The 229,264-nt window shown below is 55.2% G+C and carries 210 protein-coding genes (2 of these 210 running past the window's edge); 103 read left to right on the forward strand and 107 right to left on the reverse strand.

Annotated elements, in window-relative coordinates:
- From PAT9B_RS22180 to PAT9B_RS22190, 3 genes are all read left to right on the forward strand, one after another.
- Positions 1–202: the end of a tetratricopeptide repeat protein gene (locus tag PAT9B_RS22180; RefSeq protein WP_013511521.1), read on the forward strand. 335 nt of this gene lie to the left of the window's left edge; 202 of the gene's 537 nt are visible here — the last part of the coding sequence; the start codon falls outside the window, past its left edge; it ends in the stop codon at positions 200–202.
- Positions 203–292: 90 nt separating this feature from the next.
- Entirely contained in the window at positions 293–745 is a 453-nt protein-coding gene (locus tag PAT9B_RS22185; protein ID WP_013511522.1) for a sigma-70 family RNA polymerase sigma factor, read from the forward strand.
- A complete protein-coding gene (locus PAT9B_RS22190; protein ID WP_013511523.1) occupies positions 742–1,548 on the forward strand; it encodes an anti-sigma factor in 807 nt (268 codons plus the stop codon). The genes PAT9B_RS22185 and PAT9B_RS22190 overlap by 4 nt, the downstream gene beginning before the upstream one ends.
- Before the next feature lie 31 nt (positions 1,549–1,579).
- Here the strand turns inward: PAT9B_RS22190 and PAT9B_RS22195 are convergent, their stop codons facing one another.
- From PAT9B_RS22195 to PAT9B_RS22205, 3 genes are all read right to left on the reverse strand, one after another.
- Positions 1,580–3,295, reverse strand: coding sequence for an ABC-F family ATP-binding cassette domain-containing protein (locus PAT9B_RS22195; RefSeq protein ID WP_013511524.1), 1,716 nt, complete (start codon positions 3,293–3,295; stop codon positions 1,580–1,582).
- Positions 3,296–3,637: 342 nt separating this feature from the next.
- Positions 3,638–4,981 (reverse strand): MFS transporter, encoded by a 1,344-nt coding sequence (locus tag PAT9B_RS22200; protein WP_013511525.1) that lies wholly within the window; start codon positions 4,979–4,981, stop codon positions 3,638–3,640.
- A gap of 382 nt (positions 4,982–5,363) precedes the next feature.
- Positions 5,364–6,125: a dimethylarginine dimethylaminohydrolase family protein gene (locus PAT9B_RS22205; RefSeq protein WP_013511526.1), complete on the reverse strand. Its 762-nt coding sequence runs from the start codon at positions 6,123–6,125 to the stop codon at positions 5,364–5,366.
- Positions 6,126–6,265: 140 nt separating this feature from the next.
- Between PAT9B_RS22205 and PAT9B_RS22210 the strand changes: the two genes are divergently transcribed.
- Both PAT9B_RS22210 and PAT9B_RS22215 read left to right on the forward strand, forming a co-directional pair.
- Positions 6,266–6,763 carry a hypothetical protein gene (locus tag PAT9B_RS22210; RefSeq protein ID WP_013511527.1) on the forward strand — a complete coding sequence of 166 codons (498 nt, stop codon included), beginning with the start codon at positions 6,266–6,268 and terminating at the stop codon, positions 6,761–6,763.
- An 89-nt stretch (positions 6,764–6,852) separates the two neighbouring features.
- Positions 6,853–7,800 (forward strand): bifunctional helix-turn-helix transcriptional regulator/GNAT family N-acetyltransferase, encoded by a 948-nt coding sequence (locus PAT9B_RS22215; RefSeq protein WP_013511528.1) that lies wholly within the window; start codon positions 6,853–6,855, stop codon positions 7,798–7,800.
- Here the strand turns inward: PAT9B_RS22215 and PAT9B_RS22220 are convergent.
- Positions 7,787–8,536: a DeoR/GlpR family DNA-binding transcription regulator gene (locus tag PAT9B_RS22220; protein ID WP_013511529.1), complete on the reverse strand. Its 750-nt coding sequence runs from the start codon at positions 8,534–8,536 to the stop codon at positions 7,787–7,789. The genes PAT9B_RS22215 and PAT9B_RS22220 overlap by 14 nt on opposite strands.
- 81 nt (positions 8,537–8,617) lie before the next feature.
- On the opposite strand from PAT9B_RS22220, the gene PAT9B_RS22225 reads away from it, so the two are divergent.
- The gene (locus tag PAT9B_RS22225) at positions 8,618–9,217 is read left to right on the forward strand and encodes an NUDIX domain-containing protein (RefSeq protein WP_013511530.1); all 600 of its coding nucleotides are present in this window, start codon (positions 8,618–8,620) and stop codon (positions 9,215–9,217) included.
- Positions 9,211–9,570: an NUDIX hydrolase gene (locus tag PAT9B_RS22230; protein WP_013511531.1), complete on the forward strand. Its 360-nt coding sequence runs from the start codon at positions 9,211–9,213 to the stop codon at positions 9,568–9,570. Before PAT9B_RS22225 ends, PAT9B_RS22230 begins: the two co-directional genes overlap by 7 nt.
- 83 nt (positions 9,571–9,653) lie before the next feature.
- Here PAT9B_RS22230 and PAT9B_RS22235 read toward each other — a convergent pair whose 3' ends face one another.
- Positions 9,654–10,229 carry a cytochrome b/b6 domain-containing protein gene (locus tag PAT9B_RS22235; protein WP_013511532.1) on the reverse strand — a complete coding sequence of 192 codons (576 nt, stop codon included), beginning with the start codon at positions 10,227–10,229 and terminating at the stop codon, positions 9,654–9,656.
- Positions 10,230–10,439: 210 nt separating this feature from the next.
- On the opposite strand from PAT9B_RS22235, the gene PAT9B_RS22240 reads away from it, so the two are divergent.
- Both PAT9B_RS22240 and PAT9B_RS22245 read left to right on the forward strand, forming a co-directional pair.
- Positions 10,440–11,090 (forward strand): LysE family translocator, encoded by a 651-nt coding sequence (locus PAT9B_RS22240; protein ID WP_013511533.1) that lies wholly within the window; start codon positions 10,440–10,442, stop codon positions 11,088–11,090.
- A gap of 23 nt (positions 11,091–11,113) precedes the next feature.
- Complete coding sequence (locus tag PAT9B_RS22245) at positions 11,114–11,935, forward strand: substrate-binding domain-containing protein (protein ID WP_013511534.1); 822 nt, start codon at positions 11,114–11,116, stop codon at positions 11,933–11,935.
- A gap of 108 nt (positions 11,936–12,043) precedes the next feature.
- Here PAT9B_RS22245 and PAT9B_RS22250 read toward each other — a convergent pair whose 3' ends face one another.
- Positions 12,044–12,829, reverse strand: a complete 786-nt coding sequence (locus PAT9B_RS22250; protein WP_013511535.1) for an SDR family oxidoreductase — start codon at positions 12,827–12,829, stop codon at positions 12,044–12,046.
- A gap of 53 nt (positions 12,830–12,882) precedes the next feature.
- Positions 12,883–13,779 (reverse strand): GntR family transcriptional regulator, encoded by an 897-nt coding sequence (locus tag PAT9B_RS22255; protein ID WP_013511536.1) that lies wholly within the window; start codon positions 13,777–13,779, stop codon positions 12,883–12,885.
- A 185-nt stretch (positions 13,780–13,964) separates the two neighbouring features.
- Between PAT9B_RS22255 and PAT9B_RS22260 the strand changes: the two genes are divergently transcribed.
- Genes PAT9B_RS22260 through PAT9B_RS22290 form a run of 7 tightly spaced genes read left to right on the forward strand, consistent with a single transcriptional unit; the run spans position 13,965 to position 20,651 of the window.
- Positions 13,965–14,777 (forward strand): ABC transporter substrate-binding protein, encoded by an 813-nt coding sequence (locus PAT9B_RS22260; protein WP_013511537.1) that lies wholly within the window; start codon positions 13,965–13,967, stop codon positions 14,775–14,777.
- A gap of 30 nt (positions 14,778–14,807) precedes the next feature.
- Positions 14,808–15,533: an amino acid ABC transporter permease gene (locus PAT9B_RS22265; RefSeq protein WP_013511538.1), complete on the forward strand. Its 726-nt coding sequence runs from the start codon at positions 14,808–14,810 to the stop codon at positions 15,531–15,533.
- The gene (locus PAT9B_RS22270; protein WP_013511539.1) at positions 15,530–16,276 is read left to right on the forward strand and encodes an amino acid ABC transporter ATP-binding protein; all 747 of its coding nucleotides are present in this window, start codon (positions 15,530–15,532) and stop codon (positions 16,274–16,276) included. Before PAT9B_RS22265 ends, PAT9B_RS22270 begins: the two co-directional genes overlap by 4 nt.
- Positions 16,277–16,289: 13 nt before the next feature.
- Positions 16,290–17,465, forward strand: a complete 1,176-nt coding sequence (locus PAT9B_RS22275; protein ID WP_013511540.1) for a M20 family metallopeptidase — start codon at positions 16,290–16,292, stop codon at positions 17,463–17,465.
- A complete protein-coding gene (locus PAT9B_RS22280; RefSeq protein ID WP_013511541.1) occupies positions 17,462–18,562 on the forward strand; it encodes a mandelate racemase/muconate lactonizing enzyme family protein in 1,101 nt (366 codons plus the stop codon). Before PAT9B_RS22275 ends, PAT9B_RS22280 begins: the two co-directional genes overlap by 4 nt.
- Positions 18,549–19,718, forward strand: a complete 1,170-nt coding sequence (locus tag PAT9B_RS22285; protein WP_013511542.1) for a Xaa-Pro peptidase family protein — start codon at positions 18,549–18,551, stop codon at positions 19,716–19,718. Before PAT9B_RS22280 ends, PAT9B_RS22285 begins: the two co-directional genes overlap by 14 nt.
- A gap of 9 nt (positions 19,719–19,727) precedes the next feature.
- Entirely contained in the window at positions 19,728–20,651 is a 924-nt protein-coding gene (locus tag PAT9B_RS22290) for a dihydrodipicolinate synthase family protein (RefSeq protein ID WP_013511543.1), read from the forward strand.
- Here PAT9B_RS22290 and PAT9B_RS22295 read toward each other — a convergent pair.
- Positions 20,635–21,711, reverse strand: coding sequence for a CTP synthase (locus tag PAT9B_RS22295; protein ID WP_041526052.1), 1,077 nt, complete (start codon positions 21,709–21,711; stop codon positions 20,635–20,637). The genes PAT9B_RS22290 and PAT9B_RS22295 overlap by 17 nt on opposite strands.
- Positions 21,712–21,778: 67 nt before the next feature.
- Between PAT9B_RS22295 and PAT9B_RS22300 the strand changes: the two genes are divergently transcribed.
- Positions 21,779–22,987 carry a pyridoxal phosphate-dependent aminotransferase gene (locus tag PAT9B_RS22300; RefSeq protein WP_013511545.1) on the forward strand — a complete coding sequence of 403 codons (1,209 nt, stop codon included), beginning with the start codon at positions 21,779–21,781 and terminating at the stop codon, positions 22,985–22,987.
- A 306-nt stretch (positions 22,988–23,293) separates the two neighbouring features.
- Positions 23,294–24,493, forward strand: a complete 1,200-nt coding sequence (fdhA, locus tag PAT9B_RS22305) for a formaldehyde dehydrogenase, glutathione-independent (protein WP_013511546.1) — start codon at positions 23,294–23,296, stop codon at positions 24,491–24,493.
- Positions 24,494–24,625: 132 nt separating this feature from the next.
- On the opposite strand, the gene PAT9B_RS22310 is transcribed toward fdhA, so the two are convergent.
- The gene (locus PAT9B_RS22310) at positions 24,626–25,462 is read right to left on the reverse strand and encodes an oxidoreductase (RefSeq protein WP_013511547.1); all 837 of its coding nucleotides are present in this window, start codon (positions 25,460–25,462) and stop codon (positions 24,626–24,628) included.
- Between the two features lie 110 nt (positions 25,463–25,572).
- Between PAT9B_RS22310 and PAT9B_RS22315 the strand changes: the two genes are divergently transcribed.
- On the forward strand, positions 25,573–26,508 hold the full coding sequence (locus PAT9B_RS22315; RefSeq protein WP_013511548.1) for an AraC family transcriptional regulator: 936 nt from the start codon (positions 25,573–25,575) through the stop codon (positions 26,506–26,508).
- A gap of 35 nt (positions 26,509–26,543) precedes the next feature.
- Positions 26,544–27,056, forward strand: coding sequence for a GNAT family N-acetyltransferase (locus PAT9B_RS22320; RefSeq protein ID WP_013511549.1), 513 nt, complete (start codon positions 26,544–26,546; stop codon positions 27,054–27,056).
- Here the strand turns inward: PAT9B_RS22320 and PAT9B_RS22325 are convergent.
- The 6 genes from PAT9B_RS22325 to PAT9B_RS22350 form a co-directional block, all read right to left on the reverse strand.
- Positions 27,022–28,146 carry a M20 family metallopeptidase gene (locus PAT9B_RS22325; protein WP_013511550.1) on the reverse strand — a complete coding sequence of 375 codons (1,125 nt, stop codon included), beginning with the start codon at positions 28,144–28,146 and terminating at the stop codon, positions 27,022–27,024. The two genes, PAT9B_RS22320 and PAT9B_RS22325, sit on opposite strands and share 35 nt — an antisense overlap.
- Complete coding sequence (locus PAT9B_RS22330) at positions 28,143–28,901, reverse strand: glutamine amidotransferase (protein WP_013511551.1); 759 nt, start codon at positions 28,899–28,901, stop codon at positions 28,143–28,145. The genes PAT9B_RS22325 and PAT9B_RS22330 overlap by 4 nt, the downstream gene beginning before the upstream one ends.
- Before the next feature lie 11 nt (positions 28,902–28,912).
- A complete protein-coding gene (locus PAT9B_RS22335) occupies positions 28,913–29,992 on the reverse strand; it encodes a phosphotriesterase (RefSeq protein WP_013511552.1) in 1,080 nt (359 codons plus the stop codon).
- A 3-nt stretch (positions 29,993–29,995) separates the two neighbouring features.
- Positions 29,996–31,006: an ABC transporter permease gene (locus PAT9B_RS22340; protein WP_013511553.1), complete on the reverse strand. Its 1,011-nt coding sequence runs from the start codon at positions 31,004–31,006 to the stop codon at positions 29,996–29,998.
- Positions 31,007–31,016: 10 nt separating this feature from the next.
- The gene (locus PAT9B_RS22345) at positions 31,017–31,763 is read right to left on the reverse strand and encodes an ATP-binding cassette domain-containing protein (protein ID WP_190274687.1); all 747 of its coding nucleotides are present in this window, start codon (positions 31,761–31,763) and stop codon (positions 31,017–31,019) included.
- 354 nt (positions 31,764–32,117) lie between these two features.
- The gene (locus PAT9B_RS22350; RefSeq protein ID WP_013511555.1) at positions 32,118–33,140 is read right to left on the reverse strand and encodes a LacI family DNA-binding transcriptional regulator; all 1,023 of its coding nucleotides are present in this window, start codon (positions 33,138–33,140) and stop codon (positions 32,118–32,120) included.
- A gap of 293 nt (positions 33,141–33,433) precedes the next feature.
- Between PAT9B_RS22350 and PAT9B_RS22355 the strand changes: the two genes are divergently transcribed.
- Entirely contained in the window at positions 33,434–34,381 is a 948-nt protein-coding gene (locus tag PAT9B_RS22355; protein ID WP_041526053.1) for a substrate-binding domain-containing protein, read from the forward strand.
- Between the two features lie 66 nt (positions 34,382–34,447).
- Here PAT9B_RS22355 and PAT9B_RS22360 read toward each other — a convergent pair whose 3' ends face one another.
- Positions 34,448–35,326 carry a PfkB family carbohydrate kinase gene (locus PAT9B_RS22360; RefSeq protein ID WP_013511557.1) on the reverse strand — a complete coding sequence of 293 codons (879 nt, stop codon included), beginning with the start codon at positions 35,324–35,326 and terminating at the stop codon, positions 34,448–34,450.
- A 24-nt stretch (positions 35,327–35,350) separates the two neighbouring features.
- Between PAT9B_RS22360 and PAT9B_RS22365 the strand changes: the two genes are divergently transcribed.
- On the forward strand, positions 35,351–36,193 hold the full coding sequence (locus tag PAT9B_RS22365; RefSeq protein WP_013511558.1) for a BtpA/SgcQ family protein: 843 nt from the start codon (positions 35,351–35,353) through the stop codon (positions 36,191–36,193).
- A 2-nt stretch (positions 36,194–36,195) separates the two neighbouring features.
- Entirely contained in the window at positions 36,196–36,837 is a 642-nt protein-coding gene (locus tag PAT9B_RS22370) for a TenA family protein (RefSeq protein ID WP_013511559.1), read from the forward strand.
- Here PAT9B_RS22370 and PAT9B_RS22375 read toward each other — a convergent pair.
- On the reverse strand, positions 36,834–37,340 hold the full coding sequence (locus PAT9B_RS22375) for a phenolic acid decarboxylase (protein WP_013511560.1): 507 nt from the start codon (positions 37,338–37,340) through the stop codon (positions 36,834–36,836). The genes PAT9B_RS22370 and PAT9B_RS22375 overlap by 4 nt on opposite strands.
- Before the next feature lie 99 nt (positions 37,341–37,439).
- Between PAT9B_RS22375 and PAT9B_RS22380 the strand changes: the two genes are divergently transcribed.
- On the forward strand, positions 37,440–38,321 hold the full coding sequence (locus PAT9B_RS22380) for a LysR family transcriptional regulator (protein ID WP_013511561.1): 882 nt from the start codon (positions 37,440–37,442) through the stop codon (positions 38,319–38,321).
- On the opposite strand, the gene PAT9B_RS22385 is transcribed toward PAT9B_RS22380, so the two are convergent.
- The gene (locus PAT9B_RS22385; RefSeq protein WP_013511562.1) at positions 38,313–38,828 is read right to left on the reverse strand and encodes a GNAT family N-acetyltransferase; all 516 of its coding nucleotides are present in this window, start codon (positions 38,826–38,828) and stop codon (positions 38,313–38,315) included. The two genes, PAT9B_RS22380 and PAT9B_RS22385, sit on opposite strands and share 9 nt — an antisense overlap.
- A gap of 98 nt (positions 38,829–38,926) precedes the next feature.
- Between PAT9B_RS22385 and PAT9B_RS22390 the strand changes: the two genes are divergently transcribed.
- Positions 38,927–39,811, forward strand: coding sequence for a LysR family transcriptional regulator (locus PAT9B_RS22390; RefSeq protein WP_013511563.1), 885 nt, complete (start codon positions 38,927–38,929; stop codon positions 39,809–39,811).
- A gap of 31 nt (positions 39,812–39,842) precedes the next feature.
- Here PAT9B_RS22390 and PAT9B_RS22395 read toward each other — a convergent pair whose 3' ends face one another.
- The 3 genes from PAT9B_RS22395 to PAT9B_RS22405 form a co-directional block, all read right to left on the reverse strand.
- Positions 39,843–41,942: an FUSC family protein gene (locus PAT9B_RS22395; RefSeq protein WP_013511564.1), complete on the reverse strand. Its 2,100-nt coding sequence runs from the start codon at positions 41,940–41,942 to the stop codon at positions 39,843–39,845.
- A gap of 352 nt (positions 41,943–42,294) precedes the next feature.
- The gene (locus PAT9B_RS22400; protein WP_013511565.1) at positions 42,295–43,008 is read right to left on the reverse strand and encodes a substrate-binding domain-containing protein; all 714 of its coding nucleotides are present in this window, start codon (positions 43,006–43,008) and stop codon (positions 42,295–42,297) included.
- A complete protein-coding gene (locus PAT9B_RS22405; RefSeq protein ID WP_013511566.1) occupies positions 42,977–44,047 on the reverse strand; it encodes an ABC transporter substrate-binding protein in 1,071 nt (356 codons plus the stop codon). The genes PAT9B_RS22400 and PAT9B_RS22405 overlap by 32 nt, the downstream gene beginning before the upstream one ends.
- 172 nt (positions 44,048–44,219) lie before the next feature.
- Between PAT9B_RS22405 and PAT9B_RS22410 the strand changes: the two genes are divergently transcribed.
- The 5 genes from PAT9B_RS22410 to PAT9B_RS22430 all read left to right on the forward strand — a co-directional run bounded on the left by PAT9B_RS22410 (position 44,220) and on the right by PAT9B_RS22430 (position 51,844).
- Positions 44,220–46,331, forward strand: coding sequence for a TonB-dependent siderophore receptor (locus tag PAT9B_RS22410; protein ID WP_013511567.1), 2,112 nt, complete (start codon positions 44,220–44,222; stop codon positions 46,329–46,331).
- Between the two features lie 14 nt (positions 46,332–46,345).
- Entirely contained in the window at positions 46,346–47,359 is a 1,014-nt protein-coding gene (locus PAT9B_RS22415; protein WP_013511568.1) for an ABC transporter substrate-binding protein, read from the forward strand.
- Positions 47,360–47,748: 389 nt separating this feature from the next.
- A complete protein-coding gene (efeU, locus tag PAT9B_RS22420) occupies positions 47,749–49,350 on the forward strand; it encodes an iron uptake transporter permease EfeU (protein ID WP_041526106.1) in 1,602 nt (533 codons plus the stop codon).
- A 13-nt stretch (positions 49,351–49,363) separates the two neighbouring features.
- Entirely contained in the window at positions 49,364–50,578 is a 1,215-nt protein-coding gene (gene efeO, locus PAT9B_RS22425; protein WP_013511570.1) for an iron uptake system protein EfeO, read from the forward strand.
- A gap of 3 nt (positions 50,579–50,581) precedes the next feature.
- A complete protein-coding gene (locus PAT9B_RS22430) occupies positions 50,582–51,844 on the forward strand; it encodes a Dyp-type peroxidase (protein WP_013511571.1) in 1,263 nt (420 codons plus the stop codon).
- A gap of 76 nt (positions 51,845–51,920) precedes the next feature.
- On the opposite strand, the gene PAT9B_RS22435 is transcribed toward PAT9B_RS22430, so the two are convergent.
- The gene (locus PAT9B_RS22435; protein ID WP_013511572.1) at positions 51,921–52,226 is read right to left on the reverse strand and encodes a DUF1471 domain-containing protein; all 306 of its coding nucleotides are present in this window, start codon (positions 52,224–52,226) and stop codon (positions 51,921–51,923) included.
- Positions 52,227–52,717: 491 nt separating this feature from the next.
- Here PAT9B_RS22435 and zinT point away from each other — a divergent pair, with 491 nt between their 5' ends.
- Entirely contained in the window at positions 52,718–53,383 is a 666-nt protein-coding gene (gene zinT, locus PAT9B_RS22440; protein ID WP_041526054.1) for a metal-binding protein ZinT, read from the forward strand.
- Between the two features lie 10 nt (positions 53,384–53,393).
- On the opposite strand, the gene PAT9B_RS22445 is transcribed toward zinT, so the two are convergent.
- The gene (locus PAT9B_RS22445) at positions 53,394–54,305 is read right to left on the reverse strand and encodes an alpha/beta hydrolase (RefSeq protein WP_013511574.1); all 912 of its coding nucleotides are present in this window, start codon (positions 54,303–54,305) and stop codon (positions 53,394–53,396) included.
- Positions 54,306–54,584: 279 nt separating this feature from the next.
- Here PAT9B_RS22445 and PAT9B_RS22450 point away from each other — a divergent pair, with 279 nt between their 5' ends.
- The 4 genes from PAT9B_RS22450 (at position 54,585) to PAT9B_RS22465 (ending at position 59,829) form a co-directional block, all read left to right on the forward strand.
- The gene (locus PAT9B_RS22450; RefSeq protein ID WP_013511575.1) at positions 54,585–55,151 is read left to right on the forward strand and encodes a sugar dehydrogenase complex small subunit; all 567 of its coding nucleotides are present in this window, start codon (positions 54,585–54,587) and stop codon (positions 55,149–55,151) included.
- Positions 55,152–55,181: 30 nt separating this feature from the next.
- Positions 55,182–56,837, forward strand: coding sequence for a GMC family oxidoreductase (locus PAT9B_RS22455; protein WP_013511576.1), 1,656 nt, complete (start codon positions 55,182–55,184; stop codon positions 56,835–56,837).
- Positions 56,834–58,237 carry a cytochrome c gene (locus PAT9B_RS22460; RefSeq protein ID WP_013511577.1) on the forward strand — a complete coding sequence of 468 codons (1,404 nt, stop codon included), beginning with the start codon at positions 56,834–56,836 and terminating at the stop codon, positions 58,235–58,237. Before PAT9B_RS22455 ends, PAT9B_RS22460 begins: the two co-directional genes overlap by 4 nt.
- A gap of 278 nt (positions 58,238–58,515) precedes the next feature.
- A complete protein-coding gene (locus PAT9B_RS22465; protein ID WP_013511578.1) occupies positions 58,516–59,829 on the forward strand; it encodes an MFS transporter in 1,314 nt (437 codons plus the stop codon).
- Positions 59,830–59,873: 44 nt separating this feature from the next.
- On the opposite strand, the gene PAT9B_RS22470 is transcribed toward PAT9B_RS22465, so the two are convergent.
- On the reverse strand, positions 59,874–60,674 hold the full coding sequence (locus PAT9B_RS22470) for a MetQ/NlpA family ABC transporter substrate-binding protein (RefSeq protein WP_013511579.1): 801 nt from the start codon (positions 60,672–60,674) through the stop codon (positions 59,874–59,876).
- Positions 60,675–60,950: 276 nt separating this feature from the next.
- Between PAT9B_RS22470 and PAT9B_RS22475 the strand changes: the two genes are divergently transcribed.
- Positions 60,951–62,066: a metallophosphoesterase gene (locus tag PAT9B_RS22475; RefSeq protein ID WP_013511580.1), complete on the forward strand. Its 1,116-nt coding sequence runs from the start codon at positions 60,951–60,953 to the stop codon at positions 62,064–62,066.
- A gap of 2 nt (positions 62,067–62,068) precedes the next feature.
- Here PAT9B_RS22475 and PAT9B_RS22480 read toward each other — a convergent pair whose 3' ends face one another.
- A complete protein-coding gene (locus PAT9B_RS22480; protein WP_013511581.1) occupies positions 62,069–62,647 on the reverse strand; it encodes an XRE family transcriptional regulator in 579 nt (192 codons plus the stop codon).
- Positions 62,648–62,710: 63 nt separating this feature from the next.
- Here PAT9B_RS22480 and PAT9B_RS22485 point away from each other — a divergent pair, with 63 nt between their 5' ends.
- Positions 62,711–63,220 (forward strand): GNAT family N-acetyltransferase, encoded by a 510-nt coding sequence (locus tag PAT9B_RS22485; protein WP_013511582.1) that lies wholly within the window; start codon positions 62,711–62,713, stop codon positions 63,218–63,220.
- A 14-nt stretch (positions 63,221–63,234) separates the two neighbouring features.
- On the opposite strand, the gene PAT9B_RS22490 is transcribed toward PAT9B_RS22485, so the two are convergent.
- Complete coding sequence (locus PAT9B_RS22490; RefSeq protein WP_013511583.1) at positions 63,235–64,017, reverse strand: alpha/beta fold hydrolase; 783 nt, start codon at positions 64,015–64,017, stop codon at positions 63,235–63,237.
- 116 nt (positions 64,018–64,133) lie between these two features.
- On the opposite strand from PAT9B_RS22490, the gene PAT9B_RS22495 reads away from it, so the two are divergent.
- Positions 64,134–65,054, forward strand: coding sequence for a LysR family transcriptional regulator (locus PAT9B_RS22495; RefSeq protein WP_013511584.1), 921 nt, complete (start codon positions 64,134–64,136; stop codon positions 65,052–65,054).
- On the opposite strand, the gene PAT9B_RS22500 is transcribed toward PAT9B_RS22495, so the two are convergent.
- Positions 65,008–65,973, reverse strand: coding sequence for a GlxA family transcriptional regulator (locus PAT9B_RS22500; protein WP_013511585.1), 966 nt, complete (start codon positions 65,971–65,973; stop codon positions 65,008–65,010). The genes PAT9B_RS22495 and PAT9B_RS22500 overlap by 47 nt on opposite strands.
- Before the next feature lie 116 nt (positions 65,974–66,089).
- Here PAT9B_RS22500 and PAT9B_RS22505 point away from each other — a divergent pair, with 116 nt between their 5' ends.
- Together PAT9B_RS22505 and PAT9B_RS22510 are read left to right on the forward strand one after the other, a co-directional pair.
- The gene (locus PAT9B_RS22505) at positions 66,090–66,731 is read left to right on the forward strand and encodes an HD domain-containing protein (protein WP_013511586.1); all 642 of its coding nucleotides are present in this window, start codon (positions 66,090–66,092) and stop codon (positions 66,729–66,731) included.
- Positions 66,732–67,093: 362 nt separating this feature from the next.
- Positions 67,094–69,454 carry a glucose/quinate/shikimate family membrane-bound PQQ-dependent dehydrogenase gene (locus PAT9B_RS22510; RefSeq protein WP_013511587.1) on the forward strand — a complete coding sequence of 787 codons (2,361 nt, stop codon included), beginning with the start codon at positions 67,094–67,096 and terminating at the stop codon, positions 69,452–69,454.
- 56 nt (positions 69,455–69,510) lie between these two features.
- Here the strand turns inward: PAT9B_RS22510 and PAT9B_RS22515 are convergent, their stop codons facing one another.
- From PAT9B_RS22515 to PAT9B_RS22525, 3 genes are read right to left on the reverse strand one after another with little or no spacing between them, the layout of a single operon-like run.
- Complete coding sequence (locus tag PAT9B_RS22515) at positions 69,511–70,311, reverse strand: pyrroline-5-carboxylate reductase (RefSeq protein ID WP_013511588.1); 801 nt, start codon at positions 70,309–70,311, stop codon at positions 69,511–69,513.
- Entirely contained in the window at positions 70,308–71,492 is a 1,185-nt protein-coding gene (locus PAT9B_RS22520; protein ID WP_013511589.1) for a M20 aminoacylase family protein, read from the reverse strand. The genes PAT9B_RS22515 and PAT9B_RS22520 overlap by 4 nt, the downstream gene beginning before the upstream one ends.
- A gap of 44 nt (positions 71,493–71,536) precedes the next feature.
- Positions 71,537–72,238, reverse strand: a complete 702-nt coding sequence (locus PAT9B_RS22525) for a GntR family transcriptional regulator (protein ID WP_041526108.1) — start codon at positions 72,236–72,238, stop codon at positions 71,537–71,539.
- Between the two features lie 486 nt (positions 72,239–72,724).
- Here PAT9B_RS22525 and PAT9B_RS22530 point away from each other — a divergent pair, with 486 nt between their 5' ends.
- From PAT9B_RS22530 to PAT9B_RS22555, 6 genes are read left to right on the forward strand one after another with little or no spacing between them, the layout of a single operon-like run.
- Positions 72,725–73,822 carry an ABC transporter substrate-binding protein gene (locus PAT9B_RS22530; RefSeq protein ID WP_041526109.1) on the forward strand — a complete coding sequence of 366 codons (1,098 nt, stop codon included), beginning with the start codon at positions 72,725–72,727 and terminating at the stop codon, positions 73,820–73,822.
- A gap of 24 nt (positions 73,823–73,846) precedes the next feature.
- The gene (locus PAT9B_RS22535) at positions 73,847–74,740 is read left to right on the forward strand and encodes a branched-chain amino acid ABC transporter permease (RefSeq protein ID WP_013511592.1); all 894 of its coding nucleotides are present in this window, start codon (positions 73,847–73,849) and stop codon (positions 74,738–74,740) included.
- Positions 74,733–75,620, forward strand: coding sequence for a branched-chain amino acid ABC transporter permease (locus PAT9B_RS22540; protein WP_013511593.1), 888 nt, complete (start codon positions 74,733–74,735; stop codon positions 75,618–75,620). Before PAT9B_RS22535 ends, PAT9B_RS22540 begins: the two co-directional genes overlap by 8 nt.
- The gene (locus PAT9B_RS22545) at positions 75,617–76,396 is read left to right on the forward strand and encodes an ABC transporter ATP-binding protein (RefSeq protein WP_013511594.1); all 780 of its coding nucleotides are present in this window, start codon (positions 75,617–75,619) and stop codon (positions 76,394–76,396) included. Before PAT9B_RS22540 ends, PAT9B_RS22545 begins: the two co-directional genes overlap by 4 nt.
- Entirely contained in the window at positions 76,393–77,112 is a 720-nt protein-coding gene (locus tag PAT9B_RS22550) for an ABC transporter ATP-binding protein (protein WP_013511595.1), read from the forward strand. The genes PAT9B_RS22545 and PAT9B_RS22550 overlap by 4 nt, the downstream gene beginning before the upstream one ends.
- Entirely contained in the window at positions 77,109–77,957 is an 849-nt protein-coding gene (locus PAT9B_RS22555; protein ID WP_013511596.1) for a VOC family protein, read from the forward strand. Before PAT9B_RS22550 ends, PAT9B_RS22555 begins: the two co-directional genes overlap by 4 nt.
- Positions 77,958–77,992: 35 nt before the next feature.
- Here the strand turns inward: PAT9B_RS22555 and fliD are convergent, their stop codons facing one another.
- The gene (gene fliD, locus PAT9B_RS22560; RefSeq protein ID WP_013511597.1) at positions 77,993–79,405 is read right to left on the reverse strand and encodes a flagellar filament capping protein FliD; all 1,413 of its coding nucleotides are present in this window, start codon (positions 79,403–79,405) and stop codon (positions 77,993–77,995) included.
- Between the two features lie 283 nt (positions 79,406–79,688).
- Here fliD and PAT9B_RS22565 point away from each other — a divergent pair, with 283 nt between their 5' ends.
- The gene (locus PAT9B_RS22565; protein ID WP_013511599.1) at positions 79,689–80,207 is read left to right on the forward strand and encodes a hypothetical protein; all 519 of its coding nucleotides are present in this window, start codon (positions 79,689–79,691) and stop codon (positions 80,205–80,207) included.
- A gap of 164 nt (positions 80,208–80,371) precedes the next feature.
- Here PAT9B_RS22565 and PAT9B_RS22570 read toward each other — a convergent pair whose 3' ends face one another.
- The 4 genes from PAT9B_RS22570 to malT all read right to left on the reverse strand — a co-directional run bounded on the left by PAT9B_RS22570 (position 80,372) and on the right by malT (position 86,357).
- Positions 80,372–81,769 (reverse strand): ISNCY family transposase, encoded by a 1,398-nt coding sequence (locus PAT9B_RS22570; protein ID WP_013511600.1) that lies wholly within the window; start codon positions 81,767–81,769, stop codon positions 80,372–80,374.
- Positions 81,770–82,066: 297 nt separating this feature from the next.
- Positions 82,067–83,203, reverse strand: a complete 1,137-nt coding sequence (locus PAT9B_RS22575; protein ID WP_013511601.1) for an HlyD family secretion protein — start codon at positions 83,201–83,203, stop codon at positions 82,067–82,069.
- Between the two features lie 4 nt (positions 83,204–83,207).
- Complete coding sequence (locus PAT9B_RS22580) at positions 83,208–83,531, reverse strand: DUF3302 domain-containing protein (RefSeq protein ID WP_013511602.1); 324 nt, start codon at positions 83,529–83,531, stop codon at positions 83,208–83,210.
- Between the two features lie 123 nt (positions 83,532–83,654).
- On the reverse strand, positions 83,655–86,357 hold the full coding sequence (gene malT, locus PAT9B_RS22585; RefSeq protein WP_013511603.1) for an HTH-type transcriptional regulator MalT: 2,703 nt from the start codon (positions 86,355–86,357) through the stop codon (positions 83,655–83,657).
- A 276-nt stretch (positions 86,358–86,633) separates the two neighbouring features.
- Here malT and malP point away from each other — a divergent pair, with 276 nt between their 5' ends.
- Both malP and malQ read left to right on the forward strand, forming a co-directional pair.
- Positions 86,634–89,021: a maltodextrin phosphorylase gene (malP, locus tag PAT9B_RS22590; RefSeq protein ID WP_013511604.1), complete on the forward strand. Its 2,388-nt coding sequence runs from the start codon at positions 86,634–86,636 to the stop codon at positions 89,019–89,021.
- 9 nt (positions 89,022–89,030) lie between these two features.
- Positions 89,031–91,061 carry a 4-alpha-glucanotransferase gene (gene malQ / locus PAT9B_RS22595; protein WP_013511605.1) on the forward strand — a complete coding sequence of 677 codons (2,031 nt, stop codon included), beginning with the start codon at positions 89,031–89,033 and terminating at the stop codon, positions 91,059–91,061.
- Between the two features lie 160 nt (positions 91,062–91,221).
- On the opposite strand, the gene malM is transcribed toward malQ, so the two are convergent.
- From malM to malK, 3 genes are all read right to left on the reverse strand, one after another.
- Positions 91,222–92,145: a maltose operon protein MalM gene (gene malM / locus PAT9B_RS22600; RefSeq protein WP_013511606.1), complete on the reverse strand. Its 924-nt coding sequence runs from the start codon at positions 92,143–92,145 to the stop codon at positions 91,222–91,224.
- A gap of 96 nt (positions 92,146–92,241) precedes the next feature.
- A complete protein-coding gene (locus PAT9B_RS22605; RefSeq protein ID WP_013511607.1) occupies positions 92,242–93,543 on the reverse strand; it encodes a maltoporin in 1,302 nt (433 codons plus the stop codon).
- Positions 93,544–93,586: 43 nt separating this feature from the next.
- A complete protein-coding gene (gene malK, locus PAT9B_RS22610; protein WP_013511608.1) occupies positions 93,587–94,696 on the reverse strand; it encodes a maltose/maltodextrin ABC transporter ATP-binding protein MalK in 1,110 nt (369 codons plus the stop codon).
- Between the two features lie 364 nt (positions 94,697–95,060).
- Here malK and malE point away from each other — a divergent pair, with 364 nt between their 5' ends.
- From malE to malG, 3 genes are read left to right on the forward strand one after another with little or no spacing between them, the layout of a single operon-like run.
- The gene (gene malE / locus PAT9B_RS22615) at positions 95,061–96,251 is read left to right on the forward strand and encodes a maltose/maltodextrin ABC transporter substrate-binding protein MalE (RefSeq protein WP_190274675.1); all 1,191 of its coding nucleotides are present in this window, start codon (positions 95,061–95,063) and stop codon (positions 96,249–96,251) included.
- A 60-nt stretch (positions 96,252–96,311) separates the two neighbouring features.
- Positions 96,312–97,844, forward strand: coding sequence for a maltose ABC transporter permease MalF (gene malF / locus PAT9B_RS22620; RefSeq protein WP_013511610.1), 1,533 nt, complete (start codon positions 96,312–96,314; stop codon positions 97,842–97,844).
- Between the two features lie 9 nt (positions 97,845–97,853).
- Positions 97,854–98,744, forward strand: coding sequence for a maltose ABC transporter permease MalG (gene malG, locus PAT9B_RS22625; RefSeq protein ID WP_013511611.1), 891 nt, complete (start codon positions 97,854–97,856; stop codon positions 98,742–98,744).
- A gap of 158 nt (positions 98,745–98,902) precedes the next feature.
- Here malG and PAT9B_RS22630 read toward each other — a convergent pair whose 3' ends face one another.
- The 9 genes from PAT9B_RS22630 to PAT9B_RS22670 form a co-directional block, all read right to left on the reverse strand.
- Entirely contained in the window at positions 98,903–100,141 is a 1,239-nt protein-coding gene (locus tag PAT9B_RS22630; RefSeq protein WP_013511612.1) for a type II toxin-antitoxin system HipA family toxin, read from the reverse strand.
- Positions 100,131–100,382, reverse strand: coding sequence for a helix-turn-helix domain-containing protein (locus PAT9B_RS22635; RefSeq protein WP_013511613.1), 252 nt, complete (start codon positions 100,380–100,382; stop codon positions 100,131–100,133). Before PAT9B_RS22635 ends, PAT9B_RS22630 begins: the two co-directional genes overlap by 11 nt.
- 161 nt (positions 100,383–100,543) lie before the next feature.
- Positions 100,544–101,737: a PotD/PotF family extracellular solute-binding protein gene (locus PAT9B_RS22640; protein ID WP_013511614.1), complete on the reverse strand. Its 1,194-nt coding sequence runs from the start codon at positions 101,735–101,737 to the stop codon at positions 100,544–100,546.
- Positions 101,738–101,741: 4 nt separating this feature from the next.
- Positions 101,742–102,764 (reverse strand): GTP-binding protein, encoded by a 1,023-nt coding sequence (locus PAT9B_RS22645; RefSeq protein WP_013511615.1) that lies wholly within the window; start codon positions 102,762–102,764, stop codon positions 101,742–101,744.
- A gap of 9 nt (positions 102,765–102,773) precedes the next feature.
- Positions 102,774–103,058: a hypothetical protein gene (locus PAT9B_RS22650; RefSeq protein ID WP_013511616.1), complete on the reverse strand. Its 285-nt coding sequence runs from the start codon at positions 103,056–103,058 to the stop codon at positions 102,774–102,776.
- Between the two features lie 11 nt (positions 103,059–103,069).
- On the reverse strand, positions 103,070–103,816 hold the full coding sequence (locus tag PAT9B_RS22655) for an SDR family NAD(P)-dependent oxidoreductase (protein ID WP_013511617.1): 747 nt from the start codon (positions 103,814–103,816) through the stop codon (positions 103,070–103,072).
- A 9-nt stretch (positions 103,817–103,825) separates the two neighbouring features.
- On the reverse strand, positions 103,826–104,602 hold the full coding sequence (locus PAT9B_RS22660; RefSeq protein ID WP_013511618.1) for an SDR family NAD(P)-dependent oxidoreductase: 777 nt from the start codon (positions 104,600–104,602) through the stop codon (positions 103,826–103,828).
- A gap of 9 nt (positions 104,603–104,611) precedes the next feature.
- Positions 104,612–105,976 (reverse strand): MFS transporter, encoded by a 1,365-nt coding sequence (locus tag PAT9B_RS22665; RefSeq protein WP_013511619.1) that lies wholly within the window; start codon positions 105,974–105,976, stop codon positions 104,612–104,614.
- 98 nt (positions 105,977–106,074) lie between these two features.
- A complete protein-coding gene (locus tag PAT9B_RS22670) occupies positions 106,075–106,950 on the reverse strand; it encodes a polysaccharide deacetylase (protein WP_013511620.1) in 876 nt (291 codons plus the stop codon).
- A gap of 324 nt (positions 106,951–107,274) precedes the next feature.
- Here PAT9B_RS22670 and PAT9B_RS22675 point away from each other — a divergent pair, with 324 nt between their 5' ends.
- The 3 genes from PAT9B_RS22675 to PAT9B_RS22685 all read left to right on the forward strand — a co-directional run bounded on the left by PAT9B_RS22675 (position 107,275) and on the right by PAT9B_RS22685 (position 111,123).
- Positions 107,275–108,285 (forward strand): GntR family transcriptional regulator, encoded by a 1,011-nt coding sequence (locus PAT9B_RS22675; protein WP_013511621.1) that lies wholly within the window; start codon positions 107,275–107,277, stop codon positions 108,283–108,285.
- Positions 108,286–108,490: 205 nt separating this feature from the next.
- Positions 108,491–109,834 carry an MFS transporter gene (locus tag PAT9B_RS22680; RefSeq protein WP_013511622.1) on the forward strand — a complete coding sequence of 448 codons (1,344 nt, stop codon included), beginning with the start codon at positions 108,491–108,493 and terminating at the stop codon, positions 109,832–109,834.
- 131 nt (positions 109,835–109,965) lie between these two features.
- The gene (locus PAT9B_RS22685) at positions 109,966–111,123 is read left to right on the forward strand and encodes an alpha-hydroxy acid oxidase (RefSeq protein WP_013511623.1); all 1,158 of its coding nucleotides are present in this window, start codon (positions 109,966–109,968) and stop codon (positions 111,121–111,123) included.
- Between the two features lie 11 nt (positions 111,124–111,134).
- Here PAT9B_RS22685 and PAT9B_RS22690 read toward each other — a convergent pair whose 3' ends face one another.
- On the reverse strand, positions 111,135–112,277 hold the full coding sequence (locus tag PAT9B_RS22690; protein WP_013511624.1) for an alanine racemase: 1,143 nt from the start codon (positions 112,275–112,277) through the stop codon (positions 111,135–111,137).
- 17 nt (positions 112,278–112,294) lie between these two features.
- Positions 112,295–113,263 carry a threo-3-hydroxy-L-aspartate ammonia-lyase gene (locus PAT9B_RS22695; RefSeq protein WP_013511625.1) on the reverse strand — a complete coding sequence of 323 codons (969 nt, stop codon included), beginning with the start codon at positions 113,261–113,263 and terminating at the stop codon, positions 112,295–112,297.
- Between the two features lie 89 nt (positions 113,264–113,352).
- Here PAT9B_RS22695 and PAT9B_RS22700 point away from each other — a divergent pair, with 89 nt between their 5' ends.
- On the forward strand, positions 113,353–113,976 hold the full coding sequence (locus PAT9B_RS22700) for a transcriptional regulator (protein WP_013511626.1): 624 nt from the start codon (positions 113,353–113,355) through the stop codon (positions 113,974–113,976).
- 3 nt (positions 113,977–113,979) lie between these two features.
- On the opposite strand, the gene arnF is transcribed toward PAT9B_RS22700, so the two are convergent.
- From arnF to arnB, 7 genes are read right to left on the reverse strand one after another with little or no spacing between them, the layout of a single operon-like run.
- A complete protein-coding gene (gene arnF / locus PAT9B_RS22705; protein ID WP_013511627.1) occupies positions 113,980–114,342 on the reverse strand; it encodes a 4-amino-4-deoxy-L-arabinose-phosphoundecaprenol flippase subunit ArnF in 363 nt (120 codons plus the stop codon).
- A complete protein-coding gene (gene arnE, locus PAT9B_RS22710) occupies positions 114,339–114,671 on the reverse strand; it encodes a 4-amino-4-deoxy-L-arabinose-phosphoundecaprenol flippase subunit ArnE (protein ID WP_013511628.1) in 333 nt (110 codons plus the stop codon). Before arnE ends, arnF begins: the two co-directional genes overlap by 4 nt.
- Positions 114,668–116,317 carry a lipid IV(A) 4-amino-4-deoxy-L-arabinosyltransferase gene (arnT, locus tag PAT9B_RS22715; protein ID WP_013511629.1) on the reverse strand — a complete coding sequence of 550 codons (1,650 nt, stop codon included), beginning with the start codon at positions 116,315–116,317 and terminating at the stop codon, positions 114,668–114,670. Before arnT ends, arnE begins: the two co-directional genes overlap by 4 nt.
- A 6-nt stretch (positions 116,318–116,323) precedes the next feature.
- Positions 116,324–117,220: a 4-deoxy-4-formamido-L-arabinose-phosphoundecaprenol deformylase gene (gene arnD, locus PAT9B_RS22720; protein WP_041526111.1), complete on the reverse strand. Its 897-nt coding sequence runs from the start codon at positions 117,218–117,220 to the stop codon at positions 116,324–116,326.
- Positions 117,220–119,199, reverse strand: a complete 1,980-nt coding sequence (gene arnA / locus PAT9B_RS22725) for a bifunctional UDP-4-amino-4-deoxy-L-arabinose formyltransferase/UDP-glucuronic acid oxidase ArnA (RefSeq protein ID WP_013511631.1) — start codon at positions 119,197–119,199, stop codon at positions 117,220–117,222. The genes arnD and arnA overlap by 1 nt, the downstream gene beginning before the upstream one ends.
- Positions 119,196–120,179 (reverse strand): undecaprenyl-phosphate 4-deoxy-4-formamido-L-arabinose transferase, encoded by a 984-nt coding sequence (gene arnC, locus PAT9B_RS22730; protein ID WP_013511632.1) that lies wholly within the window; start codon positions 120,177–120,179, stop codon positions 119,196–119,198. Before arnC ends, arnA begins: the two co-directional genes overlap by 4 nt.
- Before the next feature lies 1 nt (position 120,180).
- Positions 120,181–121,317: a UDP-4-amino-4-deoxy-L-arabinose aminotransferase gene (gene arnB, locus PAT9B_RS22735; RefSeq protein ID WP_013511633.1), complete on the reverse strand. Its 1,137-nt coding sequence runs from the start codon at positions 121,315–121,317 to the stop codon at positions 120,181–120,183.
- Positions 121,318–121,782: 465 nt separating this feature from the next.
- Between arnB and PAT9B_RS22740 the strand changes: the two genes are divergently transcribed.
- The 4 genes from PAT9B_RS22740 (at position 121,783) to PAT9B_RS22755 (ending at position 125,988) form a co-directional block, all read left to right on the forward strand.
- The gene (locus PAT9B_RS22740) at positions 121,783–121,992 is read left to right on the forward strand and encodes a hypothetical protein (RefSeq protein WP_013511634.1); all 210 of its coding nucleotides are present in this window, start codon (positions 121,783–121,785) and stop codon (positions 121,990–121,992) included.
- A 155-nt stretch (positions 121,993–122,147) separates the two neighbouring features.
- Positions 122,148–122,903, forward strand: coding sequence for an A24 family peptidase (locus PAT9B_RS22745; protein WP_013511635.1), 756 nt, complete (start codon positions 122,148–122,150; stop codon positions 122,901–122,903).
- A gap of 215 nt (positions 122,904–123,118) precedes the next feature.
- Positions 123,119–124,501: a diaminobutyrate--2-oxoglutarate transaminase gene (locus PAT9B_RS22750; RefSeq protein ID WP_013511636.1), complete on the forward strand. Its 1,383-nt coding sequence runs from the start codon at positions 123,119–123,121 to the stop codon at positions 124,499–124,501.
- Positions 124,502–124,515: 14 nt separating this feature from the next.
- Positions 124,516–125,988, forward strand: a complete 1,473-nt coding sequence (locus PAT9B_RS22755; protein WP_013511637.1) for an aspartate aminotransferase family protein — start codon at positions 124,516–124,518, stop codon at positions 125,986–125,988.
- A 66-nt stretch (positions 125,989–126,054) separates the two neighbouring features.
- Here PAT9B_RS22755 and PAT9B_RS22760 read toward each other — a convergent pair whose 3' ends face one another.
- Positions 126,055–127,239 (reverse strand): pyridoxal phosphate-dependent aminotransferase, encoded by a 1,185-nt coding sequence (locus PAT9B_RS22760; RefSeq protein WP_013511638.1) that lies wholly within the window; start codon positions 127,237–127,239, stop codon positions 126,055–126,057.
- A 97-nt stretch (positions 127,240–127,336) separates the two neighbouring features.
- Positions 127,337–128,245, reverse strand: a complete 909-nt coding sequence (locus PAT9B_RS22765) for a LysR substrate-binding domain-containing protein (RefSeq protein WP_013511639.1) — start codon at positions 128,243–128,245, stop codon at positions 127,337–127,339.
- Positions 128,246–128,341: 96 nt separating this feature from the next.
- On the opposite strand from PAT9B_RS22765, the gene PAT9B_RS22770 reads away from it, so the two are divergent.
- On the forward strand, positions 128,342–129,211 hold the full coding sequence (locus PAT9B_RS22770; protein ID WP_013511640.1) for an aldo/keto reductase family oxidoreductase: 870 nt from the start codon (positions 128,342–128,344) through the stop codon (positions 129,209–129,211).
- Here the strand turns inward: PAT9B_RS22770 and PAT9B_RS22775 are convergent.
- The 3 genes from PAT9B_RS22775 to PAT9B_RS22785 form a co-directional block, all read right to left on the reverse strand.
- Positions 129,208–130,359 carry a glycosyltransferase gene (locus PAT9B_RS22775; RefSeq protein ID WP_013511641.1) on the reverse strand — a complete coding sequence of 384 codons (1,152 nt, stop codon included), beginning with the start codon at positions 130,357–130,359 and terminating at the stop codon, positions 129,208–129,210. The two genes, PAT9B_RS22770 and PAT9B_RS22775, sit on opposite strands and share 4 nt — an antisense overlap.
- 228 nt (positions 130,360–130,587) lie before the next feature.
- The gene (gene rluF / locus PAT9B_RS22780) at positions 130,588–131,460 is read right to left on the reverse strand and encodes a 23S rRNA pseudouridine(2604) synthase RluF (RefSeq protein ID WP_013511642.1); all 873 of its coding nucleotides are present in this window, start codon (positions 131,458–131,460) and stop codon (positions 130,588–130,590) included.
- A gap of 82 nt (positions 131,461–131,542) precedes the next feature.
- Positions 131,543–132,019 (reverse strand): Lrp/AsnC family transcriptional regulator, encoded by a 477-nt coding sequence (locus PAT9B_RS22785; RefSeq protein WP_013511643.1) that lies wholly within the window; start codon positions 132,017–132,019, stop codon positions 131,543–131,545.
- Between the two features lie 137 nt (positions 132,020–132,156).
- On the opposite strand from PAT9B_RS22785, the gene PAT9B_RS22790 reads away from it, so the two are divergent.
- Positions 132,157–132,579 carry a DUF2000 domain-containing protein gene (locus PAT9B_RS22790; RefSeq protein ID WP_013511644.1) on the forward strand — a complete coding sequence of 141 codons (423 nt, stop codon included), beginning with the start codon at positions 132,157–132,159 and terminating at the stop codon, positions 132,577–132,579.
- 22 nt (positions 132,580–132,601) lie between these two features.
- Here the strand turns inward: PAT9B_RS22790 and PAT9B_RS22795 are convergent, their stop codons facing one another.
- Positions 132,602–133,204, reverse strand: a complete 603-nt coding sequence (locus tag PAT9B_RS22795) for a helix-turn-helix domain-containing protein (RefSeq protein ID WP_013511645.1) — start codon at positions 133,202–133,204, stop codon at positions 132,602–132,604.
- A gap of 43 nt (positions 133,205–133,247) precedes the next feature.
- On the opposite strand from PAT9B_RS22795, the gene PAT9B_RS22800 reads away from it, so the two are divergent.
- Positions 133,248–133,940 (forward strand): B3/4 domain-containing protein, encoded by a 693-nt coding sequence (locus PAT9B_RS22800; protein WP_013511646.1) that lies wholly within the window; start codon positions 133,248–133,250, stop codon positions 133,938–133,940.
- A gap of 18 nt (positions 133,941–133,958) precedes the next feature.
- Positions 133,959–134,420, forward strand: a complete 462-nt coding sequence (locus PAT9B_RS22805) for a GNAT family N-acetyltransferase (RefSeq protein ID WP_013511647.1) — start codon at positions 133,959–133,961, stop codon at positions 134,418–134,420.
- Here PAT9B_RS22805 and PAT9B_RS22810 read toward each other — a convergent pair.
- The 3 genes from PAT9B_RS22810 to PAT9B_RS22820 all read right to left on the reverse strand — a co-directional run bounded on the left by PAT9B_RS22810 (position 134,397) and on the right by PAT9B_RS22820 (position 136,585).
- A complete protein-coding gene (locus PAT9B_RS22810) occupies positions 134,397–134,816 on the reverse strand; it encodes an NUDIX hydrolase (RefSeq protein WP_013511648.1) in 420 nt (139 codons plus the stop codon). The two genes, PAT9B_RS22805 and PAT9B_RS22810, sit on opposite strands and share 24 nt — an antisense overlap.
- Positions 134,817–134,849: 33 nt before the next feature.
- The gene (locus PAT9B_RS22815; protein ID WP_013511649.1) at positions 134,850–135,356 is read right to left on the reverse strand and encodes a DUF1543 domain-containing protein; all 507 of its coding nucleotides are present in this window, start codon (positions 135,354–135,356) and stop codon (positions 134,850–134,852) included.
- A gap of 74 nt (positions 135,357–135,430) precedes the next feature.
- Positions 135,431–136,585 (reverse strand): MFS transporter, encoded by a 1,155-nt coding sequence (locus PAT9B_RS22820; protein WP_013511650.1) that lies wholly within the window; start codon positions 136,583–136,585, stop codon positions 135,431–135,433.
- 105 nt (positions 136,586–136,690) lie between these two features.
- On the opposite strand from PAT9B_RS22820, the gene PAT9B_RS22825 reads away from it, so the two are divergent.
- Entirely contained in the window at positions 136,691–137,185 is a 495-nt protein-coding gene (locus PAT9B_RS22825) for a MarR family winged helix-turn-helix transcriptional regulator (RefSeq protein ID WP_013511651.1), read from the forward strand.
- Positions 137,186–137,265: 80 nt separating this feature from the next.
- Complete coding sequence (gene cybB, locus PAT9B_RS22830) at positions 137,266–137,805, forward strand: cytochrome b561 (RefSeq protein ID WP_013511652.1); 540 nt, start codon at positions 137,266–137,268, stop codon at positions 137,803–137,805.
- Here the strand turns inward: cybB and PAT9B_RS22835 are convergent.
- Positions 137,797–138,690 carry a helix-turn-helix domain-containing protein gene (locus PAT9B_RS22835; protein WP_013511653.1) on the reverse strand — a complete coding sequence of 298 codons (894 nt, stop codon included), beginning with the start codon at positions 138,688–138,690 and terminating at the stop codon, positions 137,797–137,799. The two genes, cybB and PAT9B_RS22835, sit on opposite strands and share 9 nt — an antisense overlap.
- Before the next feature lie 109 nt (positions 138,691–138,799).
- Here PAT9B_RS22835 and PAT9B_RS22840 point away from each other — a divergent pair, with 109 nt between their 5' ends.
- Positions 138,800–139,792 carry a class I SAM-dependent methyltransferase gene (locus tag PAT9B_RS22840; RefSeq protein WP_013511654.1) on the forward strand — a complete coding sequence of 331 codons (993 nt, stop codon included), beginning with the start codon at positions 138,800–138,802 and terminating at the stop codon, positions 139,790–139,792.
- Here the strand turns inward: PAT9B_RS22840 and PAT9B_RS22845 are convergent.
- Together PAT9B_RS22845 and PAT9B_RS22850 are read right to left on the reverse strand one after the other, a co-directional pair.
- Complete coding sequence (locus PAT9B_RS22845; protein WP_013511655.1) at positions 139,782–140,135, reverse strand: MmcQ/YjbR family DNA-binding protein; 354 nt, start codon at positions 140,133–140,135, stop codon at positions 139,782–139,784. The two genes, PAT9B_RS22840 and PAT9B_RS22845, sit on opposite strands and share 11 nt — an antisense overlap.
- A gap of 66 nt (positions 140,136–140,201) precedes the next feature.
- A complete protein-coding gene (locus PAT9B_RS22850) occupies positions 140,202–142,142 on the reverse strand; it encodes a methyl-accepting chemotaxis protein (RefSeq protein ID WP_013511656.1) in 1,941 nt (646 codons plus the stop codon).
- A gap of 216 nt (positions 142,143–142,358) precedes the next feature.
- Between PAT9B_RS22850 and yefM the strand changes: the two genes are divergently transcribed.
- Together yefM and PAT9B_RS22860 are read left to right on the forward strand one after the other, a co-directional pair.
- On the forward strand, positions 142,359–142,610 hold the full coding sequence (gene yefM / locus PAT9B_RS22855; RefSeq protein WP_013511657.1) for a YoeB-YefM toxin-antitoxin system antitoxin YefM: 252 nt from the start codon (positions 142,359–142,361) through the stop codon (positions 142,608–142,610).
- Entirely contained in the window at positions 142,607–142,861 is a 255-nt protein-coding gene (locus PAT9B_RS22860; protein WP_013511658.1) for a Txe/YoeB family addiction module toxin, read from the forward strand. Before yefM ends, PAT9B_RS22860 begins: the two co-directional genes overlap by 4 nt.
- 35 nt (positions 142,862–142,896) lie before the next feature.
- On the opposite strand, the gene PAT9B_RS22865 is transcribed toward PAT9B_RS22860, so the two are convergent.
- Genes PAT9B_RS22865 through PAT9B_RS22890 form a run of 6 tightly spaced genes read right to left on the reverse strand, consistent with a single transcriptional unit; the run spans position 142,897 to position 148,022 of the window.
- Entirely contained in the window at positions 142,897–143,364 is a 468-nt protein-coding gene (locus tag PAT9B_RS22865) for a heme-binding protein (protein WP_013511659.1), read from the reverse strand.
- Between the two features lie 45 nt (positions 143,365–143,409).
- Positions 143,410–144,804, reverse strand: a complete 1,395-nt coding sequence (locus PAT9B_RS22870) for a cytochrome c (RefSeq protein WP_013511660.1) — start codon at positions 144,802–144,804, stop codon at positions 143,410–143,412.
- A 3-nt stretch (positions 144,805–144,807) separates the two neighbouring features.
- Positions 144,808–146,400, reverse strand: a complete 1,593-nt coding sequence (locus PAT9B_RS22875; protein WP_013511661.1) for a GMC family oxidoreductase — start codon at positions 146,398–146,400, stop codon at positions 144,808–144,810.
- A 24-nt stretch (positions 146,401–146,424) separates the two neighbouring features.
- Positions 146,425–147,081 (reverse strand): sugar dehydrogenase complex small subunit, encoded by a 657-nt coding sequence (locus tag PAT9B_RS22880; protein ID WP_013511662.1) that lies wholly within the window; start codon positions 147,079–147,081, stop codon positions 146,425–146,427.
- Positions 147,082–147,096: 15 nt separating this feature from the next.
- On the reverse strand, positions 147,097–147,573 hold the full coding sequence (locus PAT9B_RS22885) for a heme-binding protein (protein ID WP_013511663.1): 477 nt from the start codon (positions 147,571–147,573) through the stop codon (positions 147,097–147,099).
- Positions 147,574–147,623: 50 nt separating this feature from the next.
- Positions 147,624–148,022, reverse strand: a complete 399-nt coding sequence (locus PAT9B_RS22890; protein ID WP_013511664.1) for a DoxX family protein — start codon at positions 148,020–148,022, stop codon at positions 147,624–147,626.
- Between the two features lie 493 nt (positions 148,023–148,515).
- Here PAT9B_RS22890 and PAT9B_RS22895 point away from each other — a divergent pair, with 493 nt between their 5' ends.
- The 5 genes from PAT9B_RS22895 (at position 148,516) to PAT9B_RS30315 (ending at position 152,968) form a co-directional block, all read left to right on the forward strand.
- Complete coding sequence (locus PAT9B_RS22895; protein WP_013511665.1) at positions 148,516–149,493, forward strand: hydroxyacid dehydrogenase; 978 nt, start codon at positions 148,516–148,518, stop codon at positions 149,491–149,493.
- A gap of 3 nt (positions 149,494–149,496) precedes the next feature.
- Positions 149,497–150,189 (forward strand): RraA family protein, encoded by a 693-nt coding sequence (locus tag PAT9B_RS22900; protein WP_013511666.1) that lies wholly within the window; start codon positions 149,497–149,499, stop codon positions 150,187–150,189.
- 135 nt (positions 150,190–150,324) lie between these two features.
- Positions 150,325–151,785, forward strand: a complete 1,461-nt coding sequence (locus PAT9B_RS22905) for an MFS transporter (RefSeq protein WP_013511667.1) — start codon at positions 150,325–150,327, stop codon at positions 151,783–151,785.
- A 731-nt stretch (positions 151,786–152,516) separates the two neighbouring features.
- Positions 152,517–152,729, forward strand: a complete 213-nt coding sequence (locus PAT9B_RS22910) for a hypothetical protein (protein WP_013511669.1) — start codon at positions 152,517–152,519, stop codon at positions 152,727–152,729.
- A gap of 47 nt (positions 152,730–152,776) precedes the next feature.
- Complete coding sequence (locus PAT9B_RS30315) at positions 152,777–152,968, forward strand: hypothetical protein (protein ID WP_013511670.1); 192 nt, start codon at positions 152,777–152,779, stop codon at positions 152,966–152,968.
- Positions 152,969–153,028: 60 nt separating this feature from the next.
- Here the strand turns inward: PAT9B_RS30315 and PAT9B_RS22915 are convergent, their stop codons facing one another.
- The 5 genes from PAT9B_RS22915 to PAT9B_RS22935 all read right to left on the reverse strand — a co-directional run bounded on the left by PAT9B_RS22915 (position 153,029) and on the right by PAT9B_RS22935 (position 160,162).
- Positions 153,029–154,984 carry an acyltransferase family protein gene (locus tag PAT9B_RS22915; protein WP_013511671.1) on the reverse strand — a complete coding sequence of 652 codons (1,956 nt, stop codon included), beginning with the start codon at positions 154,982–154,984 and terminating at the stop codon, positions 153,029–153,031.
- 253 nt (positions 154,985–155,237) lie between these two features.
- Entirely contained in the window at positions 155,238–156,953 is a 1,716-nt protein-coding gene (locus PAT9B_RS22920; protein WP_223300491.1) for an ABC transporter ATP-binding protein, read from the reverse strand.
- Positions 156,937–158,694, reverse strand: coding sequence for an ABC transporter ATP-binding protein (locus PAT9B_RS22925; protein WP_013511673.1), 1,758 nt, complete (start codon positions 158,692–158,694; stop codon positions 156,937–156,939). The genes PAT9B_RS22920 and PAT9B_RS22925 overlap by 17 nt, the downstream gene beginning before the upstream one ends.
- Entirely contained in the window at positions 158,681–159,094 is a 414-nt protein-coding gene (locus PAT9B_RS22930) for a hypothetical protein (RefSeq protein WP_013511674.1), read from the reverse strand. The genes PAT9B_RS22925 and PAT9B_RS22930 overlap by 14 nt, the downstream gene beginning before the upstream one ends.
- A gap of 189 nt (positions 159,095–159,283) precedes the next feature.
- Positions 159,284–160,162, reverse strand: coding sequence for a helix-turn-helix transcriptional regulator (locus PAT9B_RS22935; protein WP_013511675.1), 879 nt, complete (start codon positions 160,160–160,162; stop codon positions 159,284–159,286).
- Positions 160,163–160,288: 126 nt separating this feature from the next.
- On the opposite strand from PAT9B_RS22935, the gene PAT9B_RS22940 reads away from it, so the two are divergent.
- Both PAT9B_RS22940 and PAT9B_RS22945 read left to right on the forward strand, forming a co-directional pair.
- A complete protein-coding gene (locus PAT9B_RS22940; RefSeq protein WP_013511676.1) occupies positions 160,289–162,307 on the forward strand; it encodes a TonB-dependent siderophore receptor in 2,019 nt (672 codons plus the stop codon).
- 175 nt (positions 162,308–162,482) lie between these two features.
- Entirely contained in the window at positions 162,483–163,595 is a 1,113-nt protein-coding gene (locus tag PAT9B_RS22945; RefSeq protein ID WP_013511677.1) for a Fic family protein, read from the forward strand.
- Between the two features lie 119 nt (positions 163,596–163,714).
- On the opposite strand, the gene PAT9B_RS22950 is transcribed toward PAT9B_RS22945, so the two are convergent.
- The 9 genes from PAT9B_RS22950 to PAT9B_RS22990 form a co-directional block, all read right to left on the reverse strand.
- The gene (locus PAT9B_RS22950; protein ID WP_013511678.1) at positions 163,715–164,062 is read right to left on the reverse strand and encodes a YebG family protein; all 348 of its coding nucleotides are present in this window, start codon (positions 164,060–164,062) and stop codon (positions 163,715–163,717) included.
- 73 nt (positions 164,063–164,135) lie between these two features.
- Positions 164,136–164,930, reverse strand: coding sequence for an SIR2 family protein (locus PAT9B_RS22955; protein ID WP_013511679.1), 795 nt, complete (start codon positions 164,928–164,930; stop codon positions 164,136–164,138).
- Positions 164,927–165,487 carry a non-canonical purine NTP pyrophosphatase gene (locus PAT9B_RS22960; protein WP_013511680.1) on the reverse strand — a complete coding sequence of 187 codons (561 nt, stop codon included), beginning with the start codon at positions 165,485–165,487 and terminating at the stop codon, positions 164,927–164,929. Before PAT9B_RS22960 ends, PAT9B_RS22955 begins: the two co-directional genes overlap by 4 nt.
- Before the next feature lie 236 nt (positions 165,488–165,723).
- Entirely contained in the window at positions 165,724–166,521 is a 798-nt protein-coding gene (locus tag PAT9B_RS22965; protein WP_013511681.1) for a trans-aconitate 2-methyltransferase, read from the reverse strand.
- Positions 166,518–168,731 (reverse strand): cytochrome P450, encoded by a 2,214-nt coding sequence (locus PAT9B_RS30320; RefSeq protein ID WP_013511682.1) that lies wholly within the window; start codon positions 168,729–168,731, stop codon positions 166,518–166,520. The genes PAT9B_RS22965 and PAT9B_RS30320 overlap by 4 nt, the downstream gene beginning before the upstream one ends.
- A gap of 515 nt (positions 168,732–169,246) precedes the next feature.
- On the reverse strand, positions 169,247–169,756 hold the full coding sequence (locus PAT9B_RS22975; RefSeq protein WP_013511683.1) for a GNAT family N-acetyltransferase: 510 nt from the start codon (positions 169,754–169,756) through the stop codon (positions 169,247–169,249).
- 30 nt (positions 169,757–169,786) lie between these two features.
- Positions 169,787–171,100, reverse strand: coding sequence for an LLM class flavin-dependent oxidoreductase (locus tag PAT9B_RS22980; protein ID WP_013511684.1), 1,314 nt, complete (start codon positions 171,098–171,100; stop codon positions 169,787–169,789).
- Positions 171,101–171,180: 80 nt separating this feature from the next.
- Positions 171,181–172,338, reverse strand: coding sequence for an amidohydrolase (locus PAT9B_RS22985; protein ID WP_013511685.1), 1,158 nt, complete (start codon positions 172,336–172,338; stop codon positions 171,181–171,183).
- Positions 172,339–172,360: 22 nt separating this feature from the next.
- Positions 172,361–173,359, reverse strand: coding sequence for an MsnO8 family LLM class oxidoreductase (locus PAT9B_RS22990; RefSeq protein ID WP_013511686.1), 999 nt, complete (start codon positions 173,357–173,359; stop codon positions 172,361–172,363).
- A gap of 184 nt (positions 173,360–173,543) precedes the next feature.
- Here PAT9B_RS22990 and PAT9B_RS22995 point away from each other — a divergent pair, with 184 nt between their 5' ends.
- The 10 genes from PAT9B_RS22995 to PAT9B_RS23040 all read left to right on the forward strand — a co-directional run bounded on the left by PAT9B_RS22995 (position 173,544) and on the right by PAT9B_RS23040 (position 184,450).
- Positions 173,544–174,449 carry an alpha/beta hydrolase fold domain-containing protein gene (locus PAT9B_RS22995; protein WP_013511687.1) on the forward strand — a complete coding sequence of 302 codons (906 nt, stop codon included), beginning with the start codon at positions 173,544–173,546 and terminating at the stop codon, positions 174,447–174,449.
- Positions 174,450–174,626: 177 nt separating this feature from the next.
- Complete coding sequence (locus PAT9B_RS23000; RefSeq protein ID WP_013511688.1) at positions 174,627–176,249, forward strand: TIGR04028 family ABC transporter substrate-binding protein; 1,623 nt, start codon at positions 174,627–174,629, stop codon at positions 176,247–176,249.
- A 12-nt stretch (positions 176,250–176,261) separates the two neighbouring features.
- Positions 176,262–177,203, forward strand: a complete 942-nt coding sequence (locus PAT9B_RS23005) for an ABC transporter permease (RefSeq protein WP_013511689.1) — start codon at positions 176,262–176,264, stop codon at positions 177,201–177,203.
- The gene (locus tag PAT9B_RS23010; RefSeq protein ID WP_013511690.1) at positions 177,203–178,060 is read left to right on the forward strand and encodes an ABC transporter permease; all 858 of its coding nucleotides are present in this window, start codon (positions 177,203–177,205) and stop codon (positions 178,058–178,060) included. Before PAT9B_RS23005 ends, PAT9B_RS23010 begins: the two co-directional genes overlap by 1 nt.
- Complete coding sequence (locus PAT9B_RS23015; protein WP_013511691.1) at positions 178,057–179,667, forward strand: ABC transporter ATP-binding protein; 1,611 nt, start codon at positions 178,057–178,059, stop codon at positions 179,665–179,667. Before PAT9B_RS23010 ends, PAT9B_RS23015 begins: the two co-directional genes overlap by 4 nt.
- A complete protein-coding gene (locus PAT9B_RS23020) occupies positions 179,664–180,659 on the forward strand; it encodes a putative FMN-dependent luciferase-like monooxygenase (protein ID WP_013511692.1) in 996 nt (331 codons plus the stop codon). The genes PAT9B_RS23015 and PAT9B_RS23020 overlap by 4 nt, the downstream gene beginning before the upstream one ends.
- Positions 180,660–180,671: 12 nt before the next feature.
- Complete coding sequence (locus tag PAT9B_RS23025) at positions 180,672–181,775, forward strand: alkylhydroperoxidase domain protein (protein WP_013511693.1); 1,104 nt, start codon at positions 180,672–180,674, stop codon at positions 181,773–181,775.
- Between the two features lie 2 nt (positions 181,776–181,777).
- Positions 181,778–182,929, forward strand: a complete 1,152-nt coding sequence (locus PAT9B_RS23030; protein WP_013511694.1) for an amidohydrolase — start codon at positions 181,778–181,780, stop codon at positions 182,927–182,929.
- Positions 182,930–182,952: 23 nt separating this feature from the next.
- Positions 182,953–183,801 carry a VOC family protein gene (locus PAT9B_RS23035; RefSeq protein WP_013511695.1) on the forward strand — a complete coding sequence of 283 codons (849 nt, stop codon included), beginning with the start codon at positions 182,953–182,955 and terminating at the stop codon, positions 183,799–183,801.
- Between the two features lie 130 nt (positions 183,802–183,931).
- Positions 183,932–184,450 (forward strand): polyketide cyclase, encoded by a 519-nt coding sequence (locus tag PAT9B_RS23040; RefSeq protein ID WP_041526114.1) that lies wholly within the window; start codon positions 183,932–183,934, stop codon positions 184,448–184,450.
- An 84-nt stretch (positions 184,451–184,534) separates the two neighbouring features.
- Here PAT9B_RS23040 and fhuE read toward each other — a convergent pair whose 3' ends face one another.
- Complete coding sequence (gene fhuE, locus PAT9B_RS23045; protein ID WP_013511697.1) at positions 184,535–186,730, reverse strand: ferric-rhodotorulic acid/ferric-coprogen receptor FhuE; 2,196 nt, start codon at positions 186,728–186,730, stop codon at positions 184,535–184,537.
- A gap of 352 nt (positions 186,731–187,082) precedes the next feature.
- Entirely contained in the window at positions 187,083–187,970 is an 888-nt protein-coding gene (locus tag PAT9B_RS23050; protein ID WP_013511698.1) for a LysR family transcriptional regulator, read from the reverse strand.
- A 125-nt stretch (positions 187,971–188,095) separates the two neighbouring features.
- Between PAT9B_RS23050 and PAT9B_RS23055 the strand changes: the two genes are divergently transcribed.
- The 4 genes from PAT9B_RS23055 to PAT9B_RS23070 all read left to right on the forward strand — a co-directional run bounded on the left by PAT9B_RS23055 (position 188,096) and on the right by PAT9B_RS23070 (position 192,213).
- Positions 188,096–189,226 carry an L-dopachrome tautomerase-related protein gene (locus tag PAT9B_RS23055; protein WP_013511699.1) on the forward strand — a complete coding sequence of 377 codons (1,131 nt, stop codon included), beginning with the start codon at positions 188,096–188,098 and terminating at the stop codon, positions 189,224–189,226.
- A gap of 274 nt (positions 189,227–189,500) precedes the next feature.
- Positions 189,501–190,796, forward strand: coding sequence for a CitMHS family transporter (locus PAT9B_RS23060; protein WP_013511700.1), 1,296 nt, complete (start codon positions 189,501–189,503; stop codon positions 190,794–190,796).
- Between the two features lie 164 nt (positions 190,797–190,960).
- Positions 190,961–191,362 (forward strand): H-NS family nucleoid-associated regulatory protein, encoded by a 402-nt coding sequence (locus tag PAT9B_RS23065; protein ID WP_013511701.1) that lies wholly within the window; start codon positions 190,961–190,963, stop codon positions 191,360–191,362.
- A gap of 173 nt (positions 191,363–191,535) precedes the next feature.
- Complete coding sequence (locus tag PAT9B_RS23070; protein ID WP_013511702.1) at positions 191,536–192,213, forward strand: type 1 glutamine amidotransferase domain-containing protein; 678 nt, start codon at positions 191,536–191,538, stop codon at positions 192,211–192,213.
- Positions 192,214–192,303: 90 nt separating this feature from the next.
- Here PAT9B_RS23070 and PAT9B_RS23075 read toward each other — a convergent pair whose 3' ends face one another.
- Genes PAT9B_RS23075 through PAT9B_RS23085 form a run of 3 tightly spaced genes read right to left on the reverse strand, consistent with a single transcriptional unit; the run spans position 192,304 to position 195,941 of the window.
- Entirely contained in the window at positions 192,304–193,503 is a 1,200-nt protein-coding gene (locus PAT9B_RS23075; protein ID WP_013511703.1) for an aminotransferase class I/II-fold pyridoxal phosphate-dependent enzyme, read from the reverse strand.
- A 16-nt stretch (positions 193,504–193,519) separates the two neighbouring features.
- Positions 193,520–194,821: an LLM class flavin-dependent oxidoreductase gene (locus PAT9B_RS23080; protein ID WP_013511704.1), complete on the reverse strand. Its 1,302-nt coding sequence runs from the start codon at positions 194,819–194,821 to the stop codon at positions 193,520–193,522.
- A 49-nt stretch (positions 194,822–194,870) separates the two neighbouring features.
- A complete protein-coding gene (locus PAT9B_RS23085; RefSeq protein WP_013511705.1) occupies positions 194,871–195,941 on the reverse strand; it encodes an iron-containing alcohol dehydrogenase family protein in 1,071 nt (356 codons plus the stop codon).
- A 269-nt stretch (positions 195,942–196,210) separates the two neighbouring features.
- Between PAT9B_RS23085 and PAT9B_RS23090 the strand changes: the two genes are divergently transcribed.
- The 3 genes from PAT9B_RS23090 to PAT9B_RS23100 are packed head-to-tail and all read left to right on the forward strand — an operon-like array spanning position 196,211 to position 199,223.
- Positions 196,211–196,756: a GNAT family N-acetyltransferase gene (locus PAT9B_RS23090; RefSeq protein ID WP_013511706.1), complete on the forward strand. Its 546-nt coding sequence runs from the start codon at positions 196,211–196,213 to the stop codon at positions 196,754–196,756.
- Positions 196,753–197,907 carry an amidohydrolase gene (locus PAT9B_RS23095; protein ID WP_013511707.1) on the forward strand — a complete coding sequence of 385 codons (1,155 nt, stop codon included), beginning with the start codon at positions 196,753–196,755 and terminating at the stop codon, positions 197,905–197,907. The genes PAT9B_RS23090 and PAT9B_RS23095 overlap by 4 nt, the downstream gene beginning before the upstream one ends.
- Entirely contained in the window at positions 197,904–199,223 is a 1,320-nt protein-coding gene (locus PAT9B_RS23100) for an MmgE/PrpD family protein (RefSeq protein WP_013511708.1), read from the forward strand. The genes PAT9B_RS23095 and PAT9B_RS23100 overlap by 4 nt, the downstream gene beginning before the upstream one ends.
- Before the next feature lie 97 nt (positions 199,224–199,320).
- Here the strand turns inward: PAT9B_RS23100 and PAT9B_RS23105 are convergent, their stop codons facing one another.
- Genes PAT9B_RS23105 through PAT9B_RS23120 form a run of 4 tightly spaced genes read right to left on the reverse strand, consistent with a single transcriptional unit; the run spans position 199,321 to position 204,191 of the window.
- On the reverse strand, positions 199,321–201,606 hold the full coding sequence (locus PAT9B_RS23105; protein ID WP_013511709.1) for a molybdopterin-dependent oxidoreductase: 2,286 nt from the start codon (positions 201,604–201,606) through the stop codon (positions 199,321–199,323).
- 32 nt (positions 201,607–201,638) lie between these two features.
- Entirely contained in the window at positions 201,639–202,400 is a 762-nt protein-coding gene (locus PAT9B_RS23110) for an amino acid ABC transporter ATP-binding protein (protein WP_013511710.1), read from the reverse strand.
- Positions 202,393–203,316 (reverse strand): amino acid ABC transporter permease, encoded by a 924-nt coding sequence (locus PAT9B_RS23115; RefSeq protein ID WP_013511711.1) that lies wholly within the window; start codon positions 203,314–203,316, stop codon positions 202,393–202,395. Before PAT9B_RS23115 ends, PAT9B_RS23110 begins: the two co-directional genes overlap by 8 nt.
- Positions 203,313–204,191: an ABC transporter substrate-binding protein gene (locus PAT9B_RS23120; RefSeq protein WP_190274689.1), complete on the reverse strand. Its 879-nt coding sequence runs from the start codon at positions 204,189–204,191 to the stop codon at positions 203,313–203,315. The genes PAT9B_RS23115 and PAT9B_RS23120 overlap by 4 nt, the downstream gene beginning before the upstream one ends.
- Before the next feature lie 676 nt (positions 204,192–204,867).
- Between PAT9B_RS23120 and PAT9B_RS23125 the strand changes: the two genes are divergently transcribed.
- Positions 204,868–207,060, forward strand: coding sequence for a TonB-dependent siderophore receptor (locus tag PAT9B_RS23125; RefSeq protein WP_013511713.1), 2,193 nt, complete (start codon positions 204,868–204,870; stop codon positions 207,058–207,060).
- A 56-nt stretch (positions 207,061–207,116) separates the two neighbouring features.
- Here the strand turns inward: PAT9B_RS23125 and PAT9B_RS23130 are convergent, their stop codons facing one another.
- From PAT9B_RS23130 to PAT9B_RS23150, 5 genes are all read right to left on the reverse strand, one after another.
- Positions 207,117–207,848: a LuxR family transcriptional regulator gene (locus tag PAT9B_RS23130; RefSeq protein WP_013511714.1), complete on the reverse strand. Its 732-nt coding sequence runs from the start codon at positions 207,846–207,848 to the stop codon at positions 207,117–207,119.
- A gap of 392 nt (positions 207,849–208,240) precedes the next feature.
- Complete coding sequence (locus tag PAT9B_RS23135) at positions 208,241–208,966, reverse strand: LuxR family transcriptional regulator (protein WP_013511715.1); 726 nt, start codon at positions 208,964–208,966, stop codon at positions 208,241–208,243.
- 177 nt (positions 208,967–209,143) lie between these two features.
- Positions 209,144–209,785: a GNAT family N-acetyltransferase gene (locus PAT9B_RS23140; RefSeq protein ID WP_013511716.1), complete on the reverse strand. Its 642-nt coding sequence runs from the start codon at positions 209,783–209,785 to the stop codon at positions 209,144–209,146.
- A 33-nt stretch (positions 209,786–209,818) separates the two neighbouring features.
- Positions 209,819–211,270, reverse strand: a complete 1,452-nt coding sequence (locus PAT9B_RS23145) for a pyridoxal-dependent decarboxylase (RefSeq protein WP_013511717.1) — start codon at positions 211,268–211,270, stop codon at positions 209,819–209,821.
- Between the two features lie 192 nt (positions 211,271–211,462).
- The gene (locus PAT9B_RS23150; protein WP_013511718.1) at positions 211,463–212,323 is read right to left on the reverse strand and encodes a LysR family transcriptional regulator; all 861 of its coding nucleotides are present in this window, start codon (positions 212,321–212,323) and stop codon (positions 211,463–211,465) included.
- A 134-nt stretch (positions 212,324–212,457) separates the two neighbouring features.
- Here PAT9B_RS23150 and PAT9B_RS23155 point away from each other — a divergent pair, with 134 nt between their 5' ends.
- A complete protein-coding gene (locus tag PAT9B_RS23155) occupies positions 212,458–212,883 on the forward strand; it encodes a VOC family protein (RefSeq protein WP_013511719.1) in 426 nt (141 codons plus the stop codon).
- A gap of 31 nt (positions 212,884–212,914) precedes the next feature.
- Here the strand turns inward: PAT9B_RS23155 and PAT9B_RS23160 are convergent, their stop codons facing one another.
- On the reverse strand, positions 212,915–213,946 hold the full coding sequence (locus PAT9B_RS23160; RefSeq protein ID WP_041526117.1) for a LacI family DNA-binding transcriptional regulator: 1,032 nt from the start codon (positions 213,944–213,946) through the stop codon (positions 212,915–212,917).
- Positions 213,947–214,069: 123 nt separating this feature from the next.
- On the opposite strand from PAT9B_RS23160, the gene iolE reads away from it, so the two are divergent.
- A complete protein-coding gene (gene iolE, locus PAT9B_RS23165) occupies positions 214,070–214,993 on the forward strand; it encodes a myo-inosose-2 dehydratase (protein WP_013511721.1) in 924 nt (307 codons plus the stop codon).
- A gap of 12 nt (positions 214,994–215,005) precedes the next feature.
- Positions 215,006–216,187, forward strand: a complete 1,182-nt coding sequence (locus PAT9B_RS23170; RefSeq protein ID WP_013511722.1) for a Gfo/Idh/MocA family protein — start codon at positions 215,006–215,008, stop codon at positions 216,185–216,187.
- On the opposite strand, the gene PAT9B_RS23175 is transcribed toward PAT9B_RS23170, so the two are convergent.
- A complete protein-coding gene (locus tag PAT9B_RS23175; protein ID WP_013511723.1) occupies positions 216,184–217,089 on the reverse strand; it encodes an alpha/beta fold hydrolase in 906 nt (301 codons plus the stop codon). The genes PAT9B_RS23170 and PAT9B_RS23175 overlap by 4 nt on opposite strands.
- A 52-nt stretch (positions 217,090–217,141) precedes the next feature.
- The gene (locus PAT9B_RS23180) at positions 217,142–217,741 is read right to left on the reverse strand and encodes a TetR/AcrR family transcriptional regulator (RefSeq protein ID WP_013511724.1); all 600 of its coding nucleotides are present in this window, start codon (positions 217,739–217,741) and stop codon (positions 217,142–217,144) included.
- 164 nt (positions 217,742–217,905) lie between these two features.
- Between PAT9B_RS23180 and PAT9B_RS23185 the strand changes: the two genes are divergently transcribed.
- The gene (locus PAT9B_RS23185) at positions 217,906–218,814 is read left to right on the forward strand and encodes a DMT family transporter (protein ID WP_013511725.1); all 909 of its coding nucleotides are present in this window, start codon (positions 217,906–217,908) and stop codon (positions 218,812–218,814) included.
- Between the two features lie 5 nt (positions 218,815–218,819).
- On the opposite strand, the gene PAT9B_RS23190 is transcribed toward PAT9B_RS23185, so the two are convergent.
- A complete protein-coding gene (locus PAT9B_RS23190; RefSeq protein ID WP_013511726.1) occupies positions 218,820–219,710 on the reverse strand; it encodes a MurR/RpiR family transcriptional regulator in 891 nt (296 codons plus the stop codon).
- Between the two features lie 350 nt (positions 219,711–220,060).
- Between PAT9B_RS23190 and PAT9B_RS23195 the strand changes: the two genes are divergently transcribed.
- The 4 genes from PAT9B_RS23195 to glgX all read left to right on the forward strand — a co-directional run bounded on the left by PAT9B_RS23195 (position 220,061) and on the right by glgX (position 227,688).
- Positions 220,061–221,176 (forward strand): ABC transporter substrate-binding protein, encoded by a 1,116-nt coding sequence (locus PAT9B_RS23195; protein WP_041526055.1) that lies wholly within the window; start codon positions 220,061–220,063, stop codon positions 221,174–221,176.
- A 180-nt stretch (positions 221,177–221,356) separates the two neighbouring features.
- Positions 221,357–223,138, forward strand: a complete 1,782-nt coding sequence (gene treZ / locus PAT9B_RS23200) for a malto-oligosyltrehalose trehalohydrolase (protein WP_013511728.1) — start codon at positions 221,357–221,359, stop codon at positions 223,136–223,138.
- Entirely contained in the window at positions 223,135–225,561 is a 2,427-nt protein-coding gene (gene treY / locus PAT9B_RS23205) for a malto-oligosyltrehalose synthase (RefSeq protein WP_013511729.1), read from the forward strand. Before treZ ends, treY begins: the two co-directional genes overlap by 4 nt.
- A 45-nt stretch (positions 225,562–225,606) precedes the next feature.
- Positions 225,607–227,688, forward strand: a complete 2,082-nt coding sequence (gene glgX / locus PAT9B_RS23210; RefSeq protein ID WP_013511730.1) for a glycogen debranching protein GlgX — start codon at positions 225,607–225,609, stop codon at positions 227,686–227,688.
- Here the strand turns inward: glgX and PAT9B_RS23215 are convergent.
- Entirely contained in the window at positions 227,675–228,583 is a 909-nt protein-coding gene (locus PAT9B_RS23215; protein ID WP_013511731.1) for a LysR family transcriptional regulator, read from the reverse strand. The two genes, glgX and PAT9B_RS23215, sit on opposite strands and share 14 nt — an antisense overlap.
- A gap of 132 nt (positions 228,584–228,715) precedes the next feature.
- Here PAT9B_RS23215 and PAT9B_RS23220 point away from each other — a divergent pair, with 132 nt between their 5' ends.
- On the forward strand, positions 228,716–229,264 hold the 5' portion of the coding sequence (locus PAT9B_RS23220) for an SDR family NAD(P)-dependent oxidoreductase (RefSeq protein WP_013511732.1). It continues 201 nt past the right edge of the window; only the first 549 of its 750 coding nucleotides appear in the window; it begins with the start codon at positions 228,716–228,718; its stop codon lies off the right edge, out of view.

A 229,264-nucleotide genomic window follows, 5' to 3' on the forward strand; every position in this document is an offset into this window, starting at 1 on the left:
GGGGATGCGCTATTATCAACGTTCGATCGCGCTCGACCCGCATTACGCCAAGGTACGTGAGTATTTGGGGGAAGCCTGGATGACCAAAGGCAGGCCGGATCTGGCGAAAGAGCAACTGGCGGTTATCAAAACGTTATGTGGCGTGAATTGTGAAGAGTATCGCGACCTGCAAGCCGCTATTGATGGGCATCCGGAGTCGTGATGATGCTGTTCAGCGGAGGATGGGAAAATCACCAGTACTGAAGTCCGCCAGCATCTGGCTGCGCATCTGGTACGTTTGTGGCGTTACGCGATGGTGTTGTCGCGTAACCGCGATGTGGCCGAAGAGCTGGTGCAATCTACCTGCGTGCGGGCGCTGGAGCGCAGCGCCCAATTCTCTCCGGGAACACGCATCGACCGCTGGCTGTTTAGCGTGTTGCACTCGGTATGGATCAACGAATTGCGCGCGCAACGAGTGCGGATGGGGCAAGGGTTTGTTGCCAGTGAAGAGTTAATCGCGCCGGATCAGCAGCAACAGAATGAGGAACGTATGCAGTATGTGAAGGTGATGCAGCGCGTCGGTCAACTGCCGGAAGCGCAACGCAATGCGGTGTTTCTGGTGTATGTCGAAGGATTTACTTATCAGGAAGCGGCGGAAACGCTGGCTGTGCCGGTGGGCACGATCATGAGCCGTCTGGCTGCTGCGCGTGCCATGCTGGCGAACGCGGTGCATGGCGGGCCGTCGGCACAGGAGCAACGGTTGTGACAGCGATCCGATTTAGTTTTCCCTATTCTGATGAAGCCATCGTTGCCTGGCTCGACGGTGAAATGCGCACGGATGATGCGCAGGCATTCGAAAAAGAGCTGAAGCGCAATCCGGAACTCTCTGCCCGCACCGCAGAACTGATGAAAAGTAATCAACCTTTTGCTGAGGCGTTTGGTCTGATGCTCGATCAGGCACCGGAACCCCGCATGCAGCAACAGTTAGCCCAGTTGCTGGCACAGACACCCCCCCTCCCGGCACAGTCCACGGCACAGGTGAGTCGCCGTACCTTTATCGCCGCATCGTTAGGTTTTTTGCTGGCGGGGACGGCGGTAGGGTATCTGGTACACCCGCTGGCAAAACCGGATGAAAGCGCCGCCATTCGTGAGCTGGAGGCGCAGTATATGTCGCTGTATAGCCCGGAAACGCTGGCGGATGTGGATAATTCACCGCAGATGTTGCAGCACTCCCTGGCACGGACAGCCCGTGAGCTGGACATCAATCTGACGTTGGCGCAATTAACGCTGCCGGAAGCGGAGTTAAAAAGCGTGCGCATGTTGCGTTATGACGATGCGTTGATCTCGCAGATTGCATGGAATCACCACAATTATGGCCCGATGGCGCTGTGCATATCACGCGACATGCAGATGCCATCCAGCGGCCTGATGGAGGAAAAACGCCACGGGATGAATCTGGTCTGGTGGCGTCATGGGGGGTATCAATTTGTACTGATTGGGCGCAATCCGGCAGCGCAGTTGATGAAAACGGCGCAAACCGTCACGACACGATTGAATGCACCCGTGTAGCTCCGTCCGGTGAGGACGGAGCACTCCGGGTTTACAGCAAGCCAAGTTCTGCACTCAGACGGGTGATTTGCTGTTGCCACTCCGCCTGGAGCGTGGGTTTCTGATGTTTCGGTTTGCGCTGTAGGTCATCTGCCAGTTTCTGTTGTAAATCCAGCAACGTGGCTAACAGAACGTCCTCATCCCCGGTGACGTTAGGTGTTGCTGCAACCGGGACGGCTGGTGGAGACGGCAAAGGCTGTGCGGCGGTCATTCGGTCGGCCACGGCCGCCATACTCGGCCATTCTGTCAGTTGTTGCTGTTCAATTAACCAGAAGCGATTGCAACTTTGCGTCATCAGGGCACGGTCATGGGTGACCAGAATGACCGCCCCCGCGAAGTGGTTCAGTGCAAGCGCCAGCTCCTCTTTGCCCGCCATATCGAGATGGTTGGTGGGTTCATCCAGCAACAGCAACGAGTAACGGGACAGAGAAAGGCCGACAAATAACAGACGAGAACGCTCTCCACCGCTTAACGAAGCCACAGATTGTTGATGACGCTGAAACGGAAAGCCTGCGGCGATCAGTGCCTTTTTGGCCTGCTGGTGATTGAAAGCGGCAAATCGTGCCAGCGCAGCGATCAGCGTGTCTTCATCGGCTAACTGCTTCAGGCTTTGGTCGTAGTAGCCGGACTGGACGCGGGGATGGAACCACGCCTCTGGCTGCTGTTGATATCGTTGCCATAAATGGCGTAACAGCGTCGATTTACCACAACCGTTGTGTCCCACCAGAGCAATACGGTCGCCACTTTTCACCTGTAATTCGGGCAATGAAAACAGCACCTCACCCGCAGCGGATGGTCGAACCGCCATTTCCGGCAGTGCCAGCACGCGGTCGGCATCCAACGCTGTACCGTGCAGCTGCAAGCGCCATGGGCTGCCACGGGTCACGCTGGTCTGAACCTCTTTCAACCAGTCGACCCGTTTTGCCATCTGCTGGGCTTTGCGTGACAAACCCTCGTTGTCATAAGTCCGACCCCAGATCGCCAGACGTTGCGCACTTTTCGCCAGCCGATCAATCTCCTTTTGCTCCGCCTGGCAACGACGCGCATCGGCTTCATCCTGCTGTGCCTGTGCCTCACGTGCGGCTGAGCACGGCAGCGCAAAGCATTGCAATGTCTGATCGCGCAAAAACCAGCTGCTCTGGGTCACCCGATCCAGCAGGGTGCTGTCATGCGATACCAACACAAAGCTGCCATCCCACTGTTGCAAGAAGCGCTCCAGCCACAACAGCGTCGGCAAATCGAGGTGGTTGCTCGGCTCATCCAGTAACAGCAGGTCGGGCTGCATAATCAACGCGCGTGCCAGCAATAAACGCATATGTTGGCCGCCACTGAGCGTGGCGGTGGTTTGCGATTGCTGTAGCGGGCTAAACCCCTGGCTGGCCAGAAGCGCCTCCGCCCGCCAGCTTTCGCTTTGCCGCTGTGCGGGCGGGAGTTGTGCGACCACCGCGTCCAGCAGTGACACCTGCAACAGCGGCGAGGGTAATTGTTGTTCAATTCTTGCCACCTGACAGTGGCTGGCCTGCGACAGACTCCCGTGGCTGGCATCCAGCTCCCGATTGAGAATTTTCAACAGGGTGCTTTTGCCGCAGCCGTTTGCGCCCAGCAGGCCAATACGATCGCCGGTTTTCAGGCTAAATGAGATGTTGTCAAACAGGGTGCCGAAGGCATTATCAAAGCCCACTGCGTGTGCGGATAGTAATGTGCTCATGTGCTTACTCATAAGTTGCAGGCGAGCAAACGCCTGACGTCAAAAACCGCTGACGACAACCCGGTAAGCCGGAGGGAAGGGAATTAAATTTTCAGTAACTTCGCTCAGGGCGGATTATCGCAGCACGATACCGGTAAGGCCTGAGCGGGACCAATTACTGTAGAGGTGTGAGAAAAGAAACAATTCACACGTCAACATAATTATCCTCCTTAGTTATCAATGGGTGACAAGTCAGGCTGATAATAGTCGGGGATGGCGGTATTTGCCAGATAAAAGCGTGGCGGCGTGAAAAGGTTAAACAGGTACCCGCGTCTGGCGGCTACCTGTTTTTATCGGTGGTGCTTATGAGGCTTTATTCAGTTCGATACGTTTGATGGGGCCAACAATCACCACGAAGCTGAAAATCGCAATTAACGCGTGAATGGCCACAAATACCAGCGCCCATTCAAAATGTCCGGTCGCTTTGACGATGTAACCAATCACCACCGGTGAAATAATCCCGGCGAAGTTGCCACACAAGTTAAAGAGGCCACCGGCAACCCCAGCCATTTCTTTGGGCGCGGTGTCGGACATGACGGCCCAACCCAAGGCACCAATGCCTTTACCAAGAAAGGCTAAGGACATAAACAACACCACCAGATAAATCGAATCGACATAATTACAGAACACCATCACCATGGACAGCAGCATACCAAGAACAATCGGGGTTTTGCGGGCGACAGACAGAGATTTGGTGATGCGCAAAATACGGTCAGAAATAACGCCACCCATCAGGCCACCCAGGAAGCCACAAATGGCTGGAATGGCGGCAATAAAACCGACCGTTTTGATGTCGAGTCCTTTTTCCATCGCCAGATAGAGTGGAAACCAGGTAATAAAAAAGAACGTCAACACGTTGATGCAATACTGGCCGAGATAAACGCCCAGTAACATACGATTGGTGACCAATTGCTTAAATGCTTTGAGGTCGATCCCCGGACGCGTTTTAACATTGCTTTGATCCATATCCACCAGTGCACCACCCTGGCGAATATAGTCAATCTCTTCACGGTTAACGCGCGGATGATTTAACGGGTTATGTACCACGCGGGCCGCAGAAAAGGTAATCACGATGCCCAGCACGCCCATAAAGATAAAAATTGATTGCCAGCCATAATTCAGAGTCAACCATCCCATGATCGGTGCAAAAATCGCGGTGGCGAAGTATTGTGCCGAATTAAAAATTGCGGCGGCGGTGGCGCGTTCTTTCGAAGGGAACCAGTCAGCGACGAAGCGGCTATTACCCGGCATCACCGGGGCTTCACACAGACCAACCAGAAACAGCAGCACGGTAAAACAGACAGTGGCGCCGAAGCCGTGAAAAATATCTACAAAACCCTGCAATAAGGTAAAGATTGACCACAGACACAAGCCGGATAAATAAACTTTTTTCGATCCTAAATGATCTAACAGCCAGCCACCGGGAATCTGCGCCAGACAATATGCCCAGGCAAAGGCGGAGAACACCCAACCCATCTGACCGGGGTTGATGCCGAGCGCGGCAGACATATCTTTACCGGCAATAGCCAAGGTTGAGCGGTCACCTACGCTGACCGCCGTGATGATAAAAAGCGTAATGACAATATGCCACCTGATATTGGTCTTTTTTGCGGTCGCAATAGCCGCGACATTATTAAGCTGAACCATGATACACCACCTTGAAATTAAAAATGCAAATAATGAATTCTTCAAGTCACAGGCGGCTGGAGTAAATTAATTATTTACATTCTGGCAACGTTTTTAGCGTTTGCATAAAACAGTGTTTAATTAAAAGTCGTGAGTTATTTTTCAATATGAAAACGATAAGGTTGTTTGGCTTATAAGGCAATGTGCATTTGCATAACAAAGAAGGGGGTTTTCACAACGATTCTTGTCAGATAAATAATTATTTGAAGTGGATCACAGAATTCTATGAGCAATGCGTGCGGTTTATAATTAAATAAACACGCCAGGGTTTTACCGCCGGGTGTTGATAAAAAGTAAATTCAGGATGCCAGGGCGGTTCGCGTTGCCCTGACATCTCGTCAAGTTAAAAACGCAGGGACAGGCAAGTCAGTCCACCGTCCATCTTGCGGATTTCACTGGTATCCAGTTGGACAATCGGCATATCCAGGGTGCGCAGCTGCGCCAGCGTGGCGGGGTAACCGCTTGGGGTAATCAGGGTGCCATTGATCAATAAGGTATTACCGGCATAGATCTCATCATCGGGAATAACCAAATGATTGTATTGAGAGAATTGCGGCAGACGGGCAAATTTTTCTGTTGAGATCAGCGTGTTTTTACCGACATAGTTAATCGCCGATTTCAGGTGTAGTCCTTCATCCACCTCTACCGCAGTGACACTGTAACCAAAGGGTTCGACCAGACTGGCAAATTCGCGGATACCGGCTTCGTTGGTGCGCGTGGTCAGCCCGATATAAAACGCTTTATCAATCAGCATCACATCGCCGCCTTCCAGCGTGCCCTGATCGCTCATCAGTTTAAGTGGGCGAAAATCTTTCAGCACCGCTTTCATTGACTCAACTTCGCCTGCCCGTGCAGCTGCACCAGGATGGGTAATCACCGCCAGTTCAGGCAGCACCACCGCAGTATCTTCAACAAAATGCGCGTCAGGGAAATCTGTCTCGGCGGGTAGCAGCGTCACCTTTAATCTGAGCGTGAGCATGGCGTTAAGATAATCCCAGAATTGCCGACGGGTTAGCTCTGCATCGGGTGCCCCCAGTGACGCAGTGGTGAGGCCTGCTGCGCAATTGTCAGCCGGAAGTCGGGCAATGATTTGTGTAAAAGCCATCTATCTGTCCTTAAGTTATGGTTTTTGTCTGTCACAAATCTATCTCGTCCGGCAGGCTAAAGATAGCCACGCGAGAATATTTAATAACGGCGCGCTGCTGGTTATAATGCGGCAATATAAAAAGTAGAAGGATTTACACGATGAGCACTCTGGCGAAAAGAATAACCCTGGTTTCAGAATTTCTTGCTGCTGCCGCAATATTTTTCTCTGGCATGGCTTTTTTGGCGGATAAATTTTATTTCAGTAAACAAATTGATGTAGGCGCGTCAATCGTCAGCAGTTCACCTAAAAATTTATCGCTATTGATTTCCAATCATGGACAAGTGGATGTTGCTATCAAACGCGTGCGCATCCATGTTCCTGGCTACGAAGTCAATAATATGGCGGAGATTGATGAGGGGGGTAAGTTGCTAATAAAAAATACCTCTATTTTACTGCCGTCCGGCCCTTCATTCCTCAACAGTTCGGTCGTTGCCGACGACAATGACCCTGCAATAAATCACTCGATAATGTCCACGACGAATTGTGTCATTTCCGTAGAGTATATTGCTGCCGGAGAGAAGAAAGCAGACATCTTGTCGCTCAACACCCAATGTTATGCGGCATCCCTCATTGATAACGATGCCATAAGAAAATAAGTTTTACGGTGGCGAGTTTTCGTTACTTGACACAGAGAACGCAAAGGTGGTTGTATGATACAACCTTTTTTTGACCTTTGTTGATTAACATGACTGACTCAGCCCTTATTCAAACGATTCGTGCTGCCTCGCGCCTGATGGTACGCGAGCTGGGGTTTATGCAAACCACCCTGGCGGCGACCGACTACTCCGCTTCTGCGGTACATACCTTGCTGGAAGTCGCCAGTCATGAAGGTATGACGGCCGCGCAATTGGTTCAGACTCTTGGACTGGAAAAATCCAGTGTTAGCCGCATGCTGGCTAAGCTGATTAAATCCGGAGAGTTAGCCGAGTTACCTTCAACCCAGGATGCGCGGATGAAGCAACTGGTGCTGACTGAGCAAGGCAAGGCCAGCGTCGCCAGCATAAATGCCTATGGCACCACGCAGGTGGTGGAGGCACTGGCGCAACTGAATCAGCAACAGCAACAGGCGGTCGCACAGGGACTATCTGCTTATGCCCGGGCGCTTCAGGCTCGTCGTCATCAGGTTTCTGTCACCCCGGAGATCACCATTACCACCGGCTACCAACCCGGATTAATCGGCCGGATCGCTGAGATGCATGGCTGCTACTACGCGCGTCAGCATGGGTTTGGCCATTTTTTTGAAGGCAAGGTCGCCAGCGGCCTGGCGGAATTTGCCGGACGTCTGGCTGCGCCGCGCAATCAAATCTGGGTCGCCTGCCAACAGGGACGTATTGTGGGTTCAGTAGCGATTGATGGCGAAGGTCTGGGCAATAACGACGCGCATCTGCGCTGGTTTATTCTGGATGACGGTTGTCGCGGCGCAGGTGTGGGGCGGCAACTACTTAGCGCAGCGATGGCATTTTGTGATGAACAGGCATTCAGCGCCGTGCAGCTGTGGACCTTCAGCGGGCTGGATGCCGCTCGTCGCCTGTATGAATCTTTTGGTTTCACCCTGACCGAAGAATGGCAGGGCGATCAATGGGGACAAACCCTGCGGGAACAAAAATTCACCCGCCTGGCTAAATTACGCTGACGTGTTTTTTCGCCAGCAACTGTGCCATCTCTGCATCCAGCGGTTCGTCAACAATCAACGTACTGGCAAGGGAGAGATCGCCAATGGCAAAGGCTGACGCTGAATTCATCTTTTCTTGCGAGACCATGACCACCGTTTCAGCGGCTCTGCCCGCCAGCGCACGTTTCACACCCGCTTCTTCGTAATCGCCGGTCGTCAGGCCGGCCGTTTTATGTACGCCGGTCACGCCCATAAAAAACAGATCCGCATTGATGCGCGCAATCGACGCCAGCATCTCTGCGCCGACGGTCACGACGGAGTGCCGAAACAGGCGGCCACCGATAATGATCACCTCAACGCGCGGGAAATGCAGCAACCCCATCGCAATACTCGGACTGTGTGTCACTGCGGTGAAGGGGAGATCCTGGGGCAGCAGTTTGATCATCTCTGCCGTGGTGGTGCCGCCGTCAATGATCACCACCTGACCCGGTTGAATCAGTTGCACCGCCTTGAGCGCAATCTGCTGTTTTGAGCTTATTTGCACGTTTTTGCGTGTTTCAAACGGTGCAATCGCGGGCGAGACCGGCAACGCGCCGCCATGCACGCGCTGGATTAACCCCTCGGCGGCCAATTCCCTGAGATCACGACGAATAGAGTCTTCAGAAACGGCAAAGCGCTGACTCAATTCGCTGGATTGCACCTGCTTTTCCGTGGCGAGCAGGGTGAGAATGTGCTGTTTTCGTTGACTGGATAACATGCGTCTTTTTTCCTGATTGTGCTTGTATGTGCACGATTATGCATGCTAGCGTAAAAAATGTCACCTTCACAGGAGTAAATCATGCAACCCACAGCATCGCGAGTCAGGAATCTTCGGGAACAGCTGCTCTCGGATAACTGGTACACATTAAAAAAATACACCTTCGAATTCTTACGGGCCGATGGCCACTGGCAGGAACAAAGCCGCGAAGCCTACGATCGCGGCAACGGCGCAGTGGTGTTGTTATTCAATCGCGATAAAAACAGCGTCGTGCTGACGCGTCAGTTCCGTTTACCGATCTACCTCAATGGTCACGATGGATTTCTGATTGAGGCGGCGGCGGGGCTGCTGGACGATGCATCACCCGAGGAGCGCATCATCGCGGAAGCGCAGGAAGAGACCGGTTTTCGCATTCAGCGTATCGAAAAAGTGTTCGAAGCCTTTATGAGTCCGGGGTCGGTGACAGAAAAACTCTATTTCTTTCTCGCGGAGTATCAGGACAAGGATCGTAGCGGTCAGGGAGGGGGATTAGCCGAAGAAGGCGAAGATATTGAAGTACTGGAATGGCCGCTGACTCTGGCTCTCCAGGCCATTGAACGCGGGGAGATAATGGATGCAAAAACCATCATGCTGCTGCAACACCTGGCGTTGCGCCTGCAGGGGGAGCAGACAACATGCTGATTTTATTAGCCGGTCCGGTACGCAGTGGCACTAATGGCGATCAGGCATTGATTCATGCCAACCTGCGCAACATGGAGCAGGTCGCGTTGGCGGTTTATCGTAAGGGGCATACGCCGGTGATTGGCGAGTGGCTGGCATTACCGTTGTCTCGGGTGGCAGGGTCAGCATTCATCGGTGATGAGATCAGCCAACAATTTCTCTATCCGGTTGCTCATCGCTTAATTCATTGCTGCGAGGCGATTCTGCGTCTGCCGGGTGCCTCGGCGGGGGCGGATAATGATGTGCGGATTGGGCGGGAGGCGGGCTTGACTATCTTTAGCCATGTCGAATCGATCCCCACTCTTCAGTTCTAATTATCCAGACACACAGAAACGAAAGGTTTTTGTGTGTCCAGTCGTGGTGTTTATATTTTCCTGCCGATACGGCGATGGCCCTATCATTTTCCTGCTGAATAGCGATGATAACTCTCCAGCAAAATATGCGAAATACCCATTGCGCCATGCGCATAAAAATAGATTTCAATAAAGGTGGTGAGAAATTTATGCCAGTGGAGCAGGGAATGCGCCAGCGTGGAGGATGCGCCCTGGCTATTGTAAACGGCAAACCATAATCCGCCGGTAATGGCTACTGCCAACAATGAAACCACCCCCAATCCCTGAATGGTGGCGGCAATTCCACCTGACTGCGCCTCCGGGAGTCGACCTTTTACCAACGTCAGTAAATCCTGACGGATAGCGCGAAAGTCAGCCCTCAACCAGGCAAAGTACCAGCGAAATCCGCGTTGGGAAAACATCCACGCCAGCATGACCACTCCCAGCACAATTAATCCCAGACCAGAAACAATATGCAACCAGGTAATAACCGTTACCAGTGAGTGTTCATCCAGCGCTTCCCGCTCGGTGAAATTGGAGTTAATAATCTGTGCGAGAATTAATACCGCCACAATAATATGTAATAAGCGGAAGAATGGGGCATCTTCATGGGGGAGACTACGCCAGAGATTGACTTTCATACTATTAACCTTCATCAGACGGCAGGGTGATGGTATGAATTTTTTCAGATGAAGATTAATCGAACCTTAATATAAAAATAAAGGCGTGATGGCTTCAGCGTAATTGATAATATTTATCATTAACGCCTGATTATTTTACATCAATCTCAACAGCCACATGAGAGCGATTCCTGTTATGATTTGGTTAAAATCGACCTACAGGAGCGCCCCATGCTGGACATCATGCATTTCCCTCTTTTTCTCGCCTCGGTGTTTTTACTGTGCATTACGCCCGGTCCTGATCTGGCATATGTGGTGGGGCAAAGCGTGGCGAACGGACGACGTTCCGGGGTGATCTCGGCGGCCGGGGTGGCGCTGGGCAGTTGTACCCATGCGATTGCCAGCGCCATCGGCTTGACCGCGCTAATTGCCGCCTCGCCGCTGCTGTTTACGGTGATCAAGTATATCGGTGCCGCGTATCTGATTTTTCTCGGCAGCAAAATGGTATGGGGCACGCTGATGCGGCAACAGGCCGCATCCAGCGCTGACGAACCGGTCGCTAAAACCACCGCCAGTACCCGCAGCCTGCTGTCGCGTGGCCTGATTACCTCCATCACCAACCCTAAAGTGCTGCTGTTTTTTATCGCCTTTTTCCCGCAATTCGTGGTGATTGACGGTGCACATCATGCGCAGTCCTTCCTGATTCTTGGTTTAACTTATGCACTGATCGGTTTTGCCACGGATACCTGTTTTGCCCTGGTGGCCGGTGGCGCGGCCAGCGCAGTAGCGAAAAATGCGGCGATGCAGCGTCTGCTGGATCGGGTGGTGGGCATCACCTTTATTGGCCTGGGGATTCGTCTGGCGTTGACCCGTCGCGGCTAACCTTTTTTCTGGAGAGGCAATTCATGGCAACAGCGGTTATTGGCATCGTCAGTGACGAGTTCACCAATCCCAACAGCGTAAAAATGCTGAATGAAGTGACGCGGCAACTGAACGCGCGGGGTTGTCTGAGCTTGCTGCTCAACATCGATTCACGCGAGCATTACCTGAAGTTACTCAATCAGGCTGGCGAGTTGGGGATCACGGGGTTGATTTTCCTCACCGCCCTGTATGGCGAGGAGACGGCGTCGATCCCGGCTATCTGGCTAAGTGGCGAGCGGGCGCTGCGCGAGGATGGCTACGCGGCGGGGGAAGAAATAGGTCGCCTGTTATTGGCTCAGGGGCATCAGCGCTTTGGTTTTATGCATGGACGTGAAACCCAGACGCCACCGCGTCAGATGCAGGGTTTCGCCGCCAGTCTCAAGGCGGCAGATAAAACGCTGGATCAACAATTAGTGGCGGGTAACGACGACCGCGAGTTGGCGTACCAGGCGATGATGACCTACCTGAAAAAAGCGCGCGCTGCTGAACGTATCAATGCGTTGTTCTGCGAAAATGATGTACTGGCGTTTGGTGCTATGCAGGCGGTGCGGGACTTCGGTCAGGGCGTGCATATCGGCGTGGTTGGTTTTGATGATGTTGATGAGGCACGCTCTTCAGCCTGGCACCTTACCAGTTGGGCACCGCGCCGGGATTTGCTGGTGGCTGAAGCGATAAATCGTCTGCTGGAACAGCGTGTTGATGCCAGCGGGACATGGCAGCAGGGCGAATTGCAGGTACGTCATTCACATCACGGTAAACATGTCCATGGTGAAATGTCGGAATGCGGTTGTGCCAGCCGCCATTAATCGATAAAAAATCGCGCTCCTGTCTGTAGCGGCGCGATTAATCGCGCGGGTTTTACGCCAGCGCGATTGGAATAGCGTGATAAATCACGCCGCTACAGATCCTGAGGGTTAAATCGCGTCAATCATCCCGCCATCGACCCGCAATACCGTACCGGTAATATAACTGGCCGCCTGGCTGGCAAGAAACGCCGCCGTTGCGCCGTACTCTGCGGGTGCACCGTAACGGCCTGCCGGGATCCCCTGACGACTCTTTTCTGCGACCGCATCCGCCGTGCTGTTTTCCCGCTTCGCTTTGATGGCGTCCAGTTGGCTAACCCGATCGGTAGCAATACGTCCCGGCACCAGCACGTTAACCGTCACGCCATCCGCCGCCACCTCGGTTGCCAGCGTTTTTGACCAGCCCAGCAAACTCATACGCAGGGCGTTCGACAGCGCCAGATTGGGAATCGGCGCAATCACCCCGGAGGAGGTGGAAGTGATAATCCGTCCCCAGCCCCGCTGGCGCATGGCAGGCAGTACTTTGTCGGTCAACTGAATCAGCGAGGACACCATCAGCGAAAACTGCTGCTGCCAGACGGCGGCGGCGGTGCCTTGCGCCGTGGCCGGCGGTGGACCGCCAGAGTTGTTCACCAGAATATCGACATCACCCCAGTGTTGACGAATATCATTCAGTACCTGATCAAAGCTGTCAGGATCCGCCAGATCCAGTTGCCAGGCGTGCGCGGTGCCTCCTTGTTGCTGAATCTGACTGACGGTTTCCGCCAGCTTCTCCCGATGACGTCCGGTCACCGCGACCCTCGCCCCTTCCTGCGCCAGTGACAGCGCCATCGCCCGACCTAAACCACTGCCTGCACCGCAAACCAGTGCAACCCGATGTTGAATTTGCAAATCCATAAAACCACTCCTGATTGTATTTTCAGGATCATGATGTGCAAAAATGATGCCGGTTATTTACGTGGACGCTTAATATTCACCTGGTCATACGCGAATTGCAGATGTTTTTGCATCAGACTGGCGGCCAGTTCCTGCTTGTTTTCCCGCAGCGCATCGATGATCGCCACATGTTCTTCACACCACTCTTTCACGCGACGTTTGTTGTCGTAGCTGCCGAACTCCATCAGACGACGTAAACGGTTCTGTTGTTGAATTGCCTGTAACACAAACAGATTCCCGCTGGCTTCGGCGAGCAACTCGTGAAACGAGGCATCCGTTTCGAAAATATCTTTCGCCGGAACCAGAGTGATATCCGGGTGGGTGATCAGCCACAAATGCTGGGCGCGCAGGCGTTTCAGCAACTGGCGATCGACGCGGAGCTGGGGGGTTAACAGGGCGGCGGGTTCAATTATCAGGCGAAATCCGTAGCTGTTACGCAACGCAACTTCTGAGTTCAACGTTTGCAGGAACCGCCAGCCGTGCCCGGCGTTGCGTGCAATCAGGCCATCTTCCGACAGCTTTACCAGCGTGCGCGTCAGTACCCCACGATCCACGTCATAACGCTGAGCGATTTCGGTCTGGGTAAACGATTCCGGCAGAGTACCGGCAATGCGATCCCGCACCAGTAATTCATACAGGGTTTGATCATTACTTTTGGTTTGTTCGATGTTCAGCTGTTGCAGTTCATCGGCGCTCTTTAGCAGGAAGAAACCCTGATTGGGCCGGGCTTCCACCGCCCCCAGACGCGTCAATTCTTTCAATCCGGCGCGGATCGGCGTGCGGGAAACCCCCAGCGCATCGGCCAGATGTTGTTCACGTAAATGATGACCTGGATCGAATCTTGCTTCATATATCAGGTCAAGGATTTGCCGGGCGATCCGGCGACTGCTCGCAGTTGAGTCAGGCTGCATGGAGAGCTTGTACCTTAAGTGTATTGTTGTGGTCTGAATATACAATAACACGGGAAAAGTTTTGCAGCGAAATAAAGCAGGAAATGCACGATAAGCGTGCAAGTGCACCAGGAAGGGACGTGTTTTTGTCATCATGATTGTATTTGTTGATTCATAAAATCCAATATATTAACCAGGAGACGACGATGCCCAGCTCTTATTTCACCTTAAACCGCCTGCGCGGAATGATGTTCAGCCTGGCGTTGCTGCCCGTGATCAGCCATGCCGCCGTGGAAAGTGTCAGCCCCGGCAAACTGACGTATGGCACGGCAGCCACCTTTATGCCGTTCGAGTTTGTGAAAGACGGCAAGCTCACCGGCTTTGATATCGATCTCATCACCGCGCTGAGCAAGCACCTGGATCTGACGCCTGCGCCGATGGCGATGGAGTTCAAAGGCTTGATCCCGGCGTTACAGGGGAAACGCCTCGACATCATTAACTCGGCGATGTACGTCAACCCGACCCGTGCCGCCCAGGTGGATTTTGTTCCTTATCTGAAGATCGGCAGCCGCGTGGTGGTGCGTAAGGGCAACCCTGCCGGCATTACCGGTCGCGATATGTCGCTGTGTGGCAAAAACATCGCTGTCACCCTCGGTGGTATCGAAGAGAGCCAGGCGCGTGTGGACAACAAAAACTGCGTCGCGGCCAACAAGGCGGCCATCAACGTGCTGACCTTCCCGGCGGCCACTGACTCTGCGGTGGCCGTAGCACAAGGCCGCGCCGATGCCGAATTCCTCTCAACGCCGGGCACGCTGGCGCTGTTCAGCGAGAAACCGGATGTGTTCGCCGCAGTTGGCCCGGAGTTCGAAGCCGACACCCATATCGCCTTTGCGGTACGTAAAGGTGATGCCGAAACCAAAGCGCAACTGGAGAAGGGGCTGCAAAGCTTGGTGAAAGATGGCACCTACAAGCAACTGATTGAGAAATGGAACTTCCCGGATTCCGTTGCCATTTTCTGATGCGTTTCAAGCCGTTAACCGGAGATAGCTATGTCGATTGATTTAATGTGGCAGTACTTCCTTTCCCCTGAGTTTTTGCAGGGTGCATGGATGACACTGTTAATCACCCTCTGCTCACTGTTGTGTGGCGTGGTGCTGGGTCTGGTACTGGCCCTGCTACAGGAAGCGCCTTTCCGTGCTGGAAAGGGACTGGCGTTTTTCTACCTGTGGCTGTTTCGCGGCACGCCAGTGCTGTTCCAGATCATCTTTGTCTACAACGTGCTGCCAGGCTTCGGCTTACGCTTCTCCGCGTTTACCTGTGCAGTGCTGGCGCTTTCGCTTAATGAAGGCGCGTATATGGCGGAAATTCTGCGTTCAGGGTTGCAGGCGGTGAAAAGCGGGCAACGTACTGCCGGTATGGCGCTGGGTATGACCAACGCGCAGATCATGCGCAAGATCGTGTTACCGCAGGCGGCGCGCATTGTGCTGCCGCCCATGGGTAACCAGATGATCAGCATGCTCAAATCGAGCGCGCTGGTGTCGGTGATTGCGGTACAGGAGCTGCTGCTGGTGGCAAACCAGACCGCCAGCGCCAGCTTCCGCTACTTTGAAGCGCTGTGCGCCGCCGGGATCTACTATCTGTTGCTCACCACGTTGTTCATGATTTTCCAGTCATGGCTGGAGCGCACGCTCGATCCAAAGCAGCGTCGCCGCAAAAGCCAGAAAGCACAATCCCACGACCTGAAACTGCCTAAACCCGCCCGGGAGGTGTCATGAACCATGAACGCAAACCGTTGCTGGAGATGATCGGCATCGACAAAACCTTTGGTCGTCAGACCGTATTGAAAAATTGTTCGCTGAGCGTCAATCGCGGTGAAACCGTGGTGCTGATTGGTCCGTCCGGTTCGGGCAAATCCACGCTACTGCGTTGCGTCAATTTGCTGTCGCCAGCAGATAGCGGCGATGTGTTTTTTGCCCGCCAGAACATCAGCCGGGGTGAAGTGCCGCCGCATCAGCTCCGACAGCGTATTGGCATGGTGTTTCAGAATTACGAGCTGTTTTCCCATCTCACTGCGGCGGAAAACATCATGCTGGCCCCGATGACGGTACTGGGTGTGAACCGCATCGAGGCACGGAAGCAGGCGGAAGCGCTGCTGGCAAAGGTACGCATCAACGATCGCGCCGATCACTTCCCGGATGAACTGTCCGGTGGTCAGCAGCAGCGCGTAGCGATTGCCCGGGCGCTGGCGATGAAACCTGAACTGATGTTGTACGACGAGCCGACGTCGGCGCTTGACCCGGAGATGATCCGTGAAGTGCTGGACGTGATGGCGGAGCTGAGCGCCGAAGGCATGACCAGCATGGTGGTGACCCACGAGATGGGTTTTGCGCGCCGCGCCGCCAATCAAATCCTGTTTATGGAAGAGGGCGAAATTCTCGAACGCGCCAGCGCCCAGGACTTTTTTACCGGTCAGGTCAGCGAACGTGCCAAACGTTTCCTCGACCAGATTTTACATTAATAGCGGAGTACCTATGAGTCGTTACCAGGCAGACAGTGTGCGCATGAAGCGGGATCTTGCCGCGCTGGTCGCCATCAACACCGAAAACCCGCCGGGCCATGAACGCGAGGCGGCGGAATGCGTTGCGGCATGGTTACGTGAGGCGGGTTTTGATCTCTCCTTCAGTGAATACGCACCGGGACGCACCAATGTCATCGCGTTGCTGAAAAACGGTGCCGGTCCCTGTTTTGCCTTCAACACCCATCTCGACACCGTGCCTGCGGGCAGCGGCTGGTCGAGCGATCCCTTTACCCTGACTGAACGCGATGGACGTTTATACGGTCGCGGTGCCTGTGATGCCAAAGGTCCGTTGGTGGCGATGGTTGAAGCGCTGCGGATGCTGGCGGCCAGCCGCCATAGCTGGTCTGGCACGCTGATGGGCGTGTTCACTGCTGACGAAGAAGTGGCGAGTGAAGGGGCGAAATTTTACGTTCGCGACCAGCCGCCCGCTATTGACTTCGCGGTGATTGGCGAGCCGACCTCCAATGCCACGTTCTCGGCACATAAAGGCAGCCTGCGCCCACGCGTGCGGGTGAAAGGGGTGACGGCGCATTCCGGCACGCCGGAATTGGGCATCAACGCCATTTACCAGTCGGCAAAGCTGCTGGGACTGATCGAAGCCGCCCATCATCAGCAGGTGCGCTGCCGCTGCCATGCGCTGGTGGGTAACGCCAGCCTGACCGTCACCCGCGTGCACGGCGGCCATGCCGACAACGTGGTGCCGGACAGCTGCGAATTGCTGCTGGATCGTCGCATGGTGCCCGGTGAAGACGAGACAGCGGTGCAAGCCGAGCTGCAACAACTGTTGGATCACGCCCGGGCGCATTCCGGCGTTGAAGCGGAAATCATCGCCTGGCAGCCCACCACGGGCGGTGCCACCGAAACCGACAGCAGCGAAGCCATTGTGCAGCACAGCCTTGAGGCCTGTCGTCGCCACGGCCAGCCTGAACCCGGCCCGTTTGGTTTTCAGGGCGGCTGCGATCTGGTGCATTTCCGCACCCTCGGTGCCAAAGGCGTGGTGATCGGCCCCGGTGCGCTGGCGGTGGCGCATAAGCCGGATGAGTTTGTTCCGGTGGAAGAGTTCATCGCCGCCGCCAGCATCTACCTTGATATCGCGCTGGCGATGCTGCCCGTGGAGGCCCGCGCGTGAAGGCGCAACTGTGGCGCGGCGACCTGCATTACGCCGGGGTGACCTTGCATACCGCCGCGTCTGGCGCGGTGCATGCGCTCGATACCCTGTGGTTGCAACTGAGTGACAACGGGTGCACCGGCACAGGCGAAGTGCGGCTCAACATCACCTATCTGCACGGCTACAGCGCACAACAGGTGTTAGACAATCTGCTGTCGATGCTGACGCAGTGGGACTGGCACGCGGAGGCACGCACGCTGCTGGCGGCAGTACACGCGGCTGACAGCCCGCTGCTGGCACCCGCACGCATGCTGCTGGATATGGCGCTGCATGATCTGTTGGCGCGTGAGCAGGGGGGCAGCCTCGCGGCCTGGCTGGGCGCAGCGGCGACGCCCGCGACGTTCACCACTAACCAGACGCTGTTCTGGGGCAGCGAAGCACAGATGCTGACGCAGGCGCAGGGCTATGTCGAACGGGGTTTTACCCAGCTAAAACTGCGCACCGGCGTGGCGGATTTCGCCACCGATCTGGCGCGCCTGGAAGCGCTGCGTGCGGCTTTTGGCGATCGCATCTCGCTGGCGATTGACGTCAACGGCCAATGGTCGCTGGACGACGCGCATCGGGCCTTGCCGCAGCTGCATGCCCTCGGGCTGAGCTATATCGAGCAGCCGCTGGCCCCGGCCAACGATCGCCATCTGGCGGAGCTGGCGCAGTACGGCCTGCCAATCATGCTGGATGAAAGCCTCAACAGCGCCGCCGCCATTGATCGCCTGATCGCGGCACAGGGCGCGTTGTGGGGCCATCTCAAGCTGGTGAAGTTAGGCGGGTTAGCGCCGACGCTGGCGGCGGCACGTCGTCTGCAAGACGCGGGTATCCCGTTCATGATCGGCCAGATGAATGAAGGCCATGCCGCCACGGCGGCAGCATTGCAGTTGTGCCGTGTGCTGCAACCGGCGTTTGCCGAACTGTATGGCGCGGATGGCCTGATCGACGATCCGGTCAGTGGTCTCTCCTATGCCTGCGGCAAGGTTGCCGTAAATGATTCTCCCGGCCTGGGCGTGCAGTTCGCTGCCGACCGCGCCACTTTCCTTCAGGAGTTTAGTGATGCAACAGCTTAGTAATGTGGTTCAGGGCAGTGAATCCGCCTTCAGTGCGGACGAGTATGCACTGCGTATCCAGCGCACCCGTGAGCGTCTTAACGCTGCCGGTGTCGATGTGATGATCGTCACCGGGCCGGAAAACATTTTCTGGCTCACCGGTCAGCAAACCCCCGGTTATTACACCTTCCAGGCGCTGCTGCTGCCGGTAGAAGGCGAGCCGGTGTTTGTCATTCGCCAACTGGAATATTTCAACTTTATCGCCAACACCTTTATCGCGGATGCCGCCATCTATCAGGATGGCGATAACCCGGTGGATTTCCTGGTCGGCATGCTGCAACAAAAAGGCTGGCTAAATAAGCGTATCGGGTTAGATAAACGCGGCTGGTTCCTGCCGATTGCCGTGTACGAACTGCTGCAAAGCAAACTCGGCAGCATCGCGGATACTGCGGGGGTGATTGAGCCGCTGCGTGCGGTGAAATCGGCTGCGGAAGTGGAAAAAATCGCTACTGCTGCCCGTTATGTTGATGCCGGGATGCGTGCTGGGATGGCGGCGGTCCGCAGCGGCAGCGACGAAAACGCACTGGTATCGGCAATGATGGGGGCGGCGATCGCTGCCGGTTCTGAATATGTTGGCATGGAGCCGCTGGTCTCCAGCGGACCGCGCAGCGGCGTACCGCACGGCACCTGGCGTCGGCGCGTGTTGCAGGATAATGAACCGGTGTTCCTCGAAATGGCTGCTGCACATGATCGTTACCATGCCGCGCTGATGCGTTCGGCGTGGATTGGCCGCCCACCGGCGATTGCCATCGAAATGGAAAAGGTGTGTCAGGAAGCCTTGCAGGCGGCGCTGGATGCTATCCGCCCGGGAGCGACCTGTGCCGAACCGCATCTGGCCTGCCAGAAAGTGATTGATCGCGCAGGCTTTACCGACAACTTCAAAAAACGCACCGGTTACTCCATCGGCGTGTCGTTTGCACCTGACTGGGGCGAAGGCGGCATCCTCAGCCTGTACAGCGGTGTCACCACCGAATTGCAACCCGGTATGACGTTCCACATCCCCCCGGCGCTGCGTATTTACGGTGAATTCACCGTCGGCGTCAGCGAAACCGTGGTGGTGACGGAAACCGGTTATCGCCAGCTTGGCAGTCTCGCTCGTCCATTAACTTTGCTGTAAGGAACTTTCATGAAAGACATTAACGAATGCCGTGAACGCCTGCGTGGCATTTTCAACATCACCGTCACGCCGTTTGATGCGGCAGGCGCGATCGATTTCGCCGCGCTGCGCGCAAACATCGAGCGTGTCATTGGTTTGGGTTATGACGGCATTCTGATTGGCGGGACTTACGGTGAGTTTCCGGTGATGTCGCTGGCGGAACGCCGCGAGTTATTCCATCAGGTGATGGACTGCGTGCAGGATCGTATCCCGGTGATGCTGTGTAGCGCCAGTTCCGATCCGCGCGATGCCCGTGAACTCACCCAACTGGCGGGCGAACTCGGTGGCTTGCCGATGGTCACCGCGCCCTACGTCAGTGAAATCACCGACGCACAAATCCTGGCCTATTTCAAAGAGATGGCGCCGTTATCCCCAACCGGCATCCTGGTGTACAACGCGCCGGGTATCGGTATTACGCTCTCACCCGCCTTGCTGGAGCAGTTGGCGGATGTGGCAGGCGTCGTCGGGATCAAGCAGGGCGATCTCAACCCGACGGCCATCGACCAGATTGCTAACCGCCTGCGCGGTCGTCTGCGTCTGTTCTGTGCCTCGGATTTGGCGTTCCTCGGCCCGATGATGGCCGGTTTTGATGGTATCAGCACCACTAACAGCGGCGCGTTACCAGAACTGGTGTTAGCCACCTTCCGCGCGGTGGAAAAAGGTGATGCGGCGACGGCACGCGATCTTCATCAGCTGTGGTACGACTACCGCGCGCTGGCACGTCAGCACGGTCAACCGCAACTGGTCAAAGCGGCGATGGCATTGCGCGGTTTTAACGCGGGTCAGGTCCGTGCGCCCTTGCTGCCGATCTCGGCTGACGCGCAGGCGCAGCTTGCCAGCGTGATGCGCAAGCTGGCAAGCGATGCGCGGACCGGCGTTAGCCTCGCTGACTGAGGGCGGCCGCCAGGAAAGCGGTAATCAGCGGGTGTGGGGCATCCGGGCGTGATGCCAGTTCAGGATGTCCCTGCACCCCTTGCCAGAAAGGATGATTGGGCAGGGTTATCGCCTCAACGATATCGCCCGTGCGGGCGTTAACCTGCACGCCGCTGGCCTTCAGTTGCGGTAGCAATGCAGGGTTGAAGCAGTAACGGTGGTTGTAGTGCATTTCCCCGTCAGCAAAGGGCAGCACACCGCAACGATGACGGCGATCGGCAAAGGGGATAAAGCTATGCAAAGCGGCATCAGGTGCCACTTCTGCGAGGATCGCCCCGGCATAGCCCGGCTGCTGGCGGACTGCGGCGGTACTCATGCTTTGCATCCCGAGGCACAGGCCAAGGCTGGGGAGAGAACGGCTTTGGGTTGCCTGTGCCACGCGGATTTGTCCCTGTACCGCTGCCATCGAGGACCCGCCCGGTAGCAGCACGCCGTGCAGGTCATCCAGTTCGTGCAGGTCAGCGGACAGGGTGGCTGGCGGCAGAAAATGGATATCGAGCGTCAGGTGTAACGCCGCAGCGGCATCACCCAACGCCGCCAGCGTGGCGGGATAGGCCTGGCGATGATCGGCTTCCCGGCCAATCAAGCCAATGTGTAGCCGGGTGCCAGCCTCCACCGTTGGCGTGGCGGACCAGCGGCCATAGCGATCGATGTGCAGCGTCAGCAGATTTTGCGCGGCACCGCGCAGCGTCAGCGTCTGACCCGCATCATGGCTGAACAGGCGTTCACCGGGCAGATCGGCGATCTCGGCGGCGCGTGTGGCGGGTAACACAATCACGGCGTCAGCCTGCGGCAATGCGCTGCCAGCGCTGACTTCCTGTTGCAGCGTATCGCTGCGGTACAAACCGCTGGTGACGCAGTAACCGGCACGGGCCACGTGCTGATGGCTATCAGGCACATCGCCGGTGAAGTCAGGGCGCAGGCTCCATAGCGGCAGTTTGAGTTGGTTAGCCCACTGGCTGGCGGTGACACCGTAACGGGCCGGTAAGGGTGAATCATCAAGAATGAATATGAGTGACACGGCGATTTCCTGCTGATGTTGGATGAACAATTGTATTAGTTGAATCATTAGATACAAAAGAGGATTTATGAATATCAGTCAAACGGCACGGCGCATGCAGCGGGTACGCCCTTCGCCTACCGCCACCATTTCTGACCAGGTGCGAGCACTGGAGGCCGCAGGGAAAGCGGTAATCAATCTGGGGGAAGGCGAGCTGGATTTCGCCACACCGGCATCGATCAGCTATGCCGGGATTGAAGCGATAGTCCAACAGCAGACCAAATACACCGCAGTAGCGGGGACGGCGGCGTTAAAAGCGGCGATTGCCGGAAAATTTGCGCGTGACAATCATCTGCAATTTGCACCGGATGAAATCATTGCCGGTAGCGGCGCCAAACAACTGATTTTCAATGCGTTGCTGGCAACGGTGGATGTCGGTCAGCAGGTGATCATTCCGGCCCCTTATTGGGTCTCCTATCCCGATATGGTGACGCTGGCGGAAGGCGAACCGGTCATTGTGCCTTGTGATGAACAGCATGGCTGGAAACTGCAACCGGCGGAGCTGGCAGCGGCACTGACGCCAGAGACGCGCTGGGTGATCCTTAACTCACCGGGCAATCCGACCGGGGCGATTTACAGCGCGCAGGAGCTGCGTGCACTGGCGGATGTGTTGTCCGATCATCCGCAGGTGCTGATCATGGCGGATGATATTTATGAACCGTTGCGCTATGACCAGACCCCATTTGCCACGTTTGCGGAAGTCGCGCCGCAGCTGGCGCAACGTACACTGACGATCAACGGGGTGTCGAAAAGCCATGCCATGACCGGCTGGCGTCTGGGTTACGCGGCAGGACCACGTTGGTTGATTGCCGCGATGCAGGTGTTGCAGTCGCAAAGTACCTCCAATGCCAGTAGCATCGCCCAGGCCGCGGCAGTGGCGGCCCTCAATCAACCGGCGGATTTTCTGGTGGGCTGGCTGGAGAAACTCGATCAGCGCCGCCAGCAGGTGCTGGCGATGGTGGCAGACGTTGATGGCCTGAGCGCCAGCGCGCCGCAGGGGGCGTTTTATGTCTTTGCTAATTGTCAGGGATTGATCGGACGGCAGACGCCGGACGGCGAGTCGATTGCTGACGATAAAGCGCTGGCGTCCTGGCTGCTGGCAGAAGCGCAAGTGGCGGTACTGCACGGTTCGGCATTTGGTACACCCGGGTATTTGCGTATCGCTTATGCGGTGGAGGATGCGCTATTGGCAACGGCCTGTCAGCGATTGGTGGCTGCCTGTAGCAAACTGCATTAACGCGTATTGCGCGATAAATCGCGCCGCTACGCAATCCTGAACGTATTGTAGCGGTGTGATTTATCACGCGCAGCTAAATGACAATATAATTAAATGCGGCCCTAATCAGTTTCTCGCTGAAATTATCCACATATTGAATGATGATTAATTTAATTGTGACGCTTTGCACACATCACGAATAATAACACGATAAATATCGGTCGTTAGCGGGGGGAGTTATTAAGCTTAAGGGCGCAGAGTATGTCTCTATGCTCAACTGCGACATTCAAAACTTAATAACCAGCCAACTATCTGAAAGGTACTCACATGTCTGAAAATCGTGGAGTGGTCTACATAGGTAAAGGTAAAGTTGAAGTCCAGTCGATTGATTATCCAAAAATGCACGATCCCCGTGGGAAGAAAATAGAACACGGGGTGATTCTCAAAGTGTTATCCACCAATATCTGCGGTTCCGATCAACATATGGTGCGTGGGCGCACCACGGCCCAGGAAGGCCTGGTGCTCGGCCATGAAATCACCGGCGAGGTGATTGAACTCGGGCGCGATGTCGAAAGGTTTACCATTGGTGATGTGGTGTCCGTTCCGTTCAACGTCGCCTGTGGTCGCTGTCGCTCCTGTAAAGAGCAACACACGGGCGTCTGCCTGACAGTTAACCCGGCGCGTGCGGGCGGTGCCTATGGCTATGTGGATATGGGCGATTGGGTCGGCGGCCAGGCCAAGTATGTGCTGGTGCCCTATGCAGATTTCAATTTACTCAAGTTGCCCGATCGCGAGCAGGCGCTGGAGAAAATCAAAGACTTAACCTGTCTTTCCGATATCCTGCCGACCGGCTTTCATGGCGCAGTGACGGCCGGTGTCGGCCCCGGCAGCACCGTGTACGTGGCGGGTGCCGGTCCGGTGGGGATGGCCGCTGCCGCCTCGGCGCGTCTGCTGGGCGCGGCGGTGGTGATTGTCGGTGATATGAATGAGGCACGCATCAAACATGCCGCGCAACAGGGTTTCGAAGTGGTTGATTTAAGTAAAGATACCCCGCTGCATGAACAGATCGCCGATATCCTCGGTGAACCTGAAGTGGATTGCGCTATCGATGCCGTCGGCTTTGAGGCGCGTGGGCACGGCCATGAAGGTGCGCAGCACGAAGCGCCCGCCACAGTGCTCAATGCACTGATGCAGGTGACGCGGGTGGCCGGGAAAATCGGCGTGCCGGGTTTGTATGTGACGGAAGATCCGGGTGCGATCGATCAGGCGGCGAAAATGGGGAGTCTGAGCATTCGTCTGGGACTGGGCTGGGCCAAATCACACGCCTTCCAGACCGGGCAGGCACCGGTAATGAAATATAATCGCCAGCTAATGCAGGCTATTCTGTGGGATCGCATTCCGATTGCCAAAATAGTGGGTGTCGAAGTGATTTCGCTGGAAGATGCACCGCGTGGTTACACTGAATTTGATGCGGGTGCACCGAAAAAATTTGTTATTGATCCCCATTTCTCTTTCTCGAAACCCTGACCAGGGTGTTATTTTTGGTGTAGCAATGTTATCGGATAAGCGTTAGATAACTGCGCCAGCATTAATCAGAGAAATAAAGTGCTGGCGCAGATTTACCCTCAGGCTAAATAATTTACACTCCCTGACAATACATTATTCACCATCGGTCGAACGCGTTAATTCTTCCCAGCGATCAATATCCTCATGCAATGCTGCCAGTTTATTGCGCACCAGCGCCAGTGCATCACTGCCGAGCAGCAGATGTGGCGGTGGATTGTGGGTAGCGATCAGGGTCAGGATCGCCTGCGCGGCTTTTTGTGGATCGCCCAACTGTTTGCCGCTTTTCTCGACGCGCGCCTGGCGGATAGGATCGAACAGCGCATCGTAATCAGGGATGCTACGCGCGCTGCGCACCATCGAGCGACCGGCCCAGTCGGTGCGGAAAGAACCGGGAGCCACAGCAGTGACGAAGATACCAAAAGGTTGCAGTTCTTTACCCAGCGCGTCGGAAATGCCTTCCAGCGCAAATTTACTGCCGCAATAATAGGTTATGCCGGGCATGGTGATATACCCGCCCATCGAGGTGATGTTGATAATGTGGCCGCGACGGCGCTGGCGCATCGACGGCAGTACCGCTTTGATCATCGCTACGGCACCAAACACGTTAACCTCAAACTGCCGACGCATCTCTTCCAGTGACGACTCCTCCATCACCCCTTCATGGCCGTATCCGGCATTGTTGACCAGAACATCAATCGGCCCCAGGCTGGACTCGACGGCGGCAATGCAATCATCGATGGCGGCGAAATCGGTCACGTCCAGCAGGCAGGCGCTGGCGTGGCCTGGTTTCAGTGCTTCAAATTCCTGTTTTGCCGCCTGATGACGTACCGTTCCGATCACCCGATGGCCCTCGCGCAATGCCTGCTGGGCCAGCGCACGGCCAAAACCGCTGCTGACGCCGGTAATAAATAACGTTTTGACTGATGACATAAAATTGACTCCGGGATAACAGGTGAGGCTGCATAATATTCTTTATCAGGGCTTGTATTGAGGCCATATTTTCTGCTTTTATTGCCTAATCTTATGAGTGGGTGGTTTTTATGCACGACGATATCCAGGCGCAGATGGTGACGCTGCTACGGGCGCTGGCACCGCAGGAGGGCTACAACCTGACGGCGCTGGAACAGGTGCGCATCCTGCGTTCCGACCGCCCGCTGGCGCGCACCCCGGTGCTGTACGATCCGGGCATCGTGATTGTTTGCCAGGGCAGTAAACACGGCTATCTTGGCAGCCAGATTTATTGCTATGACGAACAGCATTATCTGGCGGTGTCCGTGCCGGTGCCTTTTGTCATGGAAACGGTGGCATCGGCCGAACGGCCATTACTCGCCCTTTATATGCATCTGGATTTTGCCGTGGCGGCGGAGCTGATGCTGCAACTGGAGCAGCAGGGGGGCGCGCAACCGCTACCTGCGCCACAGAGCATGATGTCCAGCCCGATGGATGCGGTGATGAAGACCAGCGTGCTGCGCTTTTTGCAGGCGCTGCATGACCCGCGCGATGCGGTGATCCTCGGGCCAGCGCTGATGCGTGAGTTGTATTATCGCGTACTGACAGGTGCGCAGGGCAGCGTGCTGCGGGCCGCGTTAAGCCAGCAGGGGCAGTTCGGCAAAATCAGCAAAGCGTTGCGTCATATCCACGCCAGCTATGCGCAGCCACTGCAACTGGCGCAACTGGCCGCGGAGGCGGGAATGAGCGTTCCCACCTTCCATAGCCATTTTAAAACCATCACCGGGGTAGCCCCGATGCAATACGTGAAATCGGTGCGGCTGCATCAGGCGCGGATGTTGATGGTGCGTCAGACGTTGACAGCGGCGGCGGCAAGTTTCGCCGTGGGCTATGAAAGCCCGTCGCAGTTTAACCGTGAATTCAAACGCCTGTTTGGCCTGCCGCCTGCCGAGGAGAGCCGCAGGATGCAGCAACATTTTGCCGTGCCGCCGGAACAGCCTGACGCGATATTTATTTCATCGCATTAACGGCGCATCATCATTTAACAAGGGACCCAGCAGCTATGTCGTTGAACGAAAACGCGCCGGAAAACGCTCTTATCCGGCAAGCCACCATTGAGGATGTTCCCCGCATACTTGAGTTGCATTTTGCCGGTTTACAAGAGACGAATTCCTGCTCCGCAGATAGCTCCTTAGATGCCGACCTCTACCAGTTTGCTCAGCACTATCAACGCGATGATGCGCGATTTGTGGTCGCCGTTTCCCGGCAGGAGATTATTGTCGGCATGGGGGCGGTGGTCAGCGTGGCTGCTGACCACTATGAGATCAAAAGAATGCGGGTGGCGAGTCACTGCCGTCGACAGGGGATTGCGCAGCAAATACTGGATGAGCTGCTGACCTTTGCGACCAGACACCATCCGCTCTGGGATATTCTGCTCGACAGTTCGCAAACACAAACTGCGGCTCACCGGCTGTATGAAAACAACGGTTTTGTTTGTTACGGCGAAGCGCTGATCGGGGGGGATATCCCAAGTTATTTGTTCAGGAGGCCCGGTCTGTCATCCACTGCACAATAATCTCCCCGTACAGCGTCTCCGCTTCCACCAGCCGCGACAGCAGGCAATACTCATCGGTCTGGTGCGCCATGGTTGGCTCACCCGGCCCCAGGATCACACAAGGTGGTGCACCCAGCGCCGGCAGCAACAGCGAGGCATCGGTAAAGTAGGGCACGATGCGTGGCGTGAGCGGTGCGTCGTGCAGCGGCTGGCATAACTGGAAAATCTGCTGTATCCAGCGTTGCTGTTCGGTACTCAGCACCGCAGGCAGATCCACCAGGGTGGTGATAAACACCGTTGCACCGAGGGCGGTGGCGAGACGTTGGCGGATCTCCGCATGGTGCAGATTCGGCGCGGTGCGGATATCCACATCAAAGGCGGTGCGGTCCGGCACCGAGTTGATATTCAATCCGCCCTGAATACGGCCGACGTTGAGCGTGGGTTGCTTCATCAACGGATGCGGCGCACCCGGTGAGAAATGCTGAATCTTACCCAGCGCCTCAGCAGCCAGATAGATGGCGTTGATGCCCAGATGCGGCATCGCGCCGTGCGCGGTTTTGCCGCGTGTTTCACAACGCAGCCACAGCGCGCCCTTGTGGCCGATCACCGGATAGTTGGCGGTCGGTTCACCGACAATCAACGCGCCCGGTTGCGGTAGAGTTTGGCTGGCAATCAACGCGCGTACACCGTCGCAGCCGGTCTCTTCGCCACCGGTGAGATATAACACCACGCCGCTGCCTGCCATGATGGCATCTTTATACCGGACGCAGGCGAGGATAAAGGCGGCAATCGCCGCTTTCATATCGCTGCTGCCACGGCCATACAGGCGGTCGTCGCGCACATCCGCACCAAAAGGATCGAACTGCCACTCGGCATTACCCAGTGGCACGGTATCCAGATGGCCGGTAAAACCCAGCGGCGCTCCGCCGCCCGCACCGGGCAGTGTGGCGATGAGATTGGCGCGCCGATCGCCGAAGCTATGGCGCTGTACGGTAAAGCCCGCCTGTTCGAGATAATCCGCCAGCCAGGCCATGCAGGCCGCCTCATCACCCGGCGGGTTGATGGTGTTAAAGCTCAGCAGTTGCTGCGTGAGGCCGACGACGTCGCTCATGCGTGCGTCCTTGTCAGCCAGTCAAGACAGTTGATCCACAGTTGACGAAAACCGGACCACTGGGCAAATTCCGGTGGCAGCCAGTGTGCCGACATGTCGCTGGTCCACACCAGGGTACGGCCCTGCTGGTATTCCCGCACTGCCAGCAGCGGATGGGTGGTGCCCGCCACCGTCGCCAGCAGTTGGCCTTCTGGCTGCATCTCCACTTCGTTGTAGCCGAGCAGCCACGGCATGTCGGCAGGCAGATTTTCCAGCACCGCATGGGCTGCGGTTGGCTCAAGGTAACACCCTTCCGGGCGTTCCACCCGATCATCCCAGGCGAGACAACGGACCGGCAAAGTTTGCTCAACCGCCGTGTTACGATATCGCGCACCGCCGTTAATCCCCTGGAAACTGTAGTACCCGCCAATCATCATCAGTGCGCCGCCCTGCGCGACATAATCATGCAGCAGCGTCAGGCGGTTGGCGGTGCGCTGGCTTTTCAGCCAGGTGGCGGGATGCAACAGCAGCGTGTTGGCACCGATATCCGACAGGATAATCACATCCCATGCCTGCAAGGCTGCCAGCGTCAGCGGGAACTGTTCTGGCGCTTCATGCACCGGCATATGGGTGATCTGATACTCGCTATCCGCTAACGCGGCGAGAAAATCCACCGCGCCGTTGTGCCAGGTGGCGGTAGCAAACTGATCAAAGCCTTTGATATGTGTTGCCGTGCTGGTCCAGGACTCACCCACCAGCAAAACCTTTTTCGTCATGATTTTCTCCATTACGCGCCAAATACCCGTTGTGGGTTGGCGATCATCAACGTTTCTAACTGCTCGCCGCTGACGCCATGACGGCGTAAGCGCGGTACGAAGTTTTTCAGGATATGGCCGTAGCCGTGGCCGCCGTAGCGGGTCAGCATGGTTTTCAGGAACACATCCTGCGACAGCAAAATCTGCCGGATATAGCCGTCGTCGATCAGGCTGCAAATGGCGCGGGCGTTCTCTTCATCCGAGGGTGATTGCGCCTCTTCATCGGCGTAGTAATACCCCATGCCGATCATGTCGTATTCGAGATACGCACCGCGATCGGCCAGTTCGCGTTGATAGGTTTTGTCGGCGTGACTGGGGTTCATATGACACAACACGGTATGGCGCAGATCGGCCCCTTCTTGTTCAAGGATATCCAGCACCTTGTGGCCCAAACGCGCCCAGCCGGGCAGGTGCACCTCAATCGGCACGCCGGTGGCGGCGCTGGCGCGTCCGGCTGCGCGCAGGGACTTCTCCTCGTCCGCCGTGAAGCGACTGGATACGCCAATTTCACCAATCAATCCGGCCAGCACCTCGGGTTTCTCCGCCATGCCGCCGAGGTCATAGATCAGTTTCTCCGTCAGCTGTTCCACGCTGGTGGTTTTTACCCACTCCGGGTGGGAAGGTTGCAGATACAACCCGGTGCCCATCACGATATTCAGGCCGGTCAGACGCGCGATACGTTGCAGGGCTTTGGGGTCACGGCCAATACCGATATTGGTGGGATCGACCACGGTTTCCCCGCCCAGCGCACGAAACTTCATCAGCTCCTCGATCGCCACCTCGACGTCAAACAGCTGGCAGTTATCGCGACTCATGAGCGGATTCAGCGCCAGTTCTCCCAGATTTTCGATACGTACCGGCATCTCGGCGATATGGCGGTCGCTGCAACAGCAGGGCGGTACCCACTTGCCCGAAGCGTCCAGCAAAATGTGTTCATGCATCAGCGTGACGCCCATCTGATCCAACGGCAACGGGCCGAGGACAGTCATCACATAACCACTCTGCACGCCGAGCGGCAGGGGGTCGGGATGACGGAAAATCGAACCTTTCATCAGCTATCCTTTGGCGGTGGCGCGAGCCGGGTTGAGAATGCGCGTGTTAATCCAGATGGCGAGCAGAATGATCGCGCCAGTGGCGATTTGCGTGTAGAACGGCGAGATATGCGACAGGATCAACCCGTTCTGAATGATGGCGATGGAAAGCGCGCCGAGTAGCGTGCCAATCACCGTGCCAAAACCGCCGAACAGGCTGGTGCTGCCCAGCACCACGGCGGCAATCACCTGCAATTCAAAACCTTCCCCCTGGTTGGAGGAACCGCTACCGAGGCGGGCGGTGATGATCATCCCGGCCAGTGCGGCGGCCATACCGCTGATGATGTACACCCGCATCACCACGGCTTTGGTGTTGATGCCGCTGCGGCGCGCGCCTTCCGCATTCGCGCCGATGGCGGTGACGTAGCGGCCAAAGCGCATATGATTGAGCACCACATGACCGACAATCAGCACCACAATACCTATCAGCGCTGGCATCGGGATGCCAATCACCCAGGCGCGGCCCATGAAGGTGAACGGGCTGTCGCCAGGCACCGGAATTGAATAACCCTGGGTAATTAACAGCGCCACACCGCGCACCACTGCCAGGGTGGCGAGGGTGACGATAAACGCCGGTATCCCTTCATAGGCGATAAAAAAGCCATTGATGGCACCGACCAGCGCGCCCATCGCCAGGCCGCCAACCAGCACGCAATACCATGGCCAACCCCAGCTGTTTAGGGCAATGGCGGATAACGCCCCCACCAGCGCCAGCGTCGACCCGACCGAGAGATCAATACCGCCTGTGGTGATCACCAGCGTCATCGCGGTGGCGACAATCAGCAATGGCGCGCTCTGGCGAATAATGTTGAGCCAGTTGGGGGCGGTGAGAAAATTGCTGGTGATCAGCGAAAACACCACGCAGCAGAAAACAAAAAACAGCGCAATGCTGACCACGCCAGAATGGTTATGCAGCAGGCGTTTGGGCAGCGAATGCTGAATCATGCGTGTACCGGAGAGGTTAACCATACTCATACTCGTTCCCTTAATGGGCGTGGGCAGACGGCGCACTGAACTTCTCACCGACGATCAGGTTGACGATTTCGCTCAGGCTGGTGTCGGCCACCCGACGATCCGCCACGTTGGTGCCTTCGTACATCACCATGATGCGATCGCACACCAGGAACAGATCCTGTAAGCGGTGGGTGATCAGGATGACGCTGACACCACGGGCGCTGACACGTTTGATCAGCGCCAGCACCGCCTCGACTTCCGCCACCGCCAGCGCAGCGGTCGGTTCATCCATGATCAGCACTTTGGGGCCGAAGGCGGCTGCACGGGCAATGGCGATCGCCTGACGCTGTCCACCGGAAAGATTGCGCACCAGCAGCCGGGTATCAGGAATCGAGATCCCCAGGCCTTTGAGCATTTCGCGCGCATCGGCATGCATTTTTTGTTGATCGAGAAAGGGCACGCCCAGCAGGCGCTTCATAGGTTCACGCCCCATAAACAGGTTGCCCGCCACGTCGACCGTGTCGCATAACGACAGATCCTGATAGACCATTTCGATATGGCAACGACGGGCATCGGCCGGGTTGGTGAAGCGCTGTTCCTCGCCATCAATGCGGATCGCACCGCTGGTAGGGACCACCGCGCCGGAAAGCACCTTGGTCAGCGTGGATTTACCGGCACCGTTGTCACCGACCAGCCCCAGCACTTCGCCGGGGGCCAGCTCAAGATTGACGCCACGCAGTGAGCGAATCGAGCCGTAGGTTTTGGTGATATTGACCATCTCAACCCGTGCCGGGGCGGCACGTTGCTGCTGTTGCATCTCAACACTCCCCTTGTAAATCAAACGGAGGCGTTGCATCAGCGGACGTATGACGCGGTAAAGGTTCACATCTTGTAAACCGGTTTACCCGATGCGCGTAATACGTGTCGCTGACCAACGCATGACTTGCAGAGATATTTGTTCGCCATGGGAAAGATAGCAGAGACTGTGCCAGGTGAAAAAATCACCACCAAGATCGCTGTGTAAATCGTTGTTTTACATTGTGAAAAATTTTTATTTATTGAGTAAACCGGTTTACTAAAACAACGGGTGTTTTGCTCAGGATGAGCCAGCAGGGTGCAGAGATGCGCTATTTTAGCGCACGGGATTCACGGGGCTGATAGAGTCACGGGCAATCCATTCGACCGGAAAACGGGCTTCCTGGGTGGCAGGGGGTTCACCGTGGAGGAGCGCCAGCATCTGCTCTACGGCGGCACGTCCCATTTCGCGTGCCGGTTGGCGGATGGTCGAGATGCGCGGTTGGGTGAAATCGGCATAGCTGGCATCATCGAAACCCACCAGCGACAAGGCTTCCGGGGCGCGTAACCCACGTTCACGCAGCCCATCGAGCAGCCCTAACACCAGGTAGTCACTGGCGGCGAACACGGCACTGGGGCGTTGTGTGCTGGCGAAGAAGTGATGCAGCGCCTGTGCACCGAAACTGCGTTCATACTTGCCAAACAATACCCATTCCGGCACCACCGTCAGACCGGCCTGCTGCATGGCGGCGCAGAAACCCTGATAACGTTCACGCACGCTCATCAGGGCATCCGGGCCACCGACAAAGGCGATCTGACGATGACCGGCCGCAATCAACTGTTCGGTTGCCAGTTTGCCCCCCTGGACGTTATCGGCAAACACTTTAGGTACGGTGCTGCCGGGGATGTCTTCGTCGAGCAATACAATCCGCTGCTGGCGCTGCACTTCTTTGCGCAGCAGGCCATTATCCGGGCGGTTGGTGGTAAACAGCAGGCCATCGACCTGGCAGGTATCCAGCCAGCGAATAAACTGGCACTCCTTGTCTGGATTGTTGCGGGTGATGCACAGCACCAGGCTGTAGCCATGCTGTGAGGCGGCTTCTTCGGCGGCATCCGCCAGTTCAGCAAAGAAAGGGTTGGTGATGTCGGGCAGCACCAGGCCGAGGGTTTCGCTGCCACCCTTGCTCAGGCGACGCGCCAGGGAGTTGCCACGATAATCGAGCTGGCGGATCGCATTTTCGATACGTGTGACGGTATCCTGCGGCAGCACCAACGAATGATTAAGATAACGCGACACGGTAGCTTTGGATAAGCCTGCCAGTTGCGCAACATCGGAAAGTAATACGCGTTTTTTTGTCATGAATGCACACCTTTTATCGGCACAGCATTAACACATTTTTGTCTGGCAATGACAGCGTTTTAACGCAAAATATTTGCTTGACTTTCTTTGGTGTTCAGAGAATGTTAATAGCCAGTTTACCCGATGTCGTTTTTCCTTTAGCGCTTTTCACCCGCTCACTGAACGGAGTTCATGACGGAAAAGTAATAAAGGCCGCCCGTGCAGGCAGCAAAGAGATTATTTGCTGTTAAAGATATTTGTCCCGCAAAAAACTTACCCATATGGGGTGCAGACTCTTTTTGACGAGGGCAACGATGATGTTATTTAACACCAGCAAGAAAAACCTGTTTTCCTGTGTTGTGCTTCTCTCTTCATTAATCACCACTTCCGCACTGGCGGCATCAGCCGATTATGCGCTGGTGCAAATCAACCAGCAGGCGCTATTTTTTAACCTGATGAATAAAGGTGCGCAAGAAGCGGCCAAAGCCAGCGGTAAAAATGTCGTTATCTTTAATGCTAACGATAATCCGGTTGCACAGAATGATGCCATTGAAAACTATATTGAGCAGGGCGTGAAAGGCATTATGGTCGATGCCATCGACGTCAATGGCATTATGCCAGCGATTAAAGAAGCGGCAGCAAAAAATATTCCGGTGATTGCTATCGATGCGGTATTACCGGCTGGCCCACAGGCGGCGCAGGTCGGGGTGGATAACGTCGAGGGTGGTAAGATTCTCGGCAAATATTTCCTCGGTTATGTCGACAAAAGCATGGGAGGGAAAGCGCGGGTCGGTGTGGTTGGCGCGTTGAACTCCGCGATCCAAAACGCGCGCCAGAAAGGTTTTGAAGATACGATTAAAAGCAATAAAAACATCAGCGTGGCCGATGTGGTCGATGGCCGCAATATCCAGGATGATGCGATGACCGCAGCGGAAAACCTGATTACCGGCAACCCGGATTTAACCGCCATCTATGCCACCGGGGAACCGGCACTGTTGGGCGCGATTGCTGCGGTGGAGAACCAGGGCCGTCAGAAAGATATTAAGGTGTTTGGCTGGGATTTGACCGCGCGCGCCATCAATGGCATCGACCAGGGCTATGTGGTGGCGGTGCTGCAACAGGACCCGGAAAAAATGGGCGCAGAGGCGGTGAAAGCGTTGAATGCCCTGACTTCAGGCAAAACGGTAGAGAAACAGATCCAGGTTCCGGCAACGGTGGTCACCAAAGAGAACGTGGGCACTTACCGCGCCATGTTTAAATAAGTTCTCAATCGTAGCGGCGCGATTTATCGCGCAGCTTTTTCCTGCATCGCGCACAGAATCGCGCCGTTACGGTTGCGGGATACGAGAAAGAATGGCTTGCAGTTCTGCGCGTGTCGGGAAGGCACGCCAGGTGCCGCGTCGGCTAACGGTAATGGCGGCGGCGGCGGTGGCGTGGCGTAACGCCAGGCTATCCGGCGCAGTCTGGCGCAGCAGGCTGGACGCGAGCAGCACCGCAAGAAAGGTATCACCCGCGCCAGTGGTATCGACGACATCAGCCTGCATAGCAGGCACCCGCCAGCGCTGTTGGTCACGCTGCAATTCTGCACCGCCCGCACCGAGCGTGGTGATCAGACTGCCGTGTGGGGCAAGGCGGGGTTGGAGTAAGGCGGCTTCGCCCTGGTTAACGACCGCGATATCGATCCACGGCCAGCAATCAACAAACGCCGGGCTGACCGGAGAGGGATTGAATACCGTGGTCATGCCACGTGATTTTGCCAGCCGGAACAAGGCCAGCGTGGTTTGCGCGCTGAGATTGCCCTGCTGGAGAAAAATATCGCCGGGTTGCGCGGCGTGTAACCAGTTGCTGACGCGTTCCGGTGTCAGGCTATTTGCCGCAGCGTTGCTGGTCATAATGGCGTTATCGCCTTGAGCGGTGGTGAAAATAACCGAGTTATCACTAAAGGGCACACTGGCACTGGCCGGTAACAACAACAGATTTTCATCACTGGCGCGCTGGCGCAGCCATTCACCTTGTGAATCTTCGCCAGTTGCGGTGATTAATGAGGTGGTGAGACCACAACGGGATAATATCATGGCCTGATTGGCACCTTTGCCACCGACATCGCTATGAACTTTATTTCCCAGTGCGGATTCGCCTTCGGCAGGAAAATGATCAACCTGCCAGAATTCATCAACGGTAATATTACCGCATACGTAGATATGCATGGTTTTCTCGAAAAGGTGATTAAGATGGCAGTTATCTCATCAGAAAAGAGTAATGCAATACAAGAAATATTTTCACGTCAAAAAGCGGTGATTGGTGTTATTCATTGTGACGCTTTCCCGGGCTCACCGAAATATCGCGGTGCTGCGGTGGGTGATATTATTGAGCGTGCGCTGCGTGACGCTGATAATTATCTTACCGGTGGCGTACATGGTTTGATTGTTGAGAATCATGGCGATATTCCATTTTCCAAACCTGAAGACATCGGCCCGGAAACATCGGCACTGATGGCGGTGATTACCGAAAAGATTCGTTGCCGCTTTGGCGTACCGCTCGGTATTAACGTACTGGCCAATGCCGCCATCCCGGCGCTGGCTACGGCACTGGCGGGCGGGGCTGATTTTATCCGCGTTAACCAGTGGGCGAATGCCTATGTCGCCAACGAGGGGTTGATTGAGGGAGCGGCCGCGAAAGCGCTGCGTTATCGCAGCCAGTTACGCGCCGAGCATATCCGGGTCTTCGCTGACAGTCATGTCAAACACGGTAGCCATGCGATTGTCGCCGATCGTTCCATCCCTGAACTCACCCGCGATGTGGAGTTCTTTGAAGCCGATGCGGTGATCGCCACCGGCCAGCGTACCGGTGACAGTGCGACCCTGAGCGAAATCGACGAAATTCGCAGCGCCACCTCGCTGCCTCTGCTGGTGGGGTCAGGCGTGACGCCAGGTAATGTGTGCCAGATCCTCGGTCGTACTCAGGGGGTGATTGTCGCCAGTGCGCTGAAGCGGGACGGCGTGTGGTGGAACGAAGTGGAACTGGCGCGCGTGCAGCATTTTATGAGCATTGCGAAAGCGGCGTTGGGGGAATAACCATGTCATTCACCGACCGCTTATTACAGGAGCATCAGGCGTTGTGGCAGGCGATGCAGCAGCATCGCTTTGTGCTGGATATTGAGCAGGATCAGCTGGATAGCACGGTGTTCAATCGTTACCTGGTGTTCGAAGGCAATTTTGTCGCCACGGCGATCGCCATCTTTGCGCTGGGTATCAGCAAAGCCCCGGATATCCGTCAACAGCGCTGGTTGATCAGCGTGCTGAACGCGTTGGTGGATACGCAGATTGCCTGGTTTGAAGAGGTGTACGCCCGACGCGCTATCGATCCTGCCCGCGTACCCGCAGACCTACCGGGGGTGAAACGCTTCGACGCCGGGATGTTACACACCGCGCAGCAAGGAAGTTATGCCGAGATCATCACCATCATGTTTGGTGCGGAGTGGATGTATTACCACTGGTGCGCGCGGGTGGCACAACAACATCAGCGCGATGCGGATATCCGCCGCTGGGTCGAGCTGCATGCGGAAGAGGCGTTTTACCAACAGGCCAGTTGGTTGAAAGCGGAACTGGATGCCTGTGCGCTGACGTTGTCGGCAAGCGAACAACAGCGACTTTCGTCGCTGTATGCCGCTGTGCTGCGCTGGGAAATTGATTTCCATAGCGCCGCCTATGGTGATTAACCGAGGTTAGCCGGAAAGTCGGCGGGCAACTCGCTCGCCGCACAGGCAATCACGCTCTCGTCATCCGGGCCGCAGTCGCGCACAAAGGTAATGGTGGCAAACTCGTCAATCACGGTAGTGGGATACACCGGTCCCTGTTCGCGATACGCCGCCATTTCACTCAAATGATCGTTCTGGAAACAGACGGTTTTTTCCGGGTTCAGCATCACCCATTGTGGGAAGAAAATGGTGCCGTGGAACACGCGGTCAGCGAGGTTAGCGATCAGGCTGACGTCGGTGCCGGTCGGTTCGGTCCAGGAAATTTTGTACACCTCAGCCGCCACACGCACGATATACGCCTGCTGACCTTTCACCCAACGGTTACCCACCAACCCGCTGTGAATACGGTAATCCAGTGTGGTGGCGTTTTTCACATAGATCTCGTAATTCCAGCCGTTGTCATAGGTATAGACCAGGTGTTTACCGATAAAACCGCTCAAATCGTCTTTATTGAAACTGCGCATTTTTGCTCTCCTTCAGTTGATGCACCTACCATATCGCTGTAAAAATTGAATGAATAACGCTATTTTTGGATAGTTTTCATCGAAAAATTGGATGTATTTATGTTCAGAAGCACGCTGGAGCAATGGGCAATCCTCGATAAAGTGGTCGAGTTGGGGGGATTTAATCAGGCGGCCGAGGCGATGAATCGCAGCCAATCCTCGGTCAGCTACAATCTCTCGCTACTCCAGGATAGGCTCGGGCTGGCGCTGTTGCGCATTGAGGGACGGCGGGCATTGCTCACCGCGCAGGGTGAAACCTTGCTGGCACAGGTACGTCCGCTACTCAATGCATTTCACGCGCTGGAAGCCCGTGCCGCCAGCCTGCATAACGGGGTGCGCACCCAACTGGAGCTGGTGGTGGACAATATCTTTCCGCGTCAGACGTTGTTTCGCGTGTTGCAGCAGTTCCAGCAGCAGTATCCGGCTACCCAAATCCAGCTCACCGAAGTGCTGGAATATGACGATCCGCTCCATCCAGCGGTGCCTGATGCCGATGTGATGGTGATGACGCGGCGTGAGGATGTTTCCGGGCGTGGGCAGTGGCTGATGAACGTCGATTTTCTGGCGGTGATCCATCGCGACCACCCATTGCTGTCCTTGCCGCAGCCGCTGACCGAGTATGATCTGTCGCGCTATCCCCAAATCCGTATCGGTACCTCACGTTCACAGGCACCACACGCGTCGGTGGGGCAATCGGAGCAGTGGTTTTTCTCGACGGTGGATACCGCGATCGAGGCGGTGATGCATCAGGTGGGATACGGCTGGCTGCCGCAGGCGCGTATCGCCGAAGCGCTCCAGCTTGGCGTGCTGCAACCGTTGCCGCTCAATCACGGGGGGCGTCGCAGTACGCCCATGCATCTGATTGTGAAAAAGGAGTTGATTCCGCTGGATGACCAGGTGATTGCGTTGGTCAATCTGTTTACCCATTATTGTTCAGGGTAGCGTGCTGTCACCGGCCCCGAGGGCGCGTTGCATGATCACCGTGTCCAGCCAGCGGCCATGCTTGAAGCCGACCGACTGTAAGGTGCCGGTCACGGTGAAACCGGCGGAGCGGTGCAGGGCGATAGAGGCGCTGTTCTCGCTGTTACCGATCACGCCGACCATCTGGCGGTAGCCGTGTTGCTCGGCCCATTGCAGCGCCTGTGCCAGCAACTGACGGCCAATGCCGCGCCCGGTCAGGCGTGGGTCAATGTACACCGAGTCTTCCAGACTAAAGCGGTAAGCAAAGCGTTCACGCCAGCGCGACAGGTAGCAGTAACCCAGCACGACGCCATCCTCCAATGCCACAAACCACGGCAGTCCGGCGGCGGTGATGTTGTGCAGCCGCGCCAGCAGGGTGGCATCATCCGGTGGATCGGTTTCAAAGGTAGCGCAGCCATGCAGCACATGGTGCGCATAAATCTGTTGGATGCCAGGGATATGTTGTTCTTCTGCCTGCAAAATTTCCATCGTTACCGCTCTCGTTTGTTATCGGCTTTCAGGCTACCCTGTTGGCTTCCGCAATGGCAGCGCGACCTGCTTATCCGCGCTATAAGGAATTTTTAGAGATGGCCAGTCTCAATCTTGATCATCTGGACACTTTCCGGCTGGTGATTAGCCGGGGGAGTTTTTCTGGAGCCGCCGATGCGCTTGGTCTGTCACAACCGGCGGTCAGTCTGCAAATCCGCCAACTGGAACAATCGCTGCAAACTCGCCTGATCGAACGCACCGGGCGCGGGGTACGCGCCACGGCGGCAGGTCTTGCGTTGCTGGAGCATGGCGAACATATTGCCAGCGCTATTGCTGCGGCACTGGCAGCGGTGACGCAACAGGCGGATGAGATCAGCGGCACAGTGATCATCGGTACCGGCGCAACGGCCTGTATTCATCTGCTGCCCCCTTTACTGCAACAACTGCGTCAGCAGCATCCGCAGCTAAAAGTCGATGTGCGAACCGGCAATACCGCCACCATTATACGCGCGGTGGAGGAAAATCAGGTGGATATCGGGTTAGTGACGCTGCCGGTTGCCAGCCAGAGCGTGTACGTCAACGCGCTATGCGATGAACACTTTCGGCTGATTATGGCGCAGGACAGCGCACCGCTTGTCACACCCGCCGCGCTGGCACCAGAGCCACTGATCGTGTTCGAACCGGGTAGTGGTACGCGTGCCGTGATTGATGGCTGGTTTCGCGAGGCCGGGTTACGCGCCACGCCGGTGATGGAGCTGGGGAGCATTGAGGCGATCAAGCGGATGGTGCGGGCTGGGCTGGGATACAGTCTGGTGCCCGCCATGGCGCTGGCGCAGGAGGAGGACCGGGCCGGGTTATGCGTGCTGGCACCACAACCGGCTTTGCAGCGCACATTGGGCACCGTTATGCGGCAGGACCGCATCGTCAGTCGCGGCATGACGGCAGTGCTGGAGGTCTTGCGTAAGACATGTACAGGTCCGTAGCGGCGCGATTTATCGCGCGATGTTTCAGCGGTTAACGCAGGGGCAGACGGTACATCTTTTGCTGCATCAACTCCGCCTGGCGGCTGTTCATTACCGGCCACGCCTGTTGCGGGAACAAATACAGACGCACGCTGGCGAGATGGAACAGCGGTGTCAGCAGGCTCTCATCCCACATCGCCAGCCGTTCCAGCATCAGCAGCAGGGTATCGATTTCATCCAGCAGGTCCGGGTGCGGCGGCGTCTGTAACGATTTCAGGCGACGTTTCAGAAACAGCCCCAGTTCATGAAACATCTGTCCGCTATCCAGCTGATATTTTGCCAGCAGATCCTTGTGGCGCGCGTAGTAGTCAAAACTGTTCACCCCCAACCACACTTCGGTCAGCAACATGCCCGCTGCGGTCATATCCGGCTGCGGGTCAAGGCGCAGACGAGGCAGCACCACGTTGAGCTTATCCAGCATCAGGCCGATATAGCGCTGCCTGCCCAGCAGGGAAGAACCATTTCGCTCCGTCTCCTTGATAAAGCGCAGCAGTTCGCGCAAACCGATACGCACGGCACGACGCGCGGTCCAGGACGGGCGTTTGTTGCGCATAATCGCCGTCAGGATCACCGCAAACAGTACCCCAGTCATGGAGGCGATGGCGGTGTTAAACAGCGCCACCAGATCGGGGCGCAAATGATGGCCCAGGCCGATAAAGCCGGGGATCTGGATGGCCACGCTCAGGCCGATCATATTGGTGGTGGGGCGGGCGATCATCAGTCCCAGCAGAATCAATCCGGGAGCCAGACAAATCATCAGTGCTTCAAACGAGGTGGCCTGCGGCAGCAGAATCGCCACATACACCACGCTGATGATGATGGCGACGATCACGCCACGCACAAACAACTTCATTGAGGTGAGCGGCGTATCGAGGCTGGCGAAAAAGGAGCTGAGGATCGCGGCCATCACGGGCGCGGAGGCACCATCACGCCAGCCGGTTGCCATCCACAGCAGGCAGGAACCGAAGGTGGCGCAAAACGCGGTCAACGCAGAGAGGCGGATCAGGCCCTTGTCGTAGAAACGGTGGGTGCGTTTGCCGCGTGCCAGTGAGGTGTCACCGGACAGATCGCTGACCAGTCCTCCCACGCTTTGATATGCCCCGGCAATGCGCACAAAATCCGTCAATCTTTCCACTACTCCGGTCAGCAACAGGCAGGATTCGGTGGGTAATTCCCCCAGACGCCAGGCCTGATTCAGTTCAGTCTGGCAGGCCGCCAGGGTTTGCTGAATTTCATGGGTCTCACCCACTGCTTCACCATCATGCAACCACAGCAAAAACTGACGAAAGGTTTGGGCCACATTTTCCGGGAAGCTGATGTGCAGCTCAGACAAACGTTGCAGGCGTATCTCAATAGCGATCAGCGTCGGAATCAGATAAGAAAGATGCTGGTATTGCACGCTGACCAGACGAATCAACTGGCGGGCGGCATTCCCTTCATAAACGCAGTGGGTGATCAGAATCTCCACCTGCTGCGGGTTGGTGGCCATGCGGATCAGAATGTCATCGCGCTCCGGCGATTTGGCCGTCGCGATCCCGGAGAGCAAGTCACCGCACAGCTTGCGCGCATTGAGATACCACTGGCTGACACTCTGTTCCAGCAGGCTGCGCATCGAGACCGGGAACAGCAATCCATGCACCAGGCTGCTACAGACGATACCGAGGGTAATCTCCTCAATACGTGATAACACCGTGCTGGTAATCCCCAGCGGGGTAGTCACTTCCGGGAAACCCATGATGGCGGCGCTGTAACCGGCCAGCATAAAGACGTAGCTTTTGGGCGTGCGGTCGTGCAGCGACAGATAGAGACAGACGCTAACCCATAGCGAGACACACAGGCTGAACAACAAAGGATGTTCGACCGTGATCGGAAAGATAAAAAAGATAAACACCGCACCCAGCAACGTGCCCAGCAGACGGAACACCGATTTGGAGATGGTGGAGGCGGAATAGAGTTGTGACGAGACAAACACGGTGGTCAGTGCCCAGGCCGGTTTATCCAGATTCAGTTCCAGTGCGAAGTACAATGCCAGAAAGGCAGCCAGACAGGTTTTGACAGCAAAAAAAACGGCGTTTTTTGAAAACCACTGCATGACAGTAATAAGACCAGGAGACGCTAAGTGCGGCGTATCCTGCCAGAATATAAAAACCGCTCACCTCGATAAATACGACAAATTGTTTCGTAATAAAAAAAGATGTTTTTACAAGGTGATCAATTGAGGGCTAATTATTAAATTTCCCTTATGCGGGAAGTAGCACTAACGCCAGGGAAATTGCGTAATTTGCTGCTATTTTGTCCATGTTGCAGCCTTTATGGGGTTTTAGTCGCCATCGGCCATCAGTACAGTAAATGTGATCTGGATCATGTTTTGCGGGATAACCCCGGTCAGCGTGAAATCACCATAAAATAATTTCGCGCTGACTGAGGCATTTCCCTGCGCCAGATCAAGCCATGAATGGCAAAAATCCGTATTGGCTGAAAATCTGTTGTGCGACAGACGATTGCAGAAATTCAGCCAGCGGCTGTGCTGTCGGCTGACAAAGCGCCCAGGCGTATTCGGCCTGAATGTTATACGGCTGCGGAATGGCGAAGATGTGCAGATCAGGGAAAACGGCCAGACGCGGCGCATAACTGGCGTAACCAATAAACATATCCGCATGATCCTGTGCCAACAACCATCGTGCCGCCAGCTCGCCCGCCGGAAGGTTCAGGCTATCTGGCCCACCGACCAGGCAGCGGGCCTTACTCTCCAGTATGCGGCCAAGGCCAGCATGGCGTTGTTCAATGGCCGCGAACAATTGCCAGGTATAGTCGCCGGAGGGATCGCTATGTGGGGTGGAGGTGGCGAGCCGCAGGTCAGGGCGGGTCAGTACGGTTAGCCAATCTTCTTTCGGCCTGATCCGATCGCGTTTGACGGTCAGGCACAGGCTGTTGGCGGCAAAGCGGCCCACTTGCTGCGCCAGCCCGAGCTGAAGCAAATTTTCCGCATGGGCGGTGTTCGCCGAGGCGAACAGGTCACAGCTTTCCCCGCAGGCGATACGCGCACGCAGCAGACCCGCCGGGCCAAAACCGGTATCGACCGGCGCACCGTATGCCGCCATCAACGCAGGCCACACGGGCCGCAGGCTACCGGCTGCCAGTACGCGCAGCGTTGTCATGATAAGATGTCCGGTAAAATTGTTGATACCAACGATCGGCTTTTTGCTGCATATCAATGTCGCGGAATTTTTCCGGATAAAGTTTCTTCGCCATCCACAATTCCCCCAGCCCGATGGCTTCCGGCATCGGATAACCCCAGGCTTTGGCATATTCTGGCATTAGCCAGACACGATGGTTTTTCACCGCATCGATGGTCTGCCATTGCGCGCTGTGGGTGATCTCATCCACTACCTGCGGGTAGCGGTCCTGCACAAAAATCACCTGCGGATTCCAGGCAATCACCTGCTCCATGCTCACCTGTTTAAAACCCTGAATCGTCGCGGCGGCGACATTTAACGCCCCGGCATGTGCCATCATCAGCCCGGTATATTTTCCGGCACCGTAGGTGGTGAGATCCGGGTTGGCCATATAGGCGCGTACCCGTTGTTGTTCAGGCACGGAACGCAAACGATCGGTCACCAACTGACGACCGGCGAACGCGGCAGCAATCAGAGCTTTGGCCTGCGCCTGTTTGTTGACCACCTCACCAATCAGCGTGATGCCTTCGCGAATGCCCTGATTATAGGCCTGCTCCTCATCCTGCATGGCGGGATTGATTTTCCCCTGTTGACCGACATCGTCATGGCGCAGCGAGATGGCGATCACCGGAATGCCCAGCGCGGAAATTTTATCGATCATCTCCTTTGGCGCGTAGTTAGTGACAAAAACCACCTGCGGATGCAGCGCCACCAGGCTCTCCGCATCGACATGGGTGAGATCGCCGAGCATCGCTTTGTGGTTCAGCGCGGGCACCAGCGTGGCGTAGCCATCGCCGAGTTGTTGTTTCCAGTTAGCGAGAATACCGACGATTTTGTCGGTGGCATTGAGCTGGACCAATAAATTAAGGGTTTGATGCTGCAACACCACGACGCGATCGACCTGATCAGGAAGGGTAACCTGACGGCCAAGCTGGTCGGTGACCACCCGGCTGGCAAACGTGTGCAAAGAGGTAAGCAGTAGTACACCCGCTAAGGCGTAACGGTAAAAAGGGCGGTTCATAATAGCTCCTGGTATCGATATGCACAGGAGTATATAGCGCTGGGGGAGGTGGGATATATAGCATTGCCCTTTTAATTTTTATCGATATATAATAATTTACACAACGATAATAATAACCTTACAAAACAATACCATAAGTAAATATTTTATTAATCCAGGCAATGGCAAGGTAATGAAAATTAAATCCCGCAATATCCCGCTTATGCGTTTAATTAGCATCAGCGTACTGTTCGCTATTCACGCCCAGGCGGCAGAACAACCCACTCTCACCGTCACCGCATCGCCCAATCAAACCCCCTCATCGGTGGATAAAAAGGCCACGTTAGGTAATTTGGGCCGCCAGGAAATACGCAACACCCCGTGGTCGGTACAAACGGTTTCACCGCAATTAATGAAACGTCAGCAGCTAAAAAGTATCAGCGATATTTACCGCTATATGCCGTCGGTGCAGGGTGATGGTGCCCGTCCGCAAACGCGTGGTATGCAAGGCAGCGTGGTACAGAACAGTATGATCGACGGGTTGAATGTGGTTGCTACCACCGATTACGCCGCCGAGCAGTTTGACCATCTGGAGGTGTTGAATGGTCTGGCCGGTTCGTTGTATGGACCCGCCAACCCCGCCGGGTTATTTAATTTTGTCAGCAAACGCCCCAGCGATACCCCGCAACATAGCGTCACAGTTGGCGCGGGTACCGGCATCAGCCATCTGCTGGCCGGCGATTTTAGCGGCCCGCTGGATGACAATGATCGGCTGCGTTATCGCCTGAATCTGCTGGATGACGAAGGCAATGGCTACGTCAAAGGCAGCAAAAAGCGCCGTCAGTTGGTCAGTCTCGCGCTGGATGCCAATCTCAGCGATCAAACCGTGCTGGAAACCAATTTCAGCTACTACCACTTTTACGACAAAGGGTTACCGGGCAAATTTGCGCTGGGCAGCGGCCTGACATTGCCAGCCGCGCCTGACCCGAAAACTGCCCATCTCGGCCAATCCTATGCCGGGGATAACAACCACACCCTGACGGCGGGTGTGCATCTGAAGCACGATTTCGATGGTAACTGGCAAGGCGAGATCGGGGTATTGCGTCAAATCGCCGATCGTGAATCGACGGCGGTGACCAACACCTTTACCGATAATCAGGGGCATTACACCACCACCACCTCATCCGCCACCGCCAGTCGTTTTACTATCAACAGCTATCTGGCGAACCTCAATGGCGAAGTGGATACCGGCTGGATTCATCATCAAATTTCAACCGGTGTGCGGGGTTTTGTGTGGAAAAACATGAACCCAAGGGCGGGGGGCACCTCGACCCTGGGCAGCGCCTCGCTGGATAATCCCCAGGCGTTTGCCGAGCCGGACTACCCCGATTTTACCGATCGCTATCACTCCGCCACCGCCACGCAACATGCGTTTTTACTCAGCGATAATCTGGCGTTTTCACCGCAGTGGAGCCTGTTGCTGGCAGGCAGTGAAAGCCTGCTCAGTTCAGCCAACTACAGCAAAACCGGTAGCCGCAGCAGCGAATCGTCCAACAGCGGTTTTAGCGGTTCTGCCAGCCTGATGTATAAGCCGGTTGATCCGCTGACGTTATATGTCAGCTACGCCGATAGCCTGCAACAGGGCGACACCGCACCGGCTACCGCCAACAACGCAGGCAACATCCTTGCCCCGTATCGCAGCCGTCAGGTTGAAGTCGGCAGCAAGCTGGCGGTCAACAAGCTGTTGCTGACCGCTGCGCTGTTTCAGATCAAACGTCCGTATGCGTATACCAATGCTAACGGTGACTATGCGGTGGACGGTGAGCAACGTAACCGGGGCATTGAGTTGATGGCTGATGGTGACGTCACTGACCGTTTACACGTCTACGGCGGCATGACCTGGCTGGATCCGCGTCTGCTGAAAACCGCCAGTGCGCAGACGGACAATAAACAAATCGTCGGGTTGTCACGTTATGTCGCCAGCCTGTTTGCGGCTTACGATTTGCCGATGTTGAGCGGCACCGATATTCACGGTGGCATGCATTATGTCGGACGTCGTAGTACCGACAACCAGAACGATGGCTGGGTGAGCGGTTATACCACCATCGATGCGGGGGCGACGTGGAAAACGCAATTGTTCAACACCGCCACCACCTTCCGTCTGGATGTCACCAACCTGACCAATCGTCACTATTGGACCAATATCGTGCCGGGTGGGCTGAACGGCTATAGCGGTTCGGGCTACGCCAGCGCGCAATTGGGCGATCCGCGGATGGTGCAGGTTTCGATGCAACTCAATTTCTAACCGGGAGCGAAGCAATGTTAAAACCTTTCTGTGGGCTGGCGCTGCTGGTGATTAGCGCCGTCGCTCAGGCGCAGACGGTGACCGACGATATGGGGCAGCAGGTGGTGATAAGCCACCCGGCGACGCATATTGCGGATGCCTGGTTTGCCCATCATTCGTTATTGATGACGCTGGGCGCGGGCGATCGGATTGTGGCGACGGTGAATCATCCGGCCGATCGTCCCTGGATGTTCAAGGTGCAACCGTCGTTGTATCAGGCGCTCCAGGCGCACGGTAAAACCTTTGCCAGTGAGGCGCTGGTGGCGCGACATGTCGATGCGGTATTTGCCCCAGCCCATGATCCTGACGTCGAGTCCTGGCGGCTGGCGGGTATCCCGGTGCTGGAGATGCAATTTGATGACTTCGCTTCTCTGCAACGCTCCCTCACCACCACCGCACAAGTGGTAGGCACGGCGCAGGCGGCAGCGCGCGCCGTGACGTACAACCATTATCTCGATCAACAGATTGCGCGTATTCAGGCGAAAACGCAGGGACTCAGTGCCAGCCAGCGTCCGCGCGTGCTGCATATTCAGTCGCTCCATCCGCTGAAAGTGGACGGACGCGCTACCCTGATTGATACCTGGATTACGCTGGCCGGGGGGCGCAATGTTGCGGCGGGTATCGAGGGCAATATGAAGCCGATCTCACCGGAAGAGGTTATCCGCTGGAATCCGGATGTGATTATCATTGGGGCTGGCGCGGGCAAGCTGGAGGATTCTGCTTACGCGGCGCTGTTTGCCAGCGTCAATGCGGTGAAAAACCATCGGGTGTGGCAGAATCCAGCGGGGGTGTTTCCATGGGACCGCTATGGCACCGAGGTAGCGTTACAGATTCAATGGGCCGCCGCCAAACTGCATCCTGAATTATTTCCCGATCTGAACATCATCGATGCAACGCGTGATTTTTATCGCCAGTTTTACGCTTATCCGTTGAGTGCTGCGGAAGCCGGGCGGATTTTGCAGGCGTTGCCGCCTGCGGCTAATCATTAGCCAGTGGTTATTTTTTCCCCGTCCGTTGGGCTAATCATTGAGTAGCCAAATAAAATCACAAGCCATATCAATCTGTTCTCATTACATATCTCTACAATCTAAAAAATAACCAGCGGGGGAGGAAAGTTTCCTTCCCCGGCTGAAGATATATCTATGGTTTTTCCCTCGGTCATTACCCAGGCAGATTATTAAGGCATTTCTTAAGGTTAACTTAATGTTGAGATGTGGCTCACATCAGCAAGCAAAATAATATCTGGCAATGTCAGGGGCAAATAGAGTTTTTCCTTTTTTTACTATGCTGGTTAGCGGGAATGTTTATTATTCTCACGGGGAGTGATACTAATAATTATTATCATTTCGCTTTTAGTACCTGTTTGGGAGCACTCTACTTGCTGGCGACGTTCATTATCGCATTGCGCGAAGGCCTTGAAGCCGCATTAATCGTAGGCATTATCGCCGCTTTCTTACGCAAAAATGGCAGGCCACTTACGGCAATGTGGCTGGGCGTCGGTTGTGCTGTGATTCTCTCCCTCGCCGTGGGTTTTGTGCTGAACCTGACTGAGAACGCCTTGCCGCAGGCGCGGCAGGAGATGATGGAATCCATTATCGGTCTGGTGGCGGTGTTTTTCGTTACCGGCATGGTGATGTGGATGAACAACCATGCGCATAACCTCAAGCGTCAACTGGAAACCGAGGCAGCAGAGGCCATCAGCCGCTCCAGCGCGCTGGCGCTGACCAGTATGGCGTTTCTCGCCGTGTTGAAAGAAGGGTTCGAAACCAGCGTGTTTCTGCTGGCGACTTTTTCCGCCGCCCAATCGGCGGTGTGGGCAGCCGTCGGCGCGGTGTTGGGGTTACTGGTGGCGGTGCTGGTGGGATGGGGCATCTATGTCGGCGGCATCCGCATCAACCTGTCACGTTTTTTCCGCCTGACCGGCTTGTTCCTGATTCTGGTCGCAGCCGGTTTAATTATCTCCGCCTTGCGCAGTGCCCACGAGGCAGGGTGGTTAAATGCGGGCCAGCAACGCATTGTTGACCTGAGCTGGCTGGTTACCCCCGGCACCGTGCAATCGGCGCTGATCACCGGGGTGCTGGGCATTCCGGCCGATCCGCGCCTGGTGGAGTTTGCTGGCTGGATTATTTACATCGTGGTGGTGGCCGCGATGATCTACTGGCCTGCTCATTTAAAACCCGCACCGAAACGGGCGGCGCAGTTTACCGCCGTGACCGGTGTGGGTCTGATGATCACCGCTTTGCTGCTGCACTTCATTTATCCGGCACCGGAAGTGGAGATCCCCGATCAAATTCCGCTGGTCAGTCGTACCTCGCAGCAACCGGTCGGGCATATCAGCAGCCAGCCAGGCGCGGGCAAACAGTTTGCCGTCACCCTGACAGGACAAGCGGCTGAAACCCTGGTGGTGCCTGCCGATCAACTCAGTAAAGTCACCACCTCAGGCCGTCAGGAGTGGCAGGCGAGTTTCAGCTATGAACCTGCTGACGCCCATTCACCCCTGACCCTGGATGAGGTGATGGCCGCCTACGGCAACCGCATTCCGGTTGGCTTAAGTCCGGCGCAGCATCCGGGGCCTTATGATGCCAAATGGACGGTGAATTGCAGCGTCGATGCCGCGATGGCGCGCGGTGTGTTGGTCAGCGCTGAATCGCACCCGGCGACCTTTATTACCTTATCGGGCAGTGGCCTCCAGTCACCGCGCACCATCAGCGCCCGTGCGCGTACCACGGAAGCCGGATGCGACTGGCAAATCAGCCCGACGTATGCACAGGATATCGAGCAACACTTACGCGATGCGGTTGTTGCCCAGGATATCTGGCACTTCTGGGCCGTTATTTTACCTTCGCTTTTTGCCATTCTGGCCTTCACCTGCTTTTTCTCAGCCAGCCGCCAGTTCAGACGGCTGAAAGGTGTTCGTGCCCGAGGACGCAGCAAACAGGGACTGCTGGACAGTTCAACTCACCAATTGCCTGAAAAATAAACAGGAAGGCACGATGAAGACAAAACCGTTCTCTACAAAATACGCGCTGATTGCGGCAGGGATTTCCGCAGCTTTGATGCTGTCTGTGGATGCACAGGCGGCAACGGCGGCACCGGTGAAAAACGGTGCTTCCCAGGTCAATATCACCATGACCAATGAAGGCGATGGCACCTGCCATATCGACCACACTTCAGCCAAAGCCGGTCCGGTGACCTTTACCGTGGTGAACAAAACCGCCACCGCCCTGACCGAGCTGGAGTTGCTGAGCGACAACCGTATTCTGGGCGAAAAAGAGAACCTTGCTCCGGGCCTGCCGGCGGTGAAATTTACCGTTACGCTGGATGGCGGCACCTACCAGATTTATTGCCCGGGCGCGAAACAAGAGCTGACCAACTTCACCGTAACCGGTAAAGCGGCAGCAGCACCGACCGGTAGCGTTGCCACGCTGCTGGAAGAAGGCACCAAAGGCTATGCCAGTTATGTTAACGGCGTGGTGGATGCCATGGTGGTGGCAGTCGATCGTCTGAAGGCGGACATTGACGCAGGCGACCTGGAAAAAGCCAAAGCGGATTACGCCAAAGCGCGTCCGTTCTATGAGCGCATCGAATCTGATGTGAGCGGTTTCGTATTGCCGGGTTTCAAAGCTACCGATAACGCCGGGAACCTTGACTATCTGGTCGACATGCGTGCCTCCAACATCGACCCGAAAGTGGGCTGGCATGGCTTCCACGCCATCGAACGCGATCTGTTCGGCAACGGGGCGATCACCGCAGAAACCAAACAGCTGGCGGCTGAACTGCAAAGCAATGTGCACAAGCTGGATGAGCAGGTGAAAAAGCTGACTTACAAACCAGAGGATCTCGCCAACGGTGCGGCGGATTTGCTGGAAGAAGTACAGAGCAACAAAATCAGTGGTGAAGAAGAAGCCTTCAGCCATCTCGATCTGATTGATTTTGCCGGTAACATTGAAGGCGCTGAGCAGGCATTTGCCTTCCTGAAACCGGGCCTGGAAAAGATCGATCCTGACCTGACTAAACGCGTGACCGAGCAGTTCGCGGCAGTGCGTGCGTTACTGGAAACTTACCGCGATCCAGCGATTCCGGGAGGATACAAGTACTACACCGCCGAACTGAAAGCCTCAGAGGGTGCCAAACTGAGCCGTGCAGTACAGGCGTTGCAGGAACCCTTGTCCAAAATCGCTGAAAAAGTCGCTACCAGCGGAAAATAATCGATGAACGATAAGTTAAAACCGGCCAGGGAGGCCGGTAATTTTACCCGACGTGACCTGCTGAAAGGCGCGGTCGCCAGCGCGCTGACTATCCCGGCAATCAGCTCGGCGCATGGGCAAAGCGAAGCGTTGCATAATCCTGAAGACCGGGTTGATCTCTCGCGCGAACATGCCTTCTATGGCAGCGGCGGTCAGGTGGGTATCGAAACGCCGCCGCAGCGCCATATTATGTTTATGGCGTTTGATTTAACCTCGCAGAACCCGCGTGATCTCCAGGTGTTACTGGCACGTTGGTCGTCTGCCATTGCCCAGATGATGCGTGGCGAGACTATCGGTCAGATCGAACCCCTGCGGACCAGTGGTGTTGGCAGTGATACCGGCGAAGCGATGGATCTCGGTCCCGCCTCATTAACCGTTACGGTTGGCTTAGGGCCGCGGATTTTCAGCGAAGCGATGGGGCTGGCAGGCAAGAAACCGCCACTGATGCGCGAACTGATTCAACTGCCAAGCGACAACTTTAGCCCGGAACTGACCGGGGGCGATCTGTCCATCCAGGCCTGTGCTGATGATCCGCAGGTGGCTTATCACGCGGTACGTAACCTGGCGCGCATCGCCAAGGCGACCGGCACGGCAGCCACACGTTGGTCGGTGCTGGGTTTTGGTCGTGCCTCCGCCGGCAAAGGGCAATCCACGCCACGTAACCTGTTCGGTTTTAAAGACGGTACGCGCAATATCACCGAGAAAGCGGATTTCAAACGTCATGTGTGGATTAATGAGGGTCCGGCCTGGCAGCAGCAGGGCAGCTATCAGGTGGTGCGAAAAATCCGCATGCACATTGAAAACTGGGATGTGGACCGCGTCAGCGATCAAAACAATATCTTTGGTCGCCATAAACTGTCCGGTGCCCCGCTGAGCGGGCACAAAGAGTTTGATCAACCTGATTTTGAGGTCAAAGATCAGAGCGGTGAACTGGTTATCCCGGCAACAGCGCATATCAGCCTAGCGGCTCATGAGAATAATCAGGGAATTCGCATTCTGCGACGTTCTTATAATTATACTGATGGCTTAAATAATCTCGGCTTTCTGGATGCGGGATTACTGTTTATCAGTTATCAGAATGATCCGGCGCATTTTGAAACCTTGCAGGCTAAGCTGGGGGCGGCAGATGCGTTGAATGAATATATTTCCCATATTGGGTCAGGTATTTTCTTTATTCCGCCTGCACCGGCAGAAGGGTCATATATTGGTGCGGAACTGTTCAGCTGATTTACAGCACATCGCCAGGAAAAATCCGGCCTGGCGATGTGCCTGCTGCGTGATAAATTGCACAGTTATACCAATTTTAACCGTAGGCCACTTTGTCATTGATATGATACAGCGTTGCGGTAGCTGCCATCACATGCTGACCATCATTACCCGGTTGATGGGAGTCCACATTGGTGATGTGGTAGCCCACGGCTCCGGCTTCCAGCGCCTTTTTCACAAAGGCGTCATTCAGTTCTTCCATGGATGTCACCCAACTGACGCTGGTGACGCCAACCGGGTGGATCGACGCAATTTCACGGTGAGATAATCCTGAACGGACCAGTACCGGGTTAATTGTCTTCTCAGTAAAAATAGAAATGATGTCGTTAACTAAAGCTTTCATATCTGACTCCTCAACGCGACTGGTAAGCCAGTTATACGTATGACGATGGGTTGTTGTCGTTTAATCTTCGTTGATAAATATCGACGGTTGCGCACGGCAGGTAATCACCACCGTTAGGAATAATAAATACCTTTTGCCCGACTAAATTTTAGCTTTAACTGCTAATTAACACGCAGGCAAACTTCTGCCACAACTCCATTAACTTTGCGCGAATATTTTTTCATTTGATTACATTTATGGCATGGCGTGAGGGGCTGATGAGGTCGGGGCTGAATCTTCGCACCAGATTATAAATAAGATGTTAAGGATTGGTTTACTCTGAGCCTGCCTGACGAGAAGTCTGTCATGACTTCTCAATGCCACATCATAATAAACATTCTTCACGTCCGATTAGCCCAAATGAATTTGGGCTTCTTTTTGCCACCAGTCGATCCGCGTAGCATACACTTTGCGTTACAAATTGTTATGATATAACATCTCCATTTTGACAAATGGAGAGTCTGGTTGTGAAAAGTAACATCAAAAAAATCGTATTATCTCTGGGGTTAATCAGCCTGAGCGCGTCGGTGCTGGCGCATGGCGATCACGCGCACGGTAAGCCACTGACGGAAATGGAGCAGAAAGCGGCGGAGGGCGTGTTCGCCGATCAGGATGTCCGGGATCGTAACCTTTCTGATTGGGAAGGCGTCTGGCAGTCAGTTTATCCGTTGCTGGTCAATGGTGACCTCGATCCGGTGCTGCGCAAGAAAGTGGCAAAAGACCCCGGCAAAACCTTCGCTGACATCAAAGCGTATTACCGCAAAGGTTATGTGACGCAGGTTGATACCATTGGCATCGAAGACGGTGTGATGGAGTTCCATACGGGCGAACAGTCCGCTACCTGCCACTATCGTTATGCCGGGCATAAAATTCTGACCTATGCCTCAGGGAAGAAGGGTGTGCGCTACCTGTTTGAGTGCCAGGATGCCAACAGCCAGGCCCCGAAATTCGTGCAGTTCAGCGATCACATCATCGGTCCAAGAAAATCATCACATTTTCATATCTTTACCGGCAACACCTCACAGGAAGCGCTGCTGAACGAGATGGATAACTGGCCCACTTACTATCCGTATCAAATGCAGACCGCCGAGGTGGTGGAGGAGATGCTGCACCACTAAGTAAGGCGGATTAGCGCTGCCATTCATGCAGCCATCGCGCATATTCGCCCGGCCACGCCATGGTTGGTGTGCCGGGTCGTCCCATGCCAAAGCCATGTCCTCCACGCGTATACCGATGCCATTCCACCGCCACCCGCTGCTGCTGGCAGGCGCGGGTCATAATCAGGGTATTATCAGGGTTTGATACCGGGTCATCTTCAGCCTGCACCAGAAAAAAGGGCGGAGAATCCGGGCGGACATAGTTCTGTACGGACCAACTGGCGTCCTCGGCAACGGAAGCATGCGGGCCAACTAACACCCGTTGGGTTGAGGTGTGGCTATAGGGTGGCTCCAGCGTGATGATCGGGTAAATCAACGCGGCGCGCTCGGCGGTTGCCGGGGTGTGGTCCAGCGCATCCTCGGGAAGATAAGATTGAAAATCTGCACGGGTGGCCGCCAGACCGAGCAGATGCCCACCGGCGGAAAATCCCAGCAGGCTGACGTGCTGTTCACGTTGCCGCACTATTCTCAGCGCGCGCTGAGCATCCTGCAATGCCACCACATTACCCGCCTGCCAGCCTTCAGTGGGGAGACGATAGCTGAGCACATAAGCGGTAAATCCGCGTGCCACCAACCATTCGGCTGCCGGCCAGGCTTCCTTGCCCATTTCAATACGTTTATAACCGCCTCCGGCAGCGATCAGTACCGCATAACCGTTGGCACGCGCAGGGGTGAGGGCGGTGAGTGTGGGCACGGCGATCTGGCGCTGTGCTCCCGTGGCAGAGGTCACCAGACTACCGGTCGGTCCGCCACCGCCTGGCGGTTTTCCGTGCCAGAGGGGAATCAGGGTGCGACTTAGCGCTGCTGCGGTAAAGGCGGGGCGGGTGTTGGCCGCAACCAGTGTACCAAGGGTGAGTCCAGTCAGAAAACGGCGGCGATGCATGGCAGATCCCTTTTGTGGCGGCGCGATTTATCGCGTGCTTTTCAGGCATTGGTATACTCTGCAAAACCCGCGCGATAAATCGCGCCGCTACGCGAGTTTGTAACGGAATACATCGTGGATGCTTTTTAATTAACCTATTTCACATTTCTTTATCATTTAGTGCTATCTCCCCGACAAAAGTGCGGAATCTGATAAAAACCTGATAACAGTTTTGAAACTTAAACGGTAGGATGTTACCCGTAACTTTGCTACTCCTTTCTTCTCAACATCAGGTAACCCATGAAACGACATTTTCCAACTGAAACCGTTTCTGTCAGCAAAAATGGAACCGGTTCCAGTCGCAGGGAATTCCTCTTTGCGACCCTTGGTCTGACACTGACCGGCGTGGTCGCGAGCCTGCCGGGCAGGGCGTTTGCCGCCAGTGTTATCAGTGGCAGCGATGCGGTGAAGCAGTTTGTCACGCTCTCGCAAGTTATCACCGAACATCAGCATCTGGATGCCGTGTTGGCGGCGCGTTTTTTTGCCGCGTTTAGCCAGCGCGACGCGCAATTTGCTCCGCGCCTGGCGCAGCTCGCCTTGTTGTTACAAGCGGGCATGTCTGCACAACAACTGCTGGCAAAGGCAGACAGCGCGGGTTTACACGATTTCCTCTACCAAATCGTCACTGCCTGGTACACCGGGACCGTGGGGGATGACTATCACGGCACGTTAGTCGCCTATAAGCAGGCCCTGATGTACCAAACCGTCAGCGATGGCCTGGTGGTGCCGACCTACTGTGGTAACGGGCCGATCTGGTGGACGGTGCCGGTGCCGGATGAACGCAATGGTCTGATTGACTCGCTGTAACCACTCCTTTCATAAAAAACGAAGAAAATCATGAAAAAACCAATTTTTACTGCGCAGGGTGATGCCTCCGCAGACATTGTTATTGTGGGCTCCGGTGTGGTGGGTGGCTTGATGGCCAATGAGCTGGTCAGTCAGGGCTATTCCGTACTGGTACTGGAAGCAGGGCTACGCATTGATCGTGCTCAGGCGGTGGAAAACTGGCGTAACATGCCCTTCGCCAATCGTGCCGGTTCCGATTTTCAGGGGTTATATCCGCAGTCAAAATTTGCCCCGGCACCGCTCTATTTCCCGCCGAATAACTATGTCAACGTCACCGGTCCTAACGCCGCCAGTTTTCAACAGGGCTACCTGCGCACCGTCGGGGGCACCACCTGGCATTGGGCGGCGTCCTGCTGGCGTCACCATCCCAGCGATTTTGTTATGCAGTCGAAATATGGCGTGGGCCGTGACTGGCCGATCAGCTACGACGAGCTGGAACCCTGGTACTGCCGGGCGGAAAACGAAATCGGCGTGGCTGGCCCGCATGACGTGGCGATGCAATCCCCATCTGAGCGCAGTCAGCCTTATCCGATGGATATGGTGCCGTTCGCCCACGGGGATAACTATTTTGCCAGCGTGGTAAACCCGCACGGCTACAACCTGGTACCGATCCCGCAAGGCCGCAGCACCCGTCCGTGGCAGGGACGTCCTACCTGCTGTGGCAACAATAACTGTCAGCCGATTTGCCCAATTGGCGCGATGTATAACGGCATCCATCATATCGAACGTGCGGAACGCAACGGTGCGGTGGTGCTGGCGGAAGCGGTGGTTTACAAAATTGATACCGATGGCAACAACCGGGTGACCGCTGTGCACTGGAAAGACAGTTCCGGCGCTTCGCACAAGGCCAGCGGTAAAGCCTTTGCGCTGGCTTGTAACGGTATTGAAACCCCCCGCCTGTTGCTGATGGCAGCCAACGGCGGTAACCCGCATGGCATCGCCAACGCCTCCGATATGGTGGGGCGTAACATGATGGACCACTCCGGCTTCCACTGCTCCTTCCTGACGGAAGAACCGGTCTGGCTGGGGCGTGGTCCGGCGCAGAGCAGTTGCATGGTGGGCTATCGCGATGGCGATTTTCGTCGTGATTATTCGGCCAACAAAATGATCCTCAATAACATCTCGCGCGTGGTGGCAGCGACGCAGCAGGCGTTGAAAAAAGGACTGGTGGGCAAAGCGCTGGATGAGGAGATTCGCTACCGCGCGATCCACAGCGTGGATATCTCCATCAGCCTCGAACCGCTCCCGGACCCGGAAAACCGCCTGACGTTAAGCAAAACCCGCAACGATCCCCACGGTTTGCCGTGCCCGGATATCTATTACGACGTCGGCGATTATGTGCGGAAGGGGGCTGAAGTCTCACATGCGCAACTGGAACATATTGGCCAGCTGTTCAACGGCAAAGAATTCACCATCAGCAAAGGGTTGAATGCCAACAACCATATTATGGGTGGCGTAATCATGGGCAAAAGCGGTAAAGACGCGGTGGTGGATGGCAATTGTCGCGCCTTTGATCATGAAAACCTGTGGTTGCCGGGCGGCGGGGCGATCCCGTCAGCAAGTGTGGTCAACAGCACCCTGACCATGGCGGCACTGGGACTGAAGGCCGCGCAGGATATCGCACAGCGTATGAGGGCACTGGCATGAAGACATTAATTGCCAGCAGTCTGGCCGCGCTGGTGACGTTGGGCGCACAGGCCGCTCCCCTGGATAGCAACCTGTTGCGACAGGGCGAGCAGGTGGCCATTGCGTCGGACTGTCAGGCCTGTCATACCGCGCCGGGCAGTAAAACCGCGTTCAGCGGCGGTTATGGCATCGCTTCGCCGATGGGGGTGATTTATGCCACCAACATCACGCCAGCAAAAAGCGGCATTGGTGAGTACAGCGAAGCCCAGTTTGCGGCGGCGGTGCGTCATGGCGTGCGCGCCGACGGCGCGCAGCTCTATCCGGCGATGCCCTACACCTCTTACAGCATGATGACCGACGCAGATGTACATGCTCTGTATTACTACCTGATGCATGGCGTACAGCCGGTGGAGCAGCAGAATCCTCAAACCAATCTGCCTTTTCCGTTCAGCCTGCGTTTTAGTATGCGCTTCTGGAACATGATGTTTGCCAACGACAAAATGTGGCAGAACGATGGCAGCAAAAGCGCCGAATGGAATCGGGGCAATTATCTGGTTAACGGCTTGACGCACTGCAACACCTGTCACACGCCACGCGGTTTTATGATGCAGGAACAGCCGGATCGTCCGCTGGCAGGGGGACCGCTGGGTAGCTGGTACGCGCCCAATATCACTTCAGATCCGATCAGCGGCATAGGTGGCTGGAGTGATGACGAGCTGGTGCAGTATCTGAAAACCGGGCGTGCACCAGGCAAAAACCAGGCGGCGGGCGGCATGGCGGAAGCGGTGGAACATAGCCTGCAATACCTGCCGGACAGCGATCTGCATGCGATTGCGGTTTACCTCAAAGGCACCACGCCGCTGCGTGATGAAGGGGAAACCCAACCGGCCTTCAGCTATGGCGCACCGATGGATGTGGAAAACAGCCTGCGTGGCCGTAACCCGAATAACGCTAACCAATCGCTGACCAGCGGTGCGGCGCTGTTTAGCGGTAACTGCGCCAGTTGCCATCAGCCAGATGGGGCGGGCAGTGCTAACCAGGCCTATCCTTCGTTGTTCCACAACACCGCGACCGGAATGCGCAATCCTGCCAACCTGATTGCCGCGATTCTGTTTGGTGTACAGCGTGATACCGCCGATCATCAGGTGCTGATGCCCGGCTTTAGCTCGCCGTCCTACGTTGACAAGCTGAACGATCAGCAGGTGGCCGATATCAGTAACTTTGTGCTGAAAAACTACGGCAATCCTGACGTCACGGTGACCGCAGGTGATGTCGCCTGGGTACGCAAAGGCGGTCACCCGCCACTGCTGGCCCGCCTGCAACCGCTGGTGCTACCGGGACTCATTGGCGTGGTTATCCTGGTGCTGGCCGGGGTGGCGCTGAGTGTGGTGCTGCGGCGTAAAGGTAAAAAACCGTCGTGATTGATGGGCCAGGCTAACCACCTGGCCCATTTTGTTACTGCGCGGTGTTACAGGCGTTGTGACTTGTCGCAAGATTCGCGCGATAAATCGTGCTGCTACGCTATGTTTAAATCGTTTTTATTTGTGGCGGCGCGATTTATCGCGCTGATTTCATTGCCCCATCACGCTGCGTGTAACACCTTTTGTTAACACTTTTCCCAGTGACGTTGGTCGCAAAAATAATTTCCAAACTCTCTTTAATAGATGGCAGTGCTAAGCATCTATCCGAAGGGGGCGTTATGCAGGACTCAATTCCCGGAACTCGTTGGTATCGCGTTATCGCGCCGATTTTAATTGTTTGCATCATCTCCTTCATGGACCGCGTCAATATCAGTTTCGCCTTACCGGGCGGGATGGATCAGGATCTCGCCATTACCAGCCAGATGGCGGGCATCATCAGCGGTATCTTCTTCATTGGTTATCTGTTCCTGCAAGTGCCGGGTGGCCGCATTGCGGTTAACGGCAGCGGCAAGCGCTTTATCGCCTGCTCGCTGGTGGCGTGGACGCTGGTGTCAATTGCCACCGGGTTTGTCACCAACCACTATCAGCTGCTGGCGTTGCGTTTCGTATTGGGGGTGTCGGAAGGCGGGATGTTGCCCGTGGTGTTAACCATGGTGAGCAACTGGTTCCCGGAAAAAGAGCTGGGACGGGCGAATGCCTTTGTCATGATGTTTGCGCCGCTGGGTGGCATGTTCACCGCACCTATCTCCGGCTACATTATCAACGCCCTGGACTGGCGCTGGTTGTTCATCATCGAAGGGGGCCTGTCGGCGGTGATCCTGCTGGTGTGGTGGCTGGTGGTGAGCGATCGTCCCGAAGAAGCACGCTGGCTGCCGGAACGGGAAAAAGTGTGGTTGTTGCGTGAGTTGCAGCGGGAACGTGCCGCAGCCCGTGCGGTCGCGCCGGTGAGTAAAGCCCCGTTAAAAGCGGTGTTTCGCAACTCTGGCCTGATGGAACTGGTGGTGCTGAACTTTTTCTATCAAACCGGCGACTACGGTTACACCCTGTGGTTGCCCAGCATCCTGAAAAACCTGACCGGTTCGAATATGACCGGTATCGGCCTGCTGGCCGCACTGCCGTTTGTTGCCACGTTGCTGGGTATCTATGCTATTTCCTGGCTGAGCGATCGTACCGGTAAGCGTCGTTTGTGGGTGATGATTTCGTTGTTCTGTTTTGCCGCTGCGCTGCTGGCGTCGGTGGTGTTGCATCACAACGTGGTGGCCGCCTATATCGCGCTGGTGATTTGTGGTTTCTTCCTGAAAGCCGCCACCAGCCCGTTCTGGTCTATCCCGGGCCGTATCGCTGCGCCAGAAGTGGCGGGAAGTGCGCGTGGCGTCATCAACGGGTTGGGGAATTTAGGCGGTTTTTGTGGGCCGTATCTGGTCGGGATGATGACCATGCTGTACGGACAGAATGTCGCGGTGTGCTGGCTGGCGGGATCGCTGGTGGTCGCCGGACTGATCACCACGCTGCTGCCCAAAGCCTGTGACCTGAATCCGTCTGCCGATCGTCAGGGCAGTGAGCAGGATAATCTTGTCAGCCTGAAACATTAAGTCCGATGCCGCGCGGGCATTGCACTGCGCGGCATCGTTGATGCTTACCAGCCTTTGATAATATCGCCTTTGTAGATCTCGTTCGCTTTGTTCAGCACTTCCGGTGACTGGAACGCTTCTTTCAGCTTCTGAATATTCGGGCTGTCTTTATTATCTTCACGCGCCACAATCGCGTTCACGTAAGGTGACGCTTTACCTTCCATAAACATGCCATCGCGCGAGGCAGACAGGTTCGCCAGTGCGGCAAAGTTGTTGTTGATGATCGAAACATAGACCTGGGGATCGTCAAGGGTACGCGCCAGCTGCGGGGTATCCACTTCAACAAACTTGAGGTTTTTCGGGTTCGCGGTGATGTCCAGTGTCGTCGGCAGCAGGCCCGCTTCCGGTTTCACGCTGATCAACCCTTGCGCCTGCAACAGCAGCAGGCTGCGGCCTAGGGTGGTGGCTTCGTTGGAAATGGTGATGGTTGCGCCATCCGGCAGATCTTTTAATGATTTGATTTTGCGTGAGTAACCGGCAATCGGGAACACGAAGGTATTGGTGATCACGGCAAAATGATAGCCACGCTCTTTGGACTGCATCTCCAGATACGGCAAACTCTGGAAGGCATTGGCATCGACATCTTTGTTAAACAGCGCTTCATTAGGCTGAACATAGTCGTTAAACGCCACCACATCCACGTCCAGATGATATTTGTCATGCGCAACCTGCTTGACGGTGTCCCACAACGCCTGATCGGGTCCGGTGTTGATCGCCACTTTAACACTGTTGTCATTGTCTTTATTGCAGGCGCTAAGCAGCGTTACGGACGCGGCCAGCAGTACGGAGAGTAATTTTTTATTCATAACCAACTTCCCTTCTGAACATCTCAATTTTCTGTAACCTGTTGCACATTTATCGCGCTGATAAGGTGCTTTCTGCATGATTGCGCGCTAAATCGGACCGTGAAGAGCGTGCGTTGCGCATGCACTATAATCTACATCCAGACGTCTGTACATCCAGATGGGGATCGTTTGCTGTAAATTGCAGCGATACTCAAACCGCCTGTTTTGAAAAGTCTCCGCCCGCTTTTTGTTAGATACTGATCGGCCTTAACCTCGCGTAAATCCCAGGGACTCACGATGTTTCACCTGATCTTCAGTATTCCAGGCTGGTATGTGATCGCACGTTTTATCGCTCCCCTGGCCTTGCCGCTTGCGGTGAAGCTGGTGTTTTCCGCTGTGGTGTTGATCGCCACGCAATATCTGTTTTTCAGTCGCTTTACCTCTGGCAGCATCATGTCGCCGGAGATGCCGCGTCCCGTGATCATCCTGTTTAACTGGGCGTTCTGCGCGGTGTTGTTCCTCGCCATGTTGCAGGTGCTAGTCGATGCCGTGGCGCTGATTGCGCTGCTGCTGGGGCATCCGCTGGTGATAGCGCCCGGGGTGCGCTATGGCGCTGGGGTGGCTGCGATGTTGCTGGCGGCATTCGGCGTGCACCAGGCGATTCGTGTGCCGCCGGTCAAAGATGTGGTGTTCACCATCAACAACCTGCCGCCAGAATTTGCTGGCTATCAGCTGTTACAGTTGACGGATTTGCATATCAGCAAGTTGTTTAACGCCAACTGGACGGCGAAGATGGTGAAAAAAGCGATGGCGCTCGATGTGGATCTGATTGTGATCACCGGCGATGTGATTGATGGCACCCTGAACAATCGCCGCGCCGACGTTGAACCGTTACGCGGTCTGCATGCGCCAGATGGCGTATTGGCCATCACCGGCAATCATGAATATTTCTTTGAACAGGCGGCATGGACCGATCATCTGGCTTCGCTCGGGCTGAAGCCGTTGCTCAACAGTCATACCGTGGTGGCGCGTGACGGAGCCAGCCTGGTGATTGCCGGGGTGACCGATGCCTCGGCCCCGCGCCGGGGGGCTACGGGCCCGGATTTGGCCGGAGCACTGTCCGGTGCACCGGCGAATGCGCCGGTGGTGCTGTTGGATCATCAACCGCGCAATGCACGGCAAAATGCCGCGCAAGGGGCAGATGTGCAACTTTCCGGGCATACCCACGGCGGGTTAATCGCCGGGTTTGATCGGCTGTTCGCCAAACCCAATGGTGGCTATGTCTCGGGCTTGTATGCGGTGGAAGGCATGCAGCTGTACGTCAATAACGGCACCGCATTATGGCCGGGGATGGCGGTGCGCCTGGGTCGTCCTTCCGAGCTGACGCGCATCACGCTCCAGCCCGCGCAATAGCGTTAGCCGTTTTTCAGCACCACCACGGCATAACGGCAGTTTTGCGCGCTGGTGTTGCTGAAGATACAGTCGGCGGGATCGCCCAGCTCAAGGCAGTCGCCTTGCTGCATGACAAAGTGATGATCCCCTTCCTGGAAGGTGAGCGAGCCTTCCAGTACCCAGATCAACTGGCGACGTGACAGATAGGAGATGGCGGGCATCGGCACGCTCACCCCGGCAGGTAAATCGACACTGACTAAATCCACAGGAATCTGACCGGGTGAGACGTGCCGTCGGATATAACCGGTTTCCGGGTCCTGCCATACCGGCTGTTGCGCCTGTCTGATCAGCGTGCCGGTCTGCACTTCGCTCAGGGCGATCAACTGCGACATACTCATATCAAAAGAACCGGCGAGGCGTGCCAGTAAGGTCGCCGTCGGGCTGCTTTCGCCCCGTTCAATTTTGTGGATCATGGCGCGGGAAACCCCGGAATTTTCCGCCAGATCGGTCAGCGACCAGCCACGTTTTTCCCGCTCGGCTTTCACTTTTTGTCCGATACGGATATTTATGCTGTCTTCTTTACTGGATTTTTCGTCTGACATAGTGGATAAATAATATAGTGAACGAAGCATCTACTTTAGTGACAGAACAATGAGGTGTCCAGAATGAATATCCGCCCGGCAGTTGAGCAGGATGCGGCAGTGATTGCCGCCATTTATAACGATGCAGTCCTCAATAGCACTGCGATCTGGAATGACAAAACGGTTGCTGTCGCGAACCGCGTGCAGTGGATGGCCGATCGTCAGCAGGCCGGTTTCCCGGTATTGGTGGCGGTGGATGAACAGGATGGCGTGCTCGGCTACGCTTCTTACGGTGACTGGCGACCCTGGGATGGCTACCGTTTTACCGTCGAACATTCGGTGTATGTCCTGAAAAGCGCACGTGGCAAAGGTGCCGGGGAAGCCCTGATGCGCGCGCTGATCACCCACGCCACGCATCAGGGAAAACATGTGATGGTGGCGGGGATTGAGTCAGAAAATACCGCTTCCATCGCCTTGCATCACAAGCTCGGTTTTAGCGAGGCGGGTCGCGTCAGTGAAGTGGGGAACAAATTTGGCCGTTGGCTGGATCTGACGTTCCTCCAATTGCGTCTTGATCAACGCCAACAGCCCTGACAGCGCTACTGTCGTTAACCTTGCAGTCCAGTGGCAAAGGCGCTGAGCGTGTTTGCTACCGTTTGCGGCGCTTCCACCGGTAACAGATGACCTTTACCTGGGATGATATGGACATCAGCCCAGGGATAAAGCGCTGCGATGGCATGTGCAACCACCGCGGGGGGATCGACTTTATCTTGCTCACCCGCCAGGATAATGATGGGCAGATCGAGGTGTTCTGCGGCGGGGCGCAGGTCTTCGCGCGATGCCGTAAACACCCAACCGTCTGCCGCGTTGTCACTGACGCGTAATGCATCCGCTACCAGCTTTTCGCGTTGCTGTGCAGTCAGCTCTCCTGCGGTTAAGACATTTTCCAGCGTCCACAGAATGGATTCGCGGCTGTGGTAAGCCGCCCGCATCTGGCTGCGCTGTTCTTCTGTGAAATTCATCGGCGCGAGTGGGGCAGAAGCCACCAGCGCGAGGGCGATGACCTCTTGATGTTGACGGCTGGCCAGCAGTTGGGCCGTTTTACCTCCCATCGAGTGCCCCACTAAAATCACCCGTTTGAGGCCCAGTGCCTGGATAACGGCATACACATCATCTGCGTGGTCAGCGGTGCGGTAACCTTGTGTGGCGACCTCAGACTGCCCCGAACCGCGAGCATCAATCGCGACACAGCGGAAGTCATCGCTCAGGAGCGAGATCACCGACGACCAGGTGGCAGAAGAGCCTCCCCAAAAATGCATAAAAACCAATGCAATATCGCCATTGCCGCTATCGGTGACGTGCAGTTGTACACCTTTACTGTCTATTTTCATGCTTGCCTCGTGGTGTGAAAAATCATCAACAACAGTTTCGCTAATGACGTAATGGTTTGGAATGAGGCAAAAAATAGCTATGGTAGATATTAAAAGTATATACAAGGGAGTCCGTGATGGACCGTCTGTTGAGCATGTCCGTGTTTGTCGCCGCCGTTGAAGAGGGCAGCATTGCCGCTGCGGCGCGCCGGTTAAATCTCTCCCCGGTGATGGCGGGGCGTTATCTCACCTCACTGGAGGAAGGATTGTCGGTCAGATTGCTGGAGCGCTCCACGCATCAGCTCAACCTCACCGATGCGGGTGGGTCCTATTTTGTGAAAGCGAAACGTATCCTCAGTGATATTCGGGAAGCGGAGCAGGAAGCCACAGCGAAACATATTTCGCCCCAGGGGAGCCTGCGTATTGCCGCACCGGTCACCTTCGGCACCCAGTATCTGGCTCCTTTGATAGCGGCGTTTATGCGCGATTATCCGCAGGTCGATATTCAGTTGCAGCTGCTTGATCGCTTCATTGATTTGGTTGATGAAGGTGTAGACCTGGCGATTCGTATCGGGCAACTGCCCGACTCGGACCTGGTCGCCCGGCGGATCACCGATTACCGTTTATTAGCCTGTGCCTCCCCGCGTTATCTTGCGGATGCCGGCAGGCCGCTGTTGCCGGAGGAGTTAGCTCGCCATGTGCTGATTGGTTATTCCGGGACCATGACAACCTCACCGTGGCAATTTACCGCCGCGAGCGGTGAGGTGAAGCAAATCGAGGCCCACTGCCGTTTTCTCGCCAATAACACTGCGATTATGGTGGCGCTGGCCTTACAAGATGCCGGAATAGTCTATGGGCCAGAATTTGTCATGCAACCGCATTTGCAGACCGGCGAATTGGTCGAGGTATTGCCTGATTACCGATGCCCGGTGATCTCATTGTTTGCGGTCACGCTAAACGCCAAATACGTCAATAGCAAAACCCGACTGTTTATTCAGTATCTGAAACAGGCTATGGCTTCTTCCCCGCATAGAACTTGCGATAAACCGCTGGAGTAAAACCGGTCACTTTAATAAATGCCCGTCGCATGACATCGCTGCTGTTATAACCGCAGCGCGCCGCGATGGATTTCACCGGTTGATTGGCGGTCAACAGTTCACGCGCCAGCGTGATACGTGCCTCCTCCAGCCACTCGCCCGCCGTGACGCCCATTTCCTGATGAAAAATGCGGTTCAGGTGGCGGGTACTGAGTTGGATATGTTCCGCCATCTGCGCCACGCTTTTCACGCTGTCCAGGTGGGATAACGTCCAGCGCTGGAGATCCTGTAAGGCCGAGCGTCCATCCACTGACGTCTGTTGTTTGCGAATAAAATGCCCCTGTCCTGCGGGTCGCCGAAAGAACATCACCAGATTCGCTGCAACATCCTGCGCCACCTCCGCTCCCACATCCTCTTCAATAAAACGCAGAGCCAAATCCAGGCCAGATGTCACCCCGGCGGCGGTGCGCACCGGGCCATCAGCGACATATAACGCATCCGCATCAACGTCAATGTCGGGATAACGGCGCGCCAGCGTTTTGGCAACCGACCAGTGGGTGGTGACTTTGCGCTGATGCAGTAACCCGGTCTGCGCCAGCAACAGTGCACCGGTACACACCGAGCCATAGCGCTGGCTGCGTTGGCAGAGTGGGGCGATAGCGGCAATCTGTGCCGCGCTAAGGGTGAAGGCGTCAGCCTCCGGGGCACCGGCGATGAGAAAACTCATCGCACCCGCGGGCGGCGTCTCGCCCAATCGGCAATGTGCGGCGAGTTTGACCCCGGATGAAGCCAGAATCTCTTCCCCGTCCAATGACATCACCCGTGGTTGATAGACCTGACGGTGCAGGATGCGGTTGGCTTCGGCAAAGGCATCAAGCGGGCCAGCCACATCAAGCAACTGGACCCCCGGCACCGCCAGCATCACGATGTTATGCGCCATCTTCACCCCTCTGAGTCTGTTTTTATCGCAATGTCTGAAATAGTCAATTAAAGACTAATGTAGACATTGTGCCAGCCTTTTAGAATGGTGACCAGACATCCAACAGGAGACATATGATGAACTTCACCGTACAAGGCATTCGCATACCTGACACCCAGATGATGCGCGACACCACCGCGTTTATCCGTGACACCGAATCTGACCTGCTGTTCAACCATTCCAGCCGGGTTTATTACTGGGCGGCTTTAGCCGGTCAACAGCGCAATCTGAAGGTTGACCACGAGTTGCTGTACGTTGGCTGCATGTTCCACGATATCGGGCTGACACATGAACATTGCAGTTGTGATAAACGTTTTGAGGTAGACGGGGCCAATGCGGCGCGCGAGTTTTTGCGTGGTTATGGGGTGCATGAGAGCGACATTGATAAAGTCTGGACCGGCATTGCGTTGCACACCACGCCCGGTATTCCTGAGTTTATGGCTCCGGAAATTGCGCTGGTTACGGCCGGGGTAGAGATGGATGTGCTCGGGATCGGCTATGACGGCTTTGCTGAGTCTGACCGGGAAGCCGTGGTGGCACAACACCCGCGTAGCGCCAGTTTTAAGGAAGATATCATCCAGGCTTTTTATGACGGTATCCAGCATCGTCCGCAAACCACCTTTGGCAATGTGAAAGCCGATGTGCTGCAAGACAAGGACCCCGCGTTCCAGCCGATGAATTTCTGCCACATTATCCGGCAGTCACGTTGGCAGGGTTGAGTGGGGTGCAACGCCGGGCGATGGTGTGATCGTCGCCCGTTAAATACATTAATTACAACATACATAAGATCATATTAATCAATATCCCTCAAGCCACCGTGCGTCGGGAAAGGTCGTTAGGATTCAATCAGTGGTATCGCTTCCACTTGAAGTGCGTTCGTTTACATTTCTGACTGATGAGAATAATAGCGAATTTTTATCTTTTACTGCCGTTATTTGTTTAATTGGCTGAATTAAAACAATTTAATGATTTTTCCTGAAAAAATCGCACGGAATTATAATGTAGCAACCTTGTGATAACGTTTACACTGATGCTGTAATTTCTTTACAGTTGTCACATTTTTTCCTTCAAGGTTAATAAAATGTCACGGGCTTCCCGAATTCTAAATTTGTTAACGCTACTCTTTTCAGTGGTTTGCGCTGCATGGCTGCTGATTGGTGGTGTCTGGCTGCTGTCGCTGGGCGGCAGTGCTTATTACCTCATTAGCGGTCTGGCAATGGCAGCCTTTAGCTGGCTGTTGTTGAAAAGAAAGCGCACTGCGCTTTACCTCTACGCCGCGATTCTGTTTTTTACCGCTATCTGGGCCTGGCATGAAGCCGGGAGCGATTACTGGACGCTGGTTCCGCGTCTGGATATCTGGGTGTTGCTGGGTATCTGGTTAATCCTGCCGTTCAGTTATCGCCAGTTCCCCGTGAGCAACAAGAAACCGTTAGGAGCAATGCTGGTCGCGTTGCTGGTTAACGTTGTATTGTTGGCCGGTTCCGCGCTGCACGATCCACAGGAAATCAACGGCGAGCTGCCACTGACTGATCACGCCCCGGCCACCTCTACGGTTCCGGCGGAAGACTGGTCAGCCTATGGTCGTACCCAGGAAGGGGTGCGTTACTCGCCGCTGCAACAGATCAATGAACACAACGTCAAAGACCTTCAGGTGGCGTGGCAGTTCGAAACGGGTGACCACAAAACGGCGAACGACCCGGGCGAGATCACCAATGAAGTGACCCCGCTAAAAGTCGGCAACATGCTGTACCTGTGCACACCGCACCAAATCCTGATTGCCCTCGATGCTGCCAGCGGTAAAGAGAAGTGGCGTTTTGATCCACAGTTAAAATCAGACCCAACTTTCCAGCACATCACCTGCCGTGGCGTGTCTTACCACGAGATGCCGACAGTTGCTGCGGAGAATGCCAGCCAGCCTGCCATTTGTGCCCGTCGTATCTTCCTGCCGGTTGATGATGGCCGTCTGTTCGCACTGGATGCACAGAGCGGTGAACGTTGCCAGAGCTTTGCCAATAACGGCGAACTGAATCTGCAACATCAGCAGCCAAACGCCTATCCGGGCGGCTATGAGCCGACATCTCCGCCGATCGTTACCGATAATGTGGTTATTGTCGCCGGTTCGGTCACCGATAACCTCTCCACCCGTGAACCTTCCGGTGTGATCCGTGGATTCGATATCAATAGCGGCAAATTGGTATGGGCTTTTGATCCCGGTGCTAAAGATCCGAATGCATTGCCTGCCGACGGTGAAACCTTTACGGCCAACTCGCCGAACTCCTGGGCTCCGGCCGCTTATGATGCCAAACGTGACATCATCTATCTGCCGATGGGCGTGTCCACGCCGGATATCTGGGGTGGCAACCGCACTGCGGAGCAGGAACGTTTTGCCAGCGGCCTGTTAGCGCTGCATGCATCAACCGGTAAACTCGCCTGGTTCTATCAGACGGTGCACCACGATCTGTGGGATATGGATCTGCCGTCACAACCGACGCTGGCAGATATCACCGATAAACAAGGTAACAGCGTGCCGGTGGTGTACGTTCCGGCGAAAACCGGCAACATCTTCGTCCTGAACCGTGAAACCGGTAAACCGGTAGTACCGGCCCCGGAAACCCCGGTGCCGCAAGGCCCGGCGCAGGGTGACCATCTGAACCCGACCCAGCCGTTCTCGGAACTGACCTTCCGTCCGCAGCAGAAGTTGCAAGGCAAGGATATGTGGGGCGCGACCATGTTTGACCAACTGGTGTGCCGCGTCATGTTCCATCGTCTGCGTTATGAAGGCCCGTTCACTCCGCCGTCTGAGCAGGGCACGCTGGTGTTCCCGGGTGATTTTGGCATGTTTGAATGGGGTGGCATTGCGGTGGATACCGATCGTCAGATCGCGCTTGCCAACCCGATGGCGATGCCGTTCATCTCCAAACTGATCCCGCGTGGACCGGGTAACCCGATCGAACCCGGTGCGGACGGCGCTGCCGGTTCCGGTTCTGAGTCGGGCGTGCAGCATATGTATGGCGTGCCTTATGGTGTGGAGCTTAATCCGTTCCTGTCACCGTTCGGTCTGCCTTGCCTGCAACCGTCATGGGGCTTCGTTTCGGCGATCAATCTGCAAAATCACCAGATTGTCTGGAAAAAACGTATCGGTACGGTACGTGACAGCGCTCCGGTACCGCTGCCATTCAAAATGGGGGTACCGATGTTAGGTGGCCCGGTAACCACCGCAGGCAATGTGTTCTTTGTCGCGGGTACGCTGGATAACTACCTGCGTGCTTACAGCGTGCGTGATGGCAAATTGCTCTGGCAGGCGCGTTTGCCCGCCGGTGGTCAAGCCACGCCAATGACCTATGCTGTCGATGGTAAGCAATACGTAGTGATTATGGCGGGCGGGCATGGCTCGTTTGGCACCAAACTGGGTGATTATGTGATTGCCTATAAACTGCCGTAAGCGTTAGATCGGCAGATCGCGCCCCCGTCGGGTTTCTCGGCGGGGGCGTTTTTATATTAATTGCCCGATAACTCAGTCGTGCGGCGCAGCGCGGCGAGTACGCTTTGCTGCAATCCGGCGGCAAAATCACTCTTGTTCAATTCATAGATCCCGTTGATACCCACGCCCCCGGGTGAGTTATTGATATCCATTAGCTGGCGCGGGTGGCATTGCTTAAGCTTCAGCATTTCAACCGCACCGATCAGGTTTTCGTACACCGCTTGGGTGGATTGTGTACGGGTTAATCCGGCCAGCACTCCCGCATCTGCCAGCGATTCAATAAAGTAATAAACGTAATTGATCCCGGCGACGGCGAACGCGGTAAAGGCATCGATCAGCCGTTCCTCCAACAGCATCACCTTACCGAAACTCTCCAGAAACGGCAGCAGCGGGGCGCGTTCAACGTGTGGGTTAAACGCCACACCACTGAATCCCAGTCCGGTGTCGGTCAGCGTATTCGGAATGATGCGGGCGATTGGGCGGGTATCCCCCAGCAGGGCAGCTAACTTCTCCAGCGTCACCCCGGCGATAATCGAGATCACGGTGGCATTGGGGGAGGCATATTGGTTAATGATCGCCGCTACCGCTGCCAGATCATCCTGGGGACGCACTCCCAGAACGATATACTGCGCCGCACTCAGTGCCGCGCTTTCTGATAAGTCATCATTCAGATGATAGCGTTGGCGCAGCAAGGCGATCCGCGCAGGATCGATGTCTGATAGCGTGACCTCTCCGGCAGCGATAGTGTGACGTTGTAACGCAGCACGAATAATTGCCTCAGCCATCTGTCCGGCACCGAAAAAATGAATGTGGCTCATTGATTGCTCTCCTGGTCAGAAACACTGCAAGGTAATGACCGTTCCACCAGCGTGACCCACAAACCGATTCCGGGGGCGATCAGGTCATCATTAAAGTCGTATTCCGGGCTGTGCAGCGAGGCAGAAGGCGTTGCGCCATCGCACCCCAGCCATAGATAGGCCCCCGGACATGCCTGTAATAAATACGCGAAATCTTCAGCCGCCATCGAAGGGGCCGGATTGTCATCTACCCGTACCATCCCGGGCGTCATCCGTGCGGCATCACGCAGTACACCCGCTGGTGCAGCATGATTTTGGGTGACCGGGTAGCCAAACTCCCAGGTAACAGTGCCGCTCACGCCTGTCACCAACGGGACATGGCGTGCGTATTCGTCAATCAACTGCCAGCAGCGTTCGCGCGTTGCGGTGCTGAGGCAACGCAAGGTGCCGGAGAGTGTCAACGTTTGTGGAATGACGTTAATCGCTTCGCCCGCCTGAATTTGTGTCACGCTGATAACGCATTGTTCCAGCGGCGAAAGACGCCGGGTAGCTATGGTTTGTAAGGCCAGCACCAGTTGCGAAGCGGCCACAATCGGGTCTGCTCCTCGCTCTGGCATGGCAGCGTGACAGCCTTTGCCGGTGAGGGTAATGGTGAAGTTATCCTGTGACGCCATCATCACACCCGGGCCGACAGCACATGCGCCTAGCGGTAATCCTGGCCAGTTATGCAGGCCAAACACCGATTGCATCGGAAAGCGGTGAAACAGACCCTCTTCAATCATCAGCCGCCCACCTCCGGCGTTCTCTTCTGCGGGCTGGAAGATAAAATAGACGGTGCCGCTAAACTGCCGGGTTTGTGCCAGATGACAGGCAGCACCGAGTAAAATCGCGCTATGTCCATCATGACCACAGGCGTGCATGACTCCGGCATGGTGAGATTGCCAGTCGCAGCCGGTCTGTTCCTGCATCGGCAGCGCATCAATATCCGCGCGTAAACCGATCGCCGGGCCGGGACCGGTATGCAGCACGGCCACCATACCGGTCCCGGCGATCCCGGTATGAACCTCCAGCCCGAATTCACGCAATAAGGCGGCGATTTTTTCTGATGTTTTAAATTCCTGTAAACCAATTTCCGGGATGCGATGCAATTCCCGCCGCCAGTCAATAGCCTGACGTACTAATTTCTGAGAAATCATTCCCATAACACCCCGTAATATTAAATAATCAACCGTGCGGAATATAACGGTTAAAGGCTCAGATATATCCTTGCTAATCCTTCTTTTGTCACGGCAACCGCATGTTCCGCACTGAGAGAAATATGTTGTTCCATTAAACCTACGCCTTTTTCAATATCACGCGCGCGCAGGGCGGCAATAATTTCCACATGTTCATCATAAGCATTATTGCGCCGTACCGGTGCTTCCAGATCGATACGGCGAAAAAAACGACTCAGGGCGTTTAAGCTCTCCAGCATTTCGTAGAGTCGGGTGTTGCGGGCAATGCGGGCAATTTCCATATGAAATTGCTCGTCAACCCGGGCAATGTGTGACCAGTAAGCCGCATCCTGCAATTCGGGAGGATGAATTGTCACGTTCTCCCAGATTGCGGTAGTGCGCGCAATATCCTCATCGCTGGCACGCAGGCAGGCAAAGCGAAACGTCGATTGCTCAATCACCATGCGCACCTCATACAACTCGCGCACACCGTCTGGTGTCAGGTCACGTGAGTAGAAACCACGGTTTGGCACGAAGTTCATAAAACCTTCCTGCGCGAGTCGGTTCAGCGCCTCACGCACCGGGGTACGCGAGACACCAAGGTGCGCGGCCAACTCCACTTCGTTGACACGTTCTCCAGGACGAAATTGGTAGTCGATAGCCAGCAGTTTGACTTTCTCGTACACCTTTTCCACGCTATCGGCGCTGCGAATTTTCTTTTTTGCGATGACCAATGATTCCCCCTGCATGTCCGCTGTCTTCGCACTATTTTAAATTGTTAGCACAGTGCAGGACGGTAACTCAACAATTAAATGCATACACTTCTGTGTGCACCAGCTTAGACAATCCTGTTCTATTTAATCCGCATCGGTTGTGCTTATTTGCACCATAAAGTGACAGCGCTGCACCAAAATAGCATCAAGTGTATTCACTTGTGTATTTAGTTGTTTTTCTCAGCTCTGATTCATCGCTTGCGACACACAATTTTTCCATCGTTTTCCGCTTTGTATTTATTGGACATTTTCTCATCACCCCATCGGGGTCTGGCGTGATCCTTCCGCGTATGGCACAGCCTTTGCTTAATACACAAGTGTATGCACTTATGCATTGACTTTGTTTCACCTCGCCAACATCAGGGTCCCCTTGTGGGATAAACACCGGCCTCAGAGCCGGAACACATTGAAAACTGGAGAAAGACCATGAAACGTCATTTGATTCAGATGTTCCCCCTTACGGCTGTTACAGGTGTTTTATTGTCACTGGCGTCACACAGCGTGCTGGCAGATGTCACGCTCGGGGCGATTCTTCCGCTAACCGGCACCAGCGCCAGCATTGGCGAGGATCAACGTCGCGGAATCGAACTGGCGGTGGAGCAGCTCAACGCCCACGGCGGCGTGAATGGTGAAAAATTGCAGGTGATTGTGGAGGACTCGGCGGGCAGTCCGGTCACCGGTCTGAATGCGGTGCGTAAACTTACCCAGGTGAATAAGGTGCCGCTGGTTGTCGGCGACTTCTCGTCCAGTGTGACCATCCCGGTCGGACAGTATCTGGTGAAAAACCACCTGCTGCATATCAACATCTCCGGCACCAGCGCCGATATCCGTCACGTCGGGAAAACCTCATGGAGCGTGATCGGCCTTGATGATCTCTCGGCCCGTTTCTCGGCAGAAGATGTACGCAAGCTCGGTTATAGCAAAGTGGCCTTTGTCGCACCCGATGGCGCTTATGGCCAGGGGATGGCGCAGCAATTCACTAAAGCCTTTGAAGCCGCAGGCGGCAAAGTGGTGGCGAAGGTGCTTTACACCAGCGGGCAACCCTCTTATCGCCGCGAGTTGGAGCAGATCTCCCGCGCCCATCCTCAGGCCTATGTCTACACCAGCTACGGTCAGGATGCGATTGTACTGAACCGTGAGGCCTGGGAGCTCGGTCTGCACAGCACGCCGTGGTATGGCATGTATCTGACCATGGCAATCGCGGATTCTCCGGCGCAGTACACTAACGGCCAACTGGGCATGGAGGTAGGTGGTGCCAGCGGTAATCAGGCCGCCGATAACTACAACCAACAATATCAGGCGCAGTTTAAAGAGAAGCCGCGATCCGTTTACGGCAGCTATGCCTATGACAGCATCATGTTAGCGGCCGCGGCCATGCAGCAGGCACACAGCAGTACACCGGCAGCCATGATCACCGCCATGCAAACCGTGGCTCCCACCTTTAGCGGTCTGACCGGCAAACTCAATCTCGATAGTGATAATCAACGCCAGAGCCAACCGTATCTTAATGTGAAAGCACAGAACGGCGAACTGGTGGCGCGTTAACTCTTTTGATGGCAGGAAAACGCTATGTTGTCGTTTATTCTCGATACATTGATGCGCACAGCAGATTTATCGTTGGTCGCGCTGGGCTTGAGTCTGGTCTATGGACTGGTGCGCTTTGCCAATATCGCCCACATGCAATATGCCATGACCGGGGCGTTTCTGACGGCGGGCGGATTGCAACTCGGTATGCCGTTGCTGCTGGCGATGTTGTTGTCGGCGCTGCTGTGCGGGACGCTCTCCGTGGTGCTGCATCATTGGGTATTTCAGCCGCTACTGAAGAGTGGTACAGCCAATGCAATGATCGGTTCACTGGCGGTGTCGATGGTGGTGATTGCTGTGATGTTAGGGGCCGAGGGATCGGCACCTGTCAGCTTTAACCTGCCGCTGGGCAGCATGTGGACTCTCGCTGGGGCGCGGATATCCAGCGACCGCTTGTTCAGCCTGGTGACGACGCTGGTGTTGATCCTCGTGTTTGCCCTGGTGCTATTTACTACGCCTCAGGGGCGAGCGGTGCGCGCGCTTGCCAGCAATCGCGAACTGGCAGCGGCCTCCGGCCTGAATGCCAGCGCTATTGTCCACACCGTCAATTTGGTGGCCGGGATGCTCGCCAGCTTGGGCGGTTCGATGATGGCGATGCAGGGCAGTGCTTATATTAATCAGGGCAACGACCTGATGCTACCCGTACTGGCAGCAGCCATCCTCGGCGGGTTGGGTAACCCGCTGGGTGCGGTGTTCGGCGCGTTACTGATCGCCATGACAGAAACGCTGATCACCAATGTCGATTTTGGCAGCCTGATCAACGGCGAAATGGCCTTTGTGCCGGTCACCTGGGTCAACGCTTGTTCGTTTGTCATGCTGCTGCTGGCACTCTGGCTGCGTCCTTATGGCCTGTTCAATCGCGAGGTGCGACGTGTCTGACTTTCTCCTCAATATCTTTTGCCTGGCAGGCATCTACGCGGTCATTGCGCTGGCGTTGAATCTGCAAGCGGGCTATGCCGGATTGCTCAACTTTGGTCATATTGCGTTCGTAGGGATGGGGGCCTATGCCGTCGCACTCAGCAGTCAGTTTGGCTGGTCACTTTGGCTGGCCTTACCGCTGGGTATGATCGCGGCGATGTTGGTGAGCCTGCTAATGGCAACACTGGGCCGCCAGCTGGCGGCGGATTACTGGGGAATCGCCACCCTGGCGTTAGCCGAGATCATCCGTATCGCTATCACCAATGAAGATCAGTATACCGGGGGAGCGCAGGGGATTGGCGCTATCAGCGCCCCCTGGGCCAGCGGTGTGCAAAGTCAGGATGGGCTGATTTTTGGCGTAGTGATCGTGTTGGCGGTGGTGCTGAGTATTCTGGTCTCGGTGCGTCTGGCTAACAGCCGTTTTGGCCGGGCGCTGCGCTTGATGCGCGAGCAACCACAACTGGCTGTCTGCATGGGATACGCACTGCCGTGGCTGAAATGTCGCGCTCTGATGTGCAGCGCGGTGATGTGCAGCCTCGCCGGAATGCTGCTGGCTTGGTACACCAACTACGCCAGCCCGGATTACCTGTTGTCATCAGAAACCTTTCTGATTTGGAGCATGGTGATGATCGGCGGTTTGGGCAATGTGCGCGGTGTTCTGCTGGGGGTGTTGGTTGTGGAGGCGCTATACAACCTGATTCCGTTTGCTAAAGACTACTTACACTTCAGCGCAGATCTGACGGGTGCCTTGCGACTCGGACTGGTCGGTATCACCTTGCTGCTCTGCCTGTTGTTGCGTCCGGCCGGTCTGCTACCAGAAAAACTGAGGGTTTTATCATGATGCCCATTTTGCAGGTCAATGATCTGAGTAAAGCCTTTGGCGGGAATAAGGTACTGACCTCGGTGAGCTTTACTCTCGGCAGCGGCGAGATTCTCGGTTTGCTGGGTCCCAATGGTTCAGGCAAAAGCACCTTACTTAACACCATCTCGGGTTTCGCTCCTGCCGACAGCGGTAGTATCCATTTTGCCGGGCAGGCGATAGACCGTCAGCCGACGCATCGGATTATCGCGGCCGGTATCGCCCGTACTTTTCAGTTACCGGCAATGCCGGAAAAAATGACGGTGCTGGAAGTGGTGATGGCCGCCGGAACTCGTGCACATGGTTTGTGGAGTGGGCTGCTGGCATGGCGCAGTGCGCGCCAGATCGAACAACAGGATAAGCAAAAAGCGCGGCATTTGCTGGAGGTGATGTTGCTGACCAGGGTGCAGGATTTGCCCGCCGCTGCCTTGTCGGGCGGCCAGAAAAAGTTGCTGGGGATTGCCTGTGCGCTGATGGGGGATCCGCAGGTACTGATGCTGGATGAACCCATGGCTGGCGTCCATCCCCATTTGCGGCAGCAATTGGTGGAGACGTTGCAGCGCCTCTCCTCACAGGGCATCGCGTTGCTGGTGATTGAGCATGACATGCATTTTATCGCCAGCCTGTGTCAGCGCTGTATCGTGTTAGATCGCGGACAGATCGTCGCCAGTTGCCGACCGGATGAACTGGCAAACAATCAACAGGTGCTGGAGGCGTATCTGGGCCACGGCACGGCATCATTAAGGGAAGCCGTATGATTACGCTGAACGAAGTGGTCGCGGGCTACACGCCCGGTATTGATATCCTGCACGGTATTTCGTTGCAGGTGCACGACTGCGAGATTGTGACCTTGCTCGGTCCTAACGGCTGCGGCAAATCAACGTTGCTTAAAACCATCGCCGGTTTTCTCGCGCCGCGCAGTGGCAGCATTCTGATCAATGGGCGGGAGACCGGTAATATTCCCGCCCATCGTAAAGTTCGGGACTGTGCGCTGGGGTTTGTGCCACAGCTAAATAATGTATTCAACAACCTAACCGTTGCGGAAAATTTGCAAACCGGTGGGCAGTTTCTCGCACCGGAGCAACGTCGCCAGCGGATGGCCGCGCTGGCCGAAACCTATCCGGTACTAAAACTGAAGTGGCGTATGGCGGCTTCGGCGCTATCCGGCGGTGAGCGGCAGATTCTGGCGTTGGCACGCGCCCTGATGCCGTCCCCCCAGGTACTGTTGCTGGATGAACCTTCGGCGGGATTATCGCCAAAGATGTTGGGTGAGGTATTCCGCGCCATTCAGACCATTCGGCGGCAGGAGAAAGTCACCGTGTTGATGGTAGAGCAAAATGCCATCGAAGCGTTGCATATCTCGGATCGTGCTTGGGTGCTGGCATTGGGAAAAGTCGCCATGAGCGGCGAAGCGCAGGCGTTGCTGAATGATCCGCGTATGCGTGAACTCTACTTTGGAGGGCGAGCGGCATGACATCGTCACTCACTCCACGCTTTGATCACGCAGTCATCAATGTGGATGACCAGCTCGACCGGGCCTGTGAACGCTTTACCCGCATGGGGTTCCAGCTACTGGCGCGCGGGCATCACACCCTGGGCTCCAGTAATCATCTGGCGATTTTTGGTGAAAACTATCTGGAATTGCTGGGTTATGAACCTACACGTGCTGCCGGTAGCCGGGGACTGTGGCAAGTAACCATTGGTCTGGCAGGGCTGGTGTGGAAAACGGCGGATGCCCATGCGGCCTGGCGGGTACTCAAAGCGCTCCAACTGGATGGTGAGCCGCCAACCCTGTTTTCGCGCGAGGTGACATTGCCGGATGGCGAGCATTGCGATGCCCGTTTTTGTATCACCCGTTTACGCGCCAGCGCGGTGGAAGGCGGCTTCAGTTTTTTTTGCCAGCATCTGACTCCGCAGGCAGTTTGGCAACCGGCGTGGCAGCAACATCCTAACGGTGTGCAGAACATTACCGAGTTTGTGCTCGCGGCTGAGAATCCCGGTGCAGGTATCGCGCTCTATGCAAAACTGTTTGCCAGCGAACCGGTGTTGGATGACAGCGGGGCGGGTTATAGATTGCAGGGCGGTCGGACACGTATTCGGGTGATCACGCCAGCGCAGGTCAAACAGGAGTTTGGTCTTACCATTAACGCGGCCGAAACCCGTATGGTGGCGCTGGTCTTTAGTGTGGCAAGCTTGTCAGTGTTACAGGCTTGTCTTGATCATGGCGACATTCCTTTTGAGGTCAGGGGGGATGACATATTAGTCAGCGCGGAAGCCTCTGGTTATTTGCCGCTGGTGTTTCGTCAGGCTGAACAATAATCGTGATGCGGCCCGTATAACGGGCCGCATACGCATTACTTATTGTTACTGCTCTGCATATTTTCGAACTGTGTGGTGAGGTAAGTGCTGGTACTGTTTAATGCATTAAGCATGGTATCCAGATGGGTAAATTGGCTTTTATAACGGGCAATCGTATTGTCTATTTTTTTGCTGGCATTGTTATATTGGTCAGTTAGCGCGTTCAGCTTTTTACTGATACTGTCCGTCGCCCCCTGAAGCACACCTTTGCTGGTCAGCATGGCTGCCAGACCCGTTGCCAGTCCGGTCGCAACCCCGGTTTTTTTGCCGTCACCCGCAAAGATATCCCGCACGGCTTCCGGCGTGGCAGACAAGGCAGTGCTCAATTTGTCGCTATCCAGCCTGAGTTTGCCATTCTGTGGATCGGTGGTGATACCTGCCTGAGTTAAGGTTTTAAAGGTTGCCGAACCTGAACCATTGGCCAGAATCCCTTTCAGTTGCGTCTGAATAATACGCAGCGTGCTATCACCCAATAAGGCACCATTTTTGGTATCCTGATCCTGACCCGCATCGACCGGCGTATATTTGGTCAGATTACTGAACGTATCCTGAAGCGAATTGTAGGCATTGACCCAATCGGTAATGGCGGTTTTTGCTTTAGAACTGTCGCTGCTAAGGGTGAGGGTTTGATTGCCGGTCGTCTCATCATTCAGCCTTAGCGTGACCCCCTCAACCGCGTCAGTGATGACATTACTACTGCTTTCAATACTGACGTTGTTAATGCTGAGAAGGGCATTGCGAGCCTCAACGTTCTGCGTCATTCCCTGGCTTGTTACTGCCGAGTCGTAGCCAATAAAGCCCTGTAAGGTATCATCACCCGTCACCTCGATGCCTTTCACTGCATGGCCGGTGCCGGTCTCAGTGGCCGTCAGAGCGAGACGATACTCTTTATCAGAAACCCGAATCAGACTCGCGCTGATACCGGCGTTGGCCTTATTAATGCTATCGCGCAGAGCAGACAGCGATGTCTGATCTTTGCTTAACGTTATGCTGTGTTCTTTACCGTCCTCCATGTGAATTTTGAGCGTCCGGCTGTCAGCATCGCTGCCGACGGGCGCTTTCAAATCATTCTTCGCCGCACTGGTTAACGTTTGCGATCGTGCCAGTTGTGTCACACTAATGGTGTACTTCCCGGGGATCGCATTGCCGTTCGAGTCAGCACTAAACGCCGTGGTGGTGCTGGTTGCACTGGTCTGGGTATATAGCCCCGTTTCCTGCAATTTACTGTTGGCGGTTTGAAAACTCTGGATGGCCGTTTTCAATGTCCCGTAACCCGACAGTTTGGCTGTCGCTGCGGTTTGTTGCTTTGAAATCGGCGTTAAAACTTGCTTCTCGGCGCTAGTCAACTTGTCGAGAATTTCATCCAGTTTTAAACCAGAACCGATGCCTAACGTTGAAATCCCTACCATTTACCTTCCTCCTGTTAATATCTTATTACATTTACTGTATCAGTCATTACAGTAGCAGGAGATCTTATGATCGATATGCTTACGCAATCCTTACATAAGGCAGCGTTTTTACCGGCTTATGCCGTGATGAAAGGGAGTGTTGCTCAAAATTTGAACAGATGAGTCAAGTGCGAAGGGCGTTATGCTGTTGAAATTGGGCTATGCTTGATTGCAGTAAGCCTTCGCGTTCAATCACGCCACGGATAGAGTGGCGGCTTCCTCTCTCATTAAATTGGATATTAAAATGCTTAAAATAATAATCCGGTTTTTAGGATCGAGTTTACTCATTGTGATTTTTTGCTGTCAGGCCAGCGAAATAAACCTCTACTCAATCAATACCGGGTCTTTTGTTTACCATCTGACTGGAAATCACGGGCAATACACTGAAAATTTTGAAAACAATTTCTTCTCCGTTGAGCGTAAGCTCTCGGAAGACTCGAAATATAGCGTGCTGCTCGGCACCATGAAAAACAGCTTTGATGACCGCTGCCTTGCAATGGGCGTGCGAAGGGACTGGGCATCGTGGGACAACGGCTGGGTTTTCAAAGGCGTCTATGGCTATACCGGCGAGTTCTTTTTCGACGCATTTAAAAACTGCGGCGATCATGGTTCTTATCATGATTTTAAAAAGGCGACCGGGATTGGTTTCTCACCTTATATTTATCATGGCTTTCAATATAACTTCACGTCTTACTTTGGCATCGAAACAGGCATTATTATTCCGAGCGTTTTCGTTATTACGGTGCAATGGAGTTTTAGATGATGTTACAGCCGGGGGGCGCGATTATCTGAGGGGCACAACATAACAGTCCAGGAAAACATCCGCATCTCGAAAAGTGACATTATCAAATGTGACTCTCAGTAAATGTCTGGGCTGTTTATGAAGGTCCGCTTCCCGGCTCAATTAACATGTCCGCATCTTCAACTTCAGCGTTTGCCGAATATCTTTTCGCTCTGCGTCTGCAGTTCCACAAGAGCCTCCAGGACATCATCCTGACTGAGGCTACGCTGGCTCTTTTTACCGGGCTGTTTCTTTCTCCGTGATTCTTCACCATCCAGAGAAGGAAGCGCCTGTGAACGGGTGTTGTCACGTTTGTCCTGGACCAGCTTTATCATCTGCAGAGCACGTCCCAGCCGCTTGTTATCCACGATAGCTCCCTGGTCCAGTTCTCCCAGCCGGTCGTAAGTGATAAAGGGCAGGGAAGTGCCATTTGCCCGGAGTTCCACCGTGCCGTCCGGGTACTGCCAGACATCAATGTACTTACCCTGACAACGCCGATTTTCTTCTTTATCTTCAATCAGATAAACCATTTTATCGTACTGTAATGTCAGGTTTTTTGAGACCTTACGTTGTTCCCGCCAGGTGAAGATTTCCTCCAGGTCTTCATCCGTTTCCAGTGGCCGGTGAACATCAAATTCGTGCCGGGGAGCCTTTGCAAAACGCCGGTTGTAATCGGCGATGAACTCATCAGCGAAGGCATTGGCCGCTTCCGGTGTGTTGATTTCGCGCAGGCGCAGCTCTTTAACGAGTCGGTCCTGCAGCGTCAGATGGGCGCGCTCTACGCGTCCTTTGGCTGAACTGCTGTTCGCACAGATGCCGGTAATGTTGAGTTCGTTCATGGCGCGACCGAACTGCGTATGACCATCGCCGCCAGTAGTTTGTTTGTTGTTGATGCGGAATACGCTGGCCTTGTCGCTGTAAAAAGCCAGCGGCTTGCCGTGCTGTTCAAGATAACTGCGGGTGGCTTCAAAGTAGGTGAATGTTGACTCGCTGGCGACAAAACGCAGCTGCATCAGACGGCTGGTCGCGTCATCGACGTAGACCAGCAGCGTGCAGGCCGGGCCGCGTTCTTCGAACCAGTGATGGTCAGAGCCATCAATCTGGATGAGTTCTCCCGTGCAGGCTCTGCGGGCACGGGGCTGATGTATCCGCGGTGCTCTCAGCTTGCGGGGGATCCACAGTCCGGCCTGGGTCATCAGCTTACGCACGGTCTCTTTGGCAAGGCGGATCCCATGCAGCTCAGCCAGCTTCTCGCAGGCCAGTGTCGGGCCAAAATCGGCGTATCGTTCGCGGATGGTTTTTACAGCTGCCTCTGCAAGCCCCGGCATCAGCTGTCGGTTGCCACGCTGACCACGGCGCTTGTTAGCGAGTGCGAGCGGGCCATGCTGACGGTAACGCTCCAGAAGGCGGCGGCAGTGACGCGTCGAAATGTTCAGTCTCATCGCGGCCAGGCGGGTTGTCAGGCGTCTGTCGATCACGTCCTGAATGATCCTGAGTCGGTTAACTTCTTCCATTGAGAAAAACTCCGTTCCATATGCTGTCATCTGTCTCATCCTAAGTTCAGTTAGCATCCGAATGAGACTATAAAGCGGACCTGTCTATTTAGACCGAGGCGGACATCCCAATTTAGCCATTACAGTAAAAATACGCATAATCATGATTATGTTAAATTGCATGTCCGACTAACCACGCAATACCATCCCCTCCGGTAGCGGCGCGATTTATCGCGCGGTTCTGACGCCGGTGCTGAGAAACCCGCGCGATAAATCGCGCCGCTACGTGAAAACTCACCACCATTCACCCTGCGTGTCTCGCAGAATTCACGTAGCGACGTCGGTATGTTAATGGTCAAGATAAAGATAATGCATCCAACTGGTCATGCGCAGCAGTACCTTGCGCATCACTGATACATGCGTAAAGTGATCCGAATACACAGCCACCTGAGCAAAGATACCATCGGGTAATGCATCGACATCCGCGTTGGGTTGCAGATCTATCACCGCCAGAACACCATCAGAGCCAGGCGTGATGGTCAGCGATTGCAGCGTTCCTTGCGCTTGATAACTCCCGCCCGGTACCACCGGAAGAATGCTGATTAATTTTCCGGGAAACACTTGCCCCGGCAGCGCCGTGAATACCACTTCGGCTTCATCGCCCGCTTTGAGGCGCAGCAATGAATTCTGTCTGAACTGGGCGATGATTTGCCGTTTCTGTTCCGGGATAAATATCATCACCGGGCGTAGCGGCAAGGCGGCGGCATAGGTGCCCGGGCGGATCAATACCTGGGTAACGTAGCCATCACTGGGGGCGCGTACCACCGTTTGGTCAAGGTTATATTGCGCTTCAGCCAGCTGCGCGCGCAGGCTGACAATTTGTGATTGTTCCCCATTTACGGTGCTATCGAGTTGGCTTTTAATTTGCGCCTGTTCCGCCACCGAACTTTTTACCAGCGCATCCTGCGCCAAATAATTTTGCCGGGCATTATCAATATCACTTTCAGAAAAAGGATTGACCCTGGCTTTGCTTCCCTGCAAATAACGCTGATAGTCTTTTAATAAGCGGTCCCGTTCTGCTGACACATTAGTGGTATTAGCAATCGCTTCATCCAGTTGACTTTTCAATGTCTGAATATGCGCAATGGCCGTTGCCAAATCGGCCTTTAACCTGTCAACCCGTGCCTGATAACGTGTGTCGTCCAGACGAAAAAGCATCTCGCCCTGTTTAATTTCTCTATTTTGCTGATTGGTAACTTCTTTAACGATACCGGTTACCTGTGGGGTAATGGGAATAGATATCACCGCTTTTTGTGCCAGCGCCGTGTAGGGATGATTATAATTCATCAACAAAATAAGCGCGCCAACCAGAAACACGCCACCCAAGGCGGCTGTTGGTACGGTCCATTTATTAACGGGTATTTTAAAAATCTTAAAAATGGCCCACGCAAAGGCAACATAAGTCAAAATAATCAGTAAATCCATACGATTACTCCGTAGGAGGACCGTTAGTTATGCCCTGTTTTCGTTCCAGTTCGGCGACGCGAAATTTGAGTTGTTCCAGCGAATCATGTTGACTTTGCATGCCCCAGCCACGTTCAGGGCGATACAGGGTGGCCCATATCCATAAGAATGGCCAGATGATATGTAAGGTAAAAAGACTGACCCAACCGGCTACATGTATCGCGTCTGCATGGGGATGATTACGTGATTTTGCAATAAGATAAGGAATATCATGCAGGATAATAATCCCGTAGAAAATAATCAGGAAGACAAAGATAAGAACGCCCAGTGCGAAGTAATTTAGAAACATATCTGCCTCGATATGAACTCGCCTGGTAATAAATATAGACGCTGGATATAGGCTGAGAAAGCCGGGCCATAAAAAAATCACGCGCTACGCTTATTATTGGCCCTGGCCTTCACACAGTCAATGTCAAACATACCCCATCATTCTTAACATTGATTGCGCCTGATTCACCGCCTGAGATCGATGTGATACCCCTAACTTTTGATACAAATTTCGAATGTGCGTTTTAATGGTAGTCGCCGCAATATCCAGCTCACCGGCAATCTGTTCATTACTGTATCCAGAATAGATCAGCCCCAATACTTGCCATTCGCGTTGTGTTAACGGACTGGTGCGGATCAGCTCCGGCACATCCGGATGGTTTAATAACCGGCTGACAAAACCCTCGTCAAAATGGGCAAATTTGTGCCGATGGTGTTTATTCAGTTCATCGAGGATACGGCGCGCCCGATGATTATCCAGTTCATCCAGAATGTTGAGCTGAAGCAGTTGACGCAGCTGTTGCGCCATCATCTCGCCCTCAATCACAAAGTGGCTGACAAAACCGGTGCTGCGCGCCAGTTTCAGGGCTTCAATCAATGTGCGCTGCGCGTCGACCTTACGATCGGTTTGCCAGTAGATTTGATTCATCAGCAACAAATTACGGTTTAAATCGCTCATTAACCGTAAGGCACGGGCATTGTCATTCAGTTCATCCAGCACCACTTCGGCCTGCGTCATATTGCCCAGCAGGATCTGAGCGCGCGCCACGTTGCGCCACTGGCCTTGCAGGAAATGATTATTGGCAAATGCGGGTTTCGCCGTCTGACGCATCCAGGAATGGGCGCTTTGCTTATCCCCGATCATTTGCCAGTAAATCACCCGTACTTCATCCGCATTGGCGATCCAGTCGCTGTGCCAGTTACCGTTGTTGAGTAAGTTTTCCAGCCGATTCAGATGGCTACGCGCATTGTCGAGATTCCCGCGAGCCAGTGAACATTGCACCAACAGACCCAGGCACTGGATTTGTTGCTGTTGCTGATAGCCTTTCAACACCTTAATACCGGCCCGCGCTGCCTGTTCCGCCTCCTCTAACCTGCCCCATGCCCACATCAGCTGGGCGCGGATGCGTAGCAGGAATTCATGTAAGGGGAATTGTGCCAGGTGCTGTTCATTCACCAGTACAAATGCCCGCTCCTGTGTCTCGTAAGCGCCTTGTAAAAAGCCCTGCGCAAACAGGATTTCGCTCTGCTGGATCAGACTCCACAACGCGTAGTGCCAGGTTTCATCCCGCCGCGCCATCTGTTCGGTCTGGCGCATGAGCTTGAGTGAATTCACCAGGTCGCCCTTGCAATGCATCACCTCACCCAGCACCGAGGTGGCAACAATACGGCTGTAGTAACAACTGTCAGGCAGGCTTGCCAACGCCAGCATTGCCAGATGTTCGGCTTCCTCGGCGTTGCCATTGTTGATAGTGACCTGAGCGCGGACGGCGTTGAATTCCCCGCGTAACGCGTCGTCAATATCGCTACAGCATGCCTCTTCAAAGCGCGCCAGCAGGCTGTTGACCTCATAAAACCGGTGCTGACTTTGCATCAGCCACGCCTGTAATAACACCAGGCGCGGGTTTTCCAGTAGCGTCTCCCAGGGCAATGTTTTGAGTGAGGCCTCCAGTAATGTTAACTCGCTCTGGTTAAATAAAGTCCAGGCATGGACCAGCAGCACATCACGCAACATACCGGCATCACCTGAAGCAAGCGCATGATGGATCGCTTCACGCGGAAAACCCTGCGCCATCCAGCTTTGCGCAGCAGCGCGATGGATGGCGGGCAACTCTGTGGCGAGTTCCCACTGACAACGCAGGCGCAAAAAGCTGCCAAACAGGGGATGATAACTAAACCATTGCCCGGAATTATCCATCCGCTGTAAAAAAAGCCCTTGCCGCTCAATCTCCTCCAGTCGCATCTGCCCGTTCTCTTCGCCGGTGACGCAAGTGATCAGGGCATCGTTCATCGAGCGTAGCAAGGCGCTTTTCAGCAGAAAATGGCGAGTAGCAACGTCAACGTTATCGAGTACCTCCTCCACCAGGTAATCGGAAAGATGGCTGGCGTTGATGCCGGAGAGACGCCGCGCGGAGACCTGCGCAGAACTGGCCCCCTGACGCGCGGAAAGCGCGATTAACTGCAAGGCGGTGGCCCAACCGGCCACGTCATCACACAACTGGTTGCTCTCTTCGCTGGCCAGCGGTGCCGTCAGACGACCATCAAAAAACTGCTTCGCCTCCTGATGGGTAAAGGCCAGCTGTTGGCTGGTCAGTTCAATCAATTGTTCGCGTACCCGCAGGTTGGCGATCCCCAGTTGCGGTAAATTACGTGACAACAGAATAACCGTCAGGTTATCCGGCTGATGACGTAAAAAGAAACGCATCGCTTCATGAATGGCCGGATTAGTAATGTGATGATAATCATCGATAATCAGCCACAGCGGTTGCTGCCACTCCGTCACCTCAATAAACAATTGTGCGAATAAGGTATTGAGCGTCATGTACTGGCGCTTCTGCGCCAGTTGTTCGCTGCGCGGGCAGCCCCCTTGCGTGGCTTGTTGCAGAGCAGCAATCAGATAATCGGCAAACGGTTCGGGATGATTATCGCCCTCGTCCAGTGAATACCAACCCAGATGAGTTTTATCCGCCGCCCATTGTGAAACCAGCGTGGTTTTACCGTAGCCAGCCGGGCTGGTCACCAACACCAGCCGATAGTTACCGGCTGCGGTGAGTTTTTGCAGAAGACGGTCGCGCGTTACGGTGCTTTCCATGCGGACAGGGCGACTGAGTTTCGAGGGTATTAACATAGGCGCATGCATCTCCCTTACATTTAGCGATTATTTTTACGCTTCGAAATTATTATTCACACAACTTCAATTATTCGTGGAACGATTGCAAGCAAACTCATTAAGTAATCTTTACAAAAGCGGCAGTTATCACATTCCTGGCCCGGTTTCAGATTCCCCTCACCCTCTCCACCCCACTTATCCTCCCTGGTGAATTTACCGCAGGAGGAGGAGCGAGCCGTCACCGACAGGCACACTGACGGACAGATATTCTTCGCTCTTACAGGACATCCGGTTATGACACAGCTATTTGATCATGCACGTTTTATCACCTCTCTGACGCGCCAGTGGCAGCGTTTTGGCCTTGACGATCCGCGCGATATGACACCGCATCAATGGTGGCAAGCCCTGAGCGGCGCGCTGGCCGACAGGGTGGCTGACCAGCCTGCTCCACCCGCCCCTACGCCGCAACGTCACGTTAACTACCTCTCAATGGAATTTCTGATTGGCCGCCTGACTGGCAACAACCTGTTGAACCTCGGATGGTATGACGCGGTTAACGATGCGTTGAAGACATGGGACATCAGCCTCAGTGACGTGCTGGAGTGCGAAACCGATCCCGCCCTCGGCAACGGCGGGCTTGGCCGTCTGGCGGCTTGTTTTCTCGACTCCATGGCCACCGTCGGGCAACCGGCGATTGGCTATGGCCTGAATTATCAATACGGCCTGTTTCGTCAGCGTTTCGTCGATGGACAACAACATGAATTGCCGGATGACTGGCAGCGCGATCGCTATCCGTGGTTTAACCATAATGCAGCGCTGAACGTCACGGTTGGCCTGGGTGGCAAGGTGATCAATGGCCGTTGGGAACCGGCATTTCTGTTGCAGGGCGAAGCCTGGGATCTGCCGGTGGTGGGCTACCAAAATGGCGTAACGCAGCCACTGCGTCTGTGGCAGGCAAGGCACGCGCAGCCTTTCGACCTGCAACGTTTTAACGATGGTGACTTTTTGCGTGCGGAGCAGTCGGGCATTGATGCCGAGAAGCTAACCAAAGTGCTCTACCCCAATGACAACCATACGGCGGGCAAAAAGCTGCGTCTGATGCAGCAATATTTTCAGTGTGCCTGTTCGCTGGCGGATATTTTGCGCCGCCATCATCAGGCCGGTCGCGCCATCGCCACCTTGCCGGATCATGAGGTGATTCAACTAAATGACACTCATCCGACGCTGGCCATTCCCGAGCTGATGCGTCTGTTGCTGGACGAGCATCAGATGGATTGGGATCAGGCATGGCATATCACCCAACGCACCTTTGCCTACACCAACCATACCCTGATGCCGGAAGCGCTGGAGTGCTGGGATGTGCGTATGGTACGCGCCCTGCTGCCACGTCATATGATGATCATTACTACCCTCAATGCGCAGTTGAAAAAACAGGTGGAAGCCCGCTGGCCGGGTGATGACGCGTGCTGGGCAAAGCTGGCGCTGGTACATAACAACCAACTGCGTATGGCAAACCTGTGCGTGGTGGGTGGTTTTGCGGTGAACGGCGTGGCGGCGATGCATTCCCAACTGGTGGTACAGGATCTGTTTCCTGAATACCACACGTTGTGGCCGGAGAAATTTCATAACGTTACCAACGGCATCACCCCGCGCCGTTGGATCAATCAGTGCAACCCGGCGCTGGCGGGGTTGATCAGCGACACGTTGCAACAACCCTGGATCAACAACCTCGATGCGTTGCAGGGGCTGGAAGCTTTTGCCGCTGATGCGGCGTTCCGCGCCAACTATCGCGCCATCAAGCAGCGCAATAAAGTTGCGCTGGCAGATTGGATTTTGGCACGCACCGGCATCGCGATTAATCCTGAAGCGATGTTTGATGTACAGATTAAGCGTCTGCATGAATACAAACGCCAACATCTGACGTTGCTGCATATCATTGCGCTGTGGCAGACGCTGGTCAGCGATCCACAGGCAAATCTGGCCCCGCGCGTGGTGTTGTTCGGTGCCAAAGCGGCGCCAGGCTATGCACTGGCGAAAAACATCATTTACGCCATCAACCAGGTGGCTCAGGTCATCAACCAGGATCCGCGCGTCGGCAATCGTCTGAAGGTGGTGTTTATCCCGGACTACAACATTTCGGTGGCCGAGCGCCTGATCCCAGCGGCCGATCTTTCCGAGCAAATCTCCACCGCCGGGAAAGAGGCGTCTGGCACCGGCAATATGAAGCTGGCGCTGAACGGTGCACTGACCATTGGCACGCTTGATGGGGCTAATGTTGAGATTGCGCAGCAGGTGGGCAGCGAGAATATTTTTATCTTTGGTCATACCGTTGAGCAGGTTAACGCGTTAAAAGCGCAGGGTTACGCCCCCGCAGTGTGGCGTAAAAAGGATCCGCAGCTCGATCAGGTGTTAAAAGCCCTTGAGGACGGTACGTTCAGTGCAGGAGATACCAACGCCTTTAGCGCGCTGCTGCACAGCCTCGGCGCACAAGGCGGCGATCCGTATCTGGTACTGGCAGACTTCCGCCATTACCTGAAAGCGCAGGAACAGGCGGAAGCACTGTGGGCCGATCAGGATGCCTGGACGCGCGCCGCCATTCTTAACACAGCACGTTGCGGGATGTTCAGCTCCGATCGGTCGATCCGCGATTATCAGCAACGTATCTGGCAGGCCGCACGCTGAGGAAATCCGATGAAACCCAACAACCTCATCGCGCTGGATTACATCGATGCCCACGGCCAGCCGCAAACCATTTCTGCTGATACCCGCCAGCGCCTGCTGGCGGCCATGCAACCCGCGGCGGCAGAGATCACCCCTTTACCCGCCGTGAAAGTGTTTCAGCACGGTCAGCCACTGGTGTTATCGCCAACCCTGAATGGCCCGGCACAATGGCGGCTGCAAAGCGAAACCGGTCGCCAGTGGACCGGGCAATGTAGCGCCCTGCAACGGTTGCAACTGCCCACTTTACCGGAGGGATATCATCAGCTTACGCTGATGCAGGACAGCAACACGACGACCTGCGCGATCATCGTGACACCGTCACGTTGTTATGAGCCTGCCGAACTGCTGAACGGTGAATCCCTGTGGGGAGCCTGCGTCCAACTCTACACCCTGAGATCAGATCATAACTGGGGCATCGGTGACTTTGGCGATCTGCAACGCATGCTCCAGCAGCTGGCACAACGTGGTGGTGCCTTTATCGGCCTGAATCCGCTGCACGCCTTGTTCCCGGGCATGCCGGAGAGCGCCAGCCCCTACAGTCCGTCGTCACGCCGCTGGTTGAACGTGCTGTATATTGATGTGAATGCGGTCGAGGATTTTCGTCAAAGCGAAGACGCACAACGCTGGTGGCACTCCTCTCCGACCCAGCAGGCATGGCAGGCTGCGCGTGCCTGCGACTGGGTTGATTACCGCGCGGTCAGCCAACTGAAGCTGACCGCCCTGCGTCTGGCATGGAGTCACTTCCGGCAGCGAGAACTGGCCGATCCCGACCTTAGCGCTTTTGACACCTTTGTCGCCGCTGGCGGTGAAAGTTTGCAGTTGCAGGGCGTATTTGATGCATTGCATGCGATGTTGATGGCGCAGGACGCGAGCCACTATGGCTGGCCGGTTTGGCCGCAGGAGTGGCAACACCCCAACAGCGCTGCGGTTCGCGCTTTCCGTATTGAACACAGCACCGAGGTGAATTTTTATCTGTGGCTACAGTGGCTGGCCGCCCGCCAGTTTGCGGCATGCTGGGAGGTGTGCCAGCAACAGCAAATGCCCATCGGGTTATACCGCGATCTGGCGGTAGGCGTCGCGCAAGGTGGAGCGGAAACCTGGGGCGACCGCGAGCTGTATTGTTTGCAAGCCAGCGTCGGTGCGCCGCCGGATATCCTCGGTCCACTCGGTCAAAACTGGGGATTGCCGCCGATGGATCCACAGGTGATGCAGGCGCGGGCCTATGAACCCTGGATTAGCTTGCTGCGGGCTAATATGCGCGACTGCGGGGCATTGCGTATCGATCATGTGATGGCGTTGCTGCGCCTGTGGTGGATCCCGCGCGACGGCAACGCGGCACAGGGTGCCTATGTCCACTATCCGATCGATGATCTGCTGGCCATCCTGGCGCTGGAGAGTCAGCGTCATCGTTGCATGGTGATTGGCGAAGATTTGGGGACAGTGCCGGACGCGATCATCGACAAACTGCGGGACGCCGGGGTTTACTCCTACAAAGTGTTGTATTTTGAACAAACTTCGACGAAAGATTTCCGCCCACCGCGGCAATGGTTGCGTCAGGCGATGGCCGTTGCCACTACGCATGATATGCCGACGCTGCGCGGCTGGTGGCAAAGCGATGATCTGTCGCTCGGCAGTGAGTTGGGGCTGTATCCCGACAGCGTGATCCTTGCCGGCTTACACCAGCAACGCCACGCCGCGAAACAGGCGCTGCTACGCAGCCTGCGCCACACCGGCTACCTGCCTGAATTTGCCCGGCATGGGGCGATGAGTCGCGCGCTTAACCATGCCATGCATCGTTATCTGGCGGATAGTCGCAGTGCGCTGCTGGGGTTACAGCCGGAGGATTGGCTGGATATGGCGTCGCCGGTCAATGTGCCCGGTACCACCGATCACTATCCCAACTGGCGGCGTAAACTGTGCGTCACGCTGGAAGCGTTATTTCGCGATCCGCAGGTCAATGCCTTGTTGGCCGATATCCACCAGCGACGGCAGGTCAGTTAGTTTTGTGTCTCGTCATGTAGCGGCGCGATTTATCGCGCGCTCTTCAGGCATTGCCAGGTACTGCCAAACCCGCGCGATAAATCGCGCCGCTACGGATTGCACATAAAAAAGGTGCGCCGTAGCGCACCAGGTGGGGCAACTCAGCACTGTCGGGGAAGTCTCACCCCTTGCCTTTAACACTGCTGATAAACGTTGGCCGCGCTGTTGTTGACCCCAGACGTTCGGCCTCATCCAGCAGTTTAAGCGCTTTATCAATGTTACCCTGTTCAACCGCCTGCCGGATGTTGTGATTAAAGTAGCTCTCGGTGTCGTTCATAATTGGCGCGCTCGGGGTTTTTTGTGACGTTGTCACTTGCGCAGGTGCAGGCGCAACCGCCTGCGTGCTGCCTACCATCACCGGGGCCGGGCCGGACGAACCAAACAGTGGCCCCACCAGGATTGACGATCCCGAACTGGTTTTAACCTTCAGTTTCAGCGTCCCGCTGCGGCTATGGCGGGCAATCGGGTCCGGAATATCCGGGATGGCGTTGCTGGTGCCTTTGGCAAATGCCTTGGCCGGATCCAGCAACGTGGTGGTTTGTGTCAGATCCTGCTCGGTGGTAAACACCAGCAAATAAATCTTTTGCTGTCCGGGTACTGGCGTCAGTTTTATCAGTCCTTCCAGCCGATCGGGTGTCATTACCCCCGGCTGCTGGTAGGTAAAGAACTTGCTCGGAAACCAGGCGGCAGGACGCAGGTTTTCATCCAGCACCAGCACGTTCGGTGCGAACACCTGATTGTTTTCCACTTCGCTGGTTAAGGTCACATTGAGCTCACCAATGTTGGCAGGCAAGCTATAGGCGGCGATGGCCCCTGTCACGCCAGCCGCACCTGTCGCGGCATTGACGTCTGACAGCTTGCTTACCTGGGTGCGTGAAGCATCTACCGGTAGCCAGCTCAACTGTTGCAGGCTGGTCGCCGGGAAGGTGGGTGCGGCCGAGAGGTCCTGTGGCACCAGGGTGATATCCGCATACGCAGGCAGGCTTTGCCCTGCCATCAGCGCGGCACTCAGGCACAGCGCCGCCAGTGTTTTTGTCATTTTCATTGTTTTGACCTTATTGGGCAGATCAGCAGCGGCTGAGCCAGGCAATGGCCGCCGCTGCGATGAAGGGATAACGTTGTTAATTCAGGGTGGATGGGCTTACCACCAGATCTCCATCTGCGCCCCAAACGTCCACTCGTCGTTATTGCCGCGACTGTTGGTTAAGATGCCATTGCCGCTACTGTCCGCTGCGGCAAATGAGGTGATATCGCCAGAGGAGTCTTTGGTATAACCCCACTTTTCATCCCATTTGGCGTAGGTAGCAAACAGACGCAGTGCCGGACGCGACCAGATGCTGTCGCCAGCCTGCCATTGCTGCGCGAGGGTGATTTTGTACTGACCATTGCGTTCATTGGCCTGTTGCGACTTGACGTTGTCGTAACCCACTTCCAGCAGGGTGCTCATGATCGGCGTCCATTTGTACATCGGGCGCACACCCACGGTGTACCATTGCGTACCACGGTTATTGTCGAGATCAATATCCTGGTACATCGCGACATACATCAGGTCCCAGTCATCGGCCAGCGAGATCGCCCCGTGGTCAAGGATGCGGTACATATTGCCGTTGTTGTTCAGGCTGGTGCCCTGTGGCAGCCCTTTGCCCTGCGAGGTCATGGCATCGGTAGCGTATTGCAGCACAAACTTGTTGTAGCCTTTCAACATGCTTTGCGTGTGTTCCGCTGTGAACATCCAGCCATCTTTGGATGCGCCATCTTCCAGATGGTAGCCATCACGCTCGTTAGCCCGCCCGTAATCGACACCCAGTTCCAGTACACCATTTGGGTTGGTTTGCAGGCCAGCAAGGCGGATATCGAACACGTCATTGGCGGTAGCCGTGGCGTAATCACGCGTCTGGTCGCTGGAGAAGGTGTAGGAACCGCCCGCTTCTGACGAACGGGTTGCCGCAAAGGAGAGCTTACCGAAGCCGAGATCAACATCTTCCAGACCGGCACCCGGACCGGAGATATCCCAGTAGTAGAAGTCGATCATATGCACGTCATGACGCTGGTAGAAGCGTTTACCTGCCCACATGGTTGAACCCGGCAGGGCATCAATCAGGTTCTTGCCTTTGACGTTAGCTTCACGGAAGGCGGGAGAGGTCGCTTCCCAGTCGTTTTGCTGTGACACCGAGTAGGCCACGTTCGTGTCGAAATAGAAGCTTTTATCGCCCTCTTTCCACACTTCCTGGCCCAGTTTTAACTCGGCATAGGTTTCGCATTCGTTACCCAGACGGTATTTGCTTTGCGCACCGGTTGCCTGAAAACATTGTTGTTCACCGCCGCTGCCGGTCCAGCCGATGCCGGAACGGGCATAGCCGGTAAAATCTACCGCCATGGACGGGGCAGAGAGCGTACCCGCCGCGATGGCAACCGCGAGAGGGAGTTTGCGCAGAGTTAACATGTTTTTATCTCCTGAGGTCATTGCTTTTCTTGTTTTTACGGGGCTAAACACCAGGCTCCTGATGCAGCCTGCGACAGGCGCTACCGTCCTCACGGAACAGGTGGCAACGTTCTGGCGGCAGGCCAATGCCCATCAGGGCGCCCTCTTCTACCAGCACCACGTCCTCCTGGCGGTACACCAGGTTCTGACGGATGGCGGGGATTTGGATGTGAATTTGCGTTTCAAAACCCAGCTGTTCGACGACCTGCACCTCACCTTCGAGGGTGACATCGGCGATATCGCTGGAAATCAGATGTTCGGGGCGAATACCTAACGACATGTTGCTGCCCACCTGTACCCCGGCGCTGTCCACCGGCAACCACACCAGCTGATCGTTGGGCAGACGGACCTGGACCTGCTCAATCGAGGTCGCGGTCACTTTAACCGGCAGAAAATTCATCTTGGGGGAGCCAATAAAACCGGCGACAAAGCGGTTGGCGGGATAGTGATAAAGTTCGAGTGGACGACCAACCTGGGCGACGCGCCCGGCATCCAGTACCACGATTTTGTCTGCCAGCGTCATCGCCTCGACTTGATCGTGGGTCACATAGATCATGGTGCGTTTCAGGCGCTTATGCAGACGGGAAATCTCAATCCGCATCTGGACGCGCAGCGCGGCGTCGAGATTCGACAGCGGCTCATCCAGCAAGAACACGCGCGGTTCCGCCACCAACGTGCGGCCAATCGCCACGCGCTGACGCTGGCCGCCAGACAGCGCTTTGGGGCGTCGATCGAGCAAATGTGCCAGTTGCAGCACTTCTGCGACCTGATTCACTCGCTGCTGGATCGCCGCTTTTTTCACCCCGGCCAGTTTCAGGCCGAAGGACATATTTTCCGCCACGGACAAATGGGGATAGAGCGCGTAGGACTGAAACACCATACCGACGCCACGCTCGGCAGGCGGGACATCATTCATGCGCTGATCGCCAATCAACAATTCCCCACTGGTGATGGTTTCCAGCCCGGCGATCATGCGTAACAGCGTGGATTTACCACAGCCGGACGGACCGACAAAAACCACGAACTCCCCTTCACCTATCTCCAGATTGATATCTTTCGATACCTCGGTGTCGCCCCAGGTCTTGGTGACATTGCGTAACGCGACGCTCGCCATGATGCTTTTCCTCTCAGCTTGCTAATCCTTGCCCGTATCGCGGCGGGCAGACTCCGGCGACCACTATGGGCAAGGCGGACGGGCGCAACATCCTCCACACCGGGCGGATTTATGGGGGAGGAGACGGGAGGAGGAGGCGACGGCGGAAAGTCACGGAAACGCTGGCCGGAACGCATTTTTGTGATCGGCAATACAAACTGGCAGTGCCATTTTTGTGCGTCACACCGTGATAACCGGGTGATTTTGCAATGGCGATCACATTGAACGCGCGCCAGGCGTAGAAGACAGGAGGATGAGAAGCCGACAGGAATCAACACAATGTGGCGACAACAGAAATTTCCGTTTCCGCTAACAGGATGGAGTTATGACGATGAAAACCGGCGCACGCATTCTCGCCTTATCTGCCCTTTCTGCCGTGTTATTTTCGGCAACCGCGATGGCAAAAATCGAAGAGGGAAAACTGGTCATCTGGATCAACGGTGACAAAGGCTATAACGGCCTGGCTGAAGTGGGGAAAAAGTTTGAGCAGGAAACCGGCATCAAGGTGACGGTGGAACATCCGGACAAAATGGAAGAGAAATATCCGCAGGTCGCCGCCACCGGCGACGGCCCGGATATCATCTTTTGGGCGCACGACCGATTTGGTGGCTATGCCGAATCCGGCCTGCTGGCGGAAATCACGCCGGATAAAAATTTTCAGGAAAAAATCATTCCGTTCACCTGGGACGCGGTACGTTTCAACGGTAAGCTGATCGGTTATCCGATTTCAGTTGAAGCCCTGTCGCTGATTTATAACAAGGATTTACTGCCCTCCCCGCCGAAAACCTGGGAAGAAATCGCTGCGCTGGATAAACAAATGCGCAAGCAAGGTAAAAGCGCCCTGATGTTCAACTTGCAAGAGCCCTACTTCACCTGGCCGTTGCTGGCGGCGGGCGGTGCCTATGCCTTTAAATACGCCGATGGTCATTACAACGTCAAAGATGTGGGGGTAGATAACGCCGGGGCCAAAGCCGGGTTGCAGTTCCTGGTGGATCAGGTCAAAGCCAAAACCCTCAATGCCGATACCGACTACTCCATCGCGGAAGCGGCCTTTAACAAGGGCCAGACCGCCATGACCATCAACGGTCCCTGGGCGTGGAGCAATATCGATAAGAGCGGCATCAACTACGGTGTCACCCTGCTGCCGACGCTGAACGGCAAGCCGTCGAAAGCCTTTGTCGGGGTGTTGAGCGCCGGGATCAATGCCGCCAGCCCGAATAAAGAGCTGGCGAAAGAGTTCCTCGAAAACTATCTGCTGACCGATGCGGGACTGGCAGCGGTGAATAAAGACAAACCGCTGGGGGCCGTGGCGCTCAAATCGTTCCAGCAACAGCTGGAAAAAGATCCGCGCATTGCTGCCACCATGAGTAACGCCCAGAACGGTGACATTATGCCAAACATCCCCCAGATGGCCGCCTTCTGGTACGCGATGCGCACCGCCACGCTCAACGCCCTGAGCGGCCGTCAGAGCGTTGACGCCGCGCTGAAAGATGCCAAAGCACGTCTGAATAAGTAATTTCCACTCGTCGGGCCGGAGCGATCCGGCTCGTCACTGGCTGTTAAGGAAAACCGAATCATGTCAGGAAAACCGCAAACGAGAAGCAGGTTGCTAAAGGGCGTTCTCGTCGGGATCTGCTGTCTGCTGGTCGGCTACCTGTTGGTGCTGATGTATATCCAGGGCGAATACCTGTTTGCGCTGATTTCGCTGGTTATCAGCGCGCTCGGGATCGCGATCTATGCCAACCGTCGTGCGTATGCCTGGCGCTATGTCTATCCCGGTATCGCCGGTATGGCGCTGTTTGTGCTGTTTCCGCTGGTCTGTACCGTGGCCATCGCCTTCACCAACTACAGCAGCACCAACCAGCTGACGCTGGAACGCGCGCAGCAGGTGTTGCTGAGCCGCCAGTATCAGGATGGCGCAGGATTAAACTTCAACCTGATTGCTGCCGGAGAACGCTGGCAACTGGTACTGAGCGAGGCCGAGAACGGCCAGACCTTCGTCTCCGCCCCGTTTAGCTTCGGCGGCGAACAGACGCTGAAACTCACGCAGGCAACGCCGACTGCCGGTGAACGAGCCAGCTTGCGGGTGATTACCTCTAACCGCCAGGCGTTGAGTCAAATCCATGCGCAATTACCGGATGGACGCCAACTGGTGATGAGTTCGTTGCGCCAGTTCTCCGGCACGCGCCCGCTGTATCTGCTGAGCGACGATGGCCGGCTGAAAAACCAACAAAGCGGCGTGACGTACCGCGCTAACGCAGCAAGCGGTTTTTACCAGACCATCAATGCCGATGGCAGTTGGGGCAGTGAGACACTCAGCCCTGGTTTTACCGTGAATACCGGCTGGAAAAACTTCATCCGTGTCTTCACCGATGAAGGGATCCAGAAACCGTTCCTGGCGATCTTTGGCTGGACGCTGATCTTTTCGCTGTTGACTGTGGTGCTCACCGTGGCGGTCGGCATGGTGCTGGCCTGCCTGGTGCAATGGGAAGCGTTGCGCGGCAAAGCCCTATACCGTGTGATGTTGATCCTGCCGTATGCCGTCCCGGCGTTTATCTCGATCCTGATCTTTAAAGGATTGTTTAACCAGAGCTTTGGTGAGATCAATGTGATGCTCAAGGCGCTGTTAGGTTTTCAGCCTGCGTGGTTCAGCGATCCCACGCTGGCGCGCGCCATGCTGGTGATCGTCAACACCTGGCTCGGCTACCCCTACATGATGATTTTGTGCATGGGGCTGTTAAAAGCGATCCCGGACGATCTTTATGAAGCCTCAGCGATGGACGGGGCCGGACCGCTGCAAAATTTCTTTCTGATCACCCTGCCGTTGCTGCTGAAACCCCTGATGCCACTGATGATCGCCAGCTTCGCCTTTAACTTTAATAACTTTGTGCTGGTGCAGTTGTTGACCAATGGTGGCCCCGACCGGCTCGGCACCACTACCCCGGCGGGCTACACCGATTTACTGGTCAACTACACCTGGCGTATCGCCTTTGAAGGCGGTGGCGGTCAGGACTTTGGTCTCGCGGCGGCGATCGCTACCCTGATTTTCCTGCTGGTGGGCGCGCTGGCGGTGATTAACCTGAAAGCCGTGCGGATGAAATTCGACTAAGGAGACGGTATGGCAATGGTACAACCCAAATCGCAGAAACTGCGCCTGCTGCTGACACATCTGGTGTTGCTGGCGTTTATCGCAGCCATCCTGTTCCCGCTGCTGATGGTGGTGGCGATCTCGCTACGCGCGGGCAACTTTGCTACCGGAAGTCTGATCCCGGACCAGATATCGTGGGAACACTGGCGACTGGCGCTCGGTTTCAGCGTTCAGCATGCCGATGGTAGCGTGACGCCACCGCCCTTCCCGGTGCTGTTGTGGCTGTGGAACTCCATCAAAATCGCCGGGATTAGCGCACTCGGTATCGTGGCACTGTCCACTACCTGTGCCTATGCCTTCGCCCGTATGCGCTTCACCGGGCGCGCCAGCCTGTTAAAAGGCATGCTGATCTTCCAGATGTTTCCGGCGGTGTTATCGCTGGTGGCGCTCTACGCGTTGTTTGACCGTCTGGGCCAGTACCTGCCGTTTCTCGGCCTGAATACCCACGGTGGCGTGATCTTTGCGTATCTCGGTGGCATTGCGTTGCATGTCTGGACCATCAAAGGCTATTTCGAAACCATCGACAGCTCGCTGGAAGAGGCCGCCGCCCTGGATGGTGCCACGCCGTGGCAGGCGTTTCGCCTGGTGTTATTACCGCTGTCAGTGCCGATTCTGGCGGTGGTATTTATCCTTGCCTTTATCGCGGCGGTTACCGAGGTGCCGGTTGCCTCGCTGCTGCTGCGCGACGTCAACAGCTACACGCTGGCGGTGGGGATGCAGCAATATCTCAATCCGCAAAACTACCTGTGGGGCGATTTTGCGGCGGCGGCAGTGCTCTCCGCCATCCCGATTACGCTGGTGTTTTTACTGGCACAGCGCTGGTTGGTCAGCGGGCTGACCGCCGGAGGTGTCAAAGGTTAAGACTTCATCATTGCGTTGCCACTGCTTCCTCAATGTTCACTGCCATTGAGAGTTGAGATGCTTCGGCGGCCTGCGGGTCGCCGCTTTTATTGTCACCATATAGAGACAAATTAGGATTTAATTAAACATTGTCACTATATAGATACATTTTGAGTGCTTCATTTCAGCAATGCGTCGGTCTTTCTTTTCTTCGGTCTTTTGACATCAGTAACCATAAACAGGTTGTTAGTTGCGCCGCTGCGAGTCAGCGAGCGTCCAATCGCGGCCTGCAATGCCGGAAAGTCAGCCAGCAACCCGGCATGCGCCAGTTGGGTGCTGATGACATCGGCAAACTCCTCCAGCACACGTTCCGGATGAATAATTTTTAACTCGCGACCAAATTTGATCAGGCTATCACGATCGGGGAACTGCTTGCTTTTATTCAGCTTCAGCGCCAGTTCGTTATCGTTGGTGGGATAAATCTGCGTATTGACCACATCGTATAACGGCGAGAGTTGCGGGGTGGCGTTCCCGGCGGCCTGATAAACCAGCGAAAAGTTTTTCAGATGTGCATCACCGTTGCCCACCATGCAACTGAACAACACATAGCGCCAGTACAACTCGATCTGCGATTGATCGCGGGTAAACAGGCTGACAATTCTGGCACCGGTTTCATAAGATCCCGCGTATTTATGGTCGGAAGTCTTACCTGCCAGCACGCAAAAATCTTCCATTGCCAGCCGATTTTCTCCATGAATATCAAAGCGTTCCATGATGAACAACTCTTTGTTATCCGAGAGCCAGAAATCAGCCACCGGTAATCCACAGGCGCGCGCCAGGGACATACAAATAAACTCATTTTCCGCCAGACGGGGATACTCTTCATCACCGGTTTTGGCAATCAAATTGGGATACAGCACCGTTCCGCGACTTTCACTGCTGATCATCACTTTGGGCTGCACACCAGAGATCGTCGTTTGCAGCAAATACTTGTTCAGCAGGTACTGGAAGGCGCTCTCTTTCTGATCCCAGCGCAGCAAATCATCCAGCTTTTCCGGCGTGGGGCGCGGCAAATTGATATCGCTGACATAGGAAAGCGCGCCAATGCCGCTATCTTGCTGTAATGCCAGAAACAGCATGTCGGAGATGGTCCCCACGTAGCGGCGCAAACGCTCCGCGATATGGTAACGAACATAGCCTTCAGGAATATTCATCTCAAAGATGTTAAACAAGCGACCCGCGTTATAGCCCATGCGATGGTCCGGTAACATGGTCAGTGACACGCGACGGCTCACCGGGCTGGCATAAGTGAAGTTATAGCTGCCGTGTTCATGCAACAATCTGCCGCTGTACTCACCGCCGTTATAGACTTCAATCTGGCGGATTGGCCGAGAGAGTTGGCTCAGGTCAGTCATCATCAAACAACGCCTCCAGTTCATCCAACTGCGGCAGGCCCGCGGTTTGTACCGTTAGCATCAGATCCAGTGCGATCAGATAGAGGGTGAATGCCTTGAGCGAACCGGTGTAGACACCGTTTTCGATCTCTGAAACCAGGGTACGCTGAATCCCCGCCCGTGCGGCGGCAACCTGTTGAGTCCAGCCTTTGGATTTACGCCGTTCACGACATTTCAGGCCAATCGCTTTCATGCCCGGCAACATAACGCCTCCAATGTATCCATATGGTGACAAACAATCTATTAATCTAATTTTGTCACCATATAACTACAAAATCCATTTAAAATAAAAGCGCGATAAATCGCGCCGCTACGGTTGTTGATCCTGGTTGTAGCGGCGCGATTTATCGCGCATTAAAGGGTTGATTATGAACGCAAAAAATCCTGCCAACGGCGCGTCAGATAATTATGCTCATCCATCACTGAGTTCCAGACGGCAATATGGCTCATGCGTTGTTCATAGCTGCCACCGTCACGGCTTTCGCCTTCCGGTATCAAGGGCGCACCCCATGCGTCGTACAGCATTTCCGCTGCGGGTTTGCCGCCATACCAGAAATCCCACTCAGCGGCAGAGAGATGGGCACGGCTACGCGCCGGATTGGAGATGTAATACCCCTGCCGTGCCATCACCGCCCCCGGCCAGCCGGATTGCCACCAGTTGAGGTAGTCATAGGCGGCGTCTTTGATGCGGCCCGTGGCGCAGCGGGACAACGACATGCCGCCATACCACGCGCGATACCCTTCACGCGGGTGCGCCATCTTATAACCACGCTGATGGAAGTGGTGGCGGAAATAGATCGGTGCCCACAGACTCTGTACCTCCACCTGGCGGTTTTCAATCAAATCACAGGCTTGCTCTTGCGTGGCCCAGAAGGCGGCAAAATGCCCGTGACGATTAAGACGCGATAGTTCCTGCGTCAGTACATCGATCTCTTCCAGCGCCAGGTTACCGGTATTGGCAAAACGCGCCAATCCTGCCCCCTGCATCGCCAGCGCCGCATCCAGGCCGCCCATCGCGGCATCTTCCTGCAACGCCACCTGACCGGTCAGTGCCGGGTGCAACAGCCAGCCCCAACTCTCCGGCTCATCACGCAACGCCGCAGGCAGTCGATCTACGTGGTAGGCAAAGCTATCGGCATTGTGGGTCAGCGGCAGCATACTGATGTGATCGCTCGGCTGGCTGCCAAGGTGTAAATCACGCTGCACATACAAACGCTGCGAGGGCACGCTGCCGTCAGCCAACACGCCATTGGCGTTGAGGGTGCCGGTTTTTGCCAGCGCATTAACCTCGTCCCACCAGGTCAGACGTTTGATCTCCAGCGGCTGAATGGCACGCGCAGGCCAGACAAAATCGATGTTGTGGAACCACTGATCGTAGAGGTCGTAACTTTCGGGATGCATCACCGCAATACGTTGCGCATCTTCTACGCTGCGCAACAGATATTCAATTTTGATGCCGAGATCCTGCTCCGCGCGCACGCGCAGCATCTCCAGCAGCGTGACGGAGGTTCCGAGCACGCGTAAGGTCAGTTGGTCATTGACCACTGCCGCAGAATTCATACCGTTATGGCTCCTCAAACGCCCGCAGGTAGCGGCTGAACGCCTGTTGCAGGCGATCGGCCTCCAGACCGCGCAAAATAAATACCAGTTTTGAACTCTCCAGCTCACCGGGCCAGTCGTGCAGATGCTCCGGCGGATGTAAGGTATGCTGCACGCCGTGGATGACAATCGGCGAGCGGCTGTCGCTGACACGTAAAATGCCCTTCATCCGCAGCACCGTGCGACCGTGGCAATGTAATAGCATTGACAGCCAGATAGCAAATGCTGGCCAGTTTAATGACTGTTGTAGGGTGATCACGCAGGTTTGCGTAACCGGATGTGAAACGCCGGGCGTCACCGGAGCCAGACGATACGCCTCCCCGGCGCAGTCACCCAGCCAGCGGAAACGTTGCTGACGTGAACCGCTGCGTAACGGCAGACGAAACAGTTGGTGCGGGTCATCCAGTGCAGTGCGGGTATCGCTGAGTTGTGCCAGCGGATTGAGCTGGCGCAACCAGTCCGCCAGCGCCGTCTGCTGCGCATGAGTGATGCGATCACCTTTGCTGATCAGCAGCTTATCTGCGGCGCTGACCTGTGCCAGCCATTCCGGTTGCGCATCCGCCTGCATGCGCGCATGCTCCGCATCCACCAACGTCACCAACGTCCCCTGACTGAAGTGATGCTGAAGCTGGCGGTCATGCAGCAGTGTCGAAAGAATCGGTGACGGGTCGGCCAACCCGGTGGTTTCCAGAATCACCTGCCGGAACGGAGGCAGCAGGCCACGTGCCCGACGTTCAAACAGATCGAGCAGTGCGGTTTTCAGTTCACCACGGATCTGACAGCAGACACAGCCGCTCGGCAGCAGCACGGTATCGGGCGCAACCTGGTTGAGCAGATGATGGTCAATACCGACTTCGCCAAACTCGTTGACCAGCAACGCCACCTCATTGAGGTTCTGCTGGGCCAGCCAGCCTTGCAGCAAGGTGGTTTTACCGCTGCCGAGGAAACCGCTCAGCACGTGCAGGGGCAATTTTTCCTGATAATCCATCCGCTCTCCTTACAACGCGTTAAGCCAGGCATCATCCAGCGGATCAATGGGTCGCCGGATCATTTTTTCCGCTTCCTGCCACAGCACATCCAGTGAGTTGACCAGCATTTGCTGCCCGGTCGGGCTGGCTAACAGCCAGCTGTTGTGAAACTCGGTTAACGTCAGCCGCCACGGCTTGAGCGCGCGGTTCAGAAGTGCCAGCTGTTGCAAACGTAGCTGGCGTTGGGGGATATCCTGCCGCAGCGGATCGCTCCACTGCGGCCCGTTATCCAGCAGGCCGCAGACTCCACACATCATTGCCTCCGTTATGGCATCACATCGCCGGAATTCGGCCCCAGCGTCTGGCCGACAAACAGGTTGCCGCCCGGTTCACTGGCGAGCAGTAACGCCACCGGAGCCACTTCTTCCACCCGGCCAAAACGCCCCAGCGGCAGTTCAGCCGCTTTGGCCTGTTTCCATGCCTGATTGATACCCTCAATCAACGGCGTTTCAATCGGTCCGGGCGCGATAGCATTGACCAGCACGTTATCCGCCGAGACTTCCAGCGCCAGCGATTTAGTAAAACCTATCACACCCGCTTTGGCCGCCGCGTAATGGCACAGCTCTGCGCCACCTTTAATCCCCAACTGCGAGGCAATGTTAATGACCCGGCCCCAGCGCTGCGCCAGCATGGCGGGCAGCGCTCGCTGGGTGGCGAGGAACACGCTACGCAGATCGACCGCCATCATTTCTTCCCACATGGTCAGCGAAATGTCCGTGCAACGCGCCTGGGTTAACATCCCGGCGTTATTGACCAGCACGTCGATACCGTCATAGCGCGCGAGGCAGGCATCCACCCCGGCGGTGGCACCGGCGACCTCGCCAACATCCGCCACCACCGCCAGGCACTCCCCACCCCATTGCTGACAGTGCGTCACCTGCAACGCCAGTTTGTCGGCGTCGCGATCGGTTAAAATCAGCCGGGCACCCTCGCGAGCGAAGAGCTCGGCAATCGCTGCCCCGATACCGCTGGCTGCGCCAGTAATGACACAACGTTTATCTTTCAATAGCATAGCGGCTCCTTAGTCCGGCCAGCGCACGGTCAGACCGCCATCCACGATCAGGCTTTGCCCGGTGAGATAGCTGCTCTCTTCACTGGTAAGAAAGGCGATCACCTTGGCGATCTCATCCGGACGTCCGACACGCGCCAGAGGAATGGCGCTGGCGGCTTTTGCCAGACCTGCCGGGCCGAGCGAATTCTGCGCATCCAGCGATTGCGGTGTTTCTATCAATCCCGGGATGATGGCGTTGCAGCGCACGCCACGCGGGGCCAGCTCTACCGCCAGCGAGCGGCAGATGCCCGGCACCGCCGCTTTGGCGGCAGCGTAGTGGGCATGGTCCTGCCAGCCGTAGACGCCACCGGCGATAGAGGACACCGCCACCAGGCTGGCACCGGCGTGCAGATGGGGCGTGGCCGCGCGAAAGCAGCGCATCACGCCCGTCAGATCGACGTTCAGCATGGCGTCCCAGCGTGCGTCGCTCATCTCTTCAATCGGGGCGCGACGTAAGATTCCGGCATTCGCCACCAGATAATCCAGGCGGCCAAAGTGCTGCACCCCCTGCGCGATAAACGCATCGACTGAAGCGGTTGACGCCACATCCAGCGGTAACCACAGGGCATCCCCCCCGGCGGCTTCGACCTGCGCCGCCGCAACGGCAGGATCGTGCGGATCGGCGGGATAGTAACCGGCGATGATTTTCACGCCACGCTGGGCGTAAAGCGTGGCCAGCGCCAGACCAATGCCGCTGGCGGCACCGCTGATCGCGGCGACCGGCTGAGTTGAAGACGAAAGCTGCATAGCAATTCCTTAAGCGGTAGTCACCGCTGAACTGACGTCAGTACGCTGCGGAGCGTGCGCACGGGCGAAAAACATAATAATGCCGGAGATAAAACACGGGACCGCACCGAACCACAACGCGGCATCCTGCCAGTGGCCGCCACTGCTCAGCACGCTGGTGGTGCCGACACCGGCGATAATCGCGCCCACCGGCCCCATAGCACCAATCAACGCACCGGCGGTGGCACGGATGGCGGTCGGGAAACTTTCACTGATAAAGAACAGCGCTGCGGCATACGGGCCAATCAGGAAAAACAGGCCGATACTGTAGAGCGCGACGATGGTGGCGAAGTTATCCGGGCAGTAAAGCATCGCGGCAAAAGCGACACCGCCAAGCATCCAGCCAACGGCAATGGTATTGCGACGACCAATACGATCGCCGAGCCAACCGTGCACCAGGTAGCCGCAGTAACCGACGAGGTTGGAGAGAATCAGGATTAATAACGAGTTATTAAACGAAACCTCATGGGTTTTGGTGATCACGGTGGTGCCCAACACGCTAAAAATCTGAATCGCGAACCAGTTGATCAACACCGCACCCCCCAACACCAGCGTGGCGCGCAGTGACGGTCCACGAAACGCAGCGGCCAGGCCAGCACGGTGCTGTTCTTCCCAGGAAACCTGATAATCATCTGCTACCTGACGCGCATCACGATCGTTACCCTCAGCGCGCAGTTGCTGAATCTTCTTCTGTACCTGGAATTGCGGGGTTTCTTTCAGTTTCAGTGCCAGGAAGGCAATCACCAGCGACGGCAGCGCGGCAAAGATAAAGCTGCCCTGCCAGCCGATGATTGGCATCAGGATCGCGGTCAGCGCAGAAGCCACCAGCGCCCCTACCGGCCAGCCACCCTGCACCAGGCTGTAGACAAAGCCTTTGCGTTTATTGAGTTTCGGGTCGTCAATGGCGGTATAAAGCTCCGACAGATACGTCGCGTTGACCGTCTGCTCGGCATAACCCAGACCTGCGACCGAACGAATCGCGGTCAGCGCGCCTTTACCCCAGGCACCTCCGACAGCGGTTAACAGCGAGCAGAGCGCCGCGCCGCCGACGGTGACCACAATCCCCATACGACGACCGAGACGATCCACCAATGGGCCAATCGCCAGCGCGATGACCGCACCACCAACCGCAACCCAGGTGGCGATTTCAGCCTGCTCGACCTCGCTCCAGCCGAAATGTCCGCCGATTTCCGGCAGCAAAGTGCCAAACAGGATGAAATCATAAACAGCAAAAACCCAGGCGAAAAAAGCAATCCAGGTGGCAAATTTTACGTCCCTGATGGTCAACTGCTGCGGCTGCCAGCCATTTACGGAGATTTTCTTAAAGATGCTCATAGCGCTATCACTCTGTCAGGGGGTTAACGGGTTACAACTCGCATATTCCGTAGTGGCGCGAAATTTCGATGCGCGATAAATCGCGCCGCTACGCGTACTTAGCGCGGTTGGCGCTGTTTAAAGTCGTCGGCGATCTCGTCAAAGGTGACGAAACGCACGCCTTCGTGGCTACGGATATACTGAATCAGGCGTTCCAGCATCAGCAGCACCTGCGGACGGCCAGACACGTCGGGATGGATGGTCATGGTGAACACCGCGTAGTCGTTTTCGCGGTAAACCCAGTCAAACTGATCACGCCACATCTCTTCCAGATGGCGTGGGTTAACGAAACCGTGGCTGTTAGGGGATTTTTTGATAAACATCATCGGCGGCAGATCGTCGAGATACCAGTTCGCCGGGATCTCCACCAGATCGGTTTCTGCCCCGCGTTGCAACGGCTTCATCCAGGCATCGGGATGCTGGCTGTAGTCGATTTTGGTCCAGCTATCACCGACGCGAACGTAGTAAGGATGGAAATCGTTATGCATCAGACTGTGATCATATTTGATGCCCTTTTTCAGCAATAACTCGTTGGTAACGTTACTGAACTCCCACCAGGGGGCGACATAGCCGGTGGGACGTTTGCCCGCCAGTTGGGTCACCAGTTCAATGCTGCGATCCAGCACCGCCTCTTCCTGCGCCGGGGTCATGGCGATGGGGTTTTCATGGCTGTAACCGTGAATACCGATTTCATGACCGGCATCCACCACCGCTTTCATCTGTTCTGGAAAGGTTTCAATCGAGTGGCCCGGAATAAACCAGGTGGTGCGCAGGTTCTGCTCGGCAAACATCTTCAGCAAACGCGGCGCGCCAACTTCGCCAGCAAACAGGCCGCGCGAAATGTCATCCGGCGAATCTTCACCACCGTAAGAACCCAGCCAGCCAGCAACGGCATCGACATCTACCCCAAATGCGCAAAGGATTTCTTTGGCCATATCTGCAACTCCATAAATGTACATTTAAAAATAATATCCATTTATGCATTGCAATGGTTATGCCAGGATCTGACCAATGAGAGCGATCAATTTTCTTTTGCGCCCTGAAATAATACGTTAAGTGCGAAATATCAACGTCTTGTCTGCTAAGTGCTGTCAACGGCAACCGCATCGACATAACGTTGAATGCATTGGTTTAAGATGTATATTTATCGATATGATCCATTATTGTGCGAACTGCACCACAACTGTGCTTAGCCTTTATGCGACTTTGCAGCGCGCCAGGATGTGATAATGTAGCGCGATGAACACAGGACCGATGACATGACAATGCGGACAAAGAACACCCCGGCAGCGACGGAAGAGACCGGTTCTGCGCGCTATGAAGTGATCCGACAGCTTTTACACAACGTACTGATTCAGAAACGGGTTCCACAGGGTCTGGTCCTGTTGGAAGGCCCGCTGGCGCAACTGTTTGGCACCAGCCGGGTACCGGTGCGGCGGGCGTTGAGTCTGCTGCATGAAGAAGGATTGATTGCGCGCTTTGAAGGCCGTGGTTTTATCGTGGCAAAAGAGGCGGAGGAAGTGGAACCGCTGCGTGCCGGGCTGACGCGTGAACTGCTGGGTCTTGATGAACAAGATGCGCTGGTGGATACCCGCAGCACCGGCGAGAAGGTGCTGGATAACCTGCAAGTGGTGCTGTCGACCGCCATGGTGTTTGGTTGCTATCAACTGGACGAGCAACTCGCTGCACAACACTACAACGTCAGCCGCGCGGTGATCCGGGAAAGCCTGATGCGCCTGCGTGATAAAGGTCTGGTGGAGAAAGAGCCCTATTCCCAATGGCTGACCGGCCCTCTGACGGCACGCGAGATCGCCGACCATTTTGAAATACGCGCCAGTCTCGAACCCACCGCGCTACGCAAGGCTGGCCGTCTGCTGCCGGTGGAGTGGCTGACCGCATCGCTGGAAAAAGCGCAGAGATATAAAGGCAAGCAACTCAGCGCCGCTGAACTCGAGTTGCTGGAAGAAGATTTGCACGTCCGTTGTCTCGAACCGGCGGGCAACAAGCTGATGATGCAGATCCTACGGCAGAACCAGTCACCGTTTATCGTCACACGCATCTTTTATGATCTGCTGTCCATCCCGGTAGAAACCGCGATGCTGGAAGAACATTGCCTGGTGTATGAAATGTTACTGAAAGGCAACTGGGAGCTGGCTGCCGCTTGCCTGCGCGATCATCTGGAGCGGGCGCAGGTACGCACTCTGCAACGTCTGAAAGTGTTGTCGGTGCTGCCCGTACCGTCACTGCCCTCATTTATGGATCGAATTTAATAATATCCATTTCTTACTAACGAACTCACACCATTTGTAGCGGCGCGATTTGTCGCACGTCTTTAACCTGCATCGCGCAGGACATCACGCGATAAATCGCGCCGCTACCCATCCCCTTTTTGCCCGAGATGTGATCGTTTTCTCATCAAACGGCTTAGCTATTCTTGTATGGTAGTAGGACATAATAAACCTGCAGGTATTCACTATGTCTTCCTCTGCTGTGACGTCAACCCAGGCTTCTCAGAGCACCGATACTTCATTAATTAAACGCGTCGCCGGGGCATCCGCCATTGGCACCGCAGCCGAATATTACGACTTTTTCGCCTACGGCACGGCGGCCGTGCTGTTTTTTGGTCACCTGTTTTTCCCCAGCCACGATCCGCTGGTGAGCACCCTCGCAGCCTTTGCCACCTATGCGGTGGGTTTCCTGGCGCGCCCGATTGGCGGCATCGTGTTTGGTCATATCGGGGATAAAGTGGGCCGTAAAAAAGCGCTGGTGGCCACCATCCTGATTGTCGGGCTGGGTACCTTTTGCATCGGACTGCTGCCGACCTATGAAAAAATTGGCGTATGGGCACCGGTGCTGCTGATTCTGATCCGTTTGTTGCAGGGTTTTGGTGTCGGCGGCGAACAGGCAGGTGCCGTGTTGATGACCGCTGAATACGCGCAATCTTCGCGCCGGGGCTTTTTCGCCAGTTGGGTGCAGATTGGTGCGCCGGTCGGCTTTTTGTTGCCGCTGGCGCTGTTTGCCATCCTCAATGCAACCTTATCCGATGACCAGATGATGGCCTGGGGCTGGCGCGTACCTTTCCTGCTCAGCGCAGTGCTGGTGATTGTGGGTCTGTTTATTCGTCTGCGTATTGATGAATCGCCGGTGTTTGCCGCGATCCGCGCCACCAAAGCAGCCGAGTCGCGCCCATTAAAAGAAGTGATTCAGGGCAATCCGCGCCTGGTGATCAATGGGGTAGCAGCCAAATTAATCGAAGCCTGCGCCTTTGCCCTGTTCACCGTCATCATTCTCGCCTGGGGCAAAGCCAATCAACTGGATGCCGGTATCCTGATGAACAGCATGATTGTCGCGGTGATTCTGGAAGTGTTTGCCATTCCGCTGATGGGGGCGTTATCCGATCGCATTGGCCGCAAACCGGTGTATATGATCGGGGCGCTGTTGATTGTCCTGTCCATCGTGCCCTTCTTCCTCGCCCTGTCACAAAACAGTTACTGGCTGACGCAGATTGCGATGATCGTGGCCTTAACCCTGGGTCACAGTATGTGTTATGCGCCACAAGCCTCGTGGTTCCCGGAGCTGTTTCCGACCCATATTCGTTGCAGTGGCATTGCGGTGATCTGGCAGGTTGGCTCGCTGATCGGTAGTGGTGTCTTGGGTCTGGTGGCGGTGAAAATCCTCCAGGCCACCGGCGGGCACTGGTACGGACTCGCCCTGTATGTCGCCGTGCTGGGGATCATCTCCGTGTATGGTTTGCTGCGCCTGCCAGAGACGGCACCTGGCCGTCGCAATGGCGAATATCACCAATGGCAGAGCCATTAATACTGGGTAAGCGGCACATTGTGCCGCTTATGCATCTTTCGGTATAGCATTGCCGCTTTTGTCATTTGTGATCGACCAATGATGCACATAGCATTGATTTTTCTTGCCTTCCTGACATAACCCCTGAAGAAATGCGCAAACTCGCCAACCGTTGCCTGTCGTTAAATGACTTCGAAAAGTACGCCCGAAAACATCTGCCGCGCCCGTTGTTCGCCTATGTCTCCGGCGGTGTCGAGGACAATCTCGCCCGTGACAACAACCGCACCTCTTACGCGCGCTACAGTCTGATACCGGAGAATATGGTGGATGTCTCACAGCGAAATACCGAGGTTACGCTGTTCGGGCATCGCTATGCCGCCCCGCTGGGTATTGCGCCGATGGGGATCAGTGCCATTACCGGTTTTGAAGGCGATCTGACCCTGGCGACAGCCGCTGCCGCCAAAAATATTCCGTTTATTATGAGCGGCTCCTCGCTGATGCGGCTGGAGGAAGTGGCGGAGGCCAATCCGGCGATGTGGTTTCAGGCATACCTGCCGAAAAGCGATGAAGAGATTGATCTGCTGATCGATCGCGTAGCGCGGGCGCGGATTCCCGTGCTGGTGGTAACGGTAGATACCCCGGTGAAAGCCAATCGCGAGAACAATGTGCGCGCCGGGTTTGCCACCCCGTTCAGGCCGAGCTTGCGACTGGCGTTTGAAGGGCTTACCCATCCACGCTGGCTGACCGGCACCTTAATCAAGACCTTACTCAAGCGCGGTATGCCGTGGTTTGAAAACAATCAGGCAGTACGCGGCGCGCCGCTGTTTTCGAAACATGCGGTCAGGGATTTCAGCGGGCGCAGCCATCTCACCTGGCAACATATTCAACATATCCGCCATCGCTGGTCCGGTGCGATGGTGATTAAAGGCATCCTCAGTCAGCGCGATGCGCAACGCTGCAAAGACATCGGTATCGACGGCATTGTGGTGTCGAACCACGGCGGGCGTCAGTTGGATACCAGCATCGCGCCCATCCATGTGCTGCCGGAAATTGTTGCCGCAGCAGGCGAGATGACGGTGATGCTGGATAGCGGTATTCGCCGGGGTACCGATGCCATCAAAGCGTTAGCACTCGGTGCCCAAGCCTGTTTTGTAGGCCGCCCCTTTAACTACGCCTGCGCCGTTGGCGGAGCACAAGGCGTACATCTGGCGATTGACCTGATCACCAGCGAAATCAGCCGCGATTTAGGTATGCTCGGTGTGGCCGCGCTGGATCAGCTTGATAGCCGTCACCTGCGGCTGATTGAGTGACAGCGTCACTTTTACCAGCCCATGATGCGTGACCAGACCCGTGGCTGGTCGCTGTCAGCCTGTAACACCTGATAATGCTGGTGCATCGCGGTGGTGGCGCAGGCGTGGTTTGGCAGGATACGCAGGCGGGAACCCACCGGAAAATCCGCTGGCGTCAGCGCGCCGCCCTCTGGCAGGTTGATGATGCCGTGTTCCTGATTGGTGGTGCTGAGACAAACATCCAGCGACGCGCCCTGCATATTACACACCAGGCCATAACCATAATCGACCGGTCCCGCTGCGGTGCCACGATCGCGGGACATCGCCATCCAGCCCGCATCGACAAACACCCAGTTTTTTGCGGCATTGTGACCGATCACCGTTGTCACCACCGACAGCGCAATATCCTGTTGCTGACACACGCCCACGTTATGCATCACCAGATCGAACAGGGTAAACACCCCGGCGCGCACCTCGCTGATCCCTGCCAGTTCCTCGGCGTAATGTGCGGTTGGGGTGGCACCAACGCTGAGAATCGGACAGGCAATCCCCGCTGCACGCACCCGCTGTGCCGCCAGACGGATGGCATCACACTCGGCACGAGCGGCGGCACGAATCGCCTCTTCACTGCGGCAGTTGTAGGATTCACCGGCATGGGCCATCAGTCCGGTGACCGTCGCGCCTTGTCCTTCCAGTTGCTGTGCCAGTTGCAACAGCGTCTCGCTCTCGGGCGGAATACCACCGCGATGACCGTCGCAGTCGATTTCGATAAACACCGAAAAGGTAAGTTGCTGCTGGCGGGCAAACTCAGTGACCGCCTGCGCCTGTTCCACGGTATCCAGCAGGATGTGCAACTGGACGCCCTGTTGCATCAGACGCGCCACGCGCGGCAATTTATGCGGCGCGATCCCCACCGCGTACAACAGATTGCGGTAACCGGCCGCAGCAAAACCTTCGGCTTCTGCCAGGGTAGAGACGGTGGCCGGGTGGTCCGCCTGCGGCAACAGATACGCGGCGGCCTCCACCGAACGCAGGGTTTTCAGATGGGGGCGTACCACGCTACCCAACTGTGACACGCGCTGGTACAAGCGATCGATATTGCGCTGATAGCGCGCTTCATCGATCAACAAAAACGGGGTTTCAAGCTGATGAAGCCATTCGGGAAGTGATTTCACACACGTCTCCTGCGTGATTAGTGAGCCAGTAAGCTGCTGAAACGACTGATATCGACGTTACCACCGCTGATCACAATACCAATGCGCTTACCACGGAAACGTGCTTTATCCGCCCGCACCGCTGCCAGCCCGAGGCAGCCAGTCGGTTCCACCACCATTTTCATGCGCTCGGCAAAGAAACGCATTTCAGCGATCAGCTGTTCATCCGTTGCCGTGAGGATATCGTCCACCAGGCTCTGAATCAGTGGGAAGGTGTAGCGGCCAAGATATTGGGTCTGTGCGCCATCGGCGATGGTCTTGGGCGTCTCGATACGGATGATTTTTCCCGCCCGTAACGACTGCTGACCGTCATTACCGGCCGCCGGTTCCACGCCATAGAGGGTGATGCCCGGACTAAGCTGTCGCGCGGCCAAAGCGCTCCCCGCCAGTAATCCACCGCCACCGAGCGGTGTCAGCAATACATCAAGTGGCCCGGTTTGCGTCAGCAGCGCCTGAGCCGCCGTGCCCTGACCAGCAATGACATGCGGATGATCATAAGGGGGGATCAGTGTCAGACCATGCTGCTCCGCCAACTCGCGACCAATCTGTTCGCGATCTTCGGTATAGCGATCATAAGTCACCACCTGCGCACCGTAACCTCGGGTTGCCGCCAATTTGGCCGCAGGCGCATCCAGTGGCATCACAATGGTAGCCGGGATGTTGAGCAATTTCGCCGCCAGCGCCACCCCCTGTGCATGGTTACCCGAGGAAAACGCCACCACCCCGGCCTGCCGCTGCTCAGGCGTGAACTGTAATAACGCGTTGAGCGCACCGCGAAATTTAAATGCGCCCATACGTTGCAAGTTCTCACACTGAAAGAAAACCTCAGCGTCTAATGCCTCGTTGAGGCTACGCGAGGTCATCACCGGGGTCGGGTTGATATAGGGTTGGATGCGTTGCGTGGCCGCAGCCACATCGTCATACGTTGGCAAAGTAAACTCAGTCATGCGGTTAACCTTTAGGTGAAGGGCTTTGCATTGAAATGACAAAATATATAAAATTAGACAAATAATCTAGCCATTTTGAGAGAGCCACGATGCCCGATCAGCAAAATGCCCTGCTGCTGGCGCAGCTGACCACCATCGCTGAAGGACTCAGCGCCACCTTCGCCCCGTTTTGCGAGGTGGTAGTGCATGACTTACAAAATCCACAGCATGCCATTCTTTCTATCCATAACAATCTTTCTGGCCGTGAAGTCGGTCAGTCAGCAACGGAGCTTGGGTTGGCGCGCATTGCCTCACCCGAATTCCCGTCTCTGCTGACAAATTATGCCAACCAGTTGGCAGATGGCCGTCCGGTGAAGAGTACCTCGATTGGTCTCAAAGATGCCGACGGTAACTATGTGGCAGCATTGTGTCTGAATGTGGATATGACGCTGTTTCGTGGTATGCAAAGTGCACTGGCGCAATTTACCCAGATTGCCACGCCGGATATCACCGAGCAGTTGGAACCCGCGGGGGCAGATGCCTTGCGCCAGCGCATTGAACAGTTCGCGGCGCGTCTGGCTACCACGCCGCGGGCACTGAAAGCCGCCGATCGCAAAGCGTTAATGCAGGAACTGCGCACCAGCGGTTTGCTTGACGTGAAACGTGCGATGGAGGTGATCGCCCAGCAGTTGGGGGTGTCACGTGCCTCGGTTTATCTTTACGCCAAAGAGTAACGACTATTTTTTGCCGGGCAGCGACACACACAGCAAGCCCGCAACAATCAACCCCACCCCGGCGAGGCTGCTCCAGCGGAATGGCTCGCCAAACATCGGCAATGAGATGGCGGCCAGCCACACCAGCACATAACTGATGCTGAGCAGTGGGTAGAGCCGACTCAACGCCAGATGGCGCAGTGCCAGCATCCAGCACAGCATCGACAATGCATAGGCGCTTAAACCGATAAACAGCAATATCAGTGGCAGCGGCTGCTGCCATAGTTCACGCCCCAATGCCGGGAGGTGCTGCATCGCAGCACGCAGCAGCAGCTGCGCCATTGACACCAACAGCACGCTGCATAACGCCAGTCCATAGCCTTTCATAAGTGACTTCCCATCAGAGCAACCCCGGCGACAATCAGTAGCGTGCCGATAATCTGGCGCACGCTAAAACTCTCACGCCAGATCAGCCGGGCGGCCAGTGCCACCAGTACAAAATTGAGGCTCAGCATGGGATAAGCAACGCTGACCGGCACCAGGCGCAATACCACCAGCCACAACAGCATCGCCAGCCCCAACAACAGGAGACTGAGCGCGATCCACATCAGCAAGCGCGCTTTGCCTTCACGCCTGCCGATATACGCCGCTTGTTTCTGGCACAGCTGTGCGGCACAGCTCAGCAGGCTAACCAGCAGAATCAACAGAAGATTCATGGCTGCGCATCGTAGCCGAAATACACCAACCGCCCCTGACGATAGACAAAGTCAGGTTTCGGTAGGCGCGTATCCGGGTTGGCATCGGCAGAAGACATGATCATCGCCACTGAGACTTTTCCCTGTTTGCGATGTTGCGCCAGCCAGGCGGGAAAATCGTTAGCGGAGATATAACGATCTTGCGCATCAGGATAGTCAAGGCCATAGCCGACTTCACCTTTACGTTCGTAGAAGCGAATATCATTGCGCTGCAATTCCCACGCCACTGCCGAGGCAATCCCCGGGTCGTTTGCCAGAATATAGCGGCTGTCCGCCAACTGCCCGGAAACTGCCGCGACAAAGTTTTGTGGCTGTTTACTGTCACGTATCCGATCCGGAATGGCAAAACCGATCACCAGCGCCAGTATCAATGGGCAGCAGGCAGCCAGTTGCCAGTTTTTCTTGCTCAGGGCACCAAACAGCGTCCAGCCACCGAAGGCCAGGATCCCCAGCATCAACTTATAATGTTCCGTCACCCCAAACGGCGGACGGTGCGCCAGTCCCCATGGGGCCAGCACCACTGCCAGCGCCACGGCGGCAACGCCACCAAAAAACATATTGATCCACGCATTGACCTTCAGCGCTTTGACCACGTGTGGCGTCATGCTCTGGGTATAGTGCGCCATCAGCAGCGCCAGCGGCGCAAAGCACGGCAGGATATAAGTCGGCAACTTGCCTTTGGCAATACTGAAAAACAGCAGCGGCAGCAAGGTCCAACTGAGCAAATAGCTTAACCCCGGCTGTTGACCACGCTGACGCCAACCCTGTACCAGTGAGCCAGGCAGCAATCCCAGCCACGGCAAGGAGCCGGCCAGCAGAATCGGCAGGTAATACCAGAATGGTGCTTTGTGTTGCGCGTCATCTTCGGCGAAACGCTGAATGTGCTCAACCCAGAAGAAATAGTGCCAGAAATCCCCTTCCTGACGATAAATCGCCAGCGACCACGGGGCACTCACCAGCGCCGCGACCAGGATCGTTAACGGACCAAACCGCAGCAGCTCACCAAAGCGACGTTGCGCCACCGCCCAGGGAACAATGGCCAGAACCGGCACCGCTAACGCGAGGAACCCTTTGGTCATAAACCCCATCGCACAGGCGACGCCCAGTAGCACATAACCCAACACACGCTGGCCTGAAGTGCTGGCCTGCGCTGCCAGGCAGTAACTCGCCATCGCTGCCACCATCCACAGCGTCAGTATCGGGTCCAGCACCGCATAGGTGCCCACTCCGTAAACCAGCAACGAGGTAAGAAAGATGATGCAGGCGTTCAGCGCAACCGTGCGGTTAGCGAACAGCCGGATGCCCATCCAGTACACCAGCAGCGCACTGAGGATAGTGCTGAAAATAGACCCCGCGCGCACACCAAAATTGTTGTGACCAAACAACAACTGACCGAGATTATTCACCCAGTAACCGGCGATAGGTTTTTCGAAATAACGCAGGCCAAAAAAATGCGGTGTCACCCAATTACCGTTGGCGAGCATTTCACGGCTGATCTCCGCATAACGGGTTTCATCAGGTTGCCATAACGCGCGGAATTCGATGGGGATAAGGTAGTAAAGCGCAAAAACAAACAGCAGCAGGGCCGTTTTAGTACCAGTTCGCATCCGTGATTACCTGTATTGTTGTTGTTGGCAGCCGAGCCAACCTTCACGTCCGGAAATTTGCCCGCGCACGATGTTACCGATGGGCAAAGTATTGAGGTCTTCAGGCAATAATTCACTCAGCGGGCAAAACTGAATGCCCTGTTTCTCCGCCCGACTGAGCAATTGAGCAAAAGCCCGATGTCCGACAATGCCTTCCACTTCCGCATGAATGGTGTAAACCGCCATCTCGTCGGCCTGACTCAGCTGTTCCAGCAAAAAGTCATTGAAATCGTTAGCACTCACCCTCGGGCCAACCACCTCGTCCCAGGTGGGTAGCGTCACCGGAATCTGTACCGTTCCCAGGCTGCCATCACTCAGGCGCGGCAGAAAAGGCCCCGTCCCACGGCAGTCGCTGTTGTAACGGAAGCCGAACGCTTGTTTAGCGTCGACAACGCGGCTGTCAGCGCGCCAGCCCGCCACGGCGGAACAAGTGACAGTGTCACCAATAATCTCCTCCAGTGCGCGCTTGCCACGGGCAATTTCCTCAACCAGTCGCTGTTCCGGCCAGACACCCGCCCAGGTTTGCCAGGCAAAGTGGTCCCAGGCATGCAGGCCCACTTCGTGATGATCGGCCGTGGCGCTGATAATCTCCTCCAGCCCACGACCAATCTCCTTACCCGGCCAGGCGGTGCCCGCCAGCAGGATATCCCAGCCATATAAGGATGCGGCACGTGAACGCAGCATCTTCCACAGAAAGCGCGGCTTCAGCAGGCGCCACAAATGACGCCCCATGTTGTCCGGCCCGACGCTGAAAAAGAAACTGGCCTGCACCTGATGCAGGCTAAACAGCTCCAGCAGCGCGGGTACGCCTTGTTGCGTACCGCGCCAGGTGTCGACATCAACGCGCAAGCCGACCTTTTTCATCATGGCTTATCCTGCAACTCAACGGTGCGCAGGAAGAAGTCCAGCGTGTTGTCGATGGTGATATCCATCTGCACTTCTGGAGTCCAGCCCAGCAGGCGACGCGCGTTTTTGATTGACGGTTTACGATGCTCAACATCCTGATAGCCTTTGCCGTAATAGCTGCTGCTTTCCACTTCGCGGAAACCGGCGAACGGCGGGAACTGATCGCGCAGCGGATGGCGCTCGAAGCTGGCCAGCAGTTGCTCCGCCAGCTCCTTGATACTGGCTTCGTTTTCCGGGTTACCAATGTTGATAATCTGGCCGTCGCAGTTGTTCTGCTTGTTTTCGATAATGCGGAACAGGGCTTCAACGCCATCACGGATATCGGTGAAGCAACGTTTCTGTGCACCACCGTCAATCAGTTTGATCGGCGAACCTTCCACCAGGTTAAGAATCAACTGGGTGATCGCGCGTGAACTGCCGATACGCGCCGCGTTGAGGTTATCCAGACGGGGTCCCATCCAGTTAAACGGACGGAACAGGGTAAAACGCAGCCCTTCTTTCTCACCGTAGGCCCAGATCACCCGGTCCAGCAACTGCTTGGAAACGGAATAGATCCAACGCTGTTTGTTGATCGGCCCGACCACCAGGTTCGAGTTATCTTCATCGAAATGACGGTCAGTACACATACCGTAAACTTCTGACGTCGATGGGAAAATGATGCGTTTTTTGTACTTGACGCAATCACGGATAATTTTGAGGTTCTCTTCGAAATCCAGCTCAAACACGCGGAGCGGATTGCGGGTGTACTCAATCGGCGTGGCAATCGCCACCAGCGGCAGCACCACATCACATTTCTTGATGTGATATTCAATCCATTCCGAGTGAATGCTGATATCACCCTCGACAAAATGAAACCCAGGATGGCCAAGGAAACGGCTGATGGCATCGGAACTGATATCCAGGCCGTAAACTTCGAAATTATCATCCTGCAACAGGCGTTCGGTCAGGTGGTTACCGATAAACCCATTCACACCGAGGATCAGAACCCGGGTGCGGCGTTTCACCGCAGCGACCGGTTTTGAGTACAGCAACGCGCTTGGCACCATGCCGAGGCTGAGCGCCAACTGGCTACCGTTCATGTAAACGCCGTTATCACTCTGGCCGGTCACCACTTCCAGTGCACCTTCACCACAGGCGATGAGGAAAGGTTCGACCGATAACACCGTACCGGGTTTCGCACCATGCGCAGCTGGATGCACCCGCCCTTTCCACACGACGAATTTCACCGTTCCGGCATAGGCGAATGCTCCCGGCCAGGGATCGGTGACCGCACGCACCAGGTTATTGATCTCGGTCGCCGGACGTGACCAGTCAATGCGGCCATCTTCCGGGGTACGACGCCCAACCACCGTGGCTTCTTTCTCATCCTGCGGCACAGCATTAATCTCACCGCGTTTCATCGCCGGTAACGTGTCTTCCAGCAGTTGTGTCGCGCTCTGCACCAGTTTGCGATGCAGCGTCAGCACGTTGTCCTGCTCTGCAATTGCCACCCGGGTTTGCGCCACGATATCGCCCGCATCCGCGCGTTTCACCATCCGATGCAAGGTCACGCCGGTTTCGGTTTCACCGTTGACCAACACCCAATTCAGCGGCGCACGGCCACGGTATTTCGGCAGCAACGAGCCATGCAGGTTATACGCACCAAGGCGGGCGCTATTCAGGATCGCGTCATTCAGCAGGTTGCGATAATAGAAGGAGAAAATAATCTCCGGTGACATCGCTTTGATACGATCGACCCACAGCGGGTGATTGACATCATCCGGGGCATACACCGGAATGCCCTGTTCTGCGGCAATACGCGCCACCGAGCCAAAAAAGTGATTTTCACCGGCAGTATCGGGGTGTGTAAAGATGGCACTGATTTCGAAGCCAGCTTGCAGCAGCGCATTAATGCCCGCACAGCCCATGTCGTGGTAGGCGAAGACGATGGTTTTCATTGCTCAATTTCCTGTACAGATGCATTTTTATGCGGATGGATAACACGTTGAATAAAGTAGCGTGGGCGGGCGCGCACATCGTTGTAGATACGACCGATATACTCACCCAGTAGCCCCATACCGACGAACTGTGCGCCGATAAACATAAACAGCACGGCGAAAAGCACGAAAACGCCATCCCCGGCCCAGGCTGCGCCGAGAAATAAACGCAACACAATCAAAATCAATGAGAAGGCAAAACCCGCCAGCGCAATCACGCTCCCGACCACGCTCAACAGACGCAGCGGCGTGGTGGTCAGACAGGTCACCAGGTCGTACATCAGGTTGATCAGCCGCATAAAGCTATATTTCGAATCACCGAATTCGCGCTCCGCGTGTTTCACCGGTAACTCAATGGTGCGGCGCGCAAAGGTATTGGCGAGGATCGGGATAAAGGTGCTGCGCTCATGGCAATTCAACATGGCATCAACAATGTGGCGGCGGTAAGCACGTAACATGCAACCGTAATCCCCCATCGCTTTGCCGGTGACGCGTTGAATCAATTTGTTAATAAGACGGGAGGCCCGGCGGCGAAACCAGCTGTCCTGGCGATTCTGTCGTACCGTGCCGACCACGTCATAACCCTGCTGCGCCGCCGCAACCAGGTTGGGGATCTCTTCCGGCGGGTTTTGTAAATCGGCATCCAGCGTAATGATGAGATCACCGCTGACATGACTGAAGCCCGCCATAATCGCCGAGTGCTGGCCGTAATTGCGATTCAGCAATACGCCAACCACATGGCTACCCGGCATATCAGCGGCGTCCGCAATCATCTCGCCGGAACGGTCACTGCTGCCGTCATCAACCAGCAAAATTTCATACTCCAGGTTGAGCAAATCACACGCGGTATGAGTGCGGCGTACCAGCTCAGGCAAGCTCTCTTCTTCGTTGTAGACCGGGATCACCACGGACACTTTACGAATGGGTGTTTCTTCCAGCATTTCAGCCTCCGGCCAGCGCATGCAGCGCTTTGACGACACGAGTGACGTCGTCATCAGTCATATCAGGGAACAGCGGAATGGAGCAGATACGGTCGCTGTTCCATTCGGTATTCGGTAAAGAAAGATGCGGATATTGCTCGCGATAATATTTGTGGGTGTGCGCAGCACGGAAATGCAGTCCGGTACCGATGTCCTGCGCTTTTAACGCTTCCATCAAGCCGTCACGGCTGATGCCGCAACGGGCTTCATCGACGCGAATAATGAATAAATGCCAGGCATGCTGATGCGCCCACGCTGGCAGTGACAACGGCAGGAATGGGGTATCCGCCAGTTCAGTCAGGTAGCGCTGGGCGATTTCACGGCGGCGCGTGTTGATGGCTGCCAGTTTTTGCAGTTGCACCAGCGCAATCGCGGCGCTGATATCCGGCAGGTTGTATTTAAAACCGGGAGTAATGACCTCGGCCTGCGGGCGGCGACCATGGGTGTGACGATCGTAGGCATCCACGCCCAGCCCGTGAAACTTCATGCTGCGGATACGATCGGCCAGTGCGGCATCGTCTGTCACCACCACGCCGCCTTCGGCACAGGTGATATTTTTAATGGCGTGCAGGGAAAAGATCGCCGTGCCACGGTGTCCGACCTGATTCCCTTTGTACAACGTACCGAGCGCGTGGGCGGCATCGTCAATGATGGTAATCCCGTGCTTTTCTCCCACGGCGCGAATCGCATCAATATCAGCCGGTGCGCCAGCGTAATGCACCGGGATAATGGCACGGGTACGTGGCGTGATTGCCGCTTCGACCTGCTCCGCAGTCACCATCAAGGTATCGCGATCGATATCAATCATCACCGGAGTGGCACCCATCAAGGTAATGATGTTGATGGTCGAGACCCAGGTCTGTGATGGGGTGATCACTTCATCACCCGGTTTAATCCCCAACGCCATCAGCGTCACGTGCATACCGGCTGTGGCGGAACAGACGGCAACCGCATGTTGATTGCCGGTTAACTGGCAAAAGGCTTGCTCCAGTGCGGCATTTTGCGGGCCGGTGGTAATCCAGCCCGATTCAAATACCGCTTTGACTGCTGCTAATTCGTCTTCGCCCAGTGACGGACGCGAGAACGGGAGAAAGGCCATAAATAAGATTCCTTAATGAATAGTGCCTTTTGCTTAAAATCAACGGTGTTGATGCCAGAATTATCTAGTGTTAACAGTGTGTTTGACGGGCCAACAGCCTTTTTATCCGCCCTATCAATATCTAGTACAGCATGATGAACTAATCAAATTTTCCTCACACTTTGAAAGCATTAGACACACTGGGTGATTTCACATGACAACAAAATACGGCGGAAAACTTAACGGAACATTAAATGGTGCGAATAATTCCCCCGCTTTTTGCCAGGCGTTGAGGATTGGTAGAACATCATGGCTGATACGATAATTGACGCGAAAATGACCGGATGGGGCGGGATTCACACTCTTTAATTCCCGGTGAAACAGGAAATTAACGGATTAACTATACTCTTCTTAAGGGAAAACTAAGGTAGCGGCATTATGCTGATTTTCTTAGTTTTTACGTTATTTCAGGCACGGAGGTGAGCTGTGAAAACTGAAACCGACCGTCTCTCGCAGGCCGCACTGCGTCGTCACCATATTGGTATTAAAACCAAGGGATTACGTTTTCGCGGCGCGCTTTATGTGTTTCGTTACAATGCCGGTCATTATGATGTATTCCTGAATAATGCGCGGGTCATGCAGTTGGAAACCAGTAATGTGCAGGAAGCTATTCAAATGTTTAAGCGCCAGCAGTAGCGTTAAACCGCCAAAATTCGGAAAAATGCGCGTCGGCGAAAGAGGGTGAATGCAGCTCTGAAAAAACGCTGCAACAGGATGTAATTACTGCTGTGGCCTCGCGTTCTTTCTCTTGTTCGGCATACAGTGGCCGGGGAGATAGCGAGGAGATACACATGGAAGCGTGTTACGGGTTGCTGCTGGGGCTGAGTCTCGGCAGCGTTATTAATGTGGTGGTCTATCGGTTACCGTTACGTTTATTGCATCGTGACAGCGGTTTAACCCTGTGGTTTTCCCCCTCACACTGTCCGCGATGTGCACACCCTCTCTGCTGGCGTGACAATATTCCACTATTAAGTTGGCTACTTTTGCGGGGTAAATGCCGCCATTGCCAGCAACCGATTAGTATAATTTACCCATTGATTGAACTGCTTATGGCGGTCACCAGCCTGGTTCTGAGTCAATTGTTACCCGATAGCGCTTTATTGCTGGCGACATTATTTTTCTGTGGTTCATTGCTGGTATTGTCGCTCATTGATATACGGCACTATTTATTACCTGATGCCGTTACGCTGCCTTTATTGTGGTGCGGCTTATTGTTGCACTGTTGCGCGATCCTTCCCGGTTCGCTGTCAGATGCCGTGCTGGGTGTGGCAGTGGGATATGTTTCACTGGCCGTACTGGCACATGCTTATCACTGGCTGCGTCAGCAGCAGGGTTTAGGTATGGGCGATGCAAAATTGCTGGCGGCGATAGCCGCCTGGACCGGCTGGCAAGCTTTACCGAATGTGCTGATCATCGCCAGTTCGGGCGGCATTTTATTTGCCTTAATTTCCAGAAATTTGTGGCCGCAACGCGTCAGGCAGACGATTGCATTTGGCCCGTGGTTGGCGCTCGCAGGCATAAGTCTTTTTATTAACTCGATTATTTAATACGCACGTCATACAGCCCTGGTAAAATAATCGAACAGTTCTTCAGCAAATCCCTGATTCGTATATAGAAGTAATAAACAATTCTAAACAAAATTAATCATTGCCCCCCAAGGTAAAAGGCTCTATATTGGCCGCGTTTTTTTCACAGTTGATAGTTTTTTGTTCAATTAACCAACCGGTGTGCTTTGACGCTCGCCGGTTGTAGGAGAGATATGATGACGGATAAAGTCCGTATTGATAATTTTGGTGCCAACTCATTCCACGGAAACAACGACGCGTTCCTGGCCCGTCAGGCTGAGTTCGAATCGAATGTCAGGAGTTACCCGCGCAAATTGCCTTTAGCAATTGCCAAAGCACATGGCGTATGGATTACCGATGTTGAGAATAAACAATATCTTGACTGCCTGGCTGGCGCAGGAACTTTAGCTCTGGGTCATAACCACCCGGAAGTTCTGCAGAGCATCCAAAATGTCATTACCAGCGGCTTGCCGTTACATACCCTGGATCTGACGACTCCATTAAAAGATCAATTCTCTGAAGCCCTGCTGTCTTTGCTGCCAGGTCAGGGTAAAGAGTATTGCCTGCAATTCACCGGCCCGTCCGGTGCCGATGCTGTTGAAGCAGCACTGAAGCTGGCGAAGAAAGTGACTGGCCGCAGCGGCGTGATCAGCTTCTCCGGCGGTTATCATGGTATGACCCACGGCGCACTGTCGGTCACCGGCAACCTGTCTCCGAAAGAAGCGGTTGACGGCATGATGCCAGAAGTCCAGTTCATGCCTTACCCGCACCTGTACCGCTGCCCGCTGGGCCTCGGTGGTGACGCAGGCGTGAAAGCCCTGACCTACTACTTCGAAAACCTGATCAACGACGTTGAAAGTGGCGTGCGTAAACCGGCTGCGGTGATCCTCGAAGCGGTACAGGGTGAAGGCGGCGTGAACCCGGCTCCGGTCGAGTGGTTGCAGCGCATCCGTAAAGTAACCCAGGAACACGGTATCCTGCTGATCCTCGACGAAGTTCAGGCTGGATTTGCCCGTACCGGCAAATTCTTCGCCTTCGAACACGCAGGCATTGAGCCGGATATCATCGTGATGTCCAAAGCTGTGGGCGGCGGTCTGCCGTTAGCCGTTCTGGGTATCAAAAAACAGTTCGATGCCTGGTCACCTGGCCACCACACTGGCACCTTCCGCGGCAACCAGCTGGCAATGGCTACCGGCCTGACCACGCTGAAAATCCTGAAAGAACAGGATATCGCAGGCAAAGTTGCCGAACAGGGCGAATGGCTGAAAGCGCAGCTGGCCGACATGCAGCAGCGCTACCCGGTAATCGGTCACATCCGTGGTCTGGGTATGATGATCGGTATCGAGATCGTTAAACCGAACGAAGCAGCTGATCATATGGGTGCGTACCCGGCTGATGGCGAGCTTTCTGCCCTGTTGCAGAAAAAATGCTTCGAAGCTGGCCTGATTCTGGAGCGTGGCGGTCGTCACGGCGCGGTTCTGCGTCTGCTGCCGTCACTGCTGATCAGCAACGACGAACTGAAGATTTTCCTTGATAAATTTGAGCAGGCGCTGCTGGGCGCTGGCATCAAACCCGTTTGATCCGGAAGAGTTAGATGACTGAAGTAAACCCGATTCTGGCCGCTTCTGCCCAAAGCATTGAAGCGTACCAGCAGGCGATTGCGCAGAGCAGCGCCGCCGTGGTGCAGTGGCTCAAACAGCCAGAGATGTACCAGGGCAAAACCGTTGCCGAACTGCGTGAGCGTATTACGCTCGACTTCAATCCGAATGGCCTGGGTAACCAGGCCGCGATTGAGCGTGCGATTGAATACTTTCTGAAAGATAGCCTGTCGGTACATCACCCGCAGTGCGTGGCGCATCTGCATTGCCCAAGTCTGGTGGTAAGCCAGGCGGCGGAAGTGCTGATCAACGCCACTAACCAGAGTATGGACTCCTGGGACCAGAGCCCGTCGGCCACCATCATCGAGATCAAACTGATTGAGTGGTTGCGCGCCCAGGTTGGCTATCCGGCAGGTGACGCTGGCGTGTTCACCAGTGGTGGCACCCAGAGCAACCTGATGGGCCTGATGCTGGCACGTGACGCGTTCTATGCGCGTCAGGGCCACTCTGTCCAGCAGGATGGCATCACTGGCGATCTGCGCAAGATTAAGGTGCTGTGCTCGGAAAACGCCCACTTCTCAGTACAGAAGAACATGGCGCTGCTGGGCCACGGCTATCAATCCGTGGTGCAGGTGAAGTCAGACCGTTTTGCACGTATGGATGTCAACGACCTGAAAGCCAAGCTGGCACAGGCCGCAGCCAACGGTGAACAGATTCTGGCCATCGTAGCCACCGCCGGTACTACCGATGCGGGTGCGATTGATCCGCTGCGTGAAATCGCCGGGATTGCCGCAGAGCACAACATCTGGGTTCACGTCGATGCAGCCTGGGGCGGCGCACTGCTGCTGTCTGAGAAGTATCGCGATTACCTCGATGGCCTTGAGCTGGTGGATTCTGTCACCCTGGATTTCCACAAGCAGTTCTTCCAGACCATCAGCTGCGGTGCCTTCCTGCTGAAAGATGAACGTCATTATGAATTGATGCGTTATCAGGCGGCCTATCTGAACTCGGAGTTCGATGAAGAGCAAGGCGTGCCAAACCTGGTCTCCAAATCACTGCAAACCACGCGTCGTTTCGATGCGCTGAAGCTGTGGATGGGTCTGGAAGCGCTCGGTCAGAAACAGTATGCCGCGATTATCGATCATGGCGTGACGCTGGCGCAGATCGTGGCGCAATATGTGACTGAGCTGCCGCGTTTTGAGCTGGTCATGCAGCCACAGCTGGCAAGCGTGCTGTTCCGTTTCCGTCCTGAGCAGCTGGCTGCCAGCGGCGATGCGGCGGTAGCGCTGTTCAACCAGCGTATCGGTGATGCGCTGCTGGAATCAGGCCGCGCGAACGTCGGTGTCACCGAGGCGGATGGCATCACCTGCCTGAAGCTGACACTGCTGAACCCAACCGTGACGTTGGAGGATGTTAAAGTCCTGCTGGCGCTGGTGGAAAAAACTGCGGATCAGCTGCTGAGCGCCTAATTCAGGCGTCAAGCGAACAAGCCGATCACTGGCAACGGTGATCGGCTTTTTTTATTCCTTTGCTTGTTAACGATGTTGCGCCAAAAACGCGCTCAGCCGCGTCAGACCCTGCTGCAACTTATCGGTTGACGACACCGCATGGCACCAGCGTAGCCAGCCATTGCCTTCCGGGCCAAACGCCGCCCCTGGGGCCAGACCGAGTGAGCTTTCCCGCACCAGACGTTTTGCCAGGGTGGTGGTATCGTCAAAACCGGCGATACGGAAAAACGCATACATCCCGCCACCGCTCTCCGGTACCGTCACACCCGGCAGTTCTCGCAAGCCGTTGACCAGAAATTGATAACTGTGCGCCAGCTCGGCCCGCAGGCTGATGATGCCGCTTTCCCCCCCCAGTAACGCCGCCTGTGCCGCCCGTTGACAGGGTTCAAACAGACAGCTGGTGTTGAACTCAATCAACTTACCCAACGCATCAATGATCGAGGGTGGCGCGACCACCCAACCCACACGAAATCCGGTCATCAGCCAGGCTTTGGAGAAGGTGTTGACCGAAATCAGCCGATCGTCCGCGGTAGCATAGTCAAGGAACGACGGCGCATAGTGACGATCGCTGGCATAGATCAAACGTTGGTAAGCGTCATCACTGAGGATCCAGATACCATGCTTGCGGCAATGCGCCAGAATGATCTGCACTTCTTCTTCGGTGATCGTCCAGCCGGTTGGATTGCCAGGGGAGTTAATGATCAGCATCCGCACATCCGGTCGCAGCGCGCTCAGCAATTGATCCATATCCAGCGCCCACGCCCCCTCTTTCACCGTTAGCGCGACACGATCCACGGTTGCGCCGAGGATCTGCGGGATCTCCACCACATTTGGCCACACCGGGGTGATCGCCACCACCTTGTCCCCCGGCGACAGCACCGTCTGTGCCACCAGCATCAACCCATTAATCCCGGCACTGGTAATCGCCAGCTGTTCGCTGCTAATGGTGCGTCCATGTAACTGGCTGAGGTAATCCGACAACGCCTGACGTAAATACGGTCGTCCCAGATTCTGGATATAACGCGTTTCCCCCTGTTGCAGCGAGGTAATTGCAGCATCGGTAATAAACTGCGGTGTCGGTTTGTCCGATTCGCCAAACCAGAAGGCGAGCATATCGGGACGATCCATCCCTTCATTGGCAATTTCGCGGATTAGCGAGGGGGAAATCTGACTGATCGTGGCACGTGAGACGAGGGGAAAAGAAGACTGCATGAAAAAACCTCCAACGATGATCCCTGTTTAACTGTTATTTCAATACATAGCACCCGCCTGGTATATCACGCCGGGGAAAAGTTCAGGAATAGCAATTTCATCTGGCTGCATTCAACTCGCGGACATAATCGATAAAAGCCTGGAGTGGCGTCGGAATTAAACGACGGTCATTGTAGTACAGCCACAAACCTGAAAAACTCAGCCACCACTCCGTGAGTATTGGCTGTAACTGGCCGCTATCCAGCGCCGGTCTTAGCCACTCTTCAAACAGATACATCACCCCAACCCCGGCAATGGCCGCGTCGACGGTTAAATCCATCGCCGCACCGATGCTACAGGTTAACGGGCCTTTGGGCTGGAGGCGCACGGTTTCACCGGCGCGGGAAAACTCCCATTCGGCCATCACCCCGGTGGCGTAACGACCAGGCAGGCAGCGATGCTGCATCAGTTCGCGCGGATGTTGTGGCGTACCGTATTGCGCCAGATAACCGGGGGCTGCTGCTGCCGCGAAACGCTGAATACGTGGGCCAATCGGCAACGCCACCATATCCTGCTCCAGGTGGTCGTCATAGCGGATGCCTGCATCGCAACCGTCACGAAAAATGTCCTGAACGTTACTTTCAGCTACCACCTCAAGCTGAATATCCGGGTAGCGCGCCAGAAAACCAGGCACGATGGCAGGCAAAACCAGACGCGCCGCGCTGACGGGAACATTCAGGCGCAAAGTGCCGCCCGGCGTATCACGAAAACGATTAAGCGCATCCAAAGCCGCATCCACTTCGTTCATGGCTGGCAGCAGACGAGCCATCAATGCCCTGCCCGCCTCGGTCAGTACCACGGTGCGCGTGGTACGGTTAAACAGCCGTACCCCCAGTTGTTGTTCCGCGCGGCGCACAGCATCACTGAGACGGGAAGGATTGCTACCAATCATACGTGCCGCTTCGCGAAAGCCCCCGGCTTTCGCCACCGCCACCACCGCATGCAGCAAAGCGATATCTAACGACATTGTGCGTCACCCCGTACATTGTGTCCTGATTTCACCGGATAGTTGCACAGCCGATACGCCATTACAATTGATGCACAGCTTAAGAAGGAGGTTCCCATGTCTCATCCCGAAATGACCTATTCCCTTGGCGATCGTCGTGTTAACCGTCTGGGTTATGGTGCTATGCAACTCGCCGGGCCGGGTGTATTTGGTCCACCGAAAGATGAAGCGCGCGCGGTGCAGGTACTGCGTGCTGCTATTGCCGCTGGCGTCAATCACATCGATACCAGTGACTTCTATGGTCCCCATGTCACCAATCAGCTGATTAAAAAGGCACTGCATCCGTACCCGCAAGATCTGGTGATTGTGACCAAAGTGGGTGCGCGCCGTGACGCGCAAGGTGGCTGGCTCCCTGCGTTCACCCCCGCTGAATTGACGCAGGCGGTGGAAGATAACCTCCGTAATCTGGGGCTGGAGGTGATCGATGTGGTGAATCTGCGTGCCATGTTTGACGTTCATGGTCCGGCGGAGGGATCGCTGGAAACACCGCTGGCGGCATTGATCAAACTGAAAGAGCGCGGGCTGATCCGCCACATCGGTTTGAGCAACGTCACACCACAGCAGGTTGCCGATGCGCAAGCAATGACACCGATTGCCTGTGTGCAGAATCTCTACAATCTGGCCCATCGTCAGGATGACGCCCTGATAGATCAACTGGCGGCGCAGGGCATTCCTTTTGTGCCGTTTTTCCCGCTCGGCGGTTTTTCTCCGTTACAGTCGCACCAACTGACGGCCGTGGCACAGGATCTGGCTGCCACGCCGCTGCAAGTTGCATTGGCGTGGTTGTTGCAACGCTCGCCCAATATCTTGTTGATTCCGGGCACGTCTTCGCCAGAACATCTGCAACAAAATCTGGCCAGCCCGGCGCTCCAGTTGTCGGAAGAGATTGTTGCGAAGCTGGATAACCTGGGTACTGGCGTAAGCTAATCCGCTGATAAATAGATCTCTTTTAATTTCTCCTGAAAACATCGAGGATCATGTTCCCGCCTGATCCTCATTAACGCCTGCGCCGAGCGTCGGTCAATGCTGCCCGGATCGTGCAGAACGTCGGTAATATAGCCTTTCAGTTGGCTGATAATAGTATTACGGATTTTTTGTTTCGTCTGGTCTGAATCAACCGTAAATTCATACATATCATTGAGTTTGTGATCAATAAGCCAACCGGCGAACGGAGGATTAATTTCGGGCAAGGCGCGAACATTGGTGGTTATTACCGGACAACCACACGCCTGCATTTCCAGCACAGAAAAACCATAGGTATCCTGCCAGGTAGGAAGCAGGCCGACATCGGTTTGTTTTAATAATTCAATCACGGATGAATTCGGCAAAGAGGGCACATGATGGAAAAAGGACCATTTATTGATCAGGTTTTCGATTTGTCGATGAAAAACCTCGGGATCCTGATAATGGTGGTGGGCGATATTATAATGCCGTGCTAAGTCACCAATCAGATTCACGGTTATTTTTTGTGTATTGATCAGCCCTTCATCAGCTAACTCAGCAAAAGCCATCACCACTTCCGCGCCACCTTTACGATAAAACTCATGGCCGATAAAGCTAAAAGTGATCATGTCGCCATCAGCTTTCCGCGCCTTGTCGGTCAGTAAGGGCTGAGGAGGATGCATTACGCACAGCTTGGCGGCAATGCTGTCTTTCACTGTCGGAAAGGCCGCCAGCAACTTGAGTTGAATATTGCGGGTGGCTTCCGAGATGGCGATCAAACGTACACACTCCTTACGCGCCGCCAGACGCAGCAAGGCATGGAGTTCTGGGTTTTGGGTTTTGGCTACCCCAGCAACCGGCAGGACACGCGGGATTTCGGTTTCAAACGTCGACACCCAACGTGACGACGTTCGTGCCACTTCATTAAACAGATGGATAATATCCCCATTATCCGCAGCCATGCCGGGGAAAGGCTGAAAAAGGAATATCTTGTTCTTTTTGAAAATTTTTTGCCGAAGGGTATTGATATACAGATAGATGTTTTTCTTCTTTAGGTTTACATAATTGTTTTCAGGATCAACCATTATGTTCCTTTTCTCTGGGTAGCCGTCGCTACTGACTACAATATTCATCAATCCTCCTAAACACGAAACGAGTTCGGTGGAATTAAAATTGTCAGTAAGACAGTTATAAAATAAATTCTTCGCGAGTAAAGTTGTTTGATGGAAAATAGGATTAGTAATAACAGGTTGTTTAGGAAGCATTAATAAACTGACATTGTTAAAACGTATCAATGTGTTTCAATGTTGGTCGTGCCAGTAATAATCAGGAATACCCGTCGCCGGATATTCCCGTTTGGCTTAACGCCCTTTCTTTTTTCGTCCGGGTTGGGTGAAGCGCTTGCGCGAAGCCGGATTGGCATTGGGTTTTTCGCTGGTCTTCGCTCCACTGGCCGCCGGTTTTTTCGCCGGGGTCGTTTTCGCCTGCCCTTTTTTAGCCGGTTTGTCTTCAGACGAGGAGTTTTCAATTAATTTAAACAGCTCGATTAACTCGTCATCGGTTAAGTCACGCCATTCACCCAGCGGCAGCCCTTTCAGATTGACGTTCATGATGCGGGTACGTTCCAGCTTCGTCACTTCATAGCCAAAATGTTTGGTCATGCGACGAATCTGTCGGTTAAGCCCCTGAACCAGGGTGATGCGAAACACAAAAGTGGACTCTTTCTTTACCTTACATTTTTTGGTCACGGTGCCGAGCATCGGCACGCCAGCGCCCATGCCGGTAATAAACTCATCGGTGATCGGCTTATCAACCGTGACCACATACTCTTTCTCGTGATTGTTCCCGGCACGCAGAATTTTATTCACCAGGTCGCCATGATTCGTCAGGAAAATCAGCCCCTGAGAGTCTTTATCCAATCGCCCGATCGGAAACACGCGTTTGCTGTGGTTCACGAAATCACTGATGTTATCGCGTTCACCCTCTTCCATGGTGGTAATGATGCCCACCGGTTTGTTTAACGCAATCAGCACCAGATCTTCTTCGTCACGCGGTTCAATCAGCTGACCATTCACTTTAACTTCATCACCGGCAAACACCTGGGCACCCACGCTGGCACGTTTACCGTTGATAAAAACATTGCCCTGTTCGATGTAACGATCGGCATCACGTCGCGAGCAAATTCCGCTCTCGCTGATGTATTTATTAAGGCGTGTGGATGAGTTGGTCAGCATGGTTCCTCCGAAAAAAGAAGCGGACTATACATCAACCTTTGGCATTCTGTGAGTGCTTTGCGCAAAAGTTGTAGCACAAAAGCTAACGGGGATCTGCCGCCTGAATCGGCCATGCGGATTGGGCTTTGATTTCTTTCAGTACGAACATGCTTTGCATCTCTTTAATGCCCGGCAAGCGACGAATAACCGACATGGCAAAATCGGCATAGCGGTCCATATCTGCCGCCACTACCTGCAACAAAAAATCAGCATCACCGCCGATGCTATAGCAAGCCACCACGTTCTCCAGTGCGGCGACTTCTGCCTCAAATTTCCGTGCTTCCGCCTCGCTATGGCTGTCGATAGTGACGCGTACAAACACCATCATATTGAGGCCGATCTTTTTCCGATTCAGCACGGCGCGGTAGCCCTGAATCACATCATCTTCTTCCAGCTTGCGTACCTTACGCCAGCAGGGTGAAGGCGACAGCCCAATGGCATCGGCCAGGTTCTGATTGGTGATGCGTGCGTCCTGCTGCAACTGCGTCAGAATTTTGATATCTGTCTTGGTTAAACTCATCGTGGGTATATCCTTTCTCTATTTTATTTATTATGGGTAGATTCTGCCTGAATCTTGCGAAATCCATCGCAAATCAGCAAGCACTTTTCTCTGCGCGTTACGCACAATATCCGCCTCAGTAACCGCAGGAGAAAAGTATGAAATTCGACGCCAATGTGCACCGTTGTACCCTGGTGATTGATCAGCAGTTGCCCGCCGGACTGGCGATGAATGCCGCCAGCGTGATTGGTATCAGTTTTGGTAAATGGATTGATAATCTGGTGGGGCCGGACATGCACAGCCAGGACGGTAGTCTCTATCCCGGCGTGATTTATGCGCCCTTGCCGGTTTTACTGGCGCAGGGGAGTTATCTGCATGAATTGCAGCAACGCTGTGCCAACGATGAGGAGATTTTCACCATGCCGTTTAGCGCCCTGGCACAGTCCTGCAAAACCTATGATGAATATGGTGAGCGCATCGCCACCGCGCACAGCGATCATATCGAACTGGTGGCGATCGGTTTGATCGGTCCGAAGAAAAAAATTACCCGACTGACGGGAAATCTGAAGCTTTATCGTTAAACAAACGGTGTCCCATAGCCTGTCAACTGTGTAACTCCGCTACCGTCATGGTAAATGTCAGGGACTGGCTACTGAGATTGCCGTAGCTATGCGGTGCAGCGGTTTTCGCCACCGCTGCGCTTCCCGCCGTGACCAACAACGGGTTGCCATCTACCACCAATGTCAGTTCACCCTCTTCAACGTGGATGAGTTCCCAGGTTCGTTGCGGGTGGCCCGGTGATGCAAACTGCTCACCGGGGTACATCACCCAACGCCACAACTCAATCATATCCGGCCCGCGTGTACCGGCGATCAGACGTGCCGTGCCGCCCTTTTCACCCTGCCATAGTATCGGCATGTCCTGCGCGGCAATCAAATGCGCCAGCGGTTCATCGCTGACATCCACCATATCGGCAACGGATAAACCCAGTGCCGCCGCGATTTTGCACAGGATCGCGATGCTCGGGTTGGCATCACCCTTTTCAACCTCCACCAGCATGCCCTTGCTTACGCCAGCGCGTCGGGCCAGCTCATCCAGCGACAGCTTCTGCTCCTTACGTTGCGTTCTCACCCGTGACGAGACGGCCGCACTTACGTGGTCAATGCTGGAGCCTGTTTCGGTCGTTTTATTGACTTTTTGTTTCATCGGTCATTATCATGGGATAAATTAGTCATTATGGTATTATCCAATGTTCTCCTTTTCGCCGTCAATCGATCATTCCGTTAGCGAACTGGCACCGGAATTCAGCGCCCTGAGCATGCTGGTGCAGGCTGCCCCGTTACAGCAACCCAACACCGGAGCCATGGCCCTGGCGGCCGCCAGTGAGGCGATGCTTAACCATGATTTTCCTTGGGCAGAGGCGCATCTGGCACAATGGGCGGAGATGTTCCAACGCTTCGGGGCAAAACCTAAAAGAACCCCATGTTCGGCAGAGGCGCTACGCAAACGCGTGCTGCGTGATGGCTCATTGCCCGCTATCGATCCGGTTGTCGATCTCTACAACGCGGTCAGCATTCGCTACGCGATCCCGGTTGGCGGTGAAAACGTTGCTGCGTATGTAGGACACCCCCAGCTAACGCGTGCCCTGGGCAGCGAGCACTTCGACACATACAAAGACGGCATACTCAGCCATGAGTCGCCAGAAGTGGGTGAAGTCATATGGCGCGATGCAGAAGGCGTCACCTGCCGACGCTGGAACTGGCGCCAGGGTGTGCGTACCCGTTTGAGTGTGGAACAACAGCAAATGTGGTTTATTCTGGAGCGCTTACCGGCCATGCCAGCCGAAGCGTTGCAGCAGGCGGGTGATATGCTGGAGCACGGCATCCGACAAATGATGCCTGGGGCAAATGTGCAACGAACATGGCTCGGTGCCACCGCATAAACTTATCAAGGACGCTGTATGGATATCCGCTTGCTGGTGCAACAACCCAACCTTATCACGCCATTAGTGCAGCTGTTATTTCGTGAATGGTCGGCATATCCCAACTGGCAAGACCCCGCTCAGATTGCGTCACGTCTGCTGGCGCGAAACCAGCCGGCGGTCAACACCCTGACGCTGGTCGCCACCGCTGATGAGGGTGCGTTGATGGGGTCAGCCAGCCTGATCCACTATGAGTTAACGGATGTTCCTGAACGGGAGTTCTGGCTGGGCGAGGTGATCACCGCAACCGAACATCGCGGCAAAGGCGTCGGTAGCGCCCTGATCACCCGCATGATCGCGGAAGCCCGTGCGCGGGCTATCGCCGCGCTGTGGTTATATACCCCGGACCAACAGGCGCTTTACCGACGTTTTGGCTGGCAGGACGTGGAGCAGCGCGAGGTGGATGGCGACCGGGTTTCAGTGATGATGCTCCGGCTGTAACGCCGCCAGACCATCGCGCTCAATCAAGGTGCGCAGAGGGGCAAACAGCGGTGCCGGTAACGCATCCGGGGCAAACCACTGCCAACCTTCGCATTTCTCAGGTTCGAGACATTGCGGCTCCCCCTGCGCACTGTGCGCCACCATAAACAGCGTGATGTAGTGCTTCTGTACGTCCGGGAACACATCGCTGACAAAAGCGCCGTTTTGCAGCGCTGCCAACTGTAAACCGGTTTCTTCCTCTGTCTCCCGCCGCGCGCACGCCTCTGGCGTTTCACCAAACTCCAGGTGACCGCCAGGTGCCGCCCAGTCGCCCGCGCCATGACTACCTTTGCGCCGCCCCAGCAATAATTTGCCGTGACGGAAAATCAGCACACCGACACCAATTTTAGGGGACATACAGGTTACCTTTATGTTTACGCTCGCCGCGGGTTATGCAACCCCGATCGGCTGATATCCCTGCCACTCCGGCAGAAACGGTTTGCCATGTTCATCCGGGGTCAGATGCACATACAGGTTACCGATCTTGTCCAGCAACAGGCAATCATCCACATCTTTCAGATTGTCCTTGTGCTGGTGATCCGCTCCCTTCAGCAACTGCTTCAGTCCTTTTGCTTTAGCCTGTGCGACGTCCTGAGCCACAAACAAATCAAAGGCATGCAGCTCCGCCAGCGTTGAAGGATGGTAAGCACCGGCATTCACAAAAAACAGGCGCTCGCTACCGCTGGCCGGTTCGGGCAACAATGATACGCGATAGCCATCTGCCCAGACGATACGTGCATAGCCATCAACATGAATTTTGTCCGCATCGCCAAACCAGGCTTCGCGCAGCGCTGGCCAGGCATCCTCCGGCTGTTCAGCCGCCACAAACTGAATATCATGAACTTCAATATTCGATTTTCCGGCGTTGCCACCGACATAAAACATAAACAGGTTCATGCAGTCATTTCCTTGTGTTGTATGTGGAGTGGCATGCGTTATAAATCATGATATACAACGATACAACTGTTTCGTCAGGTCACCAACCCGGGACGCAGACGCACGGCCATCCCCATCAGCAGCACAATCCCGACACTCATCATTGCCCAGGCGCTGTCAAAGGAGGCGGCATGATCGCGTACCATCCCGGCGATCAACGGCATCAAGGCAGCCAGCAGATAACCTCCGCCCTGCACCAACGACAACAATCTACCGGCCTGTTCCGCCGTTTGTGCATGGTCGAGGGTGACAATCAGCGATAACGGAAACAGCGCGCCGATACCCAATCCCAGCAACAACGTGGGCAGCCAGGCCTGCGTGCCGCCCAGCACCATCAGGCTGATTAAACCGCCGAGGATCAGCAACAGCACCGCCAGTAAAGGACGGCGACGATCGGGAAAACGATGGATCAACGCCGAAAGCACAAACCCGGCCACCACCTCCGTGAGCGTCAATGCGCCGAGCAAATAGCCGCTTTGCTGTGCACTCCAGCCATGTTGTTGATAAAACGGCGGCAACCACGCCAGCACCAGGGTATAAGCCCCGGTGCCAATGCCGAAGAAGATCAGCAACAGCCAGGTGCGCAGCGGAGGGATCCCCGGCACGCGTTGCGGTGGCGCCACTGGTGCGGTAGTACGTAACATCTGACGCCACAGCAATAAAGCCAATAACGCAGGCAGTACCGGTAATACCAGCGTCAATGCTAATCCCCCACCAGCGGCCAGCGGTGCGGCACTGGCCGCCGCCAACGCCGCACCGGCCATAATCCCGGTGGTAAACAGCGCCATCAGCGTACCGGCATGTGCCGTAAAGCGCCGTTTGATCAACGCAGGCATCAGCGCCTGAATCAATCCGATGCCAACCCCGGCCAGTAACGCGCTGGCGATGAGCATCAGCGCCTGCTGGCTAACGCCGCGTGCCAGGCAAGCCAGTACCAGCAGGATTAAGCCACTGGCAATGCCTCTGATCTCACCCAGCGACCGCAGCAACAATGGACCCGCCAGCGCGGCCAGACCCATCATGATCACCGGTAAGGTGGTGAGCAGACTGATTTGGGTCGCACTCAGGTGGCTATCCTGTTGTAGCCGGGTGAACAGCGGACCGATTGCGGCCATTACCGGTCTGAGATTGAGGCCGACCATAAAAACCATGAAGGTAAACAAGCCGATTGCAGGTAAGGTACGTTTCACATTGCTTCTCCGTTGCTGATTTATCTTAACGTTAAGATAAATCACGAGGGCGGACTAGCCCGACCGCACAAAGCAACACAGTAACCACAACAAGCGAGGGGAAAAGTGGCGGACCACGTTGATTTCGTGACACAACAATGGGCCAGCGCCATGCCGGAGCTGGATGCATCCTCAATGGCCGTGTTTGGCCGGATGCTGCGCATTATGAAACATCTGGCGAAAACGCGAGGCGAGGCGCTGGCTCCGTTTGGTTTTCACGAGGGGGAATTTGATGTGCTGGCGACGCTACGCCGCGCGGGTAGTCCCTTCTGCTTATCACCAACCCAGCTGTATAAATCGCTGCTGGTCACTTCGGGCGCGATGACCCATCGGCTGAATCGGTTGGAACAGGTCGGGCTGATTACCCGCGTGGCCGATCCCGCGGACAAACGCAGCATGCTGGTGACCTTAACCGCTGCCGGACAGGAGAAAATTGAGCAGGCCTTGCAGGTACATACCCAAACGCAAAATACCTTACTGGCGGCACTGCAACCCGCACAACAGCAGCAGTTGTCGGCGCTGCTCAGCCAATTGCTCAGCCGTTGCGAGCAGGAAACGTAAAGCCATGTGTCAAAATATGAATTAATTCACAGTTTTTTCCGCTATCTTATTTGTCCGGCTGACTTTTTTACGGAATGGATATGCAGAATAAATTCGCCCCTTCGCAGGTTTTTCTTCACTGGCTGACATTTTTGCTGGTGGTCACCGCGTATTGCACCATGGAATTTCGCGGCCTGGCGACGCGCGGTTCCTGGCAGGGGTTTGCCATGATTATTGGCCATTTCAGTGCGGGCAGTTGCGTGCTGGTATTGATGTTGTCCCGCGTGTTGTTGCGTTTTCGTCATCGCAGCCCGGCCATCGTCCCTAAACCACCCCACTGGCAAACCGGGCTGGCGCATTTGATGCATCTGGCGCTGTATCTGTTTTTTATCGTGCTGCCGATTCTTGGCATTTTGTCGCGCTTCTATCTTGGCCGCACCTGGTGGCTGTTTGGCATCCCGATGCCGGTCAGCAGCGATCCCGATCCTGATTTTTCGGATACCCTCAGCGGCTGGCACGAAACCCTCGCCCCTTACGGCTACTGGCTGGTGGGCTTACACGCGGTTGCCGCGCTGGTTCATCATTACCTGATCAAAGACAACACCCTGCTGCGCATGATGCCCGCACGTCGTTCACGTTGATTTGCCACGCCCGGCAACCTGACTGGCCGGGCGTCCAAAGTAGCGTTGAAACGCCACGCTGAAATTGCGTGGATGCTGATAGCCCACCTGCCATGCCGCCTGAGCGACCTGATACCCTTCCTCCAGCAACTGATGCGCTTTTTGCATACGCAGCGCCAGTAACTTATCACCCGGCGTGCAGCCAAAATGTTGCTGAAAACCTTTTTTTAACTGGTAATCACTGAGTCCAACGGCCAGCGCCACCGTCGCCAAGGTAAAGGGTTCGGCCAGATGCGCCAGCATCCAGTTATGCGCCTGTTCAAGCCGCTCAAGATCCCGCGGATGGACTTTCTTCGGCGCAGACGTCTGCGGTTGCAGTTGATGACGATGAAGCGCCAGCAGGTTTAACGCCTGAATCTCGCGCAGCAGCGGATCGGCCTGCACCTCGTTAAGTTGGGCGGCGGTGGCCCCACCAAAAGGGCTGAACAGATGACGCTTCAGTTGCGGCTGTCGCAGCAACCTGTCGGCGGTCTCTGCGCCCAGATAATGCAGTGCGCTGTCGGCGTTGAGAACCAGACGTAACTGCTGCACCCGTTCTCCGGCGCGATAGAGACGTTCGCCACTGCTGTGCTGAAAGCTGGTGACGGTGAGATGACCGGCATGAAACAACACCTCACAACCACTGTCAGCGCGAAAACGCGAACTGCCACGTAAGCCAAAGGTCAGCACCAGCTGCGGCGAGCTACCGCCAGGACGCGAGCTTTCTGCCAGCGCGTTCAGGGGTTGATAGTCAGACTGCACCAGGCGCATCCCGCCGGACAGCGTGAACTGGCGCGAACGAAAAACACCCATACCCGGTTGATGTTCAACCCAGGGCGTGTCATCGCCGTTTGGCTTGTCTTGCATGCTTTCGCCCTCGCGCAGAGTCAAATCGCTGTTTCGCAGAGCAACGAGCATAAATGGCCGCTGCCTGAAACGCTAGTCTGTTGCCATCACCTTTGCTGCGGAGACAACCATGACTTCCCCGTTACCTTTTCTCGATAACCTGCTGGCGCAACATGCCCTGAGTGGCGCGGTGGCGCTGGCTTTTGAGCAACAGCTGTTCGATTTTCTGACTCATCCGGCGGATGCCTCACAAGTGGCAAACCATTTTGGCTGGCAGCCTGAACCGGTGGAGCACTGGCTGCGCCTGCTGTGGAGCGGTGAATTGTTGCAACGCCATCAGGCGGAATACCAGACCATGCCAACGGCGCAACCGTATCTGTGCCACAGCGGAGCACGGTATATCGGTGATGCCTGGCATTATCGTCAGCAACTGTTGCAGCAATTCGCCCGCAAACTGCCTGAGCTGCTGAAACGCAATACGCCCGGCTGGCAGGACCCGTTGGAGATTGAAACCGCCTGGGCGGATGCGGCGATGAGCCAGATTGCCCAGGAACAACGGGCGCTGAGTGGCGACACCGCCTGTGCCATCGCCAGTGAGCTGGCCGATTTTCAACGTCCGGCGCGCTTGCTGGATATGGGCGGCGGACCTGGCCTGATTACCGTCGCTTTAGCGGAGCGTTTCCCGCAACTGTCCGGCGTGGTGCTCGATCTGCCGAAAACCGCCAGCGTGGCACAGCAGAATATCGAACGTGCAGGACTACGTGGACGCTTCTGCGCCCGCTCACAACTGCCGGAGAACGAACAGGTCGACATCATCTGGTGCTCATCCTTGTTGTATTTTGTTGAGGACCGTCAGGCGATGTTGCAGCAGTTGTACCGCCGTCTGAAACCGGGCGGATTGTTAATCAGTGCGCATGCTGAAGTGCCCGCCGACCCGGCGGAAGCGCGTCGGGTGCTACCGTTCTTCACGCCATTGATGATGCGCGGTTACACTGTCACGCAACAAGGCGAGTTGGGCGCAGAATTGCAGCAAGCAGGCTTCACCCTCGAAGCCATCCAGCGTATGCAGCCTTTCCCCATGTCACCGCTGGATGTGCAGCTGGCACGTAAAGCTAGAACGTGAGGCTGAAGCTGTCATCCAGTAGTGCGAAAATCTCGTCATCCGGCAGGCCATCGGCGAGCGTCAGGCTAAGCCAGTGCTCTTTATTCATATGATATGCCGGATAAATGCCTGCCTGCTGCCGTAACGACCCGCTCAGTTCCGGGCGGGTTTTGATGTTCATCACCTCAACTCTGGCCCCGTCCGGCAAGCCCAGTTTGTGGCTTTCCAGCGGAAACACCACCGCGAACCATTTACGGTGGCGTGGATGACGCAGCACCGCGTATTCCGGGTTGGTTTTCCATGGATAATCCGGCTCTACCTGATACTGCTGATTAACCCAGGCAAACAGTTGCTGGCGATTCATGCTTTCATTCCTTCGGGCAAAAAAAATCGTGGCGCGATGGCCACGACTTTACCCACTTCACCCGCATCAGGCCAGATGAAAACGTCCAACGGTCTGCGCCAGTTGCGCAGCCTGATCCTCCAGTGAACTGGCGGCAGCCGACATCTGCTGCACCAGCGCTGCGTTCTGTTGCGTGGTGCCATCCATCTCATTGACCGCGATTGTCACCTGGCTGATGCCCCGCGCTTGTTCATCCGACGCAGTGACAATTTCACCAATAATAGTACGTACTGAATGCACGGCCTGCGTCATTTCTTGCATGGTTTTCCCGGCATCACGCACCAGTTGCACACCGCTGTCGACCCGCTGGCTGGACTCTTCAATCAACGCAGCGATCTCTTTAACCGCGTTGGCGCTGCGTTGTGCCAGGTTACGCACCTCGGAGGCCACCACCGCAAATCCACGCCCTTGCTCACCGGCACGCGCCGCTTCTACCGCTGCGTTTAGCGCCAGAATATTGGTCTGGAAGGCAATGCTGTTGATGATGGCGGTGATGTCGCCAATCTTTTTCGCGCTGTCATCAATTTGCGCCATAGTCTGCACCACTTCACCGACCAGCGCCTCGCCACGGCTGGCAATATGCGTCGCATTGTCGGTCAACGTGGTAGCCTGATGCGCATTGGCGGCGTTATGTTTCACCGTGGCAGTGATCTGCTCCATGCTCGCAGCCGTCTGTTCCAGCGCCGCAGCTTGCTGTTCCGTGCGTGACGCCAGATTCAGGTTACCGCTGGCGATTTCACCCGCGCCCTGGCGTACCGAGGCGCTGGCATCCTGAATCTGACCGACGATCTCGCGTAGCTGGCCCTGCATGGTATTCAGGGCATAGAACAAGCTGCTGGTATCGCGATTTTTCACCGCGATGGTGTTATCCAGCTTCCCGTCAGCCACCGCCAGCGCGATAGTCGCAGCTTCCAGGGGTTCACCGCCGATCGGTTTCAACACTTTGCGGCTGAACAGGATGCCCAGCAAGGCACTGACCAGCAGAATGCTGAGCACCATCAGCACGATGGCATTGATTAACTGGCGATTGGCAGCGGCCATCACTTCACTGACCGGTGCCACGACGCCGAGGAACCATTTCTGATCGCTGTTGCCAATCACGATCGGTTGCCAGGTCACAAGGGCATTTTCCCCCAGAATGTCGTCATGACGCTCGTTGACGGCGCTGCTGAAGTTATTGGTATTGCCTTTCCACGCTTTGCTGGTCTGGCTTTTATCCGGGTAGGACACCACATTTCCGGCGCTGGAGAGCAGCATGGCATAACCGGTGCCCGCCCAGGGTTTGATTTTATTGACCCGATCCTGCAAAGAGGCCAGGGAAATATCAGACGTCACGACGCCCCACAGTTTGCCCTGGCTGACGATCGGTGCCGCAACCGAGGTAAGCAGCGTAGGTACACCGTTGTAAGCGTAGCTATAGGGTTCAATCAACGTATCTTTCTGGCTTTTCTGCGGCAGCAGATAGTAATCCCCCTGACCCGGCGTAAAGATTGAGGCCAGCGGATGCATATTGAACTTACCGGCCTGGTCGCGATCGACAAACCAGGCATAGCGGCCTTTCGGTGCCTGTCCCGGTTGCGTGGCGAATTCGGCATCACGACCATCAAAAGCGTTCTCTTCCATAATCACTGAGACGGAGAGGTAGCTGGGATTGTCGCGTAGCGTGGATTCCATCATCTTGTCGATGACTTTACGGTCCTGCACCCCTGCCCCTGGCAGCGCGATAATGCTGTGACCGAGGTTATGCGCCACATCGCGCGCATAGCTGAGGTCCTGCTGGATTTGTAGCGCCTGGCTCTGCGCAATTTGTTGCAGATAATTTTCGGCCAGCGTTTTTTGTTCGTGGCTGGATTGCCAGTTAAGCACCCCAATGGTAACGGTAAAGCCGAGGGTAATGGTTAAGGCACCCGTCAGCAGCATTTGTGTGCGGGTGCTCATTTTTTTCTTATCAGACAGTCGTTTGGCCATGCTGGCGCTCCTGGAGTCGACACTTTTCGGTAAAAAGAACCACTCCCTGTGCTCTTACATTCCTTCAGGTAGTCTATCGGCGCGTCGCAGGGGAACTTGATGGGCAAGCAGGTCTGATCAGTAAGTGAGCAATGAGGTGATAATTGATGCTAAAACAGTAATGGTTAAATTTGATCCAGCATTGTACAATGACAAGTACAAAACAGAGGAAAAAACATGCGCACCATAACTTACAGTGAAGCACGACAGCATCTTTCGGAAACGATGATGAAAACGGTAGAGGATCGAGCCCCCATTTTGATCACCCGACAGAATGGTGACGACTGTGTATTGATGTCGTTGGAAGAATACAATTCATTGGAAGAGACCGCCTATCTTCTGCGTTCACCCGCCAATGCCAAACGATTGATGAACTCAATTGAAAGCTTACGTAATGGGAATACCATTGAAAAGGAAATTGATGAGTGAAATTAACATGGTCGCAGGAAGCGTGGGATGACTATCTCTACTGGCAGGATACAGACAAAAGAATGGTCAAAAAAATCAATGAACTCATCAAAGATGCCAAAAGAACGCCTTTTGAAGGGAAAGGTAAACCCGAGCCCTTAAAGCATAATCTGGCCGGATTCTGGTCACGAAGAATCACAGAAGAACATCGTTTGGTTTATGCAGTCAGCGATGGCGCACTGTTAATCGCCGCCTGCCGTTATCACTACTAACGTGCAAGGCCAGGCATACGCCCGGCCCTGGCAATTTATTTAAAACTTTCACTCGCTGCTTTCGCGATCGCAATCTCGTTCGGATTCGCCGAACCGCTCACGCCCACCGCACCCAGCGTATTGCCGCGCCACTCGACCGGTGAACCACCGCCCAGCGGGATCACGCCCGGTAACGTCGCAATTGCCGGTTCTTTGCCGTTAGCACGTTCCATATATTTGTCGGTCGGCGTGCGATACAGCGCCGCCGCACGGCCTTTCAGAATCGACGAATCAATGCAGCCGACCGGCGCATTGTCCATACGCTGAAACGCCAGCAATTCACCGGATTGATCCAGCACCGCAATGCAGACATTGGCATTCAACGCGTGCGCTTTTTCCTGCGCAGCTGCGATCAGCTTTTGCGCATCCACCTGCGTCAGAATGGTTTGCGTGGTAACCGCCTGCGCGCCCGCTGCACTGAACAGGGCCGCACTCAGCAGCGCCAGAGACAGGATCTTTTTCATTTCAATCACTCCATAATAAGGGAGCCAGATCGCGGCTCCCGGAAGTTAACCGCGTCGACGACGCAGGATATAAACTAACCACAGCAGTACCACCAGCGCGATAACAGCGCCAGCAATAGTTAGAGGTTGGGCATAACGAATCAGCCAACTGCCGCTTTCCCCCTGCAACGTTTGTTGCACATCATCGGTGGTGATGGTGTGTTGCGGGTTGCCGAAGCTGGTGGAGACATAATTTGCCACTTTAGCCAGTTGCGCCTGGCTGAACTGGGTGCGGAACTCCGGCATAAAGGCATGGCCTGATGAGGTATTACGATCCACCCCTTCGGCGATGGTCATGATCAGGTTGGCCGGATCATTGGACAGCACCGCAGAAGATCCCACCAGCGACGGATAGAAGCGCTGAGCATCGTGCGTACCGCGTCCATCACTGGCATGGCAGGTGGCGCAGGCACCGTTGTACAGCTGCGCACCACTCATGACCTCCGCCGAGACGTAATCGTTGATATCATCTTTCATCCCGGTTTCGATGGCCGACAGCGGCGTGCTGGCGGGTGCAACGCTGGGCGCTTTGCGATCGCCTCCACCAATCGCGGGCACTTGCTTCAGGTAGCGCGCAATCGCCTGGAGGTCGCTGTCATCCATTTTCGAGAATGAATTCTGTACCGCCGTCCCCATCTCGCCTGCGGCAATCGCTTTGCCATGCAGCGCGCCGGTACGCAGGTAGGTTTCGATCTCCGTTACGCTCCAGTCACCAATCCCGGCCTGCGCATCTGGCGTGATATTGGGCGCACTCCAGCTACCCACTTTCCCGCCAGACAGGAACCGGTCACCCTGCTCCGCCATCATGCCGTTGCGCGGCGTGTGACAGGTGGAACAGTGCGCCAGAGTCCGCACCAGATACTCGCCGCGCTCAGCACTGCCCGCCGCCGCATCACTGCCCGGCACCGCGCTTTTATCGAGGAACATCAGGTTCCACATTGCCATCACCGGACGGAATGAGAACGGGAACGGCAGATGGGTTTCCGGTGCCGGATGATCATCCGCTGGCACACCTAACATCAGGTATGAGTAAAGCGCGTGGATATCATCATCAGACAGGCCGGCAAACGCGGTGTAAGGCATCGCCGGATAGAGGTAATGATTACCCGGCGCTTTCCCTTCGCGCATCACTGCGGTGAAATCCGCCAGACTATAGCGACCGATCCCGGCACTTTTCGACGGCGTGATGTTCGAGCCGTAAATCATCCCCATCGGCGACTGAATGGCATAGCCGCCGGAAAAAGGCTTACCACTTTCTGGGTTGCGATGGCAGGCGGAGCAATCTCCGGCAATCGCCAGATATTCGCCGCGTTTGACCAGATCCGGCGAGGCGTCCTGCGCCAGACTCAGGCTGCTGACCAGCAGCAGGCTGGTGATGCTGAATAACTGATTTAAACGCATCGTCTACACCTCGCTGGCAATGGTCGCTGCCATGCGGATCGCCAGAGCGATGCCGGTCAGCGTCGGGTTTACGGTAGCCGACGTCGGCATCACACCGGTGGTGGCGAGGAACAAGTTGGGGTGATCCCAGCTACGGCAATCAGCATCCACCACCGAGTCCTGGCGGTTATCGCCCATAATGGTGGTGCCCATAATGTGGTACTGGTTACGCCAGCCGGTCGGCGCTTCAATCACTTCGCCGTTAAAGGCCTGCAAAAAGTTGGCAAAGTCTTTGTACGCTTGTGGGCGCATGCCACGCACATAACTGTCGAGGTGATAATTGACCTTCAGCATGGGCAGGCCAATCGAGTCTTTGCGATCGTAATTGGGTACCACGCGGTTGGTCGGGCTGGGGAGCGTTTCACTCATGGTGCTGATGTTCATAATACGTGAAGCGCGATCGCGAATGGCCTCGTCCAGCGCCTGCCCCATCAGGCCTTGCTTCAGTAGCGGTACCGTGACATCCACGTTGGGCACCAGATTACGCAGCGAATAGCGGATGGCGGAGTGCTGCGCGCGGCTCGCTTCATCACGGCGATTGGCAATGGTACCGTGCTGCACCGATCCACGACCGGTCCACAGCGGTTCATCGGCAAGGAACGTCAGGCTCAGACCGGTGTGATCCATCAGGTTGCGGCCAACCTGATCGGAACTGTTGGCGATGTCATTCATCAACAGCAGCTTCGGCGTCTCCAGCCCATGTGCGGCAACGATAAACACTTTGGCGGTGAGACGCGTATCCTTGCCATCCGGTTTGCGGTAAGTCAGTGCGACAATTTTATTGCCAGCCCCCTTCTCGAGTTTCCAGGCCACCGCTTCGGTCAGCAGTTTAACGCCCAGCGCCACCGCTTTATCCACATGCATATCGCCGGAGTACATCGCACCAATCGGGCAGATCGGTTCGCAGTTGTTATTGCCAGCACAGGCCGGGCGACCATCATAGGGACGGGAGACACGCGCATGCGGTTCATGCACCACCTGGTAACCCATCGGGCCAAGTTTGGCCTGCATGCGTTGCACCATATACGGCTTCGCTTCGGGCGGCAGCGGATAGGCCGCTGAACGCGGTGGATAGTGACCACGCCCCTGACCGCTCTGGTCCTCTTCGCCAGTACCGACCACACCGATTTCGCGTTCGGCTTGCAGATACCAGGGTTCCAGCTCGCTGTATTCAAACGGCCAGTCACGTCCCACGCCGTAAACGCTCTTCAGCTTGAAATCATTGGGGAGTAAACGCCAGCAGGCGGAAGCCCAATGACGGGTGCTGCCTCCAGCCACGCGCAGGTAACTGGTGACGTACTCAAAATCTTCATCACCCTTAGCGTCGATATAGCCTTCGGTGTAAGAGTTAGGTGCCCAAGGCAGATTAGGGTACGGTGCGCACCAGTTACGCTTGCTGGCACCGTTGCGGTAGTTCTCCACCACTTTCCAGCGCGGGATATAGGGTCCGGCTTCCAGCATAATCACCGACTTACCGGCTTTTGCCAGTTGGTAAGCGGCATTGGCGCCGAGTGCGCCCGAGCCGATGATTACCACATCAGCATCAAATTCGCTCATTTTGTCTTCCTGCTCACGTTCTTGTTATGTGTTGTTGTGCTGCGCCAGTAACGCCTCGGCTTCCACGAGGGTTTTGGCTTTGCCCTGGATCATCAGCAGCCACGGGGCTTCCGGTTCCTTGATCGTGCTGGCCGCCAGCGGCGAGCGATCGCCCCAGGCGCGGATCTCCGCAGGCATGGTCGGCGCGTCAACGCCCGGCGGGACCTCAGCCCAGTAATCGCCCCCGGCGCGTGCGTAAGTGGGACGGATGGTGTGATCTTTCGTCGGCTCATACATCAGCGCCGACAGGAAGGTCACAAAGTGCGCATCATCTACCGCTTTGGTGGTCGAGGGATGACCGGTGTAGCCGAGATACCACGGCGAAATAATGGTCAGCGCCGTTTTCACTTCGTCATCGCTCAGTTGGGCGACAATCTGTTCCCGATCTTCGCTGTGCAGCGCATTCAGCCGCGTCATCAGGCTGGCGAGCTGTGCCGGAAAGGTGCTGTCCTGTTGGCACAACAGCGTCCACAGACGCTCAGTGATGCCGATATCCAGGCCACGACGCCCGGTCAGCAGCTCACTGGCACGCAGCAACTGTGCGGCACCGCTGTCTGCCGGAGCCGCCAGCAGTGGCTGCATTGGTAGGGCGACGATCACTGGCGTCGCCATCATCAGTTTTAAAAAGTGTCTTCTTTCCATATTGGGTTTCTCAGGCTAGCCCGCGCTCAGGGCCGACAACGCCCCTTTGGCGGCTTCGGCATCAACATTGCCATCCGGCGTGCTGACGCCAATCGCGCCGACCACCACCCCATTCAGTTTCACCGGCTCACCACCCGGCAAAGGCACTACTGCCGGGTTACCCAGCATCCCGATATTTCCGGCCGCAATTTTCTGCTGGAAACTGGCGGTCGGCACACCAAATGCGGCAGCAGAGTGCGCTTTCTTTGGTGCCAGCTCGCTGTTTGCCAGGGTTGCGCCGTCAAGACGATCAAAGCTGATCAACTGACCGAAGGGATCAACCACCGCCACGACGCCGCCAATCTGATGGCTGCGGATGATTTGTTCCGCTTTATTCACCAGCGCCTGTGCTTGCTGATGGGTCAGTACGGAGATCTGGTTTACGGATGGGGCAGCCTGTACCGCGGCACAAAACAACCCGGAGCACAGCAGTACGCCTGGCATCAATTTCATGGTTTAGTCCTGAATTAAATGGGTTAGAGGAGATGAACTATTTAACGCGCTCAGCGACGGGCAAGGCGGCGTTGAATCAGATGATCGAGGCTCCATTTGCCCCCACCATGCAGACACAACAGCAAAAACGCGGCCGCACAGGAGATGTTTTTCAACCACACCATCAGGTGCGCATGGCTGTAGCCTTGATAGAACAGAAAACCGGCAACCACCGAGAACACGGCCATGAAAATGGCGGTAAAACGGGTGAGAAAACCGAGGGCGATTGCCGCGCCACCGCCCACTTCCAGCAGGATCACCAGCGGCAGGAAGAAGCCCGGCACATGGTTGTCAGCCATCAGCTGGAGGTTGTCGCTGTAGTGCGAAATCTTGTCGAGACCGGAGGCAAAAAACAGACCAACGGCCATGACCCGGACGAGGACAGAAACGAGATCTTTGGACTGATTCATGATGTAACCATTCTGATATGTAGTTGTTAACGAACCAGACAGTACATTTTAAATCTTTACTAACTTTTACCAATTTGTGCGGCTAAAAACAGTGCTGTTTTTTTGCGCGAGCGCGCGGGTGGCACAATCTTGCCCGCAGGGAAGTAAGCAATTGTTTCTTTTGTTACACGTGGTTGAGGGCATAGTTTGAAGTTGATCACACTATGAATGCAGGGTTAAGACTGACGATGTCCGGCTGCGTAGCGCCGTAAGCAGCAGCGTTGCAACCCGATCATCCAGCAAAAAGGGTTATCAAATATGCCTCTGGCGGTGTCACCAGAAAGTGAACAAGTTGTTAACGCGGTATGGCGGCGCTTTTGCCGCGATTTTACGCAAATCAGCGAGCGGAAAAAGGCACATAAATTCCTCTCAGGAATGAATTGATAACTAACACAGAATATTTTTTATCGGTTTCCGATGCCAGGATGACGCTAAACCCTATCGGAGAACCATCATGACTTATCGCTTTCTCGTGACCACCACGAGCCTCGGCCAGGGAGGCCGTGCGTTACTCGCTGACGCAAATTGCACCGTGGATTACCTGGATAACGCGAACGATGCTGCGGAAGTGGAACGCCGCATGAGCAGCGTGCCCTATGATGCGGTGATTTCGCGCACTGTTGAGCTGAGTGCCAAAGCGATAGCCGCCTGTCCAACGCTGAAAATCATCTGCAAACATGGCGTTGGCGTGACCAATATCGATGTCGAGGCAGCCACGCAGCACGGCATTCCGGTATTAACCACGCCAGCCACTAACGCACAGTCAGTGGCTGAACTGACGCTGGCATTGATGCTCAACTGCGCGCGCCGCCTGCCGTTTTTCCAGCAGGAAGTCGCCGCCGGACGCTGGACGCGCAGCGGTGACGGTGAAGAGTTGCAAGGCAAAACGCTCGGTCTGGTGGGCTTTGGCGAAATTGGTCGCCGCGTCGCCCGCGTCGCACAGGCGATCGGGATGCAGGTGGCCTTTTTCGATCCGGCCCTTGCCGCCGATGCCGATGTGGCCGATGCCCGGCGCTGTGCATCGCTGGATGAACTGCTGCCGCTGGCGGATGTACTGAGTTTGCACTGTCCGGTCACCCCGAAAACCCGTCAGATGATCAATGTGAGCTCGCTCGCACTTTTGCCCAAAGGCGCGATTCTGATCAACACCGCCCGTGGCGAGTTGGTGGATGAAGTTGCCCTGGCAACCGCACTGCAAAATGGACAGCTGCGTGCTGCGGCACTGGACACGGTGGCGGAAGAGCCGCTGGCTGCCAATCACCCATTCCGTACTCTCCCGAACCTGATGATTACGCCGCATATTGGCGGCTCTACCCCACAAGCGCTGGACGCAGTAGCGCAAAGTGCGGCACGACAGTGCCTGGCCTGGCTCGATAATCAACACATTTACCTTCCCGCCTGCGTTAATCCGCAGGTGCTCAACCGGAGTTAACTTATGACGATGCGTAGTGACTGGCCGATTGGCTATTTTATTGGCGAACGAGGCCCACAGATTGATAACGCGACGCTGGAGGCTTTCCGCCAGCTGCCGGTACCCAATATTGGCGACTCTATGGGACGCAGTGTTGGTGCGCTGGGTCTGACGGCGTATCACAACGATCCGCAGCTGGTGCTGTGTGGTCCGGCGCTGACGGTAAAAGTACGTCCGGGCGATAACCTGATGATCCACAAAGCGATCGAGCTGGCGCAACCCGGTGACGTGATCGTCGTCGATGGTTCCGGCGATCTCAGCCAGGCGTTGATTGGCGGCCTGATGCGGACCTCGGCAGTGGCGAAGAAAATCGCCGGTTTTGTCATTGACGGTGCGGTACGCGACCTGAACGAATGGGCCGAAGGCGGCGTGGCGGTATGGGCACGCGGTAATACGCTGCGTGGTCCGTCGAAGGATGGCCCGGGTGAAGTTAACACCACGGTGCACTGCGCCGGTCTGGTCGTCGCACCGGGCGACCTGATCGTGGCGGATGCCGATGGCGTGCTCGCCATTCCGCACAACGAGCTGAGCGTACTGCTGCCGCGTGTACAACAACATGCGCAGCGTGAAGAGAAGATCCGCGCCAGTAACCTGGCTGGCACCAACGATCCGGAACGCTTTAACGCGATCCTGCGCGCCAAAGGTTGCCCGTTATAACCTGTTGATGATCCGTAGCGGCGCGATTTATCGCGCGGTTTGGTGCTCGCATGGCGAAACATCCGCGCGATAAATCGCGCCGCTACCCACTGTCCAACACCTGCACGAACATTATAAAAAGTGGAGTACCCTACCGTGCTTAAGAAAATTTCACTGAGCGAGTCGTTACCGCCACCGATCAGCTGGCGCGACAACTTCACACCAGAAGAAGGGAAAGCTTTTGGCGCGCAACTCTCCGCGCGACTGGAGCGATTGCCTGCCGCACGTCCCTTGTGGCTCATCATCTTTGCACTGGCGCTGGGCGGCTGGTTCGAAGTCTATGACGTGTTTCTTACCGCGTATGTCGGGCCAGGTATGGTGCGTGAAGGGATTTTTACTCACGGCAGTCATAACTTTTTCGATCCCAGCAGTCTCGGTGCCTTTGTCGCCGCGATGTTTCTCGGCGTATTTCTTGGCACACTGCTGATCGCCAATCTTGCCGACCGCATGGGGCGTCGCAAGGTGTTTATTATCGCGCTGCTGGTGTACGCCATTGCCAGCGGCATCATGGCATTTCAGCATCACCCTTATGCCATCGTGTTCTGGCGCATTGTTTCCGGGATTGGTGTCGGTGCGGAATTGGTGACCATTGATGCTTACGTTTCGGAGTTTATTCCGGCGCGTCTGCGTGGACGCTCCTACGCCTTTGTGCAGGCGATTCAATATACCTCGATTCCCACTATCGCCTTTTTATCCTGGCAGCTGGTGCCGTTGGCACCGTTTGGCCTGACCGGCTGGCGCTGGGTGGTGTTGTTCGGTTGCATTGGTGCGGTGGTGGTGTGGCTGATCCGTATGGGCCTGCCAGAAAGTCCACGCTGGTTGGTAGAACAGGGCCGTTACAAGGAAGCGGAAGATATTGTCCGTCGGCTTGAAGCTCGTGTGGCGAAATCGACCGGCGCGGTGTTGCCGCCGATTGATATGGCAGCGGCAAAACCGCTGGAGCACGTTCCCGCAGTGAAAAATGAAATGTGGCGTCCGCCCTATCGTCGCCGCACCATCATGTTGCTGGTGTTTAACTTCTTCCAGTCGATTGGCTATTACGGCTTTGCCAGCTGGATACCGACGTTGCTGGCAGCCAAAGGCGTAACCTTCACCCATAGCCTGCTCTATTCGTTTTTGATCGCCTTCGCCAGCCCGTTGGGGCCGCTACTGGCCATGACCTTTGCCGATCGTATTGAACGTAAATGGCTGGTGAGTGGTTCGGCGCTGGCAATTGCTCTGGTCGGCACGGTGTTTTCGTGGCAGTCGCAGCCGGTGATGCTGGTCACCCTTGGCCTGTTGCTGTCGCTCGCCAGTACCTGCATGACCTTCTCCTATCGCGCTTACCAGGCGGAGCTGTTCCCGACGCGTTTCCGTGCCAAAGCCATTGGTATGGTGTATTCCGTTAGTCGTATCAGCGGCATGCTGTCGGGCTTTACCATTGCCTGGGTGCTGCATGAGATGGGGGTGGGTTCGGTGTTTATGGTGATCTCGATTGCGATGGCGATTGTGGTGTTTACCATTGGCGTTTTCGGCCCGCGTACCCTGAATCGTCGTCTTGAAGAGATCAACACCTGACAGCGTAGATTGGCAAAAGCTGCGCAAATTGCCTGATTTGATCGCAATTAAATCATCACGGGGATGCTTGCATCCCCTTTTTTGATCCAGCGCAAGAACCTCGCGCGCATCTCCTGTCAGCTTATTCCTCACAGGGTCTTCACACCCACATAACAAGAGGATACGAAGATGACAACTAAAGTGACTTTGGCAGGTGTGTTAGTGGTATGGCTGGTGTATGTCGCGTGGATGGTGCATTACTATGCGGGCACTTTCTCGCTATTTACGCATTGATGCCATCATAGTTTGTAGCGGCGCGATTTATCGCGCGCTTTTTTCAGGCGTTTTATCGTTTGATTTAAATTGCGCGATAAATCGCGCCGCTACATCCCCGCAGTCATAAAGCAATACCTCACCTTTTGCGACTTAGCTCATCTCAGTTCTTTTTAAAATTCTGCAAGCGGGATAAAGTGTGCAATTCATTTAGTGACTAACATCACAAAAAAATTGCAATCATTATATCGCGCCGAAAAAATTGTTAAGTTATCCACATTATCTTATTTCAGAACAAGAATTAACAAAATAACATTCTGTTTATTACTTCATGTTCATAAAGTTTTTTATCATTTAAAAATACGAACAATCTCATTAATCATGTGCTTCAGTAAATGACAACCCATTGAAAATAGAGAAACAGGCGTTACTATACCTTCCGCCGCTCATTGTGTGGCGCAATATAAACAAGGAGGTTTATGAAGACCATCATTAAATACTTGTCTATCCTGTTGGCTACATTTATAGCTGCTTATATCCTAAACGGTGCCGGAGTTGAATTTCCAACGTGGTTCGCGACCCCGCCTTCTATTGCAAAGTTCATAGTCATGGTGACTGTATTTGCTGCTTTTATTAAAGTTGCAATTATTATTGTCGATCTTATATTCGAAGAAAAAAACAGAAGAAAATAACCAGCCAGTAAAAACCCATATGGAACTAATTTTTCGAGGAATTATAAATGAATAAATTTATAAAGTTTATCGCAATACTCATCGGTTTCACAGTAGGATATTCTTTTTTGAAAGGGGCATGTTTAACCGGTGGTCCATATTATGCGCCACCAAGAGAATTATCAGTACTTATAGTCACCATCTTAACACTGCTGTCATCAATAAATATAACACTGAAATTATTTAAATTTTTAACCTAAATATCACACGTGTTATTGTCGCGCACCGACAGTCAACTATTCAATCCGCGTCACGTATTGTTAAAATGTCCTGCTAATTCCTACCGCCGCATACTGCGGCGATGGAATAATTACCCCGGATACATCGTTAATTCTCCGCCACATACCGGCAAAAATCTCACCCAGTAGTTTATTGCCAAACTCCGACAAATGATTGCTATCACGATACAGCGGCACTCCGTCACGCGCGCCATAGCAGAAATGGCGATCACACAGCGCCTGCGCGCTATCGAGCAGCGTGACATTGGGTATCTCCGCCACCAGTTGGTTCAGCATCTTCAACGCATCCTGATTACGTGACTGATACTCTTCCCACGGTAGCTGAATGGCATAGGGTTTACCGCGCATCGCATCACGCGTCATGCGGTAAATGACGTCGTAATCAAACTCTGGCACTGGCGTCATAATAAACACTTTGCGATGCCTGGCGAGTTTCTTCACCGCTCGGGTGAAATGTTGCTGAAAGCTGCTCAGCGAACTGTCTTCATTGGCGAAAGTATATTGTGGGGTATCGTCGTTGCGGCCGTTTTCGCCATGTAAATACAGGGAAAAACGGTTGATGATCAGCACTGAGGCTTTGGGATATTTCTCTTCAATCGTGGTGATGGCATTTTTAACAAAGTCACCGCAATCGGGTCGTCCTGGCCGGGTAATGTCCGGCACCGTCGGGCAACCCGACTGTGCGATAAAGACAATCGTGTCAGAGGCCGCATCACCGCTGGCAACCACGGAAGACAACAGCGCATTGGCATGGCTATCACCCAGCACCACCAGATTCACCTCACTGCCCTTGCCGAAAGTGCACTGCGGTGACTGCTTACTGTTCACCACCAAACAGCCTCGGGCCGCGGCAAAGCGTTGTTTTGCGTACTGACTGATCTGAGTAACGCTCTGCGGCGCGCGAGCAGGAAACCCCTGTTGCGCGACGATCAACAAGGCGACCAATACCACCAGTGCCGCATTGCCCAATGCCACCGGCGTTCGCGCGCTAAACCAGCCCGCTTTGTTCTCTACCAGCGCCCAGGATACTCCGCCCACCAGCAGCGACAGGGCAATTAACGATGCCTGACTGACCGGCGTGACGGGCAAATCCGCCAGATGCCAGAACACCCACAACGGCCAATGCCACAGATAAATCGAATAGGACGCTTTGCCGATAGGTTGCACCACCCGGTTATTGAGTAGCGGGCTATCGTTGGCGGTAACATAAATAATCAGCGCGGTCAGCAGTACCGGGATCAGCGTCATCATACCCGGCCAGGTGGTTCCCGCATCAATCCACATCGCGCTGACGATCAACCCTGACAGAGCAGGGAAAGCTACCCAGCGTTGCCCCGTTAGCCGACTTTTAGGCGCGAGATAGACCAGGCCACCCGCCAGCATTTCCCATGCGCGGGTGGGCAAGATAAAGTACGCCATGGTGTCATGTAAATGCGTCACCACCAGCGCCAACGCGAAGGATAGCAGCGCCCCCACCGCCATCACCCAGCCGAACTGACACCGCAGATAACGGGCAGTAAACATCAACGCCAGCGGTAGCAGCAAATAAAACTGCCACTCAACACTTAATGACCAGGTATGCAGCAACCATTTATAGACCGCACCGGCATCAAAATATCCGGCCTCTTTAAAATACACGAGGTTAGAAATAAAACTCAGGCTGGCGGCAATATGCCCGGAAAGGGTTTTGTATTCTTCGGGGGGGATCAGAAAACCCCCAACCAGCAGCAGAATGGCACACATCAGCATCAGCGGAGGAATAATGCGGCGACAGCGGGATGCATAAAAACCTAATAGCGAGAACCTTTGCTTTTGCAGACGCGAAATAATAATCCCCGTCATTAAATAACCAGAAATAACAAAGAAAATATCTACCCCCAGAAAACCCCCGCTGATAGTGCTGACTCCCACGTGGTACAGCAGCACCAAAATCACGGCGTAAGCACGCAGCCCATTAATATCAGCGCGAAAATTCATACGGAGTTGTCCATACAATTCGGGTTTTTAAAATCGTAAGTTTGCCGTTATCACGAAGCAAGAAAAGTTATTTCATTTTGTATCGGTTATTTTATTTTCCCGGCGCTAATTTAATGAGGGATATCTGAAGAATTTATCAGCACACTATGATGGCTATGGTGACTCATGCGTCCGGGGGGGTGTTGCAACGATAATGCGTTGGCAGCTGATAATCAGAAAAGGCCGCAATGTTACCATTGCGGCCGCCTAAAATTTAGGGTCCTTCCTGTGCCTGCCATAAGTCACGATACAAACCAGGCTGCTGAATCAACGTTTGATGCGTACCGCGCTGGACAATCCTGCCCTGCTCCATGACCAGAATTTGATCGGCAAATTCAACGGTACGCAATCGGTGCGCCACCATCACCACGGTTTTATTGCGTGCCAGCCGCGTCAACGCCCGTTGCACCTGCGACTGAGACAGGGGATCGAGCAACGCTGTGGCCTCATCCAATACGATAATCGGCGGATCCTTGAGCATCATACGGGCAATCGACAGCCGTTGCCGTTCACCGCCCGAAAGACGTTGCGCCCCTTCGCCTAATCGCGTGTGATAACCCTGCGGTAGCAGGTTGATAAATTCCTCACAGCTGGCTGCCTGACAGGCAGCCATCACCGCTTCATCACTGGCATCCGGGCAGCCAATCCGCACATTGTCCAGCACGCTGCCATCAAACAGCTGCACATCCTGGAAGACAAAACCAATACGGCTGTATATCTGTTCACTGCCGAGCTGAATCAGTGGCACCCCACCCAAGGTGATCACCCCTTGCTGTACCGGCCAGAATCCGCCCAACAGGTGCAGCAGGGTACTTTTACCGCTGCCCGACGTGCCCACCAGTGCCGTGACGCTCCCCTCCGGCACCTGAAAACTGATGTCATGAACCACGTCCCGGTCATGATAACCAAAACTGACCTGTTCAAAGCCGAGGTGATTAAACGCCGTTAACGCCCGTTCGCCTTGCTCCGGCATGCCGGGCTGTGCCAGCAAATGTTCGATACGCTGCGCCGATTGCTGCATCACCCGCAGCAGCGTGAAATACGCGGCGGCATCCAACAGCGGGTCAATGACTTTTACCGCCACCAGCACAAATAACAGCCAGGTCAGGGTGTCGATTTCCTGTAGGCGAAACAACCAGGCAGCACACAGGAACAACGTCACCAGCCCGCATTCCGTCATAAAACGAAACAGTTGCACACTGCCCCCGCCCCAAGCTTCAATGCCCATACTGGCGCGGCGGATGGCGGCAAAAGTCTCATCGAGTTGATGGAGCATCGGGCTGGTGCGATTGAACAACCGCAGCGTTTTGATACCACTGATAAACTCCAGCAGCAAACCGGCAGCCGAGGCAAAACGCGCGCCTTGTTGCTGCGTACCCCGCAGCAAATGCCGCCCCATCCACCACAACAATAATGCCCCAAGAGGCAGCGGCAACAGCAACGCCAGCGTTAATCGCGCATCCACCCAAGCCAATGCCAGCAAAAACAGCAGAGACGTCGCAAGACCCGCAATCACCTCCGGTAGCAAATGGGAAAATATCTCCTCCACCCGCCGCATGGCATCTGTCAGTAGCGTGCTGGTCTCCCCAAGCCGTTGTTGTTGAAAATAGCCGAGGGGTAAATGACGTAAATGATCGGTAGTTTGTTCACGAACACTATGCATCAGCTGGTAACTACCGAGAAAACAGCGTAACTGGCCGATATGAGAAAAAACCAATTGCCCCGCCAGACACACTCCCAGGAATGCCGCCAGTTGCGCCCAAAACACGGCGGTTAATTGTGACGTTGTCACCTGCTTAAGCGCCCACCAGGCGATAAAGAACGGCAACACCATGCACAGTTGCGCCAGAAAACGACACACCATGCCACTTATCACCTGCTGCCGTCCCGCAGAAGGCTGACGTAATACGCGTTTAATCAGTGACATCATTCACCTCCTGTGCACGAATATGCCAGTGCGCCAAGCTAAACTGGCTTTGCCACATCGTCCGATAACGGGCGTTACTGGCGAGCAACGCGTCATGAGTGCCCTGCGCCACGACGGCCCCTTTCTCCATCATCACCAGACAGTCTGCGGACTGTACGGCATACAGGCGGTGGGCAATGCTGATCACCGTGGTATCAGGCCGTGCCAGGCGCAAAGCGCGGTAAAACGCGGTTTCCGTCAGCGCATCGGCAAAGGCCGTCGCCTCATCAAGGATCAGAATCGGGGTATTGGCCACCAGCGCCCGGGCAATAGCGATACGTTGACGTTCACCGCCTGAGAGGGTCAGCCCGCGTTCACCTACCGGGCTTTGCAGCCCTTGTGGCAAGCTGCGCACCCAACTTTCCGCCTGAGCTAACGCCAGCGCCTGCCAGAGTTCTGCGTCACTGGCGTCGAGATTGCCGAGCCGCAGATTGTCAGCCAGCGTACCCTGCAACAGGAACACGTCCTGCGTGACCAGCGCCAGGTAACGCGCGCGCATGGCATCGTCCAACTGCTGCACGTCGCAATCGCCAAGGGTGATCTGTCCATTTTGGTATGGCAACATCCCCGCCAGCAGCCATGCCAGGGTCGATTTGCCTGCACCGGATGGACCGATTAAAGCGTAGAAGCGCCCCGGCGCAATCCGTAATGTGACCTTGTTGACCACCGGTGTTTCACCATAGCCAAAACTCACGTCCGTGACTTGCAGGGGCATGCCAGTGGGGGTGGATGACGCGTGGTCTGCTGCGGGTGTCTGCAACAACGGCATAATACGTTCCGTACCGGCAAAGATTTCCCGCAGCATTGAGCTGAGAAACGTCACGCGTAACAGTGGTTTAAGCAAACCGCTGCCAAGGATCAAGGTCAGCAGTAAGGTGCCGGGGGTCAATCCGCCCTGCGCCACGCGCCAGATACCAAGCGGCAGCAGGATGAACAGATTCGCGTTGAGGATCACCACGAACACCGACCAGGCCGGCACGGCACGCCGGGTAAATTGCGTCACCAGTTGTTGGTAAGCCGCCAGCCGCTGGTGCAGCAGATGAAATGCCCGCGCCGATTGCTGATACGCCTTCATCACCGGTACGCCGCGCACATATTCCACCAGCGCGCTATCGAGTTCACCCGAGGCGTGATGATACTGTGCCGTGCGTTCCGCCATGCCACGGGAAAATAATTTTTGCGCCAACAAGGCCAACGGCACCGTTGCCAGTGCCGCCAGCGCCATCGGCCAGTCGAGCCAGAACAAAAACAATGCAGCAATCAGCGGGCTAAGCAGTGCCGCCACGATGTCCACGCTATGATGGGCGATAAATTGCTCCACCCGCTCAACATCGTTCAGAATGATATTGCGCAGTGACGCGCTGCTGTAAGGGCTGAGCTGCAACATCGGCATGCGAGCCAACGCCTGGGCTAAGCGCAAACGGGTGCGATACAACACCCGGAATGCCGTCAGATGGCTAAAGTAGCCTGCCAGCGTCAGCAACGCATATTTCGCCAGCAGCGCCAGTAACAGCCAGATCGCCAGCCGGGTCAGCATGGTGGCAGGGTCGGTTACTACGGCGGCTTGCCACAGGAGCGCGTAAGGGATCAATTCCAGTACCACGGCGATCGCCGCCAGGCTCAACGCCAGCACAAACGTGTGCCCCTCGCCCTGCAATAAACTCAACGTATCACGCAACGGCGAACGGGCTTCAGCGTGAGCCATGCTGGCCCCCTGACAGCCACTGCTGTGCCTGGTTTTCAGCTTCCTGCTTGGTGGCAACGACCTGATAAGGATAAGGAATGGTGCTGCTGGTCAGATAACGCAGTGCTTTGCGCCACAGTGAGCGCCTTTTGGCGGCATCCGGCTCAACGCGAACTGCGCCAAGGCAATAGCGCTGCTGGGCCGAGCGCGTGCGTTTCCCCCAGGCTTTGTACTGACGGAAGAACTGCGCAGAATCACTCGGCAACTCCACCCCACTGAAAATCAACACAAAAGGTTGCTGGCGATCCAGTATGGCCTGGAGTGCAGCAATGTGGTGGTGAGCATCCTCAGCGCTCACCCGTTCGGGCATCACGTAATACACCAAAGGCCAACGACTGCTATCAATCACAGATTCCACCATCGGGTTCTCCTTGTCAGTTCAAACCGAAGTTCTGGGGTAATTCCTTCCTGTCCTGTCACGTGCAAACGGCAAATTGATGCGAATAATAATCATTATAATTCGCATCGCAAGTGAAAATTTCAGGCTGAAATCGCCACCACTGAGTGGAAAGTGAACAAAGCCGGAGGAGAAAAACGGCTGAAAAAGCACTCAGGATGCGGTGATTTGACGCCGATAGCGGCCCGGTGATTGCCCGTATTGGCGTTGAAAATAGCGGCTCAGGTGACTGGCGTGCGAGAAGCCGCAGCGGGTCGCGATATCATCCAGCGTCAACATGGTTTGACGCAGCAGTAGTTGCGCCTGTTGCAGACGGCATTCGATCACAAAATTCCACGGCGTGATGGTAAACATGGCGCGAAAACCGCGCTTAAACGCCAACTGACTCATCCCGGCAGCACGCGCCACCTCCTCCAGCGTCAGTTCCCGGCAAGCATGCTGTTGCATGTAATCGCGGGCGCGAATCAGCCGTTGACGGTCGCGTCCCATTAACAACGCGCCGCCCGCACGGCAATCTTCCCCTTGTTGTACCTGCGCAATGCCATGCCACAGCAGGGACAGTAACAAGCTCTCCAGTTGCAATTGGCCGAACGCGCTTTGGTCTCGACAGGCCACGTCGATCTGCTGCTGCAACGCTTCCAGGGTTGCGTTGAGGGGGGCACGCCAGACTTGTCCCTGACTCCCCCCGCTATCCAGCCCCGCGCAGTCGAGCGCATCACACAAGCCGACCGGATAGTTAACAATAAATAAATCATAGAGATAGTGACGCGGAAAGAAATCCTCGCCCGCGCAGGGAAAACGCGAGCTGGAGAGCAGTAACGATCCCGGCTGGAATGCCTGCAATTGCCCCGGTTGCAGGGAAAAATGGCCACTGCCTTCGCGCATGATCACCAGCGAAAGATGGGCCGCGCTGGTGCCGCTGAGGCGCAAATCCTGTTGCAGCGTGGTGTAAACCCGTGTGAGCCGGAGGTTGCCGGCAAGGAAGTGGCTTATCCCTGGTTGCAGCAACGCGTCCTTGTGTGATTGATTCACCCCAGACTCCTTAATGATAATGATTTCTATTTAACTTTATCGTGCAATTTTGCACCTTGTCGTGCAATGTTTTTTTCCGTCACTCCCGTAACCTCAGGATTTTTCGACACTCAGGGACGCCATACCATGCAATTAACCCCCCTTGCGCTGTGGCCAGGCAGCATCCTGCTGGCTTTTACCCCACACGCCTTTGCCGATAACACCAGCCAGACCGACACTCTCGTGGTGACCGCCAGCAAACAAGCACCGACAGCAGCATCTTCACGCAACGTATCGGCGGTAAAAGTCGATAGCAGTACGCTGACCGATGCCAATGTCAGCCGCACCGATCAGTTATCCCGTGTGCTGCCCGGTTTACAAATGGGCAACAGCGGCAGCCTGCTGTTTCAGTCGGTGTCGCTACGCGGCATCTCCTCAGCACAGGATTTTTATAATCCGGCGGTAAGTTTTTACGTCGATGGCGTGCCGCAATTGTCTACCCTCGCCATGCAGCCGCTGTTGGATGTGGATAGCGTCGAGATGCTGCGTGGCCCGCAGGGTACGCTGTATGGCAAAAGCGCTCAGGGCGGAATTATCAATATTGTGACGCATCAGCCTGACAGTACCGCGCGCGGTTACCTCGAAGGCGGTTATGCCAGCCGCGACGGCTATCACGGCAAATTGCAACTGAGTGGGCCGATACAGGATGGGCTGTTGTACGGTAGCGCCACGCTACTGCGTCAGGTGGATAACGGTGCGATGACCAACCCGGCAACGGGTAGCGATCACCTTGGTGGCTCTCGCATCAATGCCGGTAATGTCAAACTGCGGCTGGCTCCGGATGGTCAACCATGGGAAGCCACCGCGGATGTGACCGAAACCTGCACCCACGCCACCCAGGATACCTACGTGCCCTTTGCCAATGTCAACAGCCGTACACTGGCGATTGATGCCGGTGGCGGCGATCCTTACCTGCGCAGTTGCAGCCACAGTCAGTCCCTGAGCGGACGCTATAACGGTGACGACTGGATCATCAGCCTGGTGACAGCGTGGCAGCAGCAAAATTACGATCGTAAATTCCCGTACAGCGGCTACACCGCTAACCTGCCCGAACGCTGGAACCAGAATGTACAGGAATTGCGTGCTGCGACGCGCGGTAATGACACCCTTGATGCGGTATTTGGCCTCTATCGCCAGGACACGCGTGAAGCAATGGATTCACATTACGATTACGCTGGCAGCGCCATCACCGCCACCCGTTCGCACACCCAGGCGGAAACCCTCGCGGCTTACAGCGACCTGACCTGGCACGTGACGTCGCGCTGGGATCTCGGAGCCGGGCTACGTTTTTCTCATGACAAAGCGGAAACGCGCTACAACGGCAATAGCCTGGGCTACGCGTGGGGCGACAGCAACAGCACGCGTGATAACCAGTGGCTGGGGCAACTCTCCAGCGGCTACCAATTGACCGATGCCTGGCGGCTGTATGCCCGTATCGCCCAAGGTTATAAACCGGCTGGTTTTTCTATTTCGCCCGTCGCTGGTACTTCTGCCGATCCTTACGATGCCGAGCGTTCCATCAACTATGAAGTTGGCAGCCGTTACCAGCAGGGGAACGTACAGCTCGATGGTGCGCTGTTCTCTACCCACACGCGCAACCTGCAACTCTATTCAGGACCCGTGGGCTATCAGACGCTAAGCAACGCGGGGAGTGCAGATGCCAGCGGTGCGGAATTCAATGCTAACTGGCAGTTTACGCCAGGCTGGTCGTGGGGCGTCAATGGCAGCTATGTTCATTCAGCGTTTAGCGATGACAGCGAAAGCTATGCCGGTAAGCGTGTTCCCTTTGTGCCACGCTATGCGGCAGGCAGCAACGTGACAGGGAATATCGAAACGCCGTTTGGATCGCTGATGCCGCGTGCCGCCATCAATCTGGTGGGGCCGCAATATTTTGATGGTGACAACACGCTGCGCCAGGGGAGTTACACCACCACCGACCTGCGTCTTGGCTGGCAGGCCACGCAACGCATCACCGTCTCCGCTTATATTGATAACCTGTTTGACCGTCGTTATCGCACCTATGGTTTCCTCAGTGGCACCACCGCATTCGCGCAGGTCAATAATGGTCGCACTGCGGGTATTGATGTCCGCGTGGATTTGTTCTGATCAAGCTGAATGTCACGCCGTTACGGAAGGGGTGATCGAGGTTAACTGGTTCATGAGCCGAATATGATCTATTATTCGGCTCATAGTATGAGCCGAATAGGTGATGTTATCGGCTCACCCAGTGAGCTGATTAGCAAAACATTCGGCTCACTGCCTGATTAACCCGAGGTAAAACATGTGGATATGGCAACAGCCTGACTGGCCGATCTTTCACTGGCAGGATGCGCAATTACTCCCCTGCCTGAGGCACCTGCAACAACAGCGCGGTGTGTTGTTAGGACGAGCCAGCATTGCCGACAACAGCGATCAACAAACGCTGGACACCCTGCTGACCAACATCCTCTCCTCATCCGCCATTGAGGATGAGCGCGTGAATGCTCAGTCGGTAAGGTCATCTCTTGCCCGCCGCCTGGGCGTGTCGCTAGACCAACCTTACCCGGTATCTGAGCGTTCAGAAGGATTGGCTGCTATGATGATGGATGCCATCACCCTGCGCGATCAACCTTTAACCCTCGATCGTTTATGTGGCTGGCATCGCTGGTTGTTTCCCGCTAATGAATGGTCAGTACAACGGGTGAATACAGGTAGCCTGCGAGGCGATGAGCCAATGCAGGTTGTTTCTGGCCGCATCGATCGCCCCACGGTTCACTTTGAAGCCCCGCCACGTGCAGGCTTAGAAGCGCGACTACAACAATTTATCAGCTGGTTTAATGATAGCCGCGCAGATGTGCTGCTCGACCCACTGTTACGCGCCGGATTATGCCACTTGTGGTTTGTCACCTTACATCCCTTCGATGATGGCAATGGGCGCATTACGCGTGCGTTAACCGATCTGGCGCTGGCGCAGGCTGATAGCCAAAGTATTCGTTTATATGCCATGTCAGCATCAATTCTGGCGCGGCGCACTGACTATTACCGCATTTTGCAGGAAACTCAGCACGGAGGAATGGATGTCACGGCCTGGCTGGTGTGGTTTCTGGAGGTATTGAAGGATAGCCTCGAACAGGCATTGCAGACGGTAACAAGCACGCAACAAAAAGCGCGTTTTTGGTCAAACCATCGTGATGCTGAGCTGAGTGCTGAACAGTCGAAAGTATTGAACCGTTTGCTGGATGGCGGCGAACAAGGATTTACCGCAGGTATCAGTGCCAGCCAGTATCAAAAAGTGGCGAAAGTCAGTAAAGCAACGGCAACGCGCCATCTGACCGAGTTACTGGAAAAAGGTTATCTGGAAAAGTTGCCGGGAGGCGGTCGGAGTACCCGCTATCAGATCAAATATTCAGATTGATGCCAAACGTAGCAGCGCGATTTATCGTGCGGTTTTCTGACATTGCATCACATTGCGCGATAAATCGCGCCGCTACGGGATAACAACCACGCCGTCCTTGACGACGGCGTGGTGTTAAATCAGGCGGCTTTTACCGCGCGCGGTTTCTTTTCCGGTGCATCCGCCGGTGCCGCTTCGGCCTCATCGGCTTTAGCCGTCTCGCCGGGGGCCGTCTCTTCGGCATTTACCGGTTCCGGCAGTTTGCTGGTACGCAGGATATGCTGCACCGCGTCTTTCTGCTCAGCCAGTTGCAGGCCCAGCGCTTCCGCCTGACCTTCATCCATTTCAGGGTTGTTTTGCAGCAACCAGTCAGTAAAGGCATCAGCCATGTCGAGCATCTTGTCCCAGGCATCTGCGTCTTTTTTATTGGCAAACGTCATTTTTTCTTCACCCTTTCTGACCACAACATATTTGGTTTCGACTGCCATGATGCACCTCATTAGCTGTATTTATATACAGTATATTCCGAATTATCGTTGTCAGGCAATGGTTTTTTGCCTGTCAGGCGATCAATTCCTGCAAAAAATCCGCGAGTGCTTTGCGCGGATCATCCTCTTCAGAGACGATCATCTCAATCCCCCACTGCCCCAGCACTTCTTTCGCCACCGGATTATTACGGTTGGTAAACAGGTAGGATTTCGGTCGTGCCGATGCCAGCCCAGTGCGCCCCCACATCTTGGTCAGCCGGTAAAACAGCAGACGGATGTTAAAGTCACTGATGCTGTAGCCGACAAACAACACCGAGTTGCCCATCACATCGTGTGTCAGCTTAATATCCAGCGGCGAATCGAAGTAGAGTCGCTCAAAATAGCTGCTTTCGTCGAGAACAATCGAGGTATCATCGTCAAAATCACCGTGTAATTTAATGATATGGCGCTTATCTTCGGTGAGCGACACCAGGTCAGCCGCGTTCGCTACCTTGCTGTAGGGCACGCCATGCGCCTCGTGCGCCATCTCCAGCCAGCGGTCGTAATTGGTGGTGTAGATGCGCGAGAAATTACCCTGGGTGATCATGGTGTGGATTTCGGAACTGCGCACATCGATATCCGGGCGGTGCCATTCGCGGTCCATCCAACTGCGTAACGGACCAAGTGAACCTTTGCGTTGTTTGTAATATTCCGCCAACGACAGATGGGTGCCGTAGGTATTGAAGATTTTCGGATCGTAGCCCAGTTCATTGGCGAGATGCGCAATTAACTCATGCCACTCCGGCAGGCCGAGGTTGCGCGAAATCCCTGCCCCGGCGAACAGGATCAGCTTTCCGGCGTCGTAGGCACGTTTCAGTTCCGGTTTCATGCCAATCCTCGTGATGTTTTTAAGAATGTGGCGAAGCGATCGAGCGCCAGCCGACGCATCGAAATCTCGTTTTTCAGCTCGCCCATCTCGGCAAAGGTTTGGGTATGCCCGTCCGGGATAAACACACAATCCCACTGAAACTGACGCGGCCCCGCCGCCTGCGCGGCAATGGTGCCACGGACTTCGCCTTCAAACAGGTACATTTTACGGCCATCGCAATACCCCAGTACGGTTTTGGCGGTCACGCTTTGGCTCTCCAGCCCCTGCACCAGCTTGGTAAAACGCTCCGCTTCAAGACGATGCCAGAAAATGCGTGTCAGTCCGGCCGGTAGGCCGTTTAACCCATCCAGATACAAGCCGGTATGCTCGACAAACAGCGGGCGGCCGATGATCGAAAATGCCTTGGTGAGCTTATCGCGCACCAGCTCGACTTCATTTTCGGTCTGAATCTCTTCGATGCGTCGGGCGATAGGGATCACCTCAACGCCGACCGGCTCCAGGATGGTGCGGACTTCGGCCAGTTTATGCACATTGGCGGACAGGAAGCGTATTTTCATTGCAACCAGTTGATTTTAAATGGGTGAATAGCAGCATTTATGATTTTATGATGCAGGATAGCTGCTTTTGATGACCGTTTTTTGTGACGGCGGTTTTAGTTCCGCCGTATTTGAGAGGATAGTGCAGTTTATTTTGAATGCAACTGTTTGACGCATAAATAGAAACCGGCGTTGCGCGCTGTGCAAAGCTGGCTGCCGCCTCCTGTCTGACAGGGATGATGCTGATGCGCCATCGCTCAGGAGATTTGCCCCCAGGCACTCACGAACGTCAACGCCGTTTCAATAAATCCTGGATCTGCACGCAGGTTGGTCATGGCATCGATATCGTTCTGAGTGAGTAGCTTCAGTGTCAGCAGCGCTGGCACTGACTGTGCGGTCGTCGCTGCCCAGAAGGCATCGGCAGGACTGTTATCGCCAATTTGACCTTCGAGCGTAAGATGCCCAATGTTGCAAAGCCCTCGCTCCCGTAACCGGCCCGGAAGCTGGTCGGCCCAGAACATGTCGGAACCAATAGATTGCTCGAGGAGAGTGACTCCGGCTTGCGCTATCTTGCGGAACAACGGGTTCTCCGTTCTTAAGCTCGGCTGTAAACTCACATCTTCAACCACCAACCACCCTCCCGGTCGGACCCACGTCACCGCTCGATTCAATACCTGTTCGCGTTCAGATAAGTGGCACAGCAGAGCCCGAATATGTACCACGTCAAAGGAGGCAGCAGGAAAATCATCAGTCTCTGCATTATGCTGAATCACCCGAATGCCGGGTATAACGGTGAGGAATCGGGTGTCGATATCGGTAGCGGTGATCGTTGCGTCAGGGTATCTGCTGGCTAACCAGCCAGCCAGCGATCCAGCACCTGCACCCACATCGAGGATGGCAGACTTAGCAGGAAGATGAAGTTGTTCAAAAACGGCCTGGCTCAGCGGGTCGAAGGCGCGTTCCAGGGTGCGTAACCGCGCCAATTGGCCAGCATGCTGATCACCAAGGTAACTGCTGATGTAACCGGGCTTTACAGCAATGTCAGGTGTGATCACAGTGTTACCTCCAGCCGATCAAAACTGCGTTTGAGGAACCCGCGTTCAATGGGCTGGAACCCTGGTGCCCAGTCAACGTTTGGAAAGGCCTGTAGCAACATGCTGGCGCCTGTGGTGATCTCCATTCTTGCCAGCAACGCGCCCAGGCAGAAGTGGCGCCCCGCTCCGAAGGCGAAGTGACTTGTCGTCTGGTCTGGTCGCAATATGTCGAACCTGTCAGGGTCGCTGAATCGGCTCGGATCGCGATTGGCCGAACCGATCAAACAGGCCAGGGTCGCGCCAGCGGGAATGGTTCCGGAAGGCAACAGAAGCGCTTCTCTGGCTTCCCGGAGTACCAGTTGCATAGGCGGATTTCGCCTCAGGGTTTCATTGAGCGCATTGTCCATCAACTCTGGCTTCGCCATCACCGCCTCTTTGACGCCAGGCTGGTTCAGCAGGTTGACAATCAGGTTTGTCAGGGTCGCGACACTGGTCACGCTACCGGCGGTCATAAGAATCGCGGTATAGGCCCGAATGAATGCCTCTGACAACGGTTGACCATCAATCTTTGCAGCCAGCAGCTGCGAGATCAAATCGCCTTTGGGTTCCGCACGACGGGCGTCGATGTGTGGCTGAATAAAATCGTAAAAACGATCCCGGTTGGATAGTCCACCGCTTAACAGTGCTGGCTCCTGGCGATAGTTCCCCAGGTACGCGAAGCCAACGGCACACCAGCTCTTTAGCTTCGCCACCTCTTCGGCTGTTTCAGCCGGGAGACCCAGCGCATGAGCCATCACCTGTACAGGCAACGTTGCGGCGAAATCGGCAACCAGATCAACCTGGGTTCGGCCTTGCATATTCGCCAACAGATCACGGGTCACCGACGTGATGGAGCTTTTAAATACGGCAAGTGCTTTACTGCGGAATAGGGGATTAAGCAATGCCCGATGCTGAGCGTGTTCACAGCCATCCATAGAGACAATCGTGTGTCCCAGCAACGGTCCAATTTGCCAGGAATAGTTATTATTGCTTGCCCCCGGATGGGTCAATGCGGCTTTGACATCCGCATGCCGACTCACCAGCCACACATCCGTGGGTTCGTCATAGACGATCGGCATCTCTGTGCGTAATCGCGCATACAAAGGGTAGGGATCGATTTCAAATTCTCTGGATTTCAGCGTCGGTGGGATGCGTTTCAGGTCCACCTGGCGCTGAGTCAGTGTCGCAGCATTGTCGGGGTGCAAGTGATAGCGGGAAACAGTCTGGTGCCAGTCGCCTGCTGCCTTGACAACCTGACGTAATCGGTCCGGGTCAATTGCAGCGGACGGTGGGCAATGTGTCTGTTGTGCGGCCAGTACGGTGAATTCCTCAACCGCCGTATTCACCATTTGCCGGGCGGATATGATGGCGGCAGGCCAGTCGCTGGCAGTAGTATCCGCCAGAATCGACACCAGGTTGAAACGCTCACCACACACCACATCTTTGGCTATCGAATGGATATCGTTCGTCCAGGCAATAATATCAGCACAGTATTCACGCAGCTTATTCCACCATTCAATGTCCGCTGCATGCGAATACGGATCAAGCATTTCAGCGCCATCGATAAGATCAAAAAAGAACAAGGCACCGAACGAGTCACGGCGTAGCGGCAAATACTCGTCCAACGTAACCGTTACGGCGGTTTCTCGCATTTGTACCAGCATCGCCTGCGCGCGCAGATGTTGGATCAGATTCTGCACCAGCTGATGTCGCCATCTCTCACTCCCCAGATCTTTGGTGCGCGGCCACAGATCATCGGCCAAGGCAACAAGCATGGGATCATCAAATCGTGACGGATCAGCACTGTTATTTTCGGTCACCGCCTGTACCTCGGTAATGAAACGATCCAGCGTGCCGTTTTCCGCCCAGGGTCCATCATCAATACGATCATCGAGAATGAGCACCCACAAATACCAGCACACCAATATCTCGGCTCGTTGTCCGGGAGCTTGGCCGCACAACGCGACCCCCAGTTCGAGTAGTGGAGTGGTACTCAACCTGTGCGCCCCGCGGCGGCCAATCAGACAATAGCGTTGCGCCCAGGCGAGAGCATTCGCCCGCAATTGGTCGCTGTCGGAGCGGGGGGATGGAGCGGCGAAAGGAAGGTTAATATCGGGAATGCTCAGCGGTGTCGGTGGTAAATGGTTACAATGGTTGAGACAGAACTCACTTTTACTGTGTACTGTTGACACGGTACTCTCCTTGTAATCTGGCTGTAATGCAAACTTATCATTATTTGCATTTTTACAAGCTGATTTCAGGAAATAATACAAACTAAATCAAGCAAGGCAATCGTCTCTGAATTAATCGCCCGGCATAACTAATAAATCCCCCCGAATCATTTAACTGCTGCCCCAGGTTAACGCCCCTGATAAAACCAATGAAATCAGGGATCAGACAGACAACGGAAAATAAGACTATTTTTAACCTGGCTGGACTATCAGGTTTTTTAGCGAGACCCCAGCGTTATTCTACTCACTGACTGGATTGTTCCTGACAATTAAGATTATTCGGACATGCGAAGCGTTTTTAAATCATGAGACAGGATTACAGAGAGGTGAAAGGTCATCTGTTTTACTTGCTTCAGATTAAGGTCAGTTAATCAGATCACTCAATGTGTGCATTTTCAGGATCGAGGCACGCCCAAATAAACACGTCAATCGCCCCGACACGCCATGCCGGATAGCGTGCCTGCTGTGGTTCGGTTTTATGCTGGCTGCTTGCTGTGCACATCAATGACTTTCAGGAAGCGCAAACGACCGTCATACGGTGGCTGGCCGTAGATCTCCATATCCTCACGCAATTCAAACTGCGGCTGATAGCCATGCCCGATATACAGCTGTACCGCTTCCGGCTGGCGAAAACCGGTGGTGAGGAAAATGCGCTGATACCCGGCGCGCAACGCGCGCCGTTCCAGCTCCTGTAAAATCAGCAACGCCAGCCCCTGACGGCGCAAGTCGCTTCGTGTCCAGATGCGTTTTAATTCCGCGGTGTGGTCGTCATAAGCTTTGTACGCCCCCATCGCGATAATCTCGCCGTCCCGCTCCAGCACAATAAACAACCCCTGCGGCGCTAAGTACCATTCGTTCAGTTCGACTTGCTGGTTGTGACGAAAAAAATCGCCATAGCGCGCCTCATATTCGCCGAACAACCCAGTCAGAATAGGTTGCAATTCCGGCGCTTCCGGTGACACATCGCGGAAAAATTGCTGACTCATGAAGCCTCCTTCATCGGCATCAACTCGCTTTTATTGTTGTGTGAACTGATTAACCGGATCGTGCAAACCAAAGCTGGCGCGCAGCGTGGTCCCAGGGTAGTCAAGGCGTGACAAACCGCGTGCCTGCAAAATCGGCACAACGCGATCGACAAACCGTTCGAAGGTGTCCGGCGTGCCGCCGTTGATGATGAAGCCGTCTGTCGCGTCGGTTTCGAACCACAGTTGCAGGCCATCCGCCACCTGTTCTGGCGTACCGTGGAACAGCGGACGTGGCGTGGCGGCTTCCAGTGCCGCCTGCCGCAGCGTGTGGCCGTATTCGCGCGCTTTGCGCTTTATTTCGTCGGTGGTGCTGCGGAAGCTGTTCTGGCCGATATCACCGATTTCCGGGAAAGGCTCATCCAGTGGGTATTGTGAGAAGTCGTGGTGGTCAAAGAAACGGCCAAGGTAATTCAGCGCATCGTTAATCGACACTAGCGCGGCGGTGGTTTGATATTGACGTTCCACATCCTCGGCATCATCGCCAACGATCACCCCTACGCCCTGGAAGATATGCAGATCCTCGGGCTGGCGGCCATTAGCAACCAGTTGCTTCTTCACATCGCGGTAGAATGCCTGCGCCTCTTCGCGTGTGGGCTGATGCGTAAAGATGGCGTCAGCATGACGCGCCGCCAGCTTTTTGCCGTCTTCCGAAGCACCGGCCTGAAAGATAATGGGACGCCCCTGCGGCGTGCGGGCGATGTTCAGCGGCCCCTGCACCTGGAAGAAATCGCCGTGATGGTTGAGGGTGTGCAGCTTGCTGGCATCGAAGAACTGGCCGCTTTCTTTATTACGCACAAAGGCATCGCCTTCCCACGAATCCCACAACCCTTTTACCACCTGCAAATATTCATCAGCGATGCGATAGCGCAGCGCATGTTCGGGATGCTGTTGCCGCGAAAAGTTTTTCGCCGATCCTTCCAGCGGTGAGGTCACCACGTTCCAGCCAGCACGGCCACCACTCAGATGATCCAGGCTGGCGAACTGGCGCGCCACAGTGAAGGGTTCGCTATAGGAGGTGGACACGGTGCCCACCAGCCCCAGATGTTGCGTAACGCCCGCCAGCGCCGACAGTAGCGTCAGGGGTTCAAAGCGGTTGAGAAAATGCGGGATTGATTTGTCATTGATAAACAGCCCGTCAGCCACAAACAGAAAATCCAGCTTGCCCTGCTCCGCTTTGCGCGCAATGTGTTTGGCATAGTCAATATTGATGCTGGCATCGGCCAGTGCGGCCGGGTGACGCCAGGCGGACATATTGCCGGATGCGCCATGCAGGATGGTGCCCAGTCGGAGTTGTCTTGCAGTCATAATCGTCTCTCTTTAGCCATAGCGAAGCCTGACGGCAGCGCGCAGCATACCGTTGCAGGTGAAATTTCTTCGGGGATGGGTTAATTCAGGATGGCGTCACGACATCGGGCATTGAGATGTTGCAATGCCTGCTGTGCCAGCTGAGCAAAGTAACTGGCGGCGGGCGCGATCAGCGCTTCGTCCGGGTTAAAACCGCCGTGATGCAGACCAAAATCGCTGGCACTGCCAATACTGACAAAAGCGCCCGGGATCTGTTGTAAATAAAAGGCGAAATCCTCGCCGCCGAGATGCAGATCCGCAGTTTGTACGCGATACCCCACCTGCTGTGCCACGTTGCTGGCAAAGGTGGCCCAGTGGACATCATTCTCCAGTACCGGCGGCCCGGCGTGCCAGCTCAGGCTGGCTTGTGCACCCGCCGCAGCGGCCACGTTCTCAACCAGACGCCGCACACGTTGCTCCAGCTGCTGCCGCACCACGCGATCGTGGGTCCGGGCGGTGCCGCCAAACTCAACTTCGCCTGGCAATACGTTCCAGGTTTTGCCCGCGTCGATGCGGGTCACGCTCAGCACCAGGCTATCGAGGGTATTAAAGCTGCGACTGGTCAGCGATTGCAGGGCCTGAATGATCTGGCTGGCAACCACGATGCTATCCACGCCTTGCTCGGGATGGGCGGCATGCGCCCCTTTGCCATTCACACGAATCACAAAACGATCGGCATTGGCATAGAAAGCGCCGCCGCGAGTGGCAAAGGTGCCGGTCGGCAGTCCGGGTTCGTTATGCATACCGAAAATCGCCTGCACATCCTGCAACACGCCCGCTTTGATGAATTGCCGTGCGCCTGTGGCGTTCTCTTCGCCGGGTTGAAACAAAATACGAATGCGCCCTGGTAACTGCGCCTCCTGCGCTTGCAGTTGCAGCGCCGCTCCCAACATGACCGCGCTGTGCACATCATGCCCGCAGGCATGCATCACACCGGTATGACGCGAACGATAAGGCAGACCCGTAGCTTCATGAATTGGCAAGGCATCAATATCGGCGCGCAGTGCGATCACCGTGTCTCCTTGGCCGATTTCCGCGACCACGCCCGTTTCCAGCGCATAATCCAGCAGACGTATTCCGGCGGCTTGCAGCCAGCTGCGCAGACGGGCCGTGGTTTCTACCTCGTGGCTGGAGAGTTCCGGCCAGCTGTGCAGCTCGCGTCGCCAGTCAATCAGCTGCTGTTGCGAAAATTGCGTCATGGGGTATCTCCGGGGATGTCACTCAGGCGGCGACCAGACGATGGGTTGCCAACAGTTCAAGGGATTTCAGACGTGCCTGTTCTTCCACTACCGGCGAATCAATCACAAACTCATCAATGCCGAAGTTCTGATGTAGCGCCTCAAGCTGGGCATGGACCTGCGCCGCCGTGCCTTTCAGTAACGACGGGCTTCGCGGTTCAATCACGTAATCGCTATAACCGCCCTGCCGCACATAACGTTCCGCCTGCTCCAGGCTGCCAACATTCACGCTCTGGCCGTCCTTCACCCTGACGTGGAAGAAACGCAGATTGCTGACCAGCAGTTCAGCCGCCGCCGGGGAATCCGCCACCACCACCTGCACCGCTACCAGCGCACGCTGGCCGTGGCTGAGTTGGTGATAATGCGCCAGCACCCGCTCCATCAATGCACGGTCGCCATTCAGATGGGCGGCGAACACCAGTTGCCAGCCGAGTTCTGCCGCCAGCCGGGCGCTCTCCTCGCTGGCCCCCAACAGGAAGCGATTGGCCGGACGCGAGGGTTGTGGCGTCGCGACCAGCGATTCTTCATCCTCCGTCTGTGCTGCCGGTTGCAGCCAACCATCCAGCAGCGCCAGCTGTTCGGCGAAACTGCCTTTTTCAGCGGCATGGGTGCCAAGTTGCAGCGCTCGCGTTGACAAGGGCAACCCGCCGGGCGCTTTACCGACACCAAGATCGATACGTCCCGGAGCCAGCGAGGCCAGCAGGTTAAAGTTTTCAGCCACTTTATACGGGCTGTAGTGTTGCAGCATTACGCCGCCGGAACCCACGCGGATATGTCGCGTCTGGCCGATGATCCATGCCATCAACAACTCCGGGGCCGGACTGGCCAGTTTTGACGAGTTGTGGTGTTCCGCCAACCAGAAACGGTGATAGCCCCAGGCTTCCGCCTGTTGCGCCAGATGCAGGGTCCGATGCAGCGCGTTGCTCGCGCTTTCTCCTTCGGCAATCGGCGATTTATCCAGCAAACTCAGTCGGTATGACATACGCCTTATCCTTTCCGTCATGAATATGGCGGTTAGTGTGGAACGGCGAATAACGTTCGTAAAACAACAAAATCGACAAAGTGCATTAAGAAAATAGAAATGGTCAGCCTGTTCAGCTGCACAGGAATGCAACATACTCGGGCAGGTCGAAATGGTTCGGCACCGCTAAATGGAGATTACGCCCATGACAACACCCATCGAAACTCGTCACCCCTTGTCCGCCGCTGACCGCACGCTGGAAGTGCAAATCCTTGCGGCACTGGAGCAGCATCGCAGCACATTTCAGGGAACCATCCCGGAATGGTATGACGCATTGCTGGAACAGACGCCGATCGCGGCGGGCGTGGTAACGGAGGCGGTCAATACCGACACCGTCAATGGCTGGTGGGTGAAGCCGGAAGCAGCCTCCGCCCGGCGGGCGCTGGTGTTTATCCACGGTGGCGGCTATGCCCTCGGCAGCGCACGCGCCTATCGCGGTTTTGCCAGTCAGTTAGCGGCACGCACCGGTATCGCCACGTTCGTACCAGACTACCCGTTAACCCCGAACCACCCTTTCCCGGCCGCACCGCAGGCCATTGCCCACATTCCCACCTGGCTCGCCACACAAGGGATCACGCAATACGCGTTAATCGGTGATTCGGCTGGTGCTGGCCTGGCGTTGGGCTTATTACAAAATCCCCGCGTGAGCGCGGAAGTGCGTTCCGCCGTGGTATTTTCGCCCTATCTCGATCTGGCATTTACCGGCGCTTCGTTCACTAACCCTGAAACCTACGATCCGATTTTCCACCCGGAAATCCTGACCCAACTGGCCGCGACCTACCTCAACGGTAACGATCCCACCACCCCCCTGGCCTCCCCGCTGTATGGCGTGCCGGAAGTATTACCCCCGCTGGCGATTCAGGTAGGAACCGATGAGTTGTTGCTGGATGACGCCACCCGTTATGCCGCAGCGGCTGCCGCCCGTGGTGGGGAGGTGCGGCTGGATATTTATGAAGGGATGCATCATGTGTTTCAGGGCGATATTGCCCTCGACGCGGCGCGTCATGCGCTGGATGCGGCGGCCGCGTTTATTACGCGGCACTGGGGTTAATTCTGCGCGATAAATCGCGCCGCTACGACGAAGAGCGATTTATCGCGCGTTTTTCACCACCCCACCATTTATTTTTTTCGGCAAAGCTTAGTGAATTTCCTTTGTTCAACTCCCCGACGCGGCATTCGATGATGAAAACCGCCCGTCGGGTAATTGATAACAAAGGAATTCACCATCATGAAGCAACGTTTTCACTTGCAGGCATTAAGTTTCGCTCTGCTGACCGGGATCTTTAGCGCACAAGCAGCGGACACGCCGGTTAAAGGCGGTACGCTGATTTATCTGGAACAACAACCGCATACCAACCTCTATCCACCCGCGGGCGGTTTTTACCCGAACGGCGGCATCCTGAATCAGATCACCGATAAACTCACCTGGCAAAACCCCAAAACCTTGCAGGTGGAACCCTGGATTGCCGAAAGCTGGAGCAGCAACGCCGACAAAACCGAATACACCTTTAAAATTCGTCCCGGCGTGACCTTCTCCGATGGCACCCCATTAGATGCCAACGCGGTAGCGAAAAACTTTGATACTTACGGGCTGGGTAATAAAGCGCAGCGCCTGCCAGTGTCTGAAGTCATCAACAACTACGACCACAGCGAAGTTGTCGATCCTCTGACAGTGAAGTTTTACTTCAAAAAACCGTCACCGGGCTTTTTACAGGGCACCGCCACCATCGGTTCTGGCCTGGTCTCTCTCAGTACCCTGCAACGCAGCTTTGACCAGTTAGGCGATGCACGCCATATCATCGGTTCCGGGCCGTTTGTGGTCAGCAATGAACAGCTGGGACGCGAAGTGGATCTGGTGGCGCGCAAAGATTACCGCTGGGGGCCGAAGAACCTTCAGCAGCAAGGTCCGGCGAATCTCGACGGCATCAAAATCATTGTGACGCCCGAAGATAGCGTGCGTATTGGCGCGCTGCTGGCCGGTCAGGCTGATTTTATCCGTCAGGTGCAGGCCTATGACGAGAAGCAGGCTCAGGCGCAAAACTTCCCGATTTATGCCGCACCCACCCGTGGCGTGAATGACAGCATCAGTTTCCGCCCGGATAACCCGCTGGTCAGCGATGTGAAGGTCCGCCAGGCATTGCTGCATGCCACCAACGCACAGCAGGTGGTAAAAACGCTGTTCTCCCCCAATTACCCGCAGGCCACGTCTGTCATCGCGGCCTCGGCGGCGGGTTATGTCAATCTGAGCGACAAGCTGAAGTACGATCCGGCGCAGGCAAAACAACTGTTGGACGCAGCAGGCTGGAAACCCGGCAGCGATGGCATTCGCGAGAAAGGCGGTCAAAAACTGGCGCTGACGGTGTATGAATCGCCGCCGCAGCCGCAGAACAAAGAAGTGCTGCAATTGCTGGCGCAGCAATGGCGTCAGGTGGGTGTGGTGTTGACGGTGAAAGCCGGTGATGCGGGGAGCAAAACGCTGGATAACCTCGACCCGCTGAAAACACCGGTCTCGGTAACCGAAGTGGGCCGTGCCGATCCGGACGTGGTGAAAAGTATGTTCTACCCGACCAATCGCGATGCATTGCTGCAAAAAGGTGGCTCCAGTGACAAGGTGAAAAACTTCCGCGACGACCAGTTGAACACCCTGCTGGTTGGCATCTCTGCCGAAGTCGACCCGCAAAAACGCCTGCAATTGACCGGAGACGCCCAACGTTACCTGCTGGACAACGCTTATGTGATCCCGATCTTTGAAGAACCGCAGGTGTTCGCCGGTGCGCCCTGGCTGAAAGGCATCAGTTTTGAAGCGGTAGGCCGTCCGTCGTTTTACGGCGCGTGGCTGGAAAAACACTAAGGCGGATTAACGATGCGACACTCTCTGCTGCACAGGTTGGGGCAAGGTCTGCTGGTGCTATGGGCGGCGTTTACCTTGTCATTCTTTCTGCTCCAGGTACTGCCGGGCGATGCGATTCTGATTAAGTTTCAGAACCCGGACCTCGGCCTCAGCCCGGCGCAAATTGCCGACATGCGCCTGGCATACGGGGCCGACAGCCCAATCTGGCAGCAGTACCTACATACCCTGCTGGCGATGTTGCGCGGTGATTTCGGCTATTCGGTGCAGGCAGGCGTGCCGGTCAGCGAGTTAATCGCCAGCAACCTGCCCGCCACCCTAAGCCTGGCACTGCCAGGTTTTCTGCTGGCGGCGCTGCTGGCGTTTGCGCTGGCGGCGTTATCACGCCTGCCGGGTTTGCGTGTATTGCGCGCTTTCTTGCAGTCGGTCCCGGCACTGTTTATTTCGTTACCGACCTTCTGGCTCGGTATCGCCCTGATTCAGGTGTTCTCGTTTCAACTGCGCTGGATTCCGGTGATCAATCCCTCGCCCCTTCAGGGTTTGATTCTGCCAGTGCTCACCGTGGCGATCCCGATTTCTGCGCCACTGGCGCAAATCCTGTTGCGCAGTATTGATGACGTCGCCACCCAGCCCTTTGTGGCGGTAGCGCGGGCCAAAGGTGCCAGCGAAAACCGGGTGTTGTGGCGTCATGTATTGCGCAACGCGCTGCTACCGGTGCTGAACGTCGCCGGTTTACTGCTGGGAGAATTGATTGCCGGGGCGCTGATCACCGAAACGGTGTTTGGCCTCAGCGGCTTGGGCCAACTGACACAACAGGCGGTCAACAATCAGGATGTGGCGGTACTCCAGGCGGTAGTGATGATCTCCGCGCTGGGGTTTGTGCTGATTAATTTGTTGGTGGATGTGCTGATGCCGCTGCTTGATCCCCGGCTACACGCCATCCCGGGAGGTCACTGATGAGTCTGGTGGATTATGCGGCGGCGCGCCGCAGCGAACGCGCGAAAAACCGACGTCCCAGGTTGCCACTGCAACCCGGATTGTGGCTGGCATGGGGGATCATGTTGCTGGCGCTGCTGGCCGCCCTCGCGCCAGGACTGTTCACCCATTTTAGCCCGACCGAAGGCATTGCCGGTGCGCAGCGCTTACCGCCGCACGCCGCCTACTGGCTCGGCACCGATCAACTCGGGCGTGACCTGTTTACCCGTATCGTGTATGGCGCGTCACAATCGCTGGCGGCCGCCGTCGCCGCTGTGGCGATGGGGTTGATTGGCGGCACCACCTTGGGCGTGATTGCCGGTGCGGTCGGGCAACGTACCGAAAACCTGCTGATGCGCCTGGTGGATGTGTTGCTGTCCATCCCTTCCCTGCTGCTTTCACTCAGCATCCTGATTTTATTGGGATTTGGCACAGTTCATGCGGCGTTGGCGGTGGGCATTGCGTCGATTGCCAGTTTTGCCCGCCTGGCACGCGGTGAGGTGGTGCGTATCCGGCGCAGTGAATATGTCGAAGCCGCTTACGGCAGCGGCGGTAACTTCTGGCACGTGCTGTGGCGGCATATTTTACCGAATTCATTAACGGCGGTGATCGCCTTTGCCGCGTTGCAATTTGGTCAGGCAATTCTGGCGCTCTCCACCCTGAGTTTTCTCGGTTACGGCACCCCGCCACCCACTCCGGAGTGGGGACTGTTAATCGCGGAGGGCCGCAACTACCTCGCCACCGCCTGGTGGCTAACCCTCTTTCCCGGCATCGTGGTGGTGGCAGTGGTGCTGGCTGCCAACCGCATCAGTCAACAGTTGGCCGGAGGTACCAAATGAGCGCGTTACTGGCAATTGAAAACCTCACCCTCAGCTATCGCCAACAGGGCGCATGGCATCCGGTGGTGCACAACGTCAGCTTTAACTTACAGGCAGGCGAAATGGTGGCGCTGGTCGGCGAATCCGGTTCCGGTAAAACCACCACGGCACAGGCAATTATTGGCCTGCTGGCGGAGAATGGTCGCCGCGATCACGGGAGAATCCTGTTGAACGGCACCGATATCAGCGACTGGTCAGCGAAACGGTTGGATAGCCTGCGCGGCGTGCGCATCAGCCTCGTTCCTCAGGACCCCGGCAACTCCCTCAATCCGGTGAAAACCATCGGTGAACAGGTGGGCGAAATGCTGCAACTGCATCTGCGTATCAGCCGGAAAGAGCGGCAGCAGCGGGTGATTGAGTTACTGACCCGCGTGGGTCTCAGCCATCCCGAACAGCGCGTGGCCCAGTATCCGCATCAACTCTCCGGCGGGATGAAGCAACGCGTGCTGATCGCCATTGCCCTCGCCTTGCGTCCGCAAATCATCATCGCCGATGAACCGACCAGTGCGCTGGATGTCACGGTGCAGAAACGCATTCTGGACCTGTTGGATGTGTTGCGACGTGAATCCGGCACCGCTGTGTTGTTCGTCACTCACGATCTGGCGTTGGCCGCTGAACGGGCGGATCGCTTGCTGGTGTTTCGACACGGTGAAATTCAGGAACAGGGTGACACCGCACGGGTAATCCATGCCCCACAACATCCCTATACCCGCCAACTCTTGCAGGATGCGGCGCTAACGACCCTGGCACCGGTCCCCCATCCTGGCGCGGCGTTTTCTACCCCAGCCATTCAACTTTCCGCCATTGGTAAACAATTTCGGCTGGGGCGACAACAACAACTTCAGGCCCTGCGCGAGGTCAGTGTCAGCGTGCCACGCGGTACGACTCACGCGTTGGTGGGCGAATCCGGCTCCGGTAAAACCACCCTGGCCCGCATTCTTTTGGGTTTTGAACACGCCGACAGCGGCCGCGTGGTGATTGATGGCATTGACGCCAGCGGCCTGAGCGGTGAAGCACGCCGCCAGCTGCGCCGCAAAATTCAGTTTGTTTATCAGAACCCTTACGCCTCGCTCGATCCGCGTCAGACGTTGTTTGCCATTATTGAAGAACCACTGCGCAATTTCGAACGCTTGAGCAGTGACGAACGCCGTCAGCGGGTTACCGCCGTAGCGCAACGCGTAGCGCTCCCGTTGGAGCTGCTGACGCGTAAAGCGCGCGAATTGTCTGGAGGACAACGTCAGCGGGTGGCGATCGCCCGCGCGCTGATCCTCGAACCGGCGATTCTGGTGCTGGATGAAGCCACCTCCGCGCTGGATGTCACGGTGCAGGCGCAGATATTACAGTTGCTGCAACAGCTGCAACGCGATCTTGGCCTGACCTATCTGTTTATTACCCACGATCTCGCCACGGTGCGACGACTGGCACACAGCGTCACGGTGTTACGCGCCGGAGAAGTGGTGGAGCAGAGTGACGTTGTCACATTATTTGCGACCCCACAACATCCCTACACCCGGTCATTGATCGAGGCGATTCCCGCTTTCCGTCCGCTGATTAAGGAGTCTGCATGACGCGTAAACGCATTGGTTTTTTCACCCGTTTGCTGGATGAAGGCAGCGCCCAACAACGCTACCGGCTGGCGACCGAACAGATTCAACACGCCGAACGTTGCGGCTTTGACAGCGCCTGGATCGCGCAACACCATTTTCATGAGCACGAAGGCGGCCTGCCTTCACCGCTGGTGTTTCTCGCCCATGTGGCGGCGCATACCCGTACCATCCGCCTCGGCACCGGCATCATCACCCTGGCGCTGGAAAACGCGCTGCGCGTGGCGGAAGACGCCGCAGTGCTGGATTTACTCAGTAACGGACGGCTGGAAGTCGGCTTTGGTTCCGGTGGCACCCCGACCTCGTTTCTGCCCTTTGGCCTGACGATTGAACAGCGTGCGCCCTTTTTTGCCGAGCAGTTACATAGCGTGCTGAGCGCCTGGCGCGGCGACAGCCTGGCGCATCCGGATAACCATCTTTATCCGCCCGCCAGCTCGCTGCCACAGCGGGTGTGGATCGCCACTTTTTCAGTGGAAGGCGCTGCACGGGCCGGTCAGGCGGGCCATGGCCTGATGTTATCGCGTACCCAACCTCGTCCCGAGACCCAGCCTGATTTGCCGCTCGATGCGCTGCAAAATCCGATGATCGATGCCTATCTGGCGGCGCTGCCAGCCGGGGTTGCACCACGCATTCTGGCTTCCCGCACCGCCTTTGTCGCGGACTCCAATGGCTATGCCCGACGGCTGGCGGAAACCGGCCTGCAACGTCAGGCCGACCAGTTCCGCGCCAGTGGACACGCCGTGCGCGGCGATTCGCTCGATGATCATATCCGCCAGTTTGACGCCCATCTCGGCGATGTCGATACGGTGCGGGCTTCACTGGCGCAGGACAGCGTGCTGGCGCGCGCCACCGATATCACCTTCCAGGTGCATTCGATTGATCCGCCCCACGCCGACATTTTGCGTTCGATTGAACTGCTTGCCGAGCATATCGCGCCATCGCTGCGCAACGCATAACAGGAGAAAAACATGTCTCAAACGATTGATTTGCTGGCAGCGCTGGCCGATATCGATCCGGCCTCGCAACTGGCGCAGGCACGTGCCCTGCGTGATGCTGCCACCCGCCATACGCAGGGCAGCTATGACGTCCTGTTCGGCCAGGATGATGACGATTTCCCGCTTGCCGCACGCTTTGCGCTGGCAGCACAGGTCGCCGCCTGGCAGGGTGAGGTGGGTTTGCAGGCGCATTATCAACAGCAGGCACCGGGAGCACAGCACAGCGCGCGAGATGATGCGGCCCGAGCCTTCGCTGAACGCCTGAGTTTTCACCCTGTCGAGGCGACTCCCCAGCATATTGCCAACCTGCAAAGCGCGGGCTGGACGCCACGTGGCATCGTCACGCTGGCGCAGTTGGTTGCCTTTGTCAGCTTCCAGAGTCGGTTACTGGCCGGTTTGCGTTTACTTAACGGGGAAAGTTTAAGTTCGGTACAGCATGCAGTAGCCGGTACCTGGCACAATGCCCCACGCACCCATAGCGGCCAAACCGCGCTCACCGCGTTTACTCAACAGGAACTGGGCTGGGAACCCTGGCTGGCGGCGAAACCGTTGAGCGAATTTTCCACCGAGGAGAAAGCCACGCTGGCGCGTTTTGGTCACAGTGATTCTGACTACTTCCGCCTGCTGGGCCGCAACCTGCCGCTGCTGGAGCAACGTACCCTGGCCGATAAAGGTATCTTTTATACCTCCGGCGGTTTAGCTCGTGCGGAGCGCGAACTGGCCGCCACGGTGGTGAGTAAGGTCAATGGCTGCATCTACTGCGCCTCGGTACACGCACGCAAAGCCAGCCAGCTGTCGAAAGACGATGCCGCAGTGCAGAGGCTGTTGAACGTATCGCCGGGAGCCGAGTTATCCCACGGTCAGTCACCGCGCTGGCAGGCGATTATTGATTTTAGCGCCGCCTTGTCCGTCACCCCAGCCAGCGCCAGCCAGGCACAGCTACAGGCGCTCCGCGCGCAGGGGCTGGATACCTTGCAATTGCTGGATCTGGTGCAATCTACCGCCTTCTTCGCCTGGGCTAACCGCCTGATGCTCACCCTTGGCGAACCCTTCCTGCCTGCTGACGCCAAAGGATAACCATGACGACCCTCTCGACTGAACAACTGATTGCCTGGCGACGCGAGCTGCATCAGCACCCTGAATTATCCAATCAGGAACACGCCACCACCGCGCGCATTACCCGCTGGCTGCAACAGGCGGAGATTCGCCTGCTGCCTTTAGCGCTGACCACCGGGGTGGTGGCGGAGATTGGCCAGGGCGATGCGGTGATTGCGCTGCGTGCGGATATTGATGCCCTGCCGATTGAGGAATCGACCAACCAACCGTGGCAATCACAGCAGCCTGGTGTGATGCATGCCTGCGGTCACGATCTGCACAGCAGCGTGATGCTTGGCGTGGCCCATCAGCTCAAACGGATTGAAGACCAGTTACCGGGCCGGGTACGCATCCTGTTCCAACCCGCTGAGGAGACCTTTAACGGTGCGCAGCAACTGATTGATGCCGGTGCGCTGGAGGAGGTGCAGGCGATTTTTGGTTTACACAATGCCCCGGATTTGCCGGTCGGGGCGTTTCGGACCCGTGGCGGCGCGATGTATGCCAATGTCGATCGTTTTCAGATCAATATCAGTGGCAAAGGCGCACATGCCGCGCGCCCGCACGAAGGCATTGATGCCATCGTGATCGCCAGTCATATCGTCACGGCGCTGCAACATCTGCCCAGTCGGGCATTTAGCGCGCTGGACGCCGTGGTGCTGAGCGTAACGCGTTTTACCGCAGGCAACAGTTGGAATGTATTGCCGCATCAGGTGGAACTGGAGGGCACGGTGCGCACCCATGACGCAGCCATCCGTGCCGCGATACCGCATAAAATCCGCACCCTGATTGCCGGGATTGCCGCGGGTTTTGCTGGTGATGCCGAGTTGGAGTGGCAGCCGGGACCGCCTTCGCTGATAAATACCCCAGCATGGGCCGATGTGGCGTTGCAGCTGGCGCAGCAGCAAGGTTATGACATCCATAGCAGCACCCCGCAAATGGGCGGCGAGGATTTTGCCTTCTATCTGCATCAGGTACCAGGCGCATTTGTCAGCATTGGCAGCGCCAGCGCACAGGGATTGCATCATCCCGCCTTCGACCCGGATGAAGCCATGCTCGAACCGGCGGTGCAATACTTTACCGCCCTGGCGCAACGCGCGTTAGCTGAGGTGCAGCAAGCACAGGAACTGGCCTCGTGACAGTGAGAACAAGGAGAAAACCGATGGCAATAACCGTTCCGCTGCCACGTCTCGATCACGTGGTGATCAACGTGGCGGATCAACTCGATGCGGCCAGCACGCTGTTCCAGCGACTGGGTTTTCAACTGACCGAACGCGGTCACCACTCGCTCGGTTCCAGCAACCATCTGGCGGTGTTTGAAGAGAACTATCTGGAATTGCTGGGCTATGAAACGGCGCGCGGCAATGTGCGGCAGGATCTCTGGCAGTCACCGCCGGGATTAAGCGGACTGGTGTGGAAAAGTGAGGACGCCGACGCCGTCTGGCGTTACCTGGAGAGCCAGGATATCGACGGCGATCCACCCGCCAGTTTTTATCGTCCAGTGACGTTGCCGGACGGTTCACAACAACAGGCCCGTTTCCGCACCGTTCGTCTGCGCCGCGATCTGGTACCGAATGGCCGCAGCTTTTTTTGTCAGCACGAAACACCGCAGGCGGTATGGCAACCGGCATGGCAGCAGCACCCGAATGGGGTTAATAACATTGTCGAGTTCGTGGTGGTGGCACAGGACCCGGCAGCGGCGGCGCTGGTTTACAGCCGCCTGTTTGGTGCCGGACGCCTGGTAGCCTGCCAGGAAGGGGCTTTTGTGCTGAAAGCGGGTGCGGCGACCGTGCGCTTTGCCGCCGCAGAGTATGCGGTGAAGCGGTTCAACAGCCTGCCTGCGGATTATGATGGCAGCGCACGGATGGCGGCGTTAAGCCTGCACACCACCGACCTGAGCAAAGTGAAGGCCTGTTTGCTGCTGGGAGACATCCCCTTTAGCGAGACGGAGAACGCAGTGATTGTGGCGGCAGAACAGGCGTTTGGTGTCGCATTGCGCTTTCAGCAATGATATCCAGCCACTGGCGCGGCTCAAAAATAACGAGCGGCGATATCTAATATCATAACTATCAATTTCACTTATATGAAAAACAGGCTCATGCTAATCCCATCAAAACGAATGAGAGGTGATTACCATGAAAATGAATGCCATCGTATGGCCGGAAGGCTTTATCCCAGGTTTTACCGATAACTACTGTTCCAATGAAGTGATTGTTGCGGGTCTGACTGCGGCAGACATTTGGCCGCTGCTGGCAACCCCGGCGCTGTGGCCGACCTACTACCAGAACTCTGCCAATGCGCGTTTCTACGATAATAAAGGGCCGGTGCTGGCACAGGATGCTCGTTTCTATTTTGAAACCTTCGGTTTTCCGGTCGAAGCCCGCGTTACCGAGTACGTTGCGCCGTCAGCCGGTGAAGCCGGACGTGTCGCATGGCACGGCTGGGCAGGTGAAGAAGGTGCCGCAGATCGCCTGGATGTGCTGCATGCCTGGTTGGTGGAGGATTTGTCTGATAACCGGGTGCGCATCCTGACCCAGGAAACGCAGAACGGTAATCCGGCGAAAGAGCTGGCGAAAGCTCAGCCTAACCCGATGATCAATGGTCATCAGGACTGGCTGGATGGGCTGGTGGCCGCCGCCAGAGCGAAAAAAGGTCAGTAATATCAATTCGTAGCGGCGCGATAAATCGCGCCGCTACAGAATGTACCTTAACTAAACAGCATGACGCCGAAGAGGCGTTTTTTATCAGAAACGGTAGGTCGCGCTAACCGAGAAGTTGCGCGGTTCGCCATAGACGATGCCGCCGCTGCCCACGTTCGTGTCGTATTCTTTATCAAACAGGTTATTCAGGTTGGCCTGTAACGTAACGTTTTTGGTGACGTCATAACGGGCAAACAGATCAACCAGCGTATAGCTACCCTGGCTGGCACGCCAGGTGCCATTACCGTCAGGTCCACTCACAGCGCCCCAGGTTTTTGATTGCCAGGTCGCACCACCGCCCAGTGTTAACGCATCCAGTTGTGGCACGCGATAACTGGTGAACAGGTTGAATGAGGTGCGTGGCAGTTGTGAATTGTAGGCGTCACCATTACGATCTTCTGCCAGATAGGTGGTGCCACCAAAGGTCATCTGCCAGTTATCGGTCAACGCGCCGTTAACCTCAAACTCCACCCCTTTACTCACAACGCCATTCTTGCCTTCATAAATGGTATTGCCCGTGCTCGGATTCACCTGGCCCGTGCTCACACCAACGTTATCCAGTTCAGAACGGAAGACGGAGAGCGTGGTGGTCAGGCGGCTGTTATACCAGTCCGACTTCACCCCCGCTTCGTAGTTTTTGCCAATCACCGGAGAGAGGAACGCACCAGAAGCATCCTGATAATCCTGTGGCTGGAATACCGAAGTGTAACTGGCGTAGGCCGACCAGTTTTCGGAGATATCGTAAATCACGCCACCATAAGGGGTGATGTTGTTTTTCTCCATCTCACCACTCATGGTTTGGCGGTTCCAGTTGGTGTAGCGGGCACCGAGGATCACATGCAGCGGATCGGCCAGAGAGATGCGCGTCGCCAGGTAGGTCGATTTCTGACGCACCAGTTGGCTGTCGCTGGACTCCGTGCGCGGGTTCCAGTCCGTTTCCGGATATTGACCGTTGTAATCGCTGTAGTCGCCCAGCTGAGTCGGGGAGATATTGTCCCAGGCGCTGTAGTACTTGTTGTCCTGCCGGCTGTAGCTCACACCCAGCATCAGCTCATGCTGGCGACCAAAGAGTTCATACGGGCCACTGGCAAAAGCGTCCACGGCATCAACTTTGCGCTTGCCGGTGTTGTAGCCTGTACCGCCAATAACCGGATAGTTGGCATAGGGCGAGGTACCGATACCGGTGGTTTTATCGAAATAGCCATCGATATACAGCATCTTACTGTCGAGGAACATCTCGTTGTGAGTGCCATTCAGCGTGAAGTTCCAGCCGTTGTCGAAGTTTTGCTGCAAATTAACAAAGACTTTTTTGTTCTCTTTGTCGTTGTAGGCCCAATCCGGTGCGGTGTTGTAACCACGACGGGTATGGATCTGCGTACCATCGGTGTACCAGCGTGGCGCACCACTCCACATCGGCGCATCGGTGTTAACCTGGCTGAACTCATAACCGACAGAGAGTTTAGTAGAATCAGTCAGGTCGGCATCAACCACGGCATAGACAAACTGTTTCTGGTTATTGTAACGCTCGATAAAGCTATCGCGATCCTGGTATCCCGCCACCACGCGACCCCGTACACGACCATCTTCACTCAGCGGTGTGGAGAGATCGGCAACATAGCGCTGCTTGTTCCAGCTGCCATAGCTGGCTTCGAGGCTACCGGTAAATTCTTTACTGTCGGCGTGTTTGCGCACCATATTGATTGAGGCAGACGGGTTACCCGGACCGGTCAGCAGACCCGTTGCGCCGCGCACCACTTCCACGCGCTCGTACAACGCCATGTCAGTCTGCACATCGCCGAGGTTCCAGCGTGAGGCAAACGCGGTAGGAATACCGTCGATCATGTAGTTATCAATCAGGAATCCACGCGAATAGAACAGCGGACGATCCATATCCTGGCTGACACTTTTAATGCCGGTGGTATTCTTCAGCACATCATTCAAGGTTTGCAGCTGCTGATCTTCCATACGCTGCTTGCTGATAATGCTGACAGATTGCGGAATATCACGCGCGGTCAGGGCCATTTTGGTGCCAGCACGGGTGACCGGCACGCTGTAATCTTGTGCCGCCTGCTCCTGCTGAGTAGCGCTGGTACTGGCATCGACGGTCAACGTTTGTTCTTTATTGGCCGTATCAGCCGCATGGGCAATCCCGGAGGCAACCCACATCGCCAGCATTGAGAGACGCAGCACGCGCTGCGGAGCCCGGGCGTGTTCCCTGACGCGCTTCACTTCGAAAGACATAATATTCCTCAATTTTTTTGTTATTTAATGACGACATGCCCGCTGACGTCTGCTGGCGTCCCGCCACAAATACCTGTTGAAGAATAAAAGTCAGGAAGAAAGTCGAGCCTGACTGTGCCGTCCCGGCACGTACAGTGCGACAGTAAAGATGTCGTTAAGAAAGCAAATGAGAAATATACGCATTAAGATTTCTATTGCAAGTAATTGTTACCGCATACGTAGATTTTTATCGCGAGAAATTACTTATTCTTCAAGGGGTAATGAACGACAAGCGTTGAGGAAGGTAATTATCACCTAAGGAGATAGTCGTGGCGGCGCAATCCATTGCACCGCCATGCAACATATATTGAGATCACCAGTGCCAGCGTTTTTCCGCTAAATCAACCAGTAAACGTGAAGCGGGTGAAAGCTCGCTTAAGGAACGGAACTGCCAGCCAAAGGTGCGCGGCATCGTGACCAGTGGCAAGGGAATTTCCACCAGCGAGGCCTCATCACCCTCGCCCTTCAGCAAACGCCGCGAGAGAAAACTTAACAGTTGCGTACTGGCAATCACCTGACGCAGCGGCGACAAGGTATTACTTTCCATCTGTACGCGCGGTACTGCATAGCCGCCACTGCGCAGCCGTTGTTCCAGCCACTGACGCGTCGCCACCTGGGCAGAAGGCAGCAACCAGTGGTATTGATCAAGTTGTTCCGGGGTGGGATGGATATTTGCCAGCGGATGCCGTTTGCTGGCAGCAATCACCACCGGATCATCTATCAGCGGGCGGGTAATAAATTCACTGTTGCCATCCGGCAGAAAACCGAGGATCAAATCGATCTTGTTTTCGCGCAGCATTTTTTGCAGTAAGTCATTCATCCCCACCGTCACTTCCAGCCGTGCCGTCGGCGCTTTATGCAACAGGTCACGGCTCAACATCGGCAGCATAAACTCTGCCGCCGTGGCAGCCACGCCGAGACGGATCACCCCCGCCGTGCCTGCGCCGAGCGCCTGCAAATCCTGGCGCGTCACCTGCATCATGTGCACGACTTTTTGAGCACGTTCACAAAGTAGCAGTCCCGCTTCCGTCAGTTGCATCCCGCGCCCGACCTTCAAAATCAGCCGGGTGGCGTAGAACTTTTCCAGGCGCTGCAAACATTTGGTCAGCGCAGGCTGAGTGATACCAAGGGATTGCGCCGCTTTACCCAGATGCCCGGTCTCTTTCACCGCCAGCAGATAATGCAGATCTTTCAGCTCCATTCATTCCCACCAGGAATTAATTGATAAAAATCAGAGAATATAATTTATCACTACAGGCTGCCAGGATGGAAAGACATTAACAACAGAGCAACAAATAACCTGCAATGTCTGGAAGGGAGAAAAGGATGAAGCATTCGCTGAAAGCGCTGGTCGCCGCGCTGACCGTCACTGTCGCTGTACCGGTACTGGCCGAGGATATTTTGCCGGTTACGCTGCCGACGCAGCAAGATAGCCGTCTGCAACAGGTGACCACCTCACCGAGAGTGTGGAACGGCATCACCGTCAGTCACGATGGTCGCATTTTTGCCTCATTGACCCAATCTGAGGGGAGCGGTTTACAACTGGCAGAAGTGGTGAACGGTCAGCTTAAGGCTTATCCCGATGCCAGCTGGAATCAGTGGCAAAGTACCGACCCGGAGCATCATTTTTATCACGTTAACGCCCTGCGGATGGGACCGGATGGCGATCTCTGGGTGATGGATGCAGGCAACAAGGGAATTGGCACCGGCGATCATGCGGTGGCTGGGGCGGCCAAACTGGTACGCATCAATCTGCAAAGCGGGAAAGTGGTTGGCAGCTACGTGTTTAAAGCCCCGGTACTGAAAGCCACCAGCTATCTGGATGATGTGCGCTTCAATGGTGACTTCGCCTATCTGACCGACCCCGGTGCGGTGGGGTTGGTGGTTTTAAATATGAAAAACGGCAAAAGCTGGCGCGTGCTGGATGATCATCCGCTCTCGATTGATCATCAACCGATTTATGCCGATGGCAAAAAACTGTTCCTGCGCGATGGCCGGGAAAAGCGTGTTGGCCTGGATCAGCTGGAAGTCTCCCCTGACGGCAAATGGCTCTATTACCAGGCCATTCCCGGCCCGCTGGCGCGCATAGAAACCCGCTATCTGGACGATGAGAAACTTTCACCGGCTGAGGTAGCGAAACACGCCAGCAAAGTACGTGACACCTGGAGTACCGGTGGAACGGCGATTGACGCGGCGGGCAACATCTATGCCTCAGATATCAATACCCGTAGCATCAAACGCATTGCGCCTGATGGGACGGTCACCACGGTGATTCAGGACCCGCGCCTGGTGTGGATCGATGCGATGTGGATTTCTAAAGGGGCATTGTGGATGCCTTCGGCACAAATCAATCGCACCCCAGCGACCACCGGCGGGAAACCCTCAACCGTAGAATATCCGGTAAAACTTTATCGTCTGGCGTTGCCGATTGCGCCTTCACCCCGCGACCACGGTTAATGTATGCGCCCGGCTCAACCGGTCGGGCGTAGTTTATTTCTTATCGATATGATTGAGGAGCGTAAATAACACCACAATAAATCATAACCAGCAGCGATTTTAATTTTATTAAAAATAAGAAGTTGCACGCATTTTTTCCATAAATGCATCTTGCTCTCCTCAAAAAGATCTCTGGATAATAGCGTCCACATGATGAGGGAAAAAGAGTGTAACTGAACAATAAATAGTCGTTTGTTTTTATTTATATCTAAACCCTCTGAACAGGACACCTGCCATGCTGCTAATCCTCAGTGTGCTTATGATCGGCTGTTTTATCGGCTTATTAATGAGCAAAAAACTCTCTGCCTTGACGGCATTGATTATTATCCCAACACTTTTTGCACTGTTCTCCGGTCACGGTGCGGAAATGGGCAGCATGGTGATTAAAGGATTACGCACCGTCGCACCCACTGGCGTGATGTTGATTTTCGCCATGCTTTATTTTATGAGCGTGACTGATGCCGGAATGTTTGATCCGATTATTAAACGCATTGTTTCTGCCGTCGATGGCGATCCGGTCAAAATATTTATCGGTACTGCCCTGCTGGGATTTATTGTCGCGCTGGATGGTGACGGCGCAACAGTATATATGATTGTGCTTTCTGCCTTTATGCCGATATATGAACGCGTTGGTTTATCGAAGCTCAGCGTGGCTTGCCTGTTATTACAATGTACCGGGTTGGGTAATATGTTCCCCTGGGGCGGTCCTACGGCGCGCGCCGCCACGGCGGTACATGCCGATGTTGCCACCCTGTTTGTGCCGATGCTGCTGCCGTTGTTGGCCTGCGTTGTCTGGACCTTTGTGCTGGCATGGCTGCTGGGACGTAGCGAGCGCAAACGTCTCGGTTTCCAGCGCGGCACCCCGGCAACGCTGGGGGGATTACAGTTCGAAGAGAAACCTTGTGTGGCCTGGCGTTTCTGGTTTAACTGGGCGCTGACCATTGCATTAATGACCTTGTTGGTGCTGGATGTCGTGCCGATGGCGTATCTGTTTATGTTGGCGACGGCGATCATGTTTGTCGCTAACTATCCGCAGCTCAGCCAGCAGCAGGAACAAATTGCACGCCATGCCCCGGCGATTCTCGCCGTCGCCGGATTGATCTTCGCCGCCGCAGTGTTTACCGGCATCTTCTCTGAAACCGGGATGGCCGATAGCCTGGCAACCGCCATTGTGAATATGATCCCGCCCGCGCTTGGCCCTTATCTGGCGGTCATTACGGCGGTGCTCAGCATACCGGTCACCTGGATGGTCTCCAACGATGTCTTTTATTTTGGCATGTTGCCGGTGTTGGTCCAGGCCGCGGGGCATTATGGTATCGCACCGATTGAAATGGCACGTGCGGCACTGGTGGGGCAACCTGTACATATTCTCAGCCCGTTGGTTGCATCGACCTATTTATTGATCGGCATGTTGAAACTGGATTATGCGCAGGCTCAACGCTTTACATTACGCTGGTCATTTATAACCTGCCTGGTGTTATTGCTGGTTGCGTTGATTACCGGGTGTTTCCCGTTTTATCGTGATGCTTAAAATATCCGCGCTTTAGTGTACGGGATATCAGGTTATAGCTCACCCGCCTGGTGTCCCGATATTTTTCAAGACTAATCTGGCTGCGAGAGAATATTTTCTTTTGCCTTCATTTCCCGTAGAATGCCCTTTTTTGATTGAGTCATACCATTACTAAGGGTTTATTTATGAGCGATGCACTGAAGGCATTGAACAATCTTCGTACACTGCGTGCCCAGGCGCGTGATATTGAGGTTGAAGTTTTAAACGAAATGCTGGAAAAGCTCAGCGCGGTGATCGCCGAACGTCGTGAAGAAGCGGCTGCGGAAAATGCGGCTCAGCGCGAGAAAGAAGAAAAACTGGCGCTGTATAAAGAAATGCTGCTTAACGACGGTATTGATATTAATGAACTGGCGCAATTAACCCAGGGTGAAAGCAAACCTAAAGCAAAACGCGCCCAACGTCCGGCGAAATATAAGTTCACCGATGAAAACGGCGAAGAGAAATTCTGGACCGGCCAGGGTCGCACCCCTTCCCCGATCAAAAGCGCACTTGACGCTGGCGGTTCGTTGGATGATTTCCTGATCTAAGTATCCGGAAGCAGCGCCTTGCCCCTCTCATGGGCAGGGCGTCCCGCCGTAGTGGCTCTTCCCCTCTCCGTTATAAGCTGGCGTGATACCTGAAATCATTAATGGCGATAATGCTGATGTTTGTGCTTGCGTCATACTTGCAGGCCAGACGCATCAGCCGCTAAGGAGCAATCATGTCTGCTAAAAAATTACTGTTCGTCCTCACCAGCCACGACAAACTTGGCACCACCGATGGCGCAACCGGCTTCTACCTGCCTGAACTGACTCACCCGCTGGAGCAGGTGGAAAAGGCCGGTTTCAGCGTAGATTTTGCCTCAATCGCCGGAGGTAAGCCCCCGGTGTATGGCGTCGAACTGGATGATCCGGTTAACGCACATTACTGGCACGATGAGGCCTTCCAGCACAAACTGGCAGCGACACAGGTGTTGGACCAGGTGGATGCGCGCCACTATGTCGGTGTTTTGTATGTGGGCGGCCACGGCACCATGTGGGATTTCCCGGACAGCGCCGCCGTGCAGCGTGTAACCCGCGAAATCTGGCAGCAGAATGGTGTGGTGGCAGCGGTCTGCCACGGCCCTTCCGCGTTGGTAAATGTGAAATTACAGGATGGCAGCCTGCTGGTCGCCGGTAAGCACGTCAGCGCTTTCACTGACGAAGAAGAACAGATTGTCGGACTGGAAAATGTGGTGCCCTTCTTGCTGACCAGCAAATTACAACAACAGGGGGCGATCATTGATGGTGCGGCGGCCTGGCAGGATCAGGTTTCGGTCGATGGTCGGTTAGTGACCGGTCAAAACCCGCAATCAGCGGCCAGCGTCGGCAAAGCCATCGTACAGGTGTTGCAGGGTTAATCCCTATCCCGTAGCGGCGCGATTTATCGCGCAGTTCCGTGCGCGATGCTGGAAAAGACGCGCGATAAATCGCGCCGCTACTGGGGGGCGTTAAACCAACACCGCGCAGGCACGGGCAATGCGTTGCCCTGCTTCGGTGACGCTGGCAATATCCGTGGCAATCGACAGCCGGAAATACGGCGACAGCCCGTAAGCACTGCCAGCCACCCCGGACACGCCGCTTTCCAGCAGGTAGTTCAGCACATCGTCTTCGCTTGCCAGCCGTTGGCCATCCGGGCGGCGTTTCCCCAGCAGACCAGCACAACGGCAGAAAATAAAGAACGCCCCTTCCGGGTTGAGCACTTCAATCCCTGGCACCTGGCTCAGCGTGGCCATGATGGCATCACGACGTTGTTGGTACGCTTGCCGTTGCGGCGGCAGAAAATCCAGTCCGCCGTTAAACGCGGCAACCGCGGCGGCCTGGCTGATGGCGCTGGCACCAGAGCTGTTTTGCGACTGCACTACCGTCATGGCGCTGATCAATTTTTTCGGTCCGGCACCAAAGCCAATGCGCCAGCCGGTCATGGCATAGGTTTTCGACACGCCACCCACCAGCAAAATACGCGGCGCTAAATCCGGCGCAACCTGTAGCAGGCTAACGTGCTGACGACCATCAAACAGAATATGTTCATACAACTCATCCAGCATGATCAGCACATCGGGATGATCGCGTAGCACCGCCGCCAGCGCGGTTAACTCTTCCTTGCTATACACCATGCCCGAGGGGTTACCCGGATTGTTCAGCACCAGCCAACGCGTTTTGCTGTTGATCGCCGCCGCCAATTGCTGGGGTTGCAGCTTGTACTGCTGCTCCAGCGGGCACGCCAGCAACACCGGCTCACCACCATTAAACCGCACGCTGTCCGGGAAGGTTGGCCAATAGGGCACCGGCACAATAACCTCATCGCCGTCGTTGAGCGTGGCAGCAAAGGCGTTGAAGATGACCTGCTTAGCACCGTTAGCAATGGCGATCTGCTCCAGCTCATACTGCAACTGATTTTCTCGCGCCAGTTTTTGCTGTACCGCCTGGCGTAGCGGCGTGGTGCCGGGTGTCGGTGTATACCGCGTTTCACCCGCTTCCATCGCCACCACGGCGGCCTGCCGGATATGTGCTGGCGTGTCGAAATCGGGTTCCCCGGTGGTGAGGTCGAGAATATCCACGCCCTGCTCTTTGAGCTGGCGCGTCAACTGACGCGCCGCCGCATTGGCGGAGAGAGACACGGATTGCACACGCTTTGATAAGGTGACCATGCTGTTGCTCCAGTGATTACACCACGGGCAAGCCGAGGTTTTCGCGCAGGGTGGCAAATTCATATTCATCGCGGAACAGGCCGCGACGACGCAATTCCGGGATCACCTGTTCGACGAACAGGTCCAGTTGCTCTGGCATAATGGCAGGCATGATGTTGAAGCCATCCGCGCCACCCTGCTCCAGCCACAGCTGGAAATCATCGGCGATATCTTCGGCTGTGCCGACAATCACCCGGTGTCCACGCGATCCGGCAGCTACCGCAGCCAGTTCACGCAGCGTCAGGTTTTCGCGTTTCGCCATATCGGTCATCAGCTTCACGCGACTCTGGTTGCCTTCACCCAGCGGCACTTCCGGCACCGGACCATCCAGCGGATACTGGCTCAGATCCATGCTGAAACGCAGCGAAAGCTGACGCAGGCCGTTGTCGATATCCACCAGGGTATTCAGCTCTTTCCACAGCGCTTTCGCTTCTTCGCGTGTGTGGCCGACAATCGGCATCACGCCAGGCATGATCACCACATGGTCCGGGTTGCGGCCAGCAGCAATCACCTGATCTTTCTGCGAACGGTAGAAAGCCTGCGCTTCTTCGAGGCTGGCCGCCGCGGTAAAGATCACTTCAGCGGTTTCCGCCGCCAGCTTCTGACCATCGGCTGAGGAACCGGCTTCGATAATCACCGGACGCCCCTGCGGCGAGCGGGTGATGTTCAGCGGACCTTGCACCTGGAAATGCTCACCTTCGTGATTGATCGGCTGGATTTTGTCATCGATAAAATACTGGCCGGTGGCTTTATTCGGTTGTACCGCATCCTTTTCCCAGCCTTCCCATAACTTATAAGTCACTTCGAGGAATTCACGCGCCCGGGCATAACGCTCGGCGTGGTTCGGCATATCGTTGCGGCTAAAGTTACGCGCCACATCGGTCGAGAACGACGTCACCACGTTCCACGCTGCACGGCCACGGCTGATGTGATCCAGCGAGGAGAAGCTGCGCGCCATGGTAAAGGGATCGCTAAAGGTGGTTGACGCCGTCGCCGCCAGGCCGATGCGTTTGGTGTTGACCGCGAGGGCCGACAGCATGGTCAGCGGTTCGAGACGTGCCATGGTAGAAGGCAGACGGTACATGCTGGTCGCTAACGCATCGCCGACAAAAAACAGGTCAAATTTGCCTGCTTCGGCTTTTTTCGCGATGGTGATCAGCCAGTCGATATCGGTTGGATCGCCGAGTTGCTGCGTCAGACGCCAGCCGCTGACGTGTTGTCCAACCGGTTGTACAAAAAGGCCGAGTCGCAGGCGACGTGAAGATGTTGCGCTGTCCATAAAAAATGTCCTGGTCTGTAAATGTGACAATGTGCGCCGCAGCGCACGCTTAAAATGCGTTATCGGTTGCCAGTAGCGCCTGTTCCAGCGTCTCCGCGGACACGGTAAACGGCAGGCGCTCGGCACTGGCGGCCGGGAATTTAATTTGCTGCGCGATGGCACGTATACGCCCGGCGCGGTCGCCGCTCAGCGGTGCCAGGGTCAACGGCATATCGTATTGACGCAGCAAAGCCAGCAGTTCGGCATCCGGTACACCATCATGTTCGATTAATGACTGCACCAGCAGGCTATAGCCGACTTTTTCGCCGTGCAGCCAATGATGCAGTTCCGGCTGATGGGTCAGGCGATTATGAATCGCATGGGCAAAACCCGGTGTGGGCAGTACGTCACGCACGCTGTTCGCCAGCCCGGCCAGCACGATATTGGCATCAATCACTTTCACCAACGCCGGTGTGACACGCTGTTGCTGGTTGGCAGCCACCGCCTCAGCCCCCCACTGACGATAGGTATCCAGCGCACGTAATGCCGTCATGACCTTGAGATCGAGCGCCAGGTCATCCGGGTTGTGACGTTGATAAGGGCGAAATTCGTAGTATTTTGCCAGCGCATCAACAATCCCCGCCTTCAGGTAACGCACGTCGCTGCGCGCGATCACTTCGCTATCGACCAACACCAGTTCCGGCATTTTGCTCAGTGGCTGGCTGCGCACATGCCCACCTTCTGGGGTGTAGATAATGGCGACGGGCGACCACGCCGCGCAGGTCGCGGCAAGGGTAGCAAAATTAATCACCGTTAAATCCGGCAACTGGCTGCCCACGACTTTAGCGGCATCGAGCACGCGTCCACCACCAATCGCCAACAACAGTTCTGCGCCCTGCTGTTCGGTGTTGTGTTTGAGGGTAGCAATGGCGTCATCGGTGCATTCACCGGTTAAATACTCCAACTGCCAACCGATGCCATTGGCCTCAAGACTTGTGGTTAATTCTGGATTAACCGCCTGCCAGGCGTGGGGAGAAGTGAAGATGCGGATATGCGTGGCGTAAGGTTTAATAAACTCACCAGCGCGTGCACGCAGGCCCGCCTCATGCGCATAGGCGCGCGGAGATTTAATCGCTAACACGGCGTTACCCTGATAAAAAGAAAGGCTATAACGAATAAAATTGAGTTTTTACAGAGAGTTAATGCGAATTTGTTATAGCGCTGTAGGTTTTCTGCATACTACGGTAAATAAGGATTTAAGCAATAAAAAAGCGGTGATTTCATTTTCACAAATATGCATTAGCTTAGTTATTTTTTAGATATAGCGCGCATAGCCTTTGCTGTTAATCTCAATACCCTTAACGCGTACCTTATTATCCGCCAGCATGGCGGTTTTTTTCGGGGAATACTATGCAACTCGATTTTCGCCAGGTCAGAGAAGACGAAGTTGAAACCTACCAGGCGCTGATGCATGCCGCGTATGCGCCCACCAAAGCGCTCGGAATTAAATTTGATGCCGCCAGCGCCGATCGGGAAAAAACGCTGCGTCATCTGCAAAGCCATGGCGTGTACGGACTCTACGCTGGCGGGGAAATGGTGGCTTCCATCACCCTCCGCTACCCGTGGGGACCATTGCCCGGCCCGTTTGGTTTACCACACATTGGCTGGTTTGGTGCACATCCTGACTATCCTGGCCACCACTATGGTCGCAAGATTCAGGACTGGCTGGAGCAGGAAATCATCATCGGCCAGTTACGCGCGCCCGCCGTGTCGCTGGGTACGGCCATCAGCCATCCATGGCTGAAGGAAATGTACCTGAAGCGTGGCTTTCAGCCGATGCATACCACCGACCTGGGTAAAGGTCATATCACGCTATATATGAAGAAAGTGCTGGATGAAAGCGCACATGATGCCTGGCTAACGCGTCAGGCAGCACAACAAGGGAACAAGGCATGAGTACCATTGATGACACCGCGCTGGGAGACTATCTCGTCGCTTTCCGCCATGAGTTGCACCGGTTTCCCGAACTTTCAAACCAGGAATTCGAAACCACTGCCCGTCTGCGTCAGCAACTGGAACAGCACCACATCCGTATCCTTGATCTGCCACTGAAAACCGGCCTGGTGGCCGAAATCGGGCCACCGCAGGGGCCGCTGATCGTGCTGCGCTCGGATATCGATGCGTTGCCGATTGAAGAGCAATCGGACGTCAGCTTTCGCTCTGAACGTCCTGGCGTGATGCACGCCTGCGGGCACGATTTCCACAGTTCAGCCGCGCTGGGGGCAGCCATTCTGCTCAAACAGCAGGAAGCCACCCTGCCTGGTCGGGTACGGATTCTGTTCCAGGCGGCGGAAGAGACGGGCCAGGGTGCACCGGACGTGATCGCGACCGGCGCTTTGCAGGATGCGGTGACCATTTTCGGCATCCATAACGATCCTTCGCTGCCAGCAGGTGTGATCGGCAGCAAAGCCGGGCCACTGACGGCGGCCGTGGACCGTTTTGCGATCACCATTACCGGTACCGGCAGTCATGCTGCCAAACCGCATGAGGGTAACGATCCGATTATCGTCGCCGGGCAGATCATCTCAGCAGCACAGACGCTGATCAGCCGCAATGCGCCCTCGGCAGATAACGCCGTAGTGTCGATTACTCAGGTACACAGCGGCAGCACCTGGAACGTCATTCCTGACAGCGCCTGGCTGGAAGGAACGGTGCGTTCGTTCTCGCAAAATACCCGTGAACGCCTGGAACAACGCTTCCGCGACATCGTACAGGGTATCGGTGCCGCCTTTGGCGTGGTGGTGGAATTTAACTGGCAAGCCGGACCGCCGTCGGTGGTTAACGATGCGTACTGGGCCGATTTTGCTTTACAGCAAGCCAGCGCCAGCGGTTTTGAAGCCCGCGTGGTGGAAGCCAGCCCGATTGGCGAAGACTTTGCGTTCTACCAACAGCAATTGCCAGGCGCGTTTATGATGATTGGCACCGGTGAACCGTATGCGCTGCATCACCCGGCGTTTCGTATCAATGATGAGGTATTGCTGCCCACGTCACGTTATCTGGCTCATCTCGCCCTGGCCGCATTGAACAGCCTGGAGTCGCGGTCATGACTGTGACAACCGCACTGGCCGAACAGATTGTTCACAGCCAGCCCAATCAACAAGCGCAAACCAAAGCACGTGAAGGCATTTGTGATTTCCTCGCGGTGAGCTGGCCGGTGTTACGCGGCCAGGTCCCGGACAGCGGTTTACCGGCGCTGCGTAGCGTATACCGCGATGGCAGCATCCGTTCCCAGGCTTTACTGCTGGGTTATGCCGGTCATGCGCTGGATTATGATGATTTTCACGCCGATTTTCGTGGTCACCCCAGCGTGGTGATCCTGCCCGCGCTGTTTGCCTGGTATCAGCAGCAGCCACAGGCAACGCCTGAGCAGTTCCTCGATGCCTATGTCATCGGTGTGGAAGCCGCAGGCCGACTCGGACTGGCCGCCAGTCAGCAGCATTACGCCTTGGGATATCACAACACCGCCACGCTCGGCACCATTGCCGCCGCCGCCGCGCTGGCACGTTTTCTGCGTTTGGATGTTACGGCAACCGCGACGTTATTGGGCATCGCCACGACGCAGGCGAGCGGTTTACGCGCGCAGTTTGGTTCAGCCATCAAACCGTTGCACGCCGGTTTTGCGGCGGAAAAGGCGGTGGCCGCCGCGCAGCTCACCCTGGCGGGCATTGATGGCAAACAACAAGGTGTGATTGAGGCCTTCCTCGCGGCCAGCAGCAACGGTCAGGCACAACCGGAAAAGTTGGTGGCCAACTGGGGTACGCCGTGGCGTATCAACGCTCCGGGGCTGGAGTTCAAACCCTTTCCGACCTGCGCCGGCACCCACAGCGCCGCCGAAGCCGCACGTATACTGCGGCAGACATGGCTGGCAGGCGGGCAATCGCTTGCAGCATTGCTGGAGAGTATCGTCGAGATTACCGTCGCGTTTCCGCCGGGCGGTGACATTGCGGCGTCGGTTCAGGTGCCAGGCAACGGTATTGAAGCACGCTTCAGCCTCGAATACGTTATCGCCGCGATGTTGATCTATGACGACCTGCGTTTACAGGATTTTGCCGAGGGTGACCTTAACCATGAAGTGATGCCGTTGGCGGCAAAAGTACGGCGCACGCCAGACGCCTCCGCCCCGCCTGATGCCATCAATCCGGCGTTGCGCTTTCATGAAGTGACATTGTCACTTAAAGACGGTACACAACTGCGTCAACGTCGTACTCGTCAGGAATCGTTGGCCGATGCGGTGGATGTGGCGGGTAAACTCCGCCTGGCGCTGGGGCAGGAATCAGCGGAGTGCCAAACATTGCTCTGGCAAAGTAGTGAGTTAAAAACGTCAGCAGATTTGCAGGTATTGGCAGACTTATTGCGGGTATAGATACATATCACGAAATAACAGCGCGATAAATCGCGCCGCTACGAGTTATGCAAATATTGTAGCGACGTGATTTATCACGTCTGTCGGCCGGGATGGTTTAGCAAGGCGGAATAAACGCCTGTACCGGCGTTAACGCGCCGACATACTTCCTGATCTGCACCACGGTAATTTGCCCGCTACAGCCCTGGGTTAATGACGAGGTGCCAATATCCAGCGTCAACACGTTGGGATTACCATGACGGCACAACGGCCTCGCAGCCGTGGGATCAACCGGATCGTACCAGGCACCGGTTGGAAGCTGGACCACACCCGGCATGATGGTGTCGGTGATGCGCGCACTGGCCAGCACATGTCCCCGCTGATTGTATAACTCGATAATGTCACCCTCGGCGATGGCTAATCGCGCCGCATCTTGCGGGTTCAGGCTGCAAACCTCTCGGCCATCACGTTTCCCGCTCAGGCTGTAATCACCAAAATCCAGTTGGCTATGCAGACGTGTGGCGGGTTGATTAGCGATCAGCCAAAACGGATGCTCATCGTTCGGTTGCTGCTGCGGGGCGCGCCATACCGGATGCCCTGGACAGTTTTCATAGGCAAAACTGGCGATGGTGGCCGAATAGATTTCGATTTTTCCACTGGGCGTCGGTAACGGTGACGCATCAGGATCGGTGCGAAAGGCGTTCATCATCCGTCCGCCGTCCTTCAATTGCGGCAGCTCCAGTACGCCCTGTTGCCAGAACTGGTCAAACGCCGGGATCGTGACCTCGTGGGCCGCAAGTTTCTCCTGCAACTGCTGGTAATGATGCTGCAACCAGCCGCGTGTATCGCGTCCTTCGGTAAACGCCTCTTCCCGGCCTAACCTGCGGGCCAGTTCGCTGAAGATCACGTAATCATCTTTCGCTTCAGCCCAGGGTTGTGCCACCGGCTGCATGGCGAACAGATGACGATCGGTTGGCGCACCGCCAATATCTTCGCGTTCCAGCGTCATGGTGGCGGGCAACACGATGTCGGCGTGTTTGGCACTGGCCGTCCAGGCAATTTCATGCACGATCAGCGTGTCCAACTGGCAAAAAGCCTGGCGCAAGCGGGCCAGATCCTGATGATGGTGGAACGGATTGCCGCCTGCCCAGTAGGCCAGGCGGATATGCGGATAGGTCAGACGCCGGCCATTGTAGTCAAACTGCGTACCGGGGTTGAGCAGCATATCGGCGATGCGCGCCACCGGAATCAGGCGGTCGATGCCATTCTTGCCCTGTGGCAAGGCCGGGAAGCTGACCAGGTTGTGATGCTTGCCATAATGACCAAGGGCTCCGAGCGCATAGGTGTACCCCCCGCCAGGCAAGCCAGGTTGTCCCAGCGCCGCCGCCAGCACCAAACCCAACCACACCGGCTGCTCACCATGCTCGGCACGCTGTAAGGCATGTGCCACCGTCACCAATACGCGTTTGCCATGCAACCGGCGGGCAAACTGGCTGATGAAACGGGCATCGACACCACAAATCGTCGCGGCCCAACGGGCATCACGTACCGTTCCATCCTCCTCGCCGCGAATATACGCCACCATCTGCGGCCAGCCGACGGTGTAACGGGCGAGAAAGGCTTCGTCAGTCAACCCTTCGTCAATCAACACCGATAACACGCCAAGGATAAACGCCGCGTCAGTTCCGGGACGCAGCGCCAGCCACTCACCCTGCGCTTCATCCGGCAGGTCACTTTGCAACGGGCTGACGGAGATAAAGCGGGTGCCTCGCTGTGCAGCCTGCTGCATAAAGCCACGTTCGGTGTGTTCACTCAACCCACCGCTGGCAACCTGCGAGTTCTTGAGCGCCAGACCGCCAAACGCCAGCACGATATCGCTATGCTGGGCAATTTCTTCCCAACTTACGCCGCGCCGGGCGATCTCGTTCATGTCACCCACGATATGCGGCAATAATACTGACGCCGAGCCGGAGCTGTAGCTGTTAACCGAACGGACATAGCCACCCAGCGTGGTATTCAGAAAACGGTGTACCTGGCTTTGCGCATGATGGAAACGTCCCGCGCTGGACCAGCCATAAGAGCCGCCAAAAATCCCTTCCGGGCCATAGTTGTCACCAACACGTTTTAATTCGTTGGTCACCAGGGTATAGGCTTCTTCCCAGCTGACGGCGACATACTCGTCGTTACCACGGCGTTGATCCGGTCCCGGCCCCTCTTCCAGCCAACCACGCCGCACCATCGGACGCGACACGCGCGCCGGATGGCTGAGCGCGCGGCGGAAATTTTGTAACAACGGGCTGGGATCGGGATCGCGGTGGAAGGGTTCAATGGTGAGGTGATCGCCCTGCTGTTGAGCATGAAAAGCCCCCCAGTGTGCGCTATGCATTACCGGTTTCTGCGTCATCATTGTTCCTGGCTAAAAATGAAAAACGGTGCTTAAAGCACCGTTGCAATAAAGTTTCTGACACGCCCGTTTTCCGGGTCGTCGAGTACCTGTTGAGTGGGACCGGCCGCGACAATCTTGCCGCCTTCCATAAACACAATGTTATCGGCCACTTCACGAGCGAAGCCGATCTCGTGTGTGACGATCACCATGGTGATGCCGGAATGCGCCAGCTGTTTAATCACCTGCAATACTTCCCCCACCAGTTCAGGGTCAAGTGCGGATGTCGGTTCATCAAACAACATCACACCCGGGTCCATTGCCAGCGCACGCGCTATCGCCACGCGTTGCTGCTGACCACCGGACAAATTTTGCGGCCATTCTTCTTCACGACCTGCCAGGCCAACCTGTTTCAGCAGTGCCAGTGCCTTGCTGGTGGCTTGTTGGCGACTCTGCTTTTTCACACGCATCGGGGCGTCAATAATGTTCTGCAACACGGTACGATGTGGAAACAGGTTAAACTGCTGAAACACCATGCCGATTTCCGCACGCTGGCGCGCGATGGCACTGCTGCTCAGTTCGTGCAGCGCCTGCCCTTTCTGCTTGTAACCCACCATTTCGCCGCCGATACGAATAGTACCGCCATCCAGTTTTTCCAGATGGTTGATACAGCGCAGCAACGTCGATTTCCCTGAGCCTGAAGGGCCAAGGATAACGGTCACTGAACCGGCCGGAATGTCGAGATTGACTTCATCGAGAATGGTGACGCCGGAAAAACGTTTCGTCACCTTACGGAGCGCGATTGCTTCAGCCATTACTTACGCTCCTGGTGGTTTTAGCAGCAGATAATCGCGGCAGCGACTGCCACAGACTACGCTTTTCGCGTCGGGTCACGCCGCGTCCAAAGTAGCGCTCGACATAATATTGACCCACCGACAGGACTGAGGTCATCAGCAAATACCATAAGGTGGCAACCAGCAGCAGCGGGATCACTTCATAGGTGCGCTGATAAATAATCTGCGCGGAAAACAAAACGTCCTGCAGCGAAATCACTGACACCACCGCCGTGGTTTTCAACTGACCAATAATTTCGTTACCGGCAGGCGGCATAATCGCACGCATCGCCTGAGGCAAAACGGTATGGCGGAAGATCTGCGCCGGACGATAGCCCAGCGCACGGGCGGCTTCCAGTTGCCCGTTGCCAACGCTCTGAATACCCGCACGCACAATTTCTGCCGCATAAGCAGATTGATGCATGACCAGCGCGATCACTGCCGCACTGAATGGGCTAACCAGGGAGTTTGACTGCGCACTCCAGATTTCGCCCAATCCCGGAATTGAGAGCGCAATTTTGGGATAGAGCGCGGCAATGTTGTACCAGAGAAACAGCTGTACCAGCATTGGCACGCCACGGAAGAACCAGGTATAGGCCCAGCTCACCGCAACCAGTACCGGGTTGGATGACAAACGCATCAACGCCAGTACCGTACCAAAGGCAAAGCCCAACACCACGGAAATCGCGGTGAGTTGCAGCGTCATCAAGACGCCTTGCAAAATGGAAGGGCCGGTGAAGTTCTCCGCAATCACCCCCCACTCAAAGCGCGGGTTGTTGATCATGGAGTGCGCCATCGCCACTACGCACAACAGTACCGCCAGCGCACTCAGCCAGCGTCCGTAGTAGCGTTTGCCGACGATTTTCAAATCGTCGGTGTGGTCGTGAAAATCACTCATTTAAAGATCTCTTCGTTGCGTTTAGCTTCGGTCACAGCACCAAATCCAATCCCCCAGTTATCAAGGATTTTCTTGTAGCTGCCATCTTTAATTAAGGAGTTCAATGCGGCCTGAACCGCCGGTTCCAGTGCTGACTCTTTCGGGAAGGCAACCGAGACCGGGTAATCGGTGACGCTGATTTCTCCGCTCATGGTCAACGGTTTGATGACTTTAACCTGCCACAGCAGACCTTCGTATGGGCCGAGGAACATCGGGACACGTCCGCTCACGACAGCCTGAACGCCTGCCGGACGATCCGGGAACACAGAAACTTTAATCGGTGGTTTGCCCGCGGCTTCACACGCTTTGCTGGCTTCTTCCAGTCGCGTTACCTGAGTCGTACCGGAACCGGCACCGACTTCTTTGCCACAAACGGCATCAAAGGATTTAAAAGGCGCGATGTTGGCATCTTTCTGCGAAATGATGCCCAGCAGGCTGGCATTGTAGTAGCTGACAAAATCGACCTGTTTGGTTCGGGCCAGGGTGGCATTGATGTTGGAAAGCGCCACATCATAACGGCCAGTTTTGAGACCGGGGATGATATTGTCGAAACCGCCGGTATCTTGCCAGTGCACGGGAATACCAAGGCGCTCGCCTACTGCATTCATAATGTCGATTTCACGCCCGGCCAGGGTTTTGTTGTCTTCTTTATAGAAGGTAGTTGGCGGCGTGTTGGGGTTGGTTCCGGCAACAATATAGCCACGTTTCACGATATCCGCAGGTAACAGGCTTTTCAGCGCCGGATCGGCTTGAACATGGACTGAACTGTCGGTGGGAACAGCTTGTTCGGCGGCAAACGTGGTGTGCGCACTCAGAGCAAGTGCGAAAAGGGTCATTCCTTTTGCGAATTTCACTGGAACCTTTCTCCTGATATTTAAAATGTTTCCCCAGCGGGAAAAGGCATTGGAGGTAGCGATGTATTTTTCACCTCATAAGCCACATTTATTTTGTGCCTACGGGTTTATTCATCCTCGAAATGTCCCGGCGTCATTTTCAGTGAATATATGCAGGGATCACAAATGCGAAAAACAGATATCTATTCCCGAATTATAGAAATAGCGATTACGCGTTGATATCCGGGGCAGGAACGATGTGCTATGTGGAGGATTTAGGCGAGGAATCAAAGGGCTACAAAAGCAGCAATAACCTGTCATTTTATTCTTAGTCATAACGATGTTTTCTAAGCGATCGCAAATTGCAGGCAGGGAAACATGAACAACATCGTTTATTGAAAATATGTACATCCCCCCTTCAGTTGCTGAGGGAATAAACGCCACAGCGCCTGCAATCTTCCAGCAAGGAGAGGCTCGTTCCGCGATGGTGGTGTGTTTCGACTTTTAAGTATGTTGTAATTAACTTACGCTTTTCTCACTATTGCGCTCTACATTGAGTGAATTTTAACCAATTAAGGAGAAACCAGGGAGATTCCTTACTAAAGATATACAATGATAATTATTCTCATTATCATGCGCATTTACTTACAAACGTTAACAAAACAGGGAGAAATCTTAAGTGAATGTAACTGCATGTAGCCAAAAGCGTCCCGTCGCGCTGTTTTTGGCCGGGCTGCTGAGTACGTCAGCTTATGCCGCCAATGAGGAGCCAACCGAAAAACTGGCTGACGATGAATCGATGATCGTCACGGCGGAAGAGGAACTGAAACAACAGCCGGGTGTGTCAACCATCACGGCGGAAGACATTCAGAAAAGTCCTCCGGTTAACGATTTGTCCGATATTATTCGTAAGATGCCTGGCGTGAATCTCACCGGCAACAGCGCCAGCGGCAGCCGTGGTAATAACCGCCAGATCGATATTCGCGGCATGGGGCCAGAAAACACCTTAATTATGATTGATGGTGTTCCTGTTACCTCGCGTAATGCCGTGCGTTACAGCTGGCGCGGTGAACGCGATACGCGCGGTGATACCAACTGGGTGCCCGCCGAAATGGTGGAGCGCATCGAAGTCATTCGCGGCCCTGCGGCATCGCGTTATGGCTCAGGTGCTGCTGGTGGCGTGGTGAATATTATTACCAAACGCCCAACCAACGACTGGCACGGCTCATTATCGCTGTTCACCAACCAGCCAGAAGATGATAAAGAAGGCGCGACCAAGCGCGCCAACTTCAGCCTGAGTGGACCGCTAGCGGGCGATGCCCTCACCATGCGCCTGTTTGGTAACATCAATAAAACTGACGCGGATGCGTATAACATCAATACCGCAGAGAACGGTTCTTATGCCGCAGGCCGCGAGGGTGTGCGTAATAAAGACATCAACACGGTGCTCTCGTGGAAAATCACCCCGCTGCAAATTGTCGATTTCAGCTATGGCTATAGTCGCCAGGGCAATATTTATGCGGGCGATACGCAATACAGCAACGGTAATATCAGCCCGGATGGTCTGGTTGAGTCACTGTATGGTGATGAAACGAACCGTATGTATCGCCAGAGTTATGGTCTGACCTATAACGGCATCTGGGACTGGGGTACATCAAAGCTCAATTTTAATTACGAGAAGACCAACAACACCCGCCTGCAAGAAGGTTCGACCGGCCGTGTTGAAGGGATGATCAACAGCAATGACTACGCAACCAGCCGCCTGGAAAGTTACCGTGCGGGGGGAGAGATTAACTTCCCGGTTGAATTGCTGGTTGATCAAACCGTGACCCTGGGGGCGGAATGGAATCGTGATGAATTGAATGATCCGGCCTCTATGACGGCGACCGATGCCTCCGGCGTAATCATTGATGGCGTTTCCGGTAATCCTTCCTCACGCAGCAGCAAAAATAGCGCCACCATCAGCTCTCTTTATTTTGAAGATAACATCGCCGCCACCGACAGTACTGAAGTGATTCCTGGCCTGCGCTTCGATTATCACGATAAATTCGGTGCTAACTGGAGCCCAAGCCTGAATATTTCTCAGGGGCTGGGTGATTATTTCACCCTGAAAGCGGGTATCGCTCGTGCCTTCAAGGCACCGAACCTGTATCAATCCACGGAGGGTTATTTGCTCTCTACCCGCGGCAACGGCTGCCCGGTGGGTATTTCTACCGGTAGCTGTTATCTATTAGGTAATGAAAATCTCGACCCTGAAATCAGCGTTAATAAAGAAGTTGGGATCGAATTCCATAACGAGGGTTATACCGCCGGTATTACCTGGTTCCGCAATGATTATAAGAACAAAATCGTCGCGGGTGACGAGGCTGTGGGTTACACCTCAAACGGATACAACGTGTTGCGTTGGGAGAATGGCGGCAAAGCGATTGTGGAAGGTCTGGAAGGCAATATGACGATTCCGGTGATTCGCGATACGCTGGAGTGGCGCACTAACGCGACTTATATGTTCCGTTCGGAAAGTAAGAAGACCGGTAACCCATTGTCAGTGATCCCGGAATTCACCATTAACTCACAGCTAGACTGGCAGGTCACGGATAAGCTGGATGCCAATATTAACTGGACACAGTATGGCCGCCAGAAACCTCGTCAGTACGCTGAGATCCGTAACGAGTCGGGTGCCATTTCTAACCGCGAAATCAGTCCCTACTCTATCTTTGGCCTGAACGTGAATTACGAGATCACCAAAAACTTGCGTGCTAACGCGGGCATCAACAACCTGTTTGATAAACGGGTGTATCGTGAAAATGATGGCGCATCAACCTATAACGAGCCGGGACGTGCTTATTATGCGGGCGTGACGATGTCGTTCTGATAATCACCCCTTCCTGTCGGTATCACCCTGACAGGAAGGGTTTTCCCGGGGAGAAATTATCTTCCAGACGGATGAGAAATAATATTCAGTTCAATCGCCAGACTGATGGCATGTTTTGCATTATTGACGCCGAGTTTCTTGACGATCTTACCCATATGGAATTTGACGGTACTGACTGTGATATCCAGCATTCGTGCAATTTCAGGGTAGGTTTTTCCCGTACTGCTCCAGTAGAGGATTTCGTTTTCGCGGGCGGAGAGCGTGTCATCATGACGAGATGTTCTAACGTTTTCCTCATGATACAGATGAAGCAACATTTCATGAGTGTCAATCAACACGCCCTGAAGATCATTCCTATGTTTTTTTACCTTGTCATCAATTTCAGGTTCCAGAAACTTATTCACATACAATGACAACACTGCCAGGTAATTATTTTGATCATGCAATACAAATGTATGCCCGCTCACAATATTGTAATCCGGCCTAAGTGAGTCAGTAATTTTCCTAATGGTCCACTGCGAATTGACAATCAGAGTTTCATCCCATATAACAGGAGAGACGCGATTTAATGCATTTATAATAATAGGGTCAATGCTTTGATATCTATTCTTTAGGTAAACGCTCTCAAAATAATCAGGGATATCACTGATGACCATAATATCATCTGTATTTCTTTTATTCATTACCGCATATGCATAGTTCACATCAGCATATTTTTTAATGTTTCTTTCAATGCTGATTTTAACCTGATCATTTTTTTCGGAATCTGAATAAAAATGCTTACTCATTAACACATTCCTCAAGGACCTTCATTATTTTAACATCCTAAGCATTTGTACCTGCTATAAAATTTAATAAATCCCTTACCTTGAAGGTTACGCGAGCTTGCACTGATTTGTAAAGCATCTTTATCAGAATCCCCTCACAACTTTATAAATTATCCTCATCAAATCAATTAGATATTGAAACACTGGTAACGACTCTCATACTGATAAATGTTAAGAGCGTCAAAAAAGGTCAGAATCCTAGCCACATCGACTTTCAACACAATGTTTGTGACGGCAACACAATGAAAGGTGTAGGTTCATACTAAAAAATTGACGCTCTACAATGAAAAATTGCAGATCTGCGTATGAAAAAAGATAAGAAAAAGCTTATACCTTTCGCTCTTAATAAAAAATTATTTACCAGCAGGATGGGAGATAATATTTAGTTCAATTGCAAGACTTATCGCATGCTTAGCATTATTAACACCCATCTTTTTTACAATCTTACCCATATGGAACTTAACTGTACTGACAGTAATGTTCAACATGTGCGCAATTTCCGGGTAAGTTTTCCCAGTACTACTCCAGTAGAGAATTTCATTTTCACGAGATGAAAGCATATTCTCTTCACTTTTATGCCTTTCACTTTCATCGCGATAAAGATGGAGCATCATTTCATGAGTATCAATCAAAAGCCCCTGAAGATCATGTCTGTCCTTTGTTGCCTTTTCGTTTACATCGACCATTAAATACTTATTAATGTATAATGATAACAATACAAGATTATTATTATAATCATGTAAAACAAAAGTCTGGCCGCTCACAATGTTATAAAATGGCTTAACCGCATTGAAAATTTTATTGATTGTCCACTGGGAGTTAATCATTAAGTTCTCATCCCATATGATAGGAGAGACCCTATTCAATGCATTTATGATTACAGGATCTATTCTTTGATGTTTTTTTGCCAAGTAGACTTCATCAAAATATTTTGAAATACTACTAATGACAACTATTTCATCTATATTTCTCTTATTCATTAAAAAATATGCGTAATCAATCCCTGCGTATTTTTCAAGATTTTTTTCCAAATACTGCTTTACATGATTATTTTTGTTAACATTTGCGAAGAAAGTCATACCGTGTCTCTCTAAAGTTGTGAACTGCTAACTAAGCTATGTTGAAATGTTAATCCAAACTATGCCTTGGCTCAAATTATAGTATTTTTTCCTGATTATGGCTTAATTCCAGAAAATTATAAAAAAAATTGGGACAACCTAACAAAGGAAGGCCCAACGTCAACGAATTATTTCATGTCAAATTAGTAAAACAGTATCAAGGTCTGCACTGGCAGGTGCTAAAACCGCAGGCTCACGCCATACCGGATACAAACTCGGAAAGCCTTCTATCATTAGCGGAGGTGAGATCTCGCCGTAACCAAGCTGTCCAAATAAATACTGAGTAGTCAGTGTTGTACATTCTGCATAACATCCCATCTCCTCACGATCAAGCATCATATTCAGGGCTGCGAGTAAAGCTGTAGCCACACCTTTGCGACGGCATGAGCTTCTTACCGCAATAAGAAATACATAAAAATGAGGATCTGTATGTGGATGAGAATTCTCAAGTCCGTTCATCAAACTAATAACTTTATCATAATCGGAACCACACTCTTGCTGCAGTAGACAGTTGACCTGTTGATGCTCTTCTTCATTAATTTCCATCAACTCAGGGCGAAAATAAACCAAGACCCCGACATCATTTTCAGCAAGAAGAATCCCGCCATATTCTAATGCCAGATTGAAATAAATACGAAAAAAACCTTCCAATCTTGATAAACGTTGCTCTCTGCCGGTATCAGTAAAAGCGAATCTAAGCACAGGATCATCATAGAACTCATCTGCTAAAAGACTACAGATACTTTTTAAATCCGAAATTTCAGCATGTCTGCATTTCATTGAATCGTCCTTAATGATATTAAACTTTTTAAATCAGCTAAACATATCTGATTCTTTCAAGGCATTAACCAGACAATCAATGGCTGAATATGTAACATGCGGCATGGCTACGATATGAGCCAATTCCCCCCTTCCACTTAATTGGAATCTATTGAATATTTCATCGCAAGGCCTGGAAAATAAAACAACTAATGACTGTGGTCCCCTTATGACACGAAATTCAGGATGAATTTTTTTTATCTCATGCATGCACTCATAGGCATACGCCGCAACTTTTTCACATCTTGCAGCGATGACTGCCTGTTTTTCCGAACTAACTGAAAATACAGCATACCATAGCATCAACGCTGATAACCCATTTCGGCTACCACTTAAAGTAGTGTCAGGAGAATCGATATATTCCGGGAGCGTAGCAGGGGCCATTCGGTATTTTTCTTTACTCATATAAATGCCCGAAACGAATGGAGATCCGAACCATTTATGTGTACTCATCACGATTGAATTCACCCAAGGAAGTCGAAAATCAAAAAGCCCTCCCTTTACATGACTCAATTCGCTCTGATAAGCCATTTCTAAATAAGGCAAGTACGCAGCACCGAGTGCACCATCGATATGAATCCAAAAATCTGGGCGACTAAAACAATCGGTTTCAATGCAGAACCCATTTTGCTTTAGGATGGGAGCTATTCGTTGCCAGACTAACGTTACGTCATCAAATGCCCCTTGAAAGGTTGTGCCCACATTAAGCACAATAATGGGAGGATAACCATGATTTGCAAAAAAACTCACCAATAGTTCAAGAAGGTATGGGTCCACCCCACCATACTCATCCACAGGCACGCCATGCGGCCAGTGGCCATCCTCTGTTATAGGGCACTCTCCTGGAAAATAAGCATTACCTATCTGCTGAAAAGTATCTACACCTAAAATACTCGCACTTTTTTCTATCGAATAATGTGACTCGCTGGAAAAATAAAGAACAGGATTTCGTGATCTTTGAATGCTTTGTTCGCATGAGGAAACTTTACCTTTGAAATATTCACGAGCGCTCCACATTGCATATAAATTACCTTCAGTGGAACCCATCGCCAGCACATAGCCCCAAAATGATTCAGGTGTTAGTGGGCTGCGGGGTATAGCATGCCAAAGATTTGCAAAATAGTCTAAAACCTCCTGTTCCAGGTCCCGTGTATTTAACAATGTTGAACTGGCATCATAGGGATCTCCCGCATTATTAATATGAAGATTTAAAAATGGAGAGATCACTGAGTAATCCAACTTCTGATTTACAGGGTAGCCAAGTGACAGAGTCTGTCGGCTCAATACATTCCGATAGAGTTTTTGGATTCGTTCATGAGCCTTTTTAGTCAGATCAGAATCGGGGGTTTCAAAAATATGATAATCATTTTGAGGTAGATCACGCTTGAATCTTTTTGCTATGGATGTGAGTATCTTTTCATTTTTCTCGTCTATAATTTTTTCCATAAGCATTCTCCATTGGGTTTAGACGTTTAGCAACAGCGTTTTAAAATATTTCCTTAAGGAATTCTAACCCTGACATTCCGTATAAATGGTTATTACGCTGCTTATCGTACAATAAATTACCTTAGTAAATGAATTAAGATCGTCAATAATATAAATTCAAATACGAAAATTCATTCAAGCAGTTCATTTCAACTACGCCCGCACCAGCAAACGACTCAGCTCGCCAGCCAGCTCCGAATGGGGATGGCTGGCCCGCTGCACCAGCCCTACTTCGCGGTAAAACGTTTCTCCCCCCATCTCCACCACCCGTACCGTCTTCGGCCAACGGGTTGTCGCCTGGGTTTGTGGCACCAGCGCCACTCCCAACCCATTTGCCACCAGTTTGACAATCGCTTCCAGCTCATCGACTTCACACAACTCCTGTACGTTGATGCCGCGTTCGCGCAGATAACGATCCACCTGACGGCCACCAAAAGAGGTACGGTCATAACGGATAAACGGATGTGTCGCCAACAGCTGTGTCGGATCATCCCCGCTCACCTGGCGCGGCACAATCAATCGATAGGGTTCACGGCGTAACGTTGTCCAGTGTAAGTCGGCTTGTAACGCAAACGGCGGGCGGATCACCGCCGCCAGATCCAGCTCCCCGGCATCCACCAGGTTAACCAGTTCCAACGACAACCCCGGCACAATGCGCGTCTGACAGCCCGGAAACTGTTTATGAAAGCGCGTAAGCGCCACCGGTAACAGCGAACGTTGAATTGAGGCAATCGCGCCGAGGGTAACGCGGGTTGCCGGGCGGGGCAATTCGGCCTTATCGCCGAGATGACGATACAGCGTCAACAGTTCATCCACCTGTGGCAGTAGCTGTTGTCCACGCAAATTGAGCCTGGCGCTCCGCCCGGAACGGTCAAAGAGATCAAAACCCAGTTCGGCTTCCAGCCTGATCATCTGCGCGCTCACCGCCGCCTGAGTCAGACCAATTTTGTCACCTGCGGCGGCAAAGTTACCCTCCTGCACCACCACCATGAAGGTTTTCAGTTCCCGGATCATCGCCAATGCTCAAATTTTATTTGTATTAATCCCAACTATATATTGTTTTTATTCAAACAAAACCATTCGTATGATTTTCTCCAGACGCCGCAACCAGCGGCGCATCGCCCCTTCCTTTTGCTGCTGGAGACATTATGAGCCTTTCCCCGTTTCACCTTGCCATCCCGGTTTACGATCTTGATGCGGCACGTACCTTCTACGGCACCATTTTTGGTTTGGCCGAAGGTCGCTCCAGCGCCCAATGGGTCGATTTTGATTTCTATGGGCATCAGTTGGTGATCCACGAACACCCCAAAACCGCGTCCCAGGAAAATGTGCATTCCAACCCGGTCGACGGCCATGATGTCCCGGTGCCGCACTTCGGCATTATTCTGCATTGGGATGAGTGGGAAGCGCTGGCGGAGCGTTTGCGCGGGTTCAACACCAAATTCGTTATCGAACCCTATATTCGCTTTAAAGGTCAGGTTGGCGAACAGGCCACCATGTTCTTGTTTGACCCCTGCGGCAACGCACTGGAATTCAAAGCCTTTAAAGATATGAGCCAGCTGTTTGCCAAATAACATTTTTACCGTGGCGCGATATCTCGCGCCGCTACAGTTCAGCTTCTGCCGGGCAGTTCTCACGAATAAATAAATTGAACGGTGTGATGTTATCGTGCAGCGAAAAGTCGTCGCTGCGATTGAAATGGCGTGCCAGCAGCGCCAGCGCACGCCGCGCTTCCTCACGCGGATTTTGATCAATGATCGCCGCCAGCGATCCTTCACGCAGCATCAAGCGTCGTTCCGGTGTCAGTTCGTGAGTGATGACCTGCGCTTGCCGTCCGAGTGATTGCAACGTGGCAATGATATTGCTGTTGCCTGACGAGGTGTTGTAAATGCCACCGATGCGTGGATTCTCCAGCAAGGCCTGGCGCACCACATCTCCGGCGCGCCGTTGATCTTCCGCGCTCTCCAGTGTTGCCACCCACTGGCAGGCCGGAAAACGCTCACGCAGCACCGCGCGAAAACCACGTTCACGCTCCTCATGCCCAATCATATTGTGCATCCCCAGCACCACCACCACATCACCGCCCCGCTCACCAAGAAAACGCCCCATCAATTCCCCGGCGGCGCGTCCCATTTGCCGGTTATCCGGGCCAATATAGGCCAGCCGTCCGCTGGCGGGGATATCGGTAGCCAGGGTGAGAATCGGCAACTGGCCTGAGACACGTTGTAGCGCATCGGCCAGATCCGCATCATTGGGGCACACCACAATCAAGGCATCATGGCTGGCGGCGATCGTTTCCACCTGTTTGATGGTGGCGCGGATGTTGCCAGGATTGTGGTAATGCATCACACCATTAATCCGCATTTCCGCCATCGCGGCACCGAGATCGGTAAACGCATTGCGCAGCCCCTTGTAGAACGGATTTTTGGGGGATTGCAGCAATATCGCCACCCGCAATGCGCGCATATAGCCACGAAATAACACGCGGTCGACGTTAAGTTTGCTGGCCCATTCCAGCACCCGCGCCTCTTTGGCCGGAGAGACGCCACCGCGTCGATTCATCACCCGGTCCACGGTACTCAGGCTGACATTAGCTGCTGCTGCAATCTGTTCCAGCGTGGTTTTTTTGCGATTCATCACGGTAATTTTCACCTGACGCTTTAACGTCAAAATTTGAAGGTTTCCCTTCAAATTAGCCGTGGCGCAGCAAAATTGCATCCGCTATTTTCGTGCTCATCACAACCAAGGGTGGAAAAGCCAATGATTAAGGATGCGTTTTATCGGAGCGGGCAGCCTGCGCCTAAACTGGGCGTCAGCCCGCTCTCCTGGGTCAATGAAGTGCTGCAACATCTCGGTGCCGGAACCCGCGCAGAGCAATGTCTGACGGAGGCGGCACAGGCCGGTTATCAGGGTGTCGAACTGAGCCGCATTTTTCCACGTGAACCCGGTGCATTGCGTGCCCTACTGGCACAACATCAGCTCCAACTGGTTTCGGGCTGGCATGATGGTTTCCTCACCGAACGCAACGTGGCACAGGAGCTGGACGCGGTGCATAACCATGCCGCGTTGCTACAGGAAAATGGTGCGCAGGTGATGGTGTATGGCGAGTGCGGCTGGATGACCGATAACGCGCTGGATGTGCCGCTGGCGCAGCGCCGCCTGTTCCCCGACGATCAGGTGCAAGCCTATGGCGACCGCCTCTCCACCTTCGCCGATGCGCTGTTTCAGCGTTATGGCCTGCGTCTGGCCTACCACCACCACCTGATGATGGTGGCGGAAACTCTGCCGGAAATTCGCGCCCTGTTCAGCGCCTGCTCACCGTCAGTGGGCTTGTTGCTGGATACCGGTCACGCTACCGCTGCCGGTTTTGCTTACACCCAACTGATTGACGAATTTGCCGCGCGGATTTGCCACATCCACCTGAAAGATGTCCGGCTGGACCTGCTCCAGCAGGTGCGGCAGCAAGGGATGAGCTTCAACGAGGCGGTGCTGGCGGGCATGTTCACTGTGCCGGGCGATGGCGGCATTGATTATCAGCCGCTGGCGGACTTTATCGCCCGCAGCGGCTATCAGGGCTGGATGGTGGTGGAAGCGGAACAAGACCCGGCTAAAGCGCCGCCACTTCCCACCGTGACCCGTGCACAACGTTATGTATCACAACATATTCTCCCTGCTGCCCAATAAAGGAATCTGAACATGGCTGGAAATAAACTCAATGTAGGTTTGATTGGTTCAGGCTTTATGGGCCAGGCACACGCCGATGCCTGGCGTCGCGCAGGTCTGCTGTATCGCGACCTGCCACTGCAACCGGTGCTGCACACCCTGGCCGATGCCACGCCAGCGCTGGCGCAAGAAGCCGCCCGCCGTTTTGGCTTCCAGCACAGTACGGCTGACTGGCAGGCGATGATCCAGCATCCGGAGATCGACATTGTCGATATCACCACACCGAACAACATGCATTACGATATGGCGCTGGCGGCAATTCGTGCTGGCAAACATGTCTACTGTGAAAAACCACTGACGGTTTCCTTGCAGCAAGCGCAAACCCTGACCCAGGAAGCTGAACGCGCGGGTGTCAAAACCATGGTGGCGTTTAACAATATCAAAACCCCGGCGGCGCAACTGGCGAAACAAATGATCGAGCGTGGCGATATTGGCACTCCCACCCGTTTTCGTGGCTGGTTTGATCAGGGATTTTTCAACGATCCCAATCTGCCGTGGAGCTGGCGTTGCTCGCGTGAACAGGCCGGTTCCGGCTCGCTCGGCGACCTCGGTTCCCACGTGGTCAGCGTGGCGCAATACCTGATGGGGCCGATCAAAAGCGTTATCGGCCAGGAACAACTGTTTATCGATACGCGCCCGGCGGCAGGGGCCGGTTCCGGTTATGGTGCGCAGGCCAGCCAGGATGCGGCGCGGCTGAAAGTGGAAAATGACGACCAGTTCCAGTCGCTGATCACCTTCGAAAACCACGCCGGAGGGGTGATTGAAGCCTCACGTATTGCCGCAGGCAAAGTGTTTGGCATTGCCTGGGAAGTGTCAGGCACCGAAGGCACCATCATCATGGACGGTGAACGCTTTAACGAGTTGAAAATCGCCCGTTATCGTGATGAAAAACACGATCGCGGCTTCAAAACGATCTACGCCGGTTCGCAGGTCGAGCAGTTTGGGGGGTTCTTTGGTTTTGATTTCGCGGGTGGCGGCCTCGGCTACTTCGACGTCAAAGTGATTGAAATCTATGACCTGATCAAAGGCCTGAGCGGCAGTACCGGATGCTTCCCGGATTTCCGCTTCGGCCTGGAAAATCAGCAAATCATTGAAGCCATGGTGCGATCTTCTGCCAGCGGCACACGCGTTGACGTCGCCAGCCTGCGGGCTTAACGGAAAAAGCGCGCCAGGGCCGCAGCCAGCGCCAGCGGTTGTTCATCCGGGATGAAATGGCCGCTATGGGCGAGGGTGATCCCGGTGACGTCATCAGCAAACTGGCGCAGCGGCGTCGCCATATCTGGAATGGAACCCTGATCGGCGCTGATTGCCAGTAACGGCAACGTCAGTTTGCCCTGCTCGCGCAGCGCCCGGTTCTGTGCCGCCGACTGTGTCACCACCCGATACGGGGCCAGCCCGGCGCGCAACGCGCCATTCTGGCGCAACAGGCGCACATATTCCGCCATATCCGCGTCGCTGAACACCATGGGACTGGCGGTTTTACGCCGTAAAAACCATTCCAGGTAGATCTCCTCACGCCCGCTGATCAGGGCTTCCGGCAAATCCGGCAATAAATGGAAGGCAAAATGCCAGGTTTTCCAGGCCTTATCTGGCGTGGCTGGCAGCGCTTCAGGCAAGGTGATGCCCGGAATACCTGCATCCAGCAGCGCCAGCTTGATCACCTGCTGGCTGTAACGCATGGCATGCGGCCAGGCAACCCAGGCTCCGACATCATGCGCGGCGAGGTAATAGCGCGGGTGCCCAAGCTGTTGCATCAGGCGATGCACCTTCTCCGCCAGCGCCTCGGTATCGTAACCGGCTTGCGGTTTGTCAGAATCACCCTGGCCGGGTAAATCCGGGGCGATGATAAAATAGCGGTCGGCTAATTGCGCCATCACCTGATGCCAGGCGTACCAGCTTTGCGGGAAGCCTGCCAGCAGCAACAAAACGTCGCCCTGCGGATGACCGCCGCTGACATAATGCAAGCGAACCCCATCCACCGTGGCGTAGTGATGCGCAAAACCAGGCAAATTCTCTACCGGTTGTGACCAGGGGTGGGCGTTTACCGTATCAGACATTCAAACCTCCAGTTATTTAGGAAATGAACATTTCCTTATTTGGCAAAAAATTTTAATCCAGCAACATTAGCGCACTGGTGATCAATCGATCGTGCGCCGGTAAGTCCTGCATTTTGCCCGCCACCCGCATCCCCAGCACCAGACAGAGCAACACCCCGCCCAGTGCCTCCACGTCGTGTTGCGGGTTAACCGAACCGTCCTGTTGCCCCTGTTCCAGCAATTGCAGCAGCGACTGCTGGTTACGCTGAAGCGCAGCGCGCACCAGTTCAGCCAGCTCAGCATCCAGTACCTGGAGTTCGACAGCGCTCCCCACCACCAGGCAACCGCGCCGCCCTTCAATATCGCTGGCAGATTCGAGATAAAAACGCAGCACTTCAGCAATACGCGCACGGCCAGTCGGCTGTTGTGCCAGCCGCTGACGCAGTGCCTGATTACGCAGCGAGGTATAGCGGGCAAACACCTGCAAAAACAAGCCACGTTTGTCGTTAAACGCTTTGTAGATACTGCCAGCGGTAAGTTGCATGGCCGCACTGAGATCGCTGATCGATGCGCTGTGATAGCCTTTCTCGCGGAATACCAACATGGCGCGATCCAGCGCGGCATCCGTATCAAACTGACGAGGACGACCACGTTCACGAGGCTGCGCAGACATTTTCCCACCATTTAGGAAACGATTGATTCCTAAATGGTGCCACAGTTTTGTCACGAGGGAAAGTGCGATCCATCGCCACCATCGATACGCTGTATTCACCTTGCCAGCCGCCCTGTTTATATTTACAGTGCTCGCCTCGCCCATCATTGATCGAAGAAAACCTTATGCGAACAACGGATACGTTACGCCTGCTGCTGCTGGCAGCCATCTGGGGAGCCAGTTTTTTGTTTATGCGCATTGCCGTCCCGGCATTGGGTGCCGTCAACACCGCGTTTCTGCGGGTGGTGTGCGGCAGCATCGGCCTGCTGGTGATTATGGCGGTGCTGAGAATGCCACTGCGTTTTGACGGCAAACTCCGCTGGGCGATGCTGCTCGGGGTGATCAACTCCGGCTTGCCATTTCTGATGTATTGCCTCGCTGCGCGCGTGTTGCCTGCCGGTTATTCCGCCATCCTCAACGCCACCGCACCGCTGATGGGCGTTATTATGGGCGCGGCCTTCTTTGCCGAGAAACTGACCTTCAAGAAAGTGCTGGGGATGGTGGCGGGTTTCGGCGGCATCCTGCTGATCAGCACCACCGGCGAAGCGCACCTGACTCAGGCGCTGGTGTTCGGTATTCTCGCTTGCCTGGTGGCGACCACCTGCTATGGTATGGCCGGTTTCCTCGCCAAACGCTGGATCGGCACACGTGGCGGTTTGGATGCCACTAAAGTGGCGTTTGGCAGCCAGTTGGGGGCCTCCTGCTTTCTGCTGCCGTTCTTTGCCGTCACCGCCCCGCAAACGGCAGCCAGCCAGTGGCAGATCCCGGAAGTCTGGGCCTGCATTCTGGCGGTAGGTTTTATCTGTACCGCGCTGGCTTACATTCTGTATTTCCGACTGCTGGCGGATATCGGCCCACTGCGTACCCTGACCGTTACCTTTCTGATCCCGCCTTTCGGCATTTTCTGGGGGTGGCTGGCACTGGGTGAGGAGTTAAATCAGGGATTTACCGCTGGGGCATTGCTGATTGTCTGCGCGGTGTGGCTGGTGGTGAGCGCTGACCGGCCAGTGCCGGTGACCGCCAGCGCAAAATAACCCGGCTACTTTTTACTGGCCGGTTTCATGCTGCGATTCAGATCCTGAATCCGCTTGATGGTTTTGACGGTGCGCGTCGCATTGGCCGACGCCACCGACAACATCAGCATTTCCAGACAGACCAGCACCGTACCATGCAGCGGTATGCGGCCATCTTCGCCGCCACGTGGAACATTGATCACCACATCAGCTTCTTTGGCGAAAAATGAATCCGGGGCATTGGTCAGCAAAATAATCGGAATGCCCAGACGTTTTGCTTCCTTAACGGTGGCGCTCCCTTCCCGGTGTGCCGATTTTTGCGCCATCATGATCAACACATCACCGCGCTGTAAGGCGATAAGTTGTTCGGCCAACGCAATACCGGAGCGATTTAACGCAATGGCCGGAATACCGATACGCACAAATAAGCGACGGCTGTAATCCGCCAGCACACCCGAGGCATTAAGGCCAAATAAGCCCACCTGACGCGCTTCAATTAATAACGCAACGGCAGCGGCAATCGCCTGGCGATTATGCGGTTCGGATAATGCATCGCAGGCACGTTTATGCCCGCCTAATACAAAATCGATGCCGGAATTCACATCGCAGGACAGTTCGCTGACGGTCGTCACCATTTTTTCTTCAGAATTCATTACCGGACCAAACCACGCTTCCAGCGTTTTTTTTAAATCACGTAATCCGGCAAAACCTAATGCCTGCACCGCGCGCACCACCGTGGCATCCGAGCTGTTCGTGGCCGCCGCAATCTCCATGGCTGTGGCTTCCACCACAGACTCACGATGTTCATGGATATAACGCACCACGGTTTGCAGTTGCGGTGAGAGCGTAGCAGCGCGTGCCCGATAGCGTTCACCCAGCACATCGACTCGATTTTTTATTTTATTTACTGACGCCATTTTATGTCCGATCTGTTTGTTTTACATAAGATTGTTGCTACCTGGTGCGCATGCAACCACCCTACGCTGTAGTGATAAGAACGCCTTTCATCAACTAAAACTACAGGTAAATCAGCTAAAAAACCATGAGATTTACGCATGACAACTTATGTTATTCAATGAATTACATTAAAAATAACAAGGCGAAACTTGGGGATATTGCTGCTGTAGCAAACCCCGTGTTTTTTACATTTACTACTACATTTCTTCATGTTTGAATGATTCTCAGTTACATTGAGGCGGCAGTCACTTACGTTTGCATGCAGGTGAAACCGGTAACGTTATGTTAGAGGCGAGCGTTGAATTCTAAGATGTTAATCACCAGGCCATTACGTGGAGTAATGGCCCTGTTTTTGCTGCTACTGAGCAGTAGCGCGCTGGCAAAAACCATTACCGATATCGATGGTAATCAGGTCACCCTGCCCGATCACCCGCAGCGCATCGTGCTGGGCGAGAGCCGTATGCTGTATACGCTGGCGATGCTGGCACCGGACAACCCGTTCCAGCATATCGTGGGTTGGCCGCAGGATCTGAAGAAGTATGACAGCCAGACCTGGAACATTTTTGCGCAGCAGTTTCCGCAGATGCTGAAGATCCCGACGCTGGGTGCCGGTGGCATCAATGATATTAACCCGGAGCAGGTGCTGGCGTTAAAACCGGATGTGGTGATCCTGCCCAGTCTGGCACGCTATGACGATGCCGATTTACGACTGGCGGCGATGCTGAAAGCGGCGCACATTCCGGTAGTGAAAATCGACCTGCGCGTGCATTTGTTGCAGAACACCACGCGCAGTGTAGAGATCTTCGGTGAGGTGCTGAACCAGCAGGCGCGAGCCAACGCCTTCAATGCATTCTACCGCGCGCATTTACAGGTGATTGAGCAGCGTCTGGCAAGCTATCAGGGGCCAAAACCAACGGTGCTGCTGCAACTGCATCTCGGACGGCGCAACGAATGCTGCGTCACCGCCGTGAAAGGCAGCCTCGGTGAGCTACTGAATGCCGCCGGGGGCGACAATATCGCCAGTAAAACCGTGCAGGGGGTGTTTGGTCGTCTGAGTGAAGAGACGGTGATCGCCACGCAACCGCAATATTATATCGCGACCGGTGCGGGGGATAACGACGCGCAAAGCGCGCTGAAGTTAGGCCCGGCGATTGCGCCCGAGGCAGTGCAAAGCAGCTTCAACGCCATGACAGCGAAACAGAACGGTCTGCGCGAACTGAAAGCCTTGCATAACGGCCATGCGGCGGTGATTTGGATGAACTTCTACCTGAGTCCGTGGCATATCGCCGCCACCGAGTTTATGGCGAAGACGCTGTACCCGGAACTGTTTCACGATGTCGAACCTGAGCAAACGCTGAAGCAAATCTTCCACGACTATCTGCCAATTCCGTTCAGCGGCACCTATTTCCTTCAGCCCCATCCGTGATGCCCGGTCGCCAGCAATGGCGACCTCACCCCACCTGCGCCAAAATTTCCTGCACCGTAGTCTATGCTTGTTTTTCACAGGCTAATCCCTGACCACCCCGGAATTTATAGCTCGCATTACCGTATTAGAAACTGTGCGATGTCGTTGACTGCTCACTTCTGGAACCAGCGAGGCGATAAAATGGAGTCCAATACCTTTAGCAAACGTTGGGGTGCTGAGTATGCACCTGACGGCAGTGTCCGCTTTCGTCTCTGGGCCTCGGGCCAGCGCAGCGTCACATTGCGTCTGGCAGGCGATGATCATGTGATGCAAGCCTGCGGCGATGGCTGGTTTACCTGGCAGGAACACCATGTCGCACCCGGCACGCCTTATCAGTATCTGCTGGCGGATGGCACGCTGGTGCCCGATCCCGCGTCACGCGCGCAACGGTCCGATGTGAATGGCCCCTCGCTGGTGATTGATCCCAACCACTATCACTGGCAGCACCGCAACTGGACAGGACGCCGCTGGGAAGAGAGCGTGATCTACGAGCTGCATATCGGCACCTTCACGCCACAGGGCACCTTTCAGGCCGCCATCACCAGGTTACCGCAGTTGGCTGAACTGGGCATCACCATGATTGAGTTGCTGCCGGTGGCGCAGTTTGGTGGCAACCGTGGCTGGGGCTATGACGGCGTGCTGCTGTACGCTCCCCACTCTGCCTATGGCACTCCCGATGATCTGCGCGCGCTGGTTGATGCCGCGCACGGTCTGGGTATCTCAGTGGTGCTGGATATTGTCCTCAACCACTTTGGCCCGGAAGGTAATTATCTGCCGCGGCTGTCGCCCAATTTTTTCGACAAGGAACGGATGACGCCATGGGGCGCAGGCATTGCCTATGATGTTGAAGCCGCACGTCAATACATCGTCGAAGCACCGCTCTACTGGCTGACCGAGTTCCGCTTGGATGGCCTGCGCTTTGACGCCATCGACCAGATCAAAGATCCCTCGACGCGCCATGTGTTGCCTGACATTGCTGAACGTATTCGTCACACCATCACCGACCGGCAGATTCATCTCACCACCGAAGACAGCCGTAACGTTATTTTTCTGCATCCTCGCAGCCCGGATGGCAGCGCACCGCTGTTCACCGGCGAGTGGAATGATGACTTCCATAACGCGATACATGTGCTCGCTACCGGTGAAACCCATGCTTACTACGCAGATTTTGCCGAGCAGCCGGAGAAATGGCTCGCCCGCATCCTGACCCAGGGCTTTGCTTATCAGGGCGAAGTCTCACCCCACAGTGGCAAGCCGCGCGGCGTGGACAGCTCCGCGCAACCGCCCGTCGCTTTTGTCGATTTTATTCAGAACCATGACCAGGTAGGCAACCGCGCTCAGGGTGACCGTCTGCTTACCCTTGCTGGTCAAGATCGTACTCAGGCGTTGTATGCCACTTTGCTGCTTTCCCCGCATATCCCGTTGCTGTTTATGGGTGAGGAGTATGGCGAGACGCAGCCGTTCCTGTTCTTCACCGATTTTCACGGTGAACTGGCTAAAGCGGTACGTGAGGGGCGTGCCCGCGAGTTTACCGGCCATGCCGGACATGCGGCTGACAGCGTGCCGGACCCCAATGCGCGCCAAACCTTCGAGATGTCAAAACTGGACTGGGCCAAAACCCACCAGCATGCAGGCCAGGCGTGGCTGGCGTTGACCCGGCATCTGTTGACATTGCGGCAGCAGCATATCGTGCCGTTGCTGCCTGACACGCCAGCAGGGCACATCATCGCCACCGCGCCAGGTTTGGTGGCCGTCAGCTGGCATTTCCCACGCGGCAGCTTATCGCTGGCGCTGAATGTCGGCGAGCAGCCCCAGCCGCTGCCCGCGTTGCCCGGCACCACCCTGTTTGCCTCATCAGCGGAAACCGCAATCTTGCCACCCAATGCGGTGCTGGTTCGTCTGACGCAGGGGGAAACACCATGACCGTCCCAACCGCCACTTATCGCTTGCAGTTTCGTGACGGCATGACGTTTGCGCGTGCCGCCAGCCTGGTGCCTTATCTGAAAAAATTAGGCGTGAGCCATTTGTATGCCTCACCGATCTTCACCGCGACCACCGATTCCACCCACGGCTATGATGTCACCCATGCCACGCAGATCGATCCCACACTGGGTGGGCGCATGGGGTTTAATCGCCTGGTGCAGACGCTGAAGCATGCCGGGATGGGGCTGATCCTCGATATCGTCCCAAATCACATGGCGGCGTCGCTGGAAAACCTGTGGTGGCGCGATGTGATCGTGCATGGCGAACACAGCCGCTACGCGCATTTTTTCGATGTTGACTGGTCGCGCCCGTTGACGTTGCCGTTCCTCGGCGCGCCTTTTGCTGAGGTACTGGCAAAGGGTGAAATCAGCGTCAAAGCCGATCCGCACACCGGCTTACCCGCGCTGGCGTATTACGACAATCTCTACCCGCTGGCGCTGGATAGCTGGCAGGGGCTGAATCTGCAGGACAAGGCCGACATTGCCACGTTGCACGAACGCCAGCCTTACCGGCTGATGAGCTGGACCGATGCACCGCGTGACCTCTCGTACCGCCGTTTCTTCGAAATCACCGGGCTGGTGGGGGTACGGGTCGAACATCCCGAGGTGTTTGACGCCACCCACGCGTTAATTCTGGAACTGGTGCACAGCGGAGACGTGGCGGGGTTGCGCATCGATCATATCGATGGCCTGGCCGACCCTAAAGGGTATCTGGAACGGTTGCGTCAGCAGGCCGGACCGACGTGCTATATCACGGTAGAAAAAATCCTGGCGGGCAAGGAAGCGCTGGCGGCAGACTGGCCGGTATCCGGCACCACCGGCTACGAGTTTATCGCCGCCCTGACCGATGCGCTGATCGCCAGCCGCGGCGTTGCGGCGCTGCGCCACGCTTACAATGCGATGACCGGCAAGTCATTGAATATGGCAGCTGAATTACGCGCAGCGAAAACCTTAATGGTTGATCGGAATTTCGAGGGCGAATTTACCCGGCTGCTGGCCCTGGCGCAGCAACTGATCAGCGATGATGCGCTGGAGAACGATTTGCGGGAATTGCTGCTGGCCTTCCCGGTGTATCGTACCTATGCCACCGCCGAGGGTTTACCGGCGAGCGATGAGCAACTGCTGCAAAACATTGTGGCGCAAATCGGTGCTGACACCCCTCTGACACGGCTGTTTCGCGGTACGGCCCCGGATGAGGCCACCGCGCTGTTTCGCACCCGTTTTCAACAACTCAGCGGCCCATTGATGGCGAAATCAGTGGAAGATACCCTGTTCTTCCGTCAGAGCGTGGCGCTGGCGTTGAATGAGGTCGGGGCTGAGCCGCTGGCATCTGACTTCTCTCCCGCTCGGTTCCACCGCGCGATGCAGGCGCGACGCCAACAGCAGCCCGCCGGACTCTCCAGCACCTCCACCCACGACACCAAGCGCGGCGAAGATGCCCGTGCCCGCTTATACGCCCTCAGTGAAGCGCCGGAACGCTGGGCTGCTGCCGTGGCGCGCTGGCGGCACATGCATCAATCGTTTGTCCAGCCGCTGCGTGATGGTCCGGCCCCGGAACCGGCAGTGGAGTGGTTGCTGTATCAGGCGCTGGCGGGCGTGTGGCCGGTGCAGCTCAAACCCGATGACCACGCGGCATTGCAGGCGCTGGAAGCACGCTTTATCGCCTTTGTCGAAAAAGCCCTGCGCGAAGCGAAGCTGCGTACCGACTGGGCAGAGGACAACCAACGTTATGAACAGACGGTGCTGGCCTACGCCCGTCAGTTGCTGTCACCCGCCAACACGGCGTTTTTGCAGGATTTCACTGCCACGCTGCAACCCTTTATCCATGCCGGGCTGGCAAACAGCCTGAGCCAGACGCTGATCAAGCTGACGGCACCGGGCGTGCCTGATATCTATCAGGGCAGCGAAGCGCTGAACTTCAGTCTGGTCGATCCTGATAACCGTCAGCCACCCGATTTTGCCCAACTGCAACAGATGCTGGCTGAACCGGCACCCTACAGCTGGCTGAATGGGCAGCTCAAACAACGGGCAATCGCCACCTTGTTACCTCTGCGCCAGCAACACGCGCAGTTGTTTCACGCCGGAGATTATCTGCCGCTGGCGACCACCAACGACGAGGTGATCGCCTTCGCGCGCACCGACGGCGTAGCGACGTTGATTGTGGTGGTGCCGCGCCTGCCGCTCACGACCTTTAACGGCCATCTGCCGCATCCGCTCACCCGTGCACCGATTGCCCTGCCCGCCGCGCTGGCCGCACGCCGCTATCGTGACGTGCTGAATGGTGGCGAGTTTGCCGTGGACGATACGCTCAGCAGCGAGGAGCCTTACCTGGTTTTATTCAACATCAGTTCAGAGATTGCGTAGGTTGCGCAGCCCTGCGCACCCGGATAATGAAAAGGAGAGGGAACCATGTCACACGCCAGGCCTTCTGTGATTACCGCCGGTTACAGCTACCCGCTGGGAGCCAATTTTGATGGTGATGGGGTCAACTTCGCGCTGTTCTCCGCTCACGCAGAACGCGTCGAACTTTGCCTGTACGATGACAGCGGACAGCATGAAATCGCCAGGTTTGATCTGCCGGAGTACACCCATGAAGTCTGGCATGGCTATATCCCCGGACTGCAACCCGGCGCACTGTACGGTTATCGCGTGCACGGTCCGTTTGAACCGGAAAATGGTCACCGTTTTAACCCGCACAAGCTGCTGCTGGACCCCTACGCGCGCGATCTCTGGGGGAATATCGCCTGGAACGAGGCGCATTTCGCCTACGATTTACATCATGACGGCGAAGACAAGGATTTGACGTTTGATACCCACGACAGCGCCGCCTGGACGCCAAAATGTCGGGTCATCGATCCGAACGAATTTGACTGGCACGACCAAAACCGCCCCATCATCCCCTGGTCGCAGGCGATTATTTATGAAACCCACGTCAAAGGCTTTACCCAGTTGAATTCCGCCATTCCTGAGGCGCTGCGCGGCACCTATGACGGTATGTCGCATCACGCCTCGGTCGACTACCTCAAAAGCCTCGGCGTCACCTCGGTTGAGTTGTTACCGGTGCACTGGTTTCCCGACGATCAACATTTGCTGGATAAGGGGCTGAAAAATTTCTGGGGTTACAACACGCTGAACTTCTTCTCCCCTGCGGCACGCTATTTTGGCCCGCGCGGTATTCAGGGATTTCGCGATATGGTGCGCGCGCTGCACGATGCCGGTATCGAGGTGATTCTTGATGTGGTGTATAACCACACCGCAGAAGGCAACGAACTGGGCCCGACCCTGTCGTTTAAAGGGATCGACAACTACTCCTACTACCGTACCCTGGCCGATCAGCATCGCTATTACGTGAATGACACCGGCACCGGTAACACCGTCAACACGTCGCATCCCCGGGTGTTACAGATGATCATGGATTCGCTACGTTATTGGGCTGAATCGATGCATATCGATGGTTTTCGCTTCGATCTTGGCACCATTCTCGGGCGTGAACCCGGAGGGTTCGATCCGCGCGGCGGCTTTTTTGATGCGATGACCCAGGACCCGGTATTAGGGAAACTGAAACTGATTGGCGAACCCTGGGATATTGGACCGGGGGGTTATCAGGTTGGCGCATTCCCCCCCGGCTGGGCCGAGTGGAACGACAAATATCGCGATACGGTGCGTGAATACTGGAAAGGCGACAATGTTTCCAGCGACTTTGCCGCGCGCCTGCTGGGTTCCGGCGACCTCTACGATCAACGCGGCCGCCGCCCGTGGGCCAGCATCAACTTTATCACCGCCCATGACGGCTTCACCCTGAATGACCTGGTGTCATACAACGAAAAACACAACGAAGCCAACGGCGAAGAGAACAACGACGGTCACAACGACAACCGGTCGTACAATTATGGCGCGGAAGGCCCGACCGATGAGCCACAAATCAATGCGGTGCGTGAACGGCAGAAACGCAATTTTCTCGCCACCCTGCTGTTTTCCCACGGCACGCCAATGCTGCTGGCTGGTGACGAGTTTGGCCGCAGCCAGATGGGCAATAACAACGGCTACTGTCAGGACAGTGAAATCTCGTGGGTTCACTGGGATAACCTGCCCGCCAGTGCGGATGCGCTACGCGAATTTACCCGCCAGCTTATCCGGCTGCGCGCCAGCCAGCCGCTGCTGCACCGCGAGAACTGGCGCGATGGTATGGTGCTTGAATGGTTCAACGCGGGCGGCGGTCTGCAACAGTCAGAGCACTGGGAAGAAGGCACCACGCTCGGCATGTATATCGGTCGTCCCGACCTGCAAACCGTTGAGGGTATCTGGCATGACGTGCTGATGTTGTTTAATCCGTTTGAAGGCAATGTGCCGTTCCGTATCCCGCAATTTGGTGAAGGGGGCTGGGTACTGGAACTGAGTACCAGCGATAACTATCAACCCGGCCTGGTGATCACCAAAGAGAAGGACTTTGAGCTGGAAGGTCGTAGCCTCGCGCTGTTCAGACGCCCTTAAGACGTTGCGGAAATACCGCAATCAACCAGTCGATAAATACCCGCAACCGCTGCGTCACATGGCGGTTTTGCGGGTAAACCACATGAAACGGATAGGCTGCCGGACGCCACGGCTGAAGGATCTCCACTAACGCCCCGTGGTGCTGCGCTTCTGCGGTGGCGTAGGTAAACGTCTGGATAATCCCCAGCCCGGCCAATGCCGCCGCCAGATGCGCATTGCTTTCGTTAACGCCGATACGGTGTTCCGTCTTGATCTCGGTTTTCTCGCCATCACGCATAAAACGGAACGGGAACGGACGCCCGCTTTGTGACGACAGGTAGCTGATCAACCGGTGACCATTTTTTAGTTCATCCGGGTAGGCGGGCACACCAAAGGCTTTCAAATAGCCCGGGGTGGCACAGGTGATCATGGTGGCGTCGCCGATATGGCGGGCGATCAACGATGAATCACTCAGCGGGCCACCGCGAATGACGCAATCGACGTTGTCGCTGATCAAATCCACCGCGCGGTCGGACACCCCCAGATCGATACGGATATCGGGATAGCGCGCGAGAAAATCGGGCAGCGCCGGAATCAGCACATCGCGAGCGGTGGAGCCACCAACATCAATGCGCAGATGACCGCGCAGACGACTGCTGACCACGTTAAACGACGCATCGATGTCCTCCAGATCGCGCACGATACGGAGCGCTTTCTCGTAGTAATCGCGTCCTTCCGCCGTCACCGTGACGCGGCGCGTGGTGCGCTGCAACAGACGAATCCCCAGATGTGCTTCCAACTCCTGCACCAGCTTACTTAGCGTGGCATTCGGCATATCGAGCGAATCGGCGGCGCGGGTAAAATTCCCCGCTTCCACCACACGGGCAAAAGCCCTGATCGCCAGCAATTGATCCATCGCTTCCTCACTCATTATCCATGTATGTGAATAGTTCTTTTCATTTTACACGATTTATCACTAAACGCGGCAAGGTTACATTGCATCCATGCACGACACGACACGTTAAATCATCAATCTGGAGAGACAAACATGAACGCATCACTGAAAGGTAAAATTGCATTGGTCACCGGCGGAACTACCGGTATTGGTCTGGCGTCAGCACAAACCCTGGCGGCACGTGGGGCGCAGGTGTTTATTACCGGCCGCCGTCAGGCGGAACTGGATGCCGCCGTCGCCAGCATTGGCGCAGCCGCGACCGGTATTCGCGCGGATGCTGCGGTGCTGAGCGATCTTGACGCGGTGTATGCCCAAATCGCCCGCCAGGCTGGCCGCCTGGATATCCTGTTCGCCAACGCCGGTGGCGGTGATATGTTGCCACTCGGCAGCATCACCGAAGAACATTTTGACCGTATCTTCGGCACCAACGTGCGCGGCGTGCTGTTTACCGTGCAGAAAGCGCTGCCGTTGCTGAGTGATAAGGCGTCGGTGATCCTCACCGCCTCCACCACCTCCATTCAGGGTACCGCTGGCTTCAGCGTCTACAGCGCCAGTAAAGCCGCTGTCCGTAACTTTGCCCGCTCATGGGCGCTGGACGTCAAAGAGCGCGGCATCCGCATCAACGTGGTCAGCCCTGGCCCG

This window comes from Pantoea sp. At-9b (assembly GCF_000175935.2).
Taxonomy (GTDB): domain Bacteria; phylum Pseudomonadota; class Gammaproteobacteria; order Enterobacterales; family Enterobacteriaceae; genus Pantoea.

What these genes read in the sequence shown, in the direction of transcription:
- PAT9B_RS22530 (WP_041526109.1), top strand. Translation starts at nt 72,725, where the DNA reads ATGTTCCCCCTTACGGCTGTTACAGGTGTTTTATTGTCACTGGCGTCA.
- PAT9B_RS22695 (WP_013511625.1), bottom strand. Translation starts at nt 113,263, where the DNA reads ATGACTGAGTTTACTTTGCCAACGTATGACGATGTGGCTGCGGCCACG.
- malQ (WP_013511605.1), top strand. Translation starts at nt 89,031, where the DNA reads ATGAAACCCAACAACCTCATCGCGCTGGATTACATCGATGCCCACGGC.
- PAT9B_RS23150 (WP_013511718.1), bottom strand. Translation starts at nt 212,323, where the DNA reads ATGATCCGGGAACTGAAAACCTTCATGGTGGTGGTGCAGGAGGGTAAC.
- PAT9B_RS23135 (WP_013511715.1), bottom strand. Translation starts at nt 208,966, where the DNA reads ATGACTTTCTTCGCAAATGTTAACAAAAATAATCATGTAAAGCAGTAT.
- PAT9B_RS22225 (WP_013511530.1), top strand. Translation starts at nt 8,618, where the DNA reads ATGCAACCCACAGCATCGCGAGTCAGGAATCTTCGGGAACAGCTGCTC.
- PAT9B_RS22800 (WP_013511646.1), top strand. Translation starts at nt 133,248, where the DNA reads ATGTTCTCCTTTTCGCCGTCAATCGATCATTCCGTTAGCGAACTGGCA.
- PAT9B_RS22340 (WP_013511553.1), bottom strand. Translation starts at nt 31,006, where the DNA reads ATGAGTATGGTTAACCTCTCCGGTACACGCATGATTCAGCATTCGCTG.
- PAT9B_RS22505 (WP_013511586.1), top strand. Translation starts at nt 66,090, where the DNA reads ATGAACTTCACCGTACAAGGCATTCGCATACCTGACACCCAGATGATG.
- malT (WP_013511603.1), bottom strand. Translation starts at nt 86,357, where the DNA reads ATGTTAATACCCTCGAAACTCAGTCGCCCTGTCCGCATGGAAAGCACC.
- PAT9B_RS22290 (WP_013511543.1), top strand. Translation starts at nt 19,728, where the DNA reads ATGAAAGACATTAACGAATGCCGTGAACGCCTGCGTGGCATTTTCAAC.
- PAT9B_RS22450 (WP_013511575.1), top strand. Translation starts at nt 54,585, where the DNA reads ATGAAACGACATTTTCCAACTGAAACCGTTTCTGTCAGCAAAAATGGA.
- arnD (WP_041526111.1), bottom strand. Translation starts at nt 117,220, where the DNA reads ATGAAAAAGGTCGGCTTGCGCGTTGATGTCGACACCTGGCGCGGTACG.
- PAT9B_RS23115 (WP_013511711.1), bottom strand. Translation starts at nt 203,316, where the DNA reads ATGAGTGATTTTCACGACCACACCGACGATTTGAAAATCGTCGGCAAA.
- PAT9B_RS22865 (WP_013511659.1), bottom strand. Translation starts at nt 143,364, where the DNA reads ATGAAAAAGATCCTGTCTCTGGCGCTGCTGAGTGCGGCCCTGTTCAGT.
- PAT9B_RS22920 (WP_223300491.1), bottom strand. Translation starts at nt 156,953, where the DNA reads ATGATGTCACTGATTAAACGCGTATTACGTCAGCCTTCTGCGGGACGG.
- PAT9B_RS22580 (WP_013511602.1), bottom strand. Translation starts at nt 83,531, where the DNA reads ATGTTTCTAAATTACTTCGCACTGGGCGTTCTTATCTTTGTCTTCCTG.
- PAT9B_RS22355 (WP_041526053.1), top strand. Translation starts at nt 33,434, where the DNA reads ATGATGTTATTTAACACCAGCAAGAAAAACCTGTTTTCCTGTGTTGTG.
- PAT9B_RS22210 (WP_013511527.1), top strand. Translation starts at nt 6,266, where the DNA reads ATGAGCACTCTGGCGAAAAGAATAACCCTGGTTTCAGAATTTCTTGCT.
- treZ (WP_013511728.1), top strand. Translation starts at nt 221,357, where the DNA reads ATGGAGTCCAATACCTTTAGCAAACGTTGGGGTGCTGAGTATGCACCT.
- PAT9B_RS23160 (WP_041526117.1), bottom strand. Translation starts at nt 213,946, where the DNA reads ATGAATCGCAAAAAAACCACGCTGGAACAGATTGCAGCAGCAGCTAAT.
- PAT9B_RS23080 (WP_013511704.1), bottom strand. Translation starts at nt 194,821, where the DNA reads ATGGACAGCGCAACATCTTCACGTCGCCTGCGACTCGGCCTTTTTGTA.
- PAT9B_RS22685 (WP_013511623.1), top strand. Translation starts at nt 109,966, where the DNA reads ATGCGCAAACTCGCCAACCGTTGCCTGTCGTTAAATGACTTCGAAAAG.
- PAT9B_RS22460 (WP_013511577.1), top strand. Translation starts at nt 56,834, where the DNA reads ATGAAGACATTAATTGCCAGCAGTCTGGCCGCGCTGGTGACGTTGGGC.
- PAT9B_RS23110 (WP_013511710.1), bottom strand. Translation starts at nt 202,400, where the DNA reads ATGGCTGAAGCAATCGCGCTCCGTAAGGTGACGAAACGTTTTTCCGGC.
- PAT9B_RS22490 (WP_013511583.1), bottom strand. Translation starts at nt 64,017, where the DNA reads ATGAAAATAGACAGTAAAGGTGTACAACTGCACGTCACCGATAGCGGC.
- PAT9B_RS23050 (WP_013511698.1), bottom strand. Translation starts at nt 187,970, where the DNA reads ATGGAGCTGAAAGATCTGCATTATCTGCTGGCGGTGAAAGAGACCGGG.
- PAT9B_RS23145 (WP_013511717.1), bottom strand. Translation starts at nt 211,270, where the DNA reads ATGGAAAAAATTATAGACGAGAAAAATGAAAAGATACTCACATCCATA.
- yefM (WP_013511657.1), top strand. Translation starts at nt 142,359, where the DNA reads ATGCGCACCATAACTTACAGTGAAGCACGACAGCATCTTTCGGAAACG.
- malE (WP_190274675.1), top strand. Translation starts at nt 95,061, where the DNA reads ATGACGATGAAAACCGGCGCACGCATTCTCGCCTTATCTGCCCTTTCT.
- PAT9B_RS22575 (WP_013511601.1), bottom strand. Translation starts at nt 83,203, where the DNA reads ATGGATTTACTGATTATTTTGACTTATGTTGCCTTTGCGTGGGCCATT.
- PAT9B_RS22645 (WP_013511615.1), bottom strand. Translation starts at nt 102,764, where the DNA reads ATGGATTATCAGGAAAAATTGCCCCTGCACGTGCTGAGCGGTTTCCTC.
- PAT9B_RS22465 (WP_013511578.1), top strand. Translation starts at nt 58,516, where the DNA reads ATGCAGGACTCAATTCCCGGAACTCGTTGGTATCGCGTTATCGCGCCG.
- PAT9B_RS22840 (WP_013511654.1), top strand. Translation starts at nt 138,800, where the DNA reads ATGACTTCCCCGTTACCTTTTCTCGATAACCTGCTGGCGCAACATGCC.
- PAT9B_RS22750 (WP_013511636.1), top strand. Translation starts at nt 123,119, where the DNA reads ATGACGGATAAAGTCCGTATTGATAATTTTGGTGCCAACTCATTCCAC.
- PAT9B_RS22365 (WP_013511558.1), top strand. Translation starts at nt 35,351, where the DNA reads ATGGCAGTTATCTCATCAGAAAAGAGTAATGCAATACAAGAAATATTT.
- PAT9B_RS23075 (WP_013511703.1), bottom strand. Translation starts at nt 193,503, where the DNA reads ATGGTCACCTTATCAAAGCGTGTGCAATCCGTGTCTCTCTCCGCCAAT.
- PAT9B_RS22370 (WP_013511559.1), top strand. Translation starts at nt 36,196, where the DNA reads ATGTCATTCACCGACCGCTTATTACAGGAGCATCAGGCGTTGTGGCAG.
- PAT9B_RS22900 (WP_013511666.1), top strand. Translation starts at nt 149,497, where the DNA reads ATGACGATGCGTAGTGACTGGCCGATTGGCTATTTTATTGGCGAACGA.
- malK (WP_013511608.1), bottom strand. Translation starts at nt 94,696, where the DNA reads ATGGCGAGCGTCGCGTTACGCAATGTCACCAAGACCTGGGGCGACACC.
- PAT9B_RS22510 (WP_013511587.1), top strand. Translation starts at nt 67,094, where the DNA reads ATGTCACGGGCTTCCCGAATTCTAAATTTGTTAACGCTACTCTTTTCA.
- PAT9B_RS22260 (WP_013511537.1), top strand. Translation starts at nt 13,965, where the DNA reads ATGCCCAGCTCTTATTTCACCTTAAACCGCCTGCGCGGAATGATGTTC.
- PAT9B_RS22555 (WP_013511596.1), top strand. Translation starts at nt 77,109, where the DNA reads ATGACATCGTCACTCACTCCACGCTTTGATCACGCAGTCATCAATGTG.
- PAT9B_RS23190 (WP_013511726.1), bottom strand. Translation starts at nt 219,710, where the DNA reads ATGGCGTCAGTAAATAAAATAAAAAATCGAGTCGATGTGCTGGGTGAA.
- PAT9B_RS23095 (WP_013511707.1), top strand. Translation starts at nt 196,753, where the DNA reads ATGAGTACCATTGATGACACCGCGCTGGGAGACTATCTCGTCGCTTTC.
- PAT9B_RS22765 (WP_013511639.1), bottom strand. Translation starts at nt 128,245, where the DNA reads ATGTCGTTAGATATCGCTTTGCTGCATGCGGTGGTGGCGGTGGCGAAA.
- PAT9B_RS22380 (WP_013511561.1), top strand. Translation starts at nt 37,440, where the DNA reads ATGTTCAGAAGCACGCTGGAGCAATGGGCAATCCTCGATAAAGTGGTC.
- malF (WP_013511610.1), top strand. Translation starts at nt 96,312, where the DNA reads ATGTCAGGAAAACCGCAAACGAGAAGCAGGTTGCTAAAGGGCGTTCTC.
- PAT9B_RS22480 (WP_013511581.1), bottom strand. Translation starts at nt 62,647, where the DNA reads ATGTCAGACGAAAAATCCAGTAAAGAAGACAGCATAAATATCCGTATC.
- PAT9B_RS22250 (WP_013511535.1), bottom strand. Translation starts at nt 12,829, where the DNA reads ATGGATTTGCAAATTCAACATCGGGTTGCACTGGTTTGCGGTGCAGGC.
- PAT9B_RS22310 (WP_013511547.1), bottom strand. Translation starts at nt 25,462, where the DNA reads ATGTCATCAGTCAAAACGTTATTTATTACCGGCGTCAGCAGCGGTTTT.
- cybB (WP_013511652.1), top strand. Translation starts at nt 137,266, where the DNA reads ATGCAGAATAAATTCGCCCCTTCGCAGGTTTTTCTTCACTGGCTGACA.
- efeO (WP_013511570.1), top strand. Translation starts at nt 49,364, where the DNA reads ATGAAGACAAAACCGTTCTCTACAAAATACGCGCTGATTGCGGCAGGG.
- PAT9B_RS23040 (WP_041526114.1), top strand. Translation starts at nt 183,932, where the DNA reads ATGAATGCCATCGTATGGCCGGAAGGCTTTATCCCAGGTTTTACCGAT.
- PAT9B_RS22950 (WP_013511678.1), bottom strand. Translation starts at nt 164,062, where the DNA reads ATGGCAGTCGAAACCAAATATGTTGTGGTCAGAAAGGGTGAAGAAAAA.
- PAT9B_RS22940 (WP_013511676.1), top strand. Translation starts at nt 160,289, where the DNA reads ATGCAATTAACCCCCCTTGCGCTGTGGCCAGGCAGCATCCTGCTGGCT.
- PAT9B_RS22565 (WP_013511599.1), top strand. Translation starts at nt 79,689, where the DNA reads ATGCTTAAAATAATAATCCGGTTTTTAGGATCGAGTTTACTCATTGTG.
- PAT9B_RS22755 (WP_013511637.1), top strand. Translation starts at nt 124,516, where the DNA reads ATGACTGAAGTAAACCCGATTCTGGCCGCTTCTGCCCAAAGCATTGAA.
- PAT9B_RS22545 (WP_013511594.1), top strand. Translation starts at nt 75,617, where the DNA reads ATGATGCCCATTTTGCAGGTCAATGATCTGAGTAAAGCCTTTGGCGGG.
- PAT9B_RS22390 (WP_013511563.1), top strand. Translation starts at nt 38,927, where the DNA reads ATGGCCAGTCTCAATCTTGATCATCTGGACACTTTCCGGCTGGTGATT.
- PAT9B_RS23100 (WP_013511708.1), top strand. Translation starts at nt 197,904, where the DNA reads ATGACTGTGACAACCGCACTGGCCGAACAGATTGTTCACAGCCAGCCC.
- PAT9B_RS22240 (WP_013511533.1), top strand. Translation starts at nt 10,440, where the DNA reads ATGCTGGACATCATGCATTTCCCTCTTTTTCTCGCCTCGGTGTTTTTA.
- PAT9B_RS23065 (WP_013511701.1), top strand. Translation starts at nt 190,961, where the DNA reads ATGAGCGATGCACTGAAGGCATTGAACAATCTTCGTACACTGCGTGCC.
- PAT9B_RS22875 (WP_013511661.1), bottom strand. Translation starts at nt 146,400, where the DNA reads ATGAGCGAATTTGATGCTGATGTGGTAATCATCGGCTCGGGCGCACTC.
- PAT9B_RS22270 (WP_013511539.1), top strand. Translation starts at nt 15,530, where the DNA reads ATGAACCATGAACGCAAACCGTTGCTGGAGATGATCGGCATCGACAAA.
- PAT9B_RS23090 (WP_013511706.1), top strand. Translation starts at nt 196,211, where the DNA reads ATGCAACTCGATTTTCGCCAGGTCAGAGAAGACGAAGTTGAAACCTAC.
- PAT9B_RS23130 (WP_013511714.1), bottom strand. Translation starts at nt 207,848, where the DNA reads ATGAGTAAGCATTTTTATTCAGATTCCGAAAAAAATGATCAGGTTAAA.
- PAT9B_RS22230 (WP_013511531.1), top strand. Translation starts at nt 9,211, where the DNA reads ATGCTGATTTTATTAGCCGGTCCGGTACGCAGTGGCACTAATGGCGAT.
- PAT9B_RS22315 (WP_013511548.1), top strand. Translation starts at nt 25,573, where the DNA reads ATGCACGACGATATCCAGGCGCAGATGGTGACGCTGCTACGGGCGCTG.
- PAT9B_RS22475 (WP_013511580.1), top strand. Translation starts at nt 60,951, where the DNA reads ATGTTTCACCTGATCTTCAGTATTCCAGGCTGGTATGTGATCGCACGT.
- PAT9B_RS30315 (WP_013511670.1), top strand. Translation starts at nt 152,777, where the DNA reads ATGAATAAATTTATAAAGTTTATCGCAATACTCATCGGTTTCACAGTA.
- PAT9B_RS23055 (WP_013511699.1), top strand. Translation starts at nt 188,096, where the DNA reads ATGAAGCATTCGCTGAAAGCGCTGGTCGCCGCGCTGACCGTCACTGTC.
- PAT9B_RS22960 (WP_013511680.1), bottom strand. Translation starts at nt 165,487, where the DNA reads ATGAAAATACGCTTCCTGTCCGCCAATGTGCATAAACTGGCCGAAGTC.
- PAT9B_RS22220 (WP_013511529.1), bottom strand. Translation starts at nt 8,536, where the DNA reads ATGTTATCCAGTCAACGAAAACAGCACATTCTCACCCTGCTCGCCACG.
- PAT9B_RS22670 (WP_013511620.1), bottom strand. Translation starts at nt 106,950, where the DNA reads ATGGCCAAAGAAATCCTTTGCGCATTTGGGGTAGATGTCGATGCCGTT.
- PAT9B_RS23020 (WP_013511692.1), top strand. Translation starts at nt 179,664, where the DNA reads ATGACGCGTAAACGCATTGGTTTTTTCACCCGTTTGCTGGATGAAGGC.
- PAT9B_RS22810 (WP_013511648.1), bottom strand. Translation starts at nt 134,816, where the DNA reads ATGTCCCCTAAAATTGGTGTCGGTGTGCTGATTTTCCGTCACGGCAAA.
- fliD (WP_013511597.1), bottom strand. Translation starts at nt 79,405, where the DNA reads ATGGTAGGGATTTCAACGTTAGGCATCGGTTCTGGTTTAAAACTGGAT.
- PAT9B_RS22570 (WP_013511600.1), bottom strand. Translation starts at nt 81,769, where the DNA reads ATGACAGCATATGGAACGGAGTTTTTCTCAATGGAAGAAGTTAACCGA.
- PAT9B_RS22845 (WP_013511655.1), bottom strand. Translation starts at nt 140,135, where the DNA reads ATGAATCGCCAGCAACTGTTTGCCTGGGTTAATCAGCAGTATCAGGTA.
- PAT9B_RS22325 (WP_013511550.1), bottom strand. Translation starts at nt 28,146, where the DNA reads ATGAGCGACGTCGTCGGCCTCACGCAGCAACTGCTGAGCTTTAACACC.
- arnC (WP_013511632.1), bottom strand. Translation starts at nt 120,179, where the DNA reads ATGCTGGAAGAAACACCCATTCGTAAAGTGTCCGTGGTGATCCCGGTC.
- PAT9B_RS22770 (WP_013511640.1), top strand. Translation starts at nt 128,342, where the DNA reads ATGTCTCATCCCGAAATGACCTATTCCCTTGGCGATCGTCGTGTTAAC.
- PAT9B_RS22655 (WP_013511617.1), bottom strand. Translation starts at nt 103,816, where the DNA reads ATGCTATTGAAAGATAAACGTTGTGTCATTACTGGCGCAGCCAGCGGT.
- arnT (WP_013511629.1), bottom strand. Translation starts at nt 116,317, where the DNA reads ATGCGAACTGGTACTAAAACGGCCCTGCTGCTGTTTGTTTTTGCGCTT.
- PAT9B_RS22930 (WP_013511674.1), bottom strand. Translation starts at nt 159,094, where the DNA reads ATGGTGGAATCTGTGATTGATAGCAGTCGTTGGCCTTTGGTGTATTAC.
- PAT9B_RS22500 (WP_013511585.1), bottom strand. Translation starts at nt 65,973, where the DNA reads ATGGCGCATAACATCGTGATGCTGGCGGTGCCGGGGGTCCAGTTGCTT.
- PAT9B_RS22760 (WP_013511638.1), bottom strand. Translation starts at nt 127,239, where the DNA reads ATGCAGTCTTCTTTTCCCCTCGTCTCACGTGCCACGATCAGTCAGATT.
- PAT9B_RS23000 (WP_013511688.1), top strand. Translation starts at nt 174,627, where the DNA reads ATGAAGCAACGTTTTCACTTGCAGGCATTAAGTTTCGCTCTGCTGACC.
- PAT9B_RS22245 (WP_013511534.1), top strand. Translation starts at nt 11,114, where the DNA reads ATGGCAACAGCGGTTATTGGCATCGTCAGTGACGAGTTCACCAATCCC.
- PAT9B_RS22640 (WP_013511614.1), bottom strand. Translation starts at nt 101,737, where the DNA reads ATGAATTCTGCGGCAGTGGTCAATGACCAACTGACCTTACGCGTGCTC.
- PAT9B_RS22925 (WP_013511673.1), bottom strand. Translation starts at nt 158,694, where the DNA reads ATGGCTCACGCTGAAGCCCGTTCGCCGTTGCGTGATACGTTGAGTTTA.
- PAT9B_RS22660 (WP_013511618.1), bottom strand. Translation starts at nt 104,602, where the DNA reads ATGCAGCTTTCGTCTTCAACTCAGCCGGTCGCCGCGATCAGCGGTGCC.
- PAT9B_RS22870 (WP_013511660.1), bottom strand. Translation starts at nt 144,804, where the DNA reads ATGCGTTTAAATCAGTTATTCAGCATCACCAGCCTGCTGCTGGTCAGC.
- PAT9B_RS22495 (WP_013511584.1), top strand. Translation starts at nt 64,134, where the DNA reads ATGGACCGTCTGTTGAGCATGTCCGTGTTTGTCGCCGCCGTTGAAGAG.
- PAT9B_RS22835 (WP_013511653.1), bottom strand. Translation starts at nt 138,690, where the DNA reads ATGCAAGACAAGCCAAACGGCGATGACACGCCCTGGGTTGAACATCAA.
- PAT9B_RS23180 (WP_013511724.1), bottom strand. Translation starts at nt 217,741, where the DNA reads ATGTCTGCGCAGCCTCGTGAACGTGGTCGTCCTCGTCAGTTTGATACG.
- PAT9B_RS22410 (WP_013511567.1), top strand. Translation starts at nt 44,220, where the DNA reads ATGAAAATTAAATCCCGCAATATCCCGCTTATGCGTTTAATTAGCATC.
- PAT9B_RS22745 (WP_013511635.1), top strand. Translation starts at nt 122,148, where the DNA reads ATGGAAGCGTGTTACGGGTTGCTGCTGGGGCTGAGTCTCGGCAGCGTT.
- PAT9B_RS22990 (WP_013511686.1), bottom strand. Translation starts at nt 173,359, where the DNA reads ATGTCATACCGACTGAGTTTGCTGGATAAATCGCCGATTGCCGAAGGA.
- PAT9B_RS22395 (WP_013511564.1), bottom strand. Translation starts at nt 41,942, where the DNA reads ATGCAGTGGTTTTCAAAAAACGCCGTTTTTTTTGCTGTCAAAACCTGT.
- PAT9B_RS22535 (WP_013511592.1), top strand. Translation starts at nt 73,847, where the DNA reads ATGTTGTCGTTTATTCTCGATACATTGATGCGCACAGCAGATTTATCG.
- PAT9B_RS22795 (WP_013511645.1), bottom strand. Translation starts at nt 133,204, where the DNA reads ATGAAACAAAAAGTCAATAAAACGACCGAAACAGGCTCCAGCATTGAC.
- PAT9B_RS23185 (WP_013511725.1), top strand. Translation starts at nt 217,906, where the DNA reads ATGCGAACAACGGATACGTTACGCCTGCTGCTGCTGGCAGCCATCTGG.
- PAT9B_RS22470 (WP_013511579.1), bottom strand. Translation starts at nt 60,674, where the DNA reads ATGAATAAAAAATTACTCTCCGTACTGCTGGCCGCGTCCGTAACGCTG.
- PAT9B_RS22650 (WP_013511616.1), bottom strand. Translation starts at nt 103,058, where the DNA reads ATGTGTGGAGTCTGCGGCCTGCTGGATAACGGGCCGCAGTGGAGCGAT.
- PAT9B_RS22195 (WP_013511524.1), bottom strand. Translation starts at nt 3,295, where the DNA reads ATGAGCACATTACTATCCGCACACGCAGTGGGCTTTGATAATGCCTTC.
- PAT9B_RS22265 (WP_013511538.1), top strand. Translation starts at nt 14,808, where the DNA reads ATGTCGATTGATTTAATGTGGCAGTACTTCCTTTCCCCTGAGTTTTTG.
- PAT9B_RS23170 (WP_013511722.1), top strand. Translation starts at nt 215,006, where the DNA reads ATGGCTGGAAATAAACTCAATGTAGGTTTGATTGGTTCAGGCTTTATG.
- PAT9B_RS22285 (WP_013511542.1), top strand. Translation starts at nt 18,549, where the DNA reads ATGCAACAGCTTAGTAATGTGGTTCAGGGCAGTGAATCCGCCTTCAGT.
- malG (WP_013511611.1), top strand. Translation starts at nt 97,854, where the DNA reads ATGGCAATGGTACAACCCAAATCGCAGAAACTGCGCCTGCTGCTGACA.
- PAT9B_RS22345 (WP_190274687.1), bottom strand. Translation starts at nt 31,763, where the DNA reads ATGGTCAATATCACCAAAACCTACGGCTCGATTCGCTCACTGCGTGGC.
- PAT9B_RS22375 (WP_013511560.1), bottom strand. Translation starts at nt 37,340, where the DNA reads ATGCGCAGTTTCAATAAAGACGATTTGAGCGGTTTTATCGGTAAACAC.
- PAT9B_RS22205 (WP_013511526.1), bottom strand. Translation starts at nt 6,125, where the DNA reads ATGGCTTTTACACAAATCATTGCCCGACTTCCGGCTGACAATTGCGCA.
- PAT9B_RS22445 (WP_013511574.1), bottom strand. Translation starts at nt 54,305, where the DNA reads ATGCATCGCCGCCGTTTTCTGACTGGACTCACCCTTGGTACACTGGTT.
- PAT9B_RS23120 (WP_190274689.1), bottom strand. Translation starts at nt 204,191, where the DNA reads ATGACCCTTTTCGCACTTGCTCTGAGTGCGCACACCACGTTTGCCGCC.
- zinT (WP_041526054.1), top strand. Translation starts at nt 52,718, where the DNA reads ATGGAGAGTCTGGTTGTGAAAAGTAACATCAAAAAAATCGTATTATCT.
- PAT9B_RS22885 (WP_013511663.1), bottom strand. Translation starts at nt 147,573, where the DNA reads ATGAAATTGATGCCAGGCGTACTGCTGTGCTCCGGGTTGTTTTGTGCC.
- PAT9B_RS22700 (WP_013511626.1), top strand. Translation starts at nt 113,353, where the DNA reads ATGCCCGATCAGCAAAATGCCCTGCTGCTGGCGCAGCTGACCACCATC.
- PAT9B_RS22955 (WP_013511679.1), bottom strand. Translation starts at nt 164,930, where the DNA reads ATGAAACCGGAACTGAAACGTGCCTACGACGCCGGAAAGCTGATCCTG.
- PAT9B_RS22215 (WP_013511528.1), top strand. Translation starts at nt 6,853, where the DNA reads ATGACTGACTCAGCCCTTATTCAAACGATTCGTGCTGCCTCGCGCCTG.
- PAT9B_RS22680 (WP_013511622.1), top strand. Translation starts at nt 108,491, where the DNA reads ATGTCTTCCTCTGCTGTGACGTCAACCCAGGCTTCTCAGAGCACCGAT.
- PAT9B_RS22515 (WP_013511588.1), bottom strand. Translation starts at nt 70,311, where the DNA reads ATGAGCCACATTCATTTTTTCGGTGCCGGACAGATGGCTGAGGCAATT.
- PAT9B_RS23215 (WP_013511731.1), bottom strand. Translation starts at nt 228,583, where the DNA reads ATGGATCAATTGCTGGCGATCAGGGCTTTTGCCCGTGTGGTGGAAGCG.
- arnB (WP_013511633.1), bottom strand. Translation starts at nt 121,317, where the DNA reads ATGGCCTTTCTCCCGTTCTCGCGTCCGTCACTGGGCGAAGACGAATTA.
- PAT9B_RS22235 (WP_013511532.1), bottom strand. Translation starts at nt 10,229, where the DNA reads ATGAAAGTCAATCTCTGGCGTAGTCTCCCCCATGAAGATGCCCCATTC.
- PAT9B_RS22815 (WP_013511649.1), bottom strand. Translation starts at nt 135,356, where the DNA reads ATGAACCTGTTTATGTTTTATGTCGGTGGCAACGCCGGAAAATCGAAT.
- malP (WP_013511604.1), top strand. Translation starts at nt 86,634, where the DNA reads ATGACACAGCTATTTGATCATGCACGTTTTATCACCTCTCTGACGCGC.
- PAT9B_RS22985 (WP_013511685.1), bottom strand. Translation starts at nt 172,338, where the DNA reads ATGACGCAATTTTCGCAACAGCAGCTGATTGACTGGCGACGCGAGCTG.
- PAT9B_RS22635 (WP_013511613.1), bottom strand. Translation starts at nt 100,382, where the DNA reads ATGTTGCCGGGCATGAAAGCGATTGGCCTGAAATGTCGTGAACGGCGT.
- PAT9B_RS22320 (WP_013511549.1), top strand. Translation starts at nt 26,544, where the DNA reads ATGTCGTTGAACGAAAACGCGCCGGAAAACGCTCTTATCCGGCAAGCC.
- arnE (WP_013511628.1), bottom strand. Translation starts at nt 114,671, where the DNA reads ATGAATCTTCTGTTGATTCTGCTGGTTAGCCTGCTGAGCTGTGCCGCA.
- malM (WP_013511606.1), bottom strand. Translation starts at nt 92,145, where the DNA reads ATGAAAATGACAAAAACACTGGCGGCGCTGTGCCTGAGTGCCGCGCTG.
- PAT9B_RS22880 (WP_013511662.1), bottom strand. Translation starts at nt 147,081, where the DNA reads ATGGAAAGAAGACACTTTTTAAAACTGATGATGGCGACGCCAGTGATC.
- PAT9B_RS23025 (WP_013511693.1), top strand. Translation starts at nt 180,672, where the DNA reads ATGTCTCAAACGATTGATTTGCTGGCAGCGCTGGCCGATATCGATCCG.
- arnA (WP_013511631.1), bottom strand. Translation starts at nt 119,199, where the DNA reads ATGAAAACCATCGTCTTCGCCTACCACGACATGGGCTGTGCGGGCATT.
- treY (WP_013511729.1), top strand. Translation starts at nt 223,135, where the DNA reads ATGACCGTCCCAACCGCCACTTATCGCTTGCAGTTTCGTGACGGCATG.
- PAT9B_RS23005 (WP_013511689.1), top strand. Translation starts at nt 176,262, where the DNA reads ATGCGACACTCTCTGCTGCACAGGTTGGGGCAAGGTCTGCTGGTGCTA.
- PAT9B_RS23010 (WP_013511690.1), top strand. Translation starts at nt 177,203, where the DNA reads ATGAGTCTGGTGGATTATGCGGCGGCGCGCCGCAGCGAACGCGCGAAA.
- PAT9B_RS23070 (WP_013511702.1), top strand. Translation starts at nt 191,536, where the DNA reads ATGTCTGCTAAAAAATTACTGTTCGTCCTCACCAGCCACGACAAACTT.
- PAT9B_RS22910 (WP_013511669.1), top strand. Translation starts at nt 152,517, where the DNA reads ATGAAGACCATCATTAAATACTTGTCTATCCTGTTGGCTACATTTATA.
- PAT9B_RS22550 (WP_013511595.1), top strand. Translation starts at nt 76,393, where the DNA reads ATGATTACGCTGAACGAAGTGGTCGCGGGCTACACGCCCGGTATTGAT.
- PAT9B_RS22400 (WP_013511565.1), bottom strand. Translation starts at nt 43,008, where the DNA reads ATGACAACGCTGCGCGTACTGGCAGCCGGTAGCCTGCGGCCCGTGTGG.
- PAT9B_RS22360 (WP_013511557.1), bottom strand. Translation starts at nt 35,326, where the DNA reads ATGCATATCTACGTATGCGGTAATATTACCGTTGATGAATTCTGGCAG.
- PAT9B_RS22350 (WP_013511555.1), bottom strand. Translation starts at nt 33,140, where the DNA reads ATGACAAAAAAACGCGTATTACTTTCCGATGTTGCGCAACTGGCAGGC.
- PAT9B_RS22300 (WP_013511545.1), top strand. Translation starts at nt 21,779, where the DNA reads ATGAATATCAGTCAAACGGCACGGCGCATGCAGCGGGTACGCCCTTCG.
- PAT9B_RS23035 (WP_013511695.1), top strand. Translation starts at nt 182,953, where the DNA reads ATGGCAATAACCGTTCCGCTGCCACGTCTCGATCACGTGGTGATCAAC.
- PAT9B_RS22405 (WP_013511566.1), bottom strand. Translation starts at nt 44,047, where the DNA reads ATGAACCGCCCTTTTTACCGTTACGCCTTAGCGGGTGTACTACTGCTT.
- PAT9B_RS22485 (WP_013511582.1), top strand. Translation starts at nt 62,711, where the DNA reads ATGAATATCCGCCCGGCAGTTGAGCAGGATGCGGCAGTGATTGCCGCC.
- PAT9B_RS22775 (WP_013511641.1), bottom strand. Translation starts at nt 130,359, where the DNA reads ATGAATATTGTAGTCAGTAGCGACGGCTACCCAGAGAAAAGGAACATA.
- PAT9B_RS23015 (WP_013511691.1), top strand. Translation starts at nt 178,057, where the DNA reads ATGAGCGCGTTACTGGCAATTGAAAACCTCACCCTCAGCTATCGCCAA.
- PAT9B_RS22385 (WP_013511562.1), bottom strand. Translation starts at nt 38,828, where the DNA reads ATGGAAATTTTGCAGGCAGAAGAACAACATATCCCTGGCATCCAACAG.
- PAT9B_RS22430 (WP_013511571.1), top strand. Translation starts at nt 50,582, where the DNA reads ATGAACGATAAGTTAAAACCGGCCAGGGAGGCCGGTAATTTTACCCGA.
- PAT9B_RS22995 (WP_013511687.1), top strand. Translation starts at nt 173,544, where the DNA reads ATGACAACACCCATCGAAACTCGTCACCCCTTGTCCGCCGCTGACCGC.
- PAT9B_RS22675 (WP_013511621.1), top strand. Translation starts at nt 107,275, where the DNA reads ATGACAATGCGGACAAAGAACACCCCGGCAGCGACGGAAGAGACCGGT.
- PAT9B_RS23195 (WP_041526055.1), top strand. Translation starts at nt 220,061, where the DNA reads ATGTTAATCACCAGGCCATTACGTGGAGTAATGGCCCTGTTTTTGCTG.
- arnF (WP_013511627.1), bottom strand. Translation starts at nt 114,342, where the DNA reads ATGAAAGGCTATGGACTGGCGTTATGCAGCGTGCTGTTGGTGTCAATG.
- PAT9B_RS22945 (WP_013511677.1), top strand. Translation starts at nt 162,483, where the DNA reads ATGTGGATATGGCAACAGCCTGACTGGCCGATCTTTCACTGGCAGGAT.
- iolE (WP_013511721.1), top strand. Translation starts at nt 214,070, where the DNA reads ATGATTAAGGATGCGTTTTATCGGAGCGGGCAGCCTGCGCCTAAACTG.
- glgX (WP_013511730.1), top strand. Translation starts at nt 225,607, where the DNA reads ATGTCACACGCCAGGCCTTCTGTGATTACCGCCGGTTACAGCTACCCG.
- PAT9B_RS23105 (WP_013511709.1), bottom strand. Translation starts at nt 201,606, where the DNA reads ATGACGCAGAAACCGGTAATGCATAGCGCACACTGGGGGGCTTTTCAT.
- fhuE (WP_013511697.1), bottom strand. Translation starts at nt 186,730, where the DNA reads ATGTCTTTCGAAGTGAAGCGCGTCAGGGAACACGCCCGGGCTCCGCAG.
- PAT9B_RS22790 (WP_013511644.1), top strand. Translation starts at nt 132,157, where the DNA reads ATGAAATTCGACGCCAATGTGCACCGTTGTACCCTGGTGATTGATCAG.
- rluF (WP_013511642.1), bottom strand. Translation starts at nt 131,460, where the DNA reads ATGCTGACCAACTCATCCACACGCCTTAATAAATACATCAGCGAGAGC.
- PAT9B_RS22200 (WP_013511525.1), bottom strand. Translation starts at nt 4,981, where the DNA reads ATGGTTCAGCTTAATAATGTCGCGGCTATTGCGACCGCAAAAAAGACC.
- fdhA (WP_013511546.1), top strand. Translation starts at nt 23,294, where the DNA reads ATGTCTGAAAATCGTGGAGTGGTCTACATAGGTAAAGGTAAAGTTGAA.
- PAT9B_RS22850 (WP_013511656.1), bottom strand. Translation starts at nt 142,142, where the DNA reads ATGGCCAAACGACTGTCTGATAAGAAAAAAATGAGCACCCGCACACAA.
- PAT9B_RS22415 (WP_013511568.1), top strand. Translation starts at nt 46,346, where the DNA reads ATGTTAAAACCTTTCTGTGGGCTGGCGCTGCTGGTGATTAGCGCCGTC.
- PAT9B_RS22185 (WP_013511522.1), top strand. Translation starts at nt 293, where the DNA reads ATGGTGTTGTCGCGTAACCGCGATGTGGCCGAAGAGCTGGTGCAATCT.
- PAT9B_RS22665 (WP_013511619.1), bottom strand. Translation starts at nt 105,976, where the DNA reads ATGAGCATCTTTAAGAAAATCTCCGTAAATGGCTGGCAGCCGCAGCAG.
- PAT9B_RS23030 (WP_013511694.1), top strand. Translation starts at nt 181,778, where the DNA reads ATGACGACCCTCTCGACTGAACAACTGATTGCCTGGCGACGCGAGCTG.
- PAT9B_RS22275 (WP_013511540.1), top strand. Translation starts at nt 16,290, where the DNA reads ATGAGTCGTTACCAGGCAGACAGTGTGCGCATGAAGCGGGATCTTGCC.
- PAT9B_RS22785 (WP_013511643.1), bottom strand. Translation starts at nt 132,019, where the DNA reads ATGAGTTTAACCAAGACAGATATCAAAATTCTGACGCAGTTGCAGCAG.
- PAT9B_RS22895 (WP_013511665.1), top strand. Translation starts at nt 148,516, where the DNA reads ATGACTTATCGCTTTCTCGTGACCACCACGAGCCTCGGCCAGGGAGGC.
- PAT9B_RS22435 (WP_013511572.1), bottom strand. Translation starts at nt 52,226, where the DNA reads ATGAAAGCTTTAGTTAACGACATCATTTCTATTTTTACTGAGAAGACA.
- PAT9B_RS23155 (WP_013511719.1), top strand. Translation starts at nt 212,458, where the DNA reads ATGAGCCTTTCCCCGTTTCACCTTGCCATCCCGGTTTACGATCTTGAT.
- PAT9B_RS22330 (WP_013511551.1), bottom strand. Translation starts at nt 28,901, where the DNA reads ATGACGAAAAAGGTTTTGCTGGTGGGTGAGTCCTGGACCAGCACGGCA.
- PAT9B_RS22915 (WP_013511671.1), bottom strand. Translation starts at nt 154,984, where the DNA reads ATGAATTTTCGCGCTGATATTAATGGGCTGCGTGCTTACGCCGTGATT.
- PAT9B_RS23175 (WP_013511723.1), bottom strand. Translation starts at nt 217,089, where the DNA reads ATGTCTGATACGGTAAACGCCCACCCCTGGTCACAACCGGTAGAGAAT.
- PAT9B_RS22520 (WP_013511589.1), bottom strand. Translation starts at nt 71,492, where the DNA reads ATGGGAATGATTTCTCAGAAATTAGTACGTCAGGCTATTGACTGGCGG.
- PAT9B_RS22335 (WP_013511552.1), bottom strand. Translation starts at nt 29,992, where the DNA reads ATGAAAGGTTCGATTTTCCGTCATCCCGACCCCCTGCCGCTCGGCGTG.
- PAT9B_RS22255 (WP_013511536.1), bottom strand. Translation starts at nt 13,779, where the DNA reads ATGCAGCCTGACTCAACTGCGAGCAGTCGCCGGATCGCCCGGCAAATC.
- PAT9B_RS22455 (WP_013511576.1), top strand. Translation starts at nt 55,182, where the DNA reads ATGAAAAAACCAATTTTTACTGCGCAGGGTGATGCCTCCGCAGACATT.
- PAT9B_RS22980 (WP_013511684.1), bottom strand. Translation starts at nt 171,100, where the DNA reads ATGACTGCAAGACAACTCCGACTGGGCACCATCCTGCATGGCGCATCC.
- PAT9B_RS23060 (WP_013511700.1), top strand. Translation starts at nt 189,501, where the DNA reads ATGCTGCTAATCCTCAGTGTGCTTATGATCGGCTGTTTTATCGGCTTA.
- PAT9B_RS22605 (WP_013511607.1), bottom strand. Translation starts at nt 93,543, where the DNA reads ATGTTAACTCTGCGCAAACTCCCTCTCGCGGTTGCCATCGCGGCGGGT.
- PAT9B_RS22805 (WP_013511647.1), top strand. Translation starts at nt 133,959, where the DNA reads ATGGATATCCGCTTGCTGGTGCAACAACCCAACCTTATCACGCCATTA.
- PAT9B_RS23140 (WP_013511716.1), bottom strand. Translation starts at nt 209,785, where the DNA reads ATGAAATGCAGACATGCTGAAATTTCGGATTTAAAAAGTATCTGTAGT.
- PAT9B_RS22630 (WP_013511612.1), bottom strand. Translation starts at nt 100,141, where the DNA reads ATGATGACTGACCTGAGCCAACTCTCTCGGCCAATCCGCCAGATTGAA.
- PAT9B_RS22975 (WP_013511683.1), bottom strand. Translation starts at nt 169,756, where the DNA reads ATGAGTCAGCAATTTTTCCGCGATGTGTCACCGGAAGCGCCGGAATTG.
- PAT9B_RS22890 (WP_013511664.1), bottom strand. Translation starts at nt 148,022, where the DNA reads ATGAATCAGTCCAAAGATCTCGTTTCTGTCCTCGTCCGGGTCATGGCC.